Below are 190,509 nucleotides of genomic sequence, written 5' to 3'. Positions count from 1 at the left end.
GCCGCTGTAATACCAGTAGGAAGTCTCAACGCCGAGACCCGCGCCGCCGACGACGATCGGCAACGACAGGGCAAAAATAGTGGCAACGTTGCCACTCTTGCCGGTTCGTCGCAGCCGGCAGACAAACCGCTTCAAGATACGGGCACCCAATTCCATGGAGATATTTGAAGCAAAGATGGGTGAAGGAACGACTAAGGATTTCACTCCATTTGAAATACACGCTCTTTAGCCCCGACCGGCACAAGTGCTTGGCGTTGAACGCGAAACTGGCAAGCCGGCATTCGCCCTCATGGGTGAGATCCGCACCCGAGCGATCCGCAAGCGGCTATGGAAGCGCGCTAGGAGCATCCTGGGCCGTCGCCAAAGCGCATGAAGCGCCCGGCTTGCCAGCCAGCGAGGCTGGTCAGGCTGCGTTCCCAGGAAGGTGATGGGAACTACTGGGGGCAAGGCGCACTAGCGACCTAGCAAATCTGCAAGCCCCGTCAATGATCAACCTTCGACGTTTCGCTGAAGCGCATTACGCTGAAGCGCGTTATTTATACCCCGCTCTATCCGTAATGGAGGCGGGGCTTCGGCTCAACGCCAGTGAATTGGACTCCGACCTTCTCGTTTTTGCGCCATCGCACAACAGATCGGTAAGCTACTCCGTCGACGGGAACGTACAGAAGAAACTCGGTCGGAATCCTTGTTTCGGCCGGCAACTTCAATTCTGCTCCGCTTGCATGCTGATTGCGCATGGTGCAGCTGATTTCAGAACTTGTGATGCTGATGATGATGGTCGCACGTTTCAAGACGCGTTGCCGATGATCACGACGAGGTTCCGCACCTTCAGGCAATGCTGGTTCCTCCAAGCGCTCCTGACCGCACGGCCTACCGTTATGGCCCTACGATTTGATTTCCATAGCACGATTGAAAGGTGCGGTGAATGAGCGACCCGAGACATAGGTGACGTTTTGTACCGGACCCATGGGTAACACTTTTGGCTTGGCGGAGGTGTTGACGCCTTGGAAAGAGTGTTCGGTGATGGAGGAGCGACTTCGTTTCGTGCCCCGCCTTCTCGATGGAGAAGGCATGAGCAACCTGTGCGCCGGGAGTTCGGCATCTCGCGTAAGACTGGGTACAAGATCTTCAGTCGCGAAGGATGAGGGCCTTGAGGCCCTAAGGGGCCGCTCGCGCCGGCCGGAACCAGTTGCCGGCCCACATCGAGCGGATGATCGTGGAGAGCAAGCGGGAGAAGCCGCACGGGGGCGCGTGTGGCCAGCCGAAGTAGCAAAGGACGCCCTCCCCTCCGCGTAGCCGCTTCGCTCGCCGGGAGTGGTTGGTCCGCCTGATGCGAGAGCTTAGCGATGGCGGTCAGGATCTTTTTCCGGTGACCGACAGATTTTATGCCAAGCTCCCGAAGATCATCGTCAGAGAGCTTAGGTAGAATTGCCGGATCAATGTCGTTGTCAATGAATGCGTCGGCTCGCCCTTTGGGCAGGTGCGGACGAGCTGCGTCCGCGCTGCACCAAAACGCTCCCAATCCAATTGCCCGAGCTGGCGGTCTTCCGTTGCGAGCGCCGCTGGCTGGAGCTGCGTTAAGTCGATCGGAGGCCAATGGTATTTTCAATGGAACGCTAATATACATGGAACCCCCAACGAGCAGCGCCTGCCAGATACTTGAGGAATGCCATGCGAAGGCTCATCTTCACGGCGATGTGTATCGCCGCCGCAACAGCCGCTAACGCCCATGATTGGTACGAAGATAAGATTGACCCGCAGACCAAATTCAAGTGCTGCGGCGGTTCAGATTGCCGCGCCATACCCCGGTCTTCGGTGCGGTCCAGGGTAGACGGCGGGTACACCTATTTGCCGCATAATTTCACCATCCCACGGGACCGTGTACAGGAATCCCCGGACGGTCAATACCACATATGCGAAAATAAATATGCTGTAACCAATCAGCTGTATTGGCGTTGCTTCTTCGCACCTCGTGTAGATGTCTCCATACTTCTAAAGCGTTAATTGGTCGCCGCTTCCGCAATTCACTTCCGCAAGGCGCTAGTCCATTAGTTCTGTTGGACTTTCTTCAAAATTGACGAAGCTCAAGCGCGCGACTGCCCCAGGGATTTCACTGGATACGTCGCGGCTATCGAGAGCCTGCGCGCCCTGGGCGTAACTCCATGGGGCGCTGCCCGGGTGACTTCTGGGCGCGCTCCGCAATTCGGTGACAGTCCAGATTTTATCGTGTCGGCGCGGCCGTGATTGTGTAGGTTGGCTGCGTGGCCCGCCTTGCCGGCATTGTCGTTCCAAGTCCACTCGCCACGTGACACAAACGCGGTAACGGCTGGCGATTTCGACCACGATGGACAGCCAAGCGATAGGGGATAACTGGCGCGGGATCATCAGCACGGTTCATGCGGGAGCGGCATTCGCCGGATGCGGCAGCTGCGCCTGAAGTCTCGAATTTGACGCATCAGCACTTGCAAATCGTCGGCCGAGGTCTTTTGCTCGCGCGATAGTTGCCCTTGACCGTTGAATGGTTGGCGAACAGATGAACAAGATCGATCGACGGCGGCCAGAATCAGAAACGGACGCCACCGTAAATGCCGCGAGACTTGGAACTCGGCTGCGTCTCGCCCGCCAGACACGCGGCATGACGCTGAAGACGCTGGCCGCGGCTGCGAATTGCTCGGAAAGCCTGCTGTCCAAGATCGAGAACGGTAAGGCTTCGCCGTCCCTGCCCATGCTTCACCGTCTGGTCGAGGTTCTCGACACCAACATCGGCTGGATGTTCGAGCAAGTCGACGACGACGAGGCGATCGTATTCCGGGCGGGCGCGAGGCCTTTGATTGCGCTCGACGCGCTACGGCGCGGCGAAGGAATTTCGCTCGAACGCATCATTCCATATTCGCCTGGCCACCTCTTACAATGCAACATCCATCACATCGAGGCGGAGGGATCGAGCGAAGGTCCGATCCAGCATGCCGGCGAGGAAGTCGGCTATGTGCTCGCCGGCCGAATCGAGTTGATCGTCGACGGCAAGAGCCATGCTCTCGTCACGGGTGATGCCTTCGTGTTCAGGTCGGAGCTGCCGCATCATTACCGCAACATCGGCGAGGAACGCGCCAGCATTTTCTGGGTCAATACGCCGGCGACTTTCTGAGCAACGCTCGGCGTTCATTTGGATTGACAAATATTCAAGTCTCTTGAATGGTTGCCTCGTGCCTGTAGCACCAACGGGACCAGCCGAGGTCTGGTCCGCAAGCAAGGGGAACCGAAATGCGTCTGTTCAAACTTCTCGCCGGCTGTGCCGCCGCCATTGCCATGGGCTCGGCAGCCATGGGATCGGCGCTTGCCGATACGTTCGCTCTCGTCAACATCAACCAGCAGGCCCTGTTCTTCAACCAGATCAACGAGGGCGCGCAAAAGGCAGCCGACGCCGCCGGCGCCAAGCTGGTCATCTTCAACGCGAATAATGTGCCGAGCGCGCAGAACGACGCGATCGAGAACTACATCACGCAGAAAGTCGACGGCATCATTCTAGTCGCCATCGACGTCAACGGCGTCAAGCCTGCGATCACCGCAGCCAAGGCGGCCGGCATTCCCGTCATAGCCATCGACGCGCAGATCCCCGACGGCGACAATATTTCGTTCATCGGCGTCGACAACACCAAGGCCGGCGAGGACATCGGCAAATTCTACGCCGACTATGTGAAGACCGGGATGGGCGGCAAGGCCAAGATCGGTATCGTGGGCGCACTCAATTCATTCATCCAGAACCAGCGGCTCGACGGCTTCAAGAAGGCGGTGACCGAAAGCGGCCAGGCCGTCACCTTCCTCGACACGGTCGACGGCCAGAACGTTCAGGAGACCGCGTTGAGCGCTTCGGAAAACCTGATGACTGCCAATCCGGACATGAACTCGCTCTATGCAACCGGAGAGCCGGCCTTGCTCGGCGCAGTTTCGGCCGTGACCAGCCAGGGCCGCACCGGCGACGTCAAGGTGTTCGGCTGGGATCTGACCAAGCAGGCCGTTCAGGGCATCGACGACGGCTGGGTGGTCGCGGTCGTGCAGCAGGATCCAGCCGGCGAAGGCAAGGCTGCGGTCGAAGCGCTGGGCAAGCTCAAGAAGGGCGAGAAAATCGATCCGATCATCAACATCCCGGTGACGATCGTGACCAAGAAGAATGTCGACCAATACCGCGCGATGTTCAAGTAAACTGCGTCGGCGACCGGGCCGCGGCGCCGCCTGAGGCTGCGCCGCGGGGCACCTTGCAATCGCGTGGAATCCCAGATGAGCAGTGGCCAGACCTATCGGGTGCGGATGAGCGGCATCTCAAAGCGCTACAACGCCATCCAGACGCTCGATGACGTATCGCTGACGCTGAAGCCGGGCGAGGTGCTGGGGCTGGTCGGCGACAATGGCGCGGGCAAGTCGACATTGAGCAAGGTGCTGTCGGGGGCAGTGGTTCCCGACGCCGGCACCATCGAGATCGACGGCAAGCCGGTGATCTTCAGCTCGCCGGCGGACGCGCGTGCGGCGCGCGTCGAGATGGTCTACCAGGACCTGTCGCTGTGCGACACGGTCGACGTCGCCGGCAATCTGTTTCTCGGCCGCGAGCCGCGCCGCCGCATCGCAGGCATTTCCTTTCTCGACAAAAAGCGCATGCATGACGAGACGCGCCAGATGCTCGATCGGCTCGGCATCGTCATTGCCGACACGCGACTCAAGGTCGAAAACCTCTCCGGCGGGCAGCGCCAGTCGATCGCGATCGGCCGTGCCGCCTCGTTCGAGCCGGCCGTGCTGATCATGGACGAGCCGACGGCAGCGCTTGCCGTGGCCGAAGTCGAGGCGGTGCTCGAACTGATCCGTGCGGTCAGTGCGCGCGGTGTCAGCGTCATCCTGATCACCCACCGGCTGCAGGATCTGTTCCTCGTCTGCGACCGCATCCAGGTTATGTACGAAGGGCGCAACGTAGCCGAGCGGCTGATCGGCGAGACCAACATCGAGGACGTGGTCAATCTGATCGTCGGCCGCAAGTTCAGTGCGCGTTCCGCCACCAACGGCTACCGCGGTGGAGGGCCGGCATGAGCGACGCGATCCACGCCGCCCAGCCCTCACGTGTGCGCAAGGGCACCTGGCGCGATGCGCTCCTCGCCAATGGCAGTGTCGTCTCGATCGCGCTGTTCTTTCTGGTCGTCTGCATCATCTTCTCGGTTGCGACCGACGCGTTTCTGACATCGCCCAATCTGTTGAACATCCTGCGGCAGTCGGCGCCGCTGCTGATCGTTGCCGCGGCAATGACTTTCGTCATCACCACCGGCGGCATCGATCTGTCGGTCGGCTCCGTGCTGGCGCTGGTGGCGACGCTGTCGGCGACACTTTTGCAGCTTGGCCTGCCGTGGCCAGTCGTTATCCTCGTCATGCTCGCGCTCGGTGCCCTGCTTGGCGCGGTGCAGGGCTATTTCGTCGCCTATGAGGGCATCCCGTCCTTCATCGTCACGCTTGCCGGGCTTTCGGTGATCCGGGGCTTGGCGCTGCTGATCACAGGCGGCTATTCCATCCCCATCGAGCCCGGAAGCGCTTTCACAGTGCTGGGCCGCGCCTGGTTTCTTGGCGTGCCGGTGCCGGCGCTGATCGCGCTGGCGATCCTGGCCATCGCCTATCTCGCCTTCAACGAGACGCCGTTCGGCCGCTATGTCACCGGCATCGGCGCCAACGCCGAGGCGGTGCGGCGTGCCGGCGTCAACACGAGGCAGACGACGCTCTTCGTCTATGTGATTTCCGCCACCGCGGCGGCCCTTGCCGGCATCATCATTGCTGCCCGGCTTGGATCGGGATCTTCAAATGCCGGACAGGGTTTCGAGCTGGAAGTCATCGCCGCCGTCGTGCTCGGCGGCACCAGCCTGTTCGGCGGCCGTGGAACCATCATCGGCACGGTGCTCGGCGCGCTGACCGTGGCCGTCATCGGCAACGGCCTGATCCTGGCGCATCTGTCGCCCTTCCTGACGCCGATCGTCACCGGAACGATCATCCTGATCGCCATCTGGCTGAACTTCCGCCTGTTCCGCGGCGCCGTGCGGAGCCGTTGAGCCGATGAGTGGTCTGTTCGATGACGCAGCGCCCAGGCAGCGGTTGCCAATCGGGGTCGAAACCGGCCAAGTGATGACCGTGCTCGGCCCGGTTCCGGTCGAGGAGATGGGGATAACGCTGATGCACGAGCACATATTGCTCGACGGCGCGCGCAGCTGGAAATGCCCCTACCATCCCGATGACATGGCGATCGCCGAGCAGCCGGTGAACATCGAGATCATCGGCGAATTGCGCATGAACCCTTACGTCAACCGCGACAATGTCTCGCTCGACGACGCCGACCTGGCGCTGTCGGAACTGCAGCGCTATCGCGCGCTGGGCGGCCACACCGTCGTCGACGCCACCAATATCGGCATCGGCCGTGACCCCGAAAAGCTTGCCCGCATCAGCCGCATGTCCGGCCTCAAGATCGTCATGGGCACCGGCTTCTATCTCGAGCATACCCATCCCGAATGGCTGAAGGCCATGGATGTCGACGGCGTGACCGAGTTCATCGTCAACGATGTCGGCGGCGGCGAGACGCAGCCGCCGATCATGGCCGGGCTGATCGGCGAGGTCGGCGTCAGCAAGGATTTCACCGCCGAGGAACGCAAGTCGCTGCGAGCTTCGGCGCGCGCTTCGCGCATCACCGGCGTGCCGCTGTCGATCCATCTGCCTGGCTGGGAGCGACTGGCGCACGACGTGCTCGATACCGTGGAGGCCGAGGGCGCCGATCTCCGCCACACGGTGCTCTGCCACATGAACCCGAGCCACGACGATCCCGATTACCAGAAAAGCCTCGCCCGGCGCGGCGCGTTCCTCGAATACGACATGATCGGCATGGACTATTATTATGCCGACCAGGACGCGCAATCGCCCTCCGACGAGGAGAATGCACGCGCCATCGCCGCTCTTGTCGAGGCCGGCTTCGGCGACCGCCTGCTATTGTCGCAGGATGTGTTCCTCAAGATCATGCTGACGCGCTTCGGCGGCTTCGGCTATGGCTATATCCTGAAGCATTTCATACCGCGCCTGAAACGGCATGGCGTCGAACAGGCGGCCATCGACCGCATGCTGATCGCCAATCCGAAGAGCGTGTTCGCGCGGCTCCAAGCGGCCTAGACTTACGACGGAGTTCAAATGTCCAAGAAGAAGATCCTGCTTGCCGGCGAATCCTGGGTGTCGACCGCGACCCACATCAAGGGTTTCGACCAGTTCCCGACTGTCACCTATCACACCGGCGCCGACGAATTGCTGGGCGCGCTCAAGGCGACCGATTTCGACGTCACCTTCATGCCGGCGCATGAGGCGCAGCGCGGCTTTCCTCAGACGATGGAGGCGCTGTCGGCCTATGATGCGGTCGTGCTCTCCGACATTGGCGCCAACACGCTGCTGCTGCATCCCGACACCTGGGTCCACTCCAAGCCGACGCCGAACCGCCTGCGCCTGCTCCGAGATTACGTCAGCGGCGGCGGCGGTCTGTTGATGTTCGGCGGTTACTACAGCTTCCAGGGCATCAATGGCGGCGCGCGCTACCGCAAGACGCCAATCGAGGACGTGCTGCCGGTGAACTGCCTGGCCTACGACGATCGCGTCGAGGTTCCCGAAGGCTTTGCCCCGGTGCCGAAACCAGGGTCGACACATCCTATCCTCAGGGGCCTCGGTTCGGACTGGCCGATCCTGCTCGGCTTCAACGAGGTGACACTGAAGGACGATGCGGAAGTTCTGGCCAGCGTATCGTCGGATTATGGTTCGCTGCCGCTGCTTGTCACCGGCCACTACGGCAAGGGCCGCACCGTGGCCTGGACATCCGATGTCGGGCCGCATTGGCTGCCGCCGCAATTCATCGCCTGGCCACGTTACAAGACCCTGTTCGAACAGATGCTGGGCTGGGCGACCGGCGAGAGCTGAGCCATGCATGTCCATGTCGTCGGCAATGCCTGCATCGATACCATGTTTCGCGTCGGCCGCCTCCCTGCCGCGGGCGAGACTTTGAATGCCGTGAGCTATGCCGACGGGCTCGGCGGCAAGGGTGCCAACCAGGCGGTCGCAGCAGCGCGGACTGGTGCAGAAGTGACGTTCTGGACGGCGCTCGGCAAGGACCGCGAAGGCACATGGATCAGGAGCCGCCTCAACAGCGAATTGTCAGACCTTGAGGTCAGCGAATTCGAGCTGCCGAGCGACCGCTCGACCATCGTCGTCGATCAAGGCGGCGAGAATTTCATTGTCAGCGGCGTTGCCTGCAGCGAAGCGTTCGATCCGGTGGCGCAAACAGCACTTGTCCGCTGGATCGCTCCCGGCGACATCCTCGTCTGCCAGGGAAATTTGCGTGCCGCCGCGACCGATGCCAGCCTCAGAGCAGCAAAGGAAAGCGGCGCACGCACCGTTCTCAACGCCAGCCCGATCGATGCGGCATCCGTTCCCGATCTTGGCCTGGCGGAGTTTTTGGTTGTCAACCAATCCGAGGCGAAAACCCTGACCGGCCGGGATGACATGATAGCAGCCGCCGGCGCGCTGGTGGCCAAAGGTGCAGGCACCGTCGTCATCACGCTCGGCGCCGCAGGCTGTCTCGTGCTTGGCCCGGGCCAGGAAGAGCCGCTTCGTTTGCCGGCGCCGCAGGTCGAGGCGCTCGACACCAGCGGCGCTGGCGATGTGTTCTGCGGCTGTCTCGCCGGCGGGCTTGCCCGGGGCATGTTGGTTACCTCGGCGCTGGAGCTTGCGCTGGCGGCCGCCGCAATCGCCGTGACACGGCCGGGCACGCTGGCATCCTGTCCTTCCGCCTCCGAGATGGCGGTGCTCATCGATCAAATGGAGCTCTCATGACCCAGATCGGCCAATCCGACGGCGACGCACTCTTGCACCTTTTCGGCCGCACCAAGGTGGTGATCGGCGTCGTTCACCTGGCGCCCCTGCCCGGCGCGCCGCGCTATGACGGCGAGGCCGTGGAAGTGATCTACCAGCGCGGGCTCGATGACGCCAAAGCCTATCTCGACGGCGGCTGCGACGGCGTCATCGTCGAGAACCATGGCGACATCCCTTTCGCCAAGCCTGACGATATCGGGCCGGAGACGGCGGCCTATATGGCGGTCGTTTCCGACCGCATCCGCCGCGAGCTCGGCAGACCGGTCGGCATCAACGTGCTGGCCAATGCCGCGATCCCGGCTTTGGCGATCGCCAGCGCTGCCGGCGCCGGTTTCGTCCGCGTCAATCAATGGGCGAACGCCTATGTCGCCAATGAGGGTTTTGTCGAAGGCGAGTCGGGCCGCGCGGCGCGCTACCGCGCCAGGCTGCGCGCCAACGGCATTCGCATCTTCGCCGATGCCCATGTCAAACACGGCGCACATGCCATCGTCGCCGACCGTCCGGTGGAGGAACTAGTCAAGGATCTGGTCTTCTTCGATGCCGATGCCATCATCGCGACCGGCCAGCGCACCGGCCACGCCGCGGATTTGGGCTACATAAGCATGATCAAGCAGGCCGCCGGCCTGCCGACGCTGGTCGGAAGCGGTGTCACGGCGGACAATGCCAAGGATATCCTCGCCATTGTCGACGGGGTCATCATCGCCAGCGCGCTGAAGCACGACGGCGTCTGGTGGAACCAGGTCGACTCTGCTCGAGTAAAGGCGTTCATGGGTGGTCTGAAGCGATAGCTGACTTCAACCGCTTAGCCCACCGCCCGGGCCACCTCTGTCAGAGACGACGGACAGGCCCAGGATACTGCGCGACCAGATCGTCGATGGTCAGCAATGTGATGCCTTCCACAATCGATTGAGCAATCAGGATCCGATCGAAGGGGTCCTTGTGGATGGGTGGAAGCCCATCCACCGCAATGGCATGCTCGCCGGTGATTGGCAGCTCATGATAGCCATTGTCTATCAGCCCCCGACGTAAAAGACGCGCATCGACCCTAAAGTCAGGGCGGCCCAGACCGCGTTTGATGGCAATCTCCCAGAGGCTTGCGGCGCTGAAAGTCAGGTGGTTGTCGACATTCTCGATTTCGGCGAGGGCGGCGGACGGCAGCTTCTCGGGCTCGCCCGCCGCCCAGAGCAGAAGATGGGTATCGAGCAGAAGTTTCATGCATCGCCGCCAAACAGCTTCTCGATTTCCTCAGCGGCCATCCGATCAAAGTCGTCCGGAACTGAAAACTGCCCGGCCATAAACCCAACGCGACGCATTTCGCCGGCCGCAGGTGCGTTTATGGCAACGACCTTGACCATCGGCTTGCCGGATTTCGCGATAATGAAGGATTCGCCTTTGGCCGCCCTGTCGATAAGACGAGACAGATGCGTCTTGGCCTCGTGAATATTGACGGTGCGCATTGCGGGCTCCTGACTTAGTCTATGAAACTTAGTCTATGAAACTTAGTCTAATTGGGCCCGATCTTCAAGTGTCTGTCTCTCCGCGAATAGGATGGGAACCAATTGCCCATTCCCTCGACCAAAAGCCGTGGCCGATCTTCGCGCTGGGCGGAGGCCAATGGCGCAATCGATGCGATTGAAATGGGCAATGCCTGAAAACTGGGGCGTCGAGGCCTACGCTCTCGACGCCCCGCATCGGCATCACCGCCGTTCTCCACACGCAGGGCTCCGCGATGACCCACCGTCCGCACCTGCAAGTGATCGTGCCGGGCGGCTTCGCCCGGCTCGATCGATGATAGTCGAGCGGCTACTAGGCCGGCAATGCGCCGGATCTCTTGGCCGTCCAGGTGGCGATATAGTCCATCAGGCCAGGATTGAGGCAATCATAAGGTTCGAGCCCGATCGACTTCAGCTGTGATCGGATACCATCCATGCGGCTCGGATCGACACCGGATTCGATGATCGACGAGACAAAGGCGGTGAAGCCCGGAGGCGACCAGCCATCCTCCTGGAAGCGTTCCGGATGGATGAAGGACAGCCCCTTGAAAGCGTGGTCGCGCTCGACCGGGCCGTGCATGTGGACGCCGCAGCCGGTGCAGGCATGGCGCAGGATCAGCGCGCCCGGATCGACCACCTTCAGCTTGTCGCCGTTTTCGGTCACCGTCACGTCGTTTGTGGCGGCAACCGCCACGACCGAGAACAGCGCGCCTTCCGGCTTCCAGCATTTGGTGCAGCCGCAGGCATGGTTGTGGGCGATCTGGCCCTTGACCTTCACCTTGACCGGGTTGCTGGTGCATGCGCAGACCAGCGTGCCGCCGGCAAAGCCGGGCTTTTCCCGTGGCAATCCATTGTCGATTTTAGGATGCAGTTTTTCCGGCATTTTTGTCTCCTCCCGTGTTGAACATGTGCATTTTCGGCCGCTGGCTGGTTAGCCGGCGGCTTTCTCCTCCTCAGTAAACCACCACGCTCCTGATCGACTTGCCTTCATGCATCAGGTCGAAGCCCTTGTTGATGTCCTCGAGCTTCAGCGTGTGGGTGATCATCGGATCGATCTCGATCTTGCCGGCCATGTACCAGTCGACGATCTTCGGCACGTCGGTGCGGCCGCGCGCGCCGCCGAAGGCGGTGCCCATCCAGGTGCGGCCGGTGACCAGCTGGAACGGCCGCGTCGAGATCTCCTGGCCGGCGCCGGCAACGCCGATGATGACCGACTTGCCCCAGCCGCGATGCGACGCTTCAAGCGCCTGGCGCATGACCTTGGTGTTGCCGGTGCAGTCGAAGGTGTAGTCGGCGCCGCCGATCTGGTCGGCGCCGCGCTTGGTCATGTTGACGAGATGGGCCACGATGTCGCCGTCGATCTCCTTCGGATTGACGAAATGCGTCATGCCGAATTTCTCGCCCCATTCTCGTCTGTCGTTGTTCACATCGACGCCGATGATCATGTCGGCGCCGGCAAGCCGCAATCCCTGGATGACGTTGAGGCCGATGCCGCCGAGGCCGAACACAACCGCCGTCGCGCCTTGCTCGACCTTGGCCGTGTTGATCACAGCACCGATGCCGGTGGTGACGCCGCAGCCGATGTAGCAGATCTTGTCGAAGGGCGCGTCGGCATTGACCTTGGCCACCGCGATCTCGGGCAGCACGGTGAAGTTGGAAAAGGTCGAGCAGCCCATATAGTGGAACAGCCTGTCCTTGCCGATCGAGAAGCGCGAGGTGCCGTCGGGCATCAGGCCCTGTCCCTGCGTGGCGCGGATGGCGGTGCACAGATTGGTCTTGCGCGACAGGCAGGACGGGCACTGCCGGCATTCCGGCGTATAGAGCGGGATGACATGGTCGCCCTTCCTGACCGAGGTGACGCCCTTGCCGACGTCGACGACGATGCCGGCGCCCTCATGGCCGAGGATCGCCGGAAACAGGCCTTCGGGGTCGGCGCCCGACAGCGTGAACTCGTCGGTGTGGCAGATGCCGGTTGCCTTGATCTCGACCAGCACCTCGCCATCGCGAGGACCCTCGAGGTCGACCTCCATGATCTCCAGCGGCTTTCCGGCGGCGACGGCAACAGCGGCGCGCGTTTTCATCAGGCAATCCTCCCAAGACAACCCATAGAGTTTCACATTCCGGCATTGCTGCGGATCATCTCGGAGTCGAAGACCGCAACACGCTCATTCATCGCCGTATTCCCACGAAAAGGCATAGGACTAAAGCAGACACGCAAGTCCACTTGCAGGCTTTGATAAATCTTGTGGGGTCCGCTAAGCTCATTGTGGGCACCTTGAATTCGCGCTGGTCCGGGAACAATCGGACTTTAGTGCAAGAACAGGCAGTTTTATCGATGACGAGCGCGGTGCCAGGCACTCTCGCGGCCTTTTTGTGCCTATTTTTCCAGACCGCCGACATTGCGGACGTGGTGGCCCAGGAAGTGACGGGCAAGCAACCGGTCGCAACCGACAGGCCGGACAGAAAGATAACCGAAATCAGAATAGGTTATTTGCGGGCCTACGCGCCGCAACTGGCGCTTTCCCTGCTGGACCTGCCGCCACGCGACGAAGGTGTTGCCGGCGCCAATGTGGCGATCGGCGACAACAATACGACAGGGAAGTTCCTCAGCCAGAAGTTCAGCCTCGACATAACCGAGGTCAAGCCGGACGCCGACGCGGTCCAAGCCTTCAACGATCTGATTGCCAAAGGTGACCGCTATGTTGTCGCGGACCTCTCGGCCAGGCAATTGCTGTCGATCGCGGACATCGCCCGCGACAAGGGCGTTCTGATCTTCAATGTCGGTGCTACCGACGACAGCCTGCGCGAGGAAGACTGCCGCATAAATATTTTCCATATCGCGCCGACGCGAAGCATGCTGGCTGACGCGCTGGCGCAGTATCTCGTGGTAAAGAAATGGCCGAATTGGGTGCTGCTCTACGGTTCGCATGAGCAGGATCATCTCTACGCGGACGCGTTGCGCCACGCGGCGGCCCGCTTCGGCGGTCAGATCGTCGCCGAGAAGGAGTTCAAAGACACCGGCACGGCGCGCCGCACCGACACCGGTGCCACGCAGATACAGCAGCAGATTTCCGTGTTCACGCAGGATCTGCCGGAGCATGACGTGGTGCTTGTCGCCGATGAGAGCGAGGTGTTCGGAACTTATGTGCCCTACCGCACCTGGACACCGCGGCTGGTCGCCGGCACGGCGGGCCTTGTCGCGTCGTCCTGGCATCCCGCGAGCGAGCAATGGGGCGGCATCCAGATGCAGAGCCGTTTCCTGAGGACGACCGGTCGGCGAATGCTGTCCAAGGACATGTCGGCCTGGACGGCGGTGCGGGTGGTGGGCGAAGCCAGCACGCGGACCAATGGCGACGATCCGAAGAAGATCGGCGACTACATCCGCTCGGACGATTTCTCGGTCGCCGCCTTCAAGGGACAGAAGCTGACCTTCCGCAAGTGGAACCATCAGCTTCGCCAGCCAATCCTGCTCGGCGACACCAAATCCGTCGTCTCGACATCGCCACAGGAGGGTTATCTCCACCAGATCTCCGAGCTCGATACGCTCGGTATCGATCAGCCGGAAACGAAATGCGTTCTTAAGTAGAACCAATCGGGAGGAATCTTCGTGCAGAGACGAGCTTGCGCACTCGCCATTCTCGCAACCGGCTTCATGGCCAATCCGGCGTGGGCTTACACCGTTTACGTCTCCAACGAGAAAGACAATACGATAACGGTCGTCGACACGGCGACGATGCAAGTGGTGAAGACCATCGAAGTCGGCCAGAGGCCGCGCGGTATCACCATCTCGCATGACGGCAGGTTCATCTATTTGTGCGCCAGCGATGACGATACGATCGAAATCATCGATACCGGGACGCTGCAGATTGTGGGCACGCTGCCATCCGGCCCGGATCCCGAACTGTTCGTGCTTTCGCCCGACGGCACCACGCTCTACGTCGCCAACGAGGACGACAATCTCGTCACCGCGATCAACATCGAGAGCAAGCAGGTCATGACCGAGATTCCCGTTGGGGTGGAACCTGAAGGCATGGCTATCAGTCCCGATGGCAAAACCATGGTCAACACCTCCGAAACCACCAGCATGGCGCATTTTATCGACACCGACAGCCATGAGGTGACCGACAATGTCCTGGTCGACACGCGTCCGCGCTTTGCGCAATTCAAGCCCGACGGATCACAGATCTGGGTCAGCGCCGAAATCGGCGGCACCGTCAGCGTCATCGACAGTCTCAAGCGCGAGGTGGTGAAGAGGATCCAGTTCGCGATTGCGGGACTGCGGCCCGAAACCATCCAGCCGGTGGGCATCGCCATCAGCGCCGACGGCAAGAAAGCCTATGTCGCGCTCGGCCCGGCGAACCATGTCGCCGTGATCAATACCGAAACCTACGAGGTGGAAAAATACATCCTGGTTGGCCAACGCGTCTGGCATCTCGACTTCACACCTGATCAGAAGACGCTGATCACCACCAACGGTAATTCCAACGACATCACCTTCATCGACACGGCGACGGACGAGCCGGTTCAATCGGTAACGGTCGGCCAGCAGCCTTGGGGCGTGGCCATATCGCCCCATTAGACCGCAGCGATTATCAGGGAGGCCACCATGACAAATCTTTGCCGCGGGGATGTTGCAGGCCCACGAGAAAACCAGCGCGCCCCCAAGGAGCCAGCGGCATGCGGCATGTGAGGACAAGCGGACCTGGAGAGGAGGTGGCGGCACTCGACGTTGCTGGCGTCAGCCATTCTTATGGTACGAAGCGGGCGCTCAACGACGTCTCATTCTCGATCGCGCCAGGAACTTTCACCGTTCTGCTCGGCCTCAATGGCGCCGGCAAGACAACTTTGTTCTCGCTGATCAGCCATCTTTACGGCACGCGCCGCGGATCGATCCGCATCTTCGGCCATGACGTCAGCCGCGCTTCGGGCGAAGCGCTCAGGCGTGTCGGCATCGTGTTCCAGGCACGCACGCTCGACCTCGACCTCAGCGTCCACCAGAACCTCTCCTACCACGCCTCATTGCATGGCATCGGCGGACACCAAGCCCGGCAGCGCATTGCCGCGCTGCTCGATACAGTCAACATGCAGGGCCGCCAGCATGACAAGGCACGCAGTCTTTCCGGCGGCCAAATGCGGCGCATCGAGATCGCGCGGGCGCTGCTCCACCGCCCTTCCCTGCTGCTGCTCGACGAGGCGACGGTCGGTCTCGATATCCAGTCGCGTGCGGGCATTTTGGCCACCATTCGCAAACTCGTCGAAACCGAGGGCATCGGTGTGCTGTGGGCGACGCACCTGATCGATGAGGTCGAAGACGGCGACCATGTCGTCGTGCTGCGGCAGGGCGACCTGGTTGCCAATGGTAAGGTCGCCGACGTCGTTGCGGCGAGCGGTGCCAGTTCGATCCGCGACGCCTTTTCCAGGCTCAACCGCATCGATACAAGCGGCATCGCGGAGATGTCGCCATGAGCGCTCCCGCAATGCCCGCAAAAGTCGCGACCCTCACGCCGATGAGTTTCGAACAATTTGGGCTCCGTCACTACCTCGCTTGCCTAAAAGGGATCGTCGTGCGGGAGTGCCTGCGCTTCCTGCATCAGCGCGAGCGCTTCATATCCTCGCTGGTTCGGCCGCTCGTCTGGCTGTTCATTTTTGCCGCCGGATTCCGGCAGGTGCTCGGTGTATCGATCATCCCGCCCTACAAGACCTACGTGCTCTACGAGGTCTATATCACGCCGGGCCTGTGCGGCATGATTCTGCTGTTTTCGGGCATGCAGTCTTCGCTGTCGATGGTCTATGACCGCGAAATGGGCAACATGCGCACCCTGTTGGTCAGCCCCTTCCCGCGTTGGTTTTTACTGATCTCGAAGATGCTCGCCGGTGTCGCCGTGTCGATCGCGCAGGTTTACGCGTTCCTGATCGTTGCCTGGTTCTGGGGCGTCAAGGCACCGCCGCTTGGCTATCTCACCGTGCTGCCGGCGCTGTTCCTGTCGGGCATGATGCTGTGCGCGCTCGGCATGCTTCTGTCTTCGATGATCAAGCAGCTCGAAAACTTCGCTGGCATCATGAACTTCGTCATCTTTCCCGGCTATTTCGCTTCTCCGGCACTCTATCCCTTGTGGCGTATCCAGGAGGCTAGCCCCCTGCTCTACAAGATCTGCCTCGCCAATCCGTTTACTTACGCCGTCGAACTGATCCGCTTCGCCTTCTACGGACAGGTTGAGTGGCTGTCGCTGGGCGTCGTTGCCGGCTGCACGCTGCTGTTCCTTGCCGCCGCCATCATCGCCTATGACCCTTCGCGCGGCCTGATGACCCGCAAACAGGACACGGGAGGAAATACCTGATGGCACGAATGAGGCTTGTTCGCGGCCTGGCTCTGGTTGCCATGCTCGCGCCGGGCATCACCGCCATGGCAGCCAACCCCGATCCAGACTGGCCCTGCATGCAGCGCAAGGTGCCGCAACTCTCGCTCGGCCAGATCTGGAACGGACCGGACCTTCCTTCAGCCGCGGAGGACTGGTCGAAGGACCCCACGATCTCCGCCCTGATCGAGGAAGTGGCAGCTCGCCGGATGCCGATTGCCGAAGCTCAAAAGAAGATCAGGGATTTCGCGGCCTCCTTGCCGGCAGAACAGCTTGCACCCAAAATGGCGATGCTGGTGCAAGGCATGTTCGATCACCTGGACGCCGAGCGCTCGCAGGTGATTTCGGGCATTTCCCGCTACGCCCGCAAGCAGCTCGAAATGGCCGCCGCGTTGCGGAAGGAAGGGTCCGATGTCGATGCGTTGCGGGCAAAGCCGGATGCAGATCCCGAAGAGATCGATCGGCGAACCGAAAAGCTGAAATTCGCAACGCGAATTTTCAATGAACGCGTCCAATCACTGACTTACGTCTGTGAAGTGCCGACGATCATCGAGCAGCGGCTTTACCAATTGTCCAAGGTCGTCTCGGAAACGCTCGGCGCGAAGAAATAGAACCCCATTCGATTGCGGATCTCACGAACCCCGGCCGGGCAGCACCCGCCAGCGCCGCACGACATAACCGGGATGCGTCTCGATCCACTGGGCGACCAGCGACTGCGCCTGCATGAACGCGGTCCCGGGATTCATCGCCAAGCCGTCCACCATCTGTTCGCGTTGTTCACAGGTCTGCGGCACAGCCGTCAGGCAGACCATCATAACGAGCGTGTAAAGCATTGCCCCTTGTCCCCATCGAATCCCGAACCCCATGCCGGGAGGTTTCCGTGATACCCACCAGTCTGCAGGGGTCGCACATACAGATCGCTTACGGGTGCTGAAAGGGCGCGGCCCCCGCTCTTTCGCGCCGCAATATAACATACCGCTAATCTAACGCCAACGACGGCAGGGCGTTTCTCCGGAGTAATCGGGTCAGGTTGCGCCGCCCCAATGTGGTGCCGATGTTTCCAGCGTCGATGATTCCGATCTTCACTGGTGTTCATCGATATCCCATCAAACCGGCAGCCCTAGTTGCTTTCGCAGGCTTTTGTCGAATGCGGATGCGGGGACGAAACGGCGCAGGAAACTAACCTGGCGCGCCATTTTTCCAGCCGCATAGCGCCCCTTCGGAGCGGGATCGGTCGCAGCCGCCAAAACGGTCCTGGCCACCACTTCCGGCGCATCGCCTTTTTCCATCGCTTTGCGCACAGCTGCGTTCATGCCGGCGCGCGCAGCGTCGTAGATATCGAGCAACTGATCCGGCCTAGCGAGATTTTCTTCAAATGAGGTGCGGGTATAGGCGGGCTCCACCAACACGACGCGAATTCCGAAAGGACGCAGTTCGTGGTCGAGCGATTCGGAATAGCCCTCAACGGCATGCTTGGTCGACGAATAAAGCGCGAAATAGGGAGCTGGAATGAACCCCTGCACCGAGCTCAAATTGACGATTCTGCCCTTGCCTTGGCGGCGCATTGTCGGCAACACCGCTTTGGTTACTCGCATAACGCCAAAGACGTTCACGTCAAACAGCGACTTGGCCTGGGCCACCGAGGACTCCTCCGCGCCACCAAGCAGGCCAACGCCGGCATTGTTGACGAGCAGGTCGATGCGCCCGGTCTCGGCCAGCACGTCCTGTACAAGTTTTGCCACGGACGCGTCATCGGTCACGTCGCCGGTCAGCATGGTAATGCCGTCGGATCGTTCGGCGACCGCGCGACGGCTGGTTCCGAACACGCGAAAACCTGCGTTCTTCAGGGCTTTGGCCGTTGTGTGCCCGATGCCGCTGGATGCCCCGGTCACCAGGGCGACGCCTAGATTGGTCCTGTTCATGAAGGTCACATCTTTCTTCGTGTTTGCATTGGCGGGGGAGAAGCGCGAAAGGTCGGAGCGAAAGGCGTCAATCATGGGCGCCTCCGGTGCTCGCGCCGGCCAGATCATCCGTCCAGCGCCGGAACAGCGCGCTGGCATTAACGCCTCCGAAGCCGAAGCCATTGGAGATTGCGTAGTCCATCGCCGTCGGCCGGGCCTGGTTTGCGACGAAGTCGATCCCGTCGCCGGCCGGATTTGTCGAACGGTCGGGAGGCCTCATCCGGACGGTGATTAAAGGAGGTCGAAAGAGAACGTGCCGCGGCAAACCCACCGAGGCTGACGATATTCATGCATGCTTCCGTCCCGCCGCACACGGCAATATCGGCTTCGTTGGCGCGAATTTGGCGAGCCGCATCGCCGATCGCCTGAATGCCGGCGGCGCACGCCGTCACCGGTGCACCGAGCGGACCTTTGAAGCCATAGCGGATCGAGACGTGGCCTGCCGCGAGATTCACCAGGAACGACGGCACGGTAAAAGGTGATAGACGGCGGACGCCGCGTCGGTCGACCGTGCGCACCGCCTCGGTTATGGCCGGGAATCCGCCGACGCCCGAGGCGATGATCGTGGCCGTGCGCAAGCGATCAGCTTCCGAGATGGGTGCCCATCTTGCTTGGGCGAGCGCCTCTTCTGCCGCCGCCAAGGCAAACAAAATGAACCGATCTACCTTGCGCTGATCCTTCGGCGAAAAGACGGTATCCGGATCGAAACCAGCGTCCGGATCTTCTTGTGTGGAGGGCACCACCCCGCCGGCCTTCGCCGGCAGGTCGCCCACCATATCATCCGCAAGCCTCCGGATACCCGAGCGGCCGGCCAGGAGACGCGACCAGGACGTTTCAGCATCGGCAGCAAGGGGCGTAACCGCTCCCATGCCCGTAACAACAATCCGTCGCATTTATTTTCCTAACAGTTCGGGCGCGCCGCGGGCGCCGCAACGCCGCTCAAGCACCGGCTGCTTCGCGAACCTGATTGGCCGCCGCATCCAGAAAGGCCTGCGCAAGCTCAGGATCGTTGATGACGCGCGATAACATCAGCGCACCGACCATCGTCGAGAGAATAGCCATGGCCTTGCCATCGAACTCCCCGCCACCGGTCCCAGCAATGAAACGGCCGAGGATCTCGAGATGCTCCTTGATTCCGGCTTCGAACGGCGCTTTCACGTCCTTGCCCTGTCTGGCGGCATCCGAGCCGAGCGCGACGATCGGGCAGCCGTCCATCTTTTCTCCGCGATGGTCCATACTGAGGTAGAACGCGATCACCGCGCCAAGCGGATCATCAGGGTTTGCCGCAGTCGCGGCCGACCATCGACGGGTGGCACTCTCCATCGCCCGCCTGGACGCCTGCGCCGCCAGGTCGTCCTTGGATGCGAACTGCTTATAAAACGCGCCTTGGGTCAGTCCGGCACCCTTCATCAGATCCTTAAGGCCGATACCATCAAACCCGCGCTCCCGAAAAAGGCGGCTTGCCACGTTGATTACGGTTTCGCGGTTTTCCGCGGCCTGGGTACGACTTACGCGCATCGTTAGCTTCCTTTTTTGGATTGCATTCGTAATCTATAAATCATATAGAAGTCGAACGCAATCTAAAAAAGGAGATATGAGATGATCCGCAAAAACCTGAGCGCATCGCTCCTGGCCGCGCTGTTTCTTGCGACCCCGGCTTTTGCCGAGGAGGCCACCATCGGACGCCCGATCGAGGGCGGCAGCCTGCACGAGGGACACCTTGACATGGTGGTCTACTACGTCCCGGTCGACGGCGACCTCTTGGAGGTCACCGCCACCTTCGCGCCGAAGAGCGGGGGCGATCCGCTGCGCGTCGTAATGGGTCTCGCCGACGACGACTCCGTGGCCTTTTCCATGCCGGGTCACCAGGGCTCGCTCTACACGTTCTCAAGGTCCGGCGAGCAGGTGACGGTCTCGACCGAGACGACCAGGCGTCTGCGAGCCGACGCGACAATGCGCTGAGCCGAAGTTCAGACCGCAACCTGCGTGCTGCTGGCCGTTGGCTCTCGCGTCCGCGCGGCTCGCCACACGGTGCCTCGATCACGCCATCGAATAAGTTTGGGGCAAGCGTTTTGCCTGCACCGCGCGGCCTAACTCGCGCGACCTCCAGTGTTCGGTTCCTCGTGCGGATAGAGCTTGCCGAACAGGGGCAGGTACATCGCGCCCTTGCGCATCAGAAAATCGTGGAAGGTCGCCATCGCCGGCGAGATCGCGTGATCGGTGCGCATCACCGAAAACCATTGCCGGCGGATCGGCATGCCGACAACATCGAGGATGACCAGCCGGCCGGCTTCGGTTTCAGCAGCGATGGTGTGGGCAGAGATGAACGCAATGCCGAGCCCGGCCATCACCGCCTGCTTGATGGTCTCGTTCGAGTCCATCTCGACGCCGAGATCGTCGATGCGGCCGGGCACGTCGCTCAGGAATATTTCCAATGAGATGCGCGTTCCGGAGCCGGACTCGCGAATGAGGAAATGCTCCTCGGCGATCCGCTCCTTGGAAATGTCGCGTGCCGACGCCAGCGGGTGGTCGGGCGGTGCGATGATGACCAGCGGGTGATCGCCGAAGACCGAAGCACGCACAGGGATTTCCTTGGCCGGGCGTCCCATCAGCGCGATATCGATGTCGTGGTTCTTCAGATTGTCGATCGTCTCGGCGCGGTTGCCGATGGCAAGGCGCATGTCGATACCGGGATGTTCCTTCATGAAAGCGGCCATCAGCCGCGGCGCGAAATATTTGGCCGTGGAAACGACGCTGAGCCGCAAGCTGCCGGCGCGCACGCCCTTGATCGCATCCATCTTGTCTTCGAGCAGACGAAGCCGCTCCTCGATGGCCTGTGCCGTTTCGACGAAGGCCAGACCTGCGGCAGTGGGACGCATGCCGTCCGACGTCCGGTCGAACAAGGCCAGTTGGAACTCCTCCTCCACCTGCCGCAACTGGATCGTCACGGCTGGAGGAGACAGGCCTAACACCTTGGCTGCGCTGACGATTTTTCCGTGGCTGATGATTGCCTGAACGGTCTTGAACTGCTTAAGCGTGAGGTTTCTCATATTGCATACTAAGATTTTTTTACTGCCTGAGTAAAGTTATTGAATTTTACTTATCCGACGTCGTTTGTTCTCTTTTCCCAATCCGGCCGACCCGAGGAGAGGCGGCTGGATCGGGAGGTTACGATGCCAGCGGCAACGCTCGACGCTTTTCTGAACTCCTATCTTGGCGAGCCGGACGAACTGCGCTCCGCGGTCGTAGCGACCATCCGTCAGCTGACGCAGGCGGCCACCACGATCCGCAACACCATCAATCAAGGGGTGCTCGGCACGGCCTTTGCCGGAACCCGCGGCGCCAATGCTGACGGCGACATCCAGAAGGATCTCGATGTCTTTGCCGATGACATCTTCCTCGACGCCATGCGCCACGCTCCGGTCGCGCTCTACGCTTCCGAGGAACTGGAGCAGCCGGTGCTGCTCGACAGGCAAGCGCCTCTTGCCATCGCCATCGACCCGCTCGACGGCTCATCCAACATCGACACCAACGTGTCGATCGGAACGGTCTTCTCGCTCCTCCCTGCAATTGGCGCGCCGGATAGGAATCCGGCCGCCTCGTTTTTGCAGGCAGGCGTGAACCAGCTGGGCGCCGGTTTCTTCATCTACGGGCCGCAGTTGGCGCTGGTTCTGTCGCTCGGCAGCGGCACCCATGTCTTCGTTCTCTCGACCCGGCTCGGCACCTTCGTCCAGGCCTACGAGAGCCGGATCATCCCACAGCGAACCCAGGAGTTCGCCATCAATGCCGCCAACTACCGGCATTGGGACGAGGCGGTGCGGCTCTACATCGACGACTGCCTTGAAGGCACCGAAGGCCCACGCGAGAAGGACTTCAACATGCGCTGGATCGCCTCCCTGGTCGCGGACTGCTACCGCATATTGATGCGCGGCGGCGTATTCCTGCATCCGGGCGACAAGCGCAAGACTTACCGCCAGGGGCGACTGCGCCTCGTCTATGAGGCAAACCCGATCGCCTATCTCGTCGAACAGGCGGGCGGTGCCGCCACCGATACGATCACCCGCATCCTCGAAATCGAACCAGAGAACCTGCACCAGCGCGTGCCCATGGTTTTCGGATCGGCGCGCGAAGTCGCGCGCATCACCCGCTACCACACCGAGCCGAGCGCCATCGGCGAGCGCGCGCCGCTGTTCAGCCGCCGCGGCCTTTTCAGGGCCTGAACACCATGTCGGCAAAGCACCCCATCATTACCATCACCGGGTCGTCGGGCGCAGGCACCACCTCTGTCAAGCGCATCTTCGAACTGATCTTCCGGCGCGAGAACATCGGGGCCGCCTTCATCGAAGGCGATGCTTTCCATCGCTACGACCGCGCCACGATGAAGGCGAAGGTGGCCGAGGAGGAAAAGGCGGGCAATCCAAACTTCACCCACTTCCATGCCGAGGCCAATGAATTGGCAATCCTAGAAGAGGTATTCGAGGAATATGGCCGCCGGGGAACCGGAAAAACCCGCACCTACATCCATGACGAGGATGAGGAGAAGCAGTACGGCACGCCGCCGGGACATTTCACCGAATGGCGCGAATTCCCGCCGAGCGACCTGCTCTTCTACGAGGGCCTGCATGGCTGCGTCGTCACCGACAAAATCAACCTGGCCAGGCACGCTGACCTGAGGATCGGCGTGGTGCCGGTCATAAATCTGGAATGGATCCAGAAGATCCACCGCGACCGCGCAACGCGCGGCTATTCCACAGAGGCGGTGATGGACGTGATCCTGCGGCGCATGCCGGACTATGTCCGCTACATCGTCCCGCAGTTTTCGCAGACCGCCATCAACTTCCAGCGCGTGCCGATCGTCGACACGTCCAATCCATTCATCGCGCGCTGGATTCCGACACCGGACGAATCGATGCTGGTCATCCGCTTCGCCAATCCCCGCGGCATCGATTTCCCCTACCTGCTTTCGATGATCCACGACTCGTTCATGTCGCGGCCGAATTCCATAGTGGTGCCCGGCAACAAGCTCGACCTTGCCATGCAGCTGATCCTGACGCCGCTCATCCTGCAATTGATCGAACGCAAGAACCGTGTGTCGTGAGGAGGACGCCATGAACAGCCAGGCAGCAGCACTGAAGCCCGTCGCCGCCGTCTCGGAGCGCGACATGGCGAACGCCATTCGCGCACTGGCGATGGACAGCGTCCAAAAGGCCAATTCCGGTCATCCGGGCATGCCGATGGGCATGGCCGATGTCGCGACGGTGTTGTTCAGCCGCTTCATCAACATCGATCCGTCGGCGCCCAACTGGCCCGATCGCGACCGCTTCGTGCTTTCGGCCGGGCACGGCTCGATGCTGCAATATGCGCTGCATTACCTGCTCGGCTTTGAAGACATGCCTATCGAAGAATTGCAGCGGTTTCGCCAGCTGGGCAGCCGCACCGCCGGACATCCGGAATATGGCCATGCGCTCGGCATCGAGACGACGACCGGTCCGCTGGGACAAGGCATTTCGACCGCGGTCGGCATGGCGCTGGCGGAGCGCATGCTTGCTACCCGCCACGGCGCCGATCTCGTCGACCATTTCACCTACGTGATCGCCGGCGACGGCTGCCTGCAGGAAGGCATCAGCCACGAGGCGATCGATCTTGCCGGTCACCTGAAGCTCTCCCGGCTGATCGTCTTCTGGGACGACAATGCGATCTCGATCGACGGTCCGACTTCGCTGTCGACGTCGATGGACCAGCCGGCCCGGTTCAAAGCCGCTGGATGGCATGTCCAGTCGGTGAACGGCCACGACACCGAAACCGTTGCGGCGGCAATCGAAGCGGCGCAGCAATCGGACCAGCCGTCCCTGATCGCCTGCCGCACGGTGATCGGCAAGGGAGCGCCCAATCTGGGCGGTTCGGAAAAGACGCATGGCGCGCCGCTGGGCGATGCGGAGATCGCCGCGACGCGCGAGAACATCGGCTGGGCCTACGCGCCGTTCGAGGTGCCGGACGACATCCTTTTCGCCTGGCGCGAGATCGCCAGCCGCGGTCAAGCGGTGCGGCGCGCCTGGGAGCAGCGGCTTGCCGCCTCGCCGCAGCGTGGGGCCTTCGAGAGAGCGGTCGCCGGCGCCCTGCCCGACGCGGTCTTCGAAGCGCTCGGTGTTTTCCGCAAGGAGCATATCGAAAAGGCGACCAAGGTTGCGACGCGAAAAGCCTCGGAAATGGCGCTCGCTGCGATCAATGGCGCAACGGAACTGACCGTCGGCGGCTCCGCCGATCTGACGCATTCGAACCTGACGATCACCAAGGGTATGAACCGCATCGCGCCGGGCGACTACGCCGGCCGCTACATCCACTATGGAATCCGCGAGCACGGCATGGCCGCAGCCATGAACGGCATCGCGCTGCATGGCGGCTTCGTGCCTTATGGCGGCACGTTCCTGTGCTTTGCCGACTACGCGCGCGGCGCGATGCGGCTCTCGGCGCTGATGGGCCAGCGCGTCATCTATGTGATGACGCATGATTCCATTGGTCTCGGCGAGGACGGCCCGACCCACCAGCCGGTCGAGCACCTGGCAATGCTGCGGGCGACGCCAAACCTCAACGTTTTCCGTCCGGCCGACATCATCGAAACGGCGGAATGCTGGGAACTGGCACTGAGAAGCGAGGACCGGCCAAGTGTGCTGGTGCTCTCGCGCCAGAACCTGCCGATGCTGCGCCAGGGGCACGGCGACGAGAACCGGTCGAGCCGTGGCGCCTACATCCTGCGCGAGCCAGCCCGGCACCGCGCCGTGACGCTGATCGCCACCGGCTCGGAGGTCGAGATCGCTATTGCCGCCGCCGAACGGCTGGAGACCGAGCACGGCATCGCCGCGGCGGTCGTCTCGATGCCGTGCTGGGAGCTGTTTGAGGAACAGGATGCGGACTACCGCAAGGCCGTCCTCGGCCTGGCGCCGCGCATCGCCATCGAAGCCGCAGCACGGCTCGGGTGGGACCGCTGGATCGGCGACACCGGCGCTTTCGTCGGCATGGCTGGTTTCGGCGCCAGCGCCCCTGCCCCGGATCTCTACCGGCATTTCGACATCACGCCCGAAGCCGTCGCGGCAGCGGCGCTGAAGCTCATCATCTAGGAGGACGACCATGGCCCGCATCACCCTTCGCCAGCTTCTCGACCATGCCGCCGAGCACGGCTACGGGGTGCCGGCATTCAACATCAACAATATGGAACAGGGCCTCGCCATCATGGAGGCGGCCAGGGCCTGCGATGCGCCGGTCATCATCCAGGCCTCGCGCGGCGCCCGCTCCTATGCCACTGACATCATGCTGGCCAAGATGATGGAGGCTTTGACCGAAATCCATCCGGCCATTCCGCTCTGCATCCATCAGGATCACGGCAACAACGAAGCCACCTGCCTGTCGGCGATCCGCCACGGCTTCACCTCGGTGATGATGGACGGGTCATTGATGGCGGACGCCAAGACGCCGGCGAGCTACGACTACAACGTCGCCATCACCGAACGTGTCGCACGCATGGCGCATTGGGTCGGCGCTTCGGTCGAAGGCGAGCTCGGCGTGCTCGGCTCGCTGGAAACCGGCCAGGGCGAGGCCGAGGACGGCCACGGCGCTGAAGGTGCGCTTTCCCATGACCAGCTTTTGACCGATCCCGATCAGGCGGTCGACTTCGTGACCGCCACCGGGGTCGACGCGCTGGCGATCGCCTGCGGTACCTCGCACGGTGCCTATAAATTCAGCCGCAAGCCTGACGGCGGCATCCTGGCCATGCAGGTGATCGAGGCGATCCACGAAAAGCTGCCCAACACGCATCTCGTCATGCACGGGTCTTCCTCCGTGCCGCAGGAACTGCAGGACATCATCAACAACTATGGCGGCGAGATGCCCCAGACCTTTGGCGTCCCGGTCGAGGAGATCGAGCGCGGCATCCGCTACGGCGTGCGCAAGGTCAACATCGACACCGATTGCCGAATGGCCATGGCCGGGCAGTTCCGCCGCGTCGCGACGCAGGACCCGCGCGAATTCGATCCGCGTAAATTCCTGAAACCCGCCATGGACGCGCTGCGCGACCTTTGCCGCGATCGCTTCGAACGCTTCGGCACCGCAGGCCACGCGTCGAAGATCAGGGTGATCGCCATGGATGAGATGGCGAAACGTTACGCCGCAGGAAAGCTCGACCCGCATATCGCAACCGCGAAAGCCGCCTGAGCGGCAAACAGGAGACCTGCCATGAACAAGATCGACATGCCCTCAGCAGGCACGCTCAAGGAAGGCAAGGAACGCTACAAGTCGGGCGTCATCCCCTACAAGAAGATGGGCTACTGGGAGCCGGACTACCGACCCAAGGAGACCGATCTGATCGCCATGTTTCGGATCACGCCGCAGCCCGGCGTCGACCACGAGGAGGCGGCCGCCGCCATCGCCGGTGAATCCTCTACCGCGACATGGACCGTGGTGTGGACCGACAGGCTGACCGCCTGCGAACTCTACCGCGCCAAGGCGTTCAAATCCGAACCGGTGCCGAACACAGGTCCAGGCACCAGGATCGAGCAACAGTACTTCGCCTATATCGCCTACGACCTCGACCTGTTCGAGCCCGGCTCCATCGCCAACCTGACTGCATCGATCATCGGCAACGTGTTCGGCTTCAAGGCCGTCAAGGCCCTGCGGCTCGAGGACATGCGCATTCCGGTGGCTTACCTCAAAACATTCCAGGGCCCGGCGACCGGCATCGTGGTGGAACGCGAGCGGCTCGACAAGTTCGGTCGGCCGCTGCTCGGCGCGACGACGAAGCCGAAGCTTGGCCTGTCCGGCCGCAACTACGGCCGCGTCGTCTACGAGGCGCTGAAGGGTGGCCTCGACTTCGTCAAGGACGACGAGAACATCAACTCGCAGCCCTTCATGCACTGGCGCGACCGCTTCCTCTACTGCATGGAGGCAGTGAACAAGGCGTCAGCCGCCACCGGCGAAGTCAAGGGCCATTATCTCAACGTCACCGCCGGCACGATGGAGGAGATGTACGAGCGCGCCGAATTCGCAAAACAGCTTGGCTCCTGCATCGTCATGATCGACCTCGTCATTGGTTACACGGCGATCCAGTCGATGGCCAAGTGGGCACGCCGTAACGACATGATCCTGCACCTGCACCGGGCCGGCAACTCGACCTATTCGCGCCAGAAGAATCACGGCATGAATTTTCGTGTCATCTGCAAATGGATGCGGATGGCCGGCGTCGATCACATCCATGCCGGCACGGTGGTCGGCAAGCTGGAAGGCGACCCGCTGATGATCAAGGGGTTTTATGACACGCTGCGCGAGGAGCGCACGCCGCAGAACCTCGAAACCGGGCTGTTCTTCGATCAGGACTGGGCCTCGCTCAACAAGGTGATGCCCGTCGCCTCCGGTGGCATCCATGCCGGCCAGATGCACCAGTTGATCCATTATCTCGGCGAGGATGTCATCCTGCAGTTCGGCGGCGGCACGATCGGCCATCCGGACGGCATCCAGGCCGGCGCGACGGCCAATCGCGTCGCGCTGGAGGCGATGATCCTCGCCCGCAACGAGGGCCGCGACTATCTGCGCGAAGGGACCAAGATCCTCGAACAGGCGGCCAGATGGTGCACGCCGCTCAAGGCGGCCCTGGAGACGTGGAAGGACGTCACCTTCAACTACGAATCGACCGACACGGCCGATTTTGTGCCAACCGCAACGCCGAGCTTCTAGACGAAAGGAACCGTCGCCATGATGACCAATCCGGGAAACAAAGTCACGCAGGGACAGTTTTCGTTCCTGCCCGAGCTAACCGATAGCAGATTTCGGCGCAGATCAAATACGCGCTGAAAAACCACTGGGCGGTCAGCGTCGAATACACGGACGATCCGCATCCGCGAAACACCTATTGGGAAATGTACGGCAACCCGATGTTCGACCTGAGGGACCCGGCGGGCATCCTGCTTGAAGTCAACAATTGCCGGAAAGCCATGCCCAACATGTATGTCCGGGTCACCGCCTTCGATTCGACCAAGGGCTGGGAAGCGCCGCGCATGTCATTCATCGTCAACCGGCCACCCAATGAACCCGGCTTCCGGCTGCTGCGCCAGGAGCGCGACGGCCGCAGCCAGGGCTATTCGATCGTGCCTTATGCGACCGACAGGCCCGAAGGCGAGCGGAGCTAGCCGAAACCATGCTGGACGCGATAGCAAAGGGCGCTGCCGTGCAGGACGAATCGGTCGATCTGCAGGCCGAGTTCGAAGCGTCCAACATCGACGAGGTGATGGATAAGCTCGACCGCGAACTCGTTGGCCTGAAGCCCATCAAGACCCGCATCCGCGAGATCGCGGCGCTGCTTCTGGTCGACCGGCTTCGCCGCAAGTTCGGGCTGACCTCGGGCGCGCCGACGCTGCACATGAACTTTACGGGGAATCCCGGCACCGGAAAGACCACCGTGGCGCTCAGAATGGCAGAAATCCTGCATCGTCTCGGCTATGTCCGCGAAGGGCACATGGTCGCGGTGACGCGCGACGATCTCGTCGGCCAATATGTGGGCCACACCGCGCCCAAAACCCGCGAAGTGATCAAGCGCGCCATGGGCGGGGTGCTTTTCATCGACGAGGCCTACTATCTCTACAAGCCCGAGAACGAGCGCGACTACGGTCAGGAATCGATCGAAATCCTGCTGCAGTGTATGGAAAACAACCGTGACGATCTGGTTGTGATTCTTGCCGGTTACAAGGACAAGATGGACCGCTTCTTCGACAGCAATCCCGGTATGCGCTCGCGCATTGCCCATCACCTCGATTTTCCCGACTACGGTGTCAGCGAACTCAAATCGATCGCCGAGATCATGCTGGCGGAACAGAATTACCGTCTCAGCGAAGCGGCAGCCAAGGCGCTCGAAGAGTATCTCCCGATCCGCATGCGGCTGCCGCATTTCTCCAACGCTCGATCGGTCCGCAATGGCCTCGACCGGGCGCGGCTTCGCCAGGCCAGCCGGCTTTTCGCATCGCGCGACCGGGCGTTGACGAAAACCGATCTTATCACCATCGAGGAATCCGATATTCGCGGCAGCCGCGTATTCGCGGAAGGTAAGCTCGAAGGCGAACCGGAGACGAAGGCGCGCTGACAAGATGACGGCGGTTGGTGTGCAGCGACTGGAAACGGACGACAGAATGGGAGCCGACGACCATGGGTACCAAGACAATCATCGCGCCCTCGGTGCTTTCCGCGGACTTCTCGCGGCTCGGCGACGAGGTTGACGCGGTCGTCCGGGCGGGTGCCGACTGGATCCATCTCGACGTGATGGATGGCCATTTCGTGCCCAACATCACCTTCGGTCCGCCGGTGGTCAAGGCGATCCGTAATCGAACGGACAAGGTCTTCGACTGCCACCTGATGATCGCTCCGGCCGACGCCTATCTCGGCGCCTTCGCCGATGCCGGGTGCGACATCATTACGGTGCATGCCGAGGCCGGACCGCATCTCGACCGTTCGCTGCAGGCAATCAGGAATCTCGGCAAGAAGGCCGGCGTGTCGCTGAACCCGTCAACGCCGGAGAGCGTGATCGAATATGTGCTTGACCGGCTCGATCTGGTGCTTCTGATGACGGTCAATCCAGGCTTCGGCGGCCAGGCGTTCATTTCGGGTGTCGTCGACAAGGTCAGGCGGGTCAAGGCGCTGATCGGCCAACGTCCGATCGACATCGAGATCGACGGCGGGGTCACGCCCGAGACCGCTCCGCTGGTCACCGCGGCCGGCGCCAATGTGCTAGTCGCCGGCTCGGCCATTTTCAAGGGTGGCACCGAGGCTGCCTATCGTGCCAATATCGGCGCCATCAGGCAGGCGGCCGACGGGGCGCTCCAGAAAGCCGCGTAAAACCATCTCATCGGAGGGTAACATGGGGGCAATCCCACCTGTCTGTGATTTCGGCTGGCAAGCCGTCGATTTCGTTTTGCCCGGCGTCGACGGCAAATCGCATTCCATCTTCAGCCACGCCGGCCCGAACGGCTTGGTGGTGGCCTTCATCTGCAATCACTGCCCCTATGTGAAGGCGGTGATCTCACGCATCGTTCGCGATGCCAACGACCTCAAGGCAGAAGGCGTCGGCTTTGTCGCCATCAACTCAAACGATGCCGACGCCTACCCCGATGATTCCTTCGACAACATGAAACTTTTCGCCAGGACGAACGGCTTCACTTTCCCCTATCTCCACGACGAGCACCAGAGGGTGGCGCGTGCCTACGGAGCCGTTTGCACTCCGGATTTCTTCGGGCTCAACAACGAGTTGACGCTGCAATATCGCGGCCGGCTTGACGCGTCGCGACGCGACGCTGGACCGCCTGGGCTCAGGCGCGATCTGTTCGAGGCGATGAAGCAGGTCGCCCGAACCGGCGACGGACCGCTCGACCAGATCGCTTCGATCGGCTGCTCGATCAAGTGGAAGGATGCTGCATGAACGTCGGCGCAGGCAGGCCGTTTCGCTCGCCCAAGGCGATCCTGTTCGATCTCGACGGCACGCTGGTCGATTCGGCGCCTGACATAGCGGCCGCCGTCAACGAATTGCTGGCCGACCGCGATCTGCCGCCGCTGCGCCTGGATCAGGTCAAGTCCATGATCGGCGGCGGCATCAGGAAACTGGTCGAACGAGCCTTCGCGGCTTCCGGCACGCCGCTCCTCGGCAGCGCGCTCGAAGAGGCCAACCGCGTCATGGCGCCGATCTATCGCAGGCATCTGACCGGCCGCACAAGGCTGATGCCTGGCGTCAGGGAGGTTCTCACGCACTTGCATTTGAGCGGAATAGCCATGGGCGTGGTGACCAACAAGCCGCAGTTGGCGGCCCGCGAAATCCTGCTGCATTTTGGGCTGACGGACTATCTCGGCGCGATCGTCGGCGGAGACGCCGTGACATACTTGAAGCCGGCGCCAGACGCGCTATTGCTGGCGCTCGACCAGCTTCAGGTCGAACCTCGTGACACGCTGATGGTCGGAGATAGCAGCGCCGACGTGGCCGCCGCCCGCGCGGCCGGCATGGCAGTCATTCTGCTGCGTGGCGGATACAGCCAAATTCCCGTTGAAGAGCTTGGCGCCGACCTCGTTTGCGACAGCCTGTTCGATCTGCCGTCCGCGATGCAGACGCTGCAAGACGCTGCGTGACACCCAAGCGCAAAGCCCAGGCCAACGCCGGCCGGGCGCACTCCAAATGGCCGGCGGTACCGGGTTATTTGGAGAATTGCTTCAGGTAGGCAATGACATTGGCGATGTCCTCGTCCTTCTTGAGGCCGACAAACGCCATCTTCGTTCCTTTGACCATCGCCTTGGGATCGCGAAGATAGTTGGTCAGCGTGGCTTCGTCCCATTTAACGCCGGATTTTCCGGCCTCGGTCATCGCCTTGGAATAGCTGAACCCCGGATGCGTGCCGGCCGTTCGGCCGATGAGGCCGTTCAAGGACGGACCGACCTTGTTCTGGTCCTTGTCTGCGACGTGGCAGACCTTGCATTTGGCGAAGACCTTCTCACCCGCCGCCGCATCCTGTGCCTGGGACTGGGTGGTGACAAAGGTAGCGACGGACACGGCGGCGAAAAATGCGACTGCGCGCATGGCATTTCCTCATTGATCGTGTGAGTGCCCTGGATAATTTACGCGTGTCGATGCCTAGACCGCCGGCATCCGTTTTTGTGCGGGAGAGCGAACTATTCGTCCTTTCCCCCGGGACCGGCAGCACCTACACGCCTCGAAAAGCTAGACTGCCGATGAAGGAAGTCAATCGTACAAAGGTCCTGTTTCGCCGCGCTTGTCGGCTGTGGAGGCAGCCGCCATCCTCGCCTCAAAGCCGGTTGTGAGAGCGACCTTTTGCTGTCGTCCACCAAAACCTTCCGGGCGTGACCTGGTCGCCTTACGGCTCGAATGCGGATTGCAAGTTATTTCGCAGCAATGGCCAATAGAAATGGCGGCCCTGTGAGGCACCGCCACGCGTGCCTGTTCCGCCTGACTAAAAGCAGCGTACGTCGGCTTCAGCCTGCGCGCGTTTCAGTTCCGCCCGCGCCGCCTGAGCTGGCGCGCTTTCGCGAAACAACCCTGCCGCCTCCCCTGTCGTCAACGACATACTTTTGAAGGTCTCCGCCCTCTCATAGTGATCGTAGGGGAGGATCGAGGCGATAACATCGATCGAGCACGAACAGCTTTCAAGCGCCTGACGTGTCTGGCCATTTGTTTGCATGCAGCCGAGCACGTAGTCTGCAATCGTTGCCGTCGGGTAGTCTCCCGCGGCGCTGGCCGGGTTCGCAAAGGCCAGAGTCGCCGAAAAGACCAGCGGTAGGATAAAAGATCCAACAGATCTGATCATGAGGGAACCTCCAGTTGGCCTGGACACGATGTATCCGGACAGGATCATCGCCCTAGTTGGCGACGTACCGCAAAGCCAGTCAAGCTCCCATGGCCTGCTTATAGGACCAAAGGAGGAATGCCCTGTCGACCGGCAAGAGGTGGATTCACGGCCCGCTGCACACCCCGCTTCCAGCGGTCATTTCATGCCTCGCCCACTATCGGCAACCAACCAGGCGTACGCATACTTACCTCGAAGCGACCTTGTAAATTACATGGAAATAAATTCCAACCCGAATTTCATCAATAATACGACAACGATATGGATATTATATATGTCGTCGCCGCCAGTCATTCTCTCAATAGTTCCGCACAGGATACTTCTCTTGTTTGTGTCTTTATACTGCGACGCACCATAATAGATATTGCACCGCAACATCACCTCAGGGTTTTTGCTTGCTTGGCCTTTAGCGATGACATAGCTTTTTCCCTGTTTCCGGCTTCAAGAGCGCCATTGTCAGGGAGCGGTGGCAGTCTTTCGAAGGCCAAGTGGGGCGGGCAATAACGTGCCCTCTGCTTGTCGGGGTAGGTCGTGACAGCTGCCGGAAATTACTTCCCCACATGAATCGCTTGGGCAGGCCCCTTGTGGGCTTGACGGTCGATTCGTCACTGTGAACCTCGGGAGGATTTCGGATGCGTGTACTTGCGAAAACTACCTACATACTGACGACCGCGGCTTTTTTGTCGCTAGGCGCTGCCTATACGGCTTCGGCCAATGAAGACCTTGCAAAGCTCGCATCAGATGCGAAGAACTGGGCGATGCAGACGGGTGACTACGCCAACACCCGCTATTCCAAACTCAACCAGATCACTGCGGACAATGTAAAGAACCTGCAGGTCAAATGGAGCTTTTCCACCGGCGTGCTGCGCGGTCACGAAGGCGGGCCGCTGATCATCGGCGATGTGATGTATGTCCACACGCCTTTCCCAAACAACGTCTATGCTCTCGACCTCAAGAACGACGGCAAGATCCTGTGGAAATACGAGCCCAAGCAGGACTCGAACGTCATTCCGATCATGTGCTGCGACACGGTCAATCGCGGTGTCGCGTATGGCGACGGCAAGATCATTCTCAACCAGGCCGACACCACCGTCGTCGCGCTCGATGCCAAGACCGGCAAGGTCGTCTGGTCTGTCAAGAATGGCGACCAGACCGACGGCGGAAAGGGCGAATCCGGCACGTCGGCACCCGTGGTCATCAAGGACAAGGTGCTCGTGGGCGTCTCCGGTGCTGAATTCGGTGTTCGCGGCTGGCTGGCCGCCTACAATCTGAAAGACGGCAAGCTTGCCTGGAAAGCCTATTCGGAAGGTCCTGATGCAGACACCCTTCTCGATCCCGAGAAGACGACCCATCTCGGCAAGCCCGTCGGAAAGGATTCCGGCACCAACACCTGGGAAGGCGAACAGTGGAAGACGGGCGGCGGAACGACATGGGGATGGTATTCCTATGATCCCAAGCTGAACCTGGTCTATTACGGCACCGGCAATCCCTCGACGTGGAACCCGGTCCAGCGCCCAGGCGACAATCGCTGGTCCATGACAATCATGGCTCGCGACGCCGATACCGGTGTTGCCAAATGGCTCTACCAGATGACCCCGCATGACGAGTGGGACTATGACGGCATCAACGAGATGATTCTCGTCGATGGCATGGAGGTCAACGGCGCCAAGCACGACGTGCTGGTGCATTTCGACCGCAACGGCTTTGCCTACACGATGGATCGCGCCACCGGCGAACTTCTCGTCGCCAAAAAATACGATCCGGCAGTGAACTGGGCGACGGAAGTCAACATGGATCCCAAGAGCGACCAGTATGGCCGCCCGCAGGTCGTCGCCAAGTATTCGACCCAGCAGAACGGCGAAGACACCAACTCGACCGGTATCTGCCCGGCCGCGCTTGGAACCAAGGACCAGCAGCCGGCCGCCTACTCGCCAAAGACCGGGTTGTTCTATGTGCCGACCAACCATGTCTGCATGGACTATGAGCCTTACAAAGTGAGCTACACCGCCGGTCAGCCCTACGTGGGCGCCACCGTGTCGATGTATGCGGCGCCCGGCGGTGACGGCAATATGGGCAACTTCATTGCCTGGGATGCAGCCAAGGGTGAGATCGTCTGGTCGAAGCCCGAGCAGTTCTCGGTGTGGTCGGGCGCATTGGCGACAGATGGCGACGTCGTCTTCTATGGTACCCTCGAAGGCTACATCAAGGCGGTCGATAAGGACGGCAAGGAACTCTACAAGTTCAAGACCCCGTCCGGCATCATCGGCAACATCACGACCTACGAGCATGACGGCAAGCAGTACATCGCCGTTCTGTCCGGCGTCGGTGGATGGGCCGGTATCGGTCTGGCAGGTGGGCTGCTTTCGCCCGATAACGCCGCTGCCTGGCATGGCGCCGTTGATCAGGGCCGTGAGCAGGGTGACCAGGCCGCAGTGGTTGGAACCGCCGGCCTGGGTGCCGTCGGCGGCTACGCGACACTTGCCGACTATACGACGCTGGGCGGCCAGCTCACCGTCTTCGGCCTCCCGGACTGATAACCGGGAAGAGCCTTACGACTAGGTTCGAAAACGAGAGCCCGGGTCACCCTAAGCCGGGAACCGGGCTCTCGATTGCGCCCACCCAACACCGATCAATGCCGCTGCACGACGGCAGCCAGTGTCCCTGGCAGATGAAGGAAGAGTCTGAATGATCGTTCGCATTGCAGTTTCCGCTCTCGCCCTAGTCCTGCTGCCTGTGGCCAGCTCAACTCTGGCACGGGCCGAAGACAGCATGGAAAAAGCCAAGGCGGTGAAGCAAGAAGGAGGCAAATATCTAGATGCGGACGGAAATCCGACCTACAAGATCGAAAACGGAACCGTCGATTGGTACACCTTCAGCGGGTACCGCCGGTATCACTCCGATTGCCATGTCTGTCACGGGCAGGACGCAACAGGTTCGAGCTATGCGCCTGCCCTGGTCAATAGTCTGAAAACCATGGACTACGCCACGTTCCTCTCGATCGTCGCCGAGGGCCGCAAGAATGTCGGCGGCGGCAAGGAAAACGTCATGCCTGCCTTTGGCGACAACAAGAACGTCTATTGTTACCTGGACGATCTCTACGTCTATCTGCGCGCGCGCGCTGATGGCGCGGCACCCCGCGGCAGGCCGCCCAAGCACGAAAACAAGGCTCAGGCAGCCAAGGATGCCGAAGCATCCTGCATGGGTGGATGATATGACCAATACTGCATCGAAGCTGCGCGTCGTTCTGCCGATCCTCGGCGCGCTCGCCTTGTTGCCGTCGAACGTTCTGGCGCAAAATGCCGGACTTGGCGCTGCGGGCGAACTGGTGGATCCCAACATTCTGCGCGTCTGCGCCGATCCCTCGAACATGCCTTTTACCGACAAGAACGGCCAAGGCTTCGAAAACAAGCTGGCTGAACTGGTTGCCAAGAAGACGGGGCGGAAATCAGTCGCCTACACATGGTTTCCCACTGTCGTCGGCTTTGTGCGCAACACGCTGGGGGCCAACCGATGCGACATCATCATGGGCTACGCCCAAGGCGACGAACTGGTGCAGAACACCAACGCCTACTATCGCTCCGCCTATGTGCTCGTATACCCCGAAGGCAAGGGCATGGAAGGCATCGAGACGATCGAAGACCCGAAACTTTCCGGCAAGAGAATCGGCGTCGTCGAAAGCACGCCGCCAACCGCCAACATGGCCGCCAACAAGCTTCTGCGGACCGCCAAGATCTATCCACTCGCGGTGGATACGCGCGTCACTCCTTCCATGGGGGAGGTCATGATCAAGGACATGCTGGCTGGCAAGATTGACGCGGCGGTCCTATGGGGGCCGATGGCAGGTTACTATGCCAGGGAACTCGGAGCCGATATCACCATTGTTCCGCTACTGAAGGAAAAGAAAGGCTCGCGCATGTCCTACCGCATCACCATGGGCGTACGTCCGTCCGACCAGGAATGGAAGCGGACGCTCAACCGGGTGATCAGGGAGAACCAGGCGGAGATCACCAAGCTCCTGCTGGGTTATAATGTGCCGCTGATCGACGAGCACGATAATCCGATTACGCAATAGTCGGGATGTGTGAGGAGGAGGACAAACCTGCGCGATGAAAAATTGAAGAGAAGGCTACAGCTATTTTCGATCGTTTTGTTTTTCGGCCTTTCAAAACTTGTGTTTCATTTGTCCATTTGAGACGTGATGGACGAGCCATTGCTTCGGTGCCCTGCAATGGTTGGCTAACCACCGGATCGGCCCCTTCGGGCTGGTAGAAGAGGAGAAATGTTATGAAGAAGAGCTGGACAAAACCGACCATGTGTCAGGTTGCTGCGGGCTTTGAAATTTCGCGGTATCTGCCTGCTGAGATTACTCCCAAGAAGTAGGCCGCAGAGGTGCGTGTCCCTGGCAACAGGGGCACGCATCCCCTTGCCGCATGGGTTTTTCGTGAAAGATCTTGAGGCACGCAAAGCGAGCGGGACGTTTTTTGCGGCTGCTAATTGGCTGCTGGTCAGAGAAGCCGCGGGGCGGGCGTTTTCATGCGCTTGAGAATCATCGGATCGGCGGCCGGCGGTGGCTTTCCGCAGTGGAACTGCAATTATCGTCTGAGCCGTGCGGCTCGCACCGGGATGGCTGGCGTGCATTCACGAACCCAATCAAGTGTCGCCGCGTCGGCGGATGGGCTCGGCTGGGTTCTGTTCAACGCGTCACCCGACATTCGCCAGCAGATCGCGGCAACGCCTGAATTGCAGCCCGCGCACGATGCGCCGCTGCGCTCGACGCCCATTCGCGCGGTGGTACTGACCAATGCCGATGTCGATCATATCGCCGGCCTGCTCAGCCTGCGTGAGCGGCAGCCTTTCGCTATGTATGCAACGACACAGGTTCTGGCGACGTTGGAGGCGAATTCGATTTTCAATGTCCTCGATCCGGCGCTCGTGCCGCGACGCATCTTGCCACCGGCGCAAGAATTGGCGATCTGCGACGCAGACGGCCACGACACCGGCGTGGCTGTCGAGAGCTTTCCCGTGCCCGGGAAGATAGCGCTCTATCTCGAAGAAAGAGGTCAGCCGGATGCGAATTTCAGCTCTGACGCCGGCGACACGATCGGCGTCCGTATCGCCGGTGCCGGCAGTCGCGGCTCCGTCTTCTACATCCCCGGCTGCGCCCGCATTGATGCGACCCTGCGCACGCGTCTAGCCGATGCCGCATGCCTTCTGTTCGACGGCACGGTCTTCACCGACGACGAGTTGATTGCTGCCGGCGTCGGTGAAAAGACCGGTGCGCGCATGGGGCATCTGGCAATGTCGGGAGACGCAGGGTCGATCGCCGGCTTGGCCGATGTGAGGATCGGCCGTCGTGTCTTCGTCCACATCAACAACACCAATCCTGTTCTGGACGAGAATTCTCCCGAGCATGCAGCAGTCGCAGCGGCTGGCTGGGAAGTGGCCCGCGACGGGATGGAGATGGAACTTTGAGTGATTTCCACGACGCCGCCAGCAACGGCCTGTCCTCCAGAGAGCTCGAAGCCGTGCTGCGGCAGGTCGGTGCCGAACGCTATCACAACCGCCATCCTTTCCATCACAGGATGACCAGCGGTGCGTTGTCGAGGACCGAGATGCAGGCCTGGGCGCTGAACCGCTATTGCTATCAGGCTGTCATTCCGCGCAAGGATGCCATGATCCTCGCGCATGCCGAGGATCCGGCGTTTCGCGCCGCCTGGCGCAAACGCATCGAGGATCATGACGGCGAGGACGGCTGGAGCGGCGGTATTGCGCGCTGGTTGCACCTGGCGACCTCGCTCGGTCTGGATGCCGAAGCGGTGAAGAGCGAGAGGCTGGCCCTGCCGGCGACACGTTTTGCGGTTGGCGCTTACCTCTCTTTTTGCACGAACCGGACCCTGCTGGAGGCGGTCGCGTCGTCGCTGACCGAGATGTTCTCGCCGCTCATCATCGGCGAGCGGGTACCCGCGATGCTGGCCAGGTACGATTATATCACCGAGGACACGCTGGCCTATTTCAGCCGACGGCCCGAACAGGCCTCACGCGACGCCGACTTCGCTCTTGCCTATGTGCTCGAACATGCCGACACGGCGGAACGCCAGCAGCGGGCGATCGATGCACTCGTGTTCAAATGCGATATACTCTGGGCCATGCTCGACGCGCTTCAAAACGCCTATGGCGAGCCGGGCAATATCCCGCCCGGCGCCTTCCGTCCGGAGGCCCCATGATGGCACTGCGCGAAAGAGCCATGGTGTCGCCGCTGTCGGTTCCATCGCTGCCTAAGCACGTGCGCATACAGTATGACCCCGGGCGCCAGGCGTTCGCCGTGCTTTCGCCTGAAAAGGTGTTCTGGCCAAACGACATCAGCCTCGACATATTGCGCCGCTGCGATGGGCGGTCCACGGTCGGCCACATCATTGCCGGCCTTGCCGCAGATTATGATGCCGAACAGGAGGCTGTGGCGGCCGATGTCATTGCCTTCCTGCAGGAATGGTCGGACAAGCTGCTGGTGAAGCTATGAGCGAGCCCCCTCTCCCCCCGATCGGCATGCTGGCGGAACTGACGCATCGCTGCCCGCTGCAATGCCCCTATTGCTCCAACCCGCTCGAATTGCTGAAGGCCAATCGCGAACTCGACACGCAGAGTTGGCTCGACTTGTTCTCGCAGGCGGCCGATCTTGGCGTTCTCCAGGTGCATCTGTCTGGCGGTGAACCGACGCTGCGTCGCGATCTTGAGCAATTGATCGCCGGGCTTTCGGCGCGCGGCGTCTACACCAACCTGATCACTGCCGGCGTCGGCATTGCGGATGGCCGTATCGAGGCATTTGCCGAAGCCGGGCTCGACCATCTGCAACTGAGTTTTCAAGGCGCACGGCCGGCGACCACCGAGCGCATCGGCAATCACAGGGGCAGCCACGAAAAGAAGCTGGAAACGGCACGCCGCGCCCGCGCGGCCGGCTTGCCGCTTACCATCAACGCGCCGATCCATCGCCACAATATCGAGGAGGTACCGGAATTCATCGATCTGGCCCTTTCGCTGGATGCGGAGCGTCTCGAGATAGCCAACGTGCAGTACGCCGGCTGGGCGCTGACCAATCGCGATCAACTGATGCCCGAGCGTGCTGCCGTCGATCGGCAGGCGGAGATCGTCGCGGCGGCGCGCGAACGGCTCACCGGCATCATGAACATCGATTTCGTCACGCCGGATTATTTCGCCATCTATCCCAAGCCGTGCATGGGCGGCTGGGCGCGCGACGCCTTCATGGTGACGCCAGACGGCACCGTACTGCCATGCCATGCCGCCCAGACCATCCCGTCGCTCAGCTTCGAGCGTTTTGGACCTCGCAGCCTGGCCGCGATCTGGACCGATTCCCCGGCATTTAATGCCTTTCGAGGCACGGACTGGATGCAGGAGCCCTGCCGCAACTGTGAGCGGCGCGAGATCGACTGGGGCGGCTGCCGCTGCCAGGCGATGGCAATCGCCGGCGACGCCGCCGCGACGGACCCGGCTTGCGCGAAATCGCCGATCCATGCGCGCATGGCAATGCTGATCGACGAAGCCCAGCGCGCTGCGACGGTTCCTTCGAAGGACGAACTGTTCGTCTACCGGCGTATCGGCGTCGTCACCGAGCCGGCCTGACTGCCGACCTATTCCTACGGCCTTAGCCTCGTGAAAGCCGTTCGGCATGCCACGTCATATGGTCCTGCATGAATGTCGAAATGAAAAAATAGGAGTGATCGTAGTCATCCTGCATCCGCAATTTCAACGGAATGCCTACCTTGGAGCACGCGTCTTCGAGCAGCCAAGGCCTGAGGCCCTCCTTGAGGAAACCATCTGACGTTCCCTGATCGACCAGGAATTCCGGGAAATGGTATCCATCCTCGATGAGCGAAGTGGCATCGTAGCGCCGCCACGAGGCCTCATCCAGGCCGAGATATTTTTGGAAAGCCGGCTTCGACCAGCCGGCTGTGCTTGGTTGCACGATCGGCGCAAAGGCCGAGCAACTTCTGAAACGCGCGGGATTTTTCAGTGCGATCGTCAGCGCGCCATGCCCGCCCATGGAATGGCCGAAGATCGACTGGCGCGCCATATCGGCGGGAAATTCGCGCCCGATCACGGCTGACAGTTCCTCGACGATATAGGAATACATGCGATAGTTCTTGGCATACGGCTCTTGCGTGGCGTCGAGGTAGAAACCGGCGCCGGTGCCGAACTGCCAATTGTCCTTTTCATCTGGAATGCCGGCACCACGCGGGCTGGTGTCGGGACACACGACGATGAAGCCAAGTTCGGCGGCAATACGTCTGTATTCGCCTTTTTCCATTACATTCGCATGCGTGCAGGTGAGTCCGGAGAGGTACCACACCACGGGGCAACGCCTTTCCCGCGCTTGGGGAGGCACGAAAATGGCAAACGTCATTTCGCACGAGCAGCTCGTCGACAGATGAGAGTAAACGTTCTGGGCACCGCCATGCGACTTGGCAGTCGAGACGAGTTTCAGGTGCTCTGGCATATATTCTTCTCCGCCAATTTTTTGACCGCCGACCATAGCCTCTACGACGTCGTGGGCGGTCGCGGCAACCTTGGTGGGCTGGCTGGCGCGCAGGTCTTGATCGGAGCCGGGATGGCCAACACTGCCCAGTACCTCAGCAATGATTCCGGGAGGACGAGCTCTGCGCAAATGCACCGTGGCTTTCAGCGGCGACAGCAGGTTCGACGCGGCCATGGCGGACGAGCACGCACGCGTCATCGCGTGGGTTCGCAGCATGCGTGACCAGGGACCGAGCAAGAAAGTGTTGCGGGTGATAGTTACCTCCGAATAGGAGGGCTCCTAAGCACGACACCAACTTTCCGACTTTTAGCCACCTGTGAGCCGACGGCTATTTCCGACCGTCGAAAGCCACGGACAGGCCCAGGGCAGTTGCTGCCTCGACGATCGCCTCGGTCAGCTCTTCGTCGGATGCGACCAGATAAGGGGCGGCTTGCCGTGCTGCGTTTAATGTCGCTGTGACCGAGATGGTGTCACCACGATCCTCCCTATTGAGGACTGCGGCGATTGCCTGTTCTACTACCGGACTGACCCTCTGCACCTTACTCATCCAACCCTCCCCATAGCTGCCCATAGGGATGGTACTCTATCCGTGGTTGTGTTCCAAATCGATGTACGAAAACGTACACACTCGATCGGCTGGACCGCTACGGCCAGACATCTCTAATTTCGACGGCATTCGGGATCGACCAAGCCTGGCTAGCGGCCTCGACCGGTTTCTCAGCGGGATGGCTAGCGCGCTGCAGAGCCATGTCAAATTGCCAGGTACGTACGCGAGCCCGGTCCAGGAGCTCGGCTCGGCCCACGGGCGCCCCCTGCGCTGGGCGAAGATGTCGTCTAGAAATAGCCGAGGATGGATTTTACCTCGAGATACTCCAACATGCCCTCGATCCCATATTCGCGTCCGTTTCCAGACTGCTTGAAACCGCCAAATGGGGCGTGCGGATCCCAGGCCGGGTAATTGAGATGCACCTGGCCGGAGCGGATCCGCGAGGCCACGTCCCTGACGGCGTCCACATCCTGGCCCTGCACATGGGCCCCCAGACCGTAGACCGTGTCGTTGGCGATGGTGACGGCTTCCTCAATTGTGTCGTAAGGGATGATGCAGAGAACTGGCCCGAAGACCTCGTCCTGGGCAATGCGCATGGTCGTGCGCACGTCGGAAAAGATGGTCGGCCTCACATAGAACCCGACGTTCAGATCGTGCGGACGGCCCGGTCCGCCGGTGAGGAGCCTGGCGCCCTCAGAAATGCCGACGCCGATCATGGTTTGGATTCGGTCGAATTGGGCACGGTTTGCGATTGCACCATGAGTAGTGGCTTCGCAAAGAGGATCGCCAATGACAATCTGGGCTGCGGCCCTTTTGGCGATTGCCTCGATCTCGGAGAGCCGCGGGCGTGGCACGATCATGCGCGTCGGCGCACTGCATGACTGGCCGAGATTGCGGAAGGCGGCGGCTACGCCCAGAGAAACGGCGCGATCGAGATCTGCGTCCGGCAAGATCACGTTCGGCGACTTGCCGCCCAGCTCCTGCGCGACACGCTTGACAGTCGTCGCTGCCGCCTGGGCCACCGCAATGCCCGCGCGGGTGGACCCGGTAATGGAGATCATGTCGACATCCGCATGGGAGGCGAGCCCCATACCCACGCCTGGACCATCACCTTGCAGGAGGTTGAAAACCCCGGCAGGGAAGCCGGCTTCCTCGATTGCCTCGGTGAATAGCAGGGCGTCCAAGGGAGAAAGCTCACTCGGCTTCAGCACGATCGTGCAGCCTGCAGCGAGCGCCGGCGAAACCTTGGCGGTGATCTGGTAAAGTGGCCAGTTCCACGGAGTGATCAGGGCGCAGACACCGATCGGTTCGTGGGTGACGGCGGTTTGCCCCCGTTGCTTGACGAAGCGAAAGTCTGTCAGCACATCGCGAGCGACCTTAACATGCGTGATCGCCAGCGGCACCTGGGCGCTGCGCGCATAGCCGATCGCCGCGCCCATTTCGAGGCTCAGGCATTGAGCCAGCAGTTCGCCGCGCGCCTCGAGCAGCGCTTGCAGGCGACCGAGCAGACCCGCGCGGTCTTCTGGCGTGGTCCGACTCCAGGTGGCGAATGCCCGGCGGGCCGCTGCAACGGCCGCGTCAACGTCCTTGCCATTTCCAAGCGGAAACTGGCTCACAACCTCTTCTGTGGCGGGATTGACGACGACGCCCGTCGCGGTGCCGCTCGGCTCAACCCATTGACCGTCGATGAAGAACTTGTCCAGGTGGCCGTTGCGGGCCAGGTGTTCGAGAGGCGTCATCACCCTACAAGGTCCTTCATGCGGTAATAGGCGCCGACAATCGGCAGGAACCAGGGGCGCCCGAAATGACCGGGGATCGCTGGCCAGTCGAAATCCTTCCAGGGATTGAGCTCGGGGCGCCCGTCCATGACGTCGGCCATGATGGTGCCCATCAACGTCGACATCTGGGTCCCGTGTCCGCTATAGCCCATCGAGTAATAGATGCCATCGCGCTCTCCGGCGCGCGGCAGGCGATCGCGGGTCATATCGACCATGCCGCCCCAGCAGTAGTCGATGCGGGTGCCGGCCAGTTCCGGAAAGACCTCGACCATCGCCGCCTTGAGTATCCGGCCGCTTTTTTCGTCGGATTGAGGGTTGGACACGGCAAAGCGCGCCCTCCCGCCGAACAGAAGGCGATTGTCCGGCGTGAGCCGCCAGTAGACAACGAGATTGCGCGTGTCGACGACATTGCGACGGGTCGGCATGAGGCGCTCGAGTTGCGAAGGCGACAGCGGCTCGGTCACGATCAGAAATGCGCCGACCGGGATCATGCGCCGGCGGATCCAGCCGAGCGGGCCAACCTGGGAAATGCCGCTTGCCAACAGGACCTGCCGCGCGATGATCTTGCCCTTTGGCGTCGTTACGTCATGCCCGCCTGAAACCTTGCGCATCGCCATGACGGGCGAGCGTTCATGGACCTCTGCGCCACGCCGGGCAGCGGCGGTCGCGAGGCCCCGGACGAACCGGCCGACATGCATGGCCGCGCTCTTGGGAAAGAGCAGCCCGCCATGGTAGCGGTTGGTGCCGACTTCGGTTCGCAGGTCCTCGCGCGCGATCATCCTGGTGTCGGGATCGACATTGGCAGCGAGTAGTTCCTGGCTGCGCGCCAGCATGTCGTAGTGCTCGGCCTTGGCGGCAAGCTTGAGCTTGCCGACGCGGGAGAAGCTGCAGTCGATCTTCTCTTCCTGCACCAACCGCTCGACCATATCGACGCCGGCGTCGAAAGCCTTGTAGAGCGCATTTGCGGCAGGCTTGCCGTGCTTGCCAGCCATGATTGCATAGTTCTGGGCAAAGCCGTTGTTGCACATGCCGCCATTGCGGCCGGACGCGGCATTGCCGATCGTTTCGGCCTCCAACAGGGCAACCCGGGCGCCCTTTTTGGCAAGGGCCAGCGCGGCGGAGGAGCCGGTCAAGCCGCCGCCCACAATCGCCACGTCGTAGTGGCCTTCGAGCGGTTTGGACGACCCTTCATTGAACGGCTGAGACGTATCCAGCCAGTAAGAGGTAAACTTCATTTTCTTGACCACCAGTGCTGATTTGAGTGGAGCGACTCCGAGCTAGTTGCGCGCCTACCAGCCGCGCATCCGCTCCCAACGCGCTTCAATCATGGGGCTGTCCCCGTTGACGACGCTGTAGAAATCATGCTGGGCGGCCATCGCACACGCATGGTTGGGCAGAATCCGGATCCGTGTCCCGAGCGGCAGCTCGGGCATGGACTTTCCAGAACCGGCACGAATGGCGAGGATACCGTGTTCCTGGCTGGCCTGCGCCACGATCACATCTTCAAGCACCCGCCCCTTTTCGTCGCAGACCACGCCGTAACCCTGGTCGATCTGCTGGTTTGCGGTTCCCCGGTCGCGAGAAAGCGCCATCCATCCGGCGTCAACCAGCACCCATCCCTTTTCCGGCTTGGACCCGATCACCGTGGCCAATACGGAAATCGCGATGTCATCGAGTTCGCACACCCCAACGCCGTGCTGGACCAGGTCGAAGAACATGTAGACGCCGGCACGCAGCTCCGTGACCCCCTCAAGATTGGTGGCGAAATGCGCTGTCGGCGTCGAGCCGACGCTGACGATCGGGCAGGCATGGCCATGGGCGCGCAGGATTTCAGCGGCGCGCACCGCGGCTGAACGCTCGTTCTCGCCTGCCTTGACCAGCGCATCGGGCGTGTTCAAGCCATAGGATTCGCCTGCATGGGCGAGAACGCCGACGAGTTTGGCACTGGCCGCGACGACACTGCCGGCCACGTCGAGCAGCTTCGGGTCGTCCGGCCTCAAGCCACCGCGATGGTCATCGCAGTCCAGTTCGATGAAAACGGATGGGGTCATACCGGTGGCTTCGCGGACGCTGGCCAGGGCATCGGCCTGCTCAACCGAATCGAGCAACAGCTTCACATCAGCGCCGGTGCGGCGACAAAGCTCCATGGCCCGCTTGGCCGAGGCCGGCGAGATGCCGACCGCATAGATCATGTCTCGAAAGCCATGGCCCGCGAAATACTCCGCCTCGGCGATGGTCGAGACCGTGATCGGTCCGGGTTCGCGGTGAAACGCGTATCGGGCGACATCGATGCTCTTGGCCGTCTTCATATGCGGGCGCAGCACCACGCCAAGCTTCCTGGCGCGCTCAGCCAAGCGCTGAATGTTGCGTCCGAGCCGCCCACGGTCGAGAAGCAGCGCCGGCGTGACCAAGGCGTCGATCGTCCTAGCCGTCTCGCTCACTGCCAGGTTTGCGGCCACCTTGTTCATAATCTCGGTTCCTAAGTGAACGACTGGTTTGCCAACGCATACATATGGGCTGGCCCTTCTGCGACGGGTCGTTGTCCTTTGACCATGGCGGTCGCAGTGCCGGACCGCTGCAGGCCAAGGCTCGCAAGCCAGCCGCCCAATCCATCCTCGGCATAGACGTCGATGCGAACGAATTGATTGTGAAGCTTCGAAAGCTGGGCCAGGATCAGACGCCGCGCGTCGTGGTCGCTCTCGGCTGCACAAGGGCCGACGACATAGCCGCGGCCAAACCTCCTGGCGACAGCGTAGCCTGCAATCCGTCCCCTGCGCTCGATGACCAATGCGTTGCCCACATCGGCGAGCGCAGCCACCATCGCCAGCCGGGGCATGCCCGTGGCCCGTTCGTCGAAGGCCTGGATCGCCGCTAGGTCAGAGGCTGTCGCTTGACGGATGTCGTCGCTGGTACTCCGCGTCACGGCGACAGCCAGCGAGCCCTGGTGCTGAAGCACCGTGCCCCAGGCAGTGAAGCCGCGTCGCTTGTAGAGCGCCAGCCCCTCTTCGGTTGAGTTGAGCAGCAGGTTGCGACCGTGTGTCGCCTCAAGCAATCCATCAAAGAGCCGGGCCCCGTTGCCACCGCCTTGCGCGGAGCCAGTAACTATGATCATCCCGACCGAGGCATAGGACTGTCCGTAATTCCAGGACATGGCCGTGCCAATCACCTGTCCTGCCCGCTCAAGGACCAGGCCATTGCCGACCATCAGGGCAAATTCCCAATCCTCCTGACGGTAGGGCCAGGCCATCTCTTGCGACAGCTTCAGTGCGCCCGGCACATGGCGGGTTTGCAATTCCATCAGCTCGATCGGGGCGCTGACGATATCTCTGTCATGCTCAAAGGCCATAAGGTGCAACGCTGTCAGTTGATCCAGAGTCGGATTGACGTCGGATCTTAGGGTCGCGCCCGGCGGACAGATTTCGCTGCTGTTTTGCCCCTTCAAATCAGCGGTATTATTCGTTTTATGCAGTTCCTCGGCATCCCAAATCGTGCAAATCGGGCGAGGAATACCTGGCACCTTGAATCGCCGCTTCGTGGTTGCCCGATCGGCGATGCCAGGAGGAATTTTGGATGATCTACATCAGCGAAGAGGAGTCAGCCGGCCTCGTCACGCATGAACTTGCTTTCGAGGCGGCGCGCGAGGCTCTCGTGGCGGCAGCATCGCGGCAGAGCTGGGTCTTTCCGGCTGTTCTGGGGCGCACACAGGAGGTGACCAATACCTTCTCAATCAAATCCGGTTCGTCGGGCGAGCTGACCGGCGTGAAAATTGGCTCCTTCTGGTCGGGCAACCCGGCACGTGGCCTTCCCCGCCACAACTCGACCATCGTGCTGCTCGATCAGCATACAGGTCGGCTCGGTGCCGTAGTCGAGGCCGGGAAGGCCAACGCCTACAGGACGGCCGCCGCCGACGCGGTTGCGGCCGATCTTCTTGCGCGCAAGCAAGCCAAGGTTCTGGCGATCTTCGGGGCCGGCAACCAGGCGAGTTTCGAAGTGATGGCGCTGGCACGCATCCGCCCAATCGAAACAGTGCTGGTCGTGGCCCGGCCTTCGCCGCGGCGCGACGCTTTTGTCGATCAGATCGGCGAAAGGGGACTGAAGGCGCGCGCTCCCTTGCCGGAAGAAGCCGTGCGCACGGCCGACATCGTGGTGACGGCGACACCCGCACGCGAGCCGCTGTTCGATGCCGCTTGGGTGGGACCCGGAACCCATATCGTCAGCATCGGGTCGGATGCTCCGGGCAAACGCGAATTGCCGAGCGAATTGTTTCCCAAGGCACGTCTGTTTTGTGATCTGCTTTCCCAGTCCGTCCAGATCGGCGAGTTCCAACACGTGCGCGACGAGATCGACGCCGGCGTGCTTGTGGTAACACCAATCGGCGACGTTATTGAAAGGCGTGCGCTCGGACGCCGCTTCGACGATGAGATCACGGTCTTCGACAGTTCCGGCATCTCCCTGCAGGATCTCTACATGGCCGACGCGCTGATCCGCGCAAAGGCGTCCTACCGCTGATCAGTTTCGCACCGGGCCCCCAGTCCCGACGGATTTTTCGACACGGCAACAAGGTGACCGCGCGCGATCCTGCAGTCGTATCAGCGGCGGGCGCGCCAAAGGGTTGCCCGCATGCACCACGGATCGCCCCGATGTCGGCGACTAGCGTCTGGCACGCCAGAAGGCGAGACGGTCCTGCAACCGATAGCCCTGGATAATCGCCGGCATGAACCACGGATTGCCACGATAGAGCGGGACGGCCGAAGGCGGTCGAAAGTCGAACGCAGTGCGCGACGGCTCGCCATGCCCCATCAACTTGTGGGCCGCACGCATGGCAATCCATGGCGCCCAGACTACGCCCGAACCGCAGAAGCCAGTTGCATAGACCACGCCGTCCTTCTCGAAGATGCGGGGCAGCATGTCTCGGTTCATCGCCACATTGCCGAACCAGCAATGCGAAAGGCGCACGTTCTCCAACTCTGGGAAAAGGTTCACCAGGCCGTTGCGAAGGAGAAGTTTCGGCGCCGCCGGATCGCCGACGCGGGAACTGTCACGGCCCCCCAGCAGGATACGTTTTCCATCGGGCGAGGGACGATAATAGAAACCGAGTTGCCGGTTCTCGGTGACCGTCATCAGCTTCGGCATCAGTTGCGCCATGACATCGGGCGCGAGTTCCTCGGTGACGATGATCCGGCTGCGGACCGGAACCAGGCGGCGGCGCAGGAAGGGAGCAGCGCCGTCGGTATAGCCGTTGGTACAGACCAGAACCTGCCGTGCGTCCACCGTCCCCGCCGAAGTCGCGACGCGGAACCCCGAACCGTTCCTCTCGATCGACTTGACCACTGTATGCGAATGGACCGTCAACCCGGATGCGAGCGCCACCCGCAGGAGCTCAGCATGGAATTTCGCGGGGTGCAGCCCGCCAATGTCCATCCGAACGGTTCCGCCGCGGTAGAAGTCGGTGCCGATATAATTTCGCTGCTCGGCATGCGGAACCGCGTAGGACTCGATCCCTAGTTTCTTCGCCAGCGTCTCGGCGCCGCGCGCCATCTTCCCATACTGTTCATATCCGAAGGCGCCCTTGAATTGGCCAACCAGTCGGAAGTCGCAGTCGAGCCCTTCGGTCTTGATAAAGTCGTAGAGGAATTCGCGTGCGACCTTTCCCTCGGCCTCGATCGCCATGGCTTTCTCTTCCCCGAAGCGCCGGGTGATCGTGGCATAGTCGGGCCGGATGCTCGCGCTTGTAATCCCGCCGTTGCGGGTGGAAGCACCCTCGCCCGGATTCATTGCATCAAAAGCTGCGACCGAGCGTCCTTCGCGCGCCAGCACAAGCCCGGCCGAAAGACCGGCATAACCGGCGCCGACGATTGCCACGTCAAGCTTCTTTGCGAGGGGCTGCCGCGGCAGCGGCATGACGGGCGCTGCTTCCCACCAGTAGGGTGTGTTCTTGTCGGCGATATGAGGCTCTTGCACGGGGCTGACTTCTCGCTGCATTGCAGGGGTGATCTACGGTCGGTGAAACTTCAGATGTGGTCGTCTCGGACGTCGAGCGCATCACGCAGCCCGTCACCGATGAAGTTGAAACTGGTCACCGCGATCGTGATTGCAGCTCCGGGAATGATTGCCAGCCAGGGTGCGCTGCCCAGATATTGCTGGGCGCCATTGAGCATGTTGCCCCAGCTGGGCAGTGGCGGCTGGATCCCATAGCCGAGGAAACTGATGTAGGCTTCCATGAGAATGGCGCGCGCGACCGTCAAGGTGGAAGCAACGATAATCGGCCCCATGGCGTTGGGCAGTATCTCGCGGAACATGATGTGGGTGCCACTCAATCCCAGCATTCGCCCGGCCAGGACGAACTCGCGTTCGCGTAACGAGCGGACTTCCGCTTCGACTATGCGGGCAACCTCCATCCAACTGGTGAGGGCGATAATGACGGTGATCATCACAGGACTGGGCTTCAGTGCGGCAGCCAGCGCCAGCAGCAGAAAGATCGATGGGAATGACAGGAAACCATCGACCGTGCGCATCAGCATGGCCCCGACCCAGCCGCCGCGATAGCCGGCAATTACGCCGACCAGCGTGCCGATGAGCGTCGACAAAACCATGGCAAAGAAACCCACCAGCAGCGAGATTCGTCCCGCCATCAAAAGCCTTGCCGCCACGTCTCGGCCAAGCGGATCGGTACCTAGAAAGTGGTAGCCCGTCAGCGGAGGGGCAAAGCGGGCCCGCAGATCGATATACAGTGAGTCATAAGGCAGGAGATGGGGGCCGAGGACGCAAGCGAGGCTCAGGAAGATGATCATCGCCAACCCCAGCAGCGCCAAGCGATGACGCATGAAACGACGTGCCGCGCGGTTGTTACTCCATCGGCTTGGAGCTGCATTTGCGGTGAGAGCGGTCATATCGGCTGTCTCCTGTCGGGAAGTTGCGCGCTCAAGCCAGGCGAATGCGCGGATCGACAATAGCGACGACAATGTCGGCCATCAGGTTTCCAAGCAGAACGAGGACGGCGGAGAACATCAGCAGCCCCATCACAACCGGATAGTCGCTGTAACCAAGGCTATCGAGGAACAACCGTCCCATTCCTGGCCAGGTAAAGACGGTTTCGGTCACGAGCGCGCCGGTAAGGACGCTGGGAAGCTGCATCCCGGCCAAGGTAATCATCGGCAAAAGTGCGTTGCCGACGACATGCTTCATCAGAATCCGGCGTTCACTCAACCCTTTGGCCCGGGCCGTCTTGACGAAGTCCTGGCTAATGGCGTCGAGAGTCGCCGTCCGCATGTAGCGGCTCCAGATCGCGACATGGACCAGCGACAGCACGATACTTGGCAGGATCAGATGGTGGAGATAGCCCAGGATCGAGGCATCGCCGATCTCGGACATATTGCCCGCGGGCAGCCAGCCCAGCTTCAGGGAAAAGACGTAGATGCCGACGAGTCCGAACCAGAAGGTGGGGACCGACAACGCGACCATGGCGCCGACAGTTGCAAGATAGTCGAACAGCGAGTAGCGGCGCGTGGCGCCGCGGATTCCGATCCAGGCGCCAATGGAGATTGCAATCACAGTTGAGGAACCCATCAGCAGCAGCGTGGCAAAGAGATGGCTGCCGATGACCTCCAAGACCGGCGCTCCGTCGCGGAAGGAGTGACCCCAGTCGCCCCGCACCAGCCGCCATGCCCAGTCCAGATATTGGATCCATATAGGACGATCGAGGCCCAGCAGCCCCTTGAGACGCTCGATATCCTGCTGGGTCATTCCGGGATCAAGCCCGAATTGGGCTAGCGGGCCGCCGGGAAGGAGGTTCAAAATGCCGAAGCCGATGATTGAAACGATCACAAGCAGCACTAGGCTCTGCAAGAGACGATTGAGCAGGAAGCCGCGCATTCGAGTCCCTCCATTGTGGGTTGATGATTTTAGTCTGTTGCCGCCGCCGCGGCGCAATCGGGCTGGGCGGCGGCAACTGCGTCTAGGCCTTCCACTTCCAGGCCGCGGCATTCCACGACGCGGTGCGGGTGTTGGCGTTGGGCTCGAAGCCGTCCAGCCCCTTCTTGCGCCCGAGGACGATTGTGTACGCGAACAGCGGCAGGAAGGGCAGATCGTGGCGTACGACTTCCTGCACACGATTATAGATCGCGCGTCGTTCTTCCGGATCGAAGCTGCGAGCACCCTTTTCGAGCAGGGCATCAACTTCAGGATTGGAATATTGCCCGGTGTTCGAACCGTGTCCGCCTTGAGCGGCGATTGCCTTCGTATGGAGCCGGTTTGTGGCGTCGGGGTCCGCGGCAATCAGATAGGTGACGCCCACCATGGCGGTGTCGAATTGCGATTTCAGCCAGAACTCGCCCCACATGACTGCAGCCGGCAAATTCGAGATCGTCATCTCGACGCCGATCTCGGCAAACGTCTGCTGCAGGAACTGCTGCGTCTGCTCGCGCAGGTTGTTGCCGGAAGTTGTCGAGTTGGAGAAGGACAGTCGCACCCCATCCTTGGCGCGGATTCCATCCGGTCCCGGCACCCAGCCGGCCTCATCGAGAATTTGGCGCGCCCGGTCCAGATTGAACTCCTGAACCGGCAGGTTCGGGTCATAGTAGTAGGACTCCTTCGGCATGAAGGTCTCGGTGAGGGTACCCACCCCGTAATAGATCGTGTCGACAATCGCCTTCCTGTCCAACGCGGCGTAGAGCGCCTGGCGCACTGCCAGGTCCTTGAACTGCGGGCGGCCCAAATTGAGGTAGATCGACTCCAGGGATGCCCCTGTCTCCAGTGTCACCACGCGGTCTGGTAGTTCGCGGGCTTCAGTATAATGGTCGGCGGTGATGAACGACTGATCGACCAGGTCCACGTCGCCGCTCTTGAACTGAGTGTAGAGCACGGTCATGTCGGGGATGTATTTGAAGATGAGCTGCTCGACATAGGGACCTTCGCCGGCGTACTCAGGATTGGCGACGAGCTCGATATGATCGCCCGCAACACGCTGGCCCCATTTGAATGCTCCGGTGCCGACCGGCGCCTGGTTGAACGCGGCTGTGTTCGGATCGGCTTCTTTCCCCAGAATGTGCTTGGGCACGATGAAGGTTTCGGCCAAGAACGAAAGATAGGGCGCGAAGGCCTCCTTCATCCGCCATGTGATCTCGGTGGGCGAAACCACTGTGATGTCCTGCACGAGCGAATGGCCGCTCGTGCGCCAAGCCCGAAACTTCGGGTTCGTGATGAGCTCAAGGGTGAATTTCACGTCTTCGGCCGTGAAGGGCTCACCGTCGTGCCAGCGGGCGTTGTCACGCAACCGGATGCGCCAGTTGAGACCGTCCTCCGAAATGCCGCCGTTCTTCTGGCTTGGCACCTCGGCCGCGAGGTTTGGATGTAGGCCACCTTGGGGATCCATGCGGACCAGCGCGTCGAAAACCGAGAAATGGATCGCGTCATCGACTTCGATATGCGCCATCAGCGGATTGAACACGGTCGGCTCTTGGGAGAGGCCGACGACGACGCGCCCGGCCGGCCCTGCCGGAGGGGTCTTGGCGAAGGCGGGCTTGCCCAACAGATTGGGCGCGATGAGGCCTGCAGCCCCACCTATCGCCATCAGTCGCAGCGCTTCGCGCCTCGAGTAGTTGGACGTAGTCGATGAATTTTTGGTCATGGTAGTTCCTCTCTTGTTATTTCTTATGCGTTTGCTGCTACTGGACGGGGATTGCCCGGCCGCTCTCCTGGAATCGCCGCTACCAGTTGGCGCGTGTAGGCTGCTTGCGGGTTCAGGAATATTTGCGAGGGCGGTCCGCGCTCGACGATCCGGCCCTTCTGCATCACTGCGATTTCGTCGCAGATCTGGCTGGCGACGCGCAGGTCGTGCGTGATGAAGACCATCGACACGCCCGTCTCGCGCTGGATCTGGTCCAGAAGCTGCAGGATCTGCGCCTGGATCGACACGTCGAGTGCGGAGACCGCCTCGTCGGCAATCAACAGCTTCGGCTTGAACATCAGCGCACGAGCGATGCCGATGCGCTGGCGTTGCCCACCCGAGAACTCGTGCGGGTAGCGGCCAAAAGCGCCGGCATCGAGACCGACATGGGCCAGAAGCGCACGCGCTTCATCGCGCGCTTGGACATAAGGCATCCCGTGCGCCAGCGGGCCTACCGTCATGATGTGACCGACCGTCGAGCGTGGGTTCAAAGAAGCGAAGGGATCCTGGAAGATCATCTGGATCCGCGGTCGAAGCGGGCGGAACTTCGCTTCGGAAAGCTTGGCTATGTCACAGCCCTCAAACAAGATCCCGCCGCCGTCACTGTCCAGCAGCTTGATCAGCAGCCGGCCCAGGGACGATTTCCCCGAACCGCTCTCGCCTACGACCCCAAGCGTGCGGCCGGGCGCCAGTTCGAACGAAACCTCGTTGACCGCTGTCACAGTCCTTTGCGCGCCGAACAGCGCGCTGCCACCGCGATAGGTCTTCACCAGACCCTCAACCTTCAGGATCGGCTCCTTGCTGGCAGCGTCCGGACGGGGGCGATCTTCGCCGGTCAAATGCGGTACGGCTGCAATCAGGCGCTGGGTATAAGGGTGCTTGGGCGACTTCAACACCTGCTCGGCGCTGCCTTGTTCGACGACATGACCCTTTTCCATCACCACGACGCTGTCGGCGATCTCGGCCACCACGCCGAAATCGTGGGTGATGAACATCACGCTCATGCCCTTGCGTCGCTGAATGTCACGGATCAGTTGCAGGATCTGAGCCTGGGTGGTGACGTCGAGCGCGGTGGTCGGCTCATCCGCAATCAGCACCGTCGGCTCGAGCGCCAAGGCCATGGCGATCATGACGCGCTGCCGCTGCCCGCCCGAAAGCCGGAACGGGTACTGGTAATACATGAGTTCGGGATCTGGCAGGCCCACTTCAGTGAGCAGTTCGATTGCGCGGTTGCGACAGGTTTGTGGCGTGCCGAAGCCGTGCGCGGCCATGACCTCGTCAATCTGCGCGCCCACCGTCATCAGGGGATTGAGCGCCGAGAGCGGGTCCTGAAAGATCATCGACACGACCCGTCCACGCAGGTTGCGCAGCTTGTCTGGCGACATGCCAACGATGTTCATCCCTTCCAGCTGGATGACACCCGATGAGAGGCGGATCACCTTCGGCAGAAGCCCCATGATCGCGTTCGCCGTCACCGACTTACCCGATCCGGACTCGCCTATGATGCAAAGGATCTGGCCGCGTTTCAGATCGAAGGAAATGTCCTTGACAGCATGGGTCCGTTCCATGCCTTGCGGCAAATTCACTGTGAGGTCGCGCACCGAAAGCGCCACATCGTGGGGGGCCACAGCCTGGATGCTTGCGATCATCGAGATCACCTCCCCTTTCAACCGAGCGCGTCCACCCTGTTGCGGACCGCATCATCGCCCTTTGAGCAGAAGCGCCTCACCGCAGCGGCCGCAGTCCGGCCTTCTCGACGCTTCGCGCGCTGAGGCTGCGAGTGACGGGTTCTGCTCATCCTGGCGGTTCCCTTATGAAATCCGGTCCGTGTACCGGACTCAGTTTCCATTTTCTTGGAGAACTCTCCGAGGGGGCAAGCCTTGCCTGTCGAATGTCCTCTGGAGCCTGCCTGCCAAAAGGAAGGGTTGCTCCGTTCGTGCAGCCAGTTTGACTGTTCTGTTTCCGCAGAGTCTTCGAAACTTCGCCCTCGGGCGGCAGGAACTTCTGAAAAGAACATCCAGTTCGGCATTTCACTCTGTTCCCGTTTCGGCGCGGAAACCGGGATCAGGCAACCATACGGCAATACGTGGCCATGAGGGATAGGACCAAGGATTTCCGGTGTACATCGACACCATTTGCGGGCCATGGCGCCCAAACCGATTGGTGACCGTACGGCCCATCGCAATGTCGGCCAAGGCGCTGCCGATCAAGGTCGACGACTGCGCCGTATGCCGCCCATGCCGCAGACGACGTGACTGCATGAAATGTACTCCAGCTTGCCCACGCAGCGAGCTTTTCGCGCAATAATTGCCTGTCTTGGGGGCTGCTAAACGCAGGAAATTCCGTCCAGGCACAAACTCCGCAGTCTGCCTCTGCGGGCGGCAGGTTAGGATGCTTCAAATTACCGGAGTCCCATCCATGCCCGCGCCGCTCATGCATATCGACTGCAGCCCTTCCCTCCCTCGCGAGGCGGACGTCGTCGTCATCGGCGGCGGGGTGGTGGGCGTGTTCAGCGCTTACTATCTGGCGCGCCGCGGCCTCAAGGTCACCCTGATCGAGAAGGGGCGTATCGCGGCCGAGCAGTCCAGCCGCAACTGGGGCTGGTGCCGCCAGCAGAACCGCGATGCGCGTGAGCTGCCGATGGCGACCAAGAGCCTCGACCTCTGGGAGAAGGTAGCACAGGAGACCGGCCAAGACACCGGCTTTCGCCGCTGCGGGCTCCTCTATCTCTCACAGGACGAAAATGAGCTGGCAGGCTGGGCAAAGTGGCGCGATTTTGCGAGAACGGTCGGCGTCACCACGCACATGCTGAGCGCGGAAGAAGCCACCGAACGGGGCAAAGCGACGGGCCGCAAATGGAAAGGTGGCGTGTTCTCGCCAACCGACGGAACGGCGGACCCTTCCAAGGCAGTGCCGGTTGCGGCGCGCGGCATCATGGCGGCGGGAGGCACCGTACATCAGCACTGCGCGGCGCGCGGGCTGGAATTGAGCGCCGGCCGGGTGAGCGCTGTCGTGACCGAAGCGGGTAGCATCCGGACAAAGACCGTGGTCATGGCCGGGGGCGCGTGGGCTTCTTCCTTCTGCAACCAGCTCGGTGTGCGTTTTCCGCAAGCTGCCGTGCGTCAGTCCATTCTGGCCGTGGCGCCAGGAGCAAACGGCCTGCCAGATGCCCTGCATACCGCTCGCATCTCTCTGACGCGGCGCAGCAACGGTGGATACACGCTGGCGATCAGCGGTCGGGCGCGTGTCGATCCAACGCCGCAACAGTTCAGGTTCAGCCGCGAGTTTGTACCTATGTTCGCCCGCCGCTGGCGCCATCTCGCCCCGGGCGCCTTCGAGGGCTGGCGTCAGGGCCACGAAAGCCTGCGCAAATGGACCCTCGACGACATCACGCCAATGGAACGGAACCGGATTCTCGACCCGAAGCCCGACATGGGGCAGATTCGGCTGACATATCGGAGAGCCTGCGAATTGATCCCCGAACTCCAACGGGTCGCGATCTCCGATGTGTGGGCGGGTTATATCGACAGTACACCCGACGGCATTCCCGTAGTCGGCGAAGTGGAGGGGATTCCGGGCTTCATCCTGGCGGCGGGATTCAGCGGTCACGGCTTCGGGATTGGCCCCGGCGCGGGGCATATGATCGCCGACATCATCACAGGCAGCGAGCCTATTGTCGATCCGCGTCCTTATAGGCCCGAGCGTCTGAAGACCGCTGCGTGGGGCAAGGTCGCTGAATTCTGAGAGGACCGTCTTGCCAAGGTACAATCGGTCGCACACGAGATTGAGGCACGATGCGGCCAGCACCAAAAACAGGGAAGTAACGATGCGCGAATATGAGATTGCCGCCATTCCTGCCGACGGGATCGGGCCTGAGGTCATTGCCGCAGGTCTCCAAGCGCTTGAGGCGCTGCAGCAGCGCTGCGGCGACTTCAAGCTGCGCGTCCAGCAATTCGACTGGGGCTCGGACTACTACAAGGCCCATGGTCGGATGATGCCCGAAGATGGCGTGGCGCAACTGAAGCGCTTCGACGCCATCTTCTTTGGCGCGGTAGGCGCTCCCGACCTGCCCGACGATATCACGCTCTGGGGCCTCCGGCTGCCGATTTGCCAAGGCTTCGATCAATACGCGAACGTGCGGCCGACAAGAATATTGCCCGGGATCGTTTCTCCGCTGGCGGGTGTTGGCCCTGGCGATCTGGATTGGGTGATCGTGCGGGAGAATTCCGAGGGCGAGTATTCGGGCCACGGCGGCCGCGCCCATCGCGGCCTCCCCGAGGAGGTCGGAACCGAGGTCGCGATCTTCACGCGCGTCGGCGTCACCCGCATCATGCGCTATGCATTCCGGCTGGCGCAGTCACGGCCGCGAAAGCTCCTGACCGTGGTTACGAAATCCAACGCTCAGCGTCACGGCATGGTAATGTGGGACGAAATCGCAGCCGAGGTGGCGCAAGAGTTCCCTGACGTCGCGTGGGACAAGATGCTAGTCGATGCTATGACAGTGCGTATGACGTTGAAACCTCGGAGCCTCGATACGATCGTCGCCACCAATCTTCACGCCGACATATTGTCGGACCTTGCAGGCGCGCTCGCGGGCAGTCTCGGCGTTGCACCGACCGCCAACATTGATCCCGAGCGGCGCTATCCCTCGATGTTCGAGCCAATTCACGGCTCGGCATTCGACATCGCCGGCAAGGGTATTGCCAACCCGGTCGCCACCTTCTGGACCGCTGCCCAGATGCTCGAACATCTGGGCGAGAGCGCAGCGGCGGTGCGGTTGATGAGCGCTGTGGAAACAGTGACGAGTGAAGGCGTGCTGACGCCGGACGTGGGAGGGACAGCGACCACGCAGGAAGTGACGGACGCCGTCTGCCGAGCGATCCGCGGTTCGAACATGTGACAGGTTTCCAATGAAGCTCGACAAGATCGACATCAAGATCTTATCCCAACTGCAAAAGAACGGGCGAGTCACGAATGTCGAGCTTGCCGACCTTGTCAACCTTTCGCCGAGCCCTTGCCTGATGCGGGTGAAGAAGCTTCAGGCGGAAGGCTTCATCACCGGCTATTCCGCCCAGATCGATGTGTCCAAGCTCGGACAGACTCTAACCATCTTCACCGAAGTCACGCTCAAGCACCATCAACAGAACGACTTCGCGAGATTTCTCACCGCAATTCAGAAAGTCGATTCGGTCATCGAATGCCATCTGGTTTCAGGCGGATACGACTATCTTGTGAAGTTTGTCACAGCAGGCATCAGCGAGTACCAGACGATCATGGAGCGCATGATCGAATTGGATATCGGAATCGACAAATATTTCAGCTTCGTCGTGCTGAAGTCACCGATCGTGAAATCCCATTTGCCTCTCGACATCATTTTCGACAAGTGAGAATGCAGCTCCGGCTCGGTCCTCAAGCAGCGGGCGCTCGTGCCAAGCTCCATCTTGTTGCGCGCGGCACTTGTCGAATGACGATGTCACGTTTCGGGGGAGGCCGTCATTGCCACTGGCCTGTCGTCAAATGGCTTGAATATATATCATGAAATGATATATAGGCATTTAACACGCAGAGCTTGCGGAGTTGCGACAATCTCGCCTCGGGTCACAGTTGGAGCAAAGGCAACAGGCGAAAAGATGAACAAGATTGACACTTTGATCCACCGAAGAGCTGACGATCGCCGGAAGACTGCGCAAGCCTGTGTATCGCGTATTCTCCGGAACGCCAAAGCCCGCGGCGTCGATATCTCTGTTGTCGGATCCCTCGCGAAAAACCGTTTCCGCGTCCACTCGGACGTAGATCTGCTGGTGCACGGACGCACTGATCCGGCGCGCCGGGCCATGGTAGAGCGCTTGGTCGCAGACCAGCTTCGGGGAACGAACATTCCTTACGACCTGATCTTTGCCTCAGACGTTTCGTCCGAACGAGTGCAGGAATTGCTTAATGACAGCGTTTAAGCATCCGGCATTCGCAAAACTGTCGCCAAAAATCGACCGCGCTGCGAAGGAACTGCAGCAAATCGAGGAATATCTCGCGGCTCATCGGAGTGAGCTGTCACTCGGCGAATGGGGCGCGGTCGCAGCAGTTTCGCTGGGAGTCCACAATGTCTACAACGGCATCGAGGACATCCTGCTCAGCCTCTCCAACGACATAGACGGCCTCGTTCCCCAAGGGCCTACGATGCACCAGGACGTGCTCGATCAGATGTCGGCGGAAATTGCAGGCATCCGGCCGGCTGTGCTCGACCCCGAGCTTTATCAGTCCTTGAGTGAGTTAAAGGGATTCCGTCACCTGGTGAGGCATCGGTACGGTTTTGACCTCAAAACCGACAAGGTGCAGGAAAGCCTCGACAGGGTAAAAGAGGCATTTCCGTCTTTCGTCGAGGCCATTGTTTACTTGGAAAGCACTCTTACTGAGGAAAACACCCACGACAGTGATGGCGGCGGCGACGGCTCAGGGGGCCGGGCATCTGGTGGTCCCTGAACCAATGGCTCAGTCGTGTGCGCCGGAAGAGATTCTGCGGGCGTTGACCCCTGAGAATTGTCGGCTGGTGGCGCTGATCCATCGGTATCGACCGCAAAGCATCACGGAACTGTGCAGGTTGGCGGCGCGTCCGCAGCCGAACGTATCCCGCTCCTTGGCGGCCCTTGAGCGGGCGGGAATTGTCTCAATGGCGGGCTCTAGGCCGAAGAGACCCGAACTCGCCGTGCAACGAGTCACGATCGACCTCGCTGAGCTTCAGAATGGCCGATGCGAGGTCGACGATTCGTGGAGACAAATCGCCCGACCATCATCTTTGCTGCGCGATGGGTGACAGGGGCAAAAGTCGATCAGTGGGTGCGCCGCTGACCAGGTTTGGCAAGTGGCGGACGTGAAGCCTCGGTGACGCCGAGCCAAGCGTTCGTACAGCGGAGAAAGAAGCGTCTGGGCTGATACTTAGGCCGGGACACATGCGAAAGACCCGGGCGGCGTGAGTTTAGCCCTGGTCAATGCAATGCGCCCGCTGATCATGCCTTCATCGCTGCCCGCACATCCTTATCTTCGAGGGTTTGGTCCAGCGTCATCCGCGTGCGTTCGAGGATTCCATCAATATCGTCCTCGGTGCAGCAGAGCGGCGGCGCAAAGCCGAGGATGCCGCTGTTGAAGGCACGGATGACAAGGCCGTTTGCCCACGCGCGCTCGAAGATGCGGCGCCCCGGATCGGCCGCCGCCGGCAGCGGTGTCTTGCGTGCCTTGTCGGTGACCAACTCGACTGCTGCCAGCATGCCGCGACCGCGAATGTCGCCAACCAGCGGGTGGTCGGCGAGCGAGCGAAGGCCTTCCATCAACCGCTTCCCCACCTTCCGCCCATTCTCGAGCAGGCCATTTTCATAGAGACGCAGACATTCGAGCCCGACCGCCGCGCTCACGGGATGGGCCGAATAGGTATAGCCATGGCCGACAGCCGCTTTGCCGGCTCCGTCCGCGATCGTATTGTACACATGGTCCGATATGAAGACGGCGCCCATCGGCACGTAGCCCGAGGTCAGTCCCTTCGCCGTGGTCATGAAATCCGGCACGACCTCGTCTTCCTCACAGGCGAAGAGAGGGCCTGTGCGGCCAAAGGCAGTGATAACTTCGTCGGCAATGAACAGAATGTCGTGTTCCTTGCACACGGCATGCAGAGCCTTCAGCCAACCTGTCGGAGGAACGAGGACACCGCCCGAACCCTGGATTGGTTCGGCGTAGAAGGCCGCAACGCGGCCCGCGCCGAGTTCTGCAATTTTGGCCCGCAGGGCCGCGACCGATGCGCCGATGATCGCCTGCGGATCGGAACCGACTGGATTGCGATAGGCGTAGTGCGAGGGAATCTTGTGCTGCCAGTCGTAAGGCACGCCGAAACCTGCGTGAAAAGCCGGGATCGCGGTCAGACCTGACCCTGCCGTCGAGGATCCATGGTAGCCGTGCTCGACCGAGATGAACTGGTCCTTTTGCGGCGTACCCTTGGCATGGTAGTAATAGCGAATGAAGCGGACTGTACTGTCGACTGCGTCGGAGCCGCCAAGCGTGAAATAGACATGGTTCAAATCGCCGGGCGCCAACTCGGCAAGCCTGGCAGCAAGGCGAATGGCAGGCTCGGATCCGAGCCCGAAATATCCCGTCGCATAGGGAAGCTCTCTTAGCTGCTTTGCCGCTGCTTCAATGACGCTTTCCTGGCCATATCCGATATTTACACACCATAGACCGGCGAATCCGTCCAGCAGGGTTTTCCCGCTTGCATCGGTCACGGTTGCGCCTTTGGCGGATTTGAGCACCCGCACGCCCGTCTTCTCGTGGCTCCGATAGCATGAAAACGGGTGAACCAGATGTGCGCGATCGAGTTCGATCAGTGAGTTTGCCAGCATTTGCTTCCTCCGATTCAGCGTAGGGCCTGACTTACGAGAGCGTAAGTCCGGTGTGGTGCAGTTTCGTCCTTCAGCTCGTTTTCCAGCGTGATCTGCTGCGCGGTCACGGATCATTTCGGGCCTGAATTCGCCTAGGCCGAAGATAGCCCCCCGCGGGCAGCAGTTCCTCCCGACCAGAACCTGAGCGATGGGCGTTTTGACTTTCCTTTGTTGCCGGCGCCGCATCTTATGCCGACGCACGGCTGAAGGATCGCGCTCCCGCCGAAGCTCGAAACGAACTCAGGCGCAACTCTCTGCCAAAGCTCTCACGCAATACAAAACAATCTGCTTCAGGGCGCAGGGAATGCGGCGACTAGTCTTCTGCGGTCCTCATTATGATCCTTGCTGTTAAAGGCACGCGGTGCCGACAGGATTGGAAGGATCGACGCCCATGACACAGTTCAGACCGAAATACATCACCTTCGACTGCTATGGTACGCTGACCAACTTCGACATGGCCGGTGCGGCGAGACGCGTATACGACGCGCAGCTCTCCCCGGCTGGGATGGCGCAGTTCATCAAGGATTTCTCGGCCTATCGCCTCGACGAGGTTCTTGGCGCCTGGAAGCCGTACAGCGAGGTCGTGCACAATTCCGTGGAACGGACCTGCAAGCGCAACGGCGTCGCATTCCGGCCCGAAGATGCCCAGCGCATCTATGCGGAAGTGCCGACATGGGGTCCGCACCCGGATGTCCCGGCGGGCCTGGCCAAGGTCGCCAAGGAGATTCCGCTGGTGATCCTGTCGAACTCCATGAAGAGCCTGATCATGTCGAACGTGGAGAAGCTCGGCGCACCCTTTCACATGGTCATCACGGCCGAGGAGACCGGCGCCTACAAGCCGCAGATGAAGGGCTTCGAATATATGTTCGAGAAGCTAGGCTGCGGCCCGGAGGACATCACACATGTGTCGTCTTCATTCCGCTACGATCTCATGACGGCCTATGATCTTGGCATCAAGAGCAAGGTCTGGGTGAACCGCGGCCATGAGCCTGCGAACCCCTTCTACGAATATACCGAAATCAAGGATATCGGCGGTCTGGCCGGCGCCATCGGACTGGAGCCCGTTCGGGAGTTCGCCTGAACATTTTTGCTGGCGCAGTCGCACCAGACTGAGGCGCTCCCAAAACGTTAAGTAGTGATTGGTCGCGATAGAGAAAGGGGCGGTTTTCACCGCCCTTTCTTGTGGTTCCAACGCTTTAGAGCTGCAGGTGTTTCCACCTGCGTGCAAGATAACTAATTAAGCCCGCCAACATGAAGCGCCTTGACCTCGAGATATTCCTCGATGCCGAGCTGCGATCCTTCGCGCCCCACTCCCGACTGCTTGACACCGCCGAAAGGCGCAACCTCGGTCGAGATCATGCCTGTGTTGAGCCCGACCATACCGAACTCCAGCGCCTCGGCAACACGCCATGAGCGCTTGAGGTTGTCGGTGTAGAAGTAGGCGGCAAGGCCGAACGGCGTACCGTTCGCAATGGCGATGGCCTCTTCCTCCGTCTCGAAGCGAAAAAGCGGCGCCACCGGACCGAACGTCTCTTCCGATGCCAGGAGCATCCCCGTAGTAGCTTCTCCCAGCACGACGGGCCGTGCATATTGCTTACCCTCCGGCATCGTCTCGCTTTGGGCGATGATCTGCGCACCTTTCACCTGAGCATCGGCGATGTGACGCTCGATCTTGTCGATCGCGGCTGCGTTGATCATCGGGCCGATCTCAGTGCCCTCGTCGGTCCCTGCGCCAACCTTCATCCGCGTGACGTGCCCGCTCAGCTTTTCGGCGAAAGCGTCGTAAACGCCTTCCTGCACAAGAATCCGGTTCGCGCAGACGCAGGTTTGACCGCCATTCCGGAACTTGGATGCGATCACCCCTTCAACTGCCTTATCCAGATCGGCGTCGTCAAAGACGATAAAGGGTGCGTTGCCGCCAAGCTCCAGGCTCAGCCGCTTGATGCTCTCGGACGCGCCACGCATGAGCAGCGCACCGACGCGGGTCGAACCGGTGAACGAGATCTTGCGCACCGTCTGATTGGCCATCAGTTCGTTGCCGATTTCGACGGGCATGCCGGTCACAATGTTGATCACGCCTGCAGGGATACCTGCCCGTTCCGCCAGAACGCCGAGCGCCAGCGCCGAGAATGGCGTAAATTCCGACGGCTTGATGACAACCGTACAACCTGCGGCCAGCGCCGGTGCTACTTTGCGTGCGATCATCGCGTTGGGGAAATTCCACGGCGTGATGATGGCGCAGACGCCGACGGGTTCTTTCAGCACCAGAATGCGGCGATCGGCCGTGGGTGACGGAATGGTCGAGCCACCGATCCGGCGCGCCTCCTCCGCAAACCATTTCACAAAAGATGCGCCGTAGCGGATTTCTGCCAACGCCTCGGCAAGCGGCTTGCCCTGTTCCAGCGTCAGCAGGAGCGCGAGATCCTGTTCGTGCTGGCGGATGAGGTCGTGCCAGCGTTCCAGAAATCCTCCACGCTCGGCATGCGTCCTTTTCTTCCAGCCTTTGAAGGCCTCGGCCGCGGCATCGATTGCCGCTCTCGTCTCGTTCTCCCCCATTGCGGGAACGGTGCCGAGAACACTTTGGCTGGCAGGGTCAATGACATCGACCGCGCCCTTCGTTTCCGCATCCCGCCAGACACCGCCAATCAGCGCCTGCTGGCGAAAAAGGTCGGAATCGTTGAACATGCCAATCTTCGTCATCGCATTCATGGTCTTTTCCTCTTCCCTTTCAGCTTAATCCTGCCAGCACGGCCTGCGTGATCGTTTCAGTCCTGTCCTTGCCTGCGATCGTGCCAATCCCCCGCGCGGTTGCGGACTCGATTGCCGACATCACTTCCGCCGCAGCGTGCCCCTCGCCCAGATGCTCGAGCATCATGGCACCGGACCAGATCGCGGCGATCGGATTGGCGACGCCGAGATGCGCGATGTCGGGCGCCGAACCATGGACCGGCTCGAACATGGAAGGCACGCTGCGATCGGGATTGATATTGGCGGAGGCGGCGTACCCCAGCCCTCCCTGAATGGCCGCTCCAATATCGGTGAGGATGTCGCCGAAAAGGTTCGATGCGACAATTACGTCGAGGCTTTCCGGCGCCAGGACCATACGGGCGGCAATGGCGTCGATGTGGTAGTGCGAGACCTCCACATCGGCATAGTCTTTCGCCACCTCGCGCGTGACCTCATCCCAGAAAACCATGGAGTGTTTCTGCGCGTTGGATTTGGTGACAGATGCGAGCTTCTTGCGACGCGCCCGCGCCTGTTCGAAACCGAAACGGATGATCCGTTCGACACCCGCACGCGTAAAGATCGCAGTCTCAACCGCGACCTCATCGGCCGTGCCGGAATGAACGCGCCCACCGGCGCCGGAATATTCGCCTTCCGTATTCTCGCGGATGCACAGGATATCGAAACCATCGGAGCGGAGGGGCCCCTGAACGCCCGGCAACAGCCGGTGCGGTCGTATGTTGGCGTACTGCGTGAAGCCTTTCCGGATCGGCAGGAGCAGTCCGTGAAGCGATACTGAGTCGGGCACTTCCGCGGACCAGCCCACAGCGCCGAGATAGATCGCATCGAATTTTCGGAGTGTATCGATGCCGTCTGACGGCATCATTGCACTGGTCTCCAGGTAGTAGGCGCACGACCACGGGAATCTTGTGTCATCAAGGACGAAACCGCCCTGCTTAGCCGCCGCCTGCAGCACCTGCCATGCCGCCTGCGTCACGTCCTTGCCGATGCCGTCGCCGGGGATCAGCGCTATCTTGTAGGTCTTCATGGATGGAGGTCCTCATTCGCACTGGCGTCACTGGAAACAGTAGTCGACCGCCCGCCGCATTTTCCGTCGAGGTTGAGCCCTCCGACGGCGTCGAATCGCGTCAGGTGGAACTTGGAAAGCCGATTGTTCTGGAACCGCCGCGCGCTATTCGGCCAGACCTTGAGCACTGAACTCAGTCATCAACGCAGACGTAGATCTTGCGCACGGTCTCGATCGTGCGCCAGACGCCGACGAAACCGGGTTTCATCACGAAACTGTCGCCGGCGTGGTAGGTCTTGGTCTCACCGCCCTTCTCCTCGATTTCGACGAGACCCGAAACGATGTGGCAGAACTCGTAGAGAGTGCCCTTGATCGAATGCGTCTCGCCGGGCGTCGCCTCCCAGACGCCGGTCAGAACCTTCTCACCTTTCGAGGCATCCTGCGCCCAGGTCTTGAAGGATGGATTGCCCGAAATGAGCCGCTCCGGAGCCGGTAATGCCTCCTTCGGCGCGAAGTCTGGAACTGTGTCGATCGTGATCAGAAGTGACATGTGATGTTTCCTTGTTAGTAGCCGAGTGTCCGATCGACGAGGCCGATCAGTTCTTCTCCGGCGCGGTGGCGCCGGATGTTGTCGACGACGGATTGTGCCGCCGTATGCGGTTGCGTCACCGAGGCGATGTGCGGCGTTATCATCACCTTCGGATGCGACCACAGCGGATGGTTTTCCGGGAGCGGTTCTGGATCGGTGACATCAAGCATCGCCGCAGATACGTGACCGGTGTCGAGCGCGTCGATCAGCGCGGTCTGGTCCAGTTGCGGACCCCTGCCGACATGCAGCAGCTGCGCCCCGGCGGGCAGTAAGTCGAAGAACTCAGCATCGAGCATGCCGTGTGTTTGTTCCGTGAGCGGGAGCAGGCAGACGAGAATATCCGTTTGCTTCAGAAAGCCCGCGAGTTGGTCCGTGCCGTGAAAGCAGGCGACGTCCTCGATCCGCTTTTCGCTGCGGCTCCACCCGGCAAGCTGAAACTGGAACGGCTTCAAGCGCTCGATAGCCGCGCGGGCCAGCATGCCAAGGCCGAGAAAGCCAACCCGGCGTTCGGCCGCCTGTCGAGCGGCAATCGGTTTCCACAAGCACTTTTTCTGCTGCTCAAGATAGGCGGGCATCTCGCGGTGGAGCGCCAACACGCCGAGCGCGACGTATTCCTGCATCATGCGTATGATGCCGTCCTCGACCATGCGCACAAGCTTCACATGGCTTGGCACTCCGTCCTGCTTGAACTGGTCTACGCCCGCGCCGGTGGAAAACAGCACTTCCAGACTGCGGTAGCGCGAGATCTCGTCCGGCACCGTCCAGGTGATGAGATAGCGCACCTTCTCCGGCTCCATTTCGTCTCCGGAATGGAAGAATTCCAGATCCGGGAGCTCGCGCGCGAATATCTCGCGGAAGACCGCAGCACGCGCCGCATCGGAATTGAAAAGAAACGCCATGGCGACCGCCCTTCCTTCAGGCCGCAAGACGCGCGCCGAGCCCCTCGATCATCTTCCGGCAAGCGGCGAGTTCACCGATCTCGATATACTCATTGGGACGATGGGCACGGCCGATGTCGCCAGGACCGCAAATGATCGCGTCGATGCCGGCCTGCTGGTAAAGCCCGGCCTCCGTGCCGAAGCTGACGGCTGTGAGCGGCTCCTGCCCCGTCAGCTCGGTCAGAACGGCCGCTAGCGCGCTCCCGTTCGCGGGCGCGAGGGCGGGATAGGTGCTCAACTCGTGCCACACCACATCGAAGCCGCTGTCTCGCAGGGCGAAAAGCCGGGTCTTGACAGGCTCAAGCAGGGAGGCTGGAGAAACGCCGGGCACGGCGCGCAGCTCGATATCGGCTGTGCATTGGCCAGGGATGATGTTGACCGCCTGTCCACCGGCGATGACGCCCACCTGCAAGGAAGAATATGGGGGCTCGAAATTTTTATCGAGCGGCCCGTCGGCGAGGGACTGGCCGTAGACCACGGCGTATGTGATGACGCTGGCCATGGCGTGCACAGCATTGAGTCCGAGATCGGGGCGTGAGGAATGGCCGGATCGCCCCATCACCTCGAGCCGCGCGGCGGCCTTCCCCTTGTGCGCGCGCACAGGCTGCATCCGGCTCGGCTCGCCGACAATGGCGCCAAGCGGCCTCTCGCATAAGCTCGGCAACGCGGCCAGGAGATGCGGCACACCACGGCACCCCGCCTCTTCGTCATAGGAGAATGCGAGATGAACTGGCTGCCGCAGGTTCATCGCAGCAAGTCCTGGGAGCGCGGCCAATGTGCAGGCGAGGAAGCCCTTCATGTCGGTGGTGCCGCGGCCGTATAGCCTGCCGCCCTCTCCGCGCAGGACGAACGGGTCCGAGCTCCATTCCGGCTCGCCGGCCGGCACGACATCCATATGTCCGGAGATGATGTAGCCCCGACCCTGGCGCGGGCCGATCGTCACGAAGAGGTTGGACCGGTCGCCCTCGGGACCTGGCAGAACCGTCACCTCGGCTCCGGCTGCCTGACAGTAGTCGCGGATCCAATCGACGATCGCGCGGTTTGGCGTGCCCACAACAGAGGGAAATCCAATCAGCGTCGCGAGGATTTCTTCCACGTTCATGGCGGTCCGCTCTAATCGCACATTATCACCGGGTGCAACCAGCGTATCCGCAGGCAGCAGAGTTCGCTGCCGAATTGCGTCATGCTTTGGCCGAAGATTGCGAAAAAGCACCTCGAACCAGCGAAACCTGCTGGCTTTCCCGTATAATGCTACGGCAAAAGAGGCATGTCGCGACATGGCGATCGATTACAACGTCACACCGCGTGCCTTGCGCATTTGTTGAAGGATCGACTGAGATGCAGAGATCAGTACGCCTGAAATCCTTCGAACTGGTCGCGCGGGATATCAATGATGTCGACGTTGAGCTGCTGCACGCGCTGTCGATCTCAGTCCGCTGGCCTCATCGGCCGAAGGATTGGAACCTACTGCGTCGCGCCGGCCAGGGCATCGTTGCCGTTGATGGTATTGGGCGCGTTTTCGGCAGCGCGATGTGGTTTCCTCACGGGGACGATTTCGCCACCATCGGCGTAGTGATCACAACGCCCCGCACGCAAGCTCAAGGAGGCGGCCGGTGGCTCATGGACCTAGTCCTCGAGCAGTGCGGCGATCGCAACTTGGCACTCAATGCTACCCATGCTGCCTATCCTCTTTATGTCTCACTCGGTTTCACGACCGAGGCGACTGTATACATGCGCCAGGGGGAAGTCCCACCGATCCTCCCAACAGTGCCGTCCCTAGACGGTCAATTGCACGCGCTGTCGAGCGACAGGCTGAAGGAGATCACGGCGCTGGACACCCGCGCGTTTGGGACAAACCGCGAGAGGCTGCTCACGTTGCTCGCGGCCGATGCCTCAATCTGCACTTTGAGCCGCGGCAGCGAGATCGTCGGCTATTCCATGTGTCGCGAGTTCGGGCGTGGTCACGTGATCGGCCCGATGGTCGCGGGAAACGATCTCGACGCGGTCCATCTTACAGCCGTGCATCTGAAGGGACTGGCAGGACGATTTGCCCGCGTCGACACCCGCGAGAAGGATGGCGTGTTTGCCGCGTTTCTCCAGCAGTGCGGCCTCGGCATTGCCGAAACCGTTACGACCATGTCCAAGGGGCGCCGCTTTCTGAACCGGGAAGACAATGGGCCTTGGGTCTATGGATTGGCCGGCCACGCCTTGAGTTGAATGCAAGCACGCTGTCGCCTTCAACCAGAGGTCAGAGGACCAGGTCGATCAGTGCAGGCGTCGATCAGACGGCTTAATGCGGTTGCCGTCACGCGGCCGGAACGGCTGCCGCCTCGAATCTGCTCCGAAGCCCGGATTCGGTCTCCGCTGCCGGCATTATGAGCGTCCGACGCCCATCCGCCACGCCATCCACGATGACATGGCCGATGCCGCGCGAGCACGGCTCGATGCGCGCGTTGAGATGATAAATGTCCCGCAGCAGATGTGAGGTGATGATGTCCCGCGTTGGCCCGCATGCGACCAGCCGGCCGTCCGCGATGACCATTGTCTGATCGCTGAAGCGCAGGGCCTGATTGAGGTCGTGCAGGGCGATCAGCACGACCATGCCTCGCGCCCTGGCAAGTTCCCGCATGAGACCGAGCACTTCCACCTGCCGCGACAGATCGAGTGCTGATGTCGGTTCGTCCATCAGCAGGACCTCCGGCTCGCGCACCAGCGTCTGTGCCAGGCTGGCGAGTTGCCGCTGGCCGCCGGAAAGCTCGCCAATGTTGCGGAAAGCGATGTCGGCGATGCCGAGCGCCGCAAGGGTCTCGTCGATGCGAGCCAGATCATCGTCGCCCACGGACCAGCCCATACCCTGCTTGCGGGCGAGCAACACTGACTCATAGACGGTGAGCACCGCGTTGGCGGACGTTTCCTGTGGCATGTAGCAGATGCCGCTCGTCGCGCGAATGGCCCCCTCGACATGCATTGCTCCCGGTCCTTGCAGGAGGCCGGCGATGCGCCTGAAGAGCGTCGACTTCCCGGCGGCATTCGGACCGATCACAGCCACAATGTCTCCGCCCTCGAACACTGGCGTCGTCACATCCCGAAGCCGGAGGCTCGTCCCGTAGCGCGCGCCGAGCGCCTCAAGCCGGATCGTCACCATGAGCGCCTCGTGCTGGACAGGATGAGCGAGATGAAGAAGGGGATGCCGATCAGCGAGGTGACGATGCCGATCGGGAAAACCGTCCCCGGGATAAGCGACTTGCTGACGACCGAGCTGGCCGACAGGATGAGCGCGCCCGCGAGCGCCGAGGCGGGCAGGAAGAAGCGTTGGTCCTCGCCGATGACCATGCGCGCGATGTGCGGGCCCACGAGGCCGATAAAACCTATGGTGCCGACGAAGGCGACGGGAATGGCGGCGAGGAGGCTCACCAGGATGAGCGTCTCGAGCCGCAGGCGACCGACTTTGACGCCGAAGCTGGCCGCCTTGTCCTCACCGAGCCTCAACGCCGTCAGCGCCCAGACGCGCCGGGCGAAAATGGGTAAGACTGCGAGGAGAATGAATGTGGTGACCGCAAGCTTAGGCCAAGTGGCCTTGGTGAGGCTGCCCATTGTCCAGAAGACGACCGCCGCCAGCGCTTCCGCCGACGCGAAAAACTGGACGAGCGCGAGCAGCGCGTTGAAGGTGAAAACCAGCGCGATGCCGAGCAGCACGATGGTCTCCGCGCTGACGCCGCGCTTGACGCTCAGCACGTGAATGAGGAAGGCCGCCAGCATCGCCATCACGAAGGCGTTGATCGGCACTACATACTCGACTGCGGCGGGGACAAGCCTCACCCCGAAGGCAAGCGCAAGCGCGGCGCCGAAGCTCGCGGCGGCGGATATGCCGAGCGTGAAGGGGCTCGCCAGCGGGTTGTTGAGGATGGTCTGCATCTGCGCGCCGGCCACGGCGAGCGCCGCTCCTACGACAATCGCCATCAGGGCCACCGGCATGCGGATGTCCCAGAGCACCACGCGCACCTGCTGCGGCACGGTGTCGGGGAACACAAGGGCCCGCACAACCTCGCCGAGGTCGTAGCGGGCGGGACCGACCGCAAGGTCGACGCACAGGCTGAAGAGCAGGGCAGCGCCGAGGCCGACAAGGATCAACTGCCGCCGCCAGACGAGAGCGCGGTAACGCCCTCGTCCATCGGTGCTGTGGAGCGCGGTGCTGACGGCCGTCGATTCAATCGACATCGGTCAGCGAGACCCAGTGGCCGGGCCTGTATGCGATGGGCAGGAATTTCTTGTGCAACTCGCTGAAGGTCACCTCAGGATCAAGGTCGGCGAAAAGATCGGGATGCAGCCACTTCGCCATCTGCTGGATGGCCACGAACTGATAAGGACTGTTGTAGAACTGATGCCAGATGGCATGCACCGCGCCGTCCCCGACGGCCTTCACGCCGGTCAGCGCCGGCCGCTCGGTCAGCGCCTTCAGCTTGCGCACCGCCTCCGCCTCATCACGGCCGGGGCCGACGCCCACCCAGGCACCGCCCGGTACATAGGCTTCCCACGAGCCGCCGGTGACGATGATCTGATCCGGGTCGGAGGCGATGATCTGTTCGGGATTGAGTGTGCCGAAGGTGCCGGGGATGATGTCCTTGGCGATGTTGTCAGCGCCTGCCATCTCAACGAATTTGCCGAAATTGTCGTCGCCGAAGCTCATGCAGCAATCGTCCGAATAGCCGCCGGCGCGTTCGATGAAGACCTTGGGCCTTTCCGGCTTGGCCTTCTCGATTACGTCGGTAACGCGCGCGATCTCGGCGGCGCGCCAGGTGATGAATTCCTCGGCGCGCTCCTCCTTGCCGAACAGCCTGCCAAACAGGCGCATGCTGGGTTCGGTGTTGGTAAAAGGACGCTCCCGGAAATCGACATAAACCAACGGAATGCCGGCAGCGGTGAGCTTCTCGATATACTTGGCGTCTTCCGTGGCCTGCTTCGACTCGATGTTCATCACGATGACGTCGGGCTTGAGCGATATCGCCTGCTCGACGTCGAAAGTGCCGTCCTTGAAACCGCCGAATGTGGGGATATTCGCCATTCTTGGGAATTTTTCCAGATAGGCCGCGTAGTTGTCCGGATCCGCTTGGCTGAAATCCTCGCGCCAGCCAGCGATGCGCTTGAACGGATCCTCGGTGTCGAGCGCCGCGACGAGATAGACCTGCCGGCCCTCACCCAGAATTACCCTCTCGACAGGGACGTTCACCTTGACCTGGCGGCCCGTAATGTCAGTCACTGCAACCATTTCGGCCCTGGCGGCCAGCGTCATCGACAGAGCGACGATAGCGGCCGCCATCGTCGCTGCTGGGATCTTTCCGAAATTCATCGCGCCCTCTCTTGAAATGGATTAGCCAGAGGTGCCTTATTAAAGATGACTTCAATTCTCAAGAAATATCTTTTAGAGCCATTCCAGACTGGTACGACGACAAGGGGTCAGGAATGGCGGGCGAGCCCAATTATTCGCTGCGGGACGAGATACGCGACTATTGGTCGACGCGCGCCGGAACATTCGACCTTTCGGTGGGGCATGAAATCTTCTCACAGCGGGAACGCCTGGCCTGGCACAGGCTGATACTCAAGCACTTGGGGCGCGGGGATGGGCGTCGCGCGCTCGACCTCGCTTGCGGCACCGGGGTCATATCTCATCTCATGCACGACCTGGGTTATGCCGTGACCGGGCTCGATTGGTCAGAGGCCATGCTTGCCCGCGCGCGTGCAAAGGCGACGCAGAGGGAAAGCGGCATCCGGTTTCTGATCGGGGACGCCGAGCGAACCCTTGAAAAAGCAGAAAGCTATGACGTCCTCGTCACTCGTCATCTCGTCTGGACGTTGGTGGATCCGCGAGCGGCATTCGCCGAATGGTTCTCGCTGCTCAAGCCTGGCGGACGGCTGCTGATCGTTGATGGTGATTTCGTCAGTACGACCTGGCTAACCCCTCTGCGACAAGTCCTGGAAAGGGCGGTTGGCCGGACGGTCGGGCCGGTCCACGAACTGGATCAGGTGATGGCGGACCGCCATCGCAGCATCCTGTCACGGCTGCACTTTTCGCGCGGCGCCAAAGCGGACGAGGTCTGCGCGCTTCTCGTTGAGGCTGGCTTTGAGATGCCCGTGGTCGACACCCGGCTCGGCGCAATTCATCGTGCGCAGGCGCGGCATATGAACTTCCTCAGGGCGCTGGAACGCTCGACGCAGCATCGCTACGCGATCTGCGCGACCAAGTCGGCCTGGTAGTTGGGGAATTCTAACGATTTCCACAACCATCTATCGGCGATCGTCGGCTCTCACCCCGCCATTCTGATCTGACATCCGTACCGCAGACAGAATCCGAGCTCGCCGCGGCCTCTAAAGACGCGACAGCACAGGGCGAAAGACCACCGCGGAAAGAGACTTAGAAAAGAAGCTGTACGGATTGTCCCTGCGCCGAGAGCAGTTTGACGGCCTTCCGGTCAAACGAGACGAAAGTCTCCCCGCCAAGCCAGCCGCCGTCAAGGGCGATCACGCCGTCGGCGAAATCGCCGCCGGCATCGAGGACTGACAGCCCTGCCTCAACTGCCGGCCGGTTGATGACAACATTCGCAGTGTTCAGCAACGCCCGGATCGCCGCGGCAATATTTTCGCGCTCTGTCTGGTACTGCCGGGCCAGAACCCAGGCGAACTCGCACAAGGCCTGCAAGCTCACGGCCACGATGTCCGCTTTGGCCAGCAGGTCGACGGCAATGGCCGCCTGCGCCATCGGCGACATAGGCGCGCAGCAGCACATTCTGTCGGCCGTAACCCTCATTCCTTGCCGGACCCGGCCGCAGCGCCCGCTTCCGCTATCGCCTCGTTGATCTCCTCGATGCTGAGCACCCGGCCGTTCGTCTTGCCTCTGAGGAAGCCGTGGAGGTCCCGGAACGACCCCTTCGCCCGTGCAGCCCTCAATTCCGCCCGACCGTCGGGCAGCAGATCAAGCTCGATCTTCTCGCCCGGTTTGATGCCCAGATGTTGCAGCACGTCCTTGCGGAACGTCACCTGTCCCCTTGTCGTCACTGTCAACGTTGCCATGTTAAACATTCCTGTTCTCGCGATAAGATCATGCAAATCTGCATTATTATCAATGCAGATGGTCGGGGGGCCAAAGCTTGGCGTCCATGCGGCGACTGAATGGCATTGATGCCTTTTAGAAAGCCGTCAGGCATCGTGGATTCGCGCTCGCCCCCCTCGTTCGACTGATTCTGATGTTGGCCGAACCGGTTGATCTGCCCCCTGCGACGTCGGAGTTGTACAGGAGCCCTCTTTGCCGAGCAGATACTCTACGTCGCTTTTATTGGCCGTAAGTTGTCAGTCCGCTACGTCAAGGTCGAGCCGGAGATTAAGAAGAACGGAGCCATCGCCGCATAGCGTGTGCCTGCGTGGGTCTGGACGGGCTCACTCATGCGCAATATGAATTATGAATGGAGATGAGGCCTGCCGTGGCGCTCACATTTTCGCGGTGTCGCTAAGGCAGGTGGCGCTCGTTCAATGCTGCTGCGCCGGGCGTTGGCCTTCTGGTCTAACGCCGCCCGCAGAAGTGTCGATATCAGGGGATCTGGTCAATGACCGACAACAAGCCAGACGTTACCAAGGATTGGCAAGCGACGCAGGGCCAGAAGTCCTCCGCCACGCGTCTTCGCCTTTTCGCCGCACTCTCGTGGATTGTCGCCATTGGCGGCGAGATCTACGGAATCATGCTGCTTCGCCAGAACAAGTTCGACCAGGCACACCTGCCGCTGGTCATCGGCCTTCTGGTCGGCATCGCGATTTTCGCAATCGCCGGCAACTTGCTGTGGAAGGCGGCCAACAGGCACGATCCGGCCCGTGCATCCGACGCGGCCAGGTTCTTCTTCCAAAACCAGCTCGGCGCAATCATCACGCTGATTGCCTTCCTCCCGCTGGTTTTCCTGATCCTCACCGACAAAAACATGGATCCGCGGACTAAGAAGGTTGCCGGCGGCGTCGGCGCTGCGCTGGCCGTGCTTGCGACGGTCATGGGGATCAGTTTCAACCCCCCGTCGGTCGAACAGTACACCCAGGATATGAACGCATGCGCGGCCCAGATCAAGTCGGGGCAGCCCACCACCGCCTGTTCGCCCGATGTCGCCGCTCAGGCGCAGGCGATCGCGACGGACACCGCCGCGGTAACGGCGGCGACGCGGGACGCGAGCCACCCCGCCGGTCAGGATGTCGTCTACTGGATCGCGCCGGAAGCCGGAGCCGCGAAGTCCGCCGAGCCGCATGTTTTCCACCTCTGCGCAGGCGTGAGTCCGCTGAAGGGCAAGACCGTGAATAGTGGCTCCGTGACGGAGGCCTACGCGCAGAACGCCGTCCGCATCACGAAACAGATCGATATGGAACAGAAGCAGTGCGGGTTCACCCCCACAACCAGCACCAACTGAACCTGCCTGCGCTCGATCGCGTCTATCGGGGCCACAGCGCCAGCCCGGAGAACAATGATGCATAGATGGACGGTGTGTATACCCGTAGAGGGTTAAAGGCCCCTACGATCGGCTTTAGAGGAGACTACGTCGATGACGAACGTGCGCGCCCTTGTCCTCGAACGCCAACACGAACTCAAGCTGCGAGACATCGATCTGCCACAGACCGTGGGCCCGGGCGAAGTTCGCATCAAAATCCACACTGTCGGCATCTGCGGCTCCGACGTGCACTACTACACGCATGGCCGCATCGGCCCGTTCGTGGTCGAAGCGCCGATGGTCTTGGGCCATGAAGCCGCCGGCACCGTCGTCGAATCGGGCGAAGGCGTCGAGCATCTGAAGGTCGGCGACCGCGTCTGCATGGAGCCGGGTATCCCCGATCCCAATTCGCGGGCGAGCCGGCTCGGCCTCTACAATATCGATCCAGCGGTCAGGTTCTGGGCAACGCCGCCAATCCACGGCGTGCTGACGCCCTATGTCGTCCACCCCGCCAACTACACTTTCAAGCTGCCCGACAATGTCAGCTTCGCCGAAGGCGCCATGGTGGAGCCCTTCGCTGTCGGAATGCAGGCGGCGGCCAAAGCGAAGATTGCGCCGGGTGACACCGCGGTGGTGATTGGCGCCGGGCCGATCGGCACGATGGTGGCGATCGCCGCGCTGGCCGGCGGCTGCGCCCGCGCCATCGTCGCCGATCTCGCCCAACCCAAGCTCGACATTGCCGGCGGCTATCAAGGCGTGATCCCGATCAACGTCCGCGACAAGAACCTGGCGGCGGAGGTAAAGCGCCTGACCGATGGCTGGGGCGCCGACGTGGTGTTTGAATGCTCGGGCTCGTCCAAGGCATGGGAGACCCTGCTCGATCTGCCGCGGCCCGGTGGTACCCTGGTGGTGGTCGGCCTGCCGGTCGCGCCGGTGGCGTTCGACATCGCTACGGCCTCTACCAAGGAAATCCGCATTGAGACGGTATTCCGCTATGCCCACCAATATGACCGGGCGATCGCACTGATGGGATCGGGCCGCGTCGATCTCAAACCATTGATTTCGGCGACCTTCCCCTTCGAAGACTCCATCACCGCCTTCGACCGCGCAGTCGAAGCCCGGCCGGCGGACGTAAAGCTTCAGATCCAATTGCCGGATTAAGGGGACGCTGTTTTCGACAGAGCGGCTGGTTCGCCAACCCACAACCCATATGTCTCGTATCATCTCGTATGGTCCGGCGAACCCAAGGATAAAACCCAGAAACGACTTCGTCGCACCTTGCGCTCCTCTAGTCCCCGGGGCAGGAGTTCGAATCTGTTCGGGCGGGCCACCTTCTCGGCCACCATCCTCCGGTCCATCGCCCGCGCAGTCATTTGGTGCCGATGCCAATATTGACGGGGTTTCTGAGAATGGCTGAAGCGTCATCGCCGGCCCGTTCACGCACCATGCGATCGAGCGTCTTGCGAATGACCACGCGCTCGCCTTCCCTCAACGCGAGGCTGCCAAGCACGTCCTCGACAATCGGATTGCTCCAAACGATCCAATCCCATAGCTCAGCGCCTGACTTGAACGCTGTGCTCTCGGTGATCGTCTCGACATTAAGGTCCTTCAGCCCGGCCTTCGCCAGTTCGCGGGCAAGCCGCTCTGGATCGCTGAGCTGGAACGGCAGCGGCGTCGGGTCCATGGGCGGACCATTGAAGTCCGGTCGTACCGCCTGAATGGCCCCGACCAGGAATGCGAGAAAGTCGATCCGATGCGGATCGCCATAGGCAATGACCAGCACCCGCCCTCCAGGTTTGACAACCCGCGTCATCTCCCGAATGCCCTTCGGCATGTCGGGAAAGAGCATGACCCCAAACTGAGACCCCGCCATGTCAAAGCTGTCGTCGTCAAAGGCAAGCGCATGCCCGTCCATCACGCGGGTGTCGATTTCCAGGCTTTCGCGGCTGGCGCGCTCTCGCAACAGGCGGAGCATGACGGGCGACTGGTCGACGGCGAGTACCTCGGCACCGATCCGAGCTGCCGGGATACTGAGCGCGCCGCTGCCGGATGCAATGTCTAGAAGGCGCATGCCCGCGCGGAGCCCTGCCCTGACCAGACTCTCATTGCCAAGCCACATCTGTGTTTCGGTATTCGTCCGATCGTAACCCGAGGCAATTCGGTCCCAAGCCTCACGTGTGTCCGGCAGCGCCTGAGGAGCCGCGGATCCGGCTGCGGTAAGAGTAGCCCGCAGCACCTTTACAAATTCGGCAGGCTGCTCGATCGGCGGATCATCGGCGGCGCCGTCGATAATGTGGAGCGGCCACCCAAATCGGACGCTCGCCGCTTCCGCTACAGGCAATGGGGTGGCAAGATCGTGCCGCCCCCAGATCAGGAAGGTCGGGATTCTGATGCGCGCCAGTTCCTCTGATGGGATTGCGGGAAATCCGAACTGCTCCATCAGACCTTGCTGGGTCGGCTTCAACTCCGGCGCCTGCGCGCGATCGAGATTGTAGGCTCGCAGCCGCTCCCAGTTCTCGCCCATATGATCACGCAGCGCGTCGAGGTCGAAGGCGCATTGCTGCCAGAGGCGGTCATGGCTTTCCGGACTTGGCTCCGTGATGAACGCGGCGAGGGCCGCACCGAATTCAGGCGCCGGCTGAAACGGCGCAAGGCCGAGCGCGTCCGACAGCACCAAGCAGCGGAGCTGGTTACCGTGCTTGGCGGCAAAGCGAGCAGCAATTGCGGCGCCGAGAATTTGGCCGACAAGAATGGGCGGCGTTGGGCAGGTGCGTTCGATGAGTTGGCCAAGCCACGCGAGAACACGATCGGGATGAATCGGTCCCTCGAGGGTCCCCGACGTGCCGTGGCCCGGCAGATCGGGTGCGATTACGTGATGCGTTCTCACAAGCTCCGGAAGAATTCTCAGCCACTTTGCTGCATGTTCTCCTGGGCCATGCAACAGCACGATCGGTGATCCCGCGCCCCCGTCCAGTAGCACGGTCGAGATGCCGGCCAATTCGAGCCGCCGTTCGGCGATCGATAGCCCGGTGAGCAGGCGCTTGCGCGCAGCTTCTCCGGATATGCGGTTCGAATCAATCGCCGCCGGGGTGGCGGTGTAACCTTCAACGTGAGTCATCATGGCCTCCCTAATGTTGATAGGACGATTTCGTCTTGCGCGTGCCGCCCGGCCTCTTGGGTTGCTCACGCGCCAGAGCTTGAGCTGCGAGCGCTTGACACGCTGATCTCGGTTCGCGCGAGCCCCAATCCGAACCACAACGTCCAAAGGGCCATCACGAAAGACGACGCAACCCAGACGAGGCTGCCCAGCCAGATGCCGAACCACATGCCCAACGGCCAGCCGGCAAAGGCGGCAAGCCCGGCCACAACTCCGACCAGTGACGCCAAGGTCGGCGTTATCTGTTGCCGGCTCAGCGCCTCATTGCCGGCGATCACGACAACCGCCAGACATAGGAACATGAATCCGTTGGCCTTGCCTTCGGCGAACGCCCACCAGGCCGAGAAGCGCGCCATATCGTTGGCGGCGGCGGCATCGGCGACGGTGGTGGCCTCGGCCACGGCGGTGGTCATTGTCCAGAGGGCGCCGACCGGCACCACCGCCCAGGCGGATAGGGTCCACCCGTGTTCGGTCAGGCGAGAGCCCGCGGTCAGCACGATCAGGCTCGCGACGACGAACAGCGACAGTGCTGCCGCGGCGGCCCAATGCACGACCACCCACAGGGTGACGTTGTTGGCGATGATGTGCATTTGAAGGGCGAGGTCGGGATGAATCGGCCCGTGACCGACCAGGACGAAACCTAAGAGTACAGAAGCAATTGCAAGCCAGGCGCCCGCGACCCGCATCCCGGTATCGGTACGTGACATCGCTTCCTCCTTTCATTGTGGCCGGATGTTTGCAGCGCGATCACCGAGTCCGTCCTGCAGTCTGCAGGCGAGTTGCGCCGAGGCGGCGCGCATCCATAGCCGACAGGTGCAAGCTTAGGCCGGAAGGGAAGGCGGCGCTTCGGGCGATCCACCCAATCGGCGCCGACTATGCATGGGTGATTCCACCCATGCCGGGCACGCTCAGACTAGGCGGTGCTCGTAGGCCCAAGCGGTGGCGGCGGTGCGAGTGGGGACGTCGAGCTTGTTGAAGATGTTGCTTGCGTGCCTGTCTACTGTCTTTCCGCTCAAATGCAGTTCGTTGGCGATTTCCTTGTTGGTTTTGCCAGAAGCGATCAGGCGGAGGACTTGCAACTCGCGGGCAGAGAGACTGATGGATTCCTCCGACCGCATGTCAAGCAGGGCATCGATGCGAGAAACGTCGGGCGTGGCACCAAGCTGCTGAAATACCGTCCGTGCTGCCTGCAGCTCCAGTGTCGCGCCGTCTTCGTCACCGAGGGCGCGGTATGCCAGGCCCATGATGACGCGTACGCGCGCTGCTTCGTATGGTGCGTCGACTTGCTGCCACTCCTCTATTGCCCGGCGCAGACAAATCGCCGCGGCCTGCGCTTCGCCTTCTGCCAGTTCCACCGCTCCCCGCGCGTGGGCGGCAAGGGCGCGCAACGGTTCGGTTCCGTAGCTTTCTGCAACCTCCGACAGTTCGTGGCAGGCACGGCGTGCTTCCTCGATGTCGTCAGCCGCCAGCATGATCTCGACGTGAGCTGGCAACAGCCGAATGCGCTTCACTTGGTCGGTCGTCCCGGCCATGACGCGCCGGATTGCGGCCACAGCTGCATCGATGTGCCTTTCGGCCAACCGCAACAGGGCAAGGCCCGGCTGCGGTTCGAAGCCATATTGGCTTGCACTCCGATATGCCCGTTCGGCCGCTTCAAAGTCTCCACGGAGGCGGTGTACTTCCGCCAACTGGTACCACGCCCCAGCCGTATCTTTTCGATTATTTGACTGCGTCAAACGCTCCACGGCATGCTGCGCTTCGTCGATTGCATCCTGCCATGCGCCGCTGAGCCGCTTGATTTCAGCGCGATGCATCAGGCAGGTGCCGCTAAAACTGATCAGCTGGGGCTGTTCCGAGCACCATCGCCCCAGAGCGGAAGTCCATTCGCGTGCGCGACCCAGAGCATGGACTTGCTGACACGCTTCGATCACGCTGCAGTAGATCAAGCCGGTAAAAAGCGGCGACAATTCGCCGGCCGTGACCGAAACCATCGCCTCATCGAGAAGCGCGAAAGCTTCTGTGGTCCGCCGCTGACGTAACAGAACACGGCCCTGCAGGTGCCGCGCACAGGCAACGAGATCCGCGTCCGCAAAGCGCTCGCCAATCTCGACTGCGGCGCTGGCCGCAGCGTAGGATGCCTCAAGGTTGCCGGCAGCAAGATGCTGTTCGACGCGGGGCAGCATCAGATAACCCTGTTCGACGCAATCATTTGGCTCGCGTTCGAGCAGTCGATGGGCCCGTCCAAACCAGCCGGTCGCCGGAGCCATCTCCCCACGAAAGACAAGACGCAGGCCCAGCCAGAAGGCGCAGCGGGCGGCGCGATGATATTCGTCAGCATCGAGATATGCATGATGGGTTCGCTCCAGGGCCCGCAGGTACTCCTCGTCGCGCCCGGTCAAATAGGCCGACATCGCCAGCCGTTCGAGATCATCCACGGCAAGCGGAGCCGTCTCATCGGCGTGCGAGAGGAACCTATAGGCGTCGCCCCACGCCCTTTCTTCGTAAGTCTCACGACCGAGGGCGAGCTGATCCGTCTCTTCCAAGGAGCCGCTGTTGCATTGCTGTCGATCTGAGCTGCCCATCCAGTTGGCTCCGCAGACGAACAGAAATCCTAGCCATCAATGGCTACTTTCCGAGACGGAGTATAGCATGATCGAGCACGAATGACCGGAATGCACTTATGCGCTCTCAATGAGAGCGTTCCGGACGACAGCAACAGGTCGGATCGCGACGCTCGCCGCACAAGATGCAAATGTCGTCTCATGACGCGACCAAGCCATCCGACGACCTCCGCGCAACGGGCCGACCTTATCCCTCCCCTCCTGGCCTTAGCATCTGCGGCCGGTGATCTGGTGCGATCTCTGCAGCAAGCGCTCGCTATGTTATCGGAGTAGGCTAGGCGCAACCAAACGCTGCTATTTTGCGAAACCTCGACGAGGTAGTGGAGCACCATCTCCTCACCCGCCGATTTGGATTGTCAGTAGGCCACCACTGGTCAATCAAATCAAAGCAATGCGTGCAGGTTCGCCATCTTGGACGTGGTTAACCGAGGGAACAAATAACCGCTGTTATTGATAAATAACGACAATGGTGGGTGAGCCCGGAGGGAGTTCCAAAAGCCCGGGGTATCCTCCCGATCTCCTCGATGCGTTCTGTAGCTTTCCTTGGGCTGCCAGAGTTGGCGGCAGCCCTAAGCGCTTTTGATGCTGACACACGGCATTTACCGGCGACGTTCCCTCCAAAAATAACTCCATACCCGGCGATGACGGCATCCTCCGGGACCACGAGCAAATCCCTTGAGTGCTGAGGGAACCGACACTTGACAAATCGGCGGCCGTCCGACACGTTCTTAACAAAAGGCACAACAAACTTACAAAAGTTCAAGTTGGCACAATCTGGCCGTTAGGGAGAAGGCCGATGCGTCTCTGTGACCGAGCGGAGATTTGCGCGTGAGCACGGTGACCGTGACCCGCGAAACGCCCAGATGGGCCCTGCCCCGGTTCATGACGGCCGAGCATCCTTTCCCCTGGCTCGCGCCGATCACGGTGATGCTTCTCGTTTTCGGCATCTACCCCCTCGCCTATTCAGTCTGGCTGTCGTTTCACAAACGCAATGTCGTCTCCCGGCAACTTGACTTCGCCGGGCTCCACCAATGGACGCGTGCCTTCTCGGATGCGCGTATGTGGCATTCGCTGGAAACCACGCTGATCTACACCTTCGTCGCGCTTGCGGTTCAGCTTGCGCTCGGCATCCTCATCGCGCTTCTGCTTGACACCGATCGCAAAGGTTACGGCGTGCTGCGGGCGCTGATGACACTGCCGCTGGTGGTGCCGCCTGCGGTGACCGGAATGATGTTCCTGCTGATGCAGGACGGTTCTTTCGGCGTCCTGTCGTTCTACCTGTATGCCCTCGACCTGATCTCGCCAGCACAGCCGATCCTCACGCAGCCCGGAACCGCATTGGCGGCGATCCTGCTGGCAGACATATGGCAGTGGACGCCGTTCATGGTGCTCATCATCCTGGCAGGGCTCAGGGCACTGCCAAAGGAACCTTTCGAGGCAGCCGCGATCGACGGCGCCACCGGCATCCAGACGTTCTGGCGGCTCACATTGCCGATGCTGCGCAAGGTGATAGCGGTCGCGGTGCTGATCCGCGGCGTCGATCTCTTTCGCATCTACGACTACGTTTACATCATCACCGCTGGCGGGCCAGGCACGGCCACCGAGACGCTTTCATTTTACGCGGGGCGAATCTACTTCACCGGAGACTTCCCCTATGCCGCGACCCTGTCGCTGATCGTGCTCGTCGTCTTGATCGTCGTGTCGAACGTCTTCGTCAGGCTGTTCAAGGTGAGATTCTGATGGAGTCGTCGCGCGCCCAAACGATCGCCCGTGACGTGCTCGCCGTCCTGGTGGTGGCGATCTTCATGTTCCCGATCGCGTGGTGGGCCCTGTCGTCCATCAAACCCTATTCGGCGATCTTCGATCGCAGCGGACCGGTCTACACCGGTTTCACGCCGACGCCGGACAACTACCGCGTGACGTTGCTTGGCGTCTCGCGCGTCGACATCGGCATGGAACAGGGCGGCGAAGCGGCCGGGGTCATCAAGGGGGGCGCGAGTTCCTATGATTCCCGCCAGTCGTTGCTCGACAGTGCCATCATAGCCGTCGGATCGACGGCGCTGACACTGCTGCTCGCAACTTTGGCCGCCTACTGCCTGTCGCGAATGCAGTTCAGCGGCCAGCAGTCCTTCCTGTTCTGGATTCTCTCGCAGCGCTTCATGCCGCCAATCGCGATCGTCATTCCGATCGTTTTCATGTTCCGCGATCTCGGCTTGCGCGATACCTATACGGGGCTCATCCTCGTTCACAGTCTGATCAATCTGCCGCTGGCGGTTTTGCTTTTGAAGTCGTTCTTCGACGACGTCCCGCGCGAGGTCGATGAGGCGGCGCTGATCGACGGCGCAACGCGCTGGCAGACGTTCCGGCGCGTGGTCCTTCCCATGGTCAAGGGCGGCATCGCTGCGACGGCTGTGCTGTGTTTCATCTTTTCGTGGACCGAGTTCCTGCTCTCACTGTTCCTGACAACGTCGATCCGCACCGTGCCGGTGAAGATCTCGACCTTTGTCACCTCGACCGCAACCGAGTGGGGCTACATCACAGCGCTCGGCACGTCCGCGATCATACCCAGCTTCATCTTTATCCTGCTGGTTCAACGGCATCTGGTCCGCGGCCTCACCCTCGGGTCCCTGAAGGAGTGAGGCGCAGGCGAGAAGGACGACGACAAAAACGCAACGGAGGAACGATCATGAGCTTCAGAGAACACGACAAGAAGACATTCGTCGCCGATACCTGCAACGACTTTACGGCGCGCCGAATAACCAAACGCGACTTCATGAGGAAGATGGCGCTCGCCGGTGTCGGCTTTTCTGCCTTCGGATCAGCCATGCTAGGTGGCGGCCGCACCAATCGCGGGATCCTGGGCCTCGGGGTTGAAGAAGCCCGCGCCCAGGACGCCGATATGTTGAAGTGGCTGGCCGATGTCGGCAAACCGTATGCCGGCACCAAAATCCGCTACACTTCGGAAGCGACGCCGCCAACGATCGTCGCCAACCAGCTTGTCGCGGGTGAATTCACCAAGGCCACCGGCATTGAGGTGGAAGTCGAGATCGTGCCGCTGGAGCAGGTTCTCGCCAAGGCGACGCAAGATGTGCAGGGTCAGCTTGGCACCTACGACGTCTACTATCTCGACCAGTCCTGGATGGCGACGTTTGCACAGGATGTCGTCGATCCGCGCGAGTATTATGACCAGAACAAAGACCTGGCGATGCCCAACTTCGACTGGGACGATTTCTCCAAGCCGCTGGTCGACGGCATCGCCATGTACAACGGCAAACAGTGCGGAATCCCATTCGATATTCCGATCTTCATCCTGATGTACCGCAAGGATCTTTTCGACAAACACAACATTGCGCTTCCGACAGACCTCGACGCCTACCTCAAGGCCGTGCAGGCGCTCACTGAGGCAGAAAAAAGCAACGGCATCTTCGGCACCGCGTGCCAGGCGAAGTCCGGCCATTATTCGCTGGAATGCGACTGGACCTTCGCCTTGTGGGGCCATGGCGGGTCGATCTTCAACAAAGACAAGAAGTTTGTCGGCAATGACGAGCGCGGCGTGGCCGGGCTGCAATTCTATCAGGAGCTGGTCAAGAACTCGCCGCCCTCCGCGACGACTTGGACCTGGGACGGTCAGGGACAGGCACTAACACAGGGTCAGGCCGCGATGGCAATCACCTGGGGCGAAGATTTCCCCGGCTTCGACGCCAACGATTCCAAGGTCAAAGGCCTGTTCGAGGCCCTGCCCGCGCCCAAGGAGGTTCCCGGTCGTCGCGCCGCCGCCGATTGCGGCTTCAACGAAATCCCGGCCGTTGGTCACCAGGGCGGCTCGACGATTTCGCTGTCGCAATATTCCAAGAACAAGGAAGCGGCATGGCTGTTCATGCAGTGGGTCTGCTCGAAGGATGTGATGGCGCGGGTATCGACGCTCGGCGGCGGCGCCTCGCCGATGCGCAATTCTTCCTTCACCGATCCTCGCGTGAAGGCGAAGGCCGTCGTCGGGCCTGGAACGACACGCCACTTCGACGCGATCAAATACACGATCGACAACCAGATGGGATCGGAGCCGGACATGCCGATCTGGGCGGATCTGTCGAACAACGACATTCCTGTTGAGCTCGGCAAATTGCTTACGGGCCAAGACTATGGCGGCAATGCCAAGGCGTGCCTCGATGCCATTGCCGGCATTGTCGACGGCAAAGTCAAGGACGCCGGTCTTTAGCGACTCGTCGGTGATTTGGGCGAAGGCGGCTTCCACCGCCCTCGCCCTTTGGCAATGTGGCGGCAATGGTTCCGGATCTCGTCATCGGCATCGATTCCTCGACCTCGGCAACCAAGGCGATCGCCTGGGACCGCAATGGGCTGGCCGTGGCTGAAGGTCGTGCACCGCTTGCAATGTCCAACCCGCGTCCGGGCTATTTCGAGCAGGATCCGGCCGAGTGGTGGGCCTCGACGGTTGCGGCGCTTCGCGCTGTCGCGGCAACAGTTTCGCCGGCACGCATTGCCGCCCTTGCGATTGCCAACCAGCGCGAAAGCTTCGGCCTTTTCGACGAGCAGGGCCAGGCGGTCGGGCCGGCGACGCTCTGGCTCGATGAGCGCGCCCGTGGGAAAGCACGGCGCTTCGGCGAGAGTTTCGGCGCGGCACGCGTCCACGCAATATCGGGCAAGCCGCTCGACGTCATTCCTTGCCTTTACCGCATGATCTGGTTTCGCGAGGAAGAGCCCGAGATTTTTGCCCGCGTGGAGCGAATGGCCGAAGTCCATGGCTATCTGGTCTTTCGCTTGAGCGGCCGGTGGGTGACATCCACCGCATCCGCCGACCCGATGGGCATACTCGATATGCGAGCTATGGACTGGTCGAACGAAATATTGGACGCCGCGGGCGTGGCGCGGGGAATGATGCCGGACCTGGCGAGGCCCGGCAGCGTTCTGGGCCAACTGACTTCGGAAGCCGCCATACTGACGGGCCTGCGGGAGGGCACGCCGATCGTCGCCGGCGGCGGCGACGGTCAATGCGCCGGAACGGGCGCTGGCGTGTTGCAGCCGCGATGCGCTTACATCAATCTCGGCACGGCGGTCGTCTCCGGCAGCTTTGGCACGGACTACGTCCATGACCAGGCCTTCCGCACCGAGACGGCGGTAGCCGATGATGGCTATATCTACGAGACGTGCCTTCGCGCCGGCACTTTTCTCGTCGACTGGATGGCGCGCGAAATGCTTGGCGTCGATCTGCATGGCGCAAGCGGCCTGGCAGCGCTCGAGGCCGAAGCCGCTGCCAGCCCGATCGGCGCAGGCGGCATAATGCTTCTTCCCTACTGGCAGGGCGTCATGGACCCGCACTGGGACAGTAGGGCCCGTGGTGTGATTGCCGGGCTGTCCGGCTCGAGCAGCCGCGGCGACATCTATCGTGCCGTGCTGGAAGGTATAGCGCTGCATCAGGCCGCGACAAGTCGGCGGGCAGCTGCAGCTGCCGCCCAGACCATCGACCGGTTCATAGCCATCGGCGGAGGGGCGAAGTCCGACCTGTGGATGCAGATTCTGGCGGATGCGCTCGGTCATCCCATAAAGCGTTCGACGACGGTGGAGGCCTCCTCGCTTGGCGCGGCGATGGCGGCGGCAAAGGGCGTGGGCTGGTTTTCCACCATCGCCGAAGCGTCGCTCGTAATGGCCAGCGAGCCGGCCAAAACCTTCGAACCAGACGGGAAACGGGCCGCGCTCTACGCCGAACTTCTTGCGATCCATGCCGATCTTTGGCCAACGCTTTCAACCTGGAACCAGCGTCTCGCGGCCTTCATGGAGACCGATCATGGCTGAAGCGAGCAACTGGAACGCCTTGATCGAGGACGTTGTCGCAGGACGCTGGACAGATCCCAAAACAGGCGCAGCCGCGGTCCTGCCGTTCCAGACAATCGAATTGCTGGAGACGACGGAGGGCCGCGAGGGGGATCTCGTTGCGCCTCTGGCGCTAGGCAGCCGCATCGCCGTGGTCTCCGACATCAACACCGTCGATGTGATGGGCAGGCGCGTCGCGAAGGCGCTGCGTGCCATCGCCGAAATCGACGAAATCGTGCTGCCTGACGGCCTCGACTGCGATGAGGCAACGATCCAGATGGTCAGGGAGAAGACGCGTCACGCCGAAGGCGTCGTGGCCGTCGGGTCCGGCGTCCTCAACGACAGCTGCAAGCATGCAACCTTCCTCGATCAGCGGCCCTATGCCGTCTTCGGCACGGCGGCCTCGATGAATGGCTACGGCGCCTCGACAGCGTCGGTGACGTTGGCTTCAGGGCTCAAGATCTCGCTGCCCTCGCATGCTCCGCGAGGCATCTTCCTGGACCTTGGCGTGTCGGCTGCTGCACCCAGCTGGCTCAGCGCCGCCGGGCTTGGCGACAGCCTCTGCCGCTCCACCGCCCAGATCGACTGGTGGGCTTCGCATCGGCTGTTCGGCACTTACTATTCCGAGGTGCCTTATCTGCTTCAGGCGGGCGATGAGGAACCGATGCTGGCCCATGCGCCTCGCCTTGCCAGGCACGACATCACCGCCGTCGGGCATCTCCAGCGCGTCCTGACGTTGTGCTCGATGGGCGTGTGCTTTGCCGGCGTTTCCCATCCCGGGTCCATGGGGGAGCACCAGATCTCCCATTGGGTCGACATGTTCGCGCAAGCGCATCATCCAGGCACCACGCACGGCCAGCAGGTCGGGGTTGCCTCGCTGGTCATGGCGCGTCTGCAAGCGCGGCTGCTGGACATGGAAGAGCCGCCGCAGGCAAGGCCAACCGTCATCGACGAGGCGGCGATGCTGGCCCGCTATGGAGCGCAGCTTGGACCACTTTGCATTGCCGAGATGAGGAAGACAGCACTCGACGCCAGCCAGACGGAAATCTTCAACCGGAAACTCGCGGAAATCTGGCCGGCCCTGCGCCAGGAGGTTCGGCCAATGGCAATGCCGGTCGCCCGCATGGAGGCAGCCCTCAAGGCTGCGGGGGGGCCGGTCACCGGCGCGGAACTAGGCCTGCCGCGCGCGCTTTGGCACGATGCCATTCGCTATTCGCGAGAGATCCGCGGCCGCTGGTCCTTTGTCAATCTGGCCGCCGATGCAGGGCTCTTGGAAGAGTTTCTGGACAGCCAATGGTGAGAGCGCATCCGATCGCCAATGGCTCGCATGGCGAAAATGGGCTCCAACCGGCAAGGGCAATCGAAGGGTAGCAATTTATGGCGTCTGTCACCATCAGCAACATAAAGAAGGACTATGGCGCCCTCTCGATTATCGATGGACTCGATCTCTCGATCGAGGATGGCCAGTTCGTCGTTCTGTTGGGGCCGTCCGGCTGCGGCAAGTCCACGTTGTTGCGCATGATAGCCGGTCTCGAGCCCATCACGTCCGGTGAGATCGCCATAGGCGACAGGGTCGTCAACACGCTTCATCCCAAAGACCGCAACATCGCGATGGTCTTCCAGAATTACGCGCTTTATGCGCACATGACCGTCTTCGACAACATGGCCTTTTCCATGCAGTTGAAGAAGCGCCCCAACGAAGAAATCAAACAGAAGGTCGGGTGGGCGGCATCGATCCTCAACCTGACTCCCTATCTGGAACGGTACCCTCGCCAGCTTTCGGGCGGCCAGCGGCAGCGTGTCGCCATGGGCCGCGCCATCGTGCGGGACCCAACTGTGTTCCTGTTCGACGAGCCGCTGTCCAACCTCGATGCCAAGCTGCGCGTGCAGATGCGCACCGAAATCAAGGAACTCCACCAGCGACTGAAGACCACCACGGTCTATGTTACGCATGACCAGATCGAGGCCATGACCATGGCCGATGTCATCGTCATCATGCGCGACGGCCGTATCGAGCAGATCGGGCGCCCGCTCGATGTCTACGATCACCCGGCAAACCTGTTCGTCGCTTCTTTCATCGGCTCGCCCGCAATGAACATGTTGCATGGCGAGGTGGCATCCGAGCGCGACGCCTGGGTGGTGCGGACCGATGAGCTATCCCTCCCGCTGCCGCCAGGGGCTGCGGTCCGGCCCGGCCAAAAGGTGATCTACGGCATTCGCCCCGAACATCTTCGACCCGTGGCCGACGGGCGCGGCATCCCGGCCAGGATTACGGTTGTCGAGCCGACCGGCCCCGAAATCCACATCTTTGCCAGCATGGGCAACACTGCGATCTGCTCGGTGCTGCATGACCGCATGGAGCTCTCTCCTGGAGCTGTAATCCATCTGGAACCGGCGCCTGAGCGAATCCACCTGTTCGACCAAGGCAGCGGCGAGCGACTGGACAAGGGAAGAAGCTGAATGGCCCAGGTCGTTATCCTCGGCGCCGGCGTCATGGGCTCTGCCATGACGCTTCCTGCCGCTCACGCGGGTAACCGCATCACTCTTGTCGGCACCCATCTCGACGAGGAGATCGTCGACTCGGTGGCCGGCACCGGTCGTCATCCGCACCTCAACACCACACTGCCTGATGTGGTGGCCGCCAGGTCCTGGACCGAATTCGGGGCAGCGATGAACGATGTACCCGATCTGCTTGTACTCGGCGTCTCGTCGGCCGGCATTCCTTGGGCGATCGAGCGCATTGCAGAAAGCATCAAGTTGCCGGTGCCGATACTGATGATTACGAAAGGACTTGCAGCAAGCGACGAAGGCGTGGAAATCCTGCCACATCTGCTTGCCCGCGAGATCGAGCAACGCACCGGCTTGTCAGTCCCGGTGATGGCCGTCGGCGGACCCTGTATTGCCGGCGAACTGGCGGCACAGCGCGACACCTCTGTGATCGTGGCCGGGCACGATCCCGACCAGGTGGCCGCGGCCTCCCGCCTTCTGCGCGCGCCCTTTTATCATGCGCGATCGTCATCCGATCTCGTCGGCGTCGAGATCTGCGCTGCTTTCAAGAATTTCTACACACTCGCCGTTGGGGCTGCCGTCGGACTGCTGGAGCGCGACGGCAAGGCGCCCAATGGTGCGCTCATGCACAATCTTGCCTCCTCACTTTTCTCGCAGTCCCTCGCGGAGATGGCGATTCTGGTCGATGCTCTGGGCGGAAAAATCGAAACAGTGCTGGGGCTGGCCGGCTCCGGCGATCTTTATGTGACCTGCCAGGCGGGCCGTAACGGTCGCATGGGGCGCCTGCTTGGCCGCGGCCTGCCCTATTCCGTGGCGAAGCGCGAACATATGAGTTCGGACACGGTCGAGGGAGCGCAACTGGCGCTGGACCTTGGTCCGACTTTGAAGAATATGATGGCCCGGGATGTACTTCTCCACGATCGCCTGCCGCTGACGAGGGCCATCATCGACGCGGTTTGTCACGATGCTCCGCTGGTTTTGTCCTTCGACCGCTATCATCGAGGCTAGCGGAGCAGGGGAAACTCGATTGATGCCTCATATCGATGAGCACATGGCTCGGCCGAGCCCGCTCTGGACCCGCTGCCGCGGAGTGGACAGGATGATCTGATGGAGAAACCCGCACGAAAGAAACGCGACGGCCGCCAAGCTGTAACGAGTTCGGTCACGGCTGATCGTGAGGAAGGGCTGCTCGTGCGCGCCGCCTGGCTTGCTTACGTCGGTGACCTAACGCAGGCGCAAATTGCCAAGTCTCTTGGCCTGACCCGCCTTCGCGTCAACCGGATGCTGGCGCACGCGCGCCAGCGGGGGATCGTTCAGATTCGCATCAATTCGAAGGTGGCGAACTGCATCGAGCTGGAGCACCGGCTGCGGGACGCCTATGGTGTCTCGGATCCAATCGTGGTTCCGACACCACCCGATCCTGCGCTGGTGCCACAGGTCATCGCAGCCGCCGCCGGTGAGGCCCTGTCGCTCAGAATCCGCGACGGGATATCGGTGGGCGTGGGATGGGGACGGACGCTCCAGCTTAGTCTGCGGTCAGTGACGGTGCGCCCGGTCAAAGGAATGTCGGTCGTTTCCCTGCTTGGTGGGCTCACGCGCGGATCGGCGATCAACATCTATGAGATCGCTTCGCGGCTCGCGGCGCTTTTCGATGCGGAATGCTTCTACATCGCAGCACCGGTGTTCACGGACACGGAGGCCACGCGCGATCTGCTTATGCGCCAGTCCATTCTGGAAGACGCCTTCACCCATGCCCGCGACGTTGACGCCGCTTTCGTTTCGGTGGGCGCGGTGCACAAGGACGCCACCATCTTTCGGATCGGACTGGTAGGCGACGATGATCTCAAATCGCTCCGCGAAGCGGGAGCCGTCGGCGATATTTGCGGCCACTGGATCGGCGCCGACGGACAACTCGTCGATCACCCGCTAAACAATCGCGTTATCGGCCTCGCGCCCGAACATCTGCGCGACGTCGACACTGTGATCCTGCCCTCCGGCGGCCTCGACAAGGTTCCGGTGCTGCGCGCCGTGTTGCGTCTGGGAGTCGTCGATGTGCTGATCACCGACGAGAAAACCGCTGAGGCGATCCTTGCGCAAAAGCCGTAGCGCAGACTGACCTCTACCAGCAGAGCGGCTCGCGAGCGATCGCTTCTTCGCCTCACAGAACCTCGTGGATTTCCTCGATCGAAGTCTCGCCGATCCGCTTGTCGAGAACGATCTCTCCACGCGCCATGGCCACGACCCGGTCGCAGCATTCGAAAACATGATGCATGTTGTGGCTGATGAAGACGCTGGTGATGTTCTGGGCCTTGAGGGCGCGAACGAAGCCGATCACCTTTCGGGTCTCCTTTACCGAGAGATGATTGGTCGGCTCGTCGAGTATCATGACTTTCGACTTGAAGTGCATGGCACGGGCGATCGCCACGCCTTGGCGCTGGCCGCCCGACAGTTCGCCGACCAGCGCGTCCGGCGACCTCAGATGCAGATCGACGTCGGCGATCGCCTTGACACTTTCATCACGCATGCGCTTCTGGTCCAGGATGCCGATGCCGAAAACCGAGCCCTTCACCGGCTCGCGTCCGATGAAAACGTTGCGGGCGATGGTCATGGTCGGCACCATCGAATTGTACTGGTAGATCGTCTCGATGCCGCGATCCATGGCGTCGCGCGGATTCGAGAATCGGACCGGTTCACCTTCGATCCTGATCTCGCCGCCATCGGGCTTTTGGGTGCCTGACAGGATGTTGATCAACGTCGATTTGCCGGCGCCGTTGTCGCCGACAAGGCCCAGGGCCTCGTCTGGATAAATATCCAGAGTGACGTTCTTCAAGGCGTGGACGCCGGAATACCATTTCTGGAGTCCCTTGATCGCGATGATGGGTGCCGCCATGATCAGGTCTCCACCTTCATTGCCCTGCCCCGCTTTCGCAGCCAGGCATTCACGACGACCGCGAAGATAGTCAGGAAGCCGATTGCCATCTTGAACCAGTTGGCGTCAACCTGGCTCAGCACCAGTCCGTTGTCGATGACGCGGATAAGGGCAGCCCCTATGATGCCGCCGAAGATAGTGCCGATGCCGCCAGCCAGCGAGGCGCCACCGATGACGGCAGCCGACACGGCTTGCAACTCCAGCCCCTCGCCGATCGAGGGCAGCGGCGCGCCGAGCCGCATCACCTGAATGGTGCCGGCAAAGCCGGCGAGCACAGAACATATCATGAAGCAGGCGACCTTCACCCGGGCCGTCGGGATGCCCATCGATTGCGCGGCAGGCAGAAAGCCGCCGGTGGCGCGCACCCAGTTGCCGAAATTCGTGCGCGACAGAAGCACCGTCGCCAGGATTGCCACGGCGACGAACCAGAAGAACGACATGCGAAAGAGGTCGCCCGGCCCCACATAGATCGTAAACAGCCATTTGGGCAGAGCGTTGGCCGGGATGACAGGAGGGAAGCCACCGGAGATTACCACCGTCAGCGAACGCGCAATGAACAGCATGCCAAGCGTGGTGATGAAGCTTGGTATCGCGAAACGAATCGTTATGAACCCGTTGAAGAAGCCGATCAGGGCGGCGATCACGAGGCCGGCGGCAAAGGCCGGCGCGAACGGCACGCCGGCCGCCAGCATCACCGCCATCGTCATCGGGGTCAGCGCAAAGACCGAGCCCACGGAAAGATCAAACTCGCCGCATATCATCAGCAGGGTCACGCCGATCGCGACCAGCCCCATTTCAGGCAGCAGCCCAAGCATTCCACGCACGTTCTGTGTGTTCAGAAATACGCCGTTCGAGCGTATCTGAAAGACGAGAAGGAGGAGGAGCAGGAACACGACCGCGGCAAGCTCCGGCTTCTCCAGATAAATCTTCATCAAGCGCTTCATCATTCGCTCCGGCTTGGGATTGTTTGCGCTGGCTTGCCGCAGCGGCAAGGGGATGGCGGCAGTCTGTCTTCTACCGCCCTTGACCGGGAGATGCGGTGGCAGGATGAGGGGTGGAGCTAAAACGCCCAAAGGCCACGCGGCCTGCCCCCCCACCCTTGCCCCCTCCCGTAAAGAACGAGGAGAGGACGCCGGCTTCGCCGCCTACCGCACGCCTTTTGCGGCCAGTTCCTTGAGCTTCGGCACGTCTTCCTTGACGATGATGCCCTTGCCGGTGTCGATGTCTGCCGGCAGCAAACCGACGTTCTTGGCGAGATAGGATTCCATCACCGGCATGAAGCCCTGCATGTAGGGCTGCTGGTCGACCTGGACCTGGATATAACCCGCTTCCATCTGTTGCAGGACTTCCGAGACGATATCGAAGCCGCCCATCAGCACCTTGCCCGGTTCGATGCCGCGATCGATCAGCACTTGGGCCACGTAGGCATGCCAAAGGCCGGTGTCGAAATACACCGTGGTGTCCGGGTGGGCAGACAGATAGGCGCCAACACGATCGGCGACGACGGCGCCATCTGTGCCGGTGTCGAGCCGTTCGATGACTACTTCGCGTCCGCCATTCGCGGCCTTGTATTCCTCAAGGAACTTCATGACACCAGCAGCGCGCTGTTCCGACCAGTTCTGACCGGGCGCGGAGACGCCGACGAGCGCCCTGATCTTGCCTTCCTTGGGGAAGAACTCGGACATCTTCTTGCCGAGTTCGTAGCCGGCGGGAATGAAGCCCTGGCCGATGAAGGCCTGGCGGGCATTGCCGGCTGCACCCTCGGTGTCGTCGACGTTCGACGCGATCACCGTGACGCCGGCAGCGCGGGCGTCGGCGATGATCTGGTCGAAAGCATTGTTGTCGACGATCGAGGTGATCAGCGCGTCCGGTTTTGCCGCGAGTGCCGCCTGCATGTTGGCCGATTGTTGCTCGATCGAGCCTTCGGTCTGCGTGAAGACCATCTGGCAATTGGCCTGGATCTTGGCGCAGGCGTCGTCAAACCCCTTCTTCACCGCCTGCCAGAACGGGTTCGACGCCGACGAATGATGCGTGAAGACGATGTTCATCGGCTCCTGTGCGCGTGAGCCGATTGCCGAGCCTCCAGCCAGTACTGCTCCCAAGGCTGCCGAGATAAGTAGCTTCTTCATGGTTCTCCTCCTCCGTAGAAAGCTGCTTCAGGTTCATTTTCAGAGAGTCGATGCGTCAGTCACCCGTCGAAGCGCCGTGAAGGCGCGATCGATCTCCGGGTTCAGTTCCATGCCGAGGCCCGGTCCGGGAGGCACGGTGATCATGCCGTTCTTCACCTGCGGCAAAGCGGTCACAAGGTCGCGGTACCAGGTCTTGTAAAAGGCCCTGACACTCTCCTGGACAAGCGCGTTCGGCGCATTCAGCGACAGGTGGGTCGATGCGCCGAGCACCACTGGACCGGTGCAGTCGTGTGGCGCGACCGGCAGGTGCCATGCCTCAGCCATGGCAGCGATCTTGCGCGCCTCCGAGAGCCCGCCGCACCAGCTGATATCGAGCATGATGACACCGGCCGCTCCAGTTTCGAGAAGGTCACGGAAGGCCCAGCGGGAACCGAGCGTCTCCGAAGCCGATATCGGCGCCAGCGAAGCCTCGGCATAGCGTTTCAGGCTGGACAGGCTGTCCATCCTGATCGGATCTTCGTGCCAGAAGGTCTTGTAGGGGGCAAGCTCGCGAGCGATCTGGATGGCCGGCAGCAGCTGCCACATTGAATGGAATTCAACCATGATGTCCATCTTGTCGCCGACCGCATTGCGGATTTTCTCGAATGGCGCCAGCGCGGAAATCAAGTCGGGCTGCGATATATACTGGCCGCGCGTTTTCTCGGCGGCCATGTCGAACGGCCAGATCTTCATGGCCGTGATGCCTTCCTCCAATAACGAATGCGCCAGTTCGTCGGCGCGGTGAAGGAAGCCGTTCAGATCATCATAGGCGTCGCCGGGCTTATCGAGCCCGTAGTTGGCCGTCGTCTGGCCCGTGGCCTTCTTGATGTATTCGGGTCCGGCACAGGTGTTGTAGGTCCTGATCTCGTGCCTGGTGAACCCGCCGAGGAGCTGTGCGATCGGCTGACCTGTGACCTTTCCAAACAGATCCCAAAGCGCGATGTCGAAAGCGGAATTGCCCCTGACTTCCGCGCCCGTCGATCGGAAACCGAGATAGCCGACAAGATCGGCGGCGAGCAGGTCGATCTGCAAGGGGTCGCGACCGATCACGCGCGGCGCGACATATTCGTGCAAATAGGACTCGACGGTCTCGGCCATGAAGAAGGTCTCGCCCAGTCCCACGAGGTCTTCGTCCGTGTGAACCAGGACCCAGAGAAGGTTCGGCCGCTCCTTGAGCCGCAGCGTTTCCAGCTTCGCGATCTTCATTGCGCCCCCGTCCTCAGGCGATGCCGGCCGCCAGCAGGGCCTTGACGCTCTCGTCAAAATGCCTCGCCATCAGGTCGCGAGCAGACTGGGGATCACCGGTCTCGATTGCTTCGGCGAGCTCGATATGGATCTGGATCATCTCCAACTGCTCGGCATCCGAAGGGCGGCTGCGCCAGCCGATCGGCCAGGTCTGGCGCGATACGCGCTCGAACGCGCCTACGATGAGGCTAAAAACCGGATTCTTTGCCGCCTTGGCGATTTCGAGGTGAAAGGCGAGATCGTGCTCCATGACCTGTTCCGGTCGCTGGAAATTCTCGCGCATGGCAAGCGCGTGCGCCCTGATCCTTTCCACTTCGTCGGCGGTTCTGCGCAAAGCCGCCAGCATGGCGGTGCGGGTCTCGATCGTGCGGCGCACGTCGTAGATTTGCTGCACCGTGATCTGCTCGGTGTGGACGCCATGCTCGATCACCAGCGACATGACGCCATAGTCCAGCTCGGCGACGGTAGCCCGCCTGCCTGCCCTGAGGTCGATAAGCCGCATCGCGGCGAGCGAGCTGAAGGCCTCGCGCACCACAGTACGCGAGACGCTCAATTGCCTCGAAAGCGCGGCCTCGCTGGGCAGCCGGTCGCCTGGTCCGAGTTCATGCGTGCGGATGTGGCGCGTGATCTCGCCGATCGTATTGCTGACCAGGCTCGCTGCGTCGGAATGTTTTGCGGCTACCACCGTGCTCACGCGATCTCCAGTTCAGAAGGCAAACCTGTATGGCAGGTTTTGCAGGTGTGTTGATAATACCTAGAAAAGCTGTATGTCAAGCTCAAGTCATTGCCGGGAACCGTCGGCCTCGTCGCCGGGAGAGCGGCGAACCGACGCTTGCATATCCGCTGCTCTTGATGCGACAGACGGCGGTCGGCCGGGTGCGGCGCGCCTGCATGATCGGACAGGCAATCATCTCGCTTGGGCAGGCTGGACAGTCTCATCGTGAACCCCGGCGGGCGCCCGACCATGCCGTCGGAAAATATCTCAGCGGACTATTCACTGATATTTCGATCGACGCACCCCATATGGGTGGACAGAGTGTCACTTGAGGATTTGCCTATGCTGATTTCGCGTTGGGGACGGTTTGCAGTTCTGTTCGCCGGATTGTTCCTGGCATTTTCCATGGTGGCTGTTGATCACGCCGATGCGCGCCGTGGCGGCAGCTTCGGCAGTCGCGGCATGCGCACTTTCCAGCCGGTCCCGCCGACCAGAGTCGCGCCGCAACCGGCCGCACCGGTCGAGCGCTCGATGACGCCTAATGCGGCAACGAACAATGCGGCCCGTCAGCCGCAGGCATTCCAGCGCCCAGGCTTCTTCAACGGCCTCGGCGGATCGATGATGCGGGGGCTGCTCCTTGGCGGTTTGATCGGCGTTCTTCTGGGCTATGGGTTCGGCGGCTTGGCCGGCATGTTGGGCCTTTTGCTCCAAGTACTGCTGATCGGCGGCGTGATCATGCTGGCGATCCGCTTTTTCCGCTCGCAATCGGCATACAACCCAGCGCCCGCTACGGCCGGTGCCTCGCGGGGCACCGGGACCTTTGGGCGAAAAGCAGCAGCTGGGCCCGAGCCGAGCAACGCTACCGCTTTCGCCATTCCAGGCATCGGGTCAGGATTTGGCGGAACGAGCCAAGCCAACGCTTCCGATGAGATCACACTCACGCAAACCGACCTCGACACGTTCCAGCAACGGCTGACGGAAGTTCAGGAGGCATTCGGGCGCGAAGATCATGCTGCTTTGCGCCGGTTGGCGACGCACGAGATGGTGTCCTATCTGTCCGAGGAACTTGCCGACAATGCCAAAAAGGGCGTCAGGAACGACGTGTCGGACGTCAACCTATTGGAGGCCGATATTGCGGAAAGTTGGCGGGAGGGTGACCGCGACTACGCGACGGCTGCTTTGCGCTATGAGTCTCGCGACGTGACCCGCGATCGCATCAGCGACAAAATCGTTGAGGGCCAGGCCGATCAGCCGACCGAGACAACCGAACTGTGGACCTTCATGCGCCAGAACAGCGGGGACTGGAAGCTCGCCGCAATACAGCAGCCGAGCTGATGTGCTTGCCTTGATTGAAATGTCTGGCCCAGAGTTGTTCAGGTTTCTCGCTACCGCTCGAAGGCCAGCCCGCCCCTTCCGCCCGCTTGATCTTGAGTACGGTGCGGTCAGAACACGGAAACTCATGAGCAGCCCTGTCTTCGTGGTCAATCCGTCACGGGGTGATGCGGTAGCTCGGTAGGGCGCGGTGGCGCCGACTCGGGCTGATCAGTCAATCGGTTCTTCAGAACATCAATGAGGCTGATGGTGATGGCGATCACCGCGGGGCCGAGGACAAGGCCGGATGCCCCAAACAAGACAATGCCGCCGACCGAGCCGACAAAGGCCACGACCGTGTGGAGGCGTAACCGATTCCCGACAAGCATCGGATAGAGCAGATTGTCGATGCCGCCGACAATGACGCCGCCCCAGACGGTCAATATCGCCGCGCTGGCCCAAGCCCCCTCCAGCGCGAGATAGACCGCTGCGGGCACCCAGATCACAAATGCCCCGAGCACAGGCACTATGGCAAGAAGTCCCATGACAAGGCCCCAAAAGACTGGGGTCGGCAGGCCGAGCCACCAGAACATCAGGCCACCCAATGTTCCCTGGACGGCGGCGACGAACACGGTGCCGAGCAGTGTTGCATGGACGGTCTCCGCAAAGCGGGACAAGATGTATGCTGTCTCCGGAGCGCGCAGGGGCGAAAGGCCCGCAACGGCTTGCAGGGCATGTTGGCGATCACGCAGAAAATAGAACAGAAGATAAAATGTCAGCCCGAACATCGCGACCTGATAGATGGAGCCACGCAACAGCGACGTGCTTTGTCCCGTCAGCCATTGTACGAATGCTGCGACGGAGCCGGCCGGATCGAATTGGTTCTCGATCCATTGGGCAATGACCGAAAGCGTGGGATAGCCAGACATGAAGCCGTCTGCATCCCAACCACGGATGACCTCCTCCAGATAAGTCGCTCCGTTTACCGCCTCACGAACGAGCTGTTGTGCGACGAGTGCCAGCGGCAGCCCGACGGCAATCGCCGCGACGCTTACTGATATCAGCGCTGCCAGGTTTCGATTTCCGACCCGTCTCTCAACCCAACGATGAGCCGGAGACAGAATGACTGCCAGGACGAGAGCCCAGGTCAATGCCGGCAAAAAAGGCCACGCAAGCAGATAGCAGACATATAGACCGATCGCTGCGGCTGCCAGAACGCCGAGCAATCTCAATTGTTTCACGTCCGGCATCTGTTTCAGATCAGCCCCTTTCGGTGTCTCGCAAGCCCAGCGAGCCTAATTGGTTTCTCAAAAAAAGGGCAGCGTCGGTTGCGGGAGCCTTACGGCGAGGCTGCCGAGGAGGCGCTTCGAGTGATCTTTAGGGGATTTGACGGCATGCAATCGAACCTGATGTCGCTCGCCTGCGCTTTGACGGCCTTTCAGCTCGTCTGTGACTGGCAGATGGGGTTTGAGCAAAAGCGACGACAGGAAAACGTCTCAGAACTCCCACGGAGATGTCAGAACGAGTCCTTCCGTCTCGAAGTCAGTCAGATTGCGCGTGGCGAGGCGGCCACCGTTTACTCGAGCGATCGCTGCGATCATGCCATCGGGTGCCGACATGCCGCGTCCCTGGCGAGCAGCAGCACCCACAATTTCCCATAAACCAGCGCAGCTTCTTCTGTCAGACCGAAGATGCGGTCTGCGAAACGCCGGCGCCAGTCGGCCAACCCTTGCTCCAGCCGTTCGGCACGTTGATCCGGTCTTATCTTCTGGATGCCGAAGGCGATCTCGGCGTCACGGTTGGAAGCGCGAGTTCGGCATCGTATCGGATCAGCCCGGCAATGACTGCCTCGTCTGGGTTTTTTCAACGTTTCGGAAACGACGTTGGTATTGACGAAGATCAAAGCTCGACGCCTCGATTCGGCCGGCGACTCTCTCGGATCACCGCCTCAAGGTCGATGTCTGTGCCGGATTGCGCTGAAAGACGCTTCGAAAGTTCGTCAAGTTAGGTAAGTCCGTAAGGTTCGACAGCCCTTACTCCAACCACCGCAAATCACATCCCCCAGGCCCGCTCCCTTCCCGTCATCTCACGCAGGCCGAGTTCGCCCACGAGATTGAGCGCGCCCTGTTTCGAGATCTTTAGTCGCTCCTGGATAAGAGCCGTGGAGACAACCGGTCTTGACAGCACCAGCTCGACGAGGTCGGGCAGCTTTGAATTCGCGCGTCTCTCGCGCAGCCGCCGCTCCATCTGCTTTCTGGCCATCGTCAGCCGATCGTGCTCCTTCAACCCGGCCAGCGCGGCGTCGCGGATGGCGTCAACAAAAGCCAACAACCGGAGCGATTGCGCGCACGCCTTCGCTCCCGCGGAATATTCTTGGCGCCGACATGCAGGCTGGCGAGAGGTTGGCGGCAAGACCTTCCTGCCGCAGCAGCGCAGCCACGAGCAGCGGCCCGAGCCGTGCAACGCGGACCTCGGCCGACAAACGGCACCGAACCGCTGGATTAAGCGAGGCCCTAGGATTTCCTGAGGCTGGCGTATGATGGGAAACTAAGGGGGCATGGGGGTCTTCGCGAGCCAGTTATCCGATCCCCCGCTCAGAAATTTCTACCAACATTCCTGACGGTTACGGCCCAGCATGTACGATTCTTACATCCTGTTGATGTCGGTCAGGGAGAGAGTACTGTCGCCTCTTCGGCGTGTCCCTTGGGGATGGTCGGATGAGTGTCGTTCAAATTGTCAGTCCAATTCTATATCAGGCTATTGCTGCACTCCTGAACGGGGCGGCTCGCGGAGACATTGTATCGATCAAGGCTGCAATAGAACGAGTCCGTGTGACTGCGCCTAATCTGCGGGCATCTGACGAAGAGCTAACTGAGGCTATCCTTGAGGTAGCTTCCGCCACTGGCCTGTTCGTGTGTTTCGACGGCCGGGAGTAGCTGTCCAGCACGCGCCTCGCTAATCCGTCTAACGTTCCCGCCCAGCATTCCAGGAATTTGCTTATCGCGGCCCCGCAAGACGGGCGCGCCGTCCTGCTTGATGTTCGTGATTAGCAGGAACAAATCCGCTCGCGGTGCAGTTCGGTCCTCTTAAGCATGCAGGCCCGAACATGGCTGAAATCGAGAAAGCCAAACAGAAGGCTATTGCCGAATTTGTGCGGCGGTGGATCACCTCAGAGGTAGTCCGCAATTACCTTCGCAACCTGCTAAATTTGCCTGTAGAACGAGAGCTGCCGGCTGAGCAAAGGTATTTGCTGGAGGAACTTGATAGGGCCGACAAAGAGTGACTGTATGGCTCTCCACTGGTTCAACCCTCCGGTCTCCGTCAAGACCGAGCATCCCGGGATCATCCACAACGTCAACAACGCCGAGACAGCCGGCGAGCAGCTGATGAAGTGGAGCAAGCGTGGCCCTTGCTGGGACCTCGCGGTGCGCGTGTGTATGGCCGTGATATTCGACGAGATGGAAGCTGAGGAGGCCCGCAAGGCATTCCTGGCTGCCGCTAAGGAAGAGGGTATGTTACTTCGCCAACCGCGAATAGGTAAATCGGATACCACGAGGGCCCGCCGCCCGTGAGAAAGGCGACGGACCTACAGCGGCTACATCCTCGAAGAAATCGACCGCTGCGAGTTCTAAACCTACGAGGGCCTCCGTTGTTCCCTTACCAGCGGACGATTCCTGGGTTGGCCAGCAGGCCATTCCCGCTCTAAGTTCCCCCCATGGCAACCCATTGGTTCTCCGCTCCGGTCCCTGTGAGGACGGAGCGCGCCGGTATGACTCGGAACGTGAACAACGTCGAGGCAGCCGGCCAGGAGTTGATGAAGTGGACCAAGCGTGGCCCCAAATGGAACCAAGCGGTGCGCGTCTGCATCGCCTGCATTTCCGACGAGATGGAACCTGAGGAGGCACGTAAGGCGTTCCTGGCTGCTGCCGAGGAGGAGGCTATGCTTTTTCCTGGTTAGTAGGTCGTGTGGATCTTCGCGCGAGCCAAATTCGATCACCGGCTCAGATATCCCTACCAAACACTCCGACCCCTCTAATTATCCCTTATGGCAACCCATTGGTTCGTCCCTCCGGTGTTCGTGAAGACTGAAACCGGCGACAGGCATGGCTGCAACAATGCGAGGGCAGCCCTTGAGCAGCTCAAGACGTGGACCCGCAGAGGACCTCGCTCGCACAAGGCGGTGAACCTCTGCCTGTCAGAGCTAGCTAGGTCGGTATTTGCACCAATTTGATGTGTAGGTTAGACCTTCGTCCTCGGCAAGGTTGGCCAATACGATGACTCGCTGCTGAATTGCCGGCCCGCGCGTGATGGGCGCGAAGGCGTCAGGTGCCCGCGCCGTTCCCGAGGTCGCGGACGGAACTAGCGTCAGTCGCCGAGCCGTGCCTTGCGTCCGAACGCGATCAGCGGCGCCTCCAGTGGGATCGGGCGAGCCGCTGCAGGCGCATTCGCAGCAAAGGGTTATGACGTGTTCTCGTGACCCGTGAGCCGGCGCGTGCCGAGTTGGCGGCGTCCGATTGCTGGCGGCTCGAAGCGCGCGTCAGGCGCCCTCGCCTATTTGCAGCCACCTGCTCAAAACCGCCATGAAGCCAGCGCCAGCCTGCTATGTTCGACGGCAATCGTTCAGCTTGCTGCCGCCCACCGTTTGAAAACGATGGTCACCTTCGTCCCTTTGTTGGCGCTGGACTCGACCGATAGCTGGGCCTTGGCGTTCTCGGTCAGCGATCGCGCGATCAGCGCGCCGAGCTTGCCTGGCTTGGGCCACATCTCGCCTTCCGGCAGGCCGATTCCGTCGTCCGCCACCGTAACCCGGCAGCCATCGCCATCGACGACACTGTGCAGCATTATCGTGCCGCCGTCGCGCCCCCGGAAGGCATGCTTTAGTGAATTGGTCAGCAATTCGTTCACGACCAGCCCCGCCGGCATGGCGACGTTTATTGACACCGGATATGTATCCACCTTCATATCCAGCCGGATCCCCTCGACTGCATGCGAGCTCATCACCGCGGACGCTATCTGGCTGAGATACACACCAAGATCGACCTCCTCCTTCGGCTGGTCGGCCGTTAGCGTCTGGTAGAGGATCGCCAAAGCGTCGACGCGACCGGCGAGCCGCTCAAACCGAGTCCGGTCGGCCTCGGTAGCGTTGCGGCTTTCCAGCCGGATCAGTGCGGTGATCATCTGCAGGTTGTTCTTCACCCTGTGCTGCAGTTCGCGAAGCAGTATGTCGTTCTCGCTGACACGCTCCTCGGCCGAGCGCTGATCTCCCGCCTCGCCGTGAGCCGATACGTCGACCAGGGCCACCAGCCGGAAGCAAACCTTGCCGTTGTCGTCCTCTATCTCGTTCGAATAAACGTCGACAATCGCGGGTTTGTCCTCGCCGCGTTCCAGCCTGAAGGTGCCGACCAGATCGGTTCCCTCGACCACGGCCTCGGCTAGCGGCCTGTCCTTTTGCTGATGGAGGCCTGTGCCTAAAAGGGCCGCCCAGTTTTCTCGGGTGAGCCTGGCGGCCGTCAGGCCTGACAGTTTCTCGAATTCCGGATTGGCGTAGACCACGCGCTCTTCACCGGCAAGGTCCGAAACGGCTATGGCGATCGGCACCTGGTCAAGGAATTTCTTGAACTGTTCGCTTTCGAGTGCTGTTGCAAGCTCAGGTGTATCAAGCAGCTGCTCGACCGCTTCGGCCTTCTCTGAATCAGATATCATTTGCGCGCCTGTTCTGCGCGTACAATATCAACGATGCAGCGCGCCCGCCATCGCGCCAAAGCTGTAAATCACGTTCCACGTCATGCACCTGACAACAAGCCCTGCGTCGCATAACGGCCGCACGTCTGACATTGCGGCCGGCCGAAGCAGAGCGGCAAGGGCCCGGCTGCAATCCCGGTGCCCTGAACGTTCAGGCGGGCCCTCGCTGCGTTGCCCATTAAAGTTCTGGTAACTCTCTCAAGTCGGGAGCCAAATGTTACTGGCTCGTTTTGTCCTCCAAAGGTAGCCTGATGTGGAGGCGAGACAAAGGAGAAGAACTAAATGGCCACCGTATTGAACGCCAAGGGTGTGCCACTCCCTTACAGCGGGTCCTCGGTAAAGTGGTATTCGGCGACGAATTCGGGCCCGCTACTTTATGGCAGCATCTACAACGACTCGATGTACGCCGACGGCGGCGCTGCCGTCACAATGTATGGCGGCAAGGGCGATGACATCTATTATCTGTATTCATCCAAAAACAAGGCGGTCGAGCTGCCCAACGAGGGTGTCGATACCATCTCGACCTGGATGAGCTACAAGCTCCCGGCCAATTTCGAGAACCTGACGGTCACCGGGGACAAACACTTTGCTTTCGGAAACGAGCTAAGCAACATCATTACCGGCGGCTCCGGCCAACAGACGCTCGACGGCCTCCGGGGAGACGACGTTCTCAAGGGCGGGTCCGGGGCCGACATTTTTGTTGTGACCCCCGGGAATGGCAGTGACCTGATCCTCGACTTTGGCGCCGACGATACAGCGCGCGTCGGAAGCTACGGCTTCACCTCCTTCGAGGAAGTGCACGCCAAAATGGTGCAAACGGGAGCGAACGTCCGACTCAACCTGTCCGAAAACGAGTTTCTCGTGTTCGCCAACAAGACCATCGACCAGTTCACCCCAGCCCAGTTCGATCTTGCCTTGGACAGGTCGCATCTGGAACTCACCTTTTCGGACGAGTTCAACACGCTGGACCTGTGGAATGGCTCGAGCGGCACCTGGGATTCGAACTTCTGGTGGGGTGCCCCGAATGGCAGCTCGCTCACGAGCAACAAGGAGCTTCAATGGTATATCGACACCAACTACGCTCCGACGCGTTCCGTTAACCCCTTCAGCATCGAGGATGGTGTTCTTACGATTACCGCCGCCCGGGCTCCCGCGGCTATCCAGCCCTACATAGACAATTACAAATACACGTCAGGTTTGCTGACGACCTATGAATCGTTCGCGCAGACCTACGGCTATTTCGAAATTCGGGCCGACATGCCCGAAAAGCAAGGTGTGTGGCCGGCCTTCTGGCTGCTGCCGGCAGACGGCTCCTGGCCACCGGAACTGGACGTCGTGGAGATGCTCGGCCAGGATCCAGGCAAGCTCATTATGACAAGCCACTCGAACGAGACGGGAAGTCATACGACAGTGTCCTCGACGGCCTTTGCCGCCGATACGGGAGGGTTCCACACGTACGGGGTGCTGTGGACGGAAGACGAACTCGTCTGGTATTTCGATGATGTGGAAGTTTCCCGTGCCGCAACCCCTTCCGACATGCACGACCCGATGTATATGCTGGTCGATCTGGCAGTCGGTGGTCTCGCGGGGGCGCCTGCCGACGGGCTTGCGACACCTGCGGAGATCCAGATCGACTACATCCACGCCTACGCGCTGAACGATTGGCTTATCTAGGCGCGGCGCCTGACTGCGGCGGTATGTAGACGTTGTCATCGAGCCTGATTTCGGGCACGATCCTTGCGCGTGGGACCGAACTGAAACCGATGTGAAGGCGATGTCGCATTCCCATTCGTCCGAGCCGCCGCGAACAACGCTCGCTGCGGTTTTGGCCTCTTTCCGCCGCGCGATCGCTGGAATCGCTCTGATGAGCGGTGTCGTCAATGTTCTGGCGCTGACCGGCTCGTTCTTCATGCTGCAGGTCTATGATCGGGTCATACCCGGCCGCAGTGTGCCGACACTCATCGGACTTGCTGTGTTTGCCGGCACGCTTTTCGTCTTTCAGGGTGTTCTTGAACTAATCCGGTCGCGGCTGCTTGTGCGCATCGGGATGGCGTTGGACGCGCGAGTGAGTGGGCAAGTCTATACCGCCCTTATGCGTTTGCCGTTGCGCACCAAGCTCCCAGGCGACGGCCTTCAGTCTTTGCGGGATCTTGATCAGGTTCGTTCGTTTCTGTCGAGCACTGGTCCGACAGCGCTTTTCGATCTGCCCTGGATGCCGCTGTATCTGGCAATTTGCTTCCTCTTTCATTTCTGGATCGGCGTGACGGCGCTGGCAGGCGCCATCGTTCTCTCCGGCCTCACCCTGCTTGCCGAAGTTCGCACGAGGGAGCCTGCGAAAATGGCAAACAGCCAGGCGGCAGCGCGCAATACGCTTGCGGAGGCGACGCGCCGCAATGCAGAGGCTCTGCAGGCGATGGGCTTTGGCGCGCGCATTGCCGAGCGCTGGGCAGGCGTCAACGCCGATTATCTCAACACGAACGCAACAGCCAGCGACCTGGCTGGGACACTCGGGACGATCTCGAAGGTCCTGCGCATGATGCTGCAGTCGGGTATACTGGCGATCGGCGCCTATCTGGTCATTCATCAGGAAGCGACAGCCGGTATTATGATCGCCAGTTCGATTATGATGAGCCGGGCGCTCGCACCGGTCGAACTGGCTATCGCCCATTGGAAGGGCTTTGTCAGTGCTCGCCAGGCATGGACCCGGCTGACCCAGCTTTTGGCCATGCTTCCCCGGACCGCCACGAGTGTCTCGCTGCCCGCGCCGGTATCTGCTCTTGCCGTCGAAGGCATTAGCGTCACGCCGCCGGGGGAGCGTCGTGTAGTCGTCCAGGATGCGGGCTTTGCTTTGGACAAGGGTGCCGGACTCGGCATCATCGGACCGAGTGCCTCGGGCAAATCATCGCTTGTTCGCGCGATTGCGGGAATATGGCTCCCCATCCGGGGAACGGTCAGGCTCGATGGCGCGACCCTCGACCAATGGTCGCCGGAAGAGCTCGGCAACCACATCGGCTATCTGCCGCAGGATGTGCAGCTGTTTGATGGCACCATAGCCGAGAACATCGCGCGCTTCGAATCTCGCCCCCCGTCGGACAAGATACTGGCGGCTGCGCAAGCCGCCGGCGTTCACGATCTCGTCGTCCATCTGCCTGAAGGTTACGAAACTCGCATCGGCGAGGCTGGGGCGGCGCTTTCGGCGGGCCAGAGACAGCGAGTTGCACTCGCACGAGCCCTCTACGGCGACCCGTTCCTCGTGATTCTGGACGAGCCCAATTCCAACCTCGATGCAGAAGGGGAGGCCGCGCTGGCGGCGGCAATTGAAGAAGTGCGGGCGCGAGGCGGTATTGCTGTGGTGGTTGCGCATCGGCCGAGCGCGCTTGCAAGCCTGGATCAGGTCCTTGTCATGGCAAACGGCCGTGTCCAGGCGTTTGGGCCCAAGAATGAGGTCCTGGGGAAGGTAACCCGCCCGGGAGGCGTTCCTCTGAAGGTCGTCTCCGGCCCTGAGGAGGCGACACAGTGATGACGCAATACGCGGCGCCCGCGATCGATCGGACCATTCGCCGCTATCTGTTCGGTGGTGTCGCGGTGTGCGTGCTTCTGGTTGGTGGGGCGGGAAGCCTGGCCGCGGTCACGGAGCTTTCCGGAGCCGTCATTGCTTCGGGAAGGCTGGTCGTCGATTCCAGCGTTAAAAAGGTGCAGCATCCAACGGGTGGCGTCGTCGGTCAAATCCTCGTTCGAGAAGGCGATGCCGTGAAGGCGGGCCAGGTCTTGATCCGTCTCGATGAAACCGTCACCCGGGCGAATTTAGCCATCGTCACCAAGAGCCTGGACGAATTCGAGGCCCGGCTGGCCCGCCTCGAAGCCGAGCGCGATGGCAATGACGCCATCGCCTTCCCAGCTTCGCTGAGCTCGCGGCAGGGCGATCCTGAGATCCGGCGTGCGATGGGAGGCGAGCAATCCCTGTTCGAGTTTCGTCGCCAGGCACGCGCTGGCCAGAAGGCTCAGTTGGAAGAGCGCATTACTCAGCTCAGCGAGGAAGTTTCCGGTCTGACCGAGCAAAGGGATGCTAAAAGTCAGGAAATCAAGCTGATCGGGCTTGAGCTCGACGGGATGCGCAAGCTCTGGCACCGCAAGCTGGTTTCAATCGATCGCATAACGACACTTGAGCGTGATGCAGTCCGGCTTGAAGGCGAGCATGGCAAGCTGACTGCGGCAATCGCGCAATCGAAGGGTCATACGTCCGAAATCCGTTTGCAGATCATTCAGATCGACCAGGATTTGCGCAGCGAGGTGGCAACCGAACTCCGTGACGTCCAGGCAAAGCTCGCCGAGTTGGTTGAGCAAAAGGTCTCTGCCGAAGATCAACTCAGGCGTATCGATATACGCAGCCCGCAAACTGGCGTCGTCCATCAGCTTGGCGTGCATACGGTCGGCGGCGTTATATCTGCCGGAGAACTCATCATGCAGATTGTCCCTGTGACAGACGACCTGACCGTGGAAGCGCGTGTGGCACCGCAAGACATCGATCAGCTGACACCAAGGCAGAGCGCAACCTTGCGGCTTTCGGCTTTCAACCAGCGGATAACGCCTGAGCTAAATGGTGTAGTCAGTGAGATCTCCCCCGATCTCAGCATCGATGAGCGAAGCGGCACGAGCTTCTATACCGTGCGGGTCACACTGCCGCGCACAGAGCTTACACGGCTGAAAGGCCTAACCTTGGCGCCCGGCATGCCTGTCGAGGTGTTCTTCTCGACCGGCAGCCGGTCAATGCTGTCTTACCTCGTGAAACCTTTGGAAGATCAAATCCAGCGGGCATTCAGGGAGGAGTGAGTTCGCGCGCCCGCCTCGGCCATACGTGCCGACACTCTCGACCGCATGACCGCATGCGGGGCGGAAAGAGCGAAAGAGCAACGCATCGCTCCAGCGGAAGTTAAGCCCATCGGTCGCGTATGTTGAGACGACTATTACCGATGCGCCAATGTCGAACTCGTCATGGCACTCGTTGTGACCCGGAGGCGCTCGCTTATGGGCTGCGCTGGAGTGCGCGTGAAGTATCCGCCTGCGCGCCACTTCGTTGATTTCCCGGCCTTCTAGGAAGTCGTCAATCTGATCGTATGTGAGACCATATGCATCTTCGTCAGGCCGAAGCGGGACGAGGTTCTCCAGGTCGGCGGTCGGGATCTTGTCAACAAGTTCAGGCGGAGCGCCCAGATGCGCTGCCAAGGCGCGAACCCTGCGTTTGTTCAACCCGGAAAGAGGAAGAATGTCGGCGGCACCGTCACCGAACTTGGTGAAGAAACCCATCAAGGCCTCAGCCGCATGGTCGGTGCCGATGACCAGCCCGCGCGTGGCGCCGGCGAGCGTGAACTGGGCGATCATGCGTTGACGCGCCTTGATGTTGCCAAGCAAGAAATCCTCGCGGCCGGCATCGCCAAGCTCGACCCCAGCCAGCTTGATCGAATCCAGCATCGCGTCGGCAGCCGGCTTGATGTCGACCCGGTGCACTTAATCCGCCGCTATGGTGTCCAAGACCCGCTGGGCATCATGCTCGGTCGCCTGGGTCCCGTACGGGAGACGAACGGCCAGGAACGACGGCGCGTTGCCAGAAGAGCGGCGGTGAGTGAACCCACTCCGCCGCTGATCCCCAGCACAAAGGTGCTTAGCCCGATGCACGCAGATAGGTGCTGAGAAAGTACATGCGCCGGCGCGCTACCAGCGCGACGTCGAAGCTCGCAGTGACGCCCAACGCTTGGATAAGCATTTCCTGTTCTGTCATGCGCAGAGGTCCTCCTGATGTCACAACATTCCGTCCAGTCGCGCGGCCAGGAGGTCGGCGGTGGTCACCGTCTCGACTTGCATTCCGTAGCGACTCTCATAGATCGCGAGCATGGCATCGTGGGTCGAGTCAGCTCCGGAACATACCGCGTCGGCGACGATGACCACCCGGTAGCCGAGATCGATCGCTCCCATCACAGAGGCGAGCACGCAAACCTCCGTCTCCGCGCCCGACACGATGAGTGAATCAATGCCCGCAGACCTCAGGCGAGCATGCAGTGATCCGTGCCAAGCTGACATGACTGGTTTGTCCTCAAGCAAAGCGGGCGGCACGAAGCGCGCCAGTTCCGGAACAAGATCAATCAGCTGACAATCAAGCCGATCGCGGGTCATTGTCTTCCACTTTTGATAGTACCGTCGCCAGGCGCCGCCAACGTCGTCGGGAGATCGAGGGGGAATAAACCGGGTGAATATCGTCCGCGCCGGGTCCAATTCGACGAGGGCGACGACATTGGGCAATACGCGCTCCATCCACGGCGTGTGCCATTGCGTCGGTTCGGCAAACATCCGTTGCATGTCGACACAGAGGTGAACCCAGCGCTCACGAAGCGGTCCAAACCGCAGGCCTTCGTCCAATTTCGTCAAGGCCGGACCGCTTTCCTGGCAGTGCTCTTCGCCTCGGACTGTTCCAGACCAGTCACGATCTTTGCTTCCTTGCCATCCGTGGCTTGGCAGCCGGGGAATAACTCCCCGATATTCCAAAGCTTGTTCAGTGGCATGTCGGCGAACGCATATACTGGATGAACCTGGTGCAGCAGGAGCGGAGCTGCCCCTAGGTTATCCTGGTTGGCGGTTCCCCCGCTCGACTCCTCCCGCCGCCCACACACAAAGAGATTTTGTTGATCGACGTGGTCATCCAATTCGACCATTTGTATTCCTCGCAGTCAATTGAGCTTGATCCAGGCCGGCGCATGGTCGCTTGGCTTCTCCCACCTGCGAAGCTCGACGTCCACGCCAGCATTGCGCAGCCGGTCGGAAAGGGAGGGGCTCACCAGGAGATGGTCCATTCGCAGGCCGGAACTCCGATCGTAGCCGCCACGGTAAGAGAAGTTCCAATAGGTGTAGATGCCCTTCTCCGGATGGATGCGCCGCACGGCATCTATCCAGCCAGCTTGGAGCATTTTGGCATAGGCCTGCCTGCTCTGCGGGAAATAGACCGCATCGCCCAGCCATCGGCTCGGCACCACGGCGTCGATCGGGGTTGGAACGACGTTAAAGTCGCCGCAGAGAACACTTGGCACCCGGTCCTCGAGCAAGTGCTGGCCGTAGCTGATGAGACGATCGAACCAGCGCAGCTTGTAGTCGAACTTTGGGCCAGGCGCTGGATTGCCATTGGGCAGGTAAAGACAGCCCACGACGATCCCATCCACCTCGGCCTCGATATAGCGGCTGTGGGTATCGTCGGGATCCCCGGGCAGGCCGCGTCGACGTTCCATCGGCTCGATTCCGCGAGCGAGGATTGCAACACCGTTGTAGGATTTCTGACCGTGCCAGATCGCGCCGTAGCCCGCCTCCCTGATCGCGTCGGCAGGAAACTTGTCGTCTGACGTCTTCAATTCCTGCAGGCACACAATGTTGTAGTCAGTTTCGCCCAACCACCTCAGGAGCACAGGTAGTCGGCCGTTGATACCGTTCACATTAAAGGTGGCGATGCGGGTCATGTGAATGCCCTCTCATGACTACTGGCGGCAGTCGGCGCACAGGGCAACGTGGCCTATGCCCCTTCGCTGAACCTCGAGCTTTTGTCGCCAATTTCGCCGACGTCCTGTGCGGCCCAGGCTCACTCCTTGCCCAGCTTATCTTCGGCCTTCTTGCGATCGTTGCCGAGCGACTTCACCGCCGATTTGAGGTCGGCTTTGCTGGCGCCGGTTTTGCTTGCCTCGTAGTTCATGTCGTGGTCGTGCCCACCAGCGACCCTTTACCCGGTCCTGGTTGCGTCCACGCGTTGTGCCAGTGTTCGCCATTTCCATCTTCAACAATTGCCATTCCAGTCACCAGACAACGCGGCCGGACTCTTCCGGTTCAATCCGGCGACGCGCGTGGTGCCAGTTCCCCGGCAAGGGTATCGAAGAGCCCATGTATTCGGATCCGGCATGTCACTACCGCGGGGCGGCCTAGCGGCCCGAAGGCCTGGGAGGATTATTCCGACCTGGATGATCTTGCGCAGGACAGCCGTGCTACTCTCGCTCAACACGTCACGCTCCGCTCGTGTTTGCGTTCGCCCACGGCGCTGCATCACCTGGCGACGTGTAGGAAAGGGCCTTCGTCTGGGAGGTCGACGCGTACCCAAAAGGCCCACCATCTCCTAATTGGCGCCGTCACCTTCCCAACAGGAGACTTGAACATCAGAGATCTTCGTCCCGGAACTCCCAGGCCAGACGACCGTTTCGCTTTGTGTGATACAACGGAGGATCTGTCATGGACTGGAATCGCGTCGAAGGAAATTGGAAGCAGGTCAAGGGTAAGATCAAGGAACAGTGGGGTAAACTTACCGATGATGATCTTGATCGCATCGCTGGCAATCGCGATCAGCTCGAAGGCAAGATCCAGGAACGATATGGTATCGAAAAGGACCGTGTTCGGCAGGATATTGACGACTGGTATGACCGGCAAGTCTGGTAGGATCACATTAGGCAGCCATTTACAAGAAGAGGCGCTGTTTACTTAATGGCGCTCATTGTCGCGATGGCGGTTGCAAAGCCATAGCCAGCTCGTGTTGAGACGGCCTGAGGTCTGACCGGCTGCCGCCGACCTTCCATGATAACGCCATAGGCGCGAGCGTGGCCGCTGTTAAGTTCTCCGGGCGGCGGACCTGATGTCCCGGTTACTTGCTATTTGGATTCGTGCTCACTCCGGCGTCCTTGCCCTTGGCGGTACGCGAGGCAATCTTCGGTTGGCGCTGGATCGCTTTTTGGTGGCACGCTTATCCGCAGCGTGGCCTGAGTTAACTGTCCCATACGTCGCCAGCACAGCTTGCTCAGGAGGAGCAGTCTTCCGAGGCCTCGTTTGCGGGCGAATGCCTGTCCGCGGGATTTCCTCACGACCGGGGCGCAAATGATCCCGCGACATCCGTCATTATGCACGACGGCACGCGCGTCGAGATGGCCCGCCATACGGTCCTCGGTACCACACTTCTGCAGCAGGCCTTGGCGTGGATCGTCTCGCCCAAGCCGGAAGACTTAACCACCTGCTGCTTGCAACCCTTTGATCTAAATGCAGTCTACCTCATTCAAACAGACGAGGACAGTAGGCCAGCCCGCCTCTACCGTCAGTGGTCGTTGTGTCGAACTCGCCGGGAGCAATTATTCTAGGTTGTGCGGAAATTGAAGCAACATGCAGACACTGTTGCACTTCATACGCTCGCATCCCGTAGGGGGGACATTGTCGAAGAACGATTGGGGGAACAACGATTTTCTCGGTGTGACCGCAAAAATCTACAAACCCCATTCGGTGATATGCCATCAAGATGACCCTAACGATGGGATATTCATCGTAAAATCGGGTTGGGCTCTCCTTTATCGCGGACTACTGGACGGAGAACGGCAGATCATCGACACTCCTCTGCGCGGGGACATTGTCGGTTTCCGTTCCGTGGACGGACCCCGTTTAGCGTCCCTGGCGTCCATAACCGAACTGGCTGTTTATGAAATTTCCAGCAAAAAGCTGCTAGAGGCCATTTTGTCGGAAGGTCGCCTCGCTAAGAAGATCGTCTGCTCCCTGGCCCGACTGAACGCCATCCTTGCCGAACATCTCATGAATGCCGGGCGGCGGAACGCGATGAGCCGCACCGCCCATTTCCTGCTCGAGTTGGAGGAGAGGCTCTCCATCGTTGGCCTGTCGGCCCATGGAAGATATGAGTGCCCCCTTACCCAGCATGAATTGGCCGACATCCTCGGAATGACCACCGTTCACCTCAACCGGACATTGAGGGAACTCCGCAAGGCCGATCTCGTCGCTTTCAAGGCAGGCCATGTAGAGGTGATCAACCGCAAGAAGTTGGTCAAAATAGCCGGGTTCGACAGCGAGTACCTCAGGTAAAGGTTATTCCCTCTGCCTCGGGCGTTCGCATCGCCTCCCCTGCGGGCGGTGCTGTGCGCCAACGCCTCGGCCCTCAGCAAATTTTCTGCTGGAAGACGACAGTGCTCCGTCGCTGGAGCGTTCCAGATGATGTTTTCCGAACGACTGGTAGTGCGGTGCCACGAACTGCGCCCTGCCAATATTCACCTTCAGGAATTCTCGTCTACAATCGCGAGGCGCTGCCGATCCTCCTTCGAATGCCTCCTGGGGCTGGGGTTGGCTGGAATCGTTTCAACGGTTGGCATGCGGCCAAGAGATTGAATCTCGCCAGTCCCGCGCGTCACGATCGAACTCGCGGGACCTTCAAGGCGGGGTGACGCTGCCTCGACACGTGCCCTCTCAGGCGAGACCGTTGGCGAGAAATTTACCGAAAATTAACTTATGTTAGAGAACGCTTATAAATACTCTGTAGGCTGCACAAGCTGTTCTCGTTGGGGCGAAGAACTGCTGGAGACACGGAGCTGGGGTAGCCTCACGCTCTCACAAGGGCTGGGTATTCATCCAAAAGGAACTCAAACAAGGCGGTATTCAAACTTTCAGCTCCGAGAGAAATGGGGGTATTTTGGCAGCCGCAGGGCGGCTTGTGTGGAAAAGAGCGGAAGCGGATATTGATATGGGTTCCACCACAACAGGACGGCATAGTTACACTTGGGCCAATCGGTCAGGAATTCTGTCCAGCGGAACGAGCGTCCACCGACAAGCAGGCAGGGGGTGCCTCCTCATCCTGGACGAAAGGGCCCTTGACTGCGTGTGTCTCGCATCGGCCCTCGCGGACCACAACCTCGGCATGGAAATCGCCGCCATGGGTTCGATCGATGACTGGCGCGTGAAGAAGGGCTCGGCCCCTCCCCTTGCAGTCATACTCCTCAACCTGGGCGGCCGGAAGGTCACCGATCATGGCACCGCAGACGAGATTAGGCGTATTTCGTCCGAGTTCAAATCAGTCCCGGTGGTTATCCTGGCCGACACCGAAGACCTTGCACACATACTGACCGCTCTCGAATGCGGCGCACGCGGCTACATTCCGAGCTCGGTCGGAATCGATGTCTGTGTCGAGGCTATCAACCTTGCGAAAGCGGGAGGCATCTTCGTCCCGGCGAGCAGTGTCCTTTGCATGCGCCACCTGATAGGTTCGGGCAGCCGCGACACTCAGCCTTTAACAGGCATGTTCACGCTTAGGCAGGCCGAGGTCGCCCAAGCGCTCCGACGCGGAAAGGCGAACAAGATCATCGCCTACGAATTGAACCTGCGCGAAAGCACCGTGAAGGTCCACATCCGGAATATCATGAAGAAGCTGAAGGCGACCAACCGCACGGAAGTCGCCTACAAGGTCAACGATCTCCTCGCGGAGGGAACTCTGGCTGACGCCTATCCCAAGCAGTAAGACGGCCCGCCTTGGGTGGAGGGAAATGCGCGACTTCCGCCAAGTCGGCAGGTTAACTTCCTGCCGCTGAATCCGCCGATCCCTCTGCAATGTCGGGGAAACTGTGTCTGGCCACCCAACTTATGGCTTCTTCGATCGTATCGAAATTCTTGTGCTGCCCGCTCAGCAGTCCGAAGCCTGTCTCAAGGAACCATTTGCCCTTCGTGGAGTAGGCTTCCTCGTCGATCTGAGTAAGGACCGCGACCAGTTGGTCCCATTTCCACACCAGAACCCCAGATTCTCCGCCCTCGACCGTTCCGATCCGGGCTTTTTTGAACGAAAATCCATGAGCAATTTTTGCTTCGCCCACTTTGAATGAATCCCTCAACTCAAAAGGGAAAGTAAGAACGGTCGGCTTGAATCGCCAGTTCTGTACTGTCTTTCCTTGTAGATGTCTTTTGCCGGTCCGCTGTAGACGAATTGTTAGCAGATCGCCCGGTGAGTTCAAGGCCTCGATTTTTTGTTTGCGAGAGAATGTGTGCATACTGCTAAAGAATTTTGGCCTCCGGAGCGAGAAAGCCTCGGCGCGAAGGATCATATGTCAAGCGCGGAGGCTGTCACATCGGATGAGTGTTCTTGACAAGGTGGTACTCCTTTTGTGCTTCAAGTAGCTCTTGAAGATGGTGACAAGGCTAGATAGCCGTCTTTTCGGTCCCCTGACGACCCATTGCCGGGAGCGGAACTGAGCATACCATGGTTCATCGCCCAAACTGCAGCCTGCGTACGGTTACCTACCCGAATCTTTCGAAGGATGGCCTTCACGTGCACCTTCACCGTCGCTTCGGCGATGTTAATCTTGCGCGCGATTGTTTTGTTAGAATCCCCTCCGATCAAGCAACGTATAATACACTCTTCCCGAATTGACAACATTGATGGTTCTCGCTCTGCCTTCTCCTCTGACACAGCCAAATTTGCAACCTCATTTACAGAATTATATTTCAGACCATGTCTTATGTCCTGAATAAACGTTGAAGTTTCTGCAGGTAGAACCGTTTGTCCTAGCATAACTAATTCGAGAGCTTTGATGAAGGCGTCGTGAGCGGCAACTTTCGTCAAATACGCGTCAGCCCCCGCACGAAGGGCTGAAACTATATCGTTCGGTCGACAGTGGTCGGCTAGCGCAACGACATGGCTGGTGGGATAAATCCCTTTAAATTCCGAAATTTGTGCGAATCCAGCATCCGTATCAGAATCGTCGACATCCATGATGAGCAAGATGGACCGATGCGTGGGTAGCGGCTTCTGCAGAAGGTCGTGAACACAAGGTGCAGAGAACAGAACGCGAAACTTTGCTGCATCCAAAATTAGAACAAGACCCTCTCGGAGTAACTCGCTTTGACTGACAAGCACTGTTACAAAAGATCTTGTGGTCACCAAGGATTTCGTTGCCATTGTAACCTCCCTTGACGCGATTGGGGTACCCGCGTCTCGCAAGGCGCTCCCTCGCGTAGTTTCTTTTTTGACCATGTTTACCTTACGCCAGGAAAACCCTAGACAAGAACACCCTCTTTAGGCGTAGCGTAGCTTCGTCGAGGGTTACCCCGGATTCTAAACCTGAGGCCTTGGTGAGGGGTGCGAGCCCTGGCTTGGGCCGGATGCGTGCGCGGCAAAGTGCGAGCCCTGGCTTGGGCCGGATGCGTGCGCGGCAAAGGTTGCCGGGCCTTGATCTCCCGTCGGCCGTGACTACTGCTGCCCGCTGGCGCGGGCGGCGCGGCGTCACGGGGGCCAGGGGGCCGCGCCGTGGGCCAGTTTGGGATGAGGGCACAGGCCAAGGACAAGGCGGCGCGCGCTGATCCTGACCAGCGCCCGAACCTCAGCAGCTTGAGGAGCAACGTGTCACAGCTGGCAGTGGCGACTGGGTGTGGACCAGGACGATGTGGCGCAGCGCACACCACAGCACGCAAGCACGGTTGCCTTCCGGCCATCAAAATGGGCGATGGTCTGCCGGGTCTGTCCTTGCGTTGCACCTGCGATGAGCAATAGAGGAGTTGGCTCGGGCGGCCCGGGGCCGGCCCATATCGGGCAGCGCTGCCGGGGAAGTCCTTTGGCAGGCAGCCTGGTGAGATCCTGCGAGAGAATGAGTGAGGCGGGCCAGTTCTGCTATTGCTACCTCGATGGGGCTGTCAAGATTGACGGCTTTGTCGAGGTCGCCACTTCATTCATCAGAGGAGTCGAGCCGTCAATCAGGTCATCGACGTAGCGGAAGGATCGGAGCCGGAAACCGTCATCTGCTCGTTCTCCAGGGCTTGGACGAAGTTGGAGACGGCCAGCCATTCTGCGAATGCATGTTGGCCGCCCGGTTCAAGACGCTGCGTCGGACCACTTTTCCGGCTCTTCGTTGCGTTCGATCGCCTTTGTCCCGTTTGCCATCAAAGAGGTTCTCCTTCCGCGAAGCAATCTGGTCATTGGACGAGTTCGCCGGAGGGGAGTTTATCCTGAAGGAGTGCCTACAAAGGGATAGTTGTGCCGCTAGCGGTGAAGGGACACGATAAGGCAGAGCCTTCCTCGTCGACCGATGCTCGCCACTTTGGGACGGGCTGGCCACCATTGAAGTGAAAGCCACGCGCCATGGCCATGAATAGAAAATTCAGTTCCGAGCCGGTCACTCCCTCCTCACAGGCAGCCCACGGCAGGGGATTGAGGCCTGTCCTGCTTGTCTTCGGGCTTTCCGGGGTCGCCGCCCTGGGAGGGGCCGCGGCCAAAAACTTAGCGGCAATAGAGGTTTCCAGAGCCGTGGCACAGGTCAGGGATGTCTCTGGAGCCGTGATGCAGAAGGTCGAGAATGCCTCCGGAGCCGTAATGGAGAAGATCGAGGACGTCTCCGGAACCGTGGTGCAGAGGGTCGAGGATGTCTCCGGGACCGTGATGCAGAATATCGAGGATGTCTCCGGAACCGTGGCGCAGAGGGTCGACGATGTCTCCCGAGCCGTGGTGCAGAAGGTGTCTGCTGGTATCGATAGCTGGCAAGAACCGCCGGGCCACGCCACGGCCGAACCCTCCCGTGTGATCGTGTCGGGACAGGATGCGTCGGCCGCGACGTTCGTCGAACGGAGCGCCGTCCCTGCCGTCCCCACTAGTGCCGAGCCCCCCAAAACCCTCGGCACGGGACCGGATGCATCCGCCGCGCCGTTGGTCGAGCGGAGCGTCATCCCTGCCGTCCCCACCAGCGCCGAGCGCCCCAAAACCCTCAACGAGGCGGGCATGCCAACCGGAGCCCTGTTTGGCGTAGGCGACCGGCTCAAGGTCGCATTCTACGAGCGCGTCGACGTCGAGGAAGACAAGTGGGGGAGAGCGTCCTCGGCCTTGCACGGCATCCTGCAGCGTCCGGAACTGAGCGGCGAATATATTGTCCAAGAGGACGGCACGATTTCCGTGCCCTTGCTTGGCTCCATTTCGGTCGCCAACCGGTCGACACAACAGGTACAGGCCGACCTGGTGGAAACCTTCAATCAACTGCTGGGCCGCGAGGGACTGGTTAATATCCTGCCGCTGGAGCGCCCGCCCATTTACGTGCTAGGACCGGTCAAGAATCCAGGCTCGTTCAAGTACGCGGCCGGCATGACGATCCTGCACGCGATCGCGCTGGCCGGCGGATTTGACCGGGCCGAGAGCGAGCCGTGGCAGAAGATCGAAACCGTGCGAGAGACCCAGAAGCGGAGCGGGGCGATCGATGCCATGTTGAAGTTGCTGGCGCGCACGGCGGTGCTGAAGGCCGAGCGCGACGGTACGACACCCACTATTCCGCGCCAGTTGCTGGAACTGGCCGGCCCGACCGAAGCTGCCAACCTAGTTAACGAGCAGAGCGAGCGGCGCAAGGCCGTCACCACGGCCCGCAAGGATCGCGAGCGCGCGAACCTGCGTGCGCTGGAGGCGGCCAAGCAGGACGTTGTCGCTTATGGGCGCATGAAGTCGCTCGACGAACTCGTCAAGCTGCGCCACGAGCGCGTCAACAGCATGCGCACGCTCGTGGACCGCAAAGTTATAAGCATGACGGTAATGGATCAGATCCAGAGTGAGTTGTCCGACGCGGAACAGCGTCGGCAGGACGCTCTTAACCAATTCGCAAGCGCCAAGCAGCGCCTCGCTTCGCTGGAGTCTGAGGTGTTGCGAACCCGGGCCGACCTCAGGAACGATCTGGAGATCGAGATCGAGACCATGGAGAGCCAGATCGCTGCCAATGTGCGCGAGTTGAACGCCAGCGAAGGCGTCCTGTACACGTTGCCGGTGACCCGCGTCCAGGTTGATACGGACGCGAACACCGCAACCTATCAAATCGTGCGGCAATCGGCAGCCGGGCCGGTCAGCATCGAGTGCGTCGGGATGACCCTGTTGCAGCCAGGCGACCTCGTCAACATCATCGTGGGCGAACGCGCGCCAAGAGAGCCGGCCGGTTCGCCAGTCCCGACCGCGTCGCCGACCGGCGAGAACTTGCCGGCCGCGTCCAAGCCCAACGATGTCGAGCCTTCCCGCGTGGTGAGGGAGTAGAGGATCGGTCCGAATTTGATGCCCGGCAAGGAGATTGGCCTGCATGGCTGGTCTGCGTAGATGAACTCGTCGGGACGAATTGGGAAGCGAAACGACCACGCGCCGTCGCCGACAGCTTGAACCGCTTCATGAACGAGCATGTCCGCCTCCGCTCAGGAGTTCGGATCACTGACAAAGGTGCAGTGAGATGACATCGAACGGGACACAGGTGCCTATCAAGCGCGATTGGTCAAAGATTTCGGAATTTTGTCACGACTCGCGCACGCCCGAGCGGATATTTGCGCACTATCAAATCGAGAAAGCTCTGGCTGCTCAGCTGCTGAATTCAGATCAAGACGCTCGGCTCAGCCTCTATGCTGAAGTGTACGGCAAGCTTTTCACTTCCCTTGAAGATCATCCCCAAAATAGGAATGAATACAGAGACGATCGTATAGTCGATCTTCAGACCGCCCTTCTAAGAACTCTTATCCAGAAAGGCGCGCGTTTCGGCGAATTGGGGGCGGGAGATTGTAAGCTTAGCCTCAGTATGTGCAGTCACTGCTCTTCAGTAAGTGCAATAGACGTGACTGACGCGTTACTGCCACCTGGGGAGAAGCCTGCAAATTTTCAATTCGTTAGGATCGATGGTATTCATCTACCTTTCGCCGACAACAGTCTCGATTTTATGTTCAGCGATCAGTTGATGGAGCACCTCCACCCCGACGACGCAGTAAGGCAGCTTTCTGAGGTATATCGTGTTCTTTCACCCGGCGGTGCTTACTATTGCATCACTCCAAACGCCGTCACGGGTCCTCACGACATTTCGGTGTACTTTGACAAGGTTGCATGTGGATTCCACCTGAAGGAATATAGCTATCGTGAGCTGTCACGCGCGTTTACGGGGATTGGCCTTCGAAAGCAGGCTGTGGTGTTCGGCCATGGGGCCGTTAATGTGCTCGTTCCTGCCAAAATTGGGATCATGCTCGAAATGGTCATGCAAGGAGTTTGGCGGCGGCGATCGAGACCCACTACGAATTCGGTACTTCGGCATCTCATGGGGATTCGCCTGCTCGGCTATAAATGAGAGCGCGAGCCGCGCGGTTCGAGACAATGCCTCGCAACCGCCTTCGCTGGTCATGGCCGCTCTAAAGGGGCCGCGTGATGCGGTCGTACTCCTCCAGCCGGCTCAGACTAGCTCGCCGTGAGTAGTCAAGAATTGGGTCTTCACTTTTGGCGCCTCCTGACATGAAGTCTTCTCCAAACAGGAAACCCCGAGTGCTCCATGAACGAACAGCAGCGCGCAGCGAGGACATTCCTGGCATTCCCGCCGCAATGCGAAAAGTATCAGGAAGATGGTTGTCTATCAGGACCTCTTGATGTCTCAGCCATCGGTGCGGAACCCTATCGCGTGGCTTCAGTAGAACAAGCCATGCGCCAGGATACGGTCATCCACGTTACCGTGGAGGCCTTGCCGGACATCGGGATACTCGAGACCCATTGGAAGGAGCTCGAAGCGCGAGCAACTCACTCATTCTATCTGTCCTGGCTCTGGATCGGAACTTGGCTGCGGCATCTCCCGGGGGGCGCGCAACCACATGTTCTAGTCGCTCGGACGTCAAGCAGGATCGTTGGGTTGGCGATTATTTGCCGGCAGAGGGCGTGGAGTTTCGGGCGGCATGCGCGGGCACGTTGGCTGCTCAATGAAACCGGAGATGTTCGATTCGATCGATTGTTCATCGAGTACAACGATATTCTTGCGGAGCGATCCCTGGCCGATGCTACTCGAGTGGCATGCGTCGAGGCCTTGGCGCATCGCTTGCGCCGCTCTGACCAACTGGTGCTCTCCGGAATTGATCCGGACTTCGAGTTGGCCGCTTGTCGCACCGCGGGCCGGTCCGGGCTCCTTACCGAGGTGAAAGCGGAAGATACGGCACGGTGGATCGATTTCGTCAAAGTCCGCCAGAAAGGCGCAAATTACCGGGCCACATTGGGCCGCAGCACTCGCCAAGCGGTAAGCCGTGCCATGCGGTTATATGGGGAACGCGGCCCCATTGCGTTCCGGACTGTCGAAGTGACATCGGAGGCGCTCGCCGCGTTTGATTTGCTCGCCGAGCTTCATCAGGCGCGATGGGGACGCAGGGGAGCCTTTGCCAACCCGAGCTTCCGCCGATTTCACGAGGAGCTCATTTCGCGCGGCGTTCCCACCGGGACCGTCCGCATCTCACGGACGTTGGCCGGGGACCAGACAGTTGGGGTCCTGTACAATTTCGTGTATGACGGGCGTGTTCTCAACTATCAAAGCGGCTTTCTTTATGAGCGCGATGGCCGGCTCAAGCCCGGGCTTATCAGCCATGTGCTGGCTATTGAGGACAGCATTGGACGCGGGGAGTGCGGCTACGATTTTCTGGCAGGTTTCGCCGGGCACAAGTCCCGCCTGGCTAATGCGGAGCGTCCCATGAAGTGGATCGTAATAGGCAGAGACAGTCCAGAGCGCCGCATCGAGGCACAGCTGCGCGGTGCCAAGCGGGTGCTAGGGACCATTGCTGCTCGCCTGAAACAGGCCGCCGCTTGAAGCGTCGACCGAAACAGGGGAGCCGCCATTTATATCAAGTATTGGGGGCAGGTTCTTGGACAATCGGGCGGCGGGTTCTGCCCTTCGGCAGGCGAGGACCAAGGGGAGGTTGGATTTGTCTACGCTATGCGATGTGAACGTTGTCGGGGCTGGCCACTTTGGACTATCGGTAGTGGCGGACAAGCACAGCGCGTATTCCTTTCAATTTCGGGATCAGAGCACCAGTCTGCGCGGCGGGCTCTCTTATCTATGTTTCAGCGTGGCGGAATTGGTAGACGCACCGCACCGTTAATGCGGCGCCGAAAGGCTTGTAGGTTCGACTCCTACCGCTGGAGCCATAGATTACAAGTAGCCGCGTAGCCACCATATTAAGTGGTTGAATAAGGGGCTTTCGGCCGCCTTTCTGCCCGTGCAGTAATAAGTACCCTTGGTCCACGTGATGCAACGCCGGGAGCGCGAGGTCCACGGCAGCGGCCGCGGCGCTCGTGACGCAGCAGCTTGAGCTGCGCCGCAGCGAGATCGCGCGCGGGGCGATAATGGGCTCTGCCGGCCGCCACGGAGCTTGCGATCCTCACCTTCGACGTCCACGGCGTCATCCGGTTCGCCAACCCTGCGGCCGGCGCGCTGTCTGGCTGGGACCTTGAGGAGATGATCAGGCACCGATTGACATGATCGTCCCCGAGCGGCTGCGTAAAAGCCCACAATGCGGGACTGGTGCGCGTCGCCCGGGGGCGGCGAATCCACGCTCGTCGGAAAGGCGGTCGCGATCGCGGCCCGCATCGCCCGCCTCTACTCTAACTGCTTGCCTCCACCGCCGAGCAGGTTTCGAACGGGGCTGGCGATGCGGACTGTTCAGAACCGGTCAATTACTCAGAAGAGGAAATCCGAATTGGATCTTTACGGACGGCGACATCGCGTCGTCCCCTGTATCCAAGTCTTCATAAGGCATAGAAGCCTGGCCGGACAGGCAGGGAGGCTTCCATCGTCCAGCAGCAAAAGCCCATCGCCCAGGCGGTCACTCGGCCGCACAAGCGAAGCGCGGAGATTGCTTTGATCTGATGTAATTCCGCATCCAGGCAACTGCTCTTTGGAAAACCCGGCGCAGCAGCCTTGCTCGTCAGAGCAGGAGATGACCATTGGAGCGCCAGAATCCGGCAAGATAAATTTGGCAGTTTCGGCTCCGGCAGACCCCTTGCCCGCAGCAGCATGTCCGGGTCTTTTGATGTAGCCCATCAGTACATCAAAATATCCACCAGGCGCTCCTTGCTTTTGCCCTTACGTGGTTGTTTCATCAGGGAATCCGCACGAATGGCGATGCCGTTCATAGAAAGAATTGCACTTGCGGGCATGAGCGCTCCCATTGATCGGAATCCACATATCACTCCTGGCGCATTGGGCGCGAGCTGGAATTTTCATGCTGTCTCGGGGCCTCGATCAATTCGACCTGTCAGATTCAGCGTCAGTCAGCCTCTTGCGGAGACGGCACCGCTCCCTCCAAACTTTTTGGACAAAGTCGAACTGAGTCCCGGGATCATAATGCCGGTTCTCGAGAATGATGGTTTGGAAGTCCTGGCATTCAGGCTCGATGCGGAGCAGAACGTCATCCGCAAGATATGCGTTTGCCTCAACGGAGAGGAACGTCGGCGCGCCGAGGAATTGAGACTGGAGCGGGACCGCCGCCGGTTTGTCGCTACCCGTGGGCAGCTGCGGCGGGTCCTTGCTTCCAAACTGGGAATCTCCCCGTCCGAGGTCGAACTAGAATATGGACGCCTAGGCAAACCCCACCTCTCGCGCCGCATGCCTTCTCGCGATTTGCACTTCAGCGTCTCACGATCCGGAGATGTCGCAGTCGTCGCCCTCTCGACCAGGCAGGAGGTCGGGGTGGACATCGAGGCAGTTCTCCCTGTGCCCGAAGCGGACGAGATCGCAGCGCTCTGCTTTTCCGCCTGCGAATATGGGTCTTACATCGCCCTTGGTGCGCGAGACCGGCTGGAAGGCTTCCTGCGGCGCTGGACCCTGCTGGAGGCTGTATCTAAGGCCCTGGGGTGCGGCTTAGGACAGCCCCTCTCTTGGGATGAAAGGGATTGGGCTGTGCGTAGGTTCGTACCGAAACCTGGGCACATCGGGACTGTGGTAGTCCGGAATTGAGTGGTAGTCCGGAATTGAAGTGTCCGCGATGCAATCATTCACTTACCATACCCTGCGGACAAACGAGGAGCCCAACCAATTCCATTGAACTGCACGCAAGTTCATTCGAATCGCACTTGTTTCCCATACTTCGCGGTCGAGAACACGGGACAGGCGCTTCACTGACAGGTCCCGGGCGTACGGAGAAAGAGGCAGTTTCATCGATGAAACCGTCGCGCTGGAGCAGCTGGGACGCGGGAACTATCGGCTCCGTCGTGAATGATAAGAAAGTGATCGGATGGCCTATGTCGGCGGACGTGATGCAATTCCCAGAGCTTCTCGCAGACCTCGCGGTCAAAGACATCAAGATCTGGGTGGAGGGCGATCGGCTGCGGTGTAACGCCCCAGTTGGCGCACTTACGGCGGAGTTTCGCGACCAGTTGAGGGACCGGAAGGGCGAGATTATCGCGTTTCTGAATATGGCCACGGCGGCGGCCCGGCAACAACCTGCGATCATTCCCCTGCAGTCTGGCGGAACACGCACGCCAATTTACGCCGTACCCGGGCATGTCGGGGCGCCCTTCTCATTCTCCGACCTGTCGAAGCACCTGGGCGGCGATCAACCGTTTTACGCACTCCAACCGCGTGGCTTCGATGGGCAGAGCGAGCCGATGGACCGCGTCGAAGATATCGCTGAGTACTTCGCTCGCCAGATCGTCGAATATCAGCCCACCGGTCCGTACATCATCGCCGGTTACTGCTCCGGCGCGGCCACCGCTTTCGAACTGGCGAAAATGCTGAGTCAACGCGGAGCGGAGGTCCCATGCATAGCGCTTTTTGGCCCTCTTCACCCCGCCACCTATAAGGAATTGCCACGTCTGCTGTATTTCTTTGCCAGGCGCAGCGCCGATTCGTTCCTGCGAGAGATGGCGAAGCTGCCGACATTCGGCGCCCGTCTGCGATATTTCGGCAGTCGCCTCCGGAATCTCGGCGAGCGCGTCCGCGCCCTCGTGACCCTCGCTCGCAAAAGCAAAGAGCCTGTCACGACAGATCCGGTGCTGGCGAGCAGAGCTCGACTCAAATCGACGGCGATCACGGCTTTGCGGCGGTACATTCCCACTCCGTATTCGGGTCGAGTATGCATATTCCTTCCGAATAAGGCCTGGCTGCGATCGGGGGCAGCACCGCATCGATGGCTTCGAGTGGCGCCCCACGCCGAATTTTATTTCGGGCCCGAGGACTGCAACGGTCCCCTTATGCTGGAGGAACCGGACGCACCTGCCATTGCAGAGCTGTATCGCCAAGCAATCCAAAAAGCTGAACGATTGACGTGATTTGATCTTCTGATTTCTGCGATGGGGAGCGTGTCTCATGAATGAAGTCCTACCTATCGCGGCGGAGGGCGTAGCGCTTCCTCTGCTGAAAGATGCCGATCATCAGGCGCTGGTTGTCGACTACAACGCCACGGTAGCGCCCTACCCTTCGGACAGGACGATTATCGATCTCTTCCGCGACCAGGCGAGGCGTAGTCCTGACGCTGAAGCGATCCGCTTTGGCCACGCAACGCTGACGTACCAGCAGCTCAACGAACGCTCCGACCAGGTGGCCACGTATCTGAGCTCGACCGGCGTGGGGCCGGGTCGGATTGCCATTGTGTTCATGGAGCACTCCATTGAAGTCGTCGTCGCAATCTTAGGCGTCCTGAAGTCCGGCGCAGCCTACGTGCCGGTGGATGCGGCAACGCCGAAGGGTCGTCTGGCAACAATCCTGAAGGACATTGCCAACGGGACCGACGGGCGGGCGCCGGTGGCGATCACTCAGGCGCGCCTGCAATCCGCTATTTCCCCGAACCTTGCCGACATCTTCGTGCTCGACGCCGATTTCGGGTCGATTTTGAATTTGCCGGACTCGGCCCGACCGTCCGCTGCCACTCCGGACGGCGCCGCCTATATCATCTTCACCTCTGGCTCGACCGGCACGCCGAAGGGCGTCGTGATCGAGCACCGGAACCTGGTGAACTACATCTGGTGGGCCGCTCGAGTGTACAGTTGCGGCCAACGTCTCGCATGGCCCCTTTTCTCATCCCTCGCCTTCGACCTGACCGTCACGACGCTCTTCACGCCACTCATTACCGGCGGCCGCATCGTGGTCTATCTTGGTGATCCGGGAGTCCAGAGCATGGTCGTGCTCAAGGTCATCGACGACAATGCCGTCGACATCATGAAGCTGACGCCGGCGCATCTCGCGATGATCCGCGACCGCAATCTTGAGACCACAAGGCTGCGCAAGTTCATCGTGGGTGGCGAGGACTTCAAGTCTGAGTTGGCTCGCGATATCACAAAAGCCATCCCCCATCCTATCGAGATCTACAACGAGTACGGACCAACCGAAGCCACTGTGGGCTGCATGATTCACCGTTTCGACATCGACCGGGATCAATCCGCATCGGTGCCGATCGGCGTTCCGGCCGCCAATGCGGGCATCTACGTCCTCAATAAGGCACATCAGCCCACCGCCCCCGGCATCATCGGTGAGATGTTCATTGCCGGCGACGGTCTCGCGAGAGGCTATTTCAATCGCCCTGACCTGACCGACGAGCGTTTCCTCACGGCCACCGATCCCCGAGATGGGTTTTCGAAGCTGCGGCTGTACAGGACGGGCGATCTCGCCCGCTGGAACTCAGAGGGGCGCCTGGACTTTCTCGGCCGCGTTGATCATCAGGTGAAGGTTGGTGGCGCGCGTGTCGAGCTGGGCGAGATCGAAGCGCGGCTTCTGAAGCACCCGCACGTTCAGGAGTGCGCTGTCGCTGCCATCGCCACCTTGGTGGCGAAACCAGCGACACAACTGCGTTATTGCGAACGGTGCGGTGTTGAGTCCAGCCTGCCCGGCACGACATTCGATGCGGCAGGCGTCTGCAATCTATGCCGGGCCTTCGACACCTATGTCGACAAGGCGCAGACTTATTTCAAAACGTCGGACGACCTCCAGGTTCTCATCGCGGAGATGCAGGCTAACCGGAAGGGACCTTACGACTGCATCGTGCTGTTGAGCGGCGGCAAAGACAGCAGTTTTATGCTGTGCAAGCTCGTCGCCATGGGGGTAAAGCCGCTTACATTCACCCTCGACAACGGTTTCATTTCGGAAGGAGCCAAGGCCAATATCAGGCGGCTCGTGAACTCCCTCGGCGTGGATCACCACTGGGGACGCACGCCGTATATGAACGAGATCTTCGTCGATAGCCTGAAACGGTTCGCGAACGTCTGCAACGGTTGCTTCAAGACGATCTACACCCTGGCCACGAACGTCGCCCGCGAACGAGGGATCGGGTACATCGTAACTGGGTTGTCCCGCGGCCAGTTCTTTGAGACGCGCCTGACCGAGGAGGTCTTCAAGCGGGACGACTACGATCCGGCCCGTCTGGACGCGCTCATCGCCGAGGCGCGCAAGGAGTATCACCGCCGCGAGGATGCTGTGTCTCGCTATCTCGACGTGGATGCCTTCCGCAACGACTCAGTATTCGAGGAAGTGAAGTTCATCGACTTCTACCGCTACTGGAGCGTCTCTTTGGAGGACATGCTCGACTTCCTGAAGACGCAGGCGGGGTGGGATCGGCCTGAGGACACGGGACGCTCCACGAACTGCCTCATCAATGATGTCGGCATCTACGTTCATAAGAAGCAGCGGGGACATCACAACTACGCCCTTCCCTACAGCTGGGATGTGCGTCTCGGCCAGAAGACGCGTGATGAAGCCATTAACGAACTCAACGACGAGCTGGACGTACGCCGCATCAAGGAGATTATGGCCCAAATCGGCTATGTCGAACCGCCAGCGGCCGAAGACGGCATCGCACGACTTGTAGCCTACTATGTCTCGTCGAAACCCCTGACCGTGGCGGACTTGCGCGCCCACCTCGCCGAAGAACTCTTGGAGTCCATGATTCCGATGCACTATGTCCGCCTCGAACGGATGCCGCTCACGCCCAACGGCAAGATCGACCGCTCCGCGCTTCCCGAGCCGACGGCGGAAAACATCCAGCCTGCACAGGATTTCGCCGCCCCCTCGACGGAGACCGAGAAGACGTTGGCCGGGCTGTGGTGCGATCTCCTGAAGGTCGAGTCGATCGGCCGTGACGATAACTTCTTCGGCTTGGGGGGGCACTCGCTCCTGGTGATGCGGGCGGTGTCGCGCATGCGGGAGACCTTCGGCGTCGACGTGCAGCTTCGCAACCTTTTCGAGCGCCCGACGGTGGCCGGACTGGCGGAAGTGATCGACGGAATGCTCTGGGTGGCCGATTCCAGAGCCCCTTCAGTCTCGGAAGGGCCGAGAGAGGAAATAGAATTCTAGCTTGCCGGAAAAATGACCTTGGGGAACCAATCCGGACGGAAGCTTTTGCGTTGGGCTGCATAGCAGAACGGGTGAAGTTGATGGACAAAGCTTGGGTACCGGCGCGCGGACCGGGGCTGCCTTGGGCGGCGGGGGAATATGAGCTCTTACGCGATCAGGTGCGCCGGTTCGTCGAGGAGGAGATCAAGCCCCGTGCGGATCGCTGGGAGGAGGACGGGTTCATTCCCCGTCCGATCCTGCGCCGCATGGGCGAACTCGGCTTCTTCGGCATCCGCTACCCTGCCGAGTATGGTGGTGCCGAGATGGACGCGGTCGCATCCACGATCTTCGCCGAGGAGCTCGGGCGCTCGACCTATGGCGGTGTCGCCGCCGTGACGCTGGTCCATACCGACATGGCTTCCGCGCATGTCTTTCACGACGGGACCAAAGCCCAGCGGGCCCGCTGGATGCCGGGGATTATCAGCGGCGAGGTGATCACCGCGGTCGCGATCACGGAGCCGGATGCGGGCTCGGACGTGAAGGCCATCCGCACCCGCGCCCGCCGAGAGGGCGACTCTTACGTCCTCGACGGCACGAAGGTCTACATCACGAACGGCGTGCACGCGGATCTCTACTGCGTCGGCGCCAAGACCGATCCCTCGGCAGGAAGCCACGGGATCACGATGTTCCTCGTCGAGAAGGGCACGCCAGGCTTCAGCGTCGCCCGCGAGCTGGATAAGCACGGCTGGCGCTCCTCGGATACGGCGGAGCTCATCTTCGACGATTGCCGTATCCCCGCCGAGAACGTGCTCGGCGCGGAGGGACAGGGCTTCTACTCCATCATGCGCAACTTCCAAAACGAGCGCCTTGTCCTCGCCGGCATGGCGATAGGAGCGGCCCGGGCGGCGATCGATATGACCCTGGCCTGGGTGAAAGCTCGCCGCGCATTCGGGGGCGTCTTATGGGACATGCAGGCGATCCGTGAACGTCTAGCGATGCTCTCTGCGAAGGTGGAGGCAGGCCGCCAGTTTCTCTATGCCACCGCTTGGCGCATGGCGGCGGACGAAGATTGCCTGCGCGAAGTCTCGATGGTGAAGGCCATCTGCGGCGAACTCGTCAACGAGGTCGCGTATACGTGCGTGCAGTTCCATGGCGCTATGGGCCTCATGCGCGAGAGCCCGATCGAGCGCATAGCGCGCGACGCCCGCATCCTATCCATCGGCGGCGGCGCGACGGAGGTGATGCTGGAGGTGGTCGCGTCGATGTCGTGAGCCCAATGCGGCAGTGAGGGCATCGCTCTGGCGTTGAATGTAGGAGGGCTGCGTGAAGGGATCTTCGCATGGCCGTTCTTTTCCCCACCCTCTCTCAGGCGGCGGCGCTGGAGGAAAGCATACGCGATCGTGGTCATGAGCGCGTGTCGTTGCAGGCCCTGCCAGGGGCGGCTCTCGAAGTGGTCGAGCCGAGGCGGTCCGTCGGCAATGCGAAGCGAAGCGCGGCGAATCTGACGCTCAACGGGCCTTTTGTTCCGGCGCGCCAGCTCAGTTCCGTCCAGATCGCCGCCACATCCGCGTCGCCTCCAAACACGAGCTCAAGGATCACATCATGGCCGCCATGGGCGACATCTCAAGTCTGGAGCGGCCAGGGGCGCGGTTCTTCGTGCACAGGGCCGGCGGCAGAATCAAGTTTTATTGCGAAAGCCAAAGTCAGGGCCGCGCACAGGCCTTCGATGCTGACGGCGAGCGTCCAGCCCAGCACCAGGCCTTGAAGTCCGCCAAGCTTCGCCCCCGCGATCGCGAGGCACAGCTCCAGAACACCGCCCAGCGCGAACCAGCGAGATGATTTGCGCATCCTGTCGCCCAGCCGTGCCAGCGTGCAGGCATGAAATTTGAGCGTCGATCCCAGCAGGCTGAAGCCGAGGAAGCGCAGGCTCGAACCGGCGATCTCCGGATAGGCCGGATTGAAGACCGCAAGGATTTCCTGCGAAAAGGTGAAGACGGACGCGGCGCAGACGAGCGAGAAGAGCAATGACGCCGTCAGCGACAAAAGGATATCATGCCTGGATTGTTTCGGGCTTGCTCTGACCACCGGGAACAGCACCGTTGCCATGGCTGCGGGTATCAACGAGGCCATGGAGACCAGCATCCACAATGCCACGAAAGCGGCATTGGTGGTCGGCGACAGCAGAACCAGCACAAGGTAGGGCATGATGACGCACGGGGCCTGCAAGGCGACATCAAGCGTGTAGTGGTCGAACGCCTTGCGTCGGAGCGTATGGAGCAGCCGGAACTCGGGGGGCCCAACGAGGCGACGCGCGCCGCCCCGGGTCAAGAGATCCACACCGATCCAGGACGCCAGCAGGCCGACCACCCAGGTCAGAAGAATCGTGGCAGTGGAGGCGTAGCCGGCGGCCGCGGCGGCGGCGATCAGCATCAGCTTGAACGTAGAGAACAGCACTTGCCGCATCATTCTGCGGCTGCTGTGCAGAGTGCCGACGAACGCCTGATCGGCCACGATGCTGAAACCAGTCAGGCCGCAGCCGAGGACGAATGCAGCGCCCAAGAACCAACCGCCGATCGGGCCGGTCGAGCTGTTGAGGTACGCCTCCCCGAAAACAAACAACAAGGCCAGGCCGACCGCAAGCGCCATCCCGACGGACGCTGCTGCGGCCGCGAGGCCGGGCTCCTTGCCGGGATGCCGAACCATCTCGCCCATCAGCAAGGTCCCGAGCCCGGCCTCCCCTAGTACACCGACGAGGGCCATCACGGACACCAGGGCGGACGCCTTGCCGATCACCTCCGGCGGAAACAGCCGGGCGGCGAGCCACCAATAGACAAACCCAAGACCGGCCGTTGCCACCGTTCCGATCGCCAGAGCTCCGGAATTCATGACGAGCGTGGCGCTCTTTCGAAGCGCCCGGCGCACGCGAGTAATGGCCGTCCCGGCGAGGTCTACCGGCACGATCGCCCTCCCGAACCTTGGTGCGCCGGCACCGCGGACCTGCTGGCGCCCGGGCGCAGGACGTCCCGGTAGACCTGCTCGATCCGGGTCACGACCGCTCCGGCCTTGAGGCGTCCAACCCTGGCGAGGCTTGTCGCCTCCAGGCGGGCCAGCAAGGCGCGGTGCTCCAGAAGTGTCTGCATTGCGTGGGCGAGGGCGTGCGCGTCACCGGGCGGCACAAGAAGGCCTGTCTCGCCATGATCGACGAGATCCGACATGCCGCCGACATCGGTTGCGACGACTGCCTTCCCGGACGCCATCGCTTCCATGATGACCGTCGCGCAGGCTTCGGGCCCGACCGACGGCAGCACGCCGAACAGTGAGCGCCGCCATGCATGCATGATGGCGGAATGCGGCCACGTACCGAAGACTCGGACGTTCGGCGGAAATTCGGTTGGCGTATCGGCGACCCGGCGCCCGACCAGGACCAGCTGCGGCGCCCGTTCCAGACCGGCATAGGCTTGCAGGAGAACCTCAATGCCCTTGAGGCGCATCATGTCGCCGACGAACAGGATGAATCCATGCCCAGGTAGCTCCCGCAGGCAGGGATCTTCCGGGCCAAGCACCTCGACATTGTCGGGCACGAAGTTGGGAATGACCTCGTAGGGGGCGCGGCCTTGGGTGAGGCCGGTGTGGCTGGCCACCGCGTGGCTCACCGCGATGAAGCGGTCGACACCGCGCCGAGCGGCAAAGCTCGAAGCCCAGTTGCCCAAGGTGGTCGCGGTTGCCTTCACGGCCCCGTAATGCCCTGTGGCGCAGGGCAGGCACTTGCCCAGCGCCGGGCCACTGCAAAGGTGGGTGCCCAAGTGCATGAAGTTCTTCTTGGCGCAGACAAGGCCGTAATCGTGGAGCGTAACTACGAGGCGTGCCCCGCTCAGACCTTTGAGCGGCAGGAAGGACGCGTAGATCCAGTTATGGGCGTGGACGATGTCCGGCTCCTCCCGGGCGACCAGCCGCTTCAGGGCAAGCACCAGTTCGGGATCCGGAAAGGGCGGTGCATGGCGACGCTCGGGATCGGTGTGGAGGCCCGACAGACGCTGGAGCGTCCCGCGCAGGCGATGCACGCGGACCGCGCCGTCCAGCTCGGTTTCGGGCGATCCGGGATGCGTCAAGGTCCCGACGCTGACATGATGGCCCCGCTGCGCCAGCGCCGCGCCGAGATTGCGGACGTGCCGCTCCTCTCCCCCGATCACCGGAGGATAGAACTGCGATAGAAGCAGGATGCGCATGGTCCAGCCTCGTTTTAGATGCGCGGCACCAGCGTCGAAACGCTGCGATAGAGCCGGTTGTCTTCCGGTCGATAGAGCCGCGCCTGGGCCGTCTGGCTAGTTGCCAAGACGGGCACCGGGATTTCCCGCGCCCAGGTTTCGCCCGGCGCGACGGCGATCGATCGGAAAACGGCGAACGGTTGCCCGTCGAGGGTGATTTCCAGGTCGAATCGTTGAGGTTGAGTCTCGGCGCTCCTGATGCCGACGGTGATCCGACCGGATTCGCCACTGGCCGACGGCAACAACCAGAGGGCGGTGTATTTGAATTCCCGGTAGGCCGCTTCGTCTCGGACGGCCAGCGCATAGGCTCCGGTCGCTACAAGCAGCGCTAGCATGAGCGCAGCCCCCTGCCAGAGCCGGACCCGCGCCGGAGCCGGCCAGGCTGGCAGATCGGGAGTGTCGCGGCGGACGGCGGCCACCAGTGCCGCGGCGGCCGTCACCGCCCAGAACCACACCGCCCAGCCGAGCGGCGTAAGGAGGCCTGCGGCGTTCAGGGCAAAGCCCCCGACGATGCTGGCGGCGAGGCTTGCTCCGACCGCGTAGACGAAGTGTTCCAACGCGGAGGTTGTCCTGACGCCAATGGCCCGCAGCACCGTGTGACCCGAGACGAGGAACACCATGGGCGCGCCCAGGGCAGTACGGAGGAGCAAGCTGTCGCTCACCGCAACGGCCGCGACCGTGGCCCCCGCCCAAAGACACGCGGCCAGAAGGTCCCGCTTGCTACAAAGTCTCATGCAATCCTCTCACGTCATAGATGACGATCCAGCCGTTGTCGTAGACGCGGGTGACGCCCTTGACGTCATTGAACTTCAGCAGCGCTGCGCCCGAGAGCGGCGCTCCCTGCCGCGCTTCCCACGGCTGGAAGTAAAAGCCGAGCACCGGCGGAGCCGTGGTCAGGCGCAGGTCAATCAGCAGGAACTCGATGTCGCTTCGCGCCAAGGGCCAAAACTCGTCGGGCCCCAATGTCTCCGCCTCGAATATGCGCGCGGGATCGATGCCTTCGACGATGGTGACTCTGACGTCCTGCCGGCCGTAGCCCGCAAGCAGAAGGCGGTTGATGCGGTCAGTGGTGAAGCGGTTACCGGCACCGAGCCATTCCTTGGCCCAGCGTGCCGTTTCGATCCCCATCGGCTCGATCGAATCCTGATCTGCGGCCACCCGGTAGCGCCCATGGATCGGATTAATCGAAGAGCTTGTGACGCCGCCCAGGACGATGATCACCAGAGCAACGGCCGGTGCGATGCGGCGCCACCCGCGTGGCGTGCGCCCCTGCCAGAAATGGACGATGCTGACCGCGACGACCAGTCCGACGGAAATGAACACGAACGTTCCCATGCGGTTACCGATTTCCCATCCGGCGATGGTCAGTCGGAAGGCGACCGAGACTGGGAGCCCGAAGGCCAGCAAGCTAAGGAGCACGAGGCGGCTGTCGCGCCAGCGGCGTTCGAGAATGTCCTTGATCGGACGCCAACCGGAGCGCGGGCCGCTCGGCGCTGCCATGGCCAGCGACCGAAAGAATCCCGTTGCCAGTCCGAGGGCCACCAGCAGGAGCGCCAGCAAGGTGGTCAGCCGCATGTAGAGCGCCTTGTCCGGCACCTCGAGGTGCTCCGACCGCGGGGTGGGCGCGCCCAGGACCTTCCCAAGCAATGTGTCGAAACCGGACTCGATCACCGGGCCGAGATAGCCTGTGAGAGGGATGCCACGGGCCTGCACCCACAGGGACGGCAGGGCTACGGCGAGGATCGCCGCGAGGCCCACGGCAATGCTGGTCTTGATCCGCAGGGGGTCTTGCCGGCGCAAGGCCTCGAGGCCCGCCAGCGCTCCGAAATAAATGGCGGCGAAGGCGGCCGAGAGGTGATGTGTGACCGCGAGGCTTGCCAACAGCAGGGCTATCAGCCCGAGCGACTTCCACCTCGGTCGCCCGACGAGATCCTTGGACGCTGCTTCGACCGCGAAGGTCAGCACGCAAAGGACGATGCCGAGGCTCTCGTAGGAGAACATCGAATCGAACAGGAAGAAGGTTGAGCAGCCCATATAGGCCAGACAGGCGATGGCCGAGATACGCGTCGATCCGGCGATGCTCTCGAGGAACAGAAACAGGGCACCGATGAACGTGCCCTTGAGGATGACCAACAAGAGCGTCCCCGCCACGAACAGGGGCAGTCCCGTCAGATCGACGATCGCCGTCGTCAGGATTTCCAGGGCGGGATATGTTGACCCGATCGGGAAAAGCGGGTTGGACAGGAACAGCCGGCGAGCCGTGATGAGATCCTCGGCGGCGATCCAATGCAAGACCTCGTCGTAACCGGTGAAGCTCGTCGGGGAATAGACTATCTTGCAGTAGAGCAAGGCTTCGGCAAGCAGGAAGAGCAGGAACAGGCGCTCACCTCGGGCCGTTGTCGGCCAAGAGATGCGAAGGCCGGTCGGAGCGACCAGGAGAACGACACCGGACCAGAAGAGCGGCGGCGCCACGTCATAGCCCCGGCGCCCGGCCGCGTGCCCGGCTACGACCAGGAGTAGAGCCGCGGCGATCGTCAGGCATAGAACCGCAATCCATCCGGAATTGGCGCGTTGCGATGCGGCATCGCCGCTGCCGTCGCGAAGGTCGGGACCGACAACGGCCGAGACGAATCGTATCCCGGCCTGAAGCGGGTTGATCCTGGTTCCCGCGCTGAAATGAGCCGGCATCATCAGCATCATGCCCTCCTCGCAGGAGGCCACGATGTCACGCCGCGGGGGCCCAAGCGGAGCATGGATCGGCTGCCGAGAACATCATAATAAACGTGGTTCAGCGCATGCGCGCAGGCATCCCAGTCCGGCAGGGCCAAATCCGGGACCTGCCGATGGGCGTCCAGTTCTTCGGCCATGGCGGCGGCCAGCTCTCCAGGACCGGCGTTGGGCGGAATCGCCCGGCACAGGCCATTGGCGGCGAGTTCCCGCAGACCGGACGTGTCGCTAACGAGGACCGGACGGCGTAGCGACAGGGCCTCCATCACAGCGATCGGATGGGCTTCGTATTCGCTGAACAGCACGAATAACGCGGCGTTCGCCAGGAGGTCAGCCATGTTCTGCCGGTCGGATCCGGGAATGCTCGCGATAATGACCCGCCTCTCGAGGCCGAGTGTCGCTACGAGGCGCCGCAATTCTCCCTCGTACGGGCCTGTTCCGACGATGTGCAATCGCACGTCCGGTACCCGGCGGATCAGTTCGGGCAAGGCCGCTATCGCCCGCTGATGGCCCTTGTAGCGCTCCAGCCTGCCGCCGGAGACGATCAGATGGGGATCGACCTCGATGCCGGGGCTCGGAGCCGGCATCGCGGCGCCGTTCGGGATGACGACAAACCGTTCGCGCGGCACACGCATCCTGGCGCTGAAGAAGCTGGCCTCGAATTCGGAGACGCCGATCAGCCGCGCAGCCCGGGCCACCAGCGGTCGAAGCACCGCGTGCTGTGTGCCGCGCACGGCATTGCGCAGCCGGGAGGAATGCCCGCCGCTGTGGAAGGTCAGGATAAACGGCAGGTCCCCGCGAAGCGTCGCGAGCAGCCCGATCGGCGCCACGAAGCTGTTGTAACCTTGGAAATGGATCAGATCCCATGCCCCTCGCCGGATCGCGGTATAAATGCGGGGCGCAACATAGAGATCCCGTCCCCTCGGCCAGGCCGGCACGCGCTGCACGTGCATGCCGCGCACCTCCTCCTCAACCGGCAACTCCCCCGAGGGATCGGTGGTGAGCACGTCGACGGCGTGGCCACGCGCCACCAAGCGGGGACCGACTTCCTGGATGTGAGTTTCGATGCCGCCTATGAGGGGGTAGCAGCGAGCGGCAACCATCAGGATTCGCATCAGGTCTGTCCACCGGCAACACAGGCTGTCGCGCTCCGCCTGCGCTGTTGGTGCACCCTCTCGCGTAGGATGGTTTTCAGGACGCGCCAGCCGTCCGGCATGGCGCGCAGATGGCTCACACCGCTGATGCGCGGAGCCTCGAAACTCGCCACCTCGACGATATTGAGGTGGTTCTTCAAGGCCCGCACGTTGATGAGGGTCTCGATCTCGAACCCATCGCAATCGCAGTCCAGCGTGGCGACGTGCTTGGCCCAGAAGGCTATGTATCCGTAGCATAGATCGGAGAACCAACCGCCATAGAGCAGCCGCACGACCAGGGTCAGCCCCTTATTGCCGAGCATCCGGAACAGCGACATGTCGTCGGTGCCGGCGCCCTGGATGAAGCGTGAACCCTTGACGAGATCCGCGCCGGCCATCAGCGCACTGACAAAGACGATCGCCTCCTCCGGCACCATGGAGCCGTCAGCGTCCAGCATGACGATGATTTCGCCTGTGGCGGCCAGGAATCCCGCTCGCAGCGCAGCACCCTTGCCCCGCCGGGGCTCCATCACAACCTTCACGTCCTCTCGCAGACGGCGCGCGACCGCGACCGTGTCGTCAGTCGAACGACCATCCACGATAATGATCTCATGCGCCCAATTGGGGATGCGCGGCAGAAGCCACGGCAGGTTCTCGGCTTCATTGAGCGTCGGGACGACGAAGCTGACTCGGGGCAGAGTCAGCGATCCCCGTATCGCGACATTTACCGGGTCAGGCGGCGATGCAACACCGACAGGGGCGAGAATGCTGGGGAGACGGGCGTTCATGGCAGCGCTTCGAGGTCGTACGTTGGGACCCATCCGGGGGGCATATTGTGCTTCCATGACTCCATGAGCTCGCCGAAAATCCGGCGCCCAACCTCGCGCGCACGCAAATGCGCGGCCAGCGACAAGCCGCAGCGGCCAGCTCCAATGACCGCCACATCCACGGATGTGCTTGATCCAACCATATGCGGACTCCCGGCCATTATGAAATGAAGATGAAATGGAAGAAGATCGGTACCCTTGTGGCCCCCTATTCTTAGTTCGTTATACGACGATTACTTATACAGATCTGAAATGGAAGGACTATATATGGTTAGGAAAAGAAAATAGATGATTAGCTATTTTTGGGTATCTCTTCGGGTTATTTTCAGCCATACGACCAGCGCGGATAGTACGGCAGCGGCACCGATCACCCTTCAGCAGCTGCGTTGGCAGCGTTGCCAAACCCGTTTAGACTGGGTCCACCTTCAGCCCTAGCGACGACATTCATCGACCCGCGGCTGGGACTAGCTCACAGCGACAATTTCTACGAGCGAGCCGCAGAAGGCAGCGAAGGTCGCCGGCGCGAAGAAATGAACGTCCAGCGCAACGCTGACTTGCCACAGGCCAGAAGCCGCGAAGTCCAGGTGGGCTCGCTCCTCGGCCGTGATTTTCCGAGCTTATTCTGTGCCCGGGAAGAGTCGAGCGCGCCCGGCCTTTCGCAGGCGGGGCACCTTGTGCTCGACCGCCTCGCGACGGGTAGCTAACCCGGGCGAAACTGGCCAAGAGAGGGACTGCCCACGCGGTCCCGAGACCCCACGCCGCCCCGAGACCGGCGCGTCGGGTACCAGCAAACGATACGAGGTCGTGACCTCTCGCAAACCCCGGACATGCCCGAACAGGTCGATCACCTCCAAGCCCGACCGGCGGTTGTAGGTGTGACACCCCAACGCTCCGGACCAAATGCGACCGACGGGGGTTTGGGCAAACTCCGACGCGCCGAGCGCATCGATCTGGCAGAACGTCACCGCTCCGCCATAACGGCGCGCGCAGTCTTGGACCGGGCGTAGGGTGCGTCCGCCGTGTCGGATGACGGCGCCTGCGGGGCGGCTGAGCCTTGCATCGAGCAGGACGGGGTTGGCGGCATGGGGCGTCCAAGACCCGGTCAGGCTCTCGGCATGGTACAGGCTGAGGACATCCCAGGATGTGGACCTCCAAAGCCTTGGGCTGACGAAAAACCAAAAGCCGCCCTCGTAGCGGAGCGGCGTGGTATCGTAGCCCTCAATACCTTCCATGAGGCAGGCCTCCCGCGTCCACCGGTAAGGGAATTCGACTGCCCTGTAGAGGCTGACATTCCTGGCCGCTCCCGACTCGGGGATCATCCAGATCTGCCCATCCTGCTCGAACACAAATGGGTACGAGAGGTGATGCGGTTCCTCTACGACGATCCGGGATGCGCCGGTTGTCCCGTTCCGGTTCACTGGCACGACCGCAATGCACCCTCGGTTCTTCGAGTAGAAGTACTGTTCGACAAAGATGAAATCCTGCCCCTGGTGCCGGAACGGGAACGGGTCGGCAAGGTAGCTGTCGGCATTTCCGGTGAGCACCCAGAAGGCTGCTTCGCCTTTGTCGAGTAGGCTCGCCGATTCATCGAAGCGCCAGCCGATCCCCCACATCCTGCCGCCCCTCGCCAGGACGTCCAAAAGCCCGATCGCTTTCGATGCAACCGTGCCGGTCGCCCTTGCAATCGCAGAAAGCACGCCAAACGAAGGCACTGCCGTGCGTGGACCGCGGGTGCCGGACGCAGTTGAACCGGTTTCCTCGCACAGGGCTTTGAGGATCAGCGGCACAGCGCAGGAAAGGGCGCTGTCGAGCCCCGCTGCCAACACTTCACGGTCTCCACTGGCCGGACGCGCCGTCCACGGCCGCAACGGGCGCGCCGTGTCATGCAGGTCGACGAGAAGATCCTGATGATTCACCCAGGCCGCCACGACTCCGATCTCGCCGGGTGCGCCGTTGAAGACCGGGGTGAGCACGCGCCGCCCCGCCGGGAGCGATTCTGCCCCGCTCAAATCGATCACCACATCCACTTGGTCGGCCGGAGGCGGCGGAAGGCACCGCAGCGCCGCCTCGACGGGGTCGATGGCGCCGTTCCCGCGAAAGCCATAGACCAGTTGTTCGAGTTCGAGCAGCAGACGGCAGGTTAACGGCAGTGGGCAGCGACCGGCCGCCAAAGCGCAGAAGACTTCGTTGCCGGGCACCTCAGCGAGCGCTTCTGCCAGCCAAAAGTGCCACCGTAGTAGCCGGGACTGATCGAGACTCAGGCAAATGCGCATTTTTGTTCCCACCGCGGATTTCAAAAGGACGCCAGCTTACAGCTTCCACGAGAACCACCTCAGGCGATCCGCCTCCCCTGGACTCCGCCGCGGGCCCGCGAGCCAAGCGCGGCAGATGAAAGCCGCAGCGCGAGGATGGTTTCCACTCTACTGGGGTTGCGGGGACTCGCCATGTGGGGGCCCAACACTTGATTGGGAGATGCCTGACAGCACGGGTCCATACTCGAGCGGCTGGAAGCGGCTAGGCAACACTATGCCCGAACGCCGCCCGGCTGTGTGAGGTCAGAGGAGGTAATCCTTAGGGGCCATTGCACCCTGTGGCCGGCGAGAGCCAAATGCCAGGATGATTCATCGACTGGCAACGGGTGAAAAATGGGCAGCGGAACGCCGGACTGCGGGTGCTGGTGTCCGCGGTGCTGTCCGTTCCAGCAGTCGTGAGCGCCGCGTACGATCCGTCGGCAACATCCTTCATCAAAACTTCCGGAACGAACTTTGCGTGGGACGGCAGGCCGTTCTTCGTGACCGGCGTAAACAACCACTATCTAACCTACGGGTCGCAGGGATGAGGTCACCCGCATTTTCCATGACGCGGTGGCGAGGGGCGCAATGTGGTCCGCACCCTCTTCCAGCCGGTGATCGGGTCGCTCGACGGAAGCAAACCTAACATGGCGCAAAACCCCGGCCCTACTTTGTGACTTTTTATGCTGAGGCTTCCGGGTAGGCCGAATCCCGCATGGAAGCCTGGCGCTTCAAAAAACCAAGACCATCGCACCGTCAATCGAAGAGTTTGGACAGACATTGGCAGCTCAAGTCGGGAGAATTCCTAGATGCGTATTCTGATGGTTGCGCAATCCTATGCGCCGATTGGCGTTGGCCAGAAGGGCCACGCCCGGAACCTAAGCATCGGTCTCGCCCGCCGCGGTCATAACGTTGCCGTTGCCACAACCGGTCAGCCTGGATCCAAAACCGGGCAGCCCGAGGATAGCGTCAGCAGCGAACGCCGGCAGGTCCCGCCCCCCCCTACGATCTCAGTGATTATCTGTGCCTACTCCGAGGACAGATGGGAGCTGTTGCTTCAGTCGGTGGCCTCGGTTCAGGAGCAGACCTTGCAACCCTGCGAGATTATCGTATCTGTCGACCAGCCCCTGTTCCACCGTTGTGCCGCGTACTGGGCTGACTTCGCAGCATCCACCCCTCCGATACGGGTGATCCAGAACAAGTATGACGGGCATCTAGGGGCGGCCCGAAACACGGCGGCCGAGACAGCCGCTGGAGAGATCCTGGCGTTCCTGGATGACGATGCGGCGGCCGACAAGAACTGGCTTGAAATTCTCATCGAACCGTACCGGGATAAGCGCATAGGCGCCGTCGGCGGGCGCCCCATGCCGGTTTTCGAGACGAGCCGCCCGGCCTGGTTTCCTGTGCAGTTCGACTGGGTGTTCGGATGCGCTTATGACGGCCTTCCGACCAGCCGAGGTCCTTTGGCTCACCTCATAGGAGCCAACATGTCGGTGCGGCGGACCCTCCTTGAGCAGGTGGGAGGCTTCCACTCCGACCGTCACGACGACATGGACATGTGTCATCGCGTGTCGCACCTCAGGGGCCGTGAGGCGGTCATCTACGAACCGGCGGCGACCGTCCGCCACTTCGTGCCTGCCTCACGGTCGACCTGGAGGTACTTCTGGCGCCGCTGCCTTTTCGTCAACAAGGGTAAGGTCGAGGCCTTTGCCCAGATGGGCGACGCCGCCACACTGGGTGCGGAGACCCGCTTCGTCTGGTACGCGCTAACCAAGGGCGTACCGCGGGAGATTTTGCAAGCGGTCAAGGGTGATGCCCACGGGCTGGCCCGGTCCGCGGCGATAATCGCTGGCGTGGGGCTGGCCGCGGCAGGTCACGTCGCCGGCCGGATCGAGCTGGTGCGCCGCTTGCGCCAGCGGCGCCAACAGGCAACCAAGCAGATACCGGACACAGCCGCGCAAGGCGGTGGGCGCGGGAAGTAGATGCCGTCTTCGATAATCATTGGTTCGGGTCCGGCTGCTGCCGCCGCCGTGTTGGCGCTATCCCAGAAACCGGACGAGAAGATAACCGTGTTCGATCCGGGCACCGTGCTTGACGTGGAGACGCAGGAGGTAATCGCCCGGCTGTCCAAGCTGCGTGTCGACAACTGGGACGAGGAGGACGTCCGCCGGGTCAGCCTGCAACCCAAGCGGCTCCAGGCCGATTCGCTGCCTGAAAAGAGAAGCTACGGATCTGATTTCCCGTTTGTCAACAAGGGCCAGCTCGACGGCGTCCACTCCGAGGGTAGAGTCAACTCAGCTGTCATATCAAGTGCCTACGGGGGGTTCAGCAATGTCTGGGGGGCCCAGATCATGCCCTTCAGCGCCGCCACGTTCAAGGGATGGCCGTTCGACTTCTCGGATATGGAAGAGCATTATCGGACGATCCTGGGGCACATTCCTTTCTCTGGAGAGCCCGACGATCTCGAGGAGTGGTTCCCGCTCATCGGATCCCCGGACCCGCTTCCGCCGCTGGCGCCGCGGACGCAAATGGTGCTGGCCAATTACGACCGGCACCGCGATCGAGTGCGCTCCACGGGAATAACGATAGGCCGCGCGCGGCTTGCCTTCTCAGCGCCCGAATGCCAGCCCTGCGGCCTGTGCATGACTGGGTGCCCACGATCGCTAATCTTTTCGGCCTCGCACAGTTTCGATCGCTTCAGGCGCAGCGGAAGGATCAACTACCACAGCGGGCTGCTCGCGGTGCGAGTCGACCAGGAGGCCGACACGGCCGTCGTGCAGGCCCGGGAGCTGTCCAGTGGCCGCATCCAGCGATTCACAGCCGACCGGGTCTTCGTGGGCTGCGGAGCAATCGGGACCACCCGGCTGATCCTGGGCTCGCTCGGATCGGGCCAGCCGGTACATCTTTCGGAATCGGGTCAATTCGTTCTTCCAATGATGTCCATGAAGGCGACCCCCGACCCACGTACAAGGCGCGAGTTCACACTCAACCAGTTCAACATGGTGATCGTCCGGGACGACGAGGCCTTCGATGTCTCACAGATTCACTTCTATCCGTTCAACCAGGCATACTGCGATGCGCTTCCCGGCTTCCTACAACACCGCGCCGCCGCCTTCGCGACAGATCGGCTCCTGAGCCGGTTGACGATAGGCCTGGGCTATTTGCCGTCCTGGGCATCACCCAAGGTCCGGGTCACCGCCCAGCTGTCCGCAGCTCCTGATGAGCTACCCCAGATCACCCTCACTTCGGAGGGCTTCAGCGAGGCCAAGGTCAGGGGCAAAGACGTGCCTGCGATGCTCCCTGACGTAATAAAGCGGATCCGCAGGGCAGCACCTTACCTTGACTTATGGCCAATCACGCCACGGATGCTATGGTCGGGCGGGGGCAAGAGCTACCATTTTGGCGGCAGCTTTCCCCACGCCAGTCAGCCGGCTCCCGGGAGTGCGACGACAGACCGCCTCGGGCGGCTGGCGCGCTGGGACCGTATCCATCTCATCGACGGGTCGGTTTTCCCAAATGTTCCAGCTACTACCTTTACCCTGACTGTGATGGCCAATTCTCATCGCATCGCCTGCGAAGCGATGCAGCTGACGGGTTGAGCGTTCAATGCGGGTCGGTATCACCGGAGCCAACGGATATGTCGGGACCATCCTGCGTGCCGCCTTCGCCGAACAAGGGCATGAGGTCATCGCGTTCGCCCGTTCGAACTGCCTGACCTTCGGCTCTGCCGCCGCAACGGTTGGCGTCGCCGAGTGGCGCCCATACGAGATCAAGCGCCCGCCATCGAGGGCCGCATTGAGCGACCTAGATGTGCTCATCCACGGTGCATGGGATCTGACTCTCGTCAGCGCCGGCGATGTGTGGGGTGTCAATGTGTCCGGCTCGCAGCACCTCCTGCGCAATGCCGCGGACGCAAGGGTTCGTCGGGTAATTTTTATCTCCTCGATGTCCGCCCGTAAGGGAACCAGACAGTTGTACGGTCAGGCGAAGCTGGCCTGCGAGCGCACCGCCAGCAGTCTGGGAGGTGTCTCCACCCGCCTCGGACTGGTGTACGGCCCCGGCTGGGGCGGGATGGCAGGCGCGCTCCGCAAGCTCACCAACCTGCCGGTTACACCTCTCATCGGAGCGCGCTCGCATCAGTTTACCGTGCATGAGGCGGACATGGCAGCCGCCATGGTGCGTATTGCCGAGTCGGACATGCCCCTGCCGGAAGCGGTAGGGCTGGCCAACCCCGAACCGGTACCGTTCCCACGGCTCATGAAGGAGATCGCCGCATCACAAGGCAGAACACTGCGCGCCGTCCCCGTGCCCTGGCAGCTTGTCAGTGGCGTCCTCAAGGCAGCTGAGGTCCTGCATGTCTCCCTACCCTTCCGATCCGACTCCATCCTTGGGCTCGTGCACCCGGCGGCAGAGGTTCCCGGCGTAGAGCCGCTCAGGCAACTCGGAATCGAGTTTCGAAGTTTCTCGCTGGACGGCGATCGGCCGCCCTAAACAGTATGGAAGATCCCGCGGCCTTGCCGGGTGACAGTAGCAGTTTGAGGTTTCCGGGAGTCGACCAAGGAGTGTCCAAACCCTCGCCCGGACCGCAGCACTTTTATGGCGTTCTCACGACGGCGCCGAAGGAGCCGATCCATCCCAAGGTCATGCCGTGATCACACCACGGATGAGGAGCACCATCGTTTGGATGTGCGTGCGACATGGGATGAGACGAAGCCGTTGCTGCGGCCGGATGCTGCGCTGAAGATTGTAATGCGCGGCGAGGACAAAGAGGGTCAGGCAGCAGCCTTAAACCGAAGGAGACCTCCATAACCTGGTGCCCCATGGTCGCATCGAGGCCCAGCTGCCGCGCCGCAGTATAGTCGGGGTAACCAGTCCTCGTCGTTTCGCTATGAGATTGGCTGTGCCATCAGTAAGCGGCGGTGACCATTGCAATCGCATCTTGGTCAAGCCCCCTCGTTACGAGGACTCCGATGTGAAAAGTATATTGAAGTACATTTCTTTCACAGCGCTCATGATCGTCATGTGCTGCACGAGTGGTGGAGGTGGTGGATCGTCGCTGCTACCGCCGGCTGGCTACACTACCAGCCAGCTGATATTCGAGGACACCTTCACCGGGCACACGCTCGACTCCACGAAGTGGATACCGGCGATCGGGGACCAGAACGGTATCTGGCAGCAGAGCGTGCCGTCGCCGTACTCCGCGATGAACGCAGGCGGATTCAATGCCGAGTACTTCGACCCGGGTCAGATCAGCACTGGCCCATCAGGCTTGAAGATCGTTGCGACGAGAAGCAACCGGTTCGCCGGGTACACTTGGAAGTCGGGCGCCATCTGCACGCACGGCAAGTTCACGTTTGCCGGTGGCTATGCCCAGATACGCATGAAGCAGCCCGACGTCAGCACTGGCGGATGGCCGGGATTCTGGCATCTCGAGGGTGGGGCCGAGATCGACACGCAGGAGGGCGGGTTCCTCAACGGCTCCGTGTCGAGCAACGAAGTGCTGGCAAATGCTTTATTGGCTGACACCAACGAGCAGCGGTTCTTCAATGCTGGTGTGGACCTGTCGGCCGACTACCACGTCTGGGGCATGGAGTACATACCGGGTGTGTCAATCAAGTTCTATTTCGATGGTGTGCTCAAGCGAACCGTCACTACGAACGTGCCGACCGGTGCCATGACCCTGCTCATTAATCTGAGTATCGCCAACAGGAGCGCGTCTGACTGGCACACGGCCTACGACAGTTCGACGCCGGCAACGCTCCAACTGGAGGTGACCGACGTTCAGGTCTACCACCTGAGCAAGACCGACAGCATCGATGGGTGACGACACGAAAGTGAGCGCTACGCACTGCTCGATAGAACGGAGCAGGAACCAAGGGGCAGTAGCGAGACGGGCCGGCGCAGCGGCCGCAAGCCGTCGAGGTGCGTCGGATCGGCGCCCCAAACGTAGTCCCCCGTCAGACCGACATGCTCCCGGTGACGGGGCCCATCCGGATCGACGCCGTGAGGCGCAGCAGTTCGTCCCAATGCGCCGCCACGTGGTCGATGTCGATGGTCCCGCCGATTACGGCCTTGAGGAGCGCCTGCGCCCCCTTTCCCGGGAACAGTAGGAGCGGCGGTCCTTGAGATCGCGGATGCGGCGCGAAGCGAAAGCCCAAGAGATGGCAGAGCCCGAACACTTGTCGGTCACCCCGCCGGTGTCAGTGTAGTGCTCGTCGATCGACATGCCGGTCTGGTAGAGCAAGCCATCCAGCACATGTGGCGCCTCGCTGGCCGTCGCGGCGATCACCTTGGTATCGAACGGTTCATACTGGTCGGAGACGTGGGTGTAGAAGGCCACGCGGGATTCGCTGCCGTGGTGGGCCTTGACGTCGCCGACCGCTTCGCCGTGGCCCCAGCTCGATAGAACTGCCCGTCCGAAGTCGATGTCGTGCCGTCGCCCCAGAAGTCAAGGCAAAGAAAATCTCTTTGTGTTCGGCGAGAGAGTCAAAGGCGCGCTTCACGCAGGTGAGTATGCTGATAGCGAGCACATTGAGCCGCTGCGATCGATCATGGCAGCGGTTCGATCGGCACGGGTTCGTCGACCCGCACCGCGTGCGCGCGGTTATCGACGCGGAGGCAAATGAAATTGATGCGGCGCGCGCCCGACGCCTCCAGCTGAAGCTCCTCGCAAGTTGGGCGGTGAGCTTGTGCGATGGTCTCCGCGGCGCCGATCGGTTCCGCGAAGGCGCGACCGACTTCGATCATTTCCTGCTGGGCGGATCGACTCGATTGGCTCGCGACATGGCCGGTCGCGAGGCCGACGAGCCAACCGGCTCACTGGACAGTGATACCAGCGACGAGATCCGTCACTGTTCGGGGGCCATGGCGACAGCCAAACCATCATCCGGTTCCGCATCCATCGAATTCGCCGATCCCGCGGGCCGACAGATCACGCTGCACGATGCTCGATCCTCGACGACGATGTGGTACCAGGCAACAATTCGCGCTGAAAGCCACGAGGTTGCTCCCAATGAGTCTTCTGGAGAGCCTGCGAATAGCCGCGCCCGCTTCGCGGGATCAAGAGCGCCTTGGGATCGCCGTTGGCGTCGCGGCACAGGCGAGCGCGGTCAATTCAGTCCGGATCAGCAAAATGGGGCTACCCCTGAGGAACGATCGCGGATCGGAGAAAACCATGCGATGAATTCAGAATGACGCATGAGACGCATGACCTTACGACGAGCGCAGAGCTTAACGCCAAGCCCGGTCGAACTCCCGCGGTCAAGGCTCGTAAATGGAAGTTGTCATTGCACAATCTCGAGGGGACTTGAGGCGCCAAAGCTTGCGCACACGATGATAAGGGCAAATCCGATTGGGTGAACCGCACGCTATTCTTGTATCGGGAGTTGCGGGCTTCGTAGGAAGCAAGCTCGCAAGGCTCTTTGTTGATCGGGGATATTCGGTCTTCGGCTTTGATGACCTGTCACGAGGTTCTCGGCAAAACCTAAGTGGCCTCCTTACGCATGAGAGGTTCATTTTTGAGAAGGTGGATCTCTCAGACGCCGGTGCAGTGAGAAGCCGCTTTATGAATTGTCACAGTCGCATTCCGATTTCCGAAGTTTGGCACATGGCCGCCAATTCGGACATTGCTGCCGGAATCGCCGATGCCTCTGTTGATCTACGCGATACCTTTCTATCCACGTTCAACGTGTTGAACGCGATGAAGGAGGCGGGGGTTCCGTTTCTAGCTTTCGCTTCCAGTTCAGCAGTATACGGCGATTTGGGGGAGGCTCCGATTAGAGAGGATGTCGGGCCGCTGCTGCCCGTTTCCAATTACGGTGCTATGAAGCTCGCATCGGAGGCGCTCATCAGCGCTGCCGTCGAGAACTGGCTAGCTCGGGCTTTGCTCTTTCGCTTTCCGAACGTGATCGGCGTTCCAGCAACACACGGTGTCATTCTAGATTTTGTGAGAAAGCTACGGATCACGCCAAACAAGCTGAATGTTTTGGGGTCGGGGCGACAGCAGAAAGCGTATCTTCACGTCAATGATCTGATTAATGCAATTGTATACTTGCGTGCGAACGCATCCGAGCGGCTTGGCTATTACAATATCGGACCCGGGGACAACGGGGTAACCGTTAGCTTTATAGCGGAGACGACCGTCGGGGCTGTCGCACCGGGCGCAAGCATCGAATATGGAGTTGAAGACCGCGGTTGGACGGGGGATGTGCCCCGATTTTCCTATGACATAGCAAAAATCAGTGCACTCGGTTGGCGGCCCCAGCTTGGTTCGGCTGATGCGGTTCGAAAAGCCGTCGTAGAAATCGCGCGACAGGAGGCACACCTGTGATGACAGGAGGCACACCTGTGATGCAGGCGGTTGTACTTGCGGGCGGTCGAGGAACGCGGCTCAGGAGCCGGACAGGTGACTTGCCTAAGTCGCTGGTCAACGTTGGTGGCAGGCCACTTCTTGAGCATCAGATCCTCCTCGCCAAGCAACATGGTATCGAGAGTATCTTAATTCTGGTGAACCACGCTGCCGAGCAAATCGTGGAGTTTTGCAATCAGCGCGAAAATTGGGGGATTGACGTCCTTTGCGTAAATGACGGTGTGCCTCGCGGGACTGCTGGAGCAGTTCTGTCCGTTTTGGATCTGCTCGACGACGACTTCCTTACGATCTATGGCGACACGATGCTCGACATCGACCTCACCCGCTTCAAGTGCTTCCATGAAAAACACAAGACAGCAGCCGCAACAGTTTTCACCCATCCGAACGATCACCCGCATGATTCAGATCTAATAGAAACGTCAGAAGACGGTATGGTTACTGCGTTCTATCCATATCCACACGATCCCGGTTGCTACTACCCCAACAAAGTCAGCGCGGCTCTTTATTACATTCGAAGACAAGCTTTATTCCGGTGGCGCGCCGCAGTAACTCCGCTCGACTTTGGCAAAGACCTTTTTCCTGAAATGCTTCGGGCCGGTATGAAAATTAGAAGCTACAACAGCCCTGAGTACATAAAGGACGCTGGGACCCCGGCGCGACTTGACAAGGTTTGCGCCGACTTTGAATCGGGCCGCATAGCTCGAGCTTCACTCACCTCTCCGCAGAAAGCAGTATTTTTGGACAGGGATGGGTGCATCAATGTTGACTCTGGACACATCGATCGTCCCGAACGCTTCGAATTGATTGAGGGCGCTGCGGGCGCGATCGCCTGTTTCAACCGAGCCGAATACCGGGCAATTGTCGTCACTAATCAACCCGTGGTGGCCAGAGGCAATTGCTCTGCACGAGACTTGCGGATGATCCATAACAAGATGGAAACTGAGCTTGGCCGTTGTGGGGCTTTTGTTGATGCCATCTATTTCTGCCCGCACCATCCAGATCGCGGCTTTATCGGTGAGGTGGAAGAGCTGAAGATCCGCTGTGAATGCCGCAAGCCTTCTACTGGGTTGATTAATGAGGCGGTCGAGGCGTTCAATATTGATCGTAGCCAATCCTGGATCATCGGCGATTCATCTACGGATATCGCTCTCGCAAAGCGGTCTGGCATCAGATCGATCCTAGTCGAGACGGGCGCGGGCGGGTTGGATAGCAAGTATCACGTCACGCCCGACTATACCGTCTCAGACTTGTTGGAGGCAGCTAAATTCATTCTCACCGTTCATCCACCTTTGATAAATTCAGCATCTGATCTGATCTCCCATGTGAAGCCAGGTGATGTTTGTTTCGTAGGGGGCCTTTCCCGGAGCGGAAAGAGTTTTCTTTCCAGCGCTATCGCGGAGGTTCTTCGCGGGCGCGGCTTTCAGACGGAAATCGTTGCTCTTGATCGCTGGATACGGTCCGTCGCGGATCGCGAACCAAAAGTGGTAGGTCGCTCCAATTTGGACGAGATCAGGGGCGTTCTGAGCCGCTTGGTGGGAGTCCGCTCTCGCGAGACGCACGAACTGCCATTTCACAAAAAGCTCAGCCGCATATCGCGTCCAAGATCGGAAAGGATCACCATTTCTCCGGAAACCGTCCTGGTCGTGGAAGGAACCGTCGCTCTTTGGCTGTCTGATGTGGTTTTGGGCGGTCGTGCACACACATTTTTCGTTGATATTGATGAGGAGGTGCGGATGTCCAGAGTAGCGCGAGAATACCTGCGGCAAGGTATGGATTGGGGCACTGCAGCGAGTATTTACAGATCGCGCCAACAGGACGAGACACCGATCGTGCTGGCATCGCGGGCGCATGCCAAGCATTGCGTCCAATTGCGGGCGATTGAGCTGACAGAGGCAGTTCAATGATCATTAGTCAGACGCCGTTTCGAGTCAGCTTTGTGGGAGGTGGTAGCGATCTTCCTGCCTTCTATCGGCAGGAAGGTGGCGCCGTCCTAAGCGTTGCTATCGACAAGTACGTCTACGTGAATGTGAACCGCAAGTTCGATAGTGGCACTCGAATCGCTTATTCCAAAACGGAAGAAGTAGATAGTGTTGAGCACATCCAGCATCCGATTGTAAGGGCGGCGATGGGATATCTTGGGATCCCGGGAGGAATTGAGATAACCACTATTGCCGATATTCCATCGAAGGGAACAGGACTTGGATCCTCAAGCACTTTTACCGTCGGCCTTCTGCATGCACTAAACGCGTTTCGTGGGCAGTATGTCTCCAAGGCAAGGCTCGGCGCTGATAGTTGTCGCATTGAGATCGAACTTTGTGGCGCTCCCATTGGAAAGCAAGACCAATACGCCGCCGCTTTCGGCGGGTTGAATCTTATCGAGTTTCACCCTGATGAAAGCGTCTCGGTGTCACCGCTCATATGCCCAGGTGATTTTATCGCTTCAATTGAGAAACAAGTTCTCATGTTTTACACCGGCATTACGCGCAGTGCTTCAGACATTCTCGTTCGGCAGTCAGAGGGCATCGCAAGAGCACCGGACAAGCGGAAAGCGCTCAGGCGGATGGTCGAACTCACGTATCACCTTCGTGATGAACTGCATCGATGCAACCTCGACGCCTTCGGCGAAATCCTCCATGAGAACTGGCTCTTAAAAAAGAGCCTCTCTGAAGAAATAACGAACGATGTAATCGATGGCTGGTACCGAACTGCGTTGCGGGCAGGTGCCACGGGCGGAAAGTTACTTGGAGCAGGTGCAGGAGGTTTTCTCATGTTCTTCGCGCCTCTCGATCGCCACGACGCAATCAAAGTAGCCCTCGGGGAGCTAAAGCATATCCCTGCGAAGTTCGACTTCCTCGGGAGTCGCATCGTTCATTATCAACCGACATGGGAGGTCACCCAATGAATGACTTCAGCGGCAGCGCTCAAGTATACTTCGAGAAGCTCGAGACCGTTCTGGCTTCATTAGACCATGAAAGCTTTGATAACGCAGTGGCTTTGGTCGCCCAGGCACAGGAAGACGGCAAGCAAATAATCACACTTGGAAATGGCGGCAGCTCACTGACAGCGCTACACTTTATCACGGACTGGAACAAGAGCATCTATCTCTCTACGAAGCGCCCGTTTCGTGGTCGGACTCTGATCGACAATGTGGGCCTTACATTTGCGTACGCGAACGATGTTTCTTTCGAGGATGTATTCGTCGAACAGCTGAAGAACATCCTGAACGACGGCGACTTGGTCATTGCCATTTCGGGCAGCGGGAACTCGGAAAACGTCTTGCGCGCTGTTCGATACGCTAATGATCATGGCGCAGTCACGTTGGGCCTTTGTGGATATAGTGGCGGAGCGCTCAAGCAGATCGTTCAACACGTGGTTTGGGCGAATGTGAATGACATGCAGCTAGCGGAAGATATACATTCTATGTTCGGGCATGTCGTTATGCAGCGTCTCTGTTTTGGAAGTTCACAAAAGTGGAGCGATTGGCGACAACGGCTCAGCGCTGCTGGAGGCCTCAATCCAAATCGAGCTGGCGCCGAGACGGCTTGGCAACCCTGATCGAGAACAAGCCATGCCGCCAATTGGACGAACGCGGCCAATTTTGCCTTGAATAGACGACGATGCGGCGGAAGAGCAGGCCGGGCGGTTCGCGGACGCCGCAAGGTGGAGCTTTGGCGCCTGGTTGCCCGTTCAAATTTGACAAGCCGCGGGACCGTCCCGCGGCTACGAAGCGCCCTCGCGCCCGACGGCTACGTTTCAGCCATTTCAAGAGCCACTTAAGCAACCATACCTCACTTGAGTCAGATCTTGAAAAATTCGATCCTGATGCAGGCCGCTGGCGTTGCGATCAAACGATCAAACGGCCTGTCCGGCGGCTGTAGGGGCCACGCTCGATAACGGTGCCAGCCTTCACCTTCGATCCGCGCAAACCCACGGTCGAACATCCGGGCCGGCGGTTCCAGCGTTCCAGCCACAGGCACGTCAGCCAGTCCGCCACGCAGCAACCGCAGATATTCCGGCCGCCCCCTCGATCACCTCATGGACACGGACGACCCGCTCGAGCCACGGGCGCCCAGACCAGCAACATTTCAGCCGACGGACACGGTTTTCGTAGGCCGTCCGGAAGGCTGTTTCGGTGCGGCCGTTCGACACACTACCTACATTAGAAGGTGTTAATAAGTTATCGCCTAGCCTCATTCTCGCCGCAAATGGCAGGTTGGGTTATGTACATCATCCTCGAATGATCAATTCACACAAGTACAAAGCTGTGTGTGAATAAGCTATTAATGGAAATACCGGAACTTTACTTTAGTTACGCGTGTCGAATGAAAACAAAAGAACGCAATGAGCTGATGGTCTACGGTGCTTATACTACAGGACAAGCTCGGCGGTACGTCCGCCGGACGAGTTGCGCTCACTTCAATCCGGCTGCGGCTGGGACCGTTGAACACCCTGCGGGCGTCGGCAGCGACACCGTATATGGTTTCAAGGAGGAGGGCCTGATGAGCATTCCCGTTGACAAAACTCACCTTCGATGGCGGGCTCAACGTTAAGCTCGTTCGACAATATGTCTGGGGCGAGGACTTCCAAATCTCCGCTACTTTGAAATCCGTTCGCGGTGCCTAGCTGCGAGCATGCTCATGTCGCGCGCCTCGGCGATGCGCGGCCGTAGAAATCCCTGTTTTCACCTCAAAGAGGATCACCGAATGGCACTTTCCACACCTGCAGGCTTTGCCTCTAGCGACTTGGTCTACGAGGAGGACTTCTCCGGTACGGCGCTCGACAGCAATTGGCACACCTACATCACCAGCAATGCCGCCAACGGTTGGCCATGGAATACCAACGGGTCGGGAGGAAGTACGCCGGGCGGCCCATATAATGCCGACTATGATATGCCGAGCCAAGTGTCCGTGAGCAACGGGACCTTGGATCTCACGGCGATCCAACAGCCCATCAGCGGCATGAATCAGGGGACGGAGCAAACATTCCCGATCACGTCGGGCGCTGTCAGCAGCTACGGCAACTTCGAATTCAACGGCGGTTACCTTCAGATCAGCATGCAGGCGCCGAGTGGCGACGGCGCATGGCCCGGCCTCTGGATGATGCCCGGCCAAGGCGCGGGCAGCAGCGGCGACAATTTCGAGATCGATATACAGGAGGGTGGATTTACCGGTTCGGGGCCCACAGACCACAATTTCGCCTGGCACCTCCACGGGCCGTCAGGGACGACCGGTGGCGTCGTGGACAGCGGCGTCGACCTCACAGCGGGCTTCCACACGTACGGCATCAACTGGGTGCCCGGTGAATCGATCACCTGGTATCTGGACGGGAAGCAGATGGCGCAAGTGACCAGCGCACAGGCAGTGATCCCGGATGAACCGATGGAATTGATGATGAACAATGGGGTCGCGAATTCGAACGCGACTGGATGGCATTCGGCTCTCGACAGCTCGACCCCATCGTCAATGCAGATGCAGATCGACGAGGTGCAGCTCTATCAAAAAACAGGTAGCGGCGACACTGTCACGGGCGCGAACGTCACTCCCCCAACCACTGGCACGACGGGGACCGAGACCGGGTCTATCCCAACTTCCGGCAGCACCAGCGATGGCACCTTGTACGGCACCAGCGGCGCCGATGTATTGCATGGAACCAGTGGCCACACGATGATCGGCTATGGCGGCAACGACACTTACTATGTCGACAATGCCAACGAGAAAGTGGTTGAGGCAGTGGGCGGCGGCAACGACAGTGTGATCGCCTCGGTGAGCTATGCGCTTTCGGCCGGCTCGGAGATCGAGCATCTCGCCACAAACAACCCGTCCGACACGAAGGCGATGACCCTCACCGGCAACGAGTTCGCCCAGACCATCCAGGGCAATGCCGGCAACAATGTCATCAACGGCGGGCTCGGCGCCGATGTCTTGACCGGTTACGGAGGCCACGATGCCTTCTCGTTCAATACTGCTCTTGGAGCCGGCAATGTCGATAAGATCACCGACTTCAAACGCTCCCAGGACACGTTCCATCTCAGCGATACCGTTTTTGCCGGGCTTCAGCCGGGCGGGCTTCCATCCAAAGCCTTCTTTGTTGGTGCAGCCGCGCATGACAGTTCCGATCATATCATCTACAACAGTGAAACTGGGGCGCTCTCGTTCGACAGTGACGGGGCCGGCGGCGCATCTCAAATACAGTTCGCCACCCTTTCCCCACATCTCTCGCTCGCCGCAGCCTCATTCTATGTGACCTGAGGGAGCGCGGGCTGCCCTGGCCAAACAAGGACTGGACAAACAGGACCTCGAAGCCATGATCCCGAACCGAAGTCGGCGGAGCAAAAGGCGGGAGCCCGGTTTCGGAGAAAATCCGCTCTGAAAGAGATGGGGTTCCATCCCGATACCATCGGGATGGAACAACAGACTCCAGTTGTGAGCTTTCTGTAGGTTGTCCATTCGGACCGAACCGAGGAGACTGGAGCTACCAAGCTTCGGCTCCGAATGAACATCCCAGACTGGCACGCGCAGCATCATCGGCTACTTTCCCTCGCCACTGATGCGATACAAGCAGGAAACACTGCGAGAGCGGTAAGAAGCCGGTTTGCAGCCGACGAAAGTTTGCCCTCCGGTTCAACTCGAGAGCGCCGCAATCTTGTTGAGGCGCAGCCGAAGCATGCGATACGTCAAAGGCGGAAAGCGGTCGGCTCGAAGCCGGGTGACCAAATCCGGTTGTGGAAGGTCGAACTGCAACAACTCGCTCGCGAGACAAACCTCGCGCTCCACATTGCATCACCATCCGACGGGTACGTCGACGTGGAGCAACATCGAACGCCCCTGTTCTGCCGCATCACGCAAACCTGCGCGGACGGCGCCCGCCTCGATCGCGTGGCCCCGGTCGAGCTGATCGCAGTCACGACAACCAACGGGCCCGAAGTTGGGCGCACGGTCTATTCCGTGACCGACGAAAAAAGCGATCAAGTGAACGATGCCGAGATGGAGGCGCTCGCCATCCAAGGCGACGCATTCATCCGTAATGGAACTACACCATCTGCTCGAGATCAGTGGCCAATCGGAGCAGTTGACGGGTCCTAGTCTAGCCCGAGCTCCCTCCCCTGCGCAATAAAGACCAATGCTTGCAGGTGACGCCGATTTGGGAAACTATTCACCCTGGGAAGCTCTCACGCGGTTGAGGGGGTTCAGGCTGCCGCAGCTGAATTCGTGGCGATCTCTAAGCCGATCTCGTTTTGCTGGGGAATACAAGTGCTGACGTCGCGGCGGTCATTCCTGAAGCTCTTTGGCGCCGTGTCCCTCGCGGCTTTCGGTCTGGCAAGTTATGCCATCGAGATTGAGCCTCGGTTTCGACTGCGTGTCACTCGCTACAAGCTCCTTCCGCCTCGCTGGCCGACGACTGCCAAGCCCCTGCGCATCGTCGTGGTCGCTGACATCCACGCCTGCGAGCCTTGGATGCCGGTTTCCAGGATCGACGAGATCGTCGGTGTTTCGAATAGCCTGCAGCCCGACATCATCCTTCTCCTTGGCGACTATGTGATGGGCGTGTCGCCGCGCTATGCCACTGGGATCGTCCCCGACACCGTTTGGGGCAATTCACTTTCGAAACTTACCGCGCCACTCGGCTGCCACGCCATTCTCGGCAACCACGACTGGTGGCACGGTGTCGATAGCGTCCGCGCAGCCCTGGTCGACAATGGCATTCCGGTCCTCGAGAACACCGCCACGCTTATCCGTCAGCAGGATGGCCCAGCATTCTGGCTCGCGGGTCTTGGCGACCAGTGGGCCATGCAGTTTTCTCGCGGCGTGTACAAGGGCGTCGACGATCTGCCTGGAACAATGGCCGCAATACCCGACGACGGCAATCCGATATTGCTCCTTGCGCATGAACCGGACATCTTCATTACTGTCCCTGACCGTGTCTGCCTGACGTTATGCGGCCATACACATGGCGGACAGGTGCGCTTGCCATTCATCGGCCCCCTCATCAGCAATTCAGCCTACGGACAGCGCTTCGCCTATGGGCATGTCGTCGAGGGTGGGCGGCACATGATCGTATCCGGGGGCTTGGGCGTATCGTGGCTGCCGGTGCGCTTCGGCGTGTCGCCGGAGATCATAGTCGTAGATATCGGCCCGAAAAACTCTCGTCCTGTCGACGAATGACACCTGCTGACCTGCCGTCCGCGGACCGTTCCGCGTGAGGGCGTTGATGGTCGTGTACATGCGGTCGGGGTTTCGCCGTGTTCCTATCGCCCTTCAATACGAACGCGGCACAGTCCATCATCCTTTCTCCGGACGGGCGGAGTTCGGCGAATAGCTCTCCACCAGAATGTCTTTAAAAAGCTGAGCCAGGCGGCCAAAGTCCAAACACCTTTCTTCGACATTGTCGGGAAGGGAAACCTGAATGCGGTCAGCGGCATCTTGCACCATCCTTGTTGTTGGCGCCCGAGCAGACGCATCTTGGCGAATGCAAATGGCATGCTTGCATTAGACCTTCTTTCGGCCTCGGCGGGCATACTCCTATTGGATCAGGCGGCGCCAACCAGCGTTTTAGGACTACTCCAATTCCTGAAGAGGCCTGCGCCGGGCTGCGTGCTAGAACTGTGCGCGCAATAGCGGATCAAAACCGTGCCTCTGGACATACTCGGCCAAGCTAGGCCGAACACATTCGTCTTTGAAAGCAGTGCTCTCATCAAAGCCACTGACTTTCGGGACTACAACGCGCGCAGGTGGTTCGGCCATCCAGACCGGGAGAAAAAGCCCGAACTCAACCTAGTGGGCGTGCATGCGATGGGCATGGAGCTTCGCACCTTGATCGGCCGAATAGGTGAAGTTTCCTACACCAGCACTGGTCACTACTTCCGTAGCCGCCATCAAGGGGCGCGTTGCCAAACTCGTCGATGCCATAGCTGGCTTCGACAAGTCGGGGCATTTCTCCCTCAAGCCGCCGATCGGGCGCGGCTAGGTCGACGGCTGTCCACGGCGATAGCCGTTTGCGAGATGCCCGACTGCAGCTTGGGCAAGACACTCGCGGACCTTTACCGCGATCTGCCGCGGACCTTCAGCATCCGGACAATGTCGCCCCACTCCCCAGACGAGGTAAAATACGGCGTTGTCGCGATAGTTGCCGAGGAATTCACGCAAGACGGGATCGAGTTCGCCGGCCAGGCGCCGGCCAATCTCGTCCCCGTGAATGGGGGCGTGTCGTTACCCAGACGGCACGTGGACTCTGGTCAGGGGCTTGTTGAACAAGCCGGAAATTGTCGTCGTGGGAGGCCAGTTTCGCCGGAAGCGACGTCGCGAGATGTTCGGGGCTCTCGATGCCGTGCGGCGCCGCAATCAGAGGTCGGAGCTTACAACCAGACATTTTGAGAGGACTGGACCATGCGGGGGCGGATCGTAAGTTTTGTCATGAGCGGGGGCATCGGGTCACGGCTGTGGCCGCTGTCGCGCGAAGACAATCCCAAGCAATTTCACGACCTTTCCGGCGACGGCTCCATGCTCGCGAAGACTGTCCGACGCCTCAAGGCGCGGTCGGACGGCGAGACGCCGATCTATCTGATAGCCTCCGAACGGCATGCCGACCGCGTTATCTCGGACATCGGTCCGCTCGGCCTGAACGGCGGCAGCCCGATTTTCGAACCCGTCGGCCGCAATACCGCCGCTGCGGTGGCCATAGCCACCTTGCACACGATCTCCGAATATGGCGGGGACGCGCTTGTGCTCGTGGTCCCCTCCGACCATCATATATCGACCGAAACGCAATTCTGGGAAACCGTCGAGGCGGGCATCCCTGCCGCCGATTCAGGAAGCACTGTCGTATTCGGCATCAAGCCGACCCATCCCGAAACCGGGTACGGTTACATCGAGATTGCGGCAACTGGTGACAGAGTGGCCACCGTTTCACACTTTGTCGAAAAGCCCAATGCCGAGACGGCCCGCGAATATGTGGCTTCGGGAAGATTCTACTGGAACGCCGGCATCTTCCTGTTTCGTGCCGACACGATGCGAAAGGCATTTCTCGACTTCCGGCCAGACATCTGGGACACCGCGAAACGGGCCTATAAGGCTGCACGGACCGACGTCTTGGGCATCTACCTGCCCCAGGGCTTCTATTCGGCTGTCCCGTCAACGTCGATCGACTACGCAGTCATGGAGCATGCACGCAATATTGCGATGGTTACGGCTTCCTTCCGCTGGAACGACCTTGGATCCTGGCAATCGCTGCTCGAAGCCAGCCCGACGGACCGCGACGGCAATGTCGTAGTGGGGGACGTTGTCGCCATGGATTGCGGCAACTCCTATCTCCGGAGCCAGGGCAGACTGCTGACAGTCATTGGAATGAAGCATGTGGCGGTGGTGACGACACCGGACGCGGTATTCGTCGCGCCTGTCAGCCACAGCCAGAACGTGAAGAAGGTCGTCGAACAACTCGAGAAGAGCGGACGCCTTGAAACGAAGTTCACGGGGTCGGACGACCGGGTCATCATCAGCGGATCATGGCGCAAGCGGGTCGAACATTGGCTCTTCAACGAAACCCTGCCGTTGTGGTCCACTGCAGGTGTCGACGATACGTATGGCGGCTTCCACGAGGCGCTCGGTTTCGATGCAAGGCCGCTGGGCAAACCCAAGCGCATGCGCACGATGGCTCGCCAGATTTACGCGTTCGCGGTGGCCAAAGAACGCGGCTGGGTTGGACCGGCCGACAAGCTCATCGACCATGGCATCGAGTTCATCGCAAGACACGGCCGCACCAATCGCGGTGGCTGGGTGCGCACCCTTAATTCCGACGGCAGCGTGGCTGACCCGACGGAGGACGCCTACGACCATTCCTGCGTGCTCCTGGCGCTTGCCCATGCTCACCGATGCGGCCATCAGGATGCCCTGCAGCTGGCACAAGAGACGTTCAATTTCATCGACACCCATCTCGAGGACGTCAGCCTGAACGGCTTCCTCGAGACCCCCGGCTGGAAGGGGGTGCGGTTCTCGAACCCGCACATGCACATGCTGGAATCCTTCCTTGCCTGGCATGGCGTCACCGGCGAGCGTGCATATCTCCGTCGGGCGGCACGCGTCGTCGATCTCTTCCGGTGCCATTTCTTCGACCAGGAGAGCTGGACGCTTGGGGAACATTTCGACGTCGACTGGCTACCGTTGCCGGGAGACGAGGGGCAGTGGACCGAACCAGGGCACCATTTCGAATGGGCTTCGCTCCTCGTCGAGTTCGCGCGGGCAAGCGGGCAGAAAGACTTGGCAGCCTACGCCAGGAAGCTCTATTCGTCGGCGATCGCCAGCGGATTGAACCGGGCCACAGGCTTGGCTTATGCAGCCGTGTCGCGGCAGGGAATTCCCTTCGACCGGCTCTCCCGCAGCTGGCCGCAATGCGAAGCCGTCAAAGCGGCCGTCGCCCTGGACGGCATCGGCGGGCCTGATCTGAAACCCGAGATCGAAGCTCGTGTCGCCCGCCTCTTCAAATGGCATATCGATCCCGCACCGCTTGGCTTGTGGATCGACCGGATTGACGAGCGCGGAAGGTCACTAGCAACGGAGGTTCCCGCGAGCATTTTCTACCACCTCGTGACGGCCCTGATGCAATATTTGGACAAGACCGCAGGGCACGTCGAACCTTTCCCGCTGCCAGCTTTGGATACGAGCAAGAGCGTTGCGATGCAGGGCTACGGCTGACCCAACTGTTGCCCCGTGTTGGTCAAACGATCAATAACGAAACCAGTACAAGATCGGGAGGAATACCCATGAAAGTGACGATCCTGGGAAACTATCCGCCCCATGCCTACAAGGGACTGATACAAGGCTCAGACCGAGAAGCTGCAATCAAGGCGGTTTTGGAAAGCGTTGGTGGCAAGGTGTCCCGTTTGATGTTTACTCGCGGCGCCTATGATATTGTCATCAATGCTGAGGTTCCGGACCAGGCCGATGGGATGGACCTAGCACTGGCGGTGCGGTCAAACGGCTGGATAAAGGACCTCGTTGTCCTCGAAGAACTCGACATGAATGCGGTGCTCGCAGCTGCCAAAAAGGCTGCCGGCGTTTACAAGCTCACCGGATGATTGGACTGGCTGCACATTGAAGGCAGCACGGTTGCGATTGAACGCGCCGTGCTGCCAAGTCTCAAGGAAAGTCAGGCTGGGGTTTCGGAAAGCCGAAGCAGGCGCGGCATTGGTTCTGCTTCAATACCGCGCGACAGCCAACGCGCCCGGCTCAGGGGCCAGAAACGGAGGTCATGCCGAGTTAATTTTGGAATGTACTCCCTAGAAGGTGCGCTTGACGGATCGGCGAGGTCCGGTTTTGGAGCGGTTTCTTGTCGGAGCGCTTCTTTATCTAATCGGAGCGCGACAAGGCAATCGAGATCACTTTGTCAGTATCTGTTTCAGGTAGCTCGAACAGCATTGGCAAAAATTGGCCGCTCGGGCGGCGTTCTCATGATCACCGTCCCTAAGCGAGCTCGGACTTTAAACGTTCCAGGATACCTATGGTCCTGACGCAGCGGGTGGAGCTAGCCGTCACTTGCCTACACACTGTGCGCCGCCACCAATCTCGCATAGAAGGGCCTGGCCGAACCCGGCCCTGCGACGCGAGAACTCCATGCGAATAGTGTTGCCTGTTCTGTTGCTCGGCGCCGCCCTCGCCAGCCTGTCGCCCGCCCGGGCAACGGCCGGCGATTGCGGCGATGCCGCCGCCCTAGTGCGGCAGGCCTATCCCAAGGCCCAAAAGAGCGCCGACGGCACCTCGTTCACGCTTGTACCCCATACGAGCATCGCCTCAACGCTCCCGGCCAGCGATGCGCCATTCGGCCTGGTCTGCAAGATCTGGCCGGCTCATGACGACCTGCTTTTGGTCGCGGTACCGCTGATCGACAGTGCTAACGGCGACCACCTGCATGTCGGCGACATCGAGCTACTGGTGGTCGATAGAAAGAGCCTGCGGGTGCGCCAGCGCCTGCTCCAGCCTGGACTGATGACCGATGACGCCATCGCGATCCGTAAGGTGGAATTCGACACCGGCCGCTATGCACTGGCCCCTGAGGTCACCGCCTTCGGCCTGCGCATCGAAATGGCAAACCATTCGCAGGCTACTCCCTTCACTGAAACCGACCTGCGGCTCTATGCCGTCGCCAGCGATGCGCTGCGCTTGGTGCTCGACGGCCTCGTGGTGGCCGGCTCTGGCGGCGATAGCGATGCCAGTTGCGCCGGATCCTTTCATTCCAGCCAGGTCAGCCTGGCGATGAGCCCGGCGCGCCACCACGGCTATCGAGACATCATTGCGGTCGAGCGGTCGACTACCGACAATCCCTCCCCCGACCAGAATGGCGAATGCCGGTCCCATCCCGGCAAGCCTGTGAAGCGGACCTACCGGCTGCGCTATGACGGCAGCCGCTACGCGGTTCCCGCGGCACTCAAGGTGATGGGCTTGTGACGCCGCCGCACACGTCCCTGCCTTGGTTCGTCAATGGGATCAATTCCAGTTGAAAGGGTATCGACCGTTAATTCTCTCGTGGTAGGAGGCGCTCAAGGGGGCTCTTCCAAAGGAGCTGATGATTTGTGGTGGTCAAGATTCAAAAGGGGTTTTGCAGGAACGTGGGACGACAGACTTGACGGGCTATTCTCCGCAAAGGTCGACTACGCCGGAAAATCCATTCTCGATGTTGGCTGCAATATGGGTGTTGTCGCCTATGAGATATCCAAGCTGAAACCCAGTTCGATCCATGGGATCGACATTGCCAAACCGCATATCGAGACTGCAAAGATGTTGTTGAGCGGCTCCCCGGTACATGCCCGGTTCGATCGCCTGAATCTTGGCAGCCGGCGCCTCGGCAATATCCTTCTACCGAAATACGATATCGTTCTGCTGCTGGCCGTCTATCAGCACATGCAGCGCAACATCGGCCCAGGCAAGGCGCGAAGGGTGCTTTCCAATATTGTGAGGCGCACCTCAAACGTCGTTGCCCGCGTTCCGCCTGGAACGGATGGCGAATTCATCGAAACGCTTTCTGACGAGGGGTTCCAGGTCAAGAGCACTCACACATCGCCCCTTGGTAGTCATGTGCTCGTGCTTGAGAAACCTGCCTTCGGAAATCCGCAGCCATAGAGATTTCGCATCGCGAGTGGCAATCTGCCCCACTAACATCCCATGTGTCAGCGGCGGCACAGACCCGCTGCTGGCTGCAACTCAGCGCGTTGGACGCCCGATTCGCCGGGAGAGCAGCTCGCGGCTGGACTTCGCGTCAATGCCGTTGACGTTTGAGGGTCGCGGCTGCGGTGTTATCTGCCACTGCCTTGACAGACAAAATGCCCCCGTTGGCGTAGGTGACTGGCCGCCATGGCGAGAACATCGCCGTCCCGCCTGGGGTCAGCGCGCCGCCGGTGTCGAAAAATTTCAGCCATGTGCGCTATCAGCTCGCAGGCGCCCGTCCAGCGCTCTGGCTCAGGGCGCCGGGCGAGTGAACAGGGTTCGGAATAGCTCCTCAGCACGCCGCAGTCCTTCATCCGTCAGAACCACTGACTTCGCCTTGTTTGCCGGATTCGCGATCAGCCCCTTCTGGTGCAAGCGATCCAGGGCATTCCAATCCAACCCCTTCCAGGCGCAATGCAGCGTCAGCCAAAGCAGGCCCATAACGGCATCGTCGATCTTGTCGGTGTCGATCTACATGCAAGCAGTTTAACACGCGAAAGCGCTGCCACGATCCACACCGCAGGGTTATTCCTCGCGCAACGGTTCGACCGAAAATAAATGTTTCACCTAGGCGTCGCATGCGCGACGGCGTGATTTGGGGAGACGAGCCGGGATGGGATCCGAGTTCATCATGGTGGCTAAGCGGCCGTGGCAGCCCTTGCCGCTGGCAATGAAATGCGGATTGGCGAAATCCTCGTCGTCGCTCCGGTTGCGCTGCAGGCGAGCGGCTGACCGTCCAGCGTATGCGCGACATCCCCTTCACTGATTCACTGCCGTCTAGCGCCAGAAAGCGAAATCCGCTGTGAGCGTCGGGGCTTAGCACCAACTCTCAAGGTCGGTCCGACGTTGCAGGGCTGACGTGTTTTCATCGAGCCAAGACTGACTCTGGTACCGTGCCGGGAATGAGCTATAGTTCACATACTAAGACGGCCGGGCGCTTGCACAATGGCTGGACTGGGTGAACAGATTGCGCGTCAGCAGCGCACCATGGGACCGCTCCTGGTGGCGGCAGTGGTCATCGGCCTTATCGGTCTGCCCGTTGCAGCCTGGCTCGACCTCCGAGACCTGTCGGAACGGATGCTGCGCAGGCAAGCCAGCGAAATCAGCCGGATCATCGACGAAATGCGCGGATTCTACGGCAGCGACGTCGTGGGACGCGTGTTGCAGGCAGACGGCGCCGTGACTGCGACGCACAACTACCGGGACGTGCCAGGTGCGATCCCTATTCCAGCAACCCTCTCGATCGAACTCGGCAAGCGCATCAGCGCTCACGACGGCTCGGTCAAATATCGGTTCGTCTCGGATCTGCCTTTCAAAGGTCGCGCGCCCCACCAGCTCGATGCGTTCGAGCGGGATGCAATCCTGGCTTTGCGCGCCAACCCGAAGGAGCCAATCATCGAAGTCTCGGGCTCACTGTTTGACCGGCAGGTCCGCGCCGCGGCCCCTGTCATAATGGGACAAGTCTGCGTGACCTGCCATAACTCACACCCGGATAGCCCCAAGACGGACTGGAAGGTCGGGGATGTCCGAGGGATCCAGGAGATATCAGTCAATCAGCCTATTGCTGCGAACGTGCTGACCTTCAAGTATCTGCTTCTATATTTCGGTTTCGCGGCGGCGGCGGGCCTGACGTTCATTCTCCTGCAGCGTCGGCAGTCCGCGTTGATTCAAGGCATGAACAAGGAGCTTTCGGAGGCAAACGACTTCCTGGCCGCGATCTCATTGAAGATCGCCAAATACCTTTCGCCTCAAATTTACAAAAGCATCTTCAGCGGCCAGAAGGACGTCACCATCGCGACCGAGCGCAAGAAGCTCACGATCTTTTTCTCCGACGTCAAGGATTTCACCGCGATCGTGGAACGTCTCCAGCCCGAGGACCTGACGCTTCTCCTCAACGAGTACTTCACCGAGATGTCAACGATCGCGCTCAAACACGGCGGCACCGTCGACAAGTTCATCGGCGACGCGCTTCTTGTGTTCTTCGGAGACCCCGAGACGCAAGGTGTCGAGGAAGACGCGAGAGCCTGCTTGCGCATGGCTGTCGACATGCAGCGTCGGCTGGAGCAGTTGAACAGAGTGTGGCATGACCGCGGAGTTGAACGGCCCTTCCGAGCTCGCATGGGCATCAACACAGGCTATTGCAATGTTGGGAACTTCGGTTCCGATGATCGGATGGACTACACGATCATTGGAGCTGAGGCGAACTTGGCGGCCCGTCTGCAGTCGATTGCCGAGCCCGGCGGCATCTGCCTCAGCTATGAGACTTACGCGCTCGTGCGCGACCTTGTCCGGGCGCGTCCATTAGCACCGATTGCCATGAAGGGGATCAGCCGGGAGGTTGTCCCCTACGAGGTCGAGGGCCTCCTGGGTGAACTCGCACAACGCCCTCAGGTCATCAGCGAGCACACGACTGGCCTCGACTTGTTCCTTGATGTTGAGGCAATCGACGAGAACGCGGTCGAGCGGGCGAAGAAACGACTTTCGGAGGCGCTCCTGGCCTTATCCATCCGAAGCAAGCCCGCCGCATTTTAGGTTCTTGAACCGTGATGCAATCTGGACCGTGGAACGGGCAACCTGGCATTGTTTCGTGACAGTCGGCTAAACCGTCGTACTAATGGGGAGCGCGACAAGCCGGTGAGCGACGCTTGCGCCCTGCGTCGCGAGACTGTGCCACTCACGCAGCCTCGATGTCGGTCTGCGGAAAGTCGGCGCCTTTGAACATTAATGGCTGGTCAAAATGCCGGGCACAAGCATAGGCGAAGCAGTCACCAAAATTCAGCCGCGCCGGGTGCCGGCCCTTGCCGAAGCGATCGAAAGCATCAATCGCGAGTCGAGCCGTGTCAGTGGCAACGCGACCATGTCAATCTCCATCAATGACAGATAGCGTCAATCTCCATCAATGACAGATAGCTTTCGACGGCCTCAGCCGCCTCGCTGATTGCCAAGTCCAAGACTCTCGCGACCGCGATTGCAGCCTCCCATACCGCAAGTGGCGACGTCAGCCGCTTTCTGGTCTGCTGCATGCGTGCAAGGAGTCCGCGCTCCTCTTGGTCATCAGCGCCGTCAGGACGAGGCGTCGATGAACATCAGTCATTCTCGTACAGGCTGTCGCGAAACGCCTTGTCGGCGGGCCTACCGTGATCAGGCTTGCCCCGGGCTCGCAGATCACGGCAGAACCTGAGGCCGATTTCCACCAGGGACGGTCTAGCCTGTTCGCGCTCAAGCTCATGCTTCAGCGCGGCGTGGACGGCGCCCGTCAGACCAGTCCTCTTAAGCGCGGCGACCTGGCGGGCCAGCGCGTCGGTCTTGGGATTCTTGATGTGGAACGCCATCACTCGCTCGTATAGCCGTTCAAGTGTATCGGTATAGAGCAATTTGGAGACACCGTGTGAAGGCCCCGCAGCATCGACCAGACACGAAGCGAATCGGCCACGCCAGGCTGAATAGGGATCGTCCCAGTGTGCTTACAGATCTCGAGCAATGTCTGAGGTGGCTTCCATAACTCACTTGTAACACTCGCACTTTCGTTCGGGTCTGGGAACTGCGCAGTCATCGTCTAGGCAGGCCCAGCAGCCTTGCCGCTGGCGATAAAATGCGGGTTGGCGAAATCCTCGTCGTCGCTCTGGTTGCGCTTGCCGTAGGCGAGCGGCGCACCATCCAGCGTGCGCGTCATGCCGCCGGCAGCGCGTAGCACCGCGTCACCCGCGGCAGTGTCCCATTCCATGGTGCGGCCGAAGCGCGGATAGACGTCCGCCTCGGCGCCGGCGAGGAGGCAGAATTTCAGCGATGAGCCGACTGAGACGATTTCGGCCGCGCCAAGCGCGCGGATATAGGCGTCGGTTTCCGGCGTGTTGTGGGACCGGCTGGCAACGACGGTCAGCGGCACCATACCGGCCCTCGCCGAAATCAACTGGCGATCGACGATCTCATAGTCATTGATCTCGATAGCTTCCGCTTTGCCCGGCCGGCCGGAAAAGAAGCGGCCGGTGCAAGGCGCGAAGACAACGCCGATCTCCGGCACGCCATGGCGAACCAGCGCGATGTTGACAGTGAAATCGGTCCTGCGGTTGACGAACTCCTTGGTGCCGTCGAGAGGATCGATCAGGAAGAAGGCGTCGCCGAGATCCGGTGCCATGATGCCGGCCGAAGCTTCTTCCTCGGCCACGCACGGAATCTCGGGAAATGCGGCGCGCAGCCCGGCAAGAATAATCTTCTCGCTCTCGCGGTCAGCCTCCGTCACCGGCGAACTGTCCAACTTGCTGTCGACCGCACAGCCGGCACGAAAGACGCGCATCACCTCGCGTCCCGCCGCCAAGGCAAGGTGCTCGAAGACGGCGAGCATTGCTTCGTCGTCAGATACCGCCGCCGCTGTCATATTGGTCTTCGGCAATGTCCCGCTCGTCCAGCCAGTGTTCCAGGGCGTCCACCATCTCCTCGGCCGATTTGCCGAGTGTCTTGAGATGAATTTCGGGTTTTTCCGGCACCTCATACGGTGAATCGACGCCGGTGAAATTCTTGATTTCGCCGTTCAACGCCCGCGCATAAAGGCCCTTCGGATCGCGCCTGGCACATTCCTCGAAGGGTGTGTCGACGAAGACCTCGATGAATTCGCCGTCGGCCATCAATTCGCGCGCCATGCGCCGCTCCGCGCTGAACGGCGATATGAACGAGACTATGACGATCAGTCCGGCGTCGGCCATCAGGCGCGCGACTTCTGCGACGCGGCGAATGTTTTCGACACGATCGGCATCGGTGAAACCGAGATCGCGGTTGAGGCCGTGACGTACGTTGTCGCCATCCAGAATGTAGGTGTGGCGCCCGGTGGCGAAGAGCTTCTTTTCGAACAGATTGGCGATGGTCGATTTGCCCGAACCCGAAAGCCCGGTGAACCAGAACACCGCCGGCCGCTGGTTCTTCATATCGGCACGCGCGCGCTTGCCGACATCGAGCGACTGCCAGTGGATGTTTTCGGCGCGGCGCAGCGAATGCAGGATCATGCCGGCACCGACCGTGGCATTGGTGATGCGGTCGATCAGGATGAAGGCGCCGGTGGTGCGGTTTTCGGCAAACGGATCGAAGGCGATCGGCGACCGCGTCGAGATGTTGCAGATCCCGACTTCGTTCATTTCAAGCGACTTGGCCGCTTCATGGGCAAAGTCGTTGACGTTGACGCGGTATTTCAGGTCGGTGACGGTGGCGCTGGTCTGGTCGGTCTCGGTGCGCAGGATGTAGGAGCGGCCGGGCAGCAGCGCGTGTTCATCGAACCAGACGATCTTGGCGGCGAACTGGTCGGCGACCTGCGGCCGCGCTGCCGGCGAAACCAGCATATTGCCGCGAGAGACCTCGACCTCGTCGTCGAGGACAAGGGTGATGGCCTGGCCGGCGACAGCCTGTTGAAGGTCGCCGCCATGCGAGACGATGCGCCTGACACGGGAGGATTTGCCGGATTTGGCGACGACCACCTCGTCGCCCGGCGCAACCGAGCCGGAGGCGATGGTGCCGGCGAAACCGCGGAAATCGAGATTGGGACGGTTCACATATTGGACGGGAAACCGGAACGGCAGTTCGACCGCGGCCTCGTCAACCGAGACGGTTTCGAGATGTTCGATCAGCGTCGGGCCGGAATACCAGTCCGTCCTGTCGGAACGGCCGGTAACGTTGTCGCCATAACGGGCCGACATCGGAATGGGCACGATCGTCTGGAAGCCGAGTTCACGTGAGAACTGCCCGTAATCAGCGACGATCCGTTCAAAAACTGCTTCGTCGAAGCCGACAAGATCGATCTTATTGACGGCGAGCACGATGTGGCGGATGCCAAGCAGCGAGGCAATGATCGAATGTCGGCGGGTCTGACGCAGTACGCCCTGGCGGGCATCGATCAGCACGATGGCGAGATCCGCCGTCGAGGCACCCGTCGCCATGTTACGCGTGTATTGTTCGTGGCCAGGCGTGTCGGCGACGATAAACTTGCGCTTTGGCGTGGCGAAGAAGCGATAGGCGACGTCGATAGTGATGCCTTGCTCGCGCTCGGCCTCGAGGCCGTCGACCAGCAGCGCGAAGTCGACGTCGTCGCCGGTGGTGCCGTGCTTGCGTGAATCGCGCTCGAGCGTGGCCAGCTGATCCTCGAAAATCTGCTTGGTGTCGGAAAGCAGGCGCCCGATCAGCGTCGACTTGCCGTCATCGACAGAGCCGCAGGTCAGGAACCGCAGCAGCGACTTTCGTTCCTGTGCCGCCAGATACTCGCGGACGCCGTCGGTTGGGGCGAGGCTCTTGGCCATGATGTGGCGCATACTCAGAAATACCCCTCGCGCTTCTTCTTTTCCATCGAGCCGGCTTCGTCGCGGTCGATCAGGCGACCTTGCCGCTCGGACGTGCGCGCAGTGAGCATTTCGCCGACTATCGCCTCCAGAGTGTCGGCGTCCGAGTCGATCGCGCCGGTCAGCGGATAGCAGCCGAGCGTGCGGAACCGCACCATCCGGTTCTCCACTGTTTCGCCGGGCCGCAGCTGCATGCGCTCATCATCCCTAAGGATAAGCATGCCATCACGTTCGACGACCGGCCGCTCCTTGGCCAGATACAGCGGCACGATCGGGATGGCTTCTTGGAGAATGTACTGCCAGATGTCGAGCTCGGTCCAGTTCGACAACGGGAACACCCGGATCGATTCACCGGCAGCGATGCGGGTGTTGAAAATCTTCCACATCTCCGGCCGCTGGTTCTTCGGATCCCAGGCATGCTGGGCGTTGCGGAACGAGAAGATGCGCTCCTTGGCCCGCGACTTCTCCTCGTCGCGGCGGGCACCGCCGAAAGCTGCATCGAACCCGTATTTGTCGAGCGCCTGCCGCAGCGCCACCGTCTTCATCACATGCGTGTGGGTGTTGGAGCCATGGTCGAACGGGTTGATGTTGTCGCGCACGCCGTCTTCATTGACATGGACCAGGAGGTCGAAGCCGAGCTTTTGCTGCATCTGGTCGCGAAAGGCGATCATCTCGCGGAATTTCCAGGTCGTGTCGACATGGAGAAACGGAAAGGGCGGCTTGGCCGGATAGAATGCCTTCATCGCCAGGTGCATGAGCACGGACGAATCCTTGCCGACCGAATAGAGCATGACCGGCTTGGCAAAGGCCGCGGCCACCTCGCGAAAAATATGGATGGATTCGGCCTCAAGCCGCTGAAGGTGCGTAAGTGCGATGTTCATGGACTGCGAGCGTTCTTTCGTACCCATCCACAGAAGGGCTGTAACGGGCGCGATCTTCAGTCACCCGGTTCAAGCTGCACTTCTGGATAATCTATTTTCGTGCAGGCCTTCTAGCAGATCGTTCCTGCCCAGAACAATGCAAGACAAGCCTGCCGCCGAATGGTTCGGGAATGACTTTTCCATACAGCCGGCAAAATCGGGAAATTTCTGCCCGGCGAGCGGCTGCCCCTGAAAGGGGGCGGGAAAACATTGCCTGGGCTGGGAAGCTGAGAGCCAGGAGACGGCTCGCCTGACCGCCGTCCGCTTCGTTCAGGCGACGTCAGCCGTGGCGACGACGTCGCTAGGACGAAGTTTCGATGGGGACAAGTAGCTTGTCACCGTTGTGATCGATCTCGATCATCTCGCTCTTGCGGCTCAAGCGTTCCGCAAACCCTTTGTGGAAGATGATGGCGTTCATATAGGCAAAGGTCATCGCTAACGCCGCGGTCCGCAGCGGATAGTCGACCAGAGAATGAATGAGAAGAAAAGAAACCGAAAGGAATGCTGCTTTCTGCAGTGGGTCACGGCGAACCCTAGCCAACGCAGCCAGAAGCAACACGAAATACCCTACCATCAGCAGGATAGCCGGAACTCCACCTTCGAAGGTAATTTCAAGGTATTCATTGTGGGCATGATTCACATACTCCCGGAAAATCATGCCCTCTCTTTCGTATATCTGATACGCCTTTTGGAAATTCCCGAATCCGACACCCGTCGCCCAATTATCCTTGATTCCCTCGATTGTGGTTCGGGCAAATTCACCTCGTCCGAAAGCCGGGTCGAGCGCCTGTGAATCCAGCTTGGTCCAGGCGCTCATCGTGTAGATCGAAAGCCCGACAAAAATCAGAAGAACGCTGAACCCGCTCACCCTCGAGCGGGCTGAGAGAAAGATCACGGACAATACGGTGATCGTCAACCCAATCAGAACACCGGCGCGGGAACCGGCGGCCAAAAGAAGCAGCAAGAGCGCAATCAAGCCGAACGATCCGGACAAGAGATGTCCGCGGAACAGACCAAAGTAGACGACGAACGGGATAGACACAAAAAGCAACGCCGAAAAATGATTCACGTTGGCGAAAAGCCCGGCATTGATCGTAAAAGGCAACAGCCCGACAATAGCGACATCGTCGGAGAGCGAATATTGAATTGCTCCCGCCAAACCGTTGCAGATGACACCGATAAAAAAAAAGGGGAGAAGCGCTGTCACCTGTTCAACTCGCAAACGCAAAACAGCCAAAAAAAACGCCATTATCGACAAGAGAAAAAGCAGACATTCGATCGTGCGGCCAATCCCAATGCTAATAAACCCAAAACGACTTTCTCCAAGCCAAGGATCACCAAGTAGCAACTCCGGCCGCAGGCCGTGGAATAACGCTGCCGGCAATGGGACGATTTGCAAAACCCCAAACACAACGGCGCCGATCAGCAGCCACAGAGCAGATCGAGGGCTCTTTTGCCCGGAAGTAAGCGAAAAGACGGCCGCCGCTGAAACGATTGCCGCGATCTCGATCAGCGTGTCCGTATACAGGCCATCCGCAGTGCCTCCGCCGATCAGTAGCGATAAAAACAACACTGACCCGAGAAGGTATTTATTCCATTCTGACCGCCGATCGCTCAAGATGGAATTCTCTCAATGCTCAGTTTGTGCATTATCAACGTACCTACATACCTAAAGCGCCAGCTCTCAGCAATTGCCGCAGTCTGAAGCCGTAGCAACTGCAGAGGGCATGCCGTTGGCCCGACTGAAAATTCCTGGCTAAGATTCTGACGATTATAGGTGCCTTCAGAGATATTGAATCGTGCGATTTCTCCCGCCGGATCAACACATCTGATCGACCAGAACAATTCCTTTGGAAGCTTCAAGTTTCGTGCAGAGGCAATCAGGGAAATCTTATATACGCCTGGCGGCAACGCGATGTACTGCTGAAGGGCTGCTTCCTTAACCGGCGTGTTCAAGAAACGCACCGTCGCCCCGCCCTCACCCTCTACTGCATGGCCAGACGATGCAAATATAACTTCTAAGCCTGACTGATCGCGGACTTGCCAATTGAAGGGCCTGCTGCCGGGTCCGGGTTCGAAGGTGCCGTTGAAAATATACCCGCCCAATTTTCGTTCCTCGTCAGAAAGACTGAAGAGAAACAGCCGATATGCCGGCTCATATTCTCGCTGACGGATATAGCCCGCAATCACGGTGGCCAGTTCCCCCGCTTTCGGCGGTGCGCTTGAACCAGTCAAATCGAGCAGAAGCCGATTTGCTGAATTGAGCCCTTCGCGGGTCTTGCCAAGCGCGGCGAACAGGGTGGATCTCCAGGGGGCTTCCGCAACAATGGCTGCCAATACAGCCTTATACCCGCCGGGGTCTGAGAGGATTGTCGGCATACCGTCGGCAACCGTCGAAAATTGATCTGGCCATCGGCGCAGCAGAATGTCGATCTCACCGACGGCCTTCGACAAGTCACCTGCTTCGACATTACGGCCGATCGATTTCTGCAGCGAGTGGATCTCCGTCTTCGAAAGTTTTTGGGCGTGATCGAAGAGCTGGTAGGCTTCGTGTTTTTCGCCTTGCCGGCTCTTAATCTCTCCGATCAAACTGTAGAGACGTGCGTCCCCCAGATTGAAAAGAAGCGCGCCTTGGGCCCCGACAAGCAACTTGTCCAGATCGGGAGCATTGTTCGTATCGTTCAGATCGCTGGTGAGTTCACTTATCAGGGCATCAACGTTCATCGGATCGAGGGCAAGAGAAACGGCAGGCGTTTCGGTTTCAAGAAATCGACTTAGCCCGATCGAGGAAGCCGCCAACACTAGAACGGATGCGACGAACCAGACGACTGAGCGCCGGAGACTTTCCATACGCGGGCTGGCTTGCTCGATCATCGACTTTGCCCTCGATCTTTGGCGTATTCGCATCCGTGCCGTAGCTGTAGTACTGATAGTTCATGTACTTGTATGCATAGTTATAATCGAACTTATTCACCGCAAATTTGGACATTGCAGCTCCGACCACGTTTGCGCCAGCAGCTCGTAGGCGCTTCAGCGCTGTCTTAGCTGATTTGCGCGTCACCTGATTAGTAGAGATGACCATCAATGTACCCTCGGCAAGCCGACTCAGGATCGGGGCATCCGAGAGGCCAACGACAGGCGGCGCATCGATGATGACCAGATCGAACCGTTTGCCAAGATTAGTCAAAATCAGAGCCATCTTCGGGGATGAGAGCAGGTCAGCGGGATTTGGGGGGATCGTTCCGGAAGTGAGAACGGTCATATTGGGGTACTTTGTCGCCCTGAAAATGGTTCCCAGATCCTCCCTGCGCACTGTGTTTGTCAAGAGATTGCTGAGGCCGATCGTGTTATCGAGCCCACACAGGCGATGAAGGTTCGGCTTTCGCAGATCGCTATCGACAATGAGGACTCTTGCGCCGAGCGCGGCAAAATCCTGGCCAAGCTTGAACGAGGTAGTCGACTTGCCTTCCGATGGCTCTGAGCTCGTAACGAGCAACGACCGCGGTGCGCCCTCCGCACCGGAGAATTGTAGTGACGTCCGAAGCGAACGATAAGCCTCCGACAGTCCAGATTTCTGATCGGCGATGCTGGCTACAAACTCCCGGTCATCTACGTTCGGCAAAATGCCCAGAATCGGCAGTCCTAATTCCTTTTCGATTTGTTCCGGATTGGTGAACGTATTATTCAACAGCTCGATGACATAAATAACAGAGGCCCCTAAAGCCAGAAAAAGAGCCAACGCAACTGAAACATTAATGCTCAGACGCGGGGAATAGGGGGCAGTCGGTTGCGCCGCAAAATCGACGATTGCTGCACTCTGAGTTTTTAGCTCCGAGCTAACTCCAACTTCATTCAGCTTGGCGATCAGACTATCATATTGTGACCGGTTCGAATCTACTTCTCGCTTTAGGATAGTGTACTTGATGTTTTTGTCATTGAACACCACCTGCTGATTTTCCATCTCGGCAAGCTTGGCCTTAAGGTCAGCTTCTTTGTTTAGCGCCTCTTGGTACTTCAACCGAAGTGAATCCGTTATGGCCAAGATGCCGTTGTTATAGAGCCGCTGCAGTTCCTTAATCTGTGATTGAAGCTGCTGCATTTCCGGAAAGCCGGGCTTCAGTATGCCCAGCTTCTGCTGATATTGGCTGGTTAAATCGGCTAGCTTATCGCTGAGCTTCTGCAGCCCTTCGCTTTCCAACACCGGACCCAGACTTGCGCCACGACCCTTCTCTATCTGATCCACTACCCGTCCAGCGTCTAGCCTTTCCTGGATCGCCGTCGCAAGCGCAGTGTTCAGAGCCTCGATGTTGGACCCGATCAACGATTTGTCGTCGCCCGTTACCGTAATGCCGGCGTCCTTGGCGTAAGCGACTAGCGCCTCTTCAGACTTTTGAAGCTTTTCCTTAACCTGCAGAACCTGCTCTTGGATAAATTGTCGCGCCAAGTCCGAGGTCTCGCTAGTTTGGTCGAGGCGTTGGTCAATAAAGCTCTGTGCAACCTGGTTGGCGACGTCACTCGCGTATCTCGGTTTCTGATCGGTAAAGGTGATGGATAACAGGCTTGTATTCGGCACCAGATTGACACTGAGGTCATTTAGAACGCGCCCGATTGCAATCGCCTCTCGTTGTTCGGGAGTTTTCTCCTGAATGGAGGGCGATTTAGAAATTTTGAATGCGCGATAGAAAATGTTGCTAATTGAAAAGTCCGACGTCGGGAACAGGAAGTCCGGCTTTTCGCTCAGACCCAACTGAAATACAACGCGCTGCGCCAATGCGCGGCTTTTGAGCTTCTCCCGCGCTGTTAGAAAGGCTCGTACGTCGCTGTCTTCGGAAACCACCTCAATATCCTGAAAGACCTTAGCCGAGGGCACCAAAACTTCCAATTGCGTTGTGGCTTGGTATTTTGGCGTTTGCATCATCGTTACGACGACGCCAGCGACAAGTCCCGCCGCGGCCATAATGGCAATTAGCCAACGGTACTGGACGATGTAAAAGAGCAGCTTGAGCGGGCTAAAGCCCTCTCGCTGGTCGGAAGCATCGTGGCCGTAAGGGCTATAGCTTTGCGCGCCATCGTAAAACAGGTCCGCGGACAACGCTTGACTCTGTCCGGGTGCCACAATTTGATGCTGCCTGTTGCGATCGAGCATAGCTCTAGATAATCCTAGGTTTGACTGAACGAAAGCATTTATGGGACCAGGACGCCAATTCGAGCTGCACTTGAAGCAACACCGAGAGCATCTTTGAGATTGTTCATAGCGATTTTCGATTTCGAAGCGAAGACCACAATCTTGTCGCCCCCATAGATGCGTGGATTGCGGCTCTTGCCAGCTCGAATCTCCTCAACGTTGTAATTAGCAACCAGCGTATTTGAGCCGATATTGCGATAGACATAAACTTTTTTTGCGTCCCCAACCGTATTGAACCCTCCAGCAAGCGCGATCGCGTCGATGAGAGAAGAATTGCTCGCAACTGGATAAATGCCGGCCTTGTTGACTTCGCCGTCGACGGTTATGCGCTGTCCGATAGATTCCTTGACGAAGACCGTGACGTCGGGAGATTGCAGGTACTTGGCGCCATAGGCGGTCTCTATCTCCTGCTCCAACTGACGGACGGTTTTCCCCCCTGCGGTAACAGTGCCTATAAGCGGAAGAGAAATCTGACCGCTCGAGTCGACTTGAACCGTTCTGTTCAAATTATCGACCTGAAACACATTTACATCGAGCACATCGTTTGGAGATAAAGGCTGCTCGCTGCCGTTCTGTGTGTTTTGCGGCGCAGGCAGGTCCTTCACCACCCGCAGAGCGCCGCCGCCCGAAAGTGGCGAAGACGATGATGTCAATTGAAGTGCATCCACGGAAGTCGATGAAGAAGGGGCCATCGACGAGGTGCTCGTGCATGCCGACGTCGCCAGCGACGCGACCAATACGAAAATCGCACCTACATGATTTCTTGCCAAACAAAAAAGGCCCATCATGCTGTCCCACCTTTGAACAAGCGGCCGAACCCTCCAAAACGGCCGGCGTTGCCCGTATTTGGTTTCTTCGGACGTGTTTTTCCGACCGGTTCGATGGGCCGGTTCGCCAATATCTCACCTGGACGTTTCAATACCATATTGCGGGCCTCGTCTTCCCCACATCGCTTGGAAGCAGCGGCAACCGCCTGCGAAAGCCCAGGACGACGGCGCGTAGCGCTATGAGTATCCGATGCGATAATATCCACCCTGCCCTCGTCAATCAGCTTTTCCGAATAATAAAGGGCTGTGCGTCCGAAAGCACCAATAATCGAATCTGCCGTAAGCTGAATAAGGCAGCCCACCGCATTCAGCCTCTCGATAACGTCATAATTCGTTTTGATCCAGGTCAAACGCTCAGGATGGGTAAGAATAGGAATAAAACCGGCGTTTATGAGGCGCAGTGCAAGCTCCTCCATCCGCGGCGGTAACACATGATGCGGCGGCTCAAACAAAAAATACCGAGATTGGTTCAAGGTCGGCACGCTGCCGGCAGCCAGTTGTTCTGGAAGATCCGGCGCTACGTGGACATCGGCACCGACGTAAAGGGCAAGCGGTATAGCGGCGCGGCGCAGTGCCTGGTCCAAGCCTTGAACGGCTCGAACAATATTTGACGTCCCGTTTTCGTATACGCCCGGGGTGACATGTGGCGTGCACGCCATGTGGGTCGTTCCATCGGCCACCGCGAGACGAGCCATTTCCAGCGATTCAGCAAGGCTGGGCGAGCCGTCGTCGAGGCCAGGTAAAATATGAGAATGCAGATCGATCATTGGCGTTTGTCGTTGCAACAAAGCAATGTAGCGAAATGAGTCCCAATACACGCAAACGCACCGTCCGCACGACGGCGAATGACGAATTTGTCAAGTTCATGTGCTGCGATAAATGCCATGTTCCAGCCAGTGGTTGACCGAGCAGTGGTCATTTATGAAGTCCGACGCTCAGCGCCGCGTCACCAGTGCAGCGCCGCCCGACAGGATCAGCGCAAAGGCAAGTGCCGCACGGCCAAGGCCGATCATCACGCCATAAGTATCCAGCGCTACCCACCGATTCCGCCTTCTACCGGGGGTGACGATTTCGATTGTTGCGCTTGCAAGCACGCGAGGCCTGTAACACACGCCGGCATCGGTGAAGCAATAGTCTTGGATCTTGGCGTGATACAAGTACCGAGGTGGGTCCCGCGGACTTCACAGTGATTATCCCGACCTGCCTCGGACATCTACACATTACCCACGGCTTGAGAACCAGACCGAACAGCCTGCGTGTTGTGGGCACTGCGATAATATAAGAAGAAACAGTAGCTACCCGACCGAATCTGCCGGAAAATCATGCCCTCAATCATTGGCTCGTTTAATGTCAGCCACGGCATCGGCACGACAGACAGATGAAGGCATACGTGTTAACAGCAAAAACATCCAACAGGCGCCCTAACGCGCCTGTTGCTGCTCTTTACCAAACAGCCTACCTGCTCACGCCGTTGTCGTCATCCTGCGTTGCAGCAAGAATTGCAGCCGCACCAGCCATACCACCAAAGATGTAGAGGGGCGTTTTGTCATTGTTATCGTTATTGGTGTTACCCGTTTGGGCCGTCTGCTCAGAACCGAGAACGTTGAGGCAAATCTTATTCTCGACGCGAGATATATCGAGGGTCGAATTGGCCGGCACGCTCAAATTGCAACCACCGACATGAACCGAAGCTGCCCCCTTCGGGCCAACCACAACGCGACTGCCAAAATCCAGCGCACCCCCAGCTTGTGCCGGGCCGTAGCCAGCCACCTGCGAGATCATCACATCACCCTTGACGTTCCCGATCGATCCAATTGGACTTGCGCCCTGATAGGCGGTTGCACAGGTGCACGACCCATCCTGCGCGAAAGACGACACCGGGGCGAAGCCGGCCAACACAACAACTCCGGCCAACGCACTTTTCACAACTAGGTTCATCCGCATCAATCCTTCTGTCCCACGTTACCTGGCGGCCCGACCAACCGCCAAGCTACCGGATCAGCGCCTAACAGCTTTTTGCGCCAATTCCAACCCGTATCGCAAATGCGAGATAATTTTTGGTTTCGGTGTGGTTGATTCAACACACCATAGCGAGCGCCAATGCGTCATTCTACAGACCCTTACAGCGGGCTTCAATAGCGGGCGCCAGATTCCTGATCCGGAGTTCTTTGCAGCAACTGACAAAAGCAGGCACCCCAACCAGGTGCGGGCGCGGCCACCATGTCCTGACATCGTCTAGGGCGGCAGAGCCCGTTTCTAGCCTCGACGGGACCAGTCGCCCGACTTTGTCCAGCCCATTCTCCACCCGCCATGCCACGGCCGGCAAGAGTCAGCGAGTGGTGCGACCGACTAATCCGGTCCTTGCGGCTCGGGAGAGCCCTCCGGTTTCCCGCTAGTCCGCCCCGATCAGTGTAGATTTTGCGCGCGTTCCGAATTAAGAACACCGCGACAAGGGATGAGGAACATATGATCGTCGGATTGCCCGCTCTACATTCGCACCGCTGTTGCGGGGTCCCGCTTCCGAAAGTGGGGGCTGATTGAAGTGGAGCCAATTGTCGAATGGCGGCTCCGAAAGGCCCTGCAAATCCAGACGGAAGCGACGTTTCGACCGTATTCCAGTGGAACTATGATCGCAGCTTTTGCAAGCTTGGCGACAGCTGGATTCCTAGTATTTGGATTAGATAAGGTTTTCCTAAACGAATGCAAAGAGTGAGCCTCGACATGCAGCTTAGTAAGGTGAGAAAACTAGCTTTTCAGTTCGATCGGCCGGGGTGGAGGTGGGTGCTCGCATCTTTGATGCCTATTTTGGCCAAATCGTCTCCTGACGGCGTCCTCCGGCTCTCGTACAATAATGGTGGTTGGGAACATCACTTCGAGGGCGTGTCATCCGTTGAGCCAACGCCGCGCCTACGCGGCTATCACCTTCGCGAGGCGGCGAACCTGCCCGTGTGGGGTTTTCTTTATACGCCGAAGCCTGGAGACACTATCGTAGATGTTGGAGCGGGACTTGGTGACGAAACAGTTTATTTTGCCAAGCAAGTTGGGTCCTCGGGTCGAGTCGTGTCCATAGAAGCTCACCCCTTAATCTGCGGCTTTCTAAGACGAACTGTTGAATTGAACGATTTTAGACACGCTGTGGTTCTTAACGTGGCTGTCACTGACAAACGCCAGATTGTTTCGATTGAGAATGATTTAGCTCATCATTTAGGGAACTCGATCCTTCAGAATGGAGGCATTCCTGTGCAAGGTCTGACGTTGGACCAGATTTGTGATGAACATGCACTCCACCATATCGACTTGCTGAAAATGAATATCGAGGGAGCCGAGCGCTTGGCCATTGCAGGTATGTCGACAACAGTGCGTCAAACAGCAGTCGTAGCAATCAGTTGTCATGATTTCAAATGGGCCAGAACTGGTAACGAGTTTTTTCGTACAAAGGCCATTGTGGAAGAATTTTTTCGTGATAGCGGTTTTATCATGGTGCCTCGCGCCAGCTCCCGAGCTGAATTGGCTGATCAAGTTAATGCCTATAACCCGAACCTGATCAATATTGATGCGTTAAATCGCGATGCCTTTCAGCAGCACAACTAGGCTCCTCCCCCGAGCGTCGAACCGGACATTGAACCGACTTAGGGCGTACATTCGCGCTGATTTTCGAATGCGGAAGATCGCCCCGTCTGCGAGAGCGTTTGCACTTAATCCGATTGTAAGATTTACGGTCTTGCTCCGTCTGAACGAGTATCTCGAAAATCGGGGAGTGTCTTTTTTTTTGCGAGCTCTGCCATATATTTGGTATAGGCGATTGGCTATACGCTTAGGGTTCACTGTACCGCTAAACGTATTTGGGCCAGGCCTGGCAATTGTCCACTACGGGCTGCTGGTTGTTACAGACAAGGCGACTGTTGGGCGGAATTGCCGTATTCACATGGGGGCCCATATTGGAGGGACCAAGACTGGATATCCTGTGATCGGCCATAATTGTTACATAGCCCCAGGGGCAAAAATTTTCGGCGGGATCAAGATTGGCGATTGTTGCAGAATTGGGGCCAACGCAGTGGTAAACAAATCATTTCCATCAAACGTCACAATTGTAGGAGTGCCCGCAAAAATATCTTCTGGGGCTGGGAACGTCATGGACCAATCGGGTGTCGAATAGATCCCATCGATGCAGGCGGCCTAATTTCATCCGAAGTGCAAATAGTTCAGACCTGTTTAAGGTGTCCGAACCAGGGGTGACGGCACCACCGTTGCAGTGAATTTTTCCGCGCGAGCTCTAAGCGACCCCTGCATTTTGCCTTGAGCCCCGTGGCCTGTGGCTGTGCAATTGGCGTCTCTGGGGGGGGCCAGTACGGTGGTCTGCAGGATCTGCGTAAAGGACGATGTCGGCGCGTTTGCTTCCGTTCCCAGTGTAGATGCTGGCCCGGATGCTCCGCTTCTGAGGATCCAGGCCGAGGGCGGCGCCGGCCCGAATGACCACACCGCCCAAACAGATCTCCACTGTCGAAGGAGCGGCGTGGGTGACCTCGACAAAGCCAAGCCGATCCGCATCTCGTTGCGGCGTGACCGCACCGCTCTTGATCGCGTTCTCCGCCAGCCGAACAGCTGGGCTGGCACCATCCCCCCTTGTCTGGCGATGGCCGATACATTCGCGCCCGGCTTCAGTGTCGCCTCGATCAGCCGCGACTTCGCTTCCGCCGACCAGCGCTGCCGCGGACGCCGCGGGCTTGCCTCCAGCCGGTTCGGGACCGCCTCAAGGACATGGAACCTTGTACTATCAGGCACAGGTTCAGACATAGAAATTGACACTGCAAGCTCCTCAGCTCTCAGCGAAATGATCCCAACTACAGCAGAATGGGCAACACGGGAATTCCTATTTGCCGGCACCCATACCTGCGTCATAGAGCCTCCCTAATGCGACCAAAACATATTTCGATCCGTCATAAACAACCTCACACCAAGAATTGCGGGACAGCTCTACCAAACCTCCAACACTTAGAGCAAATTGCCCCGCGCCTAATCTACTGATCTTAAAACGCGTTCTGCCGGCTACAGCGTTCAAATCTGAGAGTGTTAATACCCGATCAGCTGACAATATCGCCGTTTGGAGAACGGTCTCCGACGTTACCCAGGGAGAAAGCGTGCTGTTGGTATCCTCAGAAAGCTCCGTTACTGAGGGAGACAGCTCCCGGCCGGCTGCCAAACTCACCTGGATATTTGAGTCCGAAAAATGATATTTTACCAAAAAAGTTACAGGGCCGGAGAATCCCGAAAACGCGGCCGACTTGTCTCCGTTTACCTTCCATCCTAACGGGGGTTTGAAAACAAAAGTTCCAGTGGGGCGTTGATTGGCTCCAGAGCCAATGAAAAAAATTGGAAATGCGTCGTATCCAAACAACCTGTTCACATCGACGTTAACCGAAAGGTAAATTGTCCAGCCATCGCGCAAATATATATTGCTAATGTCCGGCCCCATATTCGCACTTTTGTAATTGTCCGCAGCATTCCCCCCTCCCTTCTCGCCAAAATAGTGCTTACCATTTAGTACACCTAGGGACGCAAAGCCGTTTTCTTTAAGAAAATTGTTTTTCATCCGCGGCGAAGACATGTTAATGCATTTTTTAAGGTCGGTTTCATACGTGCAATTGATTGTAGTGTTTACGTCAGAGTTAGTGAGCTGCACGACGTCGAGTGTATTACCCTCACAGTAGAACCCATCAACGCTTGAGCTCTTGTGAGACCCTGTCCGCGTTCTACCAATCACAAGTCCGATCCCACAGGATTGTGTGACGACGCCTCTAGCGACGACGCCGTATAGCCCTGCATCCCATAGCCCCACAGCGCAGCCATAGGCATCAAGTTGCCCGATATCTATGACGTTGTTGTCGTTCCCCACCGTGGCCAGAGCTCCACCAAAAACATAGTAGAAGTCACCAGAAGTTCCGTCGGACCTCTCTAGCCACGGAAAGATGCTAATCTGACTGTCAGAGTCGCTAAAATCTGTTGACGCAATATGATAAAGACGGTTGTCTATCACCAGATAACACAGCTGGCGTACTTCAAAGTCAGACGGGGGCAGCGTATCCACGGTCAGTGTTGTTCTCTGTGCCGAGCTGCCAGGCTTGCCTTGATCGTTCGCGTTCCTGAAGCGACCGCTCAGGGGAAATCGTTTGAAAGAGCCGCAGTTTATGCAGCTGACGCTCTCAAATCTCGCCAGAGAGTTATTGCTTCCGGTTTTGGTTTGCCCAAATTGAAATACGCCCCACTGGGTAAAATAACGAGCGTAAAGATCTCCAAAGTGTGCGCGACCACAATTAAATATGTATATTCCTATTCGACAAGTGCTATCTTCATATCTCGTAGATCGTTGTCCGTACACTGCGATACGTCCACCAAATCGCATCCTGATTCCATTTGTTATCTTTAACATAATGTCGATTGGGGCAGAAGCACGCAAATTCACAGAAAATTCATAATTTGTTGTCTTGTTAGCATCTAAGTGAAGGCCTTTGGAAATAGAAAAGTTTCCAAATAGCTTTGCCTTGCCACAACTGACCAAAGACGTATATTTCAAGAAACTTTGGATGTGCTTGTGAGCGTCCTCCGCATTTTCGACGGCGCCAAACATTTGCGCGGTCACCTCATTGCAGTTGAGCTCCCACCAGGCTCCGTCGCAAGATTGAAATTTCCCGTCGTGCTCCGGTTCACGCACTGCTCTCGTGTAGGTCGCGCCGCCACCGTCACCGGCGGCCCAATAGCCAGTCAGTTCCACCACGTTCACCAAAGTGGGCACCACTTCCAAAGACATCCCGACGAAAGTTTCGAAATAGCCAATGCTGCCCGCCTTAGTTCGTCCCGATGACCTTTCTGAATCACTGCATACAGCCGCAGAACGCTGGTTGCCGTTGTGCGCGAGATACGAGGGACTGTCGAGTTTAGACTGAGCCGGAAGGCCCGATATGGCGGCCACCACTTGCAGCAGCGCGCGGCGCGTGATTTCAAGGATAACGGGCATTTAGACCTCCAAGGGCGTGCGTTAACTCTGCTTCGATCAATCGGCAGCCTGCTGCCTGGCGGTAAGCGGGTAGCTGATGCCGTTTAGCGCTGGTAGTTCCAAGGCATGAGCGCCTCGATATCGCTGTTTGGCCAGCCATTGGCGAACGGGTGGCGCGCAACGGCGGCCGCCTCAAGAAGGCGATGATCGTCGCGCTCGCCCGCAAGCTGCTGGTGGCGCGGTGGAAATACGCGACCGCCGGCGTCATCATCGAGGGAGCGCTCATGAGAACCGCATGACCGCTTCCACCACCCTTTTCCTCCCATTCCGCAAAGGCCTGATCAGCCTTTCGGATCCAGGTGGGCGAACCGAAAACATGCATGGCCTCAACAGAGCCGATCGGCAGAATGGTTTCGTCTTCCTGAGCCAACGCCCGCCGCAAGCGGGATATATTGGTGCTGTCGCCAGGAGCGGCGACCGCATGTGAGGTGGATGAAGCCCGGCGACCGGGCCGTGTCACGTGATCGGGCTCAAACCTTGGACCGAAACTGCGAAGGAGGAAAATCACACTTGACCATGTAACCCCCATGTGAGGCATATTTGGGCCGGCGCACGACGATCACACGCAGTTGCGCCGGAACGATGTCGAGCCGCTCGCTCACATCACCGATCCATGCAGGCCGTTGCGGCAGCACGGGCAGGCATGGTCCTCGATGTCGACGACCATCTCGACACGAGGAAGATTCGCCGGCAGTACACCCCGGTTGGCCCGGCGTTTGGCAGTCTTTGCCTGTCGCTGGTCCGGAGGCCCCTCGGCCTCTTCCTCGCCGGCCGCCTCGATCTGCTCGGCCTCTTCGAGCCCCAGCAGCAACTGATCCTCGGGAAGCGTCTCGGCGCGGCGACCGAAGCGGTGGCGCTGCAATCCTTGATGATCTGGATCAGGCGAGCATTCTCGACGTCGCGTGCCAGGACCATCGCCTTCAGCGCGTCCGCATCGTCGGGAAGCTGGTCAGCGTCATCGCCATGAGCGGATCAGACCATATTCGCCGACAGCCCGCGACAGCGGAATCCAGACTGATTCACTTCGTCGCGGGTCAGCCCGCCTGAACCGGAACGCGGGTCCGGCGCGCCTCATGCACCCGCCGCCAGTCGAGACCTTCGAGCAGCGCCGAGAGCTGCGCGGCCGTCAGCCGCCCATGCCGTCATGCACTTTCGGCCAGCGGAACTCGCCGTCCTCCAAACGCTTGGCATAGAGGCAGACGCCAGTCCGTCCCAGACGATCAGCTTGATCCGGTCCGTCCGCTTCGCCCGGAAGACGTAGACGGCCCCGCTGAACGGATCGGCGCCCATCGTCTCGCGCACCAGCGCCGCCAATCCCTCCGCGCCCTTTCGGAAGTCTACCGGCTTCGTCGCCACCATGACCTTGACCGCGCCCGTCGGGCCAATCACGCTGTTGCCTTCAGCGCGCGAATTACAGCAGCCACCGTCTTGGCATCGGCCCACGGCCAACGCGCATGGCGACACCGTCGACCTCAAGCTCGATCACGCCGGCGTCGCGGACCGTCTTCTGCTTCCGTGGTCGTGCTGGGCGCTGCCCTGTGGGTTCGGTTGTCGGCGCCGCCACAACCGCCGGCACAAAGGCAGGAGAATCTTGCTGCACCGAAGCGGCCTGTTTGCGCGCTTCCCGACGCCAGGCGAACACCTGCTGCGGCCTCAGGCCATAACGGCGGGCGACCTCGGAAATGATTGCGTTCGGCTCCAGCGTCTCCGCGATGATCCGCGCTTCGTCATCCACCGACCACTGACGCCGGCCGCCAGCACCGTTGATCACCTCGAAACGTCGAGGCTGCCGCTCCAGGTCAAGCGTAAGGTCAAGTCCAGAGACACAAGTCGATCTCCGATCCTATTACAGAACCGGCAACCTCACAGATCGAGACCACTCCCGAAAGGTGGTCCGGAAACACCGCTTGCGGCGCAGACATAAAATTGACACTGTAAGCTCCTCGGCTCCTTGCTTCAGTGTCACAATCTCTCGCTCATCACCTCAAGCCGCGCCAGATGGGGTCAGCTTGGCGCTTACGCCTGGTGGGTCGGTTCTCCAGTGAATGTAATTGTCTATGAGAATCCGTATTGGTAGGAGGGCCCTAGTGCGTGAGAGACCGGGCACTTGCATGGCTGGCGACGCGATCCAAATGATGGCATGAGCAGGAAGCGCCATTCTGCAGTTCCGATTTAAGCGGTGCCGGTCCGGCGATTTAAGACGGCCTTGACAACGGACAAGGCATCCTCCCGCTACGATCGGTTCCGCCTCAGCGCACTCACCAGCTTGGTGACAACGGTCTGGAACGGAAGCTGGCTGGCGGCTCAAGGTGCGGCTGTTAACTGATTTCCAATCGCTTTCGATGAGCGAAGGCGGGAGAGAAAGTCATTGCAATGCTTTTCCACGCAATAGTACAGGATCCAGCATGCCAGTAGGATCGGCGGGATAGCAGCAAGCCAAGCGAAATAGTTGTGAATGTCAGATTTTTCGATGCCATAACTAGTGCTTAGGACAAACGAGATTGCGACAATAAATATGTAATGAAATATGTAAATCGAATAGCTGAAAAATCCCCAATTTAGAATTTTCATTGAAGCGAGAGATGGAGGGATATTGCGAACGCAGTTTATTGCAAACATGATCATGACAAGACTTGAGAACGCATTCGAACCACCTACCATCTTTTTCAGGCAAAATACGGCTGCGAGGGCGGTTACCGAGACTAAGTAGAACGTGTACGGCGAAAGAGGCGGCACCCTGTCTATGAAATGGTATGCTGCGGCTCCACACATAAACCAGAACAGGGCGCAGACCAAAAAGTTGACAAAAATGGATGAGCTTGGGTTCAGTCCAATTCCGAAGACCAAGCCTCCGACGATGCTAAAAATTCCAGACAACACTAGAACCGTGGCAACTCGTCTTCTCGTAAGGAGAATAATTGGGCAAAATGCGTAAAATATTACTTCGTATGGCAAGGACCAGAATTGGGGCGTTAGATTAGTCGATGTCTTGGCGTAAATCAGCATTTCTCCAATTGCTCTAGCCGAGCAAAACGTTGCTATACAATTCTTGCTGAACGTATTAGTTGGCGATATTGCGGTGAATACCCAACAGGCAATGCCGGCTAGCACAACGGCCGCCGCGTAGGACGGCCAGATTCTTATGATGCGCTTAGCGTAAAACTGAGTTACGTTTGTAGACTTGCTGATAGAGTGGGCCATCGAGACACCGCTGACGCAAAAAAATAGAATTACGAATTCGGTGCCAAGACTTGTTAATTGAAGCAAGGACAGGGCCACGTAGTCATAGATTCCCAGATGCGCCGTTGTCGCCTCAGCGATCACCTTCTCGCCGCCCCTGAAGAACGCACCTCGCGTATGATTAACGACAACGTACACAGCTGCGATGCCGCGCAAAAAATCAAGTGAGGTGGTGGATATTCGGTATTGTTTCATGGAGTTTTGCCTAGCGCATCTGCCTGTTCGAACCGGTCAGTCGGAAAAGGCAAAAGCAAGCGCGAGTAGGGAAGCCTATACCCGAGGCGCCAACCTTGGGTGGGCGAGATAAGCTTGTTCGATTTCGATCACCCTGCCGTCATCGACTAACAGGGTCAACAAAAATCAGTGGCCTAAGTGAACGAAAGTTGCCAGATATCGAGGATTTCCCTCACCTGTCACGGCCCAGTGGTCCAGCCAGCGCACAAAGTAGGCCCGCATTCCCCTGCCGCTGGGTCATGAGGTTCAGTCAATACCCCGCTCTATGGGAGCGTAAGCGATGTTCCGACGGCACCTTTCGGGGATCGGCGTGAAGGACGATGTTCGGAGCCTTTGAGGGCTTCGACATATGACGATTTCAGAGTTTACGCTTAAGTCGAACGATTTGGAGCCGGTGCGCCGGTTCGAGGTGTTCACGGGCTCCGGCCGGCGACGCGAGTGGCCTCCGGAGGAGAAGGCGCGGATCGTTGCGGAGAGCTACGAGGCTGGTGAGACGGTTTGTGCTGTAGCTCGCCGATATGCGCTTTCCCCGCAGCAACTGTTTGCCTGGCGCCGAGCTGCGCGTCAGCCCTCGGCAGAGGCGACGGCATCAGAATCTCTGTTCGTTCCTGCGGTGGTTGCAGCGTCCTTGCCGGAACCGGTGGCGCAGCGCCCAGCACGACCACGGAAGCAGAAGACGGTCCGCGACGCCGGCGTGATCGAGCTTGAGATCGACGGTGTCGCCATGCGCGTTGGCCGTGGCGCCGATACCAAGACGGTGGCTGCGGTAATCCGCGCGCTTAAGGCAACGACGTGATCGGGCCGACGGGTGCGGTCAAGGTCATGGTGGCGACAAAGCCAGTCGACTTCCGCAAGGGTGCGGAGGGGCTGGCGGCGCTGGTGCGCGAGACGATGGGCGCCGATCCGTTCAGTGGGGCGGTTTACGTCTTCCGCGCCAAGCGGACGGACCGGATCAAGCTGATCTTCTGGGACGGCACTGGCGTCTGCCTCTATGCCAAGCGTTTGGAGGATGGGGAGTTCCGCTGGCCGAAGGTGCATGACGGCATGATGCGGCTGACGGCCGCGCAGCTCTCGGCGCTGCTCGAAGGTCTCGACTGGCGGCGCGTCCATGAGGCGCGCCGGACCCGTGTTCCAGCCCAGGCCGGCTGACCCGCGACGAAGTGAATCAGCCTGGATTCCGCTGTCGCGGGCTGTCGGCGAATATGGTCTGATCCGGTCATGGCGATGACGGCGGACCAGCTTCCCGACGATCCGGATGCGCTCAAGGCGATGGTCCTGGCGCGCGACGTCGAGAACGCCCGGCTGATCCAGATCATCAAGGAATTGCAGCGCCACCGCTTCGGCCGTCGTGCTGAGACGCTCCCCGAGGATCAATTGCTGCTGGGGCTCGAAGAGGCCGAGCAGATCGAGGCCGCCGGTGACGAAGAGCAGGCACAGACCGCTCATGGCGAACGTCAGGCGCGCGTCGCCAAGCGCCGAGCGAACCGGGGCGTGCTGCCATCCCATCTGCCGCGCGTGGAGATGGTGGTCGACATCGAGGACCATGCCTGCCCGTGCTGCCGCAATGACCTGCACCGGATCGGCGAAGACGTGAGCGAGCGGCTCGATATCGTTCCGGCGCAGTTGCGTGTGATCGTCGTGCGCCGGCCCAAATATGCCTGCCGCGCCTGTGAGGATGTGGTCATTCAGGCTCCCGCGCCGGCCCGGCTGATCGAGGGTGGTCTTCCGACCGAGGCAACGGTCGCCCAGGTGCTGGTCTCCAAATACGCCGATCACTTGCCGCTCTATCGTCAGGCGCAGATCTATGCCCGGCAAGGCATCAATCTCGATCGCTCCACGCTCGCCGACTGGGTCGGCCGCGCCGCCTGCGTCCGGTGCATGAGCGGCTGCTTGGCAAGCTGAAGACCTCACCAAAACTCTTCGCTGACGAGACCACGGCGCCGGTGCTCGATCCCGGCCGCGGCAAGACCAAGACTGGGCAGCTCTGGGCCTATGCCCGCGATGACCGACCATGGGAGGGGAGCGACCCGCCGGGCGTCGCCTATGTCTATGCGCCGGACCGAAAGGCCGAGCGGCCGATCGCTCATCTCGCAGGATTTGGCGGAATCTTGAGGTCGACGGTTATGGCGGCTATCGCGTGCTGGCCGAGAAGAGCGGCGTGACGCTCGCCTTCTGCTGGGCACATGTGCGCCGGCGCTTCTATGAACTGGCGGCAGCCGGTCCCGCGCCGATCGCCAGCGAGATGCTCAGACGGATCGCTGAACTCTACAAAATCGAGGACAGCATCCGTGGCCGATCGGCCGACGAGCGCCGCGCTGCGCGTCAGGAAAAGAGTACTCCAATCATCGCGGTACTCGACCCATGGCTGCGTGAGAAGCTCGGCCTGATCAGTCAGAAGACCAAGCTCGCAGAGGCAATCCGCTATACGCTCTCACGCTGGGAAGGCCTCTCGCGCTTCCTCGAAGACGGCCGCATCGAGATCGACAGCAACACCGTCGAGCGCTCCGTTTGGAATCGGAGAGGTTCATCCCGCCATAATTCGCCCTTCAGTTATACCGCGTCGCCTCGGAGATCCCACGCTTGCGGGCCAGGTCGCTCGCCTTTGTCCCCATCTCGTGCTCACGCAGATGATCTGCTCTTCTGCTCGTCTGTAAACGTTCTCTTCATGAGTCCGTCGTTCATCGCTTCAGATGGCGGAAATTACCGGGCGGGTCACTGGGCCCAATGTTTTCGAGAATGGGACAATATGCCGACATTCATCGCGTCAGCTTTCTGGTCGTAAGGATTTCTGCCCTCCAGGTTCGTGCCAGAGCTGCGCTGCGTGGAAGTCGTAAGGCGCGGCTACTAGCGCCGCAATGACCAGCGAAATCCACGATCGCACAAGAGAAAACTGCACGGTGACGATGGTGACGATCGAGCTTGGCAGCTTAGACGGTATGCGTTCCGGACCGTCTTCCACCCGCGCCGGCGTTCACAAGCCGCCTCGATGGCAGATCACGCTCTGGAAAGCGAAGCATACATCAGCGAACGAGCGACCGGTGCGCAAGTACGTCGGCAACACTATTCCACCGTTACCGATTTCGCCAGGTTGCGAGGCTGGTCGACGTCCGTACCCATGAACACGGCGGTGAAGTAGGCGAGCATCTGGATCGGCAGCGCGTAGATGATCGGCGAGATGATTTCCGGCACGTCCGGCAAAACGATCGTCACCATCGTCTTCACCGTAGCGTGCGCCGCGCCCTTGCCGTCAGTGATCAGGATGATCTTGCCGCCGCGCGCGGCCACCTCCTGCATGTTCGACACGGTCTTTTCGAAGATGCGGTCATGCGGTGCGATGACGATGACGGGCATGTTCTCGTCGATCAGCGCGATCGGCCCGTGCTTCAGCTCACCGGCGGCGTAGCCCTCGGCATGGATATAGGAGATTTCCTTGAGCTTCAGCGCGCCTTCCATGGCCAGCGGGAAATTGGTGTCGCGGCCGAGATAGAGCACATTCTTATAGTGAGCGAGGTCGCGTGCGACCTTTTCGATCTGCCCGTCGAGCTTCAAGACCTGGTTGGCATAGCGCGGCGCTTCCGACAGTTGACGTACCAGCGTCGTTTCCTGCTCCCGCGAGATCGTTCCGCGCGCCACGCCGGCCCGCACGGCAAGCGAGGCCAGCACCGACAATTGACAGGTGAAGGCCTTGGTCGAGGCGACACCGATCTCCGGCCCGGCCAGCGTCGGCAGGATGACGTCGGACTCGCGCGCCATGGTCGATTCGCGGACATTGACGACCGCGCCGATCTTCATGCCCGCCTTGCGGCAATAGCGCAGCGAGGCCAACGTGTCGGCGGTCTCGCCCGATTGCGAGATGAAGAAGGCGGCGTCTGTCTTCGACAGCGGCATCTCGCGGTAGCGGAATTCCGAAGCGACATCGATGTCGACCGGCAGCCGCGCATAGCGCTCGAACCAGTATTTGCTGATCAGGCCGGCGAGATAGGCAGTGCCGCAGGCCGAGATCGCCAGCCGGTCGATCTTGGCGAAATCGAACGGCAGAGCGAGCGGCTTCGAGGCGCCACCGACGAAATCGACATAATGCGCCAGCGTGTGCGAGATCACTT

167 protein-coding genes, 1 tRNA gene and 13 pseudogenes are annotated in these 190,509 nt (G+C 60.4%); 96 read left to right on the top strand and 85 right to left on the bottom strand.

The window, feature by feature from the left end; all coding sequences use genetic code 11:
• Positions 1–548 precede the first annotated feature (548 nt).
• Entirely contained in the window at positions 549–851 is a 303-nt protein-coding gene (locus tag NKI79_RS20825) for a PilZ domain-containing protein (RefSeq protein WP_502894293.1), read from the bottom strand.
• Between the two features lie 115 nt (positions 852–966).
• On the opposite strand from NKI79_RS20825, the pseudogene NKI79_RS20820 reads away from it, so the two are divergent.
• Positions 967–1,252: pseudogene (locus tag NKI79_RS20820) on the top strand (helix-turn-helix domain-containing protein); the annotation flags it as partial.
• A 96-nt stretch (positions 1,253–1,348) separates the two neighbouring features.
• Here NKI79_RS20820 and NKI79_RS20815 read toward each other — a convergent pair.
• Positions 1,349–1,627, bottom strand: a pseudogene (locus NKI79_RS20815) (SAM domain-containing protein); the annotation flags it as partial.
• A 906-nt stretch (positions 1,628–2,533) separates the two neighbouring features.
• On the opposite strand from NKI79_RS20815, the gene NKI79_RS20810 reads away from it, so the two are divergent.
• From NKI79_RS20810 to NKI79_RS20775, 8 genes are all read left to right on the top strand, one after another.
• Entirely contained in the window at positions 2,534–3,145 is a 612-nt protein-coding gene (locus tag NKI79_RS20810; protein ID WP_352803928.1) for a cupin domain-containing protein, read from the top strand.
• Positions 3,146–3,261: 116 nt separating this feature from the next.
• Positions 3,262–4,200 (top strand): ABC transporter substrate-binding protein, encoded by a 939-nt coding sequence (locus NKI79_RS20805; protein WP_352803927.1) that lies wholly within the window; start codon positions 3,262–3,264, stop codon positions 4,198–4,200.
• Between the two features lie 75 nt (positions 4,201–4,275).
• Positions 4,276–5,073 (top strand): ATP-binding cassette domain-containing protein, encoded by a 798-nt coding sequence (locus NKI79_RS20800; RefSeq protein WP_352803924.1) that lies wholly within the window; start codon positions 4,276–4,278, stop codon positions 5,071–5,073.
• Complete coding sequence (locus tag NKI79_RS20795) at positions 5,070–6,074, top strand: ABC transporter permease (protein WP_352803921.1); 1,005 nt, start codon at positions 5,070–5,072, stop codon at positions 6,072–6,074. Before NKI79_RS20800 ends, NKI79_RS20795 begins: the two co-directional genes overlap by 4 nt.
• A gap of 4 nt (positions 6,075–6,078) precedes the next feature.
• On the top strand, positions 6,079–7,176 hold the full coding sequence (locus NKI79_RS20790; RefSeq protein ID WP_352803918.1) for a phosphotriesterase family protein: 1,098 nt from the start codon (positions 6,079–6,081) through the stop codon (positions 7,174–7,176).
• An 18-nt stretch (positions 7,177–7,194) separates the two neighbouring features.
• Positions 7,195–7,965 carry a glutamine amidotransferase gene (locus NKI79_RS20785; protein ID WP_352803915.1) on the top strand — a complete coding sequence of 257 codons (771 nt, stop codon included), beginning with the start codon at positions 7,195–7,197 and terminating at the stop codon, positions 7,963–7,965.
• Between the two features lie 3 nt (positions 7,966–7,968).
• Positions 7,969–8,877, top strand: coding sequence for a ribokinase (locus tag NKI79_RS20780; protein ID WP_352803913.1), 909 nt, complete (start codon positions 7,969–7,971; stop codon positions 8,875–8,877).
• Entirely contained in the window at positions 8,874–9,704 is an 831-nt protein-coding gene (locus NKI79_RS20775) for a BtpA/SgcQ family protein (RefSeq protein WP_352803911.1), read from the top strand. The genes NKI79_RS20780 and NKI79_RS20775 overlap by 4 nt, the downstream gene beginning before the upstream one ends.
• Positions 9,705–9,744: 40 nt before the next feature.
• Here NKI79_RS20775 and NKI79_RS20770 read toward each other — a convergent pair whose 3' ends face one another.
• Together NKI79_RS20770 and NKI79_RS20765 are read right to left on the bottom strand one after the other, a co-directional pair.
• Positions 9,745–10,131 (bottom strand): type II toxin-antitoxin system VapC family toxin, encoded by a 387-nt coding sequence (locus NKI79_RS20770; protein ID WP_254819822.1) that lies wholly within the window; start codon positions 10,129–10,131, stop codon positions 9,745–9,747.
• Positions 10,128–10,373 carry a type II toxin-antitoxin system Phd/YefM family antitoxin gene (locus NKI79_RS20765; protein ID WP_254819821.1) on the bottom strand — a complete coding sequence of 82 codons (246 nt, stop codon included), beginning with the start codon at positions 10,371–10,373 and terminating at the stop codon, positions 10,128–10,130. Before NKI79_RS20765 ends, NKI79_RS20770 begins: the two co-directional genes overlap by 4 nt.
• Positions 10,374–10,600: 227 nt before the next feature.
• Between NKI79_RS20765 and NKI79_RS20760 the strand changes: the two are divergent.
• A pseudogene (locus NKI79_RS20760) lies at positions 10,601–10,687 on the top strand (transposase); the annotation flags it as partial.
• Positions 10,688–10,722: 35 nt separating this feature from the next.
• Here NKI79_RS20760 and gfa read toward each other — a convergent pair.
• Together gfa and NKI79_RS20750 are read right to left on the bottom strand one after the other, a co-directional pair.
• Positions 10,723–11,292, bottom strand: a complete 570-nt coding sequence (gene gfa, locus NKI79_RS20755; RefSeq protein WP_352803907.1) for an S-(hydroxymethyl)glutathione synthase — start codon at positions 11,290–11,292, stop codon at positions 10,723–10,725.
• A 70-nt stretch (positions 11,293–11,362) separates the two neighbouring features.
• Positions 11,363–12,490: an S-(hydroxymethyl)glutathione dehydrogenase/class III alcohol dehydrogenase gene (locus tag NKI79_RS20750; RefSeq protein ID WP_352803905.1), complete on the bottom strand. Its 1,128-nt coding sequence runs from the start codon at positions 12,488–12,490 to the stop codon at positions 11,363–11,365.
• A gap of 254 nt (positions 12,491–12,744) precedes the next feature.
• Between NKI79_RS20750 and NKI79_RS20745 the strand changes: the two genes are divergently transcribed.
• From NKI79_RS20745 to NKI79_RS20725, 5 genes are all read left to right on the top strand, one after another.
• Positions 12,745–13,995, top strand: a complete 1,251-nt coding sequence (locus NKI79_RS20745; protein WP_352803903.1) for a lanthanide ABC transporter ABC transporter substrate-binding protein PedA1 — start codon at positions 12,745–12,747, stop codon at positions 13,993–13,995.
• A gap of 21 nt (positions 13,996–14,016) precedes the next feature.
• The gene (locus NKI79_RS20740; protein WP_352803900.1) at positions 14,017–14,988 is read left to right on the top strand and encodes a YVTN family beta-propeller repeat protein; all 972 of its coding nucleotides are present in this window, start codon (positions 14,017–14,019) and stop codon (positions 14,986–14,988) included.
• Positions 14,989–15,086: 98 nt separating this feature from the next.
• A complete protein-coding gene (locus NKI79_RS20735) occupies positions 15,087–15,875 on the top strand; it encodes a lanthanide ABC transporter ATP-binding protein PedB/LutE (protein ID WP_352803898.1) in 789 nt (262 codons plus the stop codon).
• 41 nt (positions 15,876–15,916) lie between these two features.
• The gene (locus NKI79_RS20730; RefSeq protein ID WP_352803957.1) at positions 15,917–16,747 is read left to right on the top strand and encodes a lanthanide ABC transporter permease protein PedC; all 831 of its coding nucleotides are present in this window, start codon (positions 15,917–15,919) and stop codon (positions 16,745–16,747) included.
• The gene (locus NKI79_RS20725) at positions 16,747–17,376 is read left to right on the top strand and encodes a hypothetical protein (protein WP_352803896.1); all 630 of its coding nucleotides are present in this window, start codon (positions 16,747–16,749) and stop codon (positions 17,374–17,376) included. The genes NKI79_RS20730 and NKI79_RS20725 overlap by 1 nt, the downstream gene beginning before the upstream one ends.
• A gap of 21 nt (positions 17,377–17,397) precedes the next feature.
• Here the strand turns inward: NKI79_RS20725 and NKI79_RS20720 are convergent, their stop codons facing one another.
• The 4 genes and pseudogenes from NKI79_RS20720 to NKI79_RS20705 all read right to left on the bottom strand — a co-directional run bounded on the left by NKI79_RS20720 (position 17,398) and on the right by NKI79_RS20705 (position 20,244).
• Positions 17,398–17,598 carry a hypothetical protein gene (locus NKI79_RS20720; RefSeq protein ID WP_352480432.1) on the bottom strand — a complete coding sequence of 67 codons (201 nt, stop codon included), beginning with the start codon at positions 17,596–17,598 and terminating at the stop codon, positions 17,398–17,400.
• Between the two features lie 273 nt (positions 17,599–17,871).
• The gene (locus NKI79_RS20715) at positions 17,872–18,687 is read right to left on the bottom strand and encodes an oxidoreductase (RefSeq protein WP_352803954.1); all 816 of its coding nucleotides are present in this window, start codon (positions 18,685–18,687) and stop codon (positions 17,872–17,874) included.
• Positions 18,688–18,923: 236 nt separating this feature from the next.
• A pseudogene (locus tag NKI79_RS20710) lies at positions 18,924–19,619 on the bottom strand (beta-ketoacyl synthase N-terminal-like domain-containing protein); the annotation flags it as partial.
• A 46-nt stretch (positions 19,620–19,665) separates the two neighbouring features.
• Positions 19,666–20,244: a TetR/AcrR family transcriptional regulator gene (locus tag NKI79_RS20705; protein WP_352803893.1), complete on the bottom strand. Its 579-nt coding sequence runs from the start codon at positions 20,242–20,244 to the stop codon at positions 19,666–19,668.
• A gap of 81 nt (positions 20,245–20,325) precedes the next feature.
• Between NKI79_RS20705 and NKI79_RS20700 the strand changes: the two genes are divergently transcribed.
• The gene (locus NKI79_RS20700; RefSeq protein WP_352803891.1) at positions 20,326–20,688 is read left to right on the top strand and encodes a hypothetical protein; all 363 of its coding nucleotides are present in this window, start codon (positions 20,326–20,328) and stop codon (positions 20,686–20,688) included.
• 128 nt (positions 20,689–20,816) lie between these two features.
• Here the strand turns inward: NKI79_RS20700 and NKI79_RS20695 are convergent, their stop codons facing one another.
• Positions 20,817–21,776: a LysR family transcriptional regulator gene (locus NKI79_RS20695; protein ID WP_352803889.1), complete on the bottom strand. Its 960-nt coding sequence runs from the start codon at positions 21,774–21,776 to the stop codon at positions 20,817–20,819.
• Positions 21,777–21,899: 123 nt separating this feature from the next.
• Here NKI79_RS20695 and NKI79_RS20690 point away from each other — a divergent pair, with 123 nt between their 5' ends.
• The 10 genes and pseudogenes from NKI79_RS20690 to gph all read left to right on the top strand — a co-directional run bounded on the left by NKI79_RS20690 (position 21,900) and on the right by gph (position 31,872).
• Entirely contained in the window at positions 21,900–22,946 is a 1,047-nt protein-coding gene (locus tag NKI79_RS20690) for a class 1 fructose-bisphosphatase (protein ID WP_352803886.1), read from the top strand.
• 5 nt (positions 22,947–22,951) lie between these two features.
• Positions 22,952–23,824: a phosphoribulokinase gene (locus tag NKI79_RS20685; protein ID WP_254819812.1), complete on the top strand. Its 873-nt coding sequence runs from the start codon at positions 22,952–22,954 to the stop codon at positions 23,822–23,824.
• A 10-nt stretch (positions 23,825–23,834) separates the two neighbouring features.
• Entirely contained in the window at positions 23,835–25,841 is a 2,007-nt protein-coding gene (gene tkt / locus NKI79_RS20680) for a transketolase (protein WP_352803883.1), read from the top strand.
• Between the two features lie 10 nt (positions 25,842–25,851).
• Complete coding sequence (gene fba, locus NKI79_RS20675; protein ID WP_352803880.1) at positions 25,852–26,931, top strand: class II fructose-bisphosphate aldolase; 1,080 nt, start codon at positions 25,852–25,854, stop codon at positions 26,929–26,931.
• A 21-nt stretch (positions 26,932–26,952) separates the two neighbouring features.
• Positions 26,953–28,446 (top strand): ribulose-bisphosphate carboxylase large subunit, encoded by a 1,494-nt coding sequence (locus NKI79_RS20670; protein ID WP_502909835.1) that lies wholly within the window; start codon positions 26,953–26,955, stop codon positions 28,444–28,446.
• A gap of 18 nt (positions 28,447–28,464) precedes the next feature.
• Positions 28,465–28,898: pseudogene (locus tag NKI79_RS20665) on the top strand (ribulose bisphosphate carboxylase small subunit).
• Positions 28,899–28,906: 8 nt separating this feature from the next.
• The gene (cbbX, locus tag NKI79_RS20660; RefSeq protein WP_352803877.1) at positions 28,907–29,845 is read left to right on the top strand and encodes a CbbX protein; all 939 of its coding nucleotides are present in this window, start codon (positions 28,907–28,909) and stop codon (positions 29,843–29,845) included.
• A 62-nt stretch (positions 29,846–29,907) separates the two neighbouring features.
• Positions 29,908–30,594: a ribulose-phosphate 3-epimerase gene (rpe, locus tag NKI79_RS20655; protein ID WP_352803875.1), complete on the top strand. Its 687-nt coding sequence runs from the start codon at positions 29,908–29,910 to the stop codon at positions 30,592–30,594.
• A gap of 22 nt (positions 30,595–30,616) precedes the next feature.
• Positions 30,617–31,174 carry a thioredoxin family protein gene (locus NKI79_RS20650; RefSeq protein ID WP_352803872.1) on the top strand — a complete coding sequence of 186 codons (558 nt, stop codon included), beginning with the start codon at positions 30,617–30,619 and terminating at the stop codon, positions 31,172–31,174.
• A complete protein-coding gene (gph, locus tag NKI79_RS20645) occupies positions 31,171–31,872 on the top strand; it encodes a phosphoglycolate phosphatase (protein ID WP_352803869.1) in 702 nt (233 codons plus the stop codon). The genes NKI79_RS20650 and gph overlap by 4 nt, the downstream gene beginning before the upstream one ends.
• 64 nt (positions 31,873–31,936) lie before the next feature.
• On the opposite strand, the gene NKI79_RS20640 is transcribed toward gph, so the two are convergent.
• Entirely contained in the window at positions 31,937–32,317 is a 381-nt protein-coding gene (locus tag NKI79_RS20640) for a c-type cytochrome (RefSeq protein ID WP_352803866.1), read from the bottom strand.
• A gap of 391 nt (positions 32,318–32,708) precedes the next feature.
• Positions 32,709–33,062, bottom strand: a complete 354-nt coding sequence (locus NKI79_RS20635) for a hypothetical protein (protein WP_352803864.1) — start codon at positions 33,060–33,062, stop codon at positions 32,709–32,711.
• Positions 33,063–33,733: 671 nt separating this feature from the next.
• Between NKI79_RS20635 and NKI79_RS20630 the strand changes: the two genes are divergently transcribed.
• The 3 genes from NKI79_RS20630 to NKI79_RS20620 all read left to right on the top strand — a co-directional run bounded on the left by NKI79_RS20630 (position 33,734) and on the right by NKI79_RS20620 (position 37,173).
• Entirely contained in the window at positions 33,734–35,635 is a 1,902-nt protein-coding gene (locus NKI79_RS20630) for a methanol/ethanol family PQQ-dependent dehydrogenase (RefSeq protein WP_352803862.1), read from the top strand.
• Positions 35,636–35,786: 151 nt separating this feature from the next.
• A complete protein-coding gene (locus NKI79_RS20625; protein WP_254819800.1) occupies positions 35,787–36,311 on the top strand; it encodes a c-type cytochrome, methanol metabolism-related in 525 nt (174 codons plus the stop codon).
• Between the two features lies 1 nt (position 36,312).
• The gene (locus NKI79_RS20620) at positions 36,313–37,173 is read left to right on the top strand and encodes a substrate-binding domain-containing protein (RefSeq protein ID WP_352478698.1); all 861 of its coding nucleotides are present in this window, start codon (positions 36,313–36,315) and stop codon (positions 37,171–37,173) included.
• Here NKI79_RS20620 and NKI79_RS20615 read toward each other — a convergent pair.
• The gene (locus NKI79_RS20615) at positions 37,163–37,414 is read right to left on the bottom strand and encodes a hypothetical protein (protein ID WP_352646246.1); all 252 of its coding nucleotides are present in this window, start codon (positions 37,412–37,414) and stop codon (positions 37,163–37,165) included. The genes NKI79_RS20620 and NKI79_RS20615 overlap by 11 nt on opposite strands.
• A gap of 220 nt (positions 37,415–37,634) precedes the next feature.
• Here NKI79_RS20615 and pqqB point away from each other — a divergent pair, with 220 nt between their 5' ends.
• From pqqB to pqqE, 4 genes are read left to right on the top strand one after another with little or no spacing between them, the layout of a single operon-like run.
• Positions 37,635–38,573 (top strand): pyrroloquinoline quinone biosynthesis protein PqqB, encoded by a 939-nt coding sequence (gene pqqB, locus NKI79_RS20610; RefSeq protein WP_352803858.1) that lies wholly within the window; start codon positions 37,635–37,637, stop codon positions 38,571–38,573.
• Positions 38,570–39,325, top strand: a complete 756-nt coding sequence (gene pqqC / locus NKI79_RS20605) for a pyrroloquinoline-quinone synthase PqqC (protein ID WP_352646242.1) — start codon at positions 38,570–38,572, stop codon at positions 39,323–39,325. The genes pqqB and pqqC overlap by 4 nt, the downstream gene beginning before the upstream one ends.
• Positions 39,322–39,618, top strand: coding sequence for a pyrroloquinoline quinone biosynthesis peptide chaperone PqqD (pqqD, locus tag NKI79_RS20600; protein WP_352646240.1), 297 nt, complete (start codon positions 39,322–39,324; stop codon positions 39,616–39,618). The genes pqqC and pqqD overlap by 4 nt, the downstream gene beginning before the upstream one ends.
• Positions 39,615–40,736, top strand: coding sequence for a pyrroloquinoline quinone biosynthesis protein PqqE (gene pqqE, locus NKI79_RS20595; RefSeq protein WP_352478690.1), 1,122 nt, complete (start codon positions 39,615–39,617; stop codon positions 40,734–40,736). Before pqqD ends, pqqE begins: the two co-directional genes overlap by 4 nt.
• A gap of 22 nt (positions 40,737–40,758) precedes the next feature.
• Here pqqE and fghA read toward each other — a convergent pair whose 3' ends face one another.
• From fghA to NKI79_RS20565, 6 genes are all read right to left on the bottom strand, one after another.
• Positions 40,759–41,610 carry an S-formylglutathione hydrolase gene (fghA, locus tag NKI79_RS20590; protein ID WP_352803949.1) on the bottom strand — a complete coding sequence of 284 codons (852 nt, stop codon included), beginning with the start codon at positions 41,608–41,610 and terminating at the stop codon, positions 40,759–40,761.
• Between the two features lie 367 nt (positions 41,611–41,977).
• On the bottom strand, positions 41,978–42,196 hold the full coding sequence (locus tag NKI79_RS20585) for a hypothetical protein (RefSeq protein ID WP_352507733.1): 219 nt from the start codon (positions 42,194–42,196) through the stop codon (positions 41,978–41,980).
• A 287-nt stretch (positions 42,197–42,483) separates the two neighbouring features.
• The gene (locus tag NKI79_RS20580) at positions 42,484–43,938 is read right to left on the bottom strand and encodes an aldehyde dehydrogenase family protein (protein ID WP_352803854.1); all 1,455 of its coding nucleotides are present in this window, start codon (positions 43,936–43,938) and stop codon (positions 42,484–42,486) included.
• Complete coding sequence (locus NKI79_RS20575) at positions 43,935–45,209, bottom strand: NAD(P)/FAD-dependent oxidoreductase (RefSeq protein WP_352803853.1); 1,275 nt, start codon at positions 45,207–45,209, stop codon at positions 43,935–43,937. Before NKI79_RS20575 ends, NKI79_RS20580 begins: the two co-directional genes overlap by 4 nt.
• Positions 45,210–45,263: 54 nt before the next feature.
• Positions 45,264–46,442, bottom strand: coding sequence for an alanine racemase (locus NKI79_RS20570; RefSeq protein ID WP_352803850.1), 1,179 nt, complete (start codon positions 46,440–46,442; stop codon positions 45,264–45,266).
• An 11-nt stretch (positions 46,443–46,453) separates the two neighbouring features.
• On the bottom strand, positions 46,454–47,491 hold the full coding sequence (locus NKI79_RS20565) for a GNAT family N-acetyltransferase (protein WP_352803849.1): 1,038 nt from the start codon (positions 47,489–47,491) through the stop codon (positions 46,454–46,456).
• A gap of 53 nt (positions 47,492–47,544) precedes the next feature.
• On the opposite strand from NKI79_RS20565, the gene NKI79_RS20560 reads away from it, so the two are divergent.
• Positions 47,545–48,483: an ornithine cyclodeaminase family protein gene (locus NKI79_RS20560; RefSeq protein ID WP_352803848.1), complete on the top strand. Its 939-nt coding sequence runs from the start codon at positions 47,545–47,547 to the stop codon at positions 48,481–48,483.
• A gap of 141 nt (positions 48,484–48,624) precedes the next feature.
• Here the strand turns inward: NKI79_RS20560 and NKI79_RS20555 are convergent, their stop codons facing one another.
• The 5 genes from NKI79_RS20555 to NKI79_RS20535 form a co-directional block, all read right to left on the bottom strand.
• Positions 48,625–49,956, bottom strand: coding sequence for an NAD(P)/FAD-dependent oxidoreductase (locus NKI79_RS20555; protein WP_502909834.1), 1,332 nt, complete (start codon positions 49,954–49,956; stop codon positions 48,625–48,627).
• Between the two features lie 29 nt (positions 49,957–49,985).
• Positions 49,986–50,864, bottom strand: coding sequence for an ABC transporter permease (locus NKI79_RS20550; protein WP_352803844.1), 879 nt, complete (start codon positions 50,862–50,864; stop codon positions 49,986–49,988).
• A 31-nt stretch (positions 50,865–50,895) separates the two neighbouring features.
• A complete protein-coding gene (locus NKI79_RS20545) occupies positions 50,896–51,846 on the bottom strand; it encodes an ABC transporter permease (RefSeq protein WP_352803841.1) in 951 nt (316 codons plus the stop codon).
• An 82-nt stretch (positions 51,847–51,928) separates the two neighbouring features.
• On the bottom strand, positions 51,929–53,599 hold the full coding sequence (locus NKI79_RS20540; protein WP_352507725.1) for a peptide ABC transporter substrate-binding protein: 1,671 nt from the start codon (positions 53,597–53,599) through the stop codon (positions 51,929–51,931).
• A gap of 23 nt (positions 53,600–53,622) precedes the next feature.
• Positions 53,623–55,287 carry an ABC transporter ATP-binding protein gene (locus NKI79_RS20535; protein ID WP_352803838.1) on the bottom strand — a complete coding sequence of 555 codons (1,665 nt, stop codon included), beginning with the start codon at positions 55,285–55,287 and terminating at the stop codon, positions 53,623–53,625.
• Positions 55,288–56,056: 769 nt separating this feature from the next.
• On the opposite strand from NKI79_RS20535, the gene NKI79_RS20530 reads away from it, so the two are divergent.
• The 6 genes from NKI79_RS20530 (at position 56,057) to NKI79_RS20505 (ending at position 60,446) form a co-directional block, all read left to right on the top strand.
• Complete coding sequence (locus NKI79_RS20530) at positions 56,057–57,382, top strand: NAD(P)/FAD-dependent oxidoreductase (protein WP_352803835.1); 1,326 nt, start codon at positions 56,057–56,059, stop codon at positions 57,380–57,382.
• 82 nt (positions 57,383–57,464) lie between these two features.
• The gene (locus tag NKI79_RS20525) at positions 57,465–58,538 is read left to right on the top strand and encodes a tartrate dehydrogenase (RefSeq protein WP_352803834.1); all 1,074 of its coding nucleotides are present in this window, start codon (positions 57,465–57,467) and stop codon (positions 58,536–58,538) included.
• 10 nt (positions 58,539–58,548) lie between these two features.
• The gene (locus NKI79_RS20520; RefSeq protein WP_023718597.1) at positions 58,549–59,025 is read left to right on the top strand and encodes an Lrp/AsnC family transcriptional regulator; all 477 of its coding nucleotides are present in this window, start codon (positions 58,549–58,551) and stop codon (positions 59,023–59,025) included.
• Between the two features lie 243 nt (positions 59,026–59,268).
• Positions 59,269–59,589 carry a nucleotidyltransferase domain-containing protein gene (locus NKI79_RS20515; RefSeq protein WP_352684015.1) on the top strand — a complete coding sequence of 107 codons (321 nt, stop codon included), beginning with the start codon at positions 59,269–59,271 and terminating at the stop codon, positions 59,587–59,589.
• The gene (locus NKI79_RS20510; RefSeq protein ID WP_352803831.1) at positions 59,576–60,115 is read left to right on the top strand and encodes a ribonuclease toxin HepT-like protein; all 540 of its coding nucleotides are present in this window, start codon (positions 59,576–59,578) and stop codon (positions 60,113–60,115) included. Before NKI79_RS20515 ends, NKI79_RS20510 begins: the two co-directional genes overlap by 14 nt.
• Complete coding sequence (locus NKI79_RS20505) at positions 60,069–60,446, top strand: HVO_A0114 family putative DNA-binding protein (protein ID WP_352803829.1); 378 nt, start codon at positions 60,069–60,071, stop codon at positions 60,444–60,446. Before NKI79_RS20510 ends, NKI79_RS20505 begins: the two co-directional genes overlap by 47 nt.
• A gap of 193 nt (positions 60,447–60,639) precedes the next feature.
• Here NKI79_RS20505 and NKI79_RS20500 read toward each other — a convergent pair whose 3' ends face one another.
• Positions 60,640–62,016: an aspartate aminotransferase family protein gene (locus NKI79_RS20500; RefSeq protein WP_352803827.1), complete on the bottom strand. Its 1,377-nt coding sequence runs from the start codon at positions 62,014–62,016 to the stop codon at positions 60,640–60,642.
• Between the two features lie 430 nt (positions 62,017–62,446).
• Between NKI79_RS20500 and NKI79_RS20495 the strand changes: the two genes are divergently transcribed.
• Positions 62,447–63,136: a haloacid dehalogenase type II gene (locus NKI79_RS20495; RefSeq protein ID WP_352803825.1), complete on the top strand. Its 690-nt coding sequence runs from the start codon at positions 62,447–62,449 to the stop codon at positions 63,134–63,136.
• Between the two features lie 152 nt (positions 63,137–63,288).
• Here the strand turns inward: NKI79_RS20495 and NKI79_RS20490 are convergent, their stop codons facing one another.
• The 5 genes from NKI79_RS20490 to argE all read right to left on the bottom strand — a co-directional run bounded on the left by NKI79_RS20490 (position 63,289) and on the right by argE (position 68,435).
• The gene (locus NKI79_RS20490) at positions 63,289–64,764 is read right to left on the bottom strand and encodes an NAD-dependent succinate-semialdehyde dehydrogenase (RefSeq protein WP_352803822.1); all 1,476 of its coding nucleotides are present in this window, start codon (positions 64,762–64,764) and stop codon (positions 63,289–63,291) included.
• Between the two features lie 19 nt (positions 64,765–64,783).
• Positions 64,784–65,827 carry a tartrate dehydrogenase gene (locus NKI79_RS20485; RefSeq protein ID WP_352803821.1) on the bottom strand — a complete coding sequence of 348 codons (1,044 nt, stop codon included), beginning with the start codon at positions 65,825–65,827 and terminating at the stop codon, positions 64,784–64,786.
• 172 nt (positions 65,828–65,999) lie between these two features.
• A complete protein-coding gene (locus NKI79_RS20480; RefSeq protein ID WP_352803819.1) occupies positions 66,000–66,356 on the bottom strand; it encodes a cupin domain-containing protein in 357 nt (118 codons plus the stop codon).
• 14 nt (positions 66,357–66,370) lie between these two features.
• A complete protein-coding gene (locus NKI79_RS20475; protein WP_352803817.1) occupies positions 66,371–67,294 on the bottom strand; it encodes a 2-hydroxyacid dehydrogenase in 924 nt (307 codons plus the stop codon).
• A gap of 16 nt (positions 67,295–67,310) precedes the next feature.
• The gene (gene argE, locus NKI79_RS20470; protein ID WP_352803815.1) at positions 67,311–68,435 is read right to left on the bottom strand and encodes an acetylornithine deacetylase; all 1,125 of its coding nucleotides are present in this window, start codon (positions 68,433–68,435) and stop codon (positions 67,311–67,313) included.
• 236 nt (positions 68,436–68,671) lie between these two features.
• Here argE and NKI79_RS20465 point away from each other — a divergent pair, with 236 nt between their 5' ends.
• Positions 68,672–69,550, top strand: coding sequence for a GNAT family N-acetyltransferase (locus NKI79_RS20465; protein WP_352803814.1), 879 nt, complete (start codon positions 68,672–68,674; stop codon positions 69,548–69,550).
• Between the two features lie 88 nt (positions 69,551–69,638).
• On the opposite strand, the gene NKI79_RS20460 is transcribed toward NKI79_RS20465, so the two are convergent.
• The 3 genes from NKI79_RS20460 to NKI79_RS20450 are packed head-to-tail and all read right to left on the bottom strand — an operon-like array spanning position 69,639 to position 72,650.
• Positions 69,639–70,478 carry an ABC transporter ATP-binding protein gene (locus tag NKI79_RS20460; protein WP_352803813.1) on the bottom strand — a complete coding sequence of 280 codons (840 nt, stop codon included), beginning with the start codon at positions 70,476–70,478 and terminating at the stop codon, positions 69,639–69,641.
• Positions 70,472–71,551, bottom strand: a complete 1,080-nt coding sequence (locus tag NKI79_RS20455) for a FecCD family ABC transporter permease (RefSeq protein ID WP_352803810.1) — start codon at positions 71,549–71,551, stop codon at positions 70,472–70,474. The genes NKI79_RS20460 and NKI79_RS20455 overlap by 7 nt, the downstream gene beginning before the upstream one ends.
• Positions 71,541–72,650, bottom strand: coding sequence for an ABC transporter substrate-binding protein (locus NKI79_RS20450; protein WP_352803947.1), 1,110 nt, complete (start codon positions 72,648–72,650; stop codon positions 71,541–71,543). The genes NKI79_RS20455 and NKI79_RS20450 overlap by 11 nt, the downstream gene beginning before the upstream one ends.
• A 143-nt stretch (positions 72,651–72,793) precedes the next feature.
• On the opposite strand from NKI79_RS20450, the gene NKI79_RS20445 reads away from it, so the two are divergent.
• Positions 72,794–73,585 (top strand): class I SAM-dependent methyltransferase, encoded by a 792-nt coding sequence (locus tag NKI79_RS20445; protein ID WP_352803807.1) that lies wholly within the window; start codon positions 72,794–72,796, stop codon positions 73,583–73,585.
• Positions 73,586–73,742: 157 nt separating this feature from the next.
• Here the strand turns inward: NKI79_RS20445 and NKI79_RS20440 are convergent, their stop codons facing one another.
• Positions 73,743–74,087 carry a type II toxin-antitoxin system VapC family toxin gene (locus NKI79_RS20440; RefSeq protein ID WP_502909833.1) on the bottom strand — a complete coding sequence of 115 codons (345 nt, stop codon included), beginning with the start codon at positions 74,085–74,087 and terminating at the stop codon, positions 73,743–73,745.
• 44 nt (positions 74,088–74,131) lie between these two features.
• Entirely contained in the window at positions 74,132–74,398 is a 267-nt protein-coding gene (locus NKI79_RS20435; protein ID WP_254819768.1) for an AbrB/MazE/SpoVT family DNA-binding domain-containing protein, read from the bottom strand.
• A 530-nt stretch (positions 74,399–74,928) separates the two neighbouring features.
• Between NKI79_RS20435 and NKI79_RS20430 the strand changes: the two genes are divergently transcribed.
• The gene (locus NKI79_RS20430; RefSeq protein ID WP_352701475.1) at positions 74,929–75,768 is read left to right on the top strand and encodes a hypothetical protein; all 840 of its coding nucleotides are present in this window, start codon (positions 74,929–74,931) and stop codon (positions 75,766–75,768) included.
• 132 nt (positions 75,769–75,900) lie between these two features.
• Complete coding sequence (locus NKI79_RS20425; RefSeq protein WP_352803804.1) at positions 75,901–76,947, top strand: NAD(P)-dependent alcohol dehydrogenase; 1,047 nt, start codon at positions 75,901–75,903, stop codon at positions 76,945–76,947.
• 208 nt (positions 76,948–77,155) lie between these two features.
• Here the strand turns inward: NKI79_RS20425 and NKI79_RS20420 are convergent, their stop codons facing one another.
• The 3 genes from NKI79_RS20420 to NKI79_RS20410 all read right to left on the bottom strand — a co-directional run bounded on the left by NKI79_RS20420 (position 77,156) and on the right by NKI79_RS20410 (position 81,525).
• Positions 77,156–79,042 carry an alpha/beta fold hydrolase gene (locus tag NKI79_RS20420; protein ID WP_352803944.1) on the bottom strand — a complete coding sequence of 629 codons (1,887 nt, stop codon included), beginning with the start codon at positions 79,040–79,042 and terminating at the stop codon, positions 77,156–77,158.
• A complete protein-coding gene (locus NKI79_RS20415) occupies positions 78,970–79,650 on the bottom strand; it encodes a hypothetical protein (RefSeq protein WP_352803801.1) in 681 nt (226 codons plus the stop codon). The genes NKI79_RS20420 and NKI79_RS20415 overlap by 73 nt, the downstream gene beginning before the upstream one ends.
• Positions 79,651–79,851: 201 nt before the next feature.
• Positions 79,852–81,525, bottom strand: coding sequence for a LuxR C-terminal-related transcriptional regulator (locus tag NKI79_RS20410; RefSeq protein ID WP_352803799.1), 1,674 nt, complete (start codon positions 81,523–81,525; stop codon positions 79,852–79,854).
• 867 nt (positions 81,526–82,392) lie between these two features.
• On the opposite strand from NKI79_RS20410, the gene NKI79_RS20405 reads away from it, so the two are divergent.
• From NKI79_RS20405 to NKI79_RS20370, 8 genes are all read left to right on the top strand, one after another.
• Positions 82,393–83,304 (top strand): carbohydrate ABC transporter permease, encoded by a 912-nt coding sequence (locus NKI79_RS20405; protein WP_352752807.1) that lies wholly within the window; start codon positions 82,393–82,395, stop codon positions 83,302–83,304.
• Complete coding sequence (locus tag NKI79_RS20400; RefSeq protein WP_031212286.1) at positions 83,304–84,203, top strand: carbohydrate ABC transporter permease; 900 nt, start codon at positions 83,304–83,306, stop codon at positions 84,201–84,203. The genes NKI79_RS20405 and NKI79_RS20400 overlap by 1 nt, the downstream gene beginning before the upstream one ends.
• 47 nt (positions 84,204–84,250) lie before the next feature.
• Positions 84,251–85,780, top strand: a complete 1,530-nt coding sequence (locus NKI79_RS20395) for an ABC transporter substrate-binding protein (RefSeq protein ID WP_352646222.1) — start codon at positions 84,251–84,253, stop codon at positions 85,778–85,780.
• Positions 85,781–85,845: 65 nt separating this feature from the next.
• On the top strand, positions 85,846–87,372 hold the full coding sequence (locus NKI79_RS20390; RefSeq protein WP_352803797.1) for a xylulokinase: 1,527 nt from the start codon (positions 85,846–85,848) through the stop codon (positions 87,370–87,372).
• A complete protein-coding gene (locus tag NKI79_RS20385; RefSeq protein WP_352803795.1) occupies positions 87,365–88,690 on the top strand; it encodes an iron-containing alcohol dehydrogenase in 1,326 nt (441 codons plus the stop codon). Before NKI79_RS20390 ends, NKI79_RS20385 begins: the two co-directional genes overlap by 8 nt.
• Positions 88,691–88,767: 77 nt before the next feature.
• Entirely contained in the window at positions 88,768–89,850 is a 1,083-nt protein-coding gene (locus tag NKI79_RS20380) for an ABC transporter ATP-binding protein (RefSeq protein ID WP_352803792.1), read from the top strand.
• A complete protein-coding gene (locus tag NKI79_RS20375; RefSeq protein ID WP_352803790.1) occupies positions 89,851–90,906 on the top strand; it encodes a hypothetical protein in 1,056 nt (351 codons plus the stop codon). It begins immediately after the preceding gene.
• 99 nt (positions 90,907–91,005) lie between these two features.
• Positions 91,006–92,004 carry a sugar-binding transcriptional regulator gene (locus NKI79_RS20370; RefSeq protein WP_352690078.1) on the top strand — a complete coding sequence of 333 codons (999 nt, stop codon included), beginning with the start codon at positions 91,006–91,008 and terminating at the stop codon, positions 92,002–92,004.
• Between the two features lie 52 nt (positions 92,005–92,056).
• Here NKI79_RS20370 and NKI79_RS20365 read toward each other — a convergent pair whose 3' ends face one another.
• The 5 genes from NKI79_RS20365 to NKI79_RS20345 form a co-directional block, all read right to left on the bottom strand.
• Complete coding sequence (locus tag NKI79_RS20365; protein ID WP_254819755.1) at positions 92,057–92,788, bottom strand: ATP-binding cassette domain-containing protein; 732 nt, start codon at positions 92,786–92,788, stop codon at positions 92,057–92,059.
• A 2-nt stretch (positions 92,789–92,790) separates the two neighbouring features.
• Positions 92,791–93,771, bottom strand: a complete 981-nt coding sequence (locus NKI79_RS20360; RefSeq protein ID WP_352478617.1) for an ABC transporter permease — start codon at positions 93,769–93,771, stop codon at positions 92,791–92,793.
• Between the two features lie 201 nt (positions 93,772–93,972).
• On the bottom strand, positions 93,973–94,956 hold the full coding sequence (locus NKI79_RS20355; protein ID WP_352507683.1) for a sugar ABC transporter substrate-binding protein: 984 nt from the start codon (positions 94,954–94,956) through the stop codon (positions 93,973–93,975).
• A gap of 39 nt (positions 94,957–94,995) precedes the next feature.
• Positions 94,996–96,201: a mandelate racemase/muconate lactonizing enzyme family protein gene (locus tag NKI79_RS20350; protein ID WP_352803787.1), complete on the bottom strand. Its 1,206-nt coding sequence runs from the start codon at positions 96,199–96,201 to the stop codon at positions 94,996–94,998.
• A 13-nt stretch (positions 96,202–96,214) separates the two neighbouring features.
• A complete protein-coding gene (locus NKI79_RS20345; protein ID WP_502894296.1) occupies positions 96,215–96,934 on the bottom strand; it encodes a FadR/GntR family transcriptional regulator in 720 nt (239 codons plus the stop codon).
• A 366-nt stretch (positions 96,935–97,300) separates the two neighbouring features.
• Here NKI79_RS20345 and NKI79_RS20340 point away from each other — a divergent pair, with 366 nt between their 5' ends.
• On the top strand, positions 97,301–98,290 hold the full coding sequence (locus NKI79_RS20340; protein WP_352803938.1) for a Tim44 domain-containing protein: 990 nt from the start codon (positions 97,301–97,303) through the stop codon (positions 98,288–98,290).
• A gap of 146 nt (positions 98,291–98,436) precedes the next feature.
• Here the strand turns inward: NKI79_RS20340 and NKI79_RS20335 are convergent, their stop codons facing one another.
• The 4 genes and pseudogenes from NKI79_RS20335 to NKI79_RS20320 all read right to left on the bottom strand — a co-directional run bounded on the left by NKI79_RS20335 (position 98,437) and on the right by NKI79_RS20320 (position 100,729).
• A complete protein-coding gene (locus tag NKI79_RS20335) occupies positions 98,437–99,516 on the bottom strand; it encodes an AI-2E family transporter (protein ID WP_352803784.1) in 1,080 nt (359 codons plus the stop codon).
• A gap of 246 nt (positions 99,517–99,762) precedes the next feature.
• Positions 99,763–100,169 (bottom strand): annotated as a pseudogene (locus NKI79_RS20330) (PIN domain-containing protein).
• Positions 100,166–100,252: pseudogene (locus NKI79_RS20325) on the bottom strand (plasmid stabilization protein); the annotation flags it as partial. The pseudogenes NKI79_RS20330 and NKI79_RS20325, both read right to left, overlap by 4 nt.
• Positions 100,253–100,318: 66 nt before the next feature.
• A complete protein-coding gene (locus tag NKI79_RS20320; RefSeq protein WP_352803782.1) occupies positions 100,319–100,729 on the bottom strand; it encodes a helix-turn-helix domain-containing protein in 411 nt (136 codons plus the stop codon).
• A 643-nt stretch (positions 100,730–101,372) separates the two neighbouring features.
• On the opposite strand from NKI79_RS20320, the gene NKI79_RS20315 reads away from it, so the two are divergent.
• From NKI79_RS20315 to NKI79_RS20305, 3 genes are all read left to right on the top strand, one after another.
• Positions 101,373–101,549: a hypothetical protein gene (locus tag NKI79_RS20315; protein ID WP_352803780.1), complete on the top strand. Its 177-nt coding sequence runs from the start codon at positions 101,373–101,375 to the stop codon at positions 101,547–101,549.
• Between the two features lie 4 nt (positions 101,550–101,553).
• A complete protein-coding gene (locus tag NKI79_RS20310; protein WP_352803778.1) occupies positions 101,554–101,838 on the top strand; it encodes a DUF982 domain-containing protein in 285 nt (94 codons plus the stop codon).
• A gap of 143 nt (positions 101,839–101,981) precedes the next feature.
• On the top strand, positions 101,982–102,224 hold the full coding sequence (locus NKI79_RS20305) for a DUF982 domain-containing protein (RefSeq protein WP_352803775.1): 243 nt from the start codon (positions 101,982–101,984) through the stop codon (positions 102,222–102,224).
• Positions 102,225–102,886: 662 nt separating this feature from the next.
• Here the strand turns inward: NKI79_RS20305 and NKI79_RS20300 are convergent.
• Positions 102,887–103,969 carry a histidine kinase dimerization/phosphoacceptor domain -containing protein gene (locus NKI79_RS20300; protein WP_352478601.1) on the bottom strand — a complete coding sequence of 361 codons (1,083 nt, stop codon included), beginning with the start codon at positions 103,967–103,969 and terminating at the stop codon, positions 102,887–102,889.
• A gap of 321 nt (positions 103,970–104,290) precedes the next feature.
• Here NKI79_RS20300 and eglC point away from each other — a divergent pair, with 321 nt between their 5' ends.
• From eglC to NKI79_RS20285, 3 genes are all read left to right on the top strand, one after another.
• The gene (gene eglC / locus NKI79_RS20295) at positions 104,291–105,682 is read left to right on the top strand and encodes an endo-1,3-1,4-beta-glycanase EglC (protein ID WP_352803773.1); all 1,392 of its coding nucleotides are present in this window, start codon (positions 104,291–104,293) and stop codon (positions 105,680–105,682) included.
• A 100-nt stretch (positions 105,683–105,782) separates the two neighbouring features.
• The gene (locus tag NKI79_RS20290; protein ID WP_352478762.1) at positions 105,783–107,528 is read left to right on the top strand and encodes a type I secretion system permease/ATPase; all 1,746 of its coding nucleotides are present in this window, start codon (positions 105,783–105,785) and stop codon (positions 107,526–107,528) included.
• A complete protein-coding gene (locus tag NKI79_RS20285; protein WP_352803770.1) occupies positions 107,528–108,838 on the top strand; it encodes an HlyD family type I secretion periplasmic adaptor subunit in 1,311 nt (436 codons plus the stop codon). Before NKI79_RS20290 ends, NKI79_RS20285 begins: the two co-directional genes overlap by 1 nt.
• Before the next feature lie 180 nt (positions 108,839–109,018).
• Here NKI79_RS20285 and nadE read toward each other — a convergent pair.
• The 5 genes and pseudogenes from nadE to NKI79_RS33285 all read right to left on the bottom strand — a co-directional run.
• Positions 109,019–109,784: pseudogene (gene nadE / locus NKI79_RS20280) on the bottom strand (NAD(+) synthase); the annotation flags it as partial.
• Positions 109,785–109,804: 20 nt separating this feature from the next.
• Positions 109,805–110,428 carry a cysteine hydrolase family protein gene (locus tag NKI79_RS20275; protein WP_352803767.1) on the bottom strand — a complete coding sequence of 208 codons (624 nt, stop codon included), beginning with the start codon at positions 110,426–110,428 and terminating at the stop codon, positions 109,805–109,807.
• On the bottom strand, positions 110,425–110,712 hold the full coding sequence (locus NKI79_RS20270) for a hypothetical protein (RefSeq protein WP_352803765.1): 288 nt from the start codon (positions 110,710–110,712) through the stop codon (positions 110,425–110,427). The genes NKI79_RS20275 and NKI79_RS20270 overlap by 4 nt, the downstream gene beginning before the upstream one ends.
• Positions 110,713–110,727: 15 nt before the next feature.
• On the bottom strand, positions 110,728–111,504 hold the full coding sequence (gene xth / locus NKI79_RS20265; protein ID WP_352803762.1) for an exodeoxyribonuclease III: 777 nt from the start codon (positions 111,502–111,504) through the stop codon (positions 110,728–110,730).
• Positions 111,505–111,623: 119 nt separating this feature from the next.
• A complete protein-coding gene (locus NKI79_RS33285) occupies positions 111,624–111,734 on the bottom strand; it encodes a DUF3606 domain-containing protein (protein ID WP_502909832.1) in 111 nt (36 codons plus the stop codon).
• Positions 111,735–112,261: 527 nt separating this feature from the next.
• On the opposite strand from NKI79_RS33285, the gene NKI79_RS20255 reads away from it, so the two are divergent.
• The 3 genes from NKI79_RS20255 to NKI79_RS20245 all read left to right on the top strand — a co-directional run bounded on the left by NKI79_RS20255 (position 112,262) and on the right by NKI79_RS20245 (position 115,304).
• Positions 112,262–112,465, top strand: coding sequence for a CsbD family protein (locus NKI79_RS20255; RefSeq protein ID WP_352478587.1), 204 nt, complete (start codon positions 112,262–112,264; stop codon positions 112,463–112,465).
• A 759-nt stretch (positions 112,466–113,224) separates the two neighbouring features.
• Positions 113,225–113,881, top strand: coding sequence for a Crp/Fnr family transcriptional regulator (locus tag NKI79_RS20250; protein ID WP_352803759.1), 657 nt, complete (start codon positions 113,225–113,227; stop codon positions 113,879–113,881).
• A gap of 652 nt (positions 113,882–114,533) precedes the next feature.
• The gene (locus tag NKI79_RS20245) at positions 114,534–115,304 is read left to right on the top strand and encodes a LuxR C-terminal-related transcriptional regulator (protein WP_502909831.1); all 771 of its coding nucleotides are present in this window, start codon (positions 114,534–114,536) and stop codon (positions 115,302–115,304) included.
• A gap of 52 nt (positions 115,305–115,356) precedes the next feature.
• On the opposite strand, the gene NKI79_RS20240 is transcribed toward NKI79_RS20245, so the two are convergent.
• Both NKI79_RS20240 and NKI79_RS20235 read right to left on the bottom strand, forming a co-directional pair.
• Positions 115,357–115,653: a hypothetical protein gene (locus tag NKI79_RS20240; RefSeq protein WP_352478583.1), complete on the bottom strand. Its 297-nt coding sequence runs from the start codon at positions 115,651–115,653 to the stop codon at positions 115,357–115,359.
• Between the two features lie 293 nt (positions 115,654–115,946).
• Positions 115,947–116,735: a LuxR C-terminal-related transcriptional regulator gene (locus tag NKI79_RS20235; RefSeq protein WP_352803756.1), complete on the bottom strand. Its 789-nt coding sequence runs from the start codon at positions 116,733–116,735 to the stop codon at positions 115,947–115,949.
• Between the two features lie 1,374 nt (positions 116,736–118,109).
• On the opposite strand from NKI79_RS20235, the gene NKI79_RS20230 reads away from it, so the two are divergent.
• The 8 genes from NKI79_RS20230 to NKI79_RS20195 all read left to right on the top strand — a co-directional run bounded on the left by NKI79_RS20230 (position 118,110) and on the right by NKI79_RS20195 (position 130,103).
• Positions 118,110–119,828 (top strand): polysaccharide biosynthesis/export family protein, encoded by a 1,719-nt coding sequence (locus NKI79_RS20230; RefSeq protein WP_352803753.1) that lies wholly within the window; start codon positions 118,110–118,112, stop codon positions 119,826–119,828.
• Positions 119,829–120,015: 187 nt separating this feature from the next.
• On the top strand, positions 120,016–120,891 hold the full coding sequence (locus NKI79_RS20225) for a class I SAM-dependent methyltransferase (protein WP_352803751.1): 876 nt from the start codon (positions 120,016–120,018) through the stop codon (positions 120,889–120,891).
• Between the two features lie 198 nt (positions 120,892–121,089).
• On the top strand, positions 121,090–122,379 hold the full coding sequence (locus NKI79_RS20220) for a GNAT family N-acetyltransferase (protein WP_352803748.1): 1,290 nt from the start codon (positions 121,090–121,092) through the stop codon (positions 122,377–122,379).
• A gap of 253 nt (positions 122,380–122,632) precedes the next feature.
• A tRNA-Asn gene (locus NKI79_RS20215) sits at positions 122,633–122,717 on the top strand.
• A 970-nt stretch (positions 122,718–123,687) separates the two neighbouring features.
• A complete protein-coding gene (locus NKI79_RS20210; RefSeq protein WP_352803746.1) occupies positions 123,688–124,527 on the top strand; it encodes a 4'-phosphopantetheinyl transferase family protein in 840 nt (279 codons plus the stop codon).
• Between the two features lie 203 nt (positions 124,528–124,730).
• A complete protein-coding gene (locus NKI79_RS20205; RefSeq protein ID WP_352803743.1) occupies positions 124,731–125,840 on the top strand; it encodes a thioesterase domain-containing protein in 1,110 nt (369 codons plus the stop codon).
• Between the two features lie 37 nt (positions 125,841–125,877).
• Complete coding sequence (locus tag NKI79_RS20200) at positions 125,878–128,853, top strand: amino acid adenylation domain-containing protein (RefSeq protein WP_352803741.1); 2,976 nt, start codon at positions 125,878–125,880, stop codon at positions 128,851–128,853.
• A gap of 80 nt (positions 128,854–128,933) precedes the next feature.
• Positions 128,934–130,103, top strand: a complete 1,170-nt coding sequence (locus NKI79_RS20195) for an acyl-CoA dehydrogenase family protein (RefSeq protein ID WP_352803739.1) — start codon at positions 128,934–128,936, stop codon at positions 130,101–130,103.
• An 8-nt stretch (positions 130,104–130,111) separates the two neighbouring features.
• Here NKI79_RS20195 and NKI79_RS33280 read toward each other — a convergent pair.
• The 8 genes and pseudogenes from NKI79_RS33280 to NKI79_RS20155 form a co-directional block, all read right to left on the bottom strand.
• Positions 130,112–130,392 (bottom strand): annotated as a pseudogene (locus NKI79_RS33280) (hypothetical protein); the annotation flags it as partial.
• A 63-nt stretch (positions 130,393–130,455) separates the two neighbouring features.
• Entirely contained in the window at positions 130,456–131,790 is a 1,335-nt protein-coding gene (locus NKI79_RS20185) for a lipopolysaccharide biosynthesis protein (RefSeq protein WP_352803737.1), read from the bottom strand.
• Positions 131,781–133,058, bottom strand: coding sequence for a glycosyltransferase family 4 protein (locus tag NKI79_RS20180; protein ID WP_352803734.1), 1,278 nt, complete (start codon positions 133,056–133,058; stop codon positions 131,781–131,783). Before NKI79_RS20180 ends, NKI79_RS20185 begins: the two co-directional genes overlap by 10 nt.
• 14 nt (positions 133,059–133,072) lie before the next feature.
• Complete coding sequence (locus NKI79_RS20175) at positions 133,073–133,717, bottom strand: hypothetical protein (RefSeq protein ID WP_352803732.1); 645 nt, start codon at positions 133,715–133,717, stop codon at positions 133,073–133,075.
• A 100-nt stretch (positions 133,718–133,817) separates the two neighbouring features.
• Complete coding sequence (locus tag NKI79_RS20170) at positions 133,818–135,794, bottom strand: putative glycosyltransferase family protein (protein WP_352803729.1); 1,977 nt, start codon at positions 135,792–135,794, stop codon at positions 133,818–133,820.
• Positions 135,794–136,939, bottom strand: a complete 1,146-nt coding sequence (locus NKI79_RS20165) for a glycosyltransferase family 4 protein (protein ID WP_352803727.1) — start codon at positions 136,937–136,939, stop codon at positions 135,794–135,796. The genes NKI79_RS20170 and NKI79_RS20165 overlap by 1 nt, the downstream gene beginning before the upstream one ends.
• Positions 136,939–137,745 (bottom strand): glycosyltransferase family 2 protein, encoded by an 807-nt coding sequence (locus tag NKI79_RS20160; RefSeq protein WP_352478557.1) that lies wholly within the window; start codon positions 137,743–137,745, stop codon positions 136,939–136,941. Before NKI79_RS20160 ends, NKI79_RS20165 begins: the two co-directional genes overlap by 1 nt.
• Positions 137,746–138,401: 656 nt before the next feature.
• Entirely contained in the window at positions 138,402–140,057 is a 1,656-nt protein-coding gene (locus tag NKI79_RS20155; RefSeq protein WP_352803725.1) for a glucosamine inositolphosphorylceramide transferase family protein, read from the bottom strand.
• 827 nt (positions 140,058–140,884) lie between these two features.
• Between NKI79_RS20155 and NKI79_RS20150 the strand changes: the two genes are divergently transcribed.
• The 4 genes from NKI79_RS20150 to NKI79_RS20135 all read left to right on the top strand — a co-directional run bounded on the left by NKI79_RS20150 (position 140,885) and on the right by NKI79_RS20135 (position 145,899).
• Positions 140,885–142,057 carry a glycosyltransferase family 2 protein gene (locus NKI79_RS20150; RefSeq protein ID WP_352803722.1) on the top strand — a complete coding sequence of 391 codons (1,173 nt, stop codon included), beginning with the start codon at positions 140,885–140,887 and terminating at the stop codon, positions 142,055–142,057.
• Positions 142,058–143,674 carry a Rossmann-fold NAD(P)-binding domain-containing protein gene (locus tag NKI79_RS20145; RefSeq protein ID WP_352803719.1) on the top strand — a complete coding sequence of 539 codons (1,617 nt, stop codon included), beginning with the start codon at positions 142,058–142,060 and terminating at the stop codon, positions 143,672–143,674.
• A gap of 7 nt (positions 143,675–143,681) precedes the next feature.
• Positions 143,682–144,566: an NAD-dependent epimerase/dehydratase family protein gene (locus tag NKI79_RS20140; protein WP_352803717.1), complete on the top strand. Its 885-nt coding sequence runs from the start codon at positions 143,682–143,684 to the stop codon at positions 144,564–144,566.
• A gap of 493 nt (positions 144,567–145,059) precedes the next feature.
• Positions 145,060–145,899, top strand: a complete 840-nt coding sequence (locus NKI79_RS20135) for a glycoside hydrolase family 16 protein (RefSeq protein ID WP_352803714.1) — start codon at positions 145,060–145,062, stop codon at positions 145,897–145,899.
• A 133-nt stretch (positions 145,900–146,032) separates the two neighbouring features.
• Here NKI79_RS20135 and NKI79_RS33275 read toward each other — a convergent pair whose 3' ends face one another.
• Positions 146,033–146,233 carry a Tn3 family transposase gene (locus NKI79_RS33275; protein ID WP_502909830.1) on the bottom strand — a complete coding sequence of 67 codons (201 nt, stop codon included), beginning with the start codon at positions 146,231–146,233 and terminating at the stop codon, positions 146,033–146,035.
• On the bottom strand, positions 146,140–146,415 hold the full coding sequence (locus tag NKI79_RS33270; protein WP_502909829.1) for a Tn3 family transposase: 276 nt from the start codon (positions 146,413–146,415) through the stop codon (positions 146,140–146,142). The genes NKI79_RS33275 and NKI79_RS33270 overlap by 94 nt, the downstream gene beginning before the upstream one ends.
• A gap of 173 nt (positions 146,416–146,588) precedes the next feature.
• Here NKI79_RS33270 and NKI79_RS20125 point away from each other — a divergent pair, with 173 nt between their 5' ends.
• The 13 genes from NKI79_RS20125 (at position 146,589) to NKI79_RS20065 (ending at position 162,548) form a co-directional block, all read left to right on the top strand.
• On the top strand, positions 146,589–147,269 hold the full coding sequence (locus NKI79_RS20125; protein WP_352803711.1) for a P-loop NTPase family protein: 681 nt from the start codon (positions 146,589–146,591) through the stop codon (positions 147,267–147,269).
• Between the two features lie 157 nt (positions 147,270–147,426).
• Positions 147,427–148,404 carry an NAD-dependent epimerase/dehydratase family protein gene (locus NKI79_RS20120; protein ID WP_352803709.1) on the top strand — a complete coding sequence of 326 codons (978 nt, stop codon included), beginning with the start codon at positions 147,427–147,429 and terminating at the stop codon, positions 148,402–148,404.
• Positions 148,404–150,347, top strand: a complete 1,944-nt coding sequence (locus NKI79_RS20115; protein WP_352803707.1) for an HAD-IIIA family hydrolase — start codon at positions 148,404–148,406, stop codon at positions 150,345–150,347. Before NKI79_RS20120 ends, NKI79_RS20115 begins: the two co-directional genes overlap by 1 nt.
• Entirely contained in the window at positions 150,344–151,345 is a 1,002-nt protein-coding gene (locus NKI79_RS20110; protein WP_352803706.1) for a GHMP family kinase ATP-binding protein, read from the top strand. The genes NKI79_RS20115 and NKI79_RS20110 overlap by 4 nt, the downstream gene beginning before the upstream one ends.
• Complete coding sequence (locus NKI79_RS20105; protein WP_352478533.1) at positions 151,342–151,998, top strand: SIS domain-containing protein; 657 nt, start codon at positions 151,342–151,344, stop codon at positions 151,996–151,998. Before NKI79_RS20110 ends, NKI79_RS20105 begins: the two co-directional genes overlap by 4 nt.
• A 1,148-nt stretch (positions 151,999–153,146) precedes the next feature.
• Positions 153,147–154,691 (top strand): family 16 glycosylhydrolase, encoded by a 1,545-nt coding sequence (locus tag NKI79_RS20100; RefSeq protein ID WP_352803703.1) that lies wholly within the window; start codon positions 153,147–153,149, stop codon positions 154,689–154,691.
• Between the two features lie 243 nt (positions 154,692–154,934).
• Positions 154,935–155,525 carry an ISAzo13-like element transposase-related protein gene (locus tag NKI79_RS20095; protein ID WP_352803702.1) on the top strand — a complete coding sequence of 197 codons (591 nt, stop codon included), beginning with the start codon at positions 154,935–154,937 and terminating at the stop codon, positions 155,523–155,525.
• 126 nt (positions 155,526–155,651) lie between these two features.
• Positions 155,652–156,605, top strand: a complete 954-nt coding sequence (locus NKI79_RS20090; protein WP_352803699.1) for a metallophosphoesterase — start codon at positions 155,652–155,654, stop codon at positions 156,603–156,605.
• Between the two features lie 664 nt (positions 156,606–157,269).
• Positions 157,270–157,407, top strand: a complete 138-nt coding sequence (locus NKI79_RS20085) for a hypothetical protein (RefSeq protein WP_352803697.1) — start codon at positions 157,270–157,272, stop codon at positions 157,405–157,407.
• 419 nt (positions 157,408–157,826) lie between these two features.
• Positions 157,827–160,127 (top strand): AGE family epimerase/isomerase, encoded by a 2,301-nt coding sequence (locus NKI79_RS20080; protein WP_352803696.1) that lies wholly within the window; start codon positions 157,827–157,829, stop codon positions 160,125–160,127.
• Positions 160,128–160,195: 68 nt separating this feature from the next.
• Positions 160,196–160,510, top strand: a complete 315-nt coding sequence (locus tag NKI79_RS20075) for a GYD domain-containing protein (protein WP_352803693.1) — start codon at positions 160,196–160,198, stop codon at positions 160,508–160,510.
• 535 nt (positions 160,511–161,045) lie between these two features.
• Entirely contained in the window at positions 161,046–161,876 is an 831-nt protein-coding gene (locus NKI79_RS20070) for a PA3715 family protein (protein WP_352803690.1), read from the top strand.
• A gap of 33 nt (positions 161,877–161,909) precedes the next feature.
• Positions 161,910–162,548 (top strand): class I SAM-dependent methyltransferase, encoded by a 639-nt coding sequence (locus tag NKI79_RS20065; RefSeq protein WP_352803688.1) that lies wholly within the window; start codon positions 161,910–161,912, stop codon positions 162,546–162,548.
• Between the two features lie 336 nt (positions 162,549–162,884).
• Here the strand turns inward: NKI79_RS20065 and NKI79_RS20060 are convergent, their stop codons facing one another.
• Entirely contained in the window at positions 162,885–163,103 is a 219-nt protein-coding gene (locus NKI79_RS20060) for a DUF6429 family protein (protein WP_502909836.1), read from the bottom strand.
• A gap of 474 nt (positions 163,104–163,577) precedes the next feature.
• On the opposite strand from NKI79_RS20060, the gene NKI79_RS20055 reads away from it, so the two are divergent.
• A complete protein-coding gene (locus NKI79_RS20055; RefSeq protein ID WP_352478518.1) occupies positions 163,578–165,164 on the top strand; it encodes an adenylate/guanylate cyclase domain-containing protein in 1,587 nt (528 codons plus the stop codon).
• Between the two features lie 554 nt (positions 165,165–165,718).
• On the opposite strand, the gene NKI79_RS20045 is transcribed toward NKI79_RS20055, so the two are convergent.
• The 11 genes from NKI79_RS20045 to NKI79_RS19995 all read right to left on the bottom strand — a co-directional run bounded on the left by NKI79_RS20045 (position 165,719) and on the right by NKI79_RS19995 (position 177,819).
• The gene (locus NKI79_RS20045; RefSeq protein ID WP_352646186.1) at positions 165,719–165,964 is read right to left on the bottom strand and encodes a type II toxin-antitoxin system VapB family antitoxin; all 246 of its coding nucleotides are present in this window, start codon (positions 165,962–165,964) and stop codon (positions 165,719–165,721) included.
• 224 nt (positions 165,965–166,188) lie between these two features.
• Complete coding sequence (cysQ, locus tag NKI79_RS20040) at positions 166,189–166,974, bottom strand: 3'(2'),5'-bisphosphate nucleotidase CysQ (RefSeq protein WP_352803933.1); 786 nt, start codon at positions 166,972–166,974, stop codon at positions 166,189–166,191.
• 10 nt (positions 166,975–166,984) lie between these two features.
• Positions 166,985–168,922 carry a sulfate adenylyltransferase subunit CysN gene (gene cysN / locus NKI79_RS20035; protein WP_352803681.1) on the bottom strand — a complete coding sequence of 646 codons (1,938 nt, stop codon included), beginning with the start codon at positions 168,920–168,922 and terminating at the stop codon, positions 166,985–166,987.
• A 2-nt stretch (positions 168,923–168,924) separates the two neighbouring features.
• Positions 168,925–169,830, bottom strand: coding sequence for a sulfate adenylyltransferase subunit CysD (gene cysD, locus NKI79_RS20030; RefSeq protein ID WP_352803678.1), 906 nt, complete (start codon positions 169,828–169,830; stop codon positions 168,925–168,927).
• A gap of 340 nt (positions 169,831–170,170) precedes the next feature.
• The gene (locus tag NKI79_RS20025) at positions 170,171–171,487 is read right to left on the bottom strand and encodes an O-antigen ligase family protein (protein ID WP_352803676.1); all 1,317 of its coding nucleotides are present in this window, start codon (positions 171,485–171,487) and stop codon (positions 170,171–170,173) included.
• A complete protein-coding gene (locus tag NKI79_RS20020; RefSeq protein ID WP_352803673.1) occupies positions 171,484–172,743 on the bottom strand; it encodes a hypothetical protein in 1,260 nt (419 codons plus the stop codon). Before NKI79_RS20020 ends, NKI79_RS20025 begins: the two co-directional genes overlap by 4 nt.
• Positions 172,631–175,015 (bottom strand): GumC family protein, encoded by a 2,385-nt coding sequence (locus tag NKI79_RS20015; RefSeq protein ID WP_352803671.1) that lies wholly within the window; start codon positions 175,013–175,015, stop codon positions 172,631–172,633. The genes NKI79_RS20020 and NKI79_RS20015 overlap by 113 nt, the downstream gene beginning before the upstream one ends.
• A gap of 38 nt (positions 175,016–175,053) precedes the next feature.
• Positions 175,054–175,842 (bottom strand): polysaccharide biosynthesis/export family protein, encoded by a 789-nt coding sequence (locus NKI79_RS20010; RefSeq protein WP_352803669.1) that lies wholly within the window; start codon positions 175,840–175,842, stop codon positions 175,054–175,056.
• Entirely contained in the window at positions 175,839–176,648 is an 810-nt protein-coding gene (locus NKI79_RS20005) for a tyrosine-protein phosphatase (RefSeq protein WP_352803667.1), read from the bottom strand. The genes NKI79_RS20010 and NKI79_RS20005 overlap by 4 nt, the downstream gene beginning before the upstream one ends.
• Before the next feature lie 168 nt (positions 176,649–176,816).
• Complete coding sequence (locus NKI79_RS20000) at positions 176,817–176,993, bottom strand: hypothetical protein (RefSeq protein ID WP_352803664.1); 177 nt, start codon at positions 176,991–176,993, stop codon at positions 176,817–176,819.
• 343 nt (positions 176,994–177,336) lie between these two features.
• The gene (locus NKI79_RS19995; protein WP_352803662.1) at positions 177,337–177,819 is read right to left on the bottom strand and encodes a hypothetical protein; all 483 of its coding nucleotides are present in this window, start codon (positions 177,817–177,819) and stop codon (positions 177,337–177,339) included.
• 783 nt (positions 177,820–178,602) lie between these two features.
• On the opposite strand from NKI79_RS19995, the gene NKI79_RS19990 reads away from it, so the two are divergent.
• Together NKI79_RS19990 and NKI79_RS19985 are read left to right on the top strand one after the other, a co-directional pair.
• On the top strand, positions 178,603–179,472 hold the full coding sequence (locus NKI79_RS19990; protein ID WP_352803660.1) for an FkbM family methyltransferase: 870 nt from the start codon (positions 178,603–178,605) through the stop codon (positions 179,470–179,472).
• Complete coding sequence (locus NKI79_RS19985; protein WP_352803657.1) at positions 179,450–180,037, top strand: serine O-acetyltransferase; 588 nt, start codon at positions 179,450–179,452, stop codon at positions 180,035–180,037. The genes NKI79_RS19990 and NKI79_RS19985 overlap by 23 nt, the downstream gene beginning before the upstream one ends.
• A gap of 56 nt (positions 180,038–180,093) precedes the next feature.
• Here NKI79_RS19985 and NKI79_RS19980 read toward each other — a convergent pair whose 3' ends face one another.
• Together NKI79_RS19980 and NKI79_RS19975 are read right to left on the bottom strand one after the other, a co-directional pair.
• The gene (locus NKI79_RS19980) at positions 180,094–180,675 is read right to left on the bottom strand and encodes a transposase (RefSeq protein ID WP_352803931.1); all 582 of its coding nucleotides are present in this window, start codon (positions 180,673–180,675) and stop codon (positions 180,094–180,096) included.
• 76 nt (positions 180,676–180,751) lie between these two features.
• The gene (locus tag NKI79_RS19975; protein WP_352803654.1) at positions 180,752–182,893 is read right to left on the bottom strand and encodes a hypothetical protein; all 2,142 of its coding nucleotides are present in this window, start codon (positions 182,891–182,893) and stop codon (positions 180,752–180,754) included.
• 143 nt (positions 182,894–183,036) lie between these two features.
• Here NKI79_RS19975 and NKI79_RS19970 point away from each other — a divergent pair.
• Both NKI79_RS19970 and NKI79_RS19965 read left to right on the top strand, forming a co-directional pair.
• Positions 183,037–183,171 (top strand): annotated as a pseudogene (locus NKI79_RS19970) (IS110 family transposase); the annotation flags it as partial.
• Positions 183,168–183,359 carry a hypothetical protein gene (locus tag NKI79_RS19965; protein WP_352803652.1) on the top strand — a complete coding sequence of 64 codons (192 nt, stop codon included), beginning with the start codon at positions 183,168–183,170 and terminating at the stop codon, positions 183,357–183,359. The pseudogene NKI79_RS19970 and the gene NKI79_RS19965, both read left to right, overlap by 4 nt.
• A gap of 106 nt (positions 183,360–183,465) precedes the next feature.
• On the opposite strand, the pseudogene NKI79_RS19960 reads toward NKI79_RS19965, so the two are convergent.
• From NKI79_RS19960 to NKI79_RS19945, 4 genes and pseudogenes are all read right to left on the bottom strand, one after another.
• A pseudogene (locus NKI79_RS19960) lies at positions 183,466–183,847 on the bottom strand (transposase domain-containing protein); the annotation flags it as partial.
• A 119-nt stretch (positions 183,848–183,966) separates the two neighbouring features.
• Positions 183,967–184,321: pseudogene (gene tnpB / locus NKI79_RS19955) on the bottom strand (IS66 family insertion sequence element accessory protein TnpB).
• A 22-nt stretch (positions 184,322–184,343) separates the two neighbouring features.
• Positions 184,344–184,703 (bottom strand): IS66-like element accessory protein TnpA, encoded by a 360-nt coding sequence (gene tnpA, locus NKI79_RS19950; RefSeq protein ID WP_352803646.1) that lies wholly within the window; start codon positions 184,701–184,703, stop codon positions 184,344–184,346.
• 533 nt (positions 184,704–185,236) lie between these two features.
• Positions 185,237–186,367 carry an acyltransferase family protein gene (locus tag NKI79_RS19945; protein WP_352803644.1) on the bottom strand — a complete coding sequence of 377 codons (1,131 nt, stop codon included), beginning with the start codon at positions 186,365–186,367 and terminating at the stop codon, positions 185,237–185,239.
• A 388-nt stretch (positions 186,368–186,755) separates the two neighbouring features.
• Here NKI79_RS19945 and tnpA (NKI79_RS19940) point away from each other — a divergent pair, with 388 nt between their 5' ends.
• From tnpA (NKI79_RS19940) to tnpC, 3 genes and pseudogenes are all read left to right on the top strand, one after another.
• Positions 186,756–187,202 carry an IS66-like element accessory protein TnpA gene (gene tnpA, locus NKI79_RS19940; RefSeq protein WP_352667730.1) on the top strand — a complete coding sequence of 149 codons (447 nt, stop codon included), beginning with the start codon at positions 186,756–186,758 and terminating at the stop codon, positions 187,200–187,202.
• Complete coding sequence (gene tnpB / locus NKI79_RS19935) at positions 187,199–187,555, top strand: IS66 family insertion sequence element accessory protein TnpB (protein WP_023709031.1); 357 nt, start codon at positions 187,199–187,201, stop codon at positions 187,553–187,555. Before tnpA (NKI79_RS19940) ends, tnpB (NKI79_RS19935) begins: the two co-directional genes overlap by 4 nt.
• A gap of 69 nt (positions 187,556–187,624) precedes the next feature.
• Positions 187,625–188,915, top strand: a pseudogene (gene tnpC / locus NKI79_RS19930) (IS66 family transposase); the annotation flags it as partial.
• 551 nt (positions 188,916–189,466) lie between these two features.
• On the opposite strand, the gene glmS reads toward tnpC, so the two are convergent.
• Positions 189,467–190,509 (bottom strand): glutamine--fructose-6-phosphate transaminase (isomerizing) (gene glmS, locus NKI79_RS19925; protein ID WP_352803641.1); only part of this gene is annotated, 1,043 nt, incomplete at its 5' end.

The sequence above is a fragment of the Mesorhizobium sp. M0340 genome, assembly GCF_040321535.1.
Lineage (GTDB): Bacteria > Pseudomonadota > Alphaproteobacteria > Rhizobiales > Rhizobiaceae > Mesorhizobium.
This window is presented reverse-complemented; position numbering and strand designations above follow the sequence as displayed.

Bases quoted from the DNA above. Each gene is read 5' to 3' on its own strand.
- NKI79_RS20810 (WP_352803928.1), top strand. From the start codon at position 2,534: ATGAACAAGATCGATCGACGGCGGCCAGAATCAGAAACGGACGCCACC.
- NKI79_RS20805 (WP_352803927.1), top strand. From the start codon at position 3,262: ATGCGTCTGTTCAAACTTCTCGCCGGCTGTGCCGCCGCCATTGCCATG.
- NKI79_RS20800 (WP_352803924.1), top strand. From the start codon at position 4,276: ATGAGCAGTGGCCAGACCTATCGGGTGCGGATGAGCGGCATCTCAAAG.
- NKI79_RS20795 (WP_352803921.1), top strand. From the start codon at position 5,070: ATGAGCGACGCGATCCACGCCGCCCAGCCCTCACGTGTGCGCAAGGGC.
- NKI79_RS20790 (WP_352803918.1), top strand. From the start codon at position 6,079: ATGAGTGGTCTGTTCGATGACGCAGCGCCCAGGCAGCGGTTGCCAATC.
- NKI79_RS20785 (WP_352803915.1), top strand. From the start codon at position 7,195: ATGTCCAAGAAGAAGATCCTGCTTGCCGGCGAATCCTGGGTGTCGACC.
- NKI79_RS20780 (WP_352803913.1), top strand. From the start codon at position 7,969: ATGCATGTCCATGTCGTCGGCAATGCCTGCATCGATACCATGTTTCGC.
- NKI79_RS20775 (WP_352803911.1), top strand. From the start codon at position 8,874: ATGACCCAGATCGGCCAATCCGACGGCGACGCACTCTTGCACCTTTTC.
- NKI79_RS20770 (WP_254819822.1), bottom strand. From the start codon at position 10,131: ATGAAACTTCTGCTCGATACCCATCTTCTGCTCTGGGCGGCGGGCGAG.
- NKI79_RS20765 (WP_254819821.1), bottom strand. From the start codon at position 10,373: ATGCGCACCGTCAATATTCACGAGGCCAAGACGCATCTGTCTCGTCTT.
- gfa (WP_352803907.1), bottom strand. From the start codon at position 11,292: ATGCCGGAAAAACTGCATCCTAAAATCGACAATGGATTGCCACGGGAA.
- NKI79_RS20750 (WP_352803905.1), bottom strand. From the start codon at position 12,490: ATGAAAACGCGCGCCGCTGTTGCCGTCGCCGCCGGAAAGCCGCTGGAG.
- NKI79_RS20745 (WP_352803903.1), top strand. From the start codon at position 12,745: ATGACGAGCGCGGTGCCAGGCACTCTCGCGGCCTTTTTGTGCCTATTT.
- NKI79_RS20735 (WP_352803898.1), top strand. From the start codon at position 15,087: ATGCGGCATGTGAGGACAAGCGGACCTGGAGAGGAGGTGGCGGCACTC.
- NKI79_RS20730 (WP_352803957.1), top strand. From the start codon at position 15,917: ATGAGTTTCGAACAATTTGGGCTCCGTCACTACCTCGCTTGCCTAAAA.
- NKI79_RS20725 (WP_352803896.1), top strand. From the start codon at position 16,747: ATGGCACGAATGAGGCTTGTTCGCGGCCTGGCTCTGGTTGCCATGCTC.
- NKI79_RS20720 (WP_352480432.1), bottom strand. From the start codon at position 17,598: ATGCTTTACACGCTCGTTATGATGGTCTGCCTGACGGCTGTGCCGCAG.
- NKI79_RS20715 (WP_352803954.1), bottom strand. From the start codon at position 18,687: ATGAACAGGACCAATCTAGGCGTCGCCCTGGTGACCGGGGCATCCAGC.
- NKI79_RS20705 (WP_352803893.1), bottom strand. From the start codon at position 20,244: ATGCGCGTAAGTCGTACCCAGGCCGCGGAAAACCGCGAAACCGTAATC.
- NKI79_RS20700 (WP_352803891.1), top strand. From the start codon at position 20,326: ATGATCCGCAAAAACCTGAGCGCATCGCTCCTGGCCGCGCTGTTTCTT.
- NKI79_RS20695 (WP_352803889.1), bottom strand. From the start codon at position 21,776: ATGAGAAACCTCACGCTTAAGCAGTTCAAGACCGTTCAGGCAATCATC.
- NKI79_RS20690 (WP_352803886.1), top strand. From the start codon at position 21,900: ATGCCAGCGGCAACGCTCGACGCTTTTCTGAACTCCTATCTTGGCGAG.
- NKI79_RS20685 (WP_254819812.1), top strand. From the start codon at position 22,952: ATGTCGGCAAAGCACCCCATCATTACCATCACCGGGTCGTCGGGCGCA.
- tkt (WP_352803883.1), top strand. From the start codon at position 23,835: ATGAACAGCCAGGCAGCAGCACTGAAGCCCGTCGCCGCCGTCTCGGAG.
- fba (WP_352803880.1), top strand. From the start codon at position 25,852: ATGGCCCGCATCACCCTTCGCCAGCTTCTCGACCATGCCGCCGAGCAC.
- NKI79_RS20670 (WP_502909835.1), top strand. From the start codon at position 26,953: ATGAACAAGATCGACATGCCCTCAGCAGGCACGCTCAAGGAAGGCAAG.
- cbbX (WP_352803877.1), top strand. From the start codon at position 28,907: ATGCTGGACGCGATAGCAAAGGGCGCTGCCGTGCAGGACGAATCGGTC.
- rpe (WP_352803875.1), top strand. From the start codon at position 29,908: ATGGGTACCAAGACAATCATCGCGCCCTCGGTGCTTTCCGCGGACTTC.
- NKI79_RS20650 (WP_352803872.1), top strand. From the start codon at position 30,617: ATGGGGGCAATCCCACCTGTCTGTGATTTCGGCTGGCAAGCCGTCGAT.
- gph (WP_352803869.1), top strand. From the start codon at position 31,171: ATGAACGTCGGCGCAGGCAGGCCGTTTCGCTCGCCCAAGGCGATCCTG.
- NKI79_RS20640 (WP_352803866.1), bottom strand. From the start codon at position 32,317: ATGCGCGCAGTCGCATTTTTCGCCGCCGTGTCCGTCGCTACCTTTGTC.
- NKI79_RS20635 (WP_352803864.1), bottom strand. From the start codon at position 33,062: ATGATCAGATCTGTTGGATCTTTTATCCTACCGCTGGTCTTTTCGGCG.
- NKI79_RS20630 (WP_352803862.1), top strand. From the start codon at position 33,734: ATGCGTGTACTTGCGAAAACTACCTACATACTGACGACCGCGGCTTTT.
- NKI79_RS20625 (WP_254819800.1), top strand. From the start codon at position 35,787: ATGATCGTTCGCATTGCAGTTTCCGCTCTCGCCCTAGTCCTGCTGCCT.
- NKI79_RS20620 (WP_352478698.1), top strand. From the start codon at position 36,313: ATGACCAATACTGCATCGAAGCTGCGCGTCGTTCTGCCGATCCTCGGC.
- NKI79_RS20615 (WP_352646246.1), bottom strand. From the start codon at position 37,414: ATGGTCGGTTTTGTCCAGCTCTTCTTCATAACATTTCTCCTCTTCTAC.
- pqqB (WP_352803858.1), top strand. From the start codon at position 37,635: ATGCGCTTGAGAATCATCGGATCGGCGGCCGGCGGTGGCTTTCCGCAG.
- pqqD (WP_352646240.1), top strand. From the start codon at position 39,322: ATGATGGCACTGCGCGAAAGAGCCATGGTGTCGCCGCTGTCGGTTCCA.
- pqqE (WP_352478690.1), top strand. From the start codon at position 39,615: ATGAGCGAGCCCCCTCTCCCCCCGATCGGCATGCTGGCGGAACTGACG.
- fghA (WP_352803949.1), bottom strand. From the start codon at position 41,610: ATGCCAGAGCACCTGAAACTCGTCTCGACTGCCAAGTCGCATGGCGGT.
- NKI79_RS20585 (WP_352507733.1), bottom strand. From the start codon at position 42,196: ATGAGTAAGGTGCAGAGGGTCAGTCCGGTAGTAGAACAGGCAATCGCC.
- NKI79_RS20575 (WP_352803853.1), bottom strand. From the start codon at position 45,209: ATGAAGTTTACCTCTTACTGGCTGGATACGTCTCAGCCGTTCAATGAA.
- NKI79_RS20570 (WP_352803850.1), bottom strand. From the start codon at position 46,442: ATGAACAAGGTGGCCGCAAACCTGGCAGTGAGCGAGACGGCTAGGACG.
- NKI79_RS20560 (WP_352803848.1), top strand. From the start codon at position 47,545: ATGATCTACATCAGCGAAGAGGAGTCAGCCGGCCTCGTCACGCATGAA.
- NKI79_RS20555 (WP_502909834.1), bottom strand. From the start codon at position 49,956: ATGCAGCGAGAAGTCAGCCCCGTGCAAGAGCCTCATATCGCCGACAAG.
- NKI79_RS20550 (WP_352803844.1), bottom strand. From the start codon at position 50,864: ATGACCGCTCTCACCGCAAATGCAGCTCCAAGCCGATGGAGTAACAAC.
- NKI79_RS20545 (WP_352803841.1), bottom strand. From the start codon at position 51,846: ATGCGCGGCTTCCTGCTCAATCGTCTCTTGCAGAGCCTAGTGCTGCTT.
- NKI79_RS20540 (WP_352507725.1), bottom strand. From the start codon at position 53,599: ATGACCAAAAATTCATCGACTACGTCCAACTACTCGAGGCGCGAAGCG.
- NKI79_RS20535 (WP_352803838.1), bottom strand. From the start codon at position 55,287: ATGATCGCAAGCATCCAGGCTGTGGCCCCCCACGATGTGGCGCTTTCG.
- NKI79_RS20530 (WP_352803835.1), top strand. From the start codon at position 56,057: ATGCCCGCGCCGCTCATGCATATCGACTGCAGCCCTTCCCTCCCTCGC.
- NKI79_RS20525 (WP_352803834.1), top strand. From the start codon at position 57,465: ATGCGCGAATATGAGATTGCCGCCATTCCTGCCGACGGGATCGGGCCT.
- NKI79_RS20520 (WP_023718597.1), top strand. From the start codon at position 58,549: ATGAAGCTCGACAAGATCGACATCAAGATCTTATCCCAACTGCAAAAG.
- NKI79_RS20515 (WP_352684015.1), top strand. From the start codon at position 59,269: ATGAACAAGATTGACACTTTGATCCACCGAAGAGCTGACGATCGCCGG.
- NKI79_RS20510 (WP_352803831.1), top strand. From the start codon at position 59,576: ATGACAGCGTTTAAGCATCCGGCATTCGCAAAACTGTCGCCAAAAATC.
- NKI79_RS20505 (WP_352803829.1), top strand. From the start codon at position 60,069: ATGGCGGCGGCGACGGCTCAGGGGGCCGGGCATCTGGTGGTCCCTGAA.
- NKI79_RS20500 (WP_352803827.1), bottom strand. From the start codon at position 62,016: ATGCTGGCAAACTCACTGATCGAACTCGATCGCGCACATCTGGTTCAC.
- NKI79_RS20495 (WP_352803825.1), top strand. From the start codon at position 62,447: ATGACACAGTTCAGACCGAAATACATCACCTTCGACTGCTATGGTACG.
- NKI79_RS20490 (WP_352803822.1), bottom strand. From the start codon at position 64,764: ATGAATGCGATGACGAAGATTGGCATGTTCAACGATTCCGACCTTTTT.
- NKI79_RS20485 (WP_352803821.1), bottom strand. From the start codon at position 65,827: ATGAAGACCTACAAGATAGCGCTGATCCCCGGCGACGGCATCGGCAAG.
- NKI79_RS20480 (WP_352803819.1), bottom strand. From the start codon at position 66,356: ATGTCACTTCTGATCACGATCGACACAGTTCCAGACTTCGCGCCGAAG.
- NKI79_RS20475 (WP_352803817.1), bottom strand. From the start codon at position 67,294: ATGGCGTTTCTTTTCAATTCCGATGCGGCGCGTGCTGCGGTCTTCCGC.
- argE (WP_352803815.1), bottom strand. From the start codon at position 68,435: ATGAACGTGGAAGAAATCCTCGCGACGCTGATTGGATTTCCCTCTGTT.
- NKI79_RS20465 (WP_352803814.1), top strand. From the start codon at position 68,672: ATGCAGAGATCAGTACGCCTGAAATCCTTCGAACTGGTCGCGCGGGAT.
- NKI79_RS20460 (WP_352803813.1), bottom strand. From the start codon at position 70,478: ATGGTGACGATCCGGCTTGAGGCGCTCGGCGCGCGCTACGGGACGAGC.
- NKI79_RS20455 (WP_352803810.1), bottom strand. From the start codon at position 71,551: ATGTCGATTGAATCGACGGCCGTCAGCACCGCGCTCCACAGCACCGAT.
- NKI79_RS20450 (WP_352803947.1), bottom strand. From the start codon at position 72,650: ATGGCGGCCGCTATCGTCGCTCTGTCGATGACGCTGGCCGCCAGGGCC.
- NKI79_RS20445 (WP_352803807.1), top strand. From the start codon at position 72,794: ATGGCGGGCGAGCCCAATTATTCGCTGCGGGACGAGATACGCGACTAT.
- NKI79_RS20440 (WP_502909833.1), bottom strand. From the start codon at position 74,087: ATGGCGCAGGCGGCCATTGCCGTCGACCTGCTGGCCAAAGCGGACATC.
- NKI79_RS20435 (WP_254819768.1), bottom strand. From the start codon at position 74,398: ATGGCAACGTTGACAGTGACGACAAGGGGACAGGTGACGTTCCGCAAG.
- NKI79_RS20430 (WP_352701475.1), top strand. From the start codon at position 74,929: ATGACCGACAACAAGCCAGACGTTACCAAGGATTGGCAAGCGACGCAG.
- NKI79_RS20425 (WP_352803804.1), top strand. From the start codon at position 75,901: ATGACGAACGTGCGCGCCCTTGTCCTCGAACGCCAACACGAACTCAAG.
- NKI79_RS20415 (WP_352803801.1), bottom strand. From the start codon at position 79,650: ATGTCACGTACCGATACCGGGATGCGGGTCGCGGGCGCCTGGCTTGCA.
- NKI79_RS20410 (WP_352803799.1), bottom strand. From the start codon at position 81,525: ATGGGCAGCTCAGATCGACAGCAATGCAACAGCGGCTCCTTGGAAGAG.
- NKI79_RS20400 (WP_031212286.1), top strand. From the start codon at position 83,304: ATGGAGTCGTCGCGCGCCCAAACGATCGCCCGTGACGTGCTCGCCGTC.
- NKI79_RS20395 (WP_352646222.1), top strand. From the start codon at position 84,251: ATGAGCTTCAGAGAACACGACAAGAAGACATTCGTCGCCGATACCTGC.
- NKI79_RS20390 (WP_352803797.1), top strand. From the start codon at position 85,846: ATGGTTCCGGATCTCGTCATCGGCATCGATTCCTCGACCTCGGCAACC.
- NKI79_RS20385 (WP_352803795.1), top strand. From the start codon at position 87,365: ATGGCTGAAGCGAGCAACTGGAACGCCTTGATCGAGGACGTTGTCGCA.
- NKI79_RS20380 (WP_352803792.1), top strand. From the start codon at position 88,768: ATGGCGTCTGTCACCATCAGCAACATAAAGAAGGACTATGGCGCCCTC.
- NKI79_RS20375 (WP_352803790.1), top strand. From the start codon at position 89,851: ATGGCCCAGGTCGTTATCCTCGGCGCCGGCGTCATGGGCTCTGCCATG.
- NKI79_RS20370 (WP_352690078.1), top strand. From the start codon at position 91,006: ATGGAGAAACCCGCACGAAAGAAACGCGACGGCCGCCAAGCTGTAACG.
- NKI79_RS20365 (WP_254819755.1), bottom strand. From the start codon at position 92,788: ATGGCGGCACCCATCATCGCGATCAAGGGACTCCAGAAATGGTATTCC.
- NKI79_RS20360 (WP_352478617.1), bottom strand. From the start codon at position 93,771: ATGAAGCGCTTGATGAAGATTTATCTGGAGAAGCCGGAGCTTGCCGCG.
- NKI79_RS20355 (WP_352507683.1), bottom strand. From the start codon at position 94,956: ATGAAGAAGCTACTTATCTCGGCAGCCTTGGGAGCAGTACTGGCTGGA.
- NKI79_RS20350 (WP_352803787.1), bottom strand. From the start codon at position 96,201: ATGAAGATCGCGAAGCTGGAAACGCTGCGGCTCAAGGAGCGGCCGAAC.
- NKI79_RS20335 (WP_352803784.1), bottom strand. From the start codon at position 99,516: ATGCCGGACGTGAAACAATTGAGATTGCTCGGCGTTCTGGCAGCCGCA.
- NKI79_RS20315 (WP_352803780.1), top strand. From the start codon at position 101,373: ATGGCTGAAATCGAGAAAGCCAAACAGAAGGCTATTGCCGAATTTGTG.
- NKI79_RS20310 (WP_352803778.1), top strand. From the start codon at position 101,554: ATGGCTCTCCACTGGTTCAACCCTCCGGTCTCCGTCAAGACCGAGCAT.
- NKI79_RS20305 (WP_352803775.1), top strand. From the start codon at position 101,982: ATGGCAACCCATTGGTTCTCCGCTCCGGTCCCTGTGAGGACGGAGCGC.
- NKI79_RS20300 (WP_352478601.1), bottom strand. From the start codon at position 103,969: ATGATATCTGATTCAGAGAAGGCCGAAGCGGTCGAGCAGCTGCTTGAT.
- eglC (WP_352803773.1), top strand. From the start codon at position 104,291: ATGGCCACCGTATTGAACGCCAAGGGTGTGCCACTCCCTTACAGCGGG.
- NKI79_RS20290 (WP_352478762.1), top strand. From the start codon at position 105,783: ATGTCGCATTCCCATTCGTCCGAGCCGCCGCGAACAACGCTCGCTGCG.
- NKI79_RS20285 (WP_352803770.1), top strand. From the start codon at position 107,528: ATGACGCAATACGCGGCGCCCGCGATCGATCGGACCATTCGCCGCTAT.
- NKI79_RS20270 (WP_352803765.1), bottom strand. From the start codon at position 110,712: ATGGTCGAATTGGATGACCACGTCGATCAACAAAATCTCTTTGTGTGT.
- xth (WP_352803762.1), bottom strand. From the start codon at position 111,504: ATGACCCGCATCGCCACCTTTAATGTGAACGGTATCAACGGCCGACTA.
- NKI79_RS33285 (WP_502909832.1), bottom strand. From the start codon at position 111,734: ATGAACTACGAGGCAAGCAAAACCGGCGCCAGCAAAGCCGACCTCAAA.
- NKI79_RS20255 (WP_352478587.1), top strand. From the start codon at position 112,262: ATGGACTGGAATCGCGTCGAAGGAAATTGGAAGCAGGTCAAGGGTAAG.
- NKI79_RS20245 (WP_502909831.1), top strand. From the start codon at position 114,534: ATGGGTTCCACCACAACAGGACGGCATAGTTACACTTGGGCCAATCGG.
- NKI79_RS20235 (WP_352803756.1), bottom strand. From the start codon at position 116,735: ATGGCAACGAAATCCTTGGTGACCACAAGATCTTTTGTAACAGTGCTT.
- NKI79_RS20230 (WP_352803753.1), top strand. From the start codon at position 118,110: ATGCAGAAGGTCGAGAATGCCTCCGGAGCCGTAATGGAGAAGATCGAG.
- NKI79_RS20225 (WP_352803751.1), top strand. From the start codon at position 120,016: ATGACATCGAACGGGACACAGGTGCCTATCAAGCGCGATTGGTCAAAG.
- NKI79_RS20220 (WP_352803748.1), top strand. From the start codon at position 121,090: ATGAACGAACAGCAGCGCGCAGCGAGGACATTCCTGGCATTCCCGCCG.
- NKI79_RS20210 (WP_352803746.1), top strand. From the start codon at position 123,688: ATGGCGATGCCGTTCATAGAAAGAATTGCACTTGCGGGCATGAGCGCT.
- NKI79_RS20205 (WP_352803743.1), top strand. From the start codon at position 124,731: ATGAAACCGTCGCGCTGGAGCAGCTGGGACGCGGGAACTATCGGCTCC.
- NKI79_RS20200 (WP_352803741.1), top strand. From the start codon at position 125,878: ATGAATGAAGTCCTACCTATCGCGGCGGAGGGCGTAGCGCTTCCTCTG.
- NKI79_RS20195 (WP_352803739.1), top strand. From the start codon at position 128,934: ATGGACAAAGCTTGGGTACCGGCGCGCGGACCGGGGCTGCCTTGGGCG.
- NKI79_RS20180 (WP_352803734.1), bottom strand. From the start codon at position 133,058: ATGCGCATCCTGCTTCTATCGCAGTTCTATCCTCCGGTGATCGGGGGA.
- NKI79_RS20175 (WP_352803732.1), bottom strand. From the start codon at position 133,717: ATGGTGTTCCTCGTCTCGGGTCACACGGTGCTGCGGGCCATTGGCGTC.
- NKI79_RS20170 (WP_352803729.1), bottom strand. From the start codon at position 135,794: ATGCTGATGATGCCGGCTCATTTCAGCGCGGGAACCAGGATCAACCCG.
- NKI79_RS20165 (WP_352803727.1), bottom strand. From the start codon at position 136,939: ATGCGAATCCTGATGGTTGCCGCTCGCTGCTACCCCCTCATAGGCGGC.
- NKI79_RS20160 (WP_352478557.1), bottom strand. From the start codon at position 137,745: ATGAACGCCCGTCTCCCCAGCATTCTCGCCCCTGTCGGTGTTGCATCG.
- NKI79_RS20155 (WP_352803725.1), bottom strand. From the start codon at position 140,057: ATGCGCATTTGCCTGAGTCTCGATCAGTCCCGGCTACTACGGTGGCAC.
- NKI79_RS20150 (WP_352803722.1), top strand. From the start codon at position 140,885: ATGCGTATTCTGATGGTTGCGCAATCCTATGCGCCGATTGGCGTTGGC.
- NKI79_RS20145 (WP_352803719.1), top strand. From the start codon at position 142,058: ATGCCGTCTTCGATAATCATTGGTTCGGGTCCGGCTGCTGCCGCCGCC.
- NKI79_RS20140 (WP_352803717.1), top strand. From the start codon at position 143,682: ATGCGGGTCGGTATCACCGGAGCCAACGGATATGTCGGGACCATCCTG.
- NKI79_RS20125 (WP_352803711.1), top strand. From the start codon at position 146,589: ATGCTGATAGCGAGCACATTGAGCCGCTGCGATCGATCATGGCAGCGG.
- NKI79_RS20115 (WP_352803707.1), top strand. From the start codon at position 148,404: ATGACAGGAGGCACACCTGTGATGCAGGCGGTTGTACTTGCGGGCGGT.
- NKI79_RS20110 (WP_352803706.1), top strand. From the start codon at position 150,344: ATGATCATTAGTCAGACGCCGTTTCGAGTCAGCTTTGTGGGAGGTGGT.
- NKI79_RS20105 (WP_352478533.1), top strand. From the start codon at position 151,342: ATGAATGACTTCAGCGGCAGCGCTCAAGTATACTTCGAGAAGCTCGAG.
- NKI79_RS20100 (WP_352803703.1), top strand. From the start codon at position 153,147: ATGGCACTTTCCACACCTGCAGGCTTTGCCTCTAGCGACTTGGTCTAC.
- NKI79_RS20095 (WP_352803702.1), top strand. From the start codon at position 154,935: ATGAACATCCCAGACTGGCACGCGCAGCATCATCGGCTACTTTCCCTC.
- NKI79_RS20080 (WP_352803696.1), top strand. From the start codon at position 157,827: ATGCGGGGGCGGATCGTAAGTTTTGTCATGAGCGGGGGCATCGGGTCA.
- NKI79_RS20075 (WP_352803693.1), top strand. From the start codon at position 160,196: ATGAAAGTGACGATCCTGGGAAACTATCCGCCCCATGCCTACAAGGGA.
- NKI79_RS20070 (WP_352803690.1), top strand. From the start codon at position 161,046: ATGCGAATAGTGTTGCCTGTTCTGTTGCTCGGCGCCGCCCTCGCCAGC.
- NKI79_RS20065 (WP_352803688.1), top strand. From the start codon at position 161,910: ATGGGATCAATTCCAGTTGAAAGGGTATCGACCGTTAATTCTCTCGTG.
- NKI79_RS20055 (WP_352478518.1), top strand. From the start codon at position 163,578: ATGGCTGGACTGGGTGAACAGATTGCGCGTCAGCAGCGCACCATGGGA.
- NKI79_RS20045 (WP_352646186.1), bottom strand. From the start codon at position 165,964: ATGGCGTTCCACATCAAGAATCCCAAGACCGACGCGCTGGCCCGCCAG.
- cysQ (WP_352803933.1), bottom strand. From the start codon at position 166,974: ATGCTCGCCGTCTTCGAGCACCTTGCCTTGGCGGCGGGACGCGAGGTG.
- cysN (WP_352803681.1), bottom strand. From the start codon at position 168,922: ATGCGCCACATCATGGCCAAGAGCCTCGCCCCAACCGACGGCGTCCGC.
- cysD (WP_352803678.1), bottom strand. From the start codon at position 169,830: ATGAACATCGCACTTACGCACCTTCAGCGGCTTGAGGCCGAATCCATC.
- NKI79_RS20020 (WP_352803673.1), bottom strand. From the start codon at position 172,743: ATGATCGAGCAAGCCAGCCCGCGTATGGAAAGTCTCCGGCGCTCAGTC.
- NKI79_RS20015 (WP_352803671.1), bottom strand. From the start codon at position 175,015: ATGCTCGATCGCAACAGGCAGCATCAAATTGTGGCACCCGGACAGAGT.
- NKI79_RS20010 (WP_352803669.1), bottom strand. From the start codon at position 175,842: ATGATGGGCCTTTTTTGTTTGGCAAGAAATCATGTAGGTGCGATTTTC.
- NKI79_RS20005 (WP_352803667.1), bottom strand. From the start codon at position 176,648: ATGATCGATCTGCATTCTCATATTTTACCTGGCCTCGACGACGGCTCG.
- NKI79_RS19995 (WP_352803662.1), bottom strand. From the start codon at position 177,819: ATGAACCTAGTTGTGAAAAGTGCGTTGGCCGGAGTTGTTGTGTTGGCC.
- NKI79_RS19990 (WP_352803660.1), top strand. From the start codon at position 178,603: ATGCAGCTTAGTAAGGTGAGAAAACTAGCTTTTCAGTTCGATCGGCCG.
- NKI79_RS19985 (WP_352803657.1), top strand. From the start codon at position 179,450: ATGCCTTTCAGCAGCACAACTAGGCTCCTCCCCCGAGCGTCGAACCGG.
- NKI79_RS19980 (WP_352803931.1), bottom strand. From the start codon at position 180,675: ATGTCTGAACCTGTGCCTGATAGTACAAGGTTCCATGTCCTTGAGGCG.
- NKI79_RS19975 (WP_352803654.1), bottom strand. From the start codon at position 182,893: ATGCCCGTTATCCTTGAAATCACGCGCCGCGCGCTGCTGCAAGTGGTG.
- NKI79_RS19965 (WP_352803652.1), top strand. From the start codon at position 183,168: ATGACCGCTTCCACCACCCTTTTCCTCCCATTCCGCAAAGGCCTGATC.
- NKI79_RS19945 (WP_352803644.1), bottom strand. From the start codon at position 186,367: ATGAAACAATACCGAATATCCACCACCTCACTTGATTTTTTGCGCGGC.
- tnpA (WP_352667730.1), top strand. From the start codon at position 186,756: ATGACGATTTCAGAGTTTACGCTTAAGTCGAACGATTTGGAGCCGGTG.